The sequence below is a fragment of the Pseudomonas aylmerensis genome, assembly GCF_001702265.1.
GTDB classification, from domain to species: Bacteria; Pseudomonadota; Gammaproteobacteria; order Pseudomonadales; family Pseudomonadaceae; genus Aquipseudomonas; species Aquipseudomonas aylmerensis.
The window spans coordinates 223,648-454,333 of sequence record NZ_MAUE01000012.1; the positions used below are offsets into that span (position 1 = coordinate 223,648).

Consider the following 230,686-nt stretch of genomic DNA (forward strand, 5'->3'; position numbering starts at 1 on the left):
GACCCTTCAGTTTACGGATGGATTGCAGTCGTTCGCCGACGTCCAATGCAGGTGCCTCCTAGGATTCAGGCTTTGTTGTAGTTGAGCGTTATCATGGCGACAGCGTTCAGTATTTACAACACTTGGGCCTAAATCCCGGGCAGCGGCGTTCGTAGTGTGCGATCAAGCGCCGGAATAGAGCCTTGGCACCCGACGCAGGTTGCAGAAGATCTGGTAGGGAATGGTCTCGGCGGCGGTCGCGATATCACTCGCGAGGATGTTTTTACCCCACAGCTCCACCGTGGAACCCAGGCCCGCTTCAGGCAGGTCGGTGAGGTCGATGCACAGCATGTCCATGGACACGCGCCCCAGCAACTGAGTGCGCTGCCCTGCCACCAGCACCGGCGTACCGGTCGGCGCATGGCGCGGGTAGCCATCGGCGTAACCCATGGCGACCACGCCGATGCGCATGGGTTTTGGCGTGATGAACTTGGCGCCATAGCCCACCGGCTCGCCGGCTGGCAGCTCGCGCACGCAGATGACTTTGGATTCCAGGGTCATCACCGGCTGCAAACGCGCGGCGATGGCCTGGTTTTCGCCAAACGGCGTCGCGCCGTAGAGCATGATGCCCGGGCGTACCCAATCGCTGGAGACATTCGGCCAACCCATTACCGCCGGCGAATTGCGCAGGCTGACCTCGGCCGACAAGCCCTGGCGCGCCGCGTCGAACACCGCTACTTGTTCATTGCTGCGCACGCAATCGAGCTCATCGGCGCGGGCGAAGTGGCTCATCAATACAATCTTGGCCACTTTGCCGCTGGCCAGCAGCCGCTGGTAGGCCTCGTGGTAATCCTTGGGATGCAGGCCGACGCGGTGCATGCCCGAATCCAGCTTGAGCCACACGGTGAGCGGCTTGCTCAACACGGCCTGTTCGATTGCCTCCAATTGCCACAGCGAATGCACCACGCACCAGAAATCGTGCTCGATGATCAGCGGCAACTCGTCGGCTTCAAAAAAACCTTCGAGCAGCAACACCGGCGCACGAATGCCGCCAGCGCGCAGCTCCAATGCCTCCTCGATGCAGGCCACGGCAAACCCATCCGCCTCGGCTTCCAACGCCTGGGCAACGCGAACGGCGCCATGGCCATAGGCATCCGCCTTGACCACGGCGAGGGCTTTTGCCCCGGTCACTTCACGGGCCAATTGGTAGTTGTGGCGCAGGGCTTCAAGGTCGATCAGGGCACGGGCAGGACGCATGGCGGCAGGCTTCTAGGCGGCAGAGTGAAGAAAAAACCGGCACCGACCAACCACTTCGGCACCGGGAGAGGGATCGTTGTTTAAGGCAGCGCGGCCACGACGGACAGCTCGACCAGGATTTGCGGCTCGCACAGCTTCGCCTCGACCGTGGCACGGGCCGGAGCGACGCCTTTGGGCAGCCACTTGTCCCATACCGCATTCATGCCGGCGAAATCGGCGTCGATGTCCTTCAGGTAAATCGTCACCGACAGCAGCTTGGTCTTGTCGGTACCGGCCAGGTCGAGCAGCCGCTCGATATTGGACAGGGTTTCACGGGTCTGCTGTTCAATCCCGGCATTCATGTCGTCGCCGACTTGCCCGGCCAGATACACGGTACCGCTGTGAACGACGATCTGGCTCATGCGCTCATTGGTGAGCTGGCGCTGGATTGACATGTTTTGCGGACTCCTGGTGGTTGCCATAACGGGAAATATCGAGACCTTCGGCGCTGATTTGCGGCGTTTTCTTCGCCATCAAATCAGCGAGCAAGCGACCGGAGCCACAGGCCATGGTCCAGCCGAGGGTGCCGTGGCCGGTATTCAGGAACAGGTTCTTGAACGGGGTGGCACCGACAATCGGCGTGCCGTCGGGGGTGGTCGGGCGCAGGCCGGTCCAGAATGTGGCTTCGGTCAAATCGCCGCCCTGAGGATAAAGGTCGTTGACGATCATCTCCAGGGTTTCGCGCCGACGCGGGTTAAGCGACAGGTCAAAACCGGCTATTTCAGCCATGCCGCCGACGCGGATGCGGTTGTCGAAACGGGTGATCGCGACCTTGTAGGTCTCGTCGAGAATGGTCGACGTCGGGGCCATCGCCGGATTGGTGATCGGCACGGTCAGCGAGTAACCCTTGAGCGGGTACACCGGGGCCTTGATCCCCAACGGCTTGAGCAACTTCGGCGAGTAGCTGCCCAGCGCCAGCACGTAGCGGTCGGCCGTTTCCAGCTTGCCGTCGATCCAGACACCGTTGATGCGGTCGCCGGCGTAGTCGAGGCGCTGGATGTCCTGTTCAAAACGGAACTCCACACCCAACTGCCTGCACATGTCGGCCAGGCGCGTCGTGAACATCTGGCAGTCGCCAGTCTGGTCGTTCGGCAGCCGCAGGGCACCGGCGAGGATATCGGTGACGCTGGCCAGGGCAGGTTCAACGCGGGCAATGCCGGCGCGATCGAGCAGTTCGAACGGAACGCCGGACTCCTTGAGGACCGCGATGTCCTTGGCAGCCCCATCCAACTGGGCCTGGGTGCGGAACAGCTGGGTAGTCCCCAGGCTGCGTCCTTCGTAGGCAATGCCAGTCTCGGCGCGCAATTCGTCGAGGCAATCGCGGCTGTACTCGGACAGGCGAACCATGCGCTCTTTGTTCACCGCATAACGGCTGGCGGTGCAATTGCGCAGCATCTGCGCCATCCACAGGTATTGATCGATATCGGCGGTGGCCTTGATGGCCAGGGGCGCGTGGCGCTGCAGCAGCCACTTGATGGCCTTGAGCGGCACGCCCGGTGCGGCCCATGGCGACGCATAACCTGGGGACACCTGGCCGGCGTTGGCGAAACTTGTCTCCATGGCCGCGGCGGGCTGGCGGTCGACGACAACCACCTCGAAACCGGCCCGAGCCAAATAGTAGGCACTGGTCACACCAATGACGCCGCTACCCAAGACCAGAACGCGCATTTTTATATCCTCATCACGGGCTTAGCCGCTGACGTGTGTTATTCGAGCAATGATGGGCGCAGTATAAAAAGCAATCGCCAGTGCATTTCACTATATAAATGCCTATATTTGGCGACAATTCTCGGCAAAAACCCTTTTCACAGAGGCGTATCCCCTATGCGTACCAACACCCAGACCAAGCGGGAGCTGGACAAGATCGACCGCAATATCCTGCGCATCCTGCAGACCGATGGGCGTATTTCGTTCACGGAGCTGGGAGAAAAGGTCGGGCTGTCGACCACGCCGTGCACCGAGCGGGTCCGTCGGCTGGAGCGTGAAGGGATCATCATGGGCTACAACGCACGGCTCAATCCGCAGCATTTGAAGGGGAGTTTGCTGGTATTTGTCGAGATCAGCCTGGATTACAAGTCCGGCGATACCTTTGAGGAGTTCCGCCGCGCCGTGCTGAAACTCCCCCACGTGCTGGAATGCCACCTGGTGTCAGGCGACTTCGACTACCTGGTAAAGGCGCGGATTTCCGAGATGGCCTCGTACCGCAAATTGCTCGGCGATATCCTGCTCAAGCTGCCCCACGTGCGGGAGTCGAAGAGCTATATCGTGATGGAAGAGGTGAAAGAGAGCCTGAACCTGCCGATCCCGGACTGACCTCACAGCGCAGATCACTGCAGGCGCCGGCTTGCCGGCGCTAGCGATTTTACCGTCGATATCTTCATCGCCAGGCCTGCGTCTACCGCTTGATCGGGTTACACCAGCACCTGCCGGGTGCTCGCCATGTATTCGTGGATCTGCTTCTCGACCCGCGGGTGAATCAGCTCCACCGGCCGCCGCCCATTCGGGCATGGCAAGGTCTTCGTCGTGCCGAACAGGCGACAGATCAGCGGGCGCTCGTCATACACGGTGCAGCCATTGGGGCCCAGGTGCACACAGTTCAACTCATCCATGGCCGCGTCCTGCTCGGCGGCGGTCTTGCGTGGCAGGCGCGACATTTCCTCGGGCGAAGTCGTCACCGGCCCACAGCAATCATGGCAACCGGGGACACACTCGAACGAAGGAATCTGTCGACGCAGCGCGCTGATTTTCTGACTGTTGCAACTCATCGAAACACGTACCGAACGGCGAATAGGCGTGGATTCTGACGCAAAACGCCCTGCGCAGACAGCTTCGTCCGACCGCTGTATCCTGCGTCAAATTTTCCAAACAGGGATGCTCCCGATGACTGCCAGCGCCCGGCACACCAATTCCTACTACGCCGCCAGCAGCGTGCCGCAGCCCGATTACCCGGTGTTGACGGGTGATGTGCGCGCCGATGTGTGCGTGGTCGGCGGTGGTTTTTCCGGGCTCAACACCGCCCTGGAGCTGGCCGAGCGCGGCTTCAGCGTGGTGTTGCTGGAAGCGCGCAAGATCGCCTGGGGCGCCAGTGGGCGCAATGGCGGCCAGCTGATTCGCGGCGTCGGCCACGGCCTGGAGCAATTCACCCCGATCATCGGCAGCGACGGCGTGCGCCAGATAAAGCTGATGGGCCTGGAAGCCGTGGAAATCGTGCGTGAACGCGTCGAGCGCTACCAGATCCCCTGCGACCTGACCTGGGGCTACTGCGACCTGGCCAACAAACCCCGGGACCTGCAAGGCCTCGCCGAAGACGCCGAAGAACTGCGCAGCCTGGGCTATCGCCACGAGGTGCGCCTGCTGCAAGCCGGCGAAATGGGCAGTGTGATCGGCTCCGGACGCTACGTGGGCGGCATGATCGACATGGGCTCCGGCCATCTGCACCCGCTGAACCTGGCGCTGGGTGAAGCCGCCGCCGCGCAGCAATTGGGCGTGAAGCTGTTCGAGCAGTCCGAAGTCACGCGGATCGACTACGGCCCTGAAGTCAACGTACACACCGCCCACGGCAATGTGCGCGCCAAGACCCTGGTATTGGCCTGCAATGCCTACCTCAATGGCCTCAACCCCCACTTGAGCGGCAAAGTGTTGCCCGCCGGCAGCTACATCATCGCCACCGAGCCGTTGAGCGAAGCCCAGGCCGCCGAGCTGTTGCCACAGAACATGGCGGTGTGCGACCAGCGCGTGACGGTGGATTACTTCCGCCTGTCCGCCGACCGTCGCCTGCTGTTCGGCGGTGCCTGCCACTATTCCGGACGCGATCCCAAGGATATCGGCGCCTATATGCGCCCGAAGATGTTGCAAGTGTTCCCCCAGCTGGCCGAGGCGAACATCGATTACCAGTGGGGCGGCATGATCGGTATCGGCGCCAACCGCCTGCCGCAGATCGGCCGGCTAGCCGATCAACCCAATGTGTATTACGCCCAGGCCTATGCGGGCCATGGCCTCAACGCCACGCACCTGGCGGGCAAGCTATTGGCCGAGGCCATCAGCGGCCAGCAACAGGGGCGTTTCGATCTGTTCGCCCAGGTGCCGCACATCACCTTCCCCGGCGGCAAGCACTTGCGCTCGCCGCTGCTGGCGCTGGGCATGCTCTGGCATCGCTTCAAAGAGCTGCTCTGATCAATCCCGCCAGAACGGTTTCAACCCCTCCTGGCGCGCCTGTTCAGCAGACAATCCGACATCACGCAATTGCTCGCGGGTCAGGTGCAGCAAGGCCTTGCGCGTGTGGCGGCGGTGCCAGAACAGACTCCAGCGGCCGATATCGCGCGGCGCCGTCGCCCGCTCCTGCCCTGCCTGCAATTCCTGACTGTGTAACATCAGTCGCACATCGCTCATGCCGTTCATTGTCTTGCCCCTCAATTGCCTGTTGCCATGAGTGACTAGAATGAGTGAGCGGGCAAAACCATTACAGATTCAACCAACTTTTATTAAATCCATACAGACACTGCCTATGCGCGGCTGAATCCTGTATTTTCCCCGTATCTGTACTGGTCTCCCGGGAGCGACCACAATGACGCTTTACATCAATCTCGCCGAACTGCTGGGCACGCGCATCGAGCAAGGCTTCTATCGCCCCGGTGATCGACTGCCCTCCGTGCGGGCCTTGAGCGTCGAACATGGGGTCAGCCTGAGCACCGTGCAGCAGGCGTATCGGATGCTCGAAGACAACGGCCTGGCCATGCCCAAGCCCAAGTCCGGCTACTTTGTACCGGTCAGCCGTGAGCTGCCGGCCTTGCCCGAGATCGGTCGCCCAGCCCAACGGCCGGTGGAGATTTCCCAGTGGGACCAGGTGCTCGAGCTGATTCGCGCAGTACCGCGCAAAGATGTCATACAGATGGGTCGCGGCATGCCGGATGTATTGTCGCCCACCCTGAAGCCGCTGCTGCGCAGCCTTGCACGCGTCAGCCGGCGCCAGGATCTGCCAGGGCTGTATTACGACAACATCCTTGGCTGTATGGAGCTGCGCGCGCAGATTGCGCGGCTGTCATTGGATTCCGGTTGCCAACTCACCGCCGAAGACATCGTGATCACCACCGGCTGCCATGAAGCGCTGTCGGCCAGCATCCACGCGATCTGCGAGCCGGGCGACATCGTCGCAGTGGACTCGCCGAGCTTTCACGGCGCCATGCAGACTCTCAAGGGCCTGGGCATGAAAGCCCTGGAAATCCCCACCGACCCGCTCACCGGGATCAGCCTCGAAGCCCTGGAACTGGCGCTGGAGCAGTGGCCGATCAAGGTCATCCAACTGACCCCCAACTGCAACAACCCGCTCGGTTACATCATGCCCGAGGCGCGCAAACGGGCGTTGCTGACCCTGGCCCAGCGTTTCGACGTGGCCATCATCGAAGATGATGTGTATGGCGAACTGGCCTACAGCTACCCGCGCCCGCGCACCATCAAATCCTTCGACGAAGACGGCCGCGTGCTGCTGTGCAGCTCGTTCTCGAAAACCCTCGCGCCGGGCCTGCGCATTGGCTGGGTCGCGCCGGGACGCTACCTCGAGCGGGTGCTGCACATGAAATACATCAGCACCGGCTCCACCGCCACCCAGCCGCAGATTGCGATTGCAGAGTTTCTCAAGGGCGGCCATTTCGAACCGCATTTGCGGCGGATGCGCACCCAATACCAGCGCAATCGCGACTTGATGCTTGATTGGGTCAGTCGTTATTTCCCGGCGGGTACCCGCGCCAGCCGCCCGCAAGGCAGCTTCATGCTGTGGGTCGAGCTGCCGGAAGGCTTCGATACGCTGAAGCTCAACCGCGTCCTGATGGAACAAGGCGTACAGGTGGCGGTAGGCAGTATCTTTTCTGCGTCCGGCAAGTACCGCAATTGCCTGCGCATGAACTACGCTGCCAAGCCAACCCCGCAGATCGAAGAAGCGGTACGCAAGGTCGGTGCCGCCGCAATCAAGATGCTTGCCGAGGTTGCAGACTGACCTTTCACCGAAAATAGCCGTCATATACCCACAACCGCCCTGACCTGGAAGCAGTGCCCTTGATGATTCGACGGCTTTTACCGTTTTTACTGCTGGGCGCCTTGACGCTGGGCGGCTGCGCAACCATCGATTCCCCGCGCATCCCCAGCGATGCCCTGCCCGCTGCGCAGTCTTCCTTCGGTCGCTCGATCCAGGCCCAGGCGGCGCCCTATCAAGGTCGCTCCGGCTTTCGCCTGCTGCCCAACAGCAGCGAAGCGTTCATGGCCCGCGCCGAGCTGATCCGCAATGCCCAGACCAGCCTCGACCTGCAGTACTACATCGTCCACGACGGCATCAGCACGCGGATGCTCGTGGATGAACTGCTCAAGGCCGCCGACCGTGGCGTGCGCGTGCGCATCCTGCTCGACGACACCACCAGCGACGGCCTCGACCAGATCATCGCCACCCTCGCCGCTCATCCCAAGATCGAGATCCGCCTGTTCAACCCTCTGCACCTGGGGCGCAGCACCGGTGTGACGCGGGCCATGGGGCGGCTGTTCAACCTGTCGCTGCAACACCGGCGCATGCATAACAAACTGTGGCTGGCAGATAACAGCGTGGCCATCGTCGGCGGGCGCAACCTGGGCGATGAGTATTTCGATGCCGAGCCCAACCTGAACTTCACCGACATCGACATGCTCAGCGTCGGGCCGGTGGCCGAGCAACTCGGCCACAGCTTCGACCAGTACTGGAACAGCGCGCTGAGCAAGCCCATCGACGACTTTGTCGCCAACACGCCGTCCAAAGGCGACCTGGCCGCTGCCCGTGTACGCCTGCAAGACTCCCTCGCCGAGTCGCGCCAGCAGAATCACGCGCTGTACAACCGCTTGCGCACCTACCAGACCCAGCCGCGCATGGACACCTGGCGCCGCGAGCTGATCTGGGCCTGGAACCAGGCGCTGTGGGACGCGCCGAGCAAGGTATTGGCCAAGGCCGATCCGGACCCGCGATTGCTGCTCACCACACAGCTGGCGCCGGAACTTGAGGGCGTCAATCACGAGCTGATGATGATTTCGGCGTACTTCGTGCCGGGGCAACCGGGCCTGGTGTACCTGACCGGGCGCGCCGACGCCGGCGTGTCGGTGAGCCTGCTCACCAACTCCCTGGAAGCCACCGACGTACCAGCCGTGCATGGCGGCTACGCGCCCTACCGCAAGGCGCTGCTGGAACATGGGGTGAAACTCTATGAACTGCGCCGCCAACCGGGCGACCCCAACGCAGGCAGTGGGCCGCACCTGTTCCGACGCGGCACCTTTCGCGGCTCGGACTCCAGCCTGCACAGCAAGGCGATGATCTTTGATCGCGAGAAGTCGTTTATCGGCTCGTTCAATTTCGACCCGCGCTCAGTGCTGTGGAACACCGAAGTCGGCGTGCTGGTAGACAGCCCCGAACTGGCGGAACACGTGCGCAACCTGGCGCTGCAAGGCATGGCGCCAGCCTTGAGCTATGAGGCGAAACTGCAGGACGGCAACGTGGTGTGGGTGACTGAAGATAATGGCCAGTTACACACAATCACCGAAGAACCCGGCAGTTGGTGGCGTCGCTTCAATGCCTGGTTCGCCACCTCGGTGGGGCTGGAACGCATGCTCTAAAACGACACAGATCAACTGTGGGCGCTGGCAAGCCAGCACCTACGGTGAATGCACTTCAAGTCAGGCCGGTTGTGCGGCGCCGAATGCACCTTGACGCAGCAACAGCACGACCAGGCCCAGCGAGCCCGCCGCCATCAGCAACGGCAGTGCATGCCCGCTGATCCACTGGCTGCCGGCACCGGCCACCAGAGGGCCGATCAGGCATCCGATCCCCCACAGCTGCGCCACGTGGGCATTGGCGCGCACCAGCGCGTCATCGCGGTAGCGCTCGCCGATCAGGATCAGCGACAGCGTGAACAACCCGCCGGCACTCGCCCCGAACAGCACCCACACCGGCCAGATCAGCGGCGTGTGCATCAACAGCGGAATCGCCAGGCTCGAAACCAGCAACAGCAGCGCACAACCCAGGAACAGCGCGCGCCGTGGCAGGTAATCGGCCAACGCGCCGATGGGCAACTGCAGCAACGCATCGCCGACCACCACCGTGCTGACCATCGCCAGGGCAATCTCGGCAGTGAAGCCCTGTTGCAGGCAATACACCGGCAGCAGGGTGAGAATCATCGCCTCGAAGGCGGCGAACAGTGCCACCGCCCAGGCAATCGCCGGCAGGCTCAGGCAGAAGCGCCAAAGGTCGCCGAAGGTCACGCTGAACGAATCGGCGGTCGGCGCGCCGGAGCGTCCCAGCAACAGCAACGGCGCGACCATCAACAAGCCGACGCCGACCCAGAAACCGTAGTCATGGTCTGTGCCAATCAGGCCCAGCAGCAACGGCCCCGACAGTTGGCTCAAGGCATAACTGCAGCCATACAGGGCCACCAGGCGACCGCGCCACTGCTCCACCACCAACTGGTTGATCCAGCTTTCACCGAGAATGAACACGATGGTCAGGATCACCCCGATCATCAGGCGCAGCACCAGCCACACCGGGTAGCTGGGCAGTATCGCCAGCAAGCCGATAGACACCGCGCCGGCCCACAGGCACAGGCGCATGAGGTTGGCGGTGCCCAGCCACGCGGCCAGCCGGCTGGAGACTTTCGCACCCAGCAGCACGCCGAAGGCCGGCATCGCCGCCATCACGCCGATGGCAAAACTGCCATAGCCCCAGCCCTCCAGGCGCAGGGATACCAACGGCATGCTCACGCCCAGCGCCAGGCCGACGCTGAGCACCGAGGCCAGCACGGCGAAGTAAGTCGCCCAACGCATGTCCACGCTCCTGTGGATAATTTTCGAGTTCACACAAAGCAGCGTGGGAGCGGGCTTATGTGGGAGCCGGGCTCGCCCGCGACGCAGGCACCTCGGTTTTTCAGTTGCACCGAGGTGATGCTATCGCCGGCAAGCCAGCGCCTACACAAGCCGGCTCCCACATTTGGCCGGCGGTGTTGCCTACAGGCTTACAGCTTGATCCAGGTCGCCTTCAGCTCGGTGTACTTGTCGAACGCGTGCAGCGACTTGTCGCGACCATTGCCCGACTGCTTGAAACCACCAAACGGTGCAGTCATGTCGCCGCCATCGTACTGGTTGACCCACACGCTACCGGCGCGCAGGGCTTTGGCAGTCAGGTGCGCCTTGGAGATATCCGCCGTCCACACCGCTGCGGCCAGGCCGTATTGGGTGTCGTTGGCGATGGCGATCGCCTCTTCAGCGCTGTCGAAGGTGATCACCGAGAGCACCGGGCCAAAAATTTCTTCCTGGGCGATCTTCATGGCGTTGGTCACACCGTCGAAAATCGTCGGCTCGACGTAGGTGCCGCCGGTTTCTTCCAGGGTGCGCTTGCCGCCCGCCACCAGCTTGGCGCCGTCAGCATGGCCGGCTTCGATGTACGAGAGCACGGTGTTCATCTGCTGGGTGTCCACCAATGCGCCGACGTTGGTCGCCGGGTCCAGCGGATTGCCCGGCTTCCAGCCTTTGAGGGCCTCGATTACCAGCGGCAGGAATTTATCCTTGATGGAGCGCTCGACGAGCAGGCGCGAACCCGCGGTGCAGACTTCGCCCTGGTTGAAGGCGATCGCCCCGGCGGCGGATTCGGCGGCGGCTTGCAGGTCCGGCGCATCGGCAAACACGATGTTCGGGCTCTTGCCACCGGCTTCCAGCCACACGCGCTTCATGTTCGACTCGCCGGAGCGGATCAACAGCTGCTTGGCGATCTTGGTGGAACCGGTGAACACCAGAGTGTCGACGTCCATGTGCAGCGCCAGCGCGTTGCCCACTGTATGGCCGTAGCCCGGCAGCACGTTGAAAACGCCTTTCGGAATACCGGCTTCAACGGCCAGGGCCGCGATGCGAATGGCGGTCAGCGGGGACTTTTCGGACGGCTTGAGGATGACCGAGTTACCGGTGGACAGCGCCGGGCCGAGTTTCCAGCAGGCCATCATCAGCGGGAAGTTCCACGGCACGATGGCACCGACCACGCCCACTGGCTCGCGGGTCACCAGGCCCAGTTGATCGTGCGGGGTGGCGGCGACTTCGTCGTAGATCTTGTCGATCGCCTCGCCGCTCCAGCTCAGCGCGTTGGCAGCGCCGGGCACGTCGATGCCGAGGGAGTCACTGATGGGCTTGCCCATGTCGAGGGTTTCGAGCAGCGCCAGCTCTTCGGCATTGTCCTTGAGCAGCGCGGCGAAACGAATCATCGCGGCTTTGCGCTTGGCCGGTGCAAGGCGCGACCACACACCGGAATTGAAGGTGGCGCGGGCATTTTCTACCGCACGCTGGGCGTCGGCGACGTCACAGCTGGCAACGGTGGCCAGCAGGCGGCCATCGACCGGGCTGATGCATTCGAAGGTGTCGCCGGAAGCGGCGGCGGTGTATTCGCCGTTGATGTAGGCGCGACCTTCGATCTTCAGATCCTTGGCGCGTTGTTCCCAGTCGGCACGGGTCAGGGTGGTCATGCGAGTGTCCTCCTCTTATTGAATACAAGGGCCAGGTGATGTCCCCCGGCAGCCTCAAAGAATTCTTGCCCGGCCAGCCTGCTGTTCGGCTCAAGGCGGCTACCACCCTAAACCAGCGGCTGGGGATGTTTCAATATATTTGACATAACGCCGGTAAACGCCCTTGCGATGTTCATTTTAATAAACATAGACTTTGGGCTCTCCAACCGCAGGCCAGACGGGACACGCACATGAGCATCCAGGACATCGTCGACTTCAGCCAGGCCAATACCGCCCCAGACCGCTACCGCCCCGCCGCGGAAAAAATCCTCAAGGGCGACCCCGAACAAACGATCTACAACCACTACAACAGCCCGTGCGGCCAGATGAGTGCCGGGGTCTGGGAAGGTGAAGTCGGGCAATGGAAGGTCAACTACACCGAGCACGAGTACTGCGAGATCGTGCAGGGTGTTTCCGTGCTGCGCGATGCCGAGGGCAACGCCAAGACCTTGCGCGCCGGCGACCGATTCGTGATCCCCGCCGGCTTCAGCGGCACTTGGGAAGTGCTGGAGCCGTGCCGCAAGATCTACGTGGTGTTCGAGCAGAAAGCCTGATCCGGCAAATCCGAGGCAAAAAAAAGCCCGTATCGTGAGATACGGGCTTTTTCACAAGGAGGAAAATCAATTACTTGATTTTGCCTTCTTTGTAGATCACGTGCTTGCGAACGCGCGGGTCGAACATTTTCTTTTCGAGCTTGTCCGGGGTAGTACGCTTGTTCTTGTCGGTAGTGTAGAAGTGACCAGTACCGGCGCTAGAGATCATTCGAATCAATTCACGCATGATAGAGCTCCTTAGATCTTGCCAGCGGCGCGGATTTCGGCCAGCACGACAGTAATGCCACGCTTGTCGATGATGCGCATGCCTTTGGCGGATACGCGCAGGCGTACAAAACGTTTCTCTTCTTCAACCCAGAAGCGGTGATGCTGCAGGTTCGGCAGGAAACGACGACGGGTTTTGTTATTTGCGTGGGAAATGTTATTCCCAGTCACCGGACCCTTACCGGTAACTTGACAGACTCTCGACATGCCTCAGCCCTCTAAAACCACATGCCCAACCCGGCATGGGTTGGCCGCTTAATCTCTCAGTCATTTGGCGCCAGGCGCCGCGTTTCTTTAGGGTCTTACCGGCTACACCTACAAGCGAAGGAACCGGGCCCCTAGAAAAGAGCGCTGCTTTATACCAGAAAGACCCCAGTGCAACAACAGCCCGTGTGTTTTTCCCGGCGTAAATCTCGGCGACAGACGCCCGAACCGTTGCCAGGAGGGGCCGCTGCAACAGCCGACCGCTCGTCGCACAGAATGATTTACAGCGGCATTGCGCGCGGCAAAGCGCACGACGAAACACGCTGAGGCGCCATCAAAACAGCATTTGAGGCAAAAGCACAGGCAAAAATGGGCTAGTCATTTATCCGGCAGACCACTACGGTAGGACTTTTCCAGACTGCACTCGCAGATGGGCCTTCGATCTGCAAAGGAAACCGAACATGCGCCTCGCTGCCCTACCGCTATTGCTAGCCCCTCTATTTATCGCGCCGCTGGCATCTGCCGCCAGCAACCTGAGCGTCTGCACCGAGGCCAGCCCCGAAGGGTTTGATGTGGTGCAATACAACTCGTTGACCACCACCAACGCCTCGGCCGACGTGCTGATGAACCGCCTGGTGGACTACGACGCCGCCAGCGGCAAACTGGTGCCCAGCCTGGCGGACAGCTGGGAAGTCTCGCCAGACGGCCTGACCTACACGTTCAAGCTGCACCCGGAGGTGAAATTCCATCGCACCGACTACTTCACCCCAAGCCGCACACTGACCGCCGAAGACGTGCGTTTCAGCTTCGAGCGCATGCTCGACCCGGCCAACCCATGGCACCAGATCGCCCAGAGCGGTTTCCCGCATGCGCAGTCCCTGCAATTGCCCACGCTGGTGAAGAAGATCGACGCCCTCGACCCGCTGACCGTGCGCTTTACCCTGGACCACGCCGACTCCACCTTCCTCGCTGCCCTGAGCATGGGCTTTGCCTCTATCTACCCGGCCGAATACGCCGACAAACTGCTCAAGGCCGGCACCCCGGAAAAACTCAACAGCCAGCCAATCGGTACCGGCCCGTTTATCTTCAGCCGTTTCCAGAAAGACGCCGTGGTGCGCTACAAGGCCAACCCGGACTACTTCGCCGGCAAACCGGCTGTGGATAACTTGATCTTCGCCATTACCCCGGACGCCAACGTGCGCCTGCAGAAATTGCACCGCGATGAATGCCAGATCGCCCTGTCGCCCAAGCCCCTGGATGTCGGCGAGGCCGAGAAGGATCCCGCACTCAAGGTGGAAAAGACTGCCGCGTTCATGACCGCCTTCGTCGCCATCAACAGCCAGCACCCACCGCTGGACAAGCCCGAAGTGCGCCAGGCGATCAACCTGGCCTTCGACAAGGCCAGCTACCTCAAGGCCGTGTTTGAAGGCACCGCCGAAGCCGCCAACGGCCCCTACCCGCCCAACACCTGGAGCTACGCCAAGGACCTGCCGGGTTATCCACAGGACCTCGCCAAGGCCAAGGCACTGCTGGATCGCGCCGGCCTCAAGGACGGCTTCAAGACCACGATCTGGACACGCCCCACCGGCAGCCTGCTGAACCCCAACCCTAACCTCGGCGCGCAATTGCTGCAGGCTGACCTGGCCAAGGTCGGCATCCAGGCCGAGATTCGCGTGATCGAATGGGGCGAACTGATTCGCCGCGCCAAGGCCGGCGAGCACGACCTGCTGTTCATGGGCTGGGCCGGCGACAACGGCGACCCGGATAACTTCCTGACTCCGCAGTTCTCGTGCGCGGCGGTAAAATCCGGCACCAACTTCGCCCGCTACTGCGACCCGGCGCTGGACAAGCTGATCAGCGCCGGCAAGACCACCAACGAGCAAGGCGTGCGCAGCAAGCTGTATCAGCAGGCCCAGGCACAGATCCAGCAGCAGGCACTGTGGCTACCGCTGGCACACCCGACGGCGTTTGCCCTGGCGCGCAAGAACGTCGAGGGATACCAGGTGAGCCCGTTCGGGCGCCAGGATTTCTCCAAGGTCAGCGTGAAACCTTGACCATCCTCTTGTAGAAGCCGAGTTGCCGACGATGGCGTCCGTTAAATCCCTGGTGATTTTGCGGATGTCATCGCCAGCACGCCGGCGCCTGCTGAAAGCGCCTACATCCATCCATATTCGGCCATCGACAGTGGGTCGCCATCGCCCACGATGATGTGATCCAGCACCCGCACATCCACCACCTCCAGGGCTTTTTGCAGCAGCTTGGTCAATTTTCGATCAGCCGCGCTGGGCTCCACGCTCCCCGATGGATGGTTGTGGCACAAGATCAAGGCCGCAGCGTTGTACGCCAGGGCGCGCTTCACCACCTGCCGGGGATAAACGGTCGCGGCGTCGATAGTGCCCTGGGACAGCGCCTCGAAACCCAGCACCCGGTGCTTTGAATCCAGGAACAGGCAGCCGAAGATCTCGTGGGGTTCATGACGCAACAGGGCCTTGAGGTAATCGCGCACCGCCACCGGATTTTCCAGCACCGAGTCGCTGCGCAGCCGCTCGGCCAGATGCCGTCGGGACATTTCCAGCACGGCCTGCAATTGCGCAAACTTCGCCGGGCCGAGGCCCAGATGCTGGCTGAACAGCGTCTGGCTGGCTTCCAGCAGCGGGCGCAGACCGCCAAATTGCGCCAACAGATGGCGCGCCAGGTCCACTGCACTCCTGCCAGAAACCCCGGTCCGCAGGAAGATTGCCAGCAACTCGGCGTCGGACAGACTCGCCGCCCCCCACTCCAGAAGTTTCTCCCGCGGCCGTTCTGCCAATGGCCAATCGCGAATACTCATCTCACCTCCCTCTCCCTATGCGCCACATGTACGCCGCTGTTGCACGGCAGGCGCTGTGTTATCGTAGGCCCTCTTTTTTGCATGCGATTTCACCTGGGGAGGGGGCATCGCACGCGTCACTGAACTGGCATCACTGAACTGGAAAGGCAAACCAATGCAGCGTCTGTATCGGAAACGCATCGTTCTCGGCGTCGGCGGCGGCATTGCCGCCTACAAGAGCGCAGAGCTGGTCCGCCGGCTCCTGGACCAGGGCGCCGAAGTGCGCGTGGTCATGACCCGCGGCGGCAGTGAGTTCATCACCCCGCTGACCATGCAGGCCTTGTCCGGGCACCCGGTTCACCTGGACCTGCTGGACCCGGCAGCCGAAGCTGCCATGGGCCATATCGAGCTGGCCAAATGGGCCGACCTGGTACTGATCGCCCCGGCCACTGCCGACCTGATCGCCCGCCTGGCCCAGGGCATCGCCGATGACCTGCTGACCACCCTGGTACTGGCCACCGACGCCACCGTCGCCATCGCCCCGGCCATGAACCAGGCCATGTGGCGCGACCCGGCCACCCAAGCCAATACTCAACTCCTGCAAAGCCGTGGCCTCAAGGTGTTCGGCCCGGCCTCCGGCAGCCAGGCCTGCGGCGACGTCGGCATGGGCCGCATGCTCGAAGCCACTGACCTGGCGCTGTGCGCCGCCGAGTGCTTCCAGCACCTGGCCCTGACCGGCAAGCACGTGCTGATCACCGCCGGCCCGACCCAGGAAAACATCGACCCGGTGCGCTACATCACCAACCATAGCTCAGGAAAAATGGGCTTCGCACTGGCCGAAGCCGCGGTCGAGGCAGGCGCACGCGTCACCCTGATCACCGGTCCGGTGCATTTGCCGACCCCCGATCGCGTCACGCGAATCGACGTAGTCAGCGCGCGGGACATGCTGGCGGCCTGCGAGGCGGCCATTCCCTGTGATTTGTTTATCGCTTCCGCTGCGGTTGCAGACTACCGCCCGGAAGTCGTCGCCCCGCAAAAGCTCAAGAAAGACCCTACGAGCGGTGACGGCCTGCTCCTGCAAATGGTGCGTAACCCGGACATCCTGGCCACCATCGCCACGCGTGCGGACCGTCCGTTCAGCGTCGGCTTTGCCGCCGAGACCGAGCACCTGCTGGACTACGCCGCACGCAAACTGAAAGACAAAAACCTCGACCTGATCGTTGCCAATGATGTCGCCAACCCGAGCATCGGCTTCAACAGCGAGGAAAATGCCATCAGCGTGATCGACCGCGAGTTGCACGCCACCGTTTTCGCCCAGACCAGCAAGGGCAAGATTGCCCGCCAACTGATCTCTTTTATCGCCCAACGGCTGAACCAGGTTTAATTTCCATGCACGCTTTGCAAGCCAAGATCCTCGACCCACGCATCGGCACCGACTTCCCACTGCCGGCCTACGCCACCCCGGGCTCCGCCGGCCTGGACCTGCGCGCCATGCTCAAGGAAGACACCGTCCTCGAGCCGGGCCAGACCATCCTGATTCCCACCGGCCTGTCGATCTACGTCGGCGACCCAGGCCTGGCGGCGCTGATCCTGCCGCGTTCCGGCCTGGGCCACAAACACGGGATCGTGCTGGGTAACCTGGTCGGCCTGATCGACTCCGACTACCAAGGCGAGCTGATGGTGTCGTGCTGGAACCGTGGCCAGACCGCGTTCAACATCGCGGTCGGCGAGCGCATTGCCCAACTGGTGCTGGTGCCCGTGGTGCAGGCGCATTTCGAACTGGTTGAGCAATTCGATGAAACACAACGTGGCGCAGGGGGGTTTGGGCATTCCGGCAGTCACTGACTAAGCTGATTCTGGCCGGGCGTCACTGCCCGGCTCGACGCCCACCGCAAGGCTTTTCAGGACGAAGAATGCGCGGACTTAATCATCAAGATTTCCCCTTTGAAATCAATGCATTACGGCATAGAACAGTCGGATCGCAAGCGCCGATGGCATTTTTGCACCACGAACTCTCTGCCGAAAACACCGTCATACCCTTCAGTTTGAGCCTGCCGGTCCGCCACTTTAAGGCCAGCCTTGCCCCCTTCAGATGGAGTTTCCCCCCGCGATGAGTACCGCAGCCCGAGTAGCCCCGACATTCCCCGACAGCATCTTTCGCGCCTATGACATCCGTGGCGTAGTGCCCAAGACCCTGACCGCCGAAACCGCCTACTGGATCGGCCGCGCCATCGGCTCCCAGAGCCTGGCCCAGGGTGAGCCCAATGTTTCGGTCGGCCGTGACGGTCGCCTGTCCGGCCCGGAGCTGGTGGAGCAACTGATCCAGGGCCTGGCCGACAGCGGCTGCCATGTCAGCGACGTCGGCCTGGTGCCCACGCCTGCGCTGTACTACGCCGCCAACGTGCTGGCCGGCAAGTCCGGCGTGATGCTGACCGGCAGCCATAACCCGTCTGACTACAACGGTTTCAAAATCGTCATCGCGGGCGACACCCTCGCCAACGAACAGATCCAGGCCCTGCATCAGCGCCTGAAGACCAACGACCTGACCAGCGGCAAAGGCAGCATCACCCGGGTAGACATCCTCCAGCGCTACTCCGATGAAATCACCCGCGACGTCAAACTCGCGCGCCGCCTGAAAGTCGTGGTGGACTGCGGCAACGGTGCAGCCGGCGTGATCGCCCCGCAACTGCTCGAAGCCCTGAACTGCGAAGTGATCCCGCTGTTCTCCGATGTCGACGGCCACTTCCCCAACCACCACCCGGACCCCGGCAAGCCTGAAAACCTGGTCGACCTGATCGCCAAGGTCAAGGAAACCGGCGCCGACGTCGGCCTGGCCTTCGACGGCGACGGCGACCGCGTGGGCGTGGTGACCGAAACCGGCGAAATCGTGTTCCCGGACCGCCTGCTGATGCTCTTCGCCCGTGACGTGGTGGCGCGCAATCCCAACGCCGAGATCATTTTCGACGTCAAGTGCACCCGCCGTCTCACCCCGCTGATCAAGGAATATGGCGGCCGCCCGCTAATGTGGAAGACCGGTCACTCGTTGATCAAAAAGAAAATGAAGGAAACCGGCGCCCTGTTGGCCGGCGAAATGAGCGGTCACGTATTCTTCAAGGAACGCTGGTTCGGCTTTGACGACGGCATTTACAGTGCTGCGCGCCTGCTGGAGATCCTCAGCAAGGAAAAATCCACCGCGCAAGGGCTGTTTGAGACCTTCCCGAACGATATTTCTACGCCAGAGATCAATATCCATGTGACCGAGGAGAGCAAATTCAGCATCATTGACGCACTGCACGATGCGCAATGGGGTGAAGGCGCCAACCTGACCACCATTGATGGTGTGCGAGTCGATTACGCCAAAGGCTGGGGCCTGGTGCGCGCATCCAACACCACACCGGTGCTGGTGTTGCGCTTCGAGGCGGATACCGAGGCTGAGTTGCAGCGCATCAAGGACGTGTTCCACGCCCAGTTGAAACGTGTTGCCCCTGATCTCCAATTACCGTTCTGATTTTTTACCGGAGCCCTGAATGACCCTCGAACGCGAAGCCGCTGCCAATACTGCCAAGGTCCTGTCCGAAGCGTTGCCTTACATCCGACGCTATGTCGGCAAGACGCTGGTGATCAAGTACGGCGGCAATGCCATGGAAAGCGACGAGCTGAAAACCGGCTTTGCCCGCGACATCGTCTTGATGAAAGCCGTGGGGATCAACCCGGTAGTGGTCCACGGCGGCGGCCCGCAAATCGGCGACCTGCTCAAGCGCTTGTCGATCGAGAGTCACTTCATCGATGGCATGCGTGTCACTGACGCGCAGACCATGGACGTGGTGGAGATGGTCCTCGGTGGCCAGGTCAACAAGGACATCGTCAACCTGATCAACCGCCACGGCGGCAGCGCCATCGGCCTGACCGGCAAGGACGCGGAGCTGATCCGCGCGAAAAAACTGACGGTGACCCGCCAGACGCCGGAAATGACCCAGCCGGAAATCATCGACATCGGCCAAGTGGGCGAAGTGATCGGCATCAACACCGACCTGCTGAACCTGCTGGTCAAGGGCGACTTCATTCCGGTGATCGCACCGATCGGTGTGGGCGCCAATGGCGAGTCCTACAACATCAACGCCGACCTGGTAGCCGGTAAAGTGGCAGAGGCACTCAAGGCTGAAAAGCTGATGCTGCTGACCAACATCGCCGGTCTGCTGGATAAGGAAGGCAAGGTATTGACCGGCCTGACCACCCAACAGGTCGACGACCTGATCGCTGACGGCACCATCTACGGCGGCATGCTGCCGAAGATCCGCTGCGCACTGGAAGCGGTGCAAGGCGGCGTGGGCAGCTCGTTGATCATCGATGGCCGGGTTCCGAACGCGGTATTGCTGGAAATCTTCACCGATACCGGCATGGGCACGCTGATCAGTAACCGCAAGCGTCCTTAAGCCAAAAACAAAAAAGCCCCGCTCAATCGAATTGAGCGGGGCTTTTTTATGCGTGCGATCGCGATCCAACTGCTAAATGCATCCCCCCTGTGGGAGCGGGCTTGCTCGCGAAAGCGGTCTGTCAGTGACACATGCGCTAACTGACCCGACGCTTTCGCGAGCAAGCCCGCTCCCACACAAGCCGGCCCCTACAGGTCCGGTATCAGACGCCGTATTGCTCGCGGTACGCACGTACAGCCGGCAGGTGTTGCTTGAGCTGTGGATCATCTTCCAGGAACTGCAGCACCTGGTTCAGCGACACGATGCTTACCACGGGAATGCCGAAATCACGTTCCACTTCCTGGATTGCCGACAACTCACCGTTGCCGCGTTCCTGGCGGTTCAGCGCGATCAACACACCCGCGGCCCTGGCGCCGTCCTGGGAAGCGATGATCTGCATCACTTCACGGATCGCGGTACCGGCGGTGATCACGTCGTCGATGATCAGCACGTCGCCTTTGAGCGCAGCCCCGACCAGGCTGCCGCCTTCGCCATGAGCCTTGGCTTCTTTGCGATTGAAGCACCACGGCAGATCCAGCTCATGATGTTCAGCCAACGCCACGGCGGTCGCGGCCGCCAGGGGAATGCCCTTATAGGCCGGGCCAAACAGCACGTCGAAGGAAATGCCGCTGTCAACGATGGCTGCCGCGTAGAAACGACCCAGCTGAGCCAGGGCCGAACCCGAGTTGAACAAGCCCGCATTGAAGAAGTATGGGCTGGTGCGCCCGGACTTCAGGGTAAACTCACCGAAGCGCAAAACCCCGCGATCGATGGCAAAACGAATGAAATCGCGTTGATACGCCTGCATGAAAAAAGCCTCAGATACCACGGATTTAGCTAATTAGGTAGACGGCGTGTATCATACACGCACGCGATTTTTGGGGCCATTTATGCGGATCATCAGTGTGAACGTTAATGGTATTCAGGCTGCAGTCGAGCGTGGTTTGCTCAGTTGGCTGCAAGCCCAGAATGCCGACGTCATCTGCCTGCAGGATACCCGCGCCTCCGCCTTTGAACTGGACGACCCAGCCTTCCAACTGGATGGCTACTTCCTTTATGCCTGCGATGCCGAAGTGCCCACCCAAGGTGGCGTGGCTTTGTATTCGCGGTTGCAACCCAAGGCGGTCATCAGCGGCCTCGGCTTCGAGACAGCCGACCGCTACGGGCGCTACCTGCAAGCCGATTTCGACAAGGTCAGCATCGCGACCTTGCTGCTTCCTTCGGGGCAGAACGGCGATGAAGACTTGAACCAGAAGTTCAAGCTAATGGACGATTTCGCCCGTTACCTGGATAAACAGCGACGCAAACGTCGCGAGTACATTTATTGTGGCTCGCTGTACGTGGCGCAACAGAAGCTGGATATCAAGAACTGGCGCGACAGCCAGCAATCCCCGGGCTTCCTGGCGCCGGAACGGGCCTGGATGGACGAGATTGTCGGCAACATGGGCTATGTGGATGCCCTGCGCGAAGTCAGTCGCGAAGGCGACCAGTACAGCTGGTGGCCGGACAACGAACAGGCGGAGATGCTCAACCTCGGTTGGCGTTTCGACTACCAGTTGCTGACTCCGGGCCTGCGTCGGTTCGTGCGCAGTGCACGCTTGCCGCGCCAGCCGCGCTTCTCGCAGCACGCGCCACTGATTGTGGACTACGACTGGACACTGACCATCTGAGGTCTTTTCCCAGGCACAAAAAAACCGACATCACTGTCGGTTTTTTTGTGGGCGCTCATTATTTGATCACACGCCAGGTCAAGGGGTAGCGATAGACGATCCCCTTGTTGGCCTTGATGCTGCCAATGATGGTCAGCACCACGGTGGCGATCGCCAGGGCAAGCATCAGGAAAAACCCGACCACCGCGAAGGCCAGCACGATGCAGGCTATCCAGGCGATGGCCACGGTGATCTGGAAGTTCAAGGCTTCCTTGCCCTGGTCATCAATGAACGGGTCCACTTCCTTCTTCATCTGCCACAGGATCAGCGGCCCGACGACGCTGCCGAAGGGGAACACAAACCCGAGAAACGCCGCGAGATGGCACAGCATTGCCGCCTGGCGCACTTCGTAGGAAGGCGTGGGCACCAGCATCTGGTTGTCATTCATGGCGCTTCTCCTTGAGGCGGGTTCAGTCAGCCAAGGCGGCGTTCTGCAGTTCGAAGATCTCGGTCATGCCTTTCTGGGCGAGGGCAAGCATGGCGTTCAGGTCGGCCGGCTGGAATGGCGCACCTTCGGCGGTGCCCTGCACTTCGATGAAACCACCGGTGCTGGTCATGACCACGTTCAGGTCGGTCTCGGCGGCCGAGTCTTCCAGGTAGTCCAGGTCCAGCACTGGCTCGCCCTGGTACATGCCCACCGAGACAGCGGCAATCATCTGCTTGAGCGGGTCGCCGGCTTTCAGGCCGCCGCGCTTCTTGATCACTTTCAGCGCATCGACCAGGGCCACCATGGCACCGGTGATGGACGCGGTACGGGTTCCGCCGTCGGCCTGGATCACGTCGCAATCGACGTACAGGGTCACGTCGCCCAGCTTGGACATGTCCAGGGCGGCGCGCAGCGAACGACCGATCAGGCGCTGGATTTCCAGGGTACGCCCGCCTTGCTTGCCACGGCTGGCTTCACGCTGGTTACGCTCGCCGGTGGCGCGCGGCAGCATGCCGTATTCGGCAGTCAACCAGCCCTGGCCCTGGCCCTTGAGGAAACGTGGTACGCCATTTTCGACGCTGACGGTGCAGATCACCTTGGTATCGCCAAACTCGACCAGTACGGATCCCTCGGCGTGTTTGGTGTAGTTGCGGGTGATGCGGATCGAGCGGAGCTGATCGGCAGCGCGACCACTTGGACGTTTCATAGGGGATACCTGTACTGAGGACGAAAAACTGCCGAGCATTATAGAGCCGCGAGCCGATTCGGGGCACTTCTTAAAATTCGGTTACGAATGCGCGGTTTGTCATGCTTTGTTAACGCCAGCGTTTGGGGCCTCCCACGCCGTTGCGCTACACTCCTGCGCCTTCGCAGCCGGTCGGCTGCAACCCATCCACCAGCCCGTTATGCGGGACTGCATCGCGAGGTACCTCCATGGTGCACAGCATGACCGCCTTCGCCCGCGTCGAAAAAGCCGGCGTACAAGGCACCCTGAGCTGGGAACTGCGCTCGGTCAACAGCCGCTACCTGGAACCGCACCTGCGCCTGCCCGAATCATTTCGCGACCTCGAAGGGGCCGTGCGTGAAGCACTGCGCCAGGGCATCTCCCGCGGCAAGCTGGAATGCACCCTGCGCTTCACCGAGGAAACCACCGGCAAGCCGCTGCAGGTCGACCGCGAGCGCGCCGCGCAACTGGTTGCCGCCGCCGAAACCATCGCCAGCCTGATCAAGCAGCCGGCCGCGCTCAACCCCCTGGAAGTGCTGGCGTGGCCTGGCGTGCTGGTGGCCGACGCCACCGATCCGCAAGCCCTCAATGCAGAAGCCCTTGCCCTGTTCAACCAGGGCCTGAAGGAGCTCAAGGCTGGCCGCGAACGCGAAGGCGCCGAACTGGCCCGCCTGATCAACGAGCGCCTGACCTCGATCGAAGAAGACGTGGTGACCCTGCGCGAACTGGTGCCACAGATGCTCGCCACCCAGCGCCAGAAGGTTCTCGACCGCTTCACCGACATGAAGGCTGACCTGGACCCGGTTCGCCTGGAACAGGAAATGGTGCTGCTCGCGCAAAAAAGCGACGTCGCCGAAGAACTGGACCGCCTGAGCACCCACATCCTCGAAGTGCGCCGCGTCCTCAAGTCCGGCGGTGCCGCCGGTCGGCGCCTGGACTTCCTGATGCAGGAACTCAACCGCGAAGCCAATACACTGGGCTCCAAGGCATTCGATCCGCGCAGCACACAGGCAGCGGTCAACCTCAAGGTGTTGATCGAGCAGATGCGCGAACAAGTACAGAATATTGAGTAAGGCAACCTCCATGACCCACAGCACCGGCACCCTCTACATCATTTCCGCCCCCTCGGGTGCGGGCAAAAGCAGCCTGGTCAAGGCCCTGACCGACGCCGACGAGCAGATCCGCATTTCGGTCTCCCACACCACCCGCGCCATGCGCCCGGGCGAGGTGAACGGCGTGCACTATCACTTCGTCGAGCGCACCGAGTTCGTCAAGATGATCGAGCACGGCGACTTCCTCGAGCGCGCCGAAGTGTTCGGCAACCTCTATGGCACCTCGCAAAGCCACCTGCAGCAGACCCTGGATGAAGGCCACGACCTGATCCTGGAAATCGACTGGCAGGGCGCCGAGCAAGTGCGCCAACTGATGCCCAAGGCGCGCTCGATCTTCATCCTGCCGCCGTCGCTTGAGGCTTTGCACCAGCGCCTGACCAACCGTGGCCAGGACAGCGACGAGATCATCGAAGGCCGCATGCGTGAAGCCGTCAGCGAAATGAGCCATTACGTCGACTACGACTATCTGATCATCAACGACGATTTTGCCCACGCGCTGGATGATTTGAAGGCGATTTTCCGCACCAATCAGCTCCAGCAAAAGCGTCAACAGCAACGTTTCGGCAAATTACTCGCTGAACTGCTCGGCTGATTGGCTCTTCCCAAAACCGCTGCAAGGGCTTTACATTGGCACTTGTAGCGGTTTTGCGAGGACGCGGGAAAAATCAGCGCTTCCCTAAACGCTGGTGATTTTTTAAACTGTTTAGTCCGCTCGCCCAACCGGGCAGCGCGCATCTTGCATTCGCTCCGAGGAATACCATGGCCCGCGTAACCGTTGAAGACTGCCTAGAACACGTGGATAACCGCTTTGAGCTGGTCATGCTCTCTACCAAGCGTGCCCGTCAACTGGCCACTGGCGGCAAAGAGCCCCTGGTCCAGTGGGAAAACGACAAGCCTACCGTTGTAGCGCTGCGTGAAATCGCTGAAGGCCTGATGAGCTACGAGTTCATCGCCAACGCCGAAATCGTTGAAGACGAACCGCTGTTTGCAGCGTTCGAGGACGAGTCCAACGAGGCCGTCTAAGCCTATGCCTGGTCGACGTAGCACGGCGCAGGGTCACAGCCAACGGCAGGAGTCATTCCTATGCCGAGCATAGACGCCCTCGCCGATCGCTTATCGACCTACCTCGGCCCAGACCAGGTCAACCTGGTCCGCCGAGCGTATTTCTACGCCGAACAAGCCCACGACGGCCAACGCCGCCGCAGCGGCGAGGCGTATGTCACCCATCCCCTTGCGGTGGCAAATATTCTTGCCGACATGCACATGGACCATCAGAGCCTGATGGCCGCGATGCTGCATGACGTGATCGAAGACACCGGCATTGCCAAGGAAGCGCTCAGCGCGCAATTTGGCGAAACCGTGGCCGAACTGGTCGACGGGGTCAGCAAACTGACCCAGATGAACTTCGAGACCAAGGCCGAAGCCCAGGCGGAAAACTTCCAGAAGATGGCCATGGCCATGGCCCGGGACATCCGGGTGATCCTGGTCAAGCTGGCCGACCGGCTACACAACATGCGCACGCTGGAAGTGCTGTCCGGCGAAAAACGCCGGCGCATCGCCAAGGAAACCCTGGAAATCTACGCGCCCATCGCCAACCGGCTGGGCATGCACGCCATTCGTATCGAGTTCGAAGACCTCGGCTTCAAGGCCATGCACCCGATGCGCTCGGCGCGCATCTACCAGGCGGTCAAGCGCGCCCGGGGCAACCGCAAGGAAATCGTCAACAAGATCGAAGAGTCGCTGAGCCATTGCCTGGCGATCGACGAGATCGAGGGCGAAGTCAGCGGCCGGCAGAAACACATCTATGGCATCTACAAGAAGATGCGTGGCAAGCGCCGGGCCTTCAACGAGATCATGGATGTGTACGCGTTCCGGATCATCGTCGACAAGGTCGACACCTGCTACCGCGTGCTCGGCGCTGTACATAATTTGTACAAACCCCTGCCGGGACGCTTCAAGGACTACATCGCGATTCCCAAGGCCAACGGCTACCAGTCGCTGCATACCACGCTGTTCGGTATGCACGGGGTGCCGATCGAGATCCAGATCCGCACCCGCGAAATGGAAGAGATGGCCAACAACGGTATTGCCGCCCATTGGCTGTACAAGTCCACCGGCGACGAGCAGCCAAAAGGCACGCATGCCCGCGCCCGCCAGTGGGTCAAGGGTGTGCTGGAGATGCAGCAACGTGCTGGCAACTCCCTGGAATTCATCGAAAGCGTGAAGATCGACCTGTTCCCGGACGAGGTCTACGTGTTCACGCCAAAAGGCCGGATCATGGAGCTGCCCAAAGGCTCCACGGCTGTCGACTTTGCCTACGCGGTGCATACCGACGTGGGCAACAGCTGCATTGCCTGTCGGATCAATCGTCGTCTCGCGCCGCTGTCCGAACCGCTGCAAAGCGGCTCAACGGTCGAGATCGTCAGCGCTCCAGGCGCTCGCCCGAACCCGGCCTGGCTCAACTTCGTGGTCACCGGCAAGGCGCGTACGCATATTCGCCACGCCCTGAAACTGCAACGCCGTTCCGAATCCATCAGCCTCGGCGAACGCCTGCTGAACAAAGTGCTCAACGGTTTCGACAGCGCCCTGGACAAGATTCCTGCAGAACGCGTGCAAGCGATGCTGCATGAGTATCGCCAGGAAACCATCGAAGACCTGCTGGAAGATATCGGCCTGGGTAACCGCATGGCCTACGTGGTCGCCCGCCGCCTGCTCGGCGAAGGCGAACAGCTACCGAGCCCGGAAGGCCCACTGGCAATTCGTGGTACCGAGGGCCTGGTGCTCAGCTACGCCAAGTGCTGTACGCCGATCCCGGGCGACCCGATTGTCGGCCACCTGTCGGCGGGCAAAGGCATGGTGGTGCACCTGGACAACTGCCGCAATATCAGCGAAATCCGCCACAACCCGGAAAAATGCATCCAGCTCTCTTGGGCCAAGGATGTCACCGGCGAATTCAATGTCGAGCTGCGGGTAGAGCTGGAGCACCAGCGTGGCCTGATCGCCCTGCTGGCCAGCAGCGTCAACGCGGCCGACGGCAATATCGAGAAAATCAGCATGGACGAGCGTGATGGTCGCATCAGCGTGGTCCAACTGGTGGTCAGCGTGCACGACCGCGTGCACCTGGCCCGCGTGATCAAGAAACTGCGCGCCTTGACCGGTGTGATCCGCATCACCCGTATGCGTGCATAACCCACCTCTTACAAGGAGTCACTCATGACCAAGACCGTTATCACCAGCGACAAGGCCCCGGCCGCCATCGGCACCTACTCCCAGGCCATCAAGGCGGGCAACACCGTCTACATGTCCGGCCAGATCCCGCTGGACCCAAAGACCATGGAACTGGTTGAAGGCTTCGAAGCACAGACTGTACAGGTCTTCGAAAACCTCAAGTCGGTGGCCGAAGCGGCTGGCGGTTCGTTCAAGGACATCGTCAAGCTGAACATCTTCCTCACCGACCTGAGCCACTTCGCCAAGGTCAACGAGATCATGGGCAAGTACTTCGAACAGCCATACCCAGCCCGCGCCGCCATTGGCGTTGCCGCCCTGCCAAAGGGTGCGCAGGTTGAGATGGACGCGATCCTGGTCATCGAGTAAAACACCCGGCGCAGCTTCCCCAGCTGCGCCGACTTCGTTTCAGAAGGATTTCATGATGCGCAAAGCGCTTGTAGCCCTATCAACGCTGGCCCTGTTGCTCGGCGGCTGCGCCAGCAACCCTGCCGATGTGGATGTGAGTGGTACCTGGATCAACCAGGCCGCCATCGACGCGGCGTCCAAGGGCGGCCCTTTGCGTGAAGCGCTGCAAAGCTACGGCCCGAACCTTGAGTGGGAAATCAACACCAAGGCTTCGCAGGCGCGCTACTACAACGGTTTCGAAGTCGCCGAAGGCAAGTTGCTCGGCGAAAAATCCGGTGCCTGGAGCGTGGACTTCTACGGCAGCTCCGCGACCGAACTCAAGCGCAAGGGCAAGCAATTGCTGCAGGTGGCCAACGATAACGAGCCCGAGCAACTGTTCGCCCGCGCCAAAGACCCTGCCCCGGAGGGGGCGCCCCTGGGCGCCAACTTCGAGCGGGCACTGTACGCGGCCTACATGGGCGGCGACTGGAAGATCACGGACGGCTTCGGCAACGGCGCCATCGTGCAGTTCCAGGCCAACGGCAAGGTCGCGGGCCTGCCCAATGTGGATCAGTATTCACTGTGCCTGGCGGGCGATTGCGCCTCCATGAGCGGCGGCTACGACAGTATCTGGCTGCAGCTCAACGGCCAGGGCAACCCGTGGATCTTCGTGCGCAAGGGCAAGCAGCTGGAAATCTTCCAGGCCATCAACACCGCCCAGACAGACGAAGTGCCCTCGTTCACCCCAGGCCCTCGCCAGTGGTTGCTGGAAAAGCAATAAGCGGCCGAGCGCTGAACTGAATCTAGGAGCGGGCTTGCTCGCGAAAGCGGTGCATCAGAAACATATTCAGTGACTGACACTGCGCATTCGCGAGCAAGCCCGCTCCCACATTTTTACCGCATTTCAATCCTCGAGGAGCGCCGCGTGGCCTTCTCGATAGTTGGAAACTCTGGCTTCCAGCCCAGCGCATTGGCTGGGGCGCTGCGGCCTCCAATGTGTGGCTTGCCTGCGATAGCGGTTTACCAGTCACCCTATTTGCTGAATGCGCCACCGTCATCGCAGGCAAGCCAGCTCCCACATTCTCTGGCCGTGTTTCAGCCTTTGAGAATCGACGCGTAGCCTTCTCGATAGGTTGGGTAGGTCGGCTTCCAGCCCAGCGCATTGGCTGGAGCACCGAAGCCCCAATGTGGGAGCTGGCTTGCCTGCGATAGCGGCTTACCAGTCACCTATTTGCTGGATGTGCCACCGTCATCGCAGGCAAGCCAGCTCCCACATTCTCTGGCCGTGCTCAGCCTTTGAGAATCGACGCGTAGCCTTCTCGGTAAGTTGGGTAGGTCGGCTTCCAGCCCAGCGCCTTGGCGCGGGCATTGCTGCACTGCTTGCTGCCGGCACGACGCACACTGGCGTCGGCGGCCCACTCGGTCACGCCCAGGTATTCACGCAACCAGCCCACCACTTCCGACAATGGCGCAGGCGCGTCGTCGACGCCGATGTAGACCTTGTCCAGCGAACCGCCCTGCTCCACGTGCCGCAGCAAAAAAGCCAGCAGGCCCGCGGCATCGTCCGCGTGAATCCGGTTGCCATATAAAGGCGGGTCGATCGCCACGCGGTAACCCTGCCGGACCTGGCTCAACAGCCACTCACGGCCCGGGCCGTAGATGCCGGTAAGGCGCACGATGCTGGCGGGGATACCGCTGTTGAGCGCGACTTGCTCGGCCTCCAGCATTACCTGGCCGGAATAGCCCTTCGCCTGGGTCTCGGATGTTTCGTCGACCCACTCACCGTTCTGCTGCCCGTAGACGCTGCTGCTGGATACAAACAGCAGGTGTTTCGGCACCTGGCCGTAGTCGCCCAGCCACTCCAGCACGTGCTGCAAACCTTGTACGTAGGCTGCGCGATAGCCGGCCTCATCGTGATCCGTTGCGGCGGCGCAATACACCAGGTAATCCACCCCGCCGATCGGCCAGGTGTCAGGGCAATCCTTTTTGAACAGGTCGCCGGCGATGCCGATCACCCCGTCGGGCAGGCGTGAAATATCACGTCGCAGGCCATAAACCTCCCATTCCGAGGCAAGCAATTGGCTAGCCAGCCGACTACCCACATCGCCACAACCGGCAATCACAACAGAAGGCGCAGACATCAGAAAACTCCGTACAGAAAGGTCTAGGTTAGCCTTCACACATGACAGGCGGCCACAAAAAGGACAAATAAAGTAACTGTATTACTTCTGTTAACAAGAATTACTTGCAATAATAACCGCCCATTTGTCCTCGGCCCCCAGGCCTGGAAGGACGCTCAACTCATTTTCTTTACTCAGGTCCGGCCAGCATGACACGTAATACAAACCCCGCTTCGCCAACCAAGCTTCACAGCCCATCCCGCGCCTGGCGCGCGATTGCTGCGCTGCTGTTCAGCGTACTGCTGGCACCGACCGCCGCATTTGCTGACGCCACCGCACCCGCCGCGGCCCCGGCAGCCGAGCACAGCACGGCTGCTCCAGCCGTTGCGCCAGCCGCCACCGACCCGGCCCAGGCTGCAGACCCAGCCGCTCCCGCTGACGATACCGGTGTGGTCCTGGAAGAAGACAACACCCTGGGCATGGCCCACGACCTGTCGCCGTGGGGCATGTACCAGAACGCTGACGTGGTGGTGAAAGCCGTGATGATCGGCCTGGCCATCGCCTCGATCATCACCTGGACCATCTGGATCGCCAAGGGCTTCGAGCTGCTGGGCGCCAAGCGTCGCCTGCGCACCGAGATCGTCCACCTGAAAAAAGCCACCACCCTCAAGGAAGCCAGCGAGACGGCAACCAAGAAGGGCACCCTGGCCAACACCCTGGTGCACGACGCGCTGGAAGAAATGCGCCTGTCGGCCAACACCCGCGAAAAAGAAGGTATCAAGGAACGCGTGGCCTTCCGCCTGGAGCGCCTGGTAGCCGCCTGCGGTCGTAACATGAGCAGCGGCACCGGCGTGCTGGCGACCATCGGTTCCACCGCGCCTTTCGTCGGCCTGTTCGGTACCGTATGGGGCATCATGAACAGCTTCATCGGCATCGCCAAAACCCAGACCACCAACCTCGCCGTCGTTGCCCCAGGCATCGCCGAAGCCCTGCTGGCAACCGCCCTGGGCCTGGTTGCGGCAATTCCTGCGGTGGTGATCTACAACGTCTTCGCCCGTTCGATCGCCGGCTACAAGGCACAGGTCTCGGACGCGTCGGCAGAAGTCCTGCTGCTGGTCAGCCGCGACCTCGATCACCTGCCTACCGAGCGCAGCTCGCAACCGCACATGGTGAAAGTGGGGTAATCGGCCATGGGCCTGCATTTGAATCAAGGCGACGACGAACTCGTCGAGAACCACGAAATCAACGTCACGCCATTTATCGACGTGATGCTGGTGCTGCTGATCATCTTCATGGTGGCGGCACCGTTGGCCACCGTGGACATCAAGGTTGACCTGCCCGCCTCCAGCGCCAAGCCGGCGCCGCGGCCAGAGAAACCGATCTTCCTCAGCGTCAAGGCGGACCAACGCCTGTTCCTGGGCGAAGAAGAAGTCAAGGCTGAAACCCTGGGGCCGGTGCTCGACGCCAAGACCCAAGGCAAGAAAGACACGACGATCTTCTTCCAGGCTGACAAGGGCGTGGACTACGGCGACCTGATGAGCGTGATGGATGCCCTGCGGGCAGCCGGCTACCTCAAGGTGGGCCTGGTCGGACTCGAGACGGCAGCCAAAAAATGATCACGACGCGCCACAAACTGACGCGTTATGGCACCAGCCTCGCCGTCGTGCTGGGCGTGCATGCCGTCGCGATTGCCATCGCGCTCCACTGGTCGGCGCCGCATACGGTGCAGCTGCCACCGGCCGCCATGGTCATCGACCTGGCACCGATGCCTGCACCGCCGCCGCCGGCTCCGCCCAAAGTCGTAACGCCGCCGCAACCACCGGCGCCGGTGGAAGAGCTGCCGCTGCCGAAACTGGCCGAGGCACCCAAGCCGACGATCCAGGTGCCCAAGCCGGTCAAGCCCAAGCCCAAGCCACAACCGCCCAAGCCGGTGGAGAAAAAGCCCGAGCCGCCCAAGGAGAAACCTTCCGAAGAGCCGCCGAGCGACGCTCCGCCGACCAACGCGCCGGCTGAAAAATCGGCCCAGCCGGTTCCAGGCCCGTCGCCGCAGCAAGTCGCGGCCAAGGCGTCCTGGGAAGGCACCCTGCTGGCTCACTTGCAGAAGTACAAGAAGTACCCGCCAGGTGCCCAGGCGCGTGGCAAGGAAGGCCTGAACCGCTTGCGCTTTGTGGTCGACGCCGACGGCAATGTGCTGTCCTACGAGTTGGTGGGCCGCTCCGGCAACGCCGACCTGGACCGCGCCACCCTGGACATGATCCGTCGTGCCCAGCCGCTGCCCAAGCCTCCGGCCGACATGCTCAAGGGCGGCAGCATCGAGATCGTTGCACCGTTCGTGTACAACATCGAGAAACGCCGCCGCTAAGGATTGCGGGAGTCAACTTGTGTGGGCGCTGGCTTGCCTGCGATAGCATCACCTTGGTGCAACGGATAGACCGAGGTGTGTACATCGCGGGCAAGCCCAGATTGTTTTCATCGCTTCAGCAAAATCCGCCACACTCCCCGCTCAATCCCCACCAAAGTTCTGATAACGTGCGTCTATCGATTGCAGCCGGTATGCTTGGCTCGCAACCTCATGGACGCCCGCTATGACTCTTACAGAATTACGCTACATCGTTACCCTCGCCCAAGAGCAGCACTTCGGCCATGCGGCCGAGCGTTGCCACGTCAGCCAGCCGACGCTGTCGGTGGGCGTGAAAAAGCTTGAAGACGAACTCGGTGTGCTGATTTTCGAGCGCAGCAAGAGCGCCGTGCGCCTCACCCCGGTGGGCGAAGGTATCGTGGCCCAGGCCCAGAAGGTGCTGGAGCAAGCGCAAAGCATTCGCGAACTGGCCCAGGCCGGCAAGAACCAGCTGACCGCACCGCTGAAAGTCGGCGCCATCTACACGGTCGGCCCGTACCTGTTCCCGCACCTGATCCCGCAACTGCATCGCGTCGCGCCGCAGATGCCGCTGTATATCGAAGAAAACTTCACCCACATCCTGCGCGACAAGCTGCGCAACGGTGAACTGGACGCGATCATCATCGCTTTGCCGTTCAATGAAGCGGATGTGTTGACCCTGCCCCTCTACGACGAGCCGTTCTACGTGCTGATGCCGGCCTCCCACCCGTGGACGAAAAAAGACACCATCGACGCCGGCCTGCTCAACGACAAGAGCCTGCTGCTGCTCGGCGAAGGCCACTGCTTCCGCGACCAGGTCCTGGAAGCCTGCCCGACCCTGACCAAAGGCAACGACGGCGCCAAGCACACCACCGTGGAATCCAGCTCCCTGGAAACCATCCGCCACATGGTCGCCTCCGGCCTGGGCATTTCGATCCTGCCGCTGTCGGCGGTGGACAGCCATCACTACGCCCCCGGCGTGATCGAAGTACGCCCACTGACGCCACCGGTGCCGTTTCGTACCGTGGCGATCGCCTGGCGCGCGAGCTTCCCACGGCCCAAGGCCATTGAGATCCTCGCGGACTCGATCCGCCTGTGCTCGGTGGCCAAGCCGCCTGCTGCGAGCTGATTAACGGTATGACTGAGCTGTCGCAGGTGTCGGTGACGGCACTCAAGGGTGTCGGTGAGGCCATGGCTGAAAAGCTGGCCAAGGTCGGCCTGGAAAACCTCCAGGACGTGCTGTTCCACCTGCCCCTGCGTTACCAGGATCGTACCCGCGTGGTGCCGATTGGCCATTTGCGCCCAGGGCAGGATGCAGTGGTCGAGGGCACCGTCAGCGGCGCCGACGTGGTGATGGGCAAGCGCCGCAGTCTGGTCGTGCGCCTGCAGGACGGCACCGGCGGCTTGAGCCTGCGCTTCTACCATTTCAGCAACGCCCAGAAAGAAGGCCTCAAGCGCGGCACCCGCGTGCGCTGCTACGGTGAAGCTCGCCCCGGCGCGTCCGGCCTGGAGATCTACCACCCGGAATACCGCGCCATCACCGGCGACGAGCCGCCGCCGGTGGACACCACGCTCACCCCGATCTACCCGCTGACCGAAGGCCTGACCCAACAGCGCCTGCGCCAGCTGTGCATGCAAACCCTGACCCTGCTCGGCCCCAAGAGCCTGCCCGACTGGCTGCCCCTGGAGCTGGCCCGCGACTACCAACTGGCGCCACTGGACGATGCGATTCGCTACCTGCATCACCCGCCGGCTGACGCCGACGTCGACGAATTGGCCCTCGGTCATCATTGGGCCCAGCACCGCCTGGCCTTCGAAGAATTGCTGACCCACCAACTGTCCCAGCAGCGCCTGCGCGAAAGCATGCGTTCGTTGCGCGCGCCGGCCATGCCCAAGGCCACGCGCCTGCCTGCGCAATACCTGGCCAACCTCGATTTTGCGCCGACCGGTGCCCAGCAGCGCGTCGGCAATGAAATCGCCTACGACCTGAGCCAGAAAGAACCCATGCTGCGCCTGATCCAGGGCGACGTGGGCGCAGGCAAGACCGTGGTCGCCGCCCTCGCGGCCCTGCAAGCCCTGGAGGCCGGCTACCAAGTGGCGCTGATGGCGCCCACCGAGATTCTCGCCGAGCAGCACTTCATCACGTTCAAGCGCTGGCTCGAACCGCTGGGCCTGGAAGTGGCCTGGCTGGCTGGCAAGCTCAAGGGCAAGAACCGCGCAGCAGCGCTGGAGCAAATCGCCGGCGGCGCGCCCATGGTGGTGGGCACGCACGCGCTGTTCCAGGACGAAGTGCGATTCAAGAACCTGGCCTTGGTGATCATCGACGAACAGCACCGCTTTGGCGTGCAACAGCGCCTGGCGCTGCGCCAGAAAGGCGTGGGCGGACGCATGAGCCCACACCAGTTGATCATGACTGCCACCCCGATCCCGCGCACCCTGGCCATGAGCGCTTACGCCGACCTCGACACGTCGATCCTCGACGAACTGCCCCCCGGCCGTACCCCGGTCAACACCGTGCTGGTCACCGACACCCGCCGCGTCGAAGTCATCGAGCGCGTGCGTGGAGCCTGCGCCGAGGGCCGCCAGGCCTATTGGGTGTGCACGCTGATCGAGGAGTCCGAGGAGCTGACCTGCCAGGCCGCCGAAACCACCTATGAAGACCTCACCAGCGCCTTGGGCGAACTCAAGGTCGGGCTGATCCACGGCCGCATGAAACCCGTGGAAAAAGCCGCGGTGATGGCCGAGTTCAAGGCTGGCAACCTGCAACTGTTGGTCGCCACGACCGTCATTGAAGTCGGCGTGGACGTGCCCAATGCCAGCCTGATGATCATCGAAAATCCCGAACGCCTGGGCCTGGCGCAGCTGCACCAATTGCGCGGCCGCGTCGGCCGGGGCAGCGCGGCCAGCCACTGCGTGCTGCTCTACCACCCACCGCTGTCGCAGATCGGCCGCCAGCGCCTGGGCATCATGCGTGAAACCAACGACGGTTTTGTCATCGCCGAGAAAGACCTCGAACTGCGCGGCCCCGGCGAAATGCTCGGCACGCGCCAGACCGGCCTGCTGCAATTCAAGGTCGCCGACCTGATGCGCGACGCCGATCTGCTGCCCGCCGTACGCGATGCCGCGCAGGCGCTGCTCGAGCGCTGGCCGGACCACGTCAGCCCGCTGCTGGATCGCTGGTTGCGCCACGGCCAACAATACGGCCAGGTCTGACCCTCCCTGCCGGCGATAGCGCCAGAACGCCCGGCCCCTTCGCTAACCGCGTCACAAACCGCAGTTAGTCGACCAACATATGTATCAAGCTGGTTATACTTCGGTGACTGTAGGAAATTGGATCAGGCCATGTCAGAAGTTGCCCTCGCCACAGCCCCACTGACCGCCCCGCCGGTCATTCGGGCTCTGCTCGCTAAGCTCGCCGTCAGCTACACGGAAGTTGCCGACCAACCGGGCCTGAATCCTGCGCGAAAGGTCCAGGCCGTGCTGCTGGAAGATGCGGTGGGCGCACTGATGGTGCTGTTCCCGCAGAACCAGTTGCTCGATCTCAACCGCCTCGCCGAACTCACCGGGCGCCGCCTCACCGCCGTGTCGCCGGACCGCGTTGAACGCATGCTGGGCAAGCATGACCTGAGCCTGCTGCCGGGCCTGCCGCCACTCACCAGTTCGCCGTGCCTGTATGAAGGCAGCCTGCTCGACGAGCCGAGCCTGCTGGTGCATTCGGGCGAAGCCGGGCTGCTGCTGGAAATCACCAGCGACGCATTCAAGACGATGCTCACCAAGGCCAGCGCCGGCCACTTCGGCGAGCCGCTGAGTAATATTCGCCCCAACCTCGATCGCCCCAATGATGACCGCGAGGAAATCACCCAGGCGATGCAGGCGTTCACTGCCCGCCGGATCCAGCAGCGCCTGGAAGCGACCATCGAGATTCCACCGCTGGCCGATACCGCGCAGAAAATCATCAAGCTGCGGGTCGACCCCAACGCCACCATCGACGACATCACCGGTGTGGTGGAGACCGACCCGGCCTTGGCCGCGCAGGTAGTGAGCTGGGCCGCATCGCCGTACTACGCGTCGCCGGGCAAGATCCGTTCGGTGGAAGACGCCATCGTGCGCGTGCTGGGCTTTGACCTGGTGATCAACCTCGCGCTGGGCCTGGCCCTGGGCAAGACCCTGAGCCTGCCCAAGGACCACCCGCACCAGTCGACGCCGTACTGGCACCAGTCGATCTACACCGCCGCCGTGATCGAAGGCCTGACCCGCGCCATGCCGCGCGCCCAGCGCCCGGAAGCGGGCCTGACCTACCTGGCCGGCTTGCTGCACAACTTCGGCTACCTGTTGCTGGCCCACGTGTTCCCGCCGCACTTCTCGCTGATCTGCCGGCACCTGGAGGTCAACCCGCACCTGTGCCACAGCTATGTCGAACAGCACTTGCTGGGCATCAGCCGCGAGCAGATCGGCGCCTGGTTGATGCGCTACTGGGACATGCCGGACGAACTGTCCACCGCCCTGCGCTTCCAGCACGACCCGACCTACGACGGCCAATACGCCGAGTACCCGAACCTGGTGTGCCTGGCCGTGCGCCTGCTGCGTAGCCGTGGGATCGGCTCCGGGCCGGACGAGGCGATTCCGGACGCGCTGCTTGAGCGCCTGGGACTGACGCGCGACAAGGCTGAAGAAGTTGTAGGCAAGGTACTGGATGCCGAGGTGCTGTTGCGTGAGCTGGCTTCGCAGTTCAGCCAGGCCTAACCCTCAAGCGCAATTGTGGCGAGCGGGCTTGTCCCGCGTCGGGCCGCGAAGCGAGCCTAAAACCTGACACCCCACGCTTGATGAAATGACGCGGTGGCCTGAACAGGGGGCTGCTGCGCAGCCCAACGCGGGGCAAGCCCGCTCGCCACAAAAAGGATCGCCTGCCAAAAGGGTCGCTTCAGGTTTTCTTCTTTTTCTTCGGCTTCAAATACTTGGTCAGCCCCTGGAACCAGATCACCAGCGCCGGGTTGCCCTTGATCTGGATCGACTTGTCCTGAATCCCCGTCATGAACGCCAGTTGCTTGTTCTTCGCCTGCATCGTGGCGAAGCCATAGGCGGCATCCTTGAACGCGATGGCAAACGCCGGCGTCGGGTGGACACCCGAGTGGCTGGTAATGCGCTGGTCTTTGACGATGAAGTGACGGGCAACCTTGCCGTCCAGTGTCTGCAACTGGAACGCCAGGTCTTTGTCACCCAGCTGTTGCTGGAAGGCAGGATTGGTGCGGCTGGCTTTGCCCATCAGCAGGCCCAGCACCCACAGCAGAAGACGAAATTTCATGCACACGGCCTCGGTGTAATTATTGAGTGGCCGCAGCAGTGTAACGATTTGATCGAGGAACGCCACCGATCTCGCGCTTTAGACGGAGATCGGCTGGCGTTTAACGCTTATAGCAACATGTTGCTTAAACGTTAGGGCAAGGCACCGGCGCCCAGTCGGCCAGGTTTGGATCGCGGCAGGTGCCTTCGATCTGCGCCTTGCCGGCGCTGGCGACCTGCTTGCTTTCAGCTTGCTTGGCCTGCACGGTCTGGATGCTCTTCTCGGTGGTTACCGCTTCTTTAGGCACCACTGGCAGCGCAGGCTTCTTCGCTGGCTTCACGGCTTTCTTGCCTTTGGCCGGGGCCACGGGCGGCGTGGTGTCGGCGGTGGCCACGGTGACCACGTCGGCGCGCTGCACGCCTACCTGCTGCAGGTCTTGCTCGTAGGCCTGGGTGTAGTTGTTCAGGTCTTCGCTGGCTTTGCCGTTGACCGCGACGATCAGGTCATTGGACTCCTTCAGGCCCGCGACGATTTCTGCCAGGCGCTTGCGGCCTTCGGTGTCATTGACGGTCTTGGCCTTGCGGTCGGCCACCAGCTTGGTGAACGCGCTCTGGTAGCACTGCTGGGACGCCTTGGCGTAGGCGGTGCTGCGGTCGATGTCGGAGGCGCTTTTGTTGAAGTCGGTGGAGTACGACGCGATGCGCTGGTTGTCATCGGTGATCTGCTTCTGACGCTCGGTGTAGTAACCCGCCGCGCCGCCGGCCAGGGCGCCGCCCGCTGCGCCGATCGCCGCGTTGCGGCCGCGCTTGTCGGAGTCGCCGGTCAAGGCGCCAAGCAGTGCACCGCCGGCCGCGCCGAGGGCGGCACCGGTGACGACCGACTTGGTCATGTCCGAATCGGTGGCGCGCAGGTGCTGCACCGGCTCGTAGCAGTTGGGGTAGTACTCGACCTTGGTGCTCGACGCGACCTTGGACGCCGGCGACGTGGCGCAGCCAGTCAGCACGGTGCTGAAACCGGCCGCGATCAGCAGCAAGTGACGCTTGGAAACCGCCTTACGGGAAAAAAGCATAGATGTGTTCTCTTTTAAGTTTGACTTGCCCAGCACGGCCCACCGCCGCCTGAGTCCCTTCCAAGCTCGCCATACAGCCAACGATCAAGACCGCTGACCGCTCGCTGCGAGCAATTCCTTCAAGATCGTCGCCGGGTCGGCCCGCTGTTGCTTGCGGTAGTTGCCGACATGGCGGACGAACAGTGTTGCGCGCGTCACCAGGCTCTTGCCGAGCACGGGTTTGCGATCCAACTCTTCCTTGATTCGTTGAAACTGCGCCTGGATCACCGCATCGGTGTAGCGCGTGCCGGTGGCCAGGTTGTCGATGTAGATCGCCACCGCGCCGTCGAGGGCGCTGCGTCCGTTGTCGATGGCGGTGGCGAACAGCTGCGCGCTGGCCTCGTCCTTGTTGTCCAGGGCCTGCTGGCGACTCTTCTGCAGGTTGGCCAGGCGGATGTTGTAGTTACTGATGGTCTCGGCCACCAACGCGGCCGACTGGATCAGGTTGCCCGCCGCCTCTTCGCGTTGCTGGGCGATCAGCGAGACATTGCGCTTGAGCTCTTCGTTGACCAACCCCAGCTCGGCCTGCAGCTTGGGGTCGGCGCTGGCGGCGATGATGCTGTCCAGGCGCTTGGTCGGGTCCTGGGCATCGTCGATGGCGTCGGTCAGCGCGGCCAGGCGGCCCTCTTTCTGCCACTGCGCGAACAGTTCCTTGTAGCGCGAGCGCGGCGCCGACAAGGCCCCCATCGCCACGCGGAAGCCGGTGGTTTCGTTGCTCTGCTCGGTGCCATCGGCAGCGAACAGCGGGTATTCGCGACGCATGCCGGTGAACAGCGTGCCCTCACCTTCCAGGTAGTTGCCGCCCTTGACCACAAAGCCGCCGTAGGTGCCCTGGCGACGCCCGGCGTGCACCAGTTGGAAAGACTCCTGGACCATTTCTGCGGCGTTGCCGATCACATCGAACATACCGATCGGGTTGGGCAATTTGGTGCCGATGGGCATCAACCGCGCCGCCTGCCCGGTGCCACCGGCGACCTGGTTGAAGACTGCGTAATCACCTAGCGGGCCGTCGCTGTCACTGCCGTCAGTGCGGCGCGGGAACAGGCGCCCTTCCAGATCCTGGCGGCTCACCGCGTGGCCGCCGCGCGCGGCGAATTCCCATTCCACTTCGGTGGGCAGGCGCACAAACCCCAGGCCGCCGTCATCCGCCGACGAACCGCGCCCGCTGACCGGCAGCAAGTCGCGGTGGTATTTCATCAACCAGGCGCTGTACACCGCCGAGAAGCGCTCGGCCTCAAAGCGCGAGAGCTTGACCTTGGGCAAACGCCCGGCCATGCCGCTGGGAACATCGCAGGCCGGCGCCGGCTCGCCGCTGGCCAGCGACTGCGCCTGGGACATCACCTGGGCGTACTGGCGGGCAGTCACTTCGTACTTGCCGATGAAGTAGAGCATGGGCTTGAGCGGGGTCTTGGCGTCGGTCTTCGGCATCAGTGGCGCGATGACTTTGTTCCACTCCTTCGGCAGGTCCTTGAGGGTGAACTGGCCGTTGATGAAGTCGCGGCGGTAACCGGAAATAAACGACTGCTGGTAGCCGGCCTCACCTTCGGCAAAGGGATAGCCGAGGCTGATCTCGCGATCGTCCAGGGTGCCCTGGGCCAGGACGTAGGCGTAGCGAAACAGCATATTGCCTTCGCACGGCAGCGGCAGGCTGACGTCGCCGGGCAACGGCTTGGGGTTGTCGAGCTTGTCGCTTGCCTCATCGGCCCAGGCCATCGAGGCCAGGCTCAGCGCCACACAGGCGCCCAGTAACTTATACATCTCTGATTCCTTCAGAAGCCTGGATACGCGCCACTCGCCAACCGCCACAGGCCGCCGCCACGGCGCTGACGCCAAGGACTGCAACCAGGGCCAGGGCGTAATGACGCGCCAGCAGGTGGCTGGCGTGTTCGCCCGGCACCTGCACGAATAATTGATTCAACCCCGCCTCGGCCAGTGCATACAGCCCGGCACTCAGCACGGCGGCAACACCTGCGCTGTACAGCGCCTGCATCACCACAAACAGCAACAGCGCGCCGGTGGAAAAGCCCAGCAGGCGCAGCACCGACAATTCCCGACGCTTGCGCGCCACCGCAGCCAACGCCCCGGCGAAGATCGCTGCGAACGCCCCCGCCAACGCCAACCCGGCGATGATCCAGAACACAATCGACAGGTTGCGGCTCAACGACTGCACCTGGGCGATGGTGTGCGCCTGGGTCGACACCAGCAGGTTCTGCCCGGCGAAATACACTCGCAGCGGCTCCACGTCGACCAGGCTGCGCGCATACAAGCGAAACGCCGGGTACACGCGCTGCTCGCTCATACCCACGGCTTCACCGTCCCAACCCAATGCCGGTACGGCGCGGCCATCGCGGTAATCCTCGGCCGCTTCCAGCAAACTCAAATCAGCAAACAACCCGTCGCGCGCAAAGGCTTCCAGCGGCACTACCGCCAGCACCTGCAGGCGTGTGCGCCGGGCCTCGACGCGCCCCGCCACTTGCCGTGCAACGCTGGTTTCCAGCCAATCGCCTGGCCGCGCCGCGAGCTTTTCGGCAGCGGTATGGCTCAGCACGATCTGGTCCAGCCCGCGCGGCATCGGCACGCCCGCCAGCAACGGATCGCCCGACGCTGTCGGCAGCATTTCCAGGGTCAGCGTGCCCACTTGCGCGGTGGCTGCAATCTGCCGTGTACGTGGCAGTGCAAACGCCACATCCGGGCGCTGGCCCAGTTGCTCGACAAATGCGCTGCTGAATCGACCACCGCCCAACGGAATAATTTCACGGGTCGCGGGGTCGGTCTCCAAACGTTCGGTCAAACTGCTAACCAGTCCAAATTTCAGGCCGAATAACACCAGCAACGGCGCGATCACGGCGACCAGTGCCAGCACCGAGCAGGCCGACAGCCACGCGTCGTTGCGGTAATCCTGCCAAGCCAGGGAGGCCACCAGAGGGATGCGCATCAGCTCGCCTCCCCGAGCGTCGCGGTGACACCGCCGTCGGTGTCGCGACGACAACTGATGCGCCGCACCTGCAAGCCGCTGGCACGCGCCAGGGCCTCGTCATGGGTGGCAATCACGCAGGCGGCGCGATGCTCGCGAGCCTGGGCCAGCAGCGCGTGCATCACGCGCTCGGCGTTCAGCGGGTCAAGCGAGGCAGTTGGCTCGTCCGCCAGCACCAGCTGCGGCGCATGGGCCAGCGCGCGGGCGCAGCTCACACGCTGGCGTTGCCCCACCGACAGCGCTGCCGGCTTCTTCATCAACTGATCACTGATTTCCAACTGCGCGGCCAGGCGCGCCACGCTGCCGTCATCCTTCAGGCCCAGCAGTTGCCGCGACAGCGCGATATTGCTGCGCACATCCAGAAACCCCAGCAGCCCGCCGGTTTGCAGCACATAACCCAGGTGCCTGCTGCGCAGCTCGGCCAGGGTGGATTGCTGATCGGCGCGCCACAACGCGGCGATATCCTGCTGATGGAAGTCAAACTGGCCGACTTGATCCGGCGCCAATACCAGCGCGAGCAAATCCAGCAAGGTGCTTTTGCCACAGCCGCTCGGACCGACAATTACCACTTGCTCACCGGCACGCAGCGCCAGCGCCGGAATCACCAGGCTGTAACGCTGGCTACCGACACCCCGGCTCTTATGCACCGCGCTCAGGTTCAGCATCAAGGCAGCGTCGACAGCGGCACGCGGTACAACGCATCGCCCGGCTCGGCATCGCCGAAACGGACCCAGTTGGCCACGTCATTGTGGAAGGTTTCGTAGAGACGGATTTTCGAGTCCAGCTCGTCGATAAAGTCTTCCTGCTCGGCCACGCTCAACGACAACCACAAGTCCTGGGTCATATTCAGCGACTTGCTGCGGTACGGCAGGCCTTCCAGGTATTCGCCGAGAATGCCGCCGTCGGCCAGGTTGCCGCCCTTGCGCAGGGCTTGCGGGTCGCGGCTCATATAAGCCGAGGCGCTGGCAATTTCCTGGAAGAAATCCTTGGGCGAGGTCTGGGTCTTGCGCGCCGCGTCGACAATCATTTTCAGCGACTGCTGCAGGTCATTGAGCTGCAACTTAGTCAGCATCACACACACCTGGAACGCCGGCAGCGCCGGGTTGGTCAGGTCGCGGTCGGCGGTCCAGGCGCTGACCAGCTGCGGCGCCTGGCTCGCGGTTTTGCGCCCGAGGAAATCCATGTGCATCGCGTAGCCGACCGCCGCCGATTTGTCCGCCAGGCTCGGCGAACTGCTCAACTGCGGCACCGGCTGCGGCGTATTGCTGCGCACCTGATGGACAAGGTTGGCGAACACCGTGCCGATCTCGTCGACACGCTCACCCAACTTGCGCACATCGCCACCCGGCACCGCCGTGTACAGATCGGCGATCTGCGGGTTGGCGTCGGCCGTGAGGATGCGGTACTGGCTCTCGGCACCGGCGTGGGTTTTCTTGCCGGCGTCGGTGCGCAGGTGCAGCGCGTAGATCTTGATCTGCTTGCCCAGCGCAGCCTGGCGCACTTCGGCTTCGTTCATCTGGGTGGCCGCAAAAGGGTCGTTCTTGCGCAGCGCGCCGGCATCGGTCACCAGCAGGATGATGCGACCGCCATAGCCGGACCAGTCCATGCCGTCCACGGCCTGCATCACGCCGGCGAACGCGTCCTCGTTGAACGAGTGGCTGGACACGGTGGACGCCTTGACCTGGCGCGCCATGTCGAGAAAACGCTGCGGGTCGCGGCCCTTATCGAGGGTGATCAGGGTCTTGGCCACGTATTCCAGGCCCGGGGTTTTCTTGATGCTGCTGCGAAAACCGACCATGCCGAAGCTGACACTGTCCAACTCGCCACGCTCGGCGATGCGGGTTTGCAGCTCGTGCACCACATCGCGGATCTGGTCGATATAGGGCTGCATGGACACGGTGGTATCGACCACCAGCACCACGGCGGTACGGAAGGCGTCCGCGTTGGCATTCAGCACCGGCGTGGCGGGTTTGGCGGCGGCGGTGCCGGGGTCGATGGAGGCCACGTTGAGCAACTGCACCGGCTGGCCGTTTTCGTCGAAACTCTCTTTGGAATCGAAGATCGGCAGCAGGTAGAACTGGTTCTGCGGCACCGCACTGGCGGTCGGTTCAAGGGCCAGCACCTGGCCGTTGTCGTCGCTGTTTTTCTGCGCCTTGGCCAACGCGCCCTTGGCGGCGGCGGGGTCGGCCAGCAGTTTCTCGACTTCGCTGGACTGGCGCAGGAACATCACCGGCGCCCGGCCCGAGCGCTCGGTGAACTTGAGCACCAGGCTCTGCTTCCAGTCACTGACTTGCGCGGCCGGTAACCAGCCATCGCTGCGGCCATCGGTGGCGGCGCCGACGCGGACCCACGGGCTGCCATCGACGTCCTTGCGCTGATAAACGTAGAGCACGGAAAACGCCGGCAGTCCTTCGCCTGGCGCGCCACCGGCATCATGCGAGAGCTTGGCGCCCGGCTTGCTGAGCACGCGCTGGAACAAGGTCTTCTTGCCGGCCATCAGCAGCGGGCGCTGACCGCCGTCCACCTCGGCCACTGCCGGTGTCGCCTCGGCCGGCGGCGCCTTGGGCAGCACGGCAGCCGGCGGCTTGGCGGGCTCATCGTTGCCACTCAGCCACCAGTAGCTCGCGCCACCAATGGCCAACGCGACCGCCACGGCCACGGCGGCCAATGCCAACACCGGCCCACGGCGCTGCTCGGACACGGCGTTGTGCTGGGTCGGCGTCACCACCGGCTGACGCACCGGCTGCGGCTGGGGTTTATCGGTCGGGATGTCGATGGTCACCGGTGTCATGCCCGCCAGGTCGAAGCTCAGCGGGATCGGCAACGGCCGCACCAGGGTGGCTTCCAACGACTCCGCTGGCAGGTTGTCCAGCGCTGCCAGCAACGCCGCCGCATCCGGGAAACGCTCCGCCGGGTCCTTGGCCAACAGCTTGCGCAGCACGTCCTGATAACGCCCGTGGTGCACCGGCAGCTCCGGCAAAGGCTCGGTCAGGTGCGCCAGCGCCGTGGACAGCGCATCGGTGCCGTTGTACGGCAGCTTGCCGACGAGGATTTCGTACAACACCACGCCCAACGCATACAGGTCGGCGCGGCCATCGATCTCCTGGCCCCGCGCCTGCTCCGGACTCATGTAGCTCGGCGTGCCCACGGCAAACCCGGCCTGGGTGAACTGGGTGCGGTCGTCCAGGGACTTGGCGATGCCGAAGTCCGACAGTACCGCCGTGCCATCGGCGCGAAACAGAATGTTCGCCGGCTTGACGTCGCGATGCACCAGGCCCTGGGCATGCGCATAGCCAAGTGCCGAGGCGATCTGGCGAATCAGCGTCACGCCCTGCTCCGGCGTCAGGCCGGCGGCGATGCGCTCTTTCAGCGTGCCGTTGGGCAGGTATTCCATGGCCATGTAATACAGCTCACCGACATTGCCGATGTCATGGATGGTCACTGTGTGCGGGTGCGACAAACGCGCCAGGGTCTTGCCCTCGCGCAGGAAGCGTTCGCAGAAGCTCGGGTCGGCCGCCAGTGCCGCCGCCATCACCTTCAATGCGACCTTGCGCTCCAGCGAACGCTGGGTCGCCAGGTACACGCTGGCCATGGCGCCTTCGCCGATTTCGCCTTCGATGTCATAGCCGGGAATCAGGATGTTCATGCCGATACCTTCACGACGATGGCGGTGATGTTGTCCGGCGCACCCCGGTTAAGCCCCAGGTGCACCAGGCTGCGCACGATTTCATCCGGCGCGTCGTGGCTGAGCACTTCGCGGATTTCATGGTCTTCGACGGTTTTGTTCAGGCCGTCGCTGCACAACAGGTAGCTGTCGCCAGGTGCGATCAGCAGGTCGATTACCGCCAGCTCCAACTGGGCTTCCACGCCAATCGCGCGGGTGACAATGTTGGCGCGTGGGTGCACACGGGCGTCGGCTTCGCTGAGCAAGCCGCTGTCTTGCAAGTCCTGGACGTAGCTGTGGTCGCGGGAGATGCCTTCGAGCACGCCGTCGCGCAGGCGGTACAGGCGGCTGTCGCCGGCCCACAGGCACACGCCGCGCAAGCCGCGCGCGGCCAGCACGACCACGGTGCTGCCCATCATCGTCACGCCACGGTTGGCGGTTTCTTCACGCACGGCCGCGTTGATGCGGATCAGGTCATTGCGCAGCGCCGCCGAGTATTCGTCGAGGGAACGCCCCACAGGGAGGCTGCGCAGGCTGTCGACGATCAGGCTGCTGACGTAGTCCCCCGCCGCATGCCCGCCCATGCCATCGGCGACCACCCACAGGCGATTCTCCGGCAGGTCCAGGCACGCGTCTTCGTTGACCTGGCGGACCATGCCGACATGGCTTTTGCTCGCAGATTTGTACGTCGACCCCATCTACACCACACCTTCTTGTCCGAGCAAAAACTGCGCAAAATCGCCGGTGGCAGGCAGGCCCTGACACCGCAATAAACCAGGGGAAATCGTCTGCGAACCACGGCCCCACCACAGGCTCGCACCGTCGCAGGCCTGTTCGGCGAGCGCATTCATGCGCTGCTCTGGCTCGCTGGCCGCTACGCGTTGCAGGCCGGCGAAACGACTGTCCACCGCGCGCAATGTGCTTGCCGGCACGCCCAGGCTGTCGAGGCCAGCATTGAAGCTTTCGAACGAGGCGCCGGCATCCAGGGTGCTGAGCAACAGCTCTTCGGCGTGCTCAAACCAGGTGTCCGGCCCGCCCACCAGCGAGGCAGGATTGGTGTCGTGATCCAGCAAGGCCACCACCGCCAGCGGGAAATAGCGCCCGACCCGGTCGATGCTCGGCATCACCACGCCCGCCGCCGCGTCCGGCCCGCATACGCCCGGCGCCAGTACAAAGCGCCACAGCGGGCTGACCAGGTACACGTTGAGCCAGTCGGCGCCGAGGCTGTGCTGGCTGGCGAGCAGACCCGCCGCCAGCCAGCTGTCCCACGGGCCGATAAAACTCTGCGGCAAGGCACGGCTGACAAAGTCGCCGCGGCTGGCCAGCTTGCCGTAGAAACCCAGGGTCGTCATAGCCGCTCCGGCAGGCTGAAGCCACTGAGCACACGGCTCTTGAACGGGTTGAAAGCGCTGTTGGCGCGCAGCTCGTAGGCAATGCTCGCGCCGTCGACCCGCAGGCGCAGGTTGAAGCGATCCGGCGAGTTGCCGGCGGTCAGGTCCGATTGCTCCAGCAGGCGGAACCATGCCCACGGCCCGTCCAACGTCACCCCGGAACGCCCGCTGGCCGACGGCGGCATGATCGAAATACGCACCACGCCAATGCTGCCGGGGTTCGGCCATTGCATCGCCACCGGCCGGCTCGGGCCATGGTCGTAACTCAATTGCTGGCCGTCGAGGTCAAGCAGGAACTGAGTGATGGTCGGGTCCATCGACACCGGCTTGAGCTCGAACCGCACGATCGGCTGGGTGCCGCCGGCGCGGAAGAACGCATCGCGAATCGTCGCGGCGCGCTGGAAGGTCTGCAGCACGCCCGGCGCAATCCCGAGCTTCTGCGCCGCGCCCGGCTGCCAGCGCCAGGTCTGCGCGGAGGTGTCCACGTACGGCTGCAGGTATTTGCGGAAGTAGTTGTCCATTACCCCGCCCACGCCGAAGAACTGGCCGAAGTCATCCAGGGTGGCATCCCGCGCGCTGCCCGGCGCCATCGGGTAGCGCCCGGCCAGGGACTGGCGATACACGTTGACCACTTCGCTGACCCAAGCCGCGTTCAGCTGGTTGCGCACGCCACCCATCATGCTGTTGGTAGTGGAATTGACCACCGACTTGACCATGCCCTGCACCAGCGGCGGTTGGCGTTCGGCATTCAGGCTGACCCGCGTGGCTGCCGCCGCTGCCTGGTTCTTCGCCTCGCCGAGCAAGGCATCACCGCTGGCGCCGACCATGGCGCTGACCTGCACATACAGCGCGTTCATGTCCGCCAACAGGCCGTCGATAGCTGCCGGCTCGCCTTCGTTCTTGCTGACGATGCTGTTGAGTTCGGCAAAGTGCGCGGTCACCGGATCGTCTGCTGCCTGCGGTGCATTGGCGACAGGTTGCTCCTGGCCGAGCAGGCTGCCGAGACGCTCCTTGAGCTTGTCGACGCCGCCTTCCACCGGTACGCCCTTGGCCGCCAGCTGCCGCTCTTCGGCCTGCAGATCGGTTTCCCTGGCCACCGCCACCAGCAGTTTTTTCAGCGGCGAGGTCGGGCCGGAAATCACCCGCAGCACGTCGGCGGCCTGGGCCACGCTGGTGATCGGCACAAAGTCGATATCGGCGAGCAAGGCATCCCACTGGCGCTGGTAATCCTGGAAATACAGGCGCCGCACATCGGCGGCCAGGCTCACCACGTTTTGCTGGTCGGCCTGCTCATGGCCGAGCACCCATTGCTCCTCGGCCAGGGTGCCGGTCTGATTCAGGCTGCTCAGCAGGAACGCCTGGCGATAGCCCTTGGCGGTGAAGAACCCACTCAACGGCTCGCCCAGCGGCTTGCCGCTCTTGCGGCTGAACACCAGCGCCGCGTCACGCCCAGCGGCTTCGTTGAGGCGAAAGTCCGGAATGCCTTCGGGCAGCTTCTGACGCTTGACCCGGTCGTAGACGCGCTGCGCCACCGGCAGTTGCTGCAGCTGGCGACGCAGGTCGTCGATCAGGCGCGGGTCGAGCCGCGCGCTCGGCGGATGGCGGTCGAACAGCGCCTGCAAGTGCCCGGTCAAGGCCTGGCGCTGGTCGGCCGGCAAGTCGCGCGGCAGGTTGCGATCCCAGTCCAGGGCGATCCAGGCCTTGATGAAGTCCGGGTCGTAGTGCTCGGTGTCGGCGAGCATCAGGTAAGCCTTGAGCCCCTCGTAGAGGAAGTCCGAATTGCCGCCGCCATGCAGTTGCTCTTCGATGCGCGTCACCAGGCGTGGCGCGAAGACGGCGATCAACAGCTTGCGATAGACGCTGGCGGACTCGGCTTCAAGCATGTCGCCCTGATACAGGCCCAACCCTTCGGACCAGCTCGGCGAGTCGCCCGCTAGGTTTTTAACCGCGTTGAGCAGCGGCAGCACCGCGAGCACATCACGCTGCGCCGGGCTGAGGTTCTGCACGGTCTGGCCGAGGGGCGCGACCTTCTGGTCGACCTGGGCGATATACGCCTGGTTGGCGCGATAGCTCACCCACCACAGGCCGCTGACCACCACCACCAACGCCACGGTGGCCGCGAGCACGCCGCGCGCGATCCACTTGCGCCGGCGCTCGACCTTCGGGTTCACCCCCACCAGCCCGCGCTCGGCGAAGGCCACGGCGGTGAAGAGTTTTTCGATGAAGTAACTGCGCCCAGTGCCACTCTGGCGCGCCAGGTGCTGGCGGTCCAGGTTCATGCTCTGGGCCATGGCGCCGATCAGGCGGTCGATCGGGCTGCCTTCCTGGGTGCCGCTGGTGAAGTACACGCCGCGCAGCAGCACGCGCTCTTCAAAGGCATTGGGCTTGAACACGCCCTCAAGAAAGCTTTGCAGGCAATCCTTCAAGGCGCCGAACTGCTGCGGGAAGCCATAGATCAGGTCGCGCCGCGCCGGGTCGCGTTCCTGTTGCAGGCGTTCGACCAGGCGCTCGTTGAGGCGCTGCTCCAGGCCGGCGAATTCGCTTTGCAAGTGCGCCAGCGGGCTGTCGCTGTTCTTGCCGTCATCGAGGGCAAAGGTCATGCCCCACACCTGGGCGCGCTCTTCCTTGCTCAGGTTGTCGAAGAATTCCATGAAGCCCGGCACCAGGTCGAGCTTGGTCAGCATCAGGTAGATCGGGAAGCGCACGCCCAGCTGGGTGTACAGCTCCTGGATCCGCAGGCGAATCGCGGCGGCGTGGGCAGCGCGTTCCTCGTCACTGCCCAGCAGCAGGTCCGACAGGCTGATGGCGATAAAGGCGCCATCGATCGGGCGGCGCGAACGCTGCTTTTTCAGCAGGTCGAGAAAGCCCAGCCACGCAGCCTTGTCCACCGTGGAGTTGCTGTCCTGGGTGGTGTAGCGGCCGGCGGTGTCGAGCAAAACGGCCTGGTCGGTAAACCACCAGTCACAATTGCGCGTACCACCGACACCGCGCACCGCTCCGGCGCCCAACTGGGCGGCGAGAGGAAAGTGCAGCCCGGAATTGACCAGCGCAGTGGTCTTGCCCGAACCCGGCGGGCCGATGATCACGTACCACGGCAGCTCGTAAAGGTTGCGCCGCTCATCACCGCCCAGCTTGGCCTTTTTCAGCAACGCCAGGGCTTCGTCCATGCGCTGGCGCAGGGTGGTGAGTTCTTCGGCGGTGGCCACGCTGTTGGGGTCGGCCGGGGTTTCCGCCGCCAGGCTGCGCATCACTTCGGCGGCCTGGCGCCGGGCCTGGAGGATGCGGAACACGCGGTAGGCGATCCACAGCGCAAACACCAGGATGATCAGCGCCCAGCGTCGCCCTTCGGGCACCAGCACGTCGAGCAATGGCCCGACAAACCAGATGATCAGGCTCAGGGCGATCAGGCCCAGGACGGGGATCACCCAGCGAATCATGAAACTGAAAAACGCCTTCACTCGACGCCCTCCGCCAATACGGTGATTTCAACCCGACGATTGCGGGCACGGCCTTCGGCAGTGGCGTTGGTCGCCACCGGCTCGGTGTCGCTTCTGCCTTCGGCACTGAAGCGATCGGCCTGGCCGGTCTTGGCCGCCAGGATCTCCAGCACCGACTTGGCGCGTGCTTCGGACAGCGCCCAGTTCGATGGGAAACGCAGCGTGGCAATCGGGCGGTTGTCGCTGTGCCCGGTCACACGCACCTGGCCCTTGACCTTGCGGATGGCGTCGGCAATGCGCAGCATCAGCGGCTGGTAGTCATCGACAATGCTGGAGCTGGCGGAGGCAAACAGTTCGTCGCCGCGGATCGTCACCACGGAACGGTCGACCGCATCCTCCACCGCAACGCGACCGGCCTTGATGTCTTCCACCAGGAAACCTGCCAGGCGTGGCCGTTCGATGACTTTGGGCTGCGCCACCGGACGGTCGATGGCCTGCACCGGGATTTCGCCCAGGGCATGGATATTCTTGAACACCGGCTCGGCGTCCGCGGCCAGCTTCATGCGCAAACCAAACAGCAGCGCCAGCAGCAGCGCCAGGCCGATGGCCACGGCGATCCACGGCGGCATGAACTGCGCCAACCGGTCACGCGCCACCGTCACGCCGCGCCAATGCGGCGACAGCTCGCGCTCGTGCTCGCCACGCGCACTGCGAATGGCAGCGGCGGTGCGTTCGCGCAGGGCTTCCAACTGGCTGCGACCGTCGTTCATCACGCGGTAGCGACCTTCGAAACCCAGGCACATGCACAGGTACAACAGCTCCAACAGGTACAGGCGTTCCCGTGGGCTTTGCAGGCAGTGGTCGAGTAGCTGGAAGACCTTTTCGCCGCCCCAGGCCTCGTTGTGCACAGTGATCAGCAGGCTCTGCTTGCCCCAGTCGCTGGTGCTGCCCCACGGCGTGCTCAGCACTGCTTCGTCAAGGGCGGTGCACAGCGCGTAACGCGCCAGCAGCACTTCGTTGCGCGCCACGCCGGCGGCTTCGGCACGTTCTTCGAACTGGCGCAGGTAGGCCAGCAATTGCGCGCGCAGGCTGGCCGGCGCCGGATGGGCGATGGTGCTGCGCAGGCGCGTGAGCAGTGCCAGCAGCGGGCCGGCGGCGCTTTCAAGCGGGTTGAGGCCCTGGCTCTTGCCGGTCAGGATCGGCGCCGCCGGCATCGACAGCGGGGCCGGTTGTGCACGCACCGGCTCCGGCGCCCGGCCACCCGGGCGCGGCATGAACTGGGTGCGGTCATCGTCATTGGGATGCATCGCGGATTATCCTCGGATCGCCCAGAAGGCCAGGTTCAAGCCCGGGAATTGCCCGGCGATATGGAAGGCAAAACCACCGGAGTTGCTCAGCTGCTGCCAGTGCTCGCTGCCACGGTCCAGCTCGTAATAAGTGGAGCCTGCGTGGTACGGGATCTGGCGCGGCGCCACCGGCAGCGGCAGCAGGCCGATGCCCGGCAGTTGCAGGTTGACCAGGTCGCGGATGTGCTCCACCGAGCCGACCTTGCTCTGCTGGCCGAAGCGCCCGCGCAGGGTTTCGCCCGGCACATCGGCGCGCACCACGAGGATGAAACTGGCGCTGTCGAGCAGGGTTTTGTCCGCCAGCATCGCCACGTGGACGCCATAGGCTTTCTCGACGATCGGGATCGGCGTGGCCTTGCTGTCGATCAGCATCGACAGGGCTTCACGCAGGGCCGCCATCACCGGGGCGAAGCTCAGGGCCAGGTCGTCGTGCTGGTACTGCGGGTATTCCTGCGGACGTCGGCCGGCGGTGGAAAAGGTCGAGAACTCCCCGGCCAGGCTCACCAGTTCGCTGAATAAGCGCTCCGGGTGCAGCGGGCTCAATTGGCTGAAATGCTGGAGCAGCGGCTGCGCCCGGTTGACCAGTTGCAGCAGCATGAAATCGGCAATCTCCGAGGCGCCTCCCGCGCCCGAGGCGACCACGCGGCCAGCCAGGGCTTCGCCACGCTGGTGCAGCAGGCCGAGCAGTTCGCTGCGAAACGCGGTCAGCGGTTTGCTCGCGGCCACATCGAGGACTGGCGGGATGTAGCTGTCATCGAGCACGAGTGCGCGGTCGGCGCGTTTTTCCTTGATGCGCACCAGGCCGATGGCGGCGTAGTCGCTGATGCCATCCTGCGCGGTCAACAGACGCAAGGCGCGCGAACCGACGGCCACCGGCGCGCGGTTCTCGAACGGCGCGTTGTCGTCGCGCACTTCGCGCACCTGGCTCACATAGCGCGCAGCGCCCAAGTCTTCGCCGTCATCAACGGTGTCACGGGCGCCCGCGCGCTTGAGCGGCAAGGCCAGGTACACCAGGCCGTCGCGCAGGGAGTCATCGATATTCAGCGGGCTTGGCGCCAGGTCATCCTGGGGGATGTTGAACGGCGTGCCGTCGGGCAACAGGCCGCGCGCCGAGACGATCGCCAGCTTGCCCTGGGCCAGCAGGCCCTGGTCGATCAGCAGCTCGGAGAACCCCCAGGCGCCCACGGACAACGGGCGGCTGCGGGCGTCGATCAGGTTTTCCAGGTAACGGTCATGCTGCTGGAAGTGCTGCGTTCCGATGAACATGCCTTCCGACCAGACCACGCGATTGTTCCAGGACATGGGGGCTCCGATTGCGTTATTGGGCAGGGCTGGATGGGGCAACCACGACGTCGGCGCGCACCGCGCGCACATCGAGGCTGATCTGGTATTCGGTGTATTGGCGCGCTGGCACGTTGATCACCGTGCGCCACTGCGCGCGGTCCAGCTCGCGATAGCCGACCAATAGCCCGATCTGGCGCGTGGACGGGTCGAGGTCGCGCTGGATGCTAATTTGCTCGCCGGGCTGCACCATGACTTCATCCTGGTCCAGCAGGTCCAGGCCGAGGGTGGATTGCGCGCGGTCAGCCAGGGCGAAGTAATCGGAGCGCGCGAAGGTGGCGGCGTTTTTCAGTTCGAAGATGCGCACCCGTACCGGGGCGGCCTGGCCGTTGGCGCCGGGGTTGAGCCCGGCAATCGCGTGAAAGTGCAGCTCGACGGCGGCAGTGTCCGCTGGCGCCTCGGTGGCGGCGTCGGGTTTGGCGGCATCCTTGGCACACGCCGTCAGCAGAAGCAGTGTGGCGACTGCGAATAAAAACCTGGGAATCATCCTGCGTCCTCAATGACGTACTTAGCTATCCGTTAATCCATATGTTGCGGGTCAGCGACGCTGGCGTGCGCTGTGTTCCTCATAGGCTCTGCTGAATTCGCGGCCGAACAGGTCCTGGAAGTCTTCCTGGGCCTCGCGGGAAATATTGCTGTAGAGCTCGGTGAACTGCTGCCAGTACTGGGCCTGGCGCGAGCCGTTGAAAAGACTCGAGAGCCCGCCGGGCTTGCCCATGCGCTCTTCCAGCTGCGCCGGCTCGAAACGCCCGAGCAGGTGTTTGATCGCTGCTTCCACACCGGCCATCACCGCCAACTGGTGGGCGCGCAAGTCGTCGAAACTGTCGCGCACGGCAGCATCGGGCGCCATAAACGCCTGGTTGCCATGGCGAAGCAGCAGCAGTAACGCTTCGTCGGCATTCGGTGCGAATTTCAACGGATTGTTTTCAGCGGGCTGGATCATCGTCTGCTGCATGCGGAACTCGCCCTTGAGGCTGGCGCGGGCGCGCAGCACATCGATCAAGCCTTCGACCATCAGCCGGTAGCTGCGGCCGATACTTTCCATCTGCGCGCAGGCATCGGCCCGGTCCAGGCGCAACTGGTCCAGGCCGGCACCGCGCAGGAAGGCTTGCAACAGATCCGGCTGTTGGCTGTCGGCCACGGGGAGCACGGGCTCGACCACGGGCGGCGGCGGGGTAATGGGCGCAGGTGGCGGTGACGGCGAAGGTGGCGGTGCGCTGACGACCGGTGCGGGCGTGTCGCCAAACAGGTCCCAGTCTTCAGGAATGACCGAACTCGGCACCACGGGTTTCTCAACGACCACAGGGGTCGGGGGGCGGAAGTCATGCTGCTCGGACGGCACGTGGTCCGGTACCGTCGCGGGCGGTACGGCAGTGGGGCTGAGGAAGTCGAACAGGTCCGGCAGCGTGTCCATCGACGACGCCCCATGGAACTGCGGCGCAATCACCGGCGTCGGCGTGGGAGTGCTCACCACGGCGCCCATCAGCGCTTCAAAACTGTTCGGTGAATCCCCGGCAAACGGCTGGCTGTCGACCGCCTGCACATTGAAGTCGATACGCGCCTGGATCTCGTAATCGCCAATGCGGATCAACTCGCCATTTTGAAGGGGTTCGCTGTTACCCCGGCGCATCCGAATACCGGCGTTGACCAACTCCACGCCATTGGTGCTGTTATCGGTTAAATAATAACGGCCTTCTTTGTATTGAATAACGCAGTGTTGTGAAGACACCAGCCGCTCAGGGTCAGGCAACACCCAGTCATTGTCCGCGCTGCGGCCGATAGCCATCGAGCCCTGATTCATGGACTTTTCCGAGCACTGCCCAGGGGTGATCTTGTGATAACTAGTGATAGTCAAACACAGCGACATCTTGCCTCCTTGCTGATACTTCGCGCGCAGTCGATTCCCGGGCCGAGCGGTTCCCGGGAGATCCCCATCTGGTCGTGCAATCGACCGTCCACAACCTGCCGATACCAGCATGATCGCTGATCTTAACTGGGCTCCATGACAAAAATCCTGTCCTGGTACGCCGTTCGACCCACCAGTCGTGCAGGTTGTTAAGCACCGCACATCTGTCACAGAGGGCGAATAGCTTACCTTGACAAGCCCTAAGTACTACACCAAAAATGCACAACTTCTTGAATACCAGTGATGGCACATTAGTGGCATCTTGCTTATATGACCAAGAAAACATGCAAAGTTCCTCGCGCAACTAATGCATGCATTGCCCGCCATCTAACGGGCTGATAGGGAGATCAATTTCAGTGGATGTGCCGTTGCTGCTCACCGCCGTTTCCGCAACTTCGCCGTGTGGCGAAGACATGGAATATGACGCGGACTTTCTCCAACTGGAGCGTGATGCCAAGGGCCAACCCGAGCGCAGCATGGGCGATTCGATTTTGCCCGCTGAACCGCCGGAATGGCGCAGCATCCAGCAGCAAAGCCTCGACTTGTTGCAGCGCAGCAAGGACCTGCGAATCACCCATTTCCTGTTGCAAAGCTCGCTCGCCCTGCAAGGCGTGGCCGGGCTCGCAGAAGTGCTCACGCTGATCAACGCGCTGCTGCGCGAATACTGGGCCGACCTGCACCCACGCCTGGATGCCGACGACTATAACGACCCCACGGTTCGCATCAACGCACTGTCCGGCCTGACCAGCGACGCGACCATTCGCCTGCTGCGCGAAAGCATCCTCACCCGCTCGCGCACCTTCGGCCCGGTCAGCCTGCGGGCCGCGCTGAACGCCAGCGGCCTGATGAATTTCCCCGATGAGCAGCTCGGCGCGCAGCAACTCAACGCCGCGTTCCTGGACAGCGACCCCGAGCAATTACAGGCCACCCGCGATGCCCTGGGCGCCGCGCGCGCCGCTTGCGAAGCCATCGAACAACAGGTCAGCGACCAGGTCGGTTCGGCCCAGGGCGTCGACCTCAGCCTGTTGAAGCAACCGCTCAAGCAGGCCCTGCAAATCCTCAACCAATTCGTACCGAACAGCGACACCCGCAGCGAACCCGAGGCCGTCAGTGACGACAATGCCCCCTCGGTCGACTTCGCCGCAGCCCCCGTAGCACCGCGCCCCACTGGCGACATCGCCAGCCGCGATGACGTGCTGCGCAGCCTCGACAAAATCCTTGCGTACTACACCCGGCACGAGCCTTCGAGCCCGCTGCCGGTGTTGTTGAACCGGGCCAAGAATCTGGTGCACGCCGACTTCGCGGCCATCGTGCGCAACCTGATTCCCGACGGCATGTCCCAATTTGAAAACCTGCGCGGTCCGGACGGCGATTAAGCCGCCCGAGCGTGCAGTAACAACACCGTCGCTCAAGCGACCAGGAGCAGCAACGTGGCGAAGCAAAGTTCTCAGAAATTCATCGCGCGCAACCGCGCGCCTCGAGTGCAGATCGAGTACGACGTCGAGCTCTACGGCGCCGAGAAAAAGGTCCAGCTGCCCTTCGTGATGGGCGTGATGGCCGACCTCGCCGGCAAGCCTGCCGAGCCTCTGGCGCCCGTGGCCGACCGCAAGTTCCTTGAAGTCGATGTCGACAATTTCGACTCGCGCCTCAAGGCCATGCAGCCGCGCGTGGCATTCCACGTCCCCAACGAGCTGACCGGCGAAGGCAACCTGAGCCTGGATATCACCTTCGAAAGCATGGACGACTTCAGCCCGGCGGCCGTGGCCCGCAAGGTCGATTCGCTGAACCAGCTGCTCGAAGCCCGTACCCAGCTGGCCAACCTGCTGACCTACATGGACGGCAAGACTGGCGCTGAAGAAATCATCATGAAGGCGATCAAGGACCCGGCATTGCTCCAGGCACTTGCCAGCGCACCCAAGTCTGCAGGGGACCAATAATCATGACGGACAATACCGCCCGCGAAGGCTCCCAGATCCTGGGGGCTACCGAAGAAGCCAGCGAGTTCGCGAACCTGCTGCTGCAAGAATTCAAGCCCAAGACCGAGCGTGCCCGCGAAGCCGTGGAAACCGCCGTGCGCACCCTGGCCGAGCAGGCCCTGGCGCAAACCGACCTGGTGTCCAATGACGCGATCAAGTCGATCGAATCGATCATCGCCGCCATCGACGCCAAGCTCACCGCCCAGGTCAACCAGATCATCCACCACCAGGATTTCCAGCAGCTGGAAAGCGCCTGGCGTGGCCTGCACTACCTGGTCAACAACACCGAGAGCGATGAGCAGCTCAAGATCCGCGTGCTCAACATCTCCAAGCCGGACCTGCACAAGACCCTGAAGAAATTCAAGGGTACTGCCTGGGACCAGAGCCCGATCTTCAAGAAGATGTACGAAGAAGAATACGGCCAGTTCGGCGGCGAACCGTACGGTTGCCTGGTCGGCGACTACTACTTCGACCAGTCGCCACCGGACGTCGAGCTGCTGGGCGAGCTGTCGAAAGTCTGCGCCGCCATGCACTCGCCGTTCATCGCTGCAGCGTCGCCGACCGTGATGGGCATGGGCTCGTGGCAGGAACTGTCGAACCCGCGCGACCTGACCAAGATCTTCACCACCCCGGAATACGCCGGCTGGCGCTCGCTGCGCGAATCGGAAGACTCGCGCTACATCGGCCTGACCATGCCGCGCTTCCTGGCGCGCCTGCCATATGGCGCCAAGACCGACCCGGTGGAAGCCTTCGCCTTCGAAGAAAACACCGACGGCGCCGACAGCTCCAAATACACCTGGGCCAACGCCGCCTACGCGATGGCCGTGAACATCAACCGCTCCTTCAAGCACTACGGCTGGTGCTCGCGCATCCGTGGCGTGGAGTCCGGCGGTGAAGTGGAAAACCTGCCGGCCCACACGTTCCCTACCGATGACGGTGGCGTGGACATGAAGTGCCCGACCGAAATCGCCATCAGCGACCGCCGCGAAGCGGAACTGGCGAAGAACGGTTTCATGCCGCTGCTGCACAAGAAAAACACCGACTTCGCCGCGTTCATTGGTGCGCAGTCGCTGCAGAAACCGGCCGAATACGACGACCCGGACGCCACCGCCAACGCCAACCTGGCCGCACGCCTGCCGTACCTGTTCGCCACCTGCCGTTTCGCCCACTACTTGAAGTGCATCGTGCGCGACAAGATCGGCTCCTTCAAAGAGAAGGACGAGATGCAGCGCTGGTTGCAGGACTGGATCCTCAACTACGTCGACGGTGACCCGGCGCACTCCACCGAGACCACCAAGGCCCAGCACCCGTTGGCGGCGGCCGAAGTGATCGTGGAAGACGTCGAAGGCAACCCGGGGTACTACAACTCCAAGTTCTACCTGCGCCCGCACTACCAGCTCGAAGGGCTGACCGTGTCGCTGCGCCTGGTATCGAAGCTGCCGTCGGCGAAAAGCGCCTAAACATCGGATGAGCTAGCTCTTCTGTGGGAGCCGGGCTTGTGTGGGAGCGGGCTCCCACACAAACCAAATCGAGTGGCGCACGCCACACAGGGAGAAAACATGGCTGTTGATATTTTCATCAAGATCGGCGACATCAAGGGCGAGTCCATGGACAAGGCCCACAAGGACGAAATCGACGTGCTGAACTGGAGCTGGGGCATGGCCCAGTCCGGCAACATGCACGTGGGCGGTGGCGGCGGTGCGGGCAAGGTGAATATCCAGGACCTGTCGCTGACCAAGTACGTCGACAAGGCGTCGCCGAACCTGATGATGCACTGCGCCAGCGGCAAGCACATCGACAAGGTCAAGCTGACCGTGCGCAAGGCCGGTGGCGAGAGCCAGGTCGAGTACATGGTGATCAACCTGGAAGAAGTGCTGGTCACCTCGCTGAGCACCGGCGGTTCGGGCACCGATGACCGCCTGACCGAAAACGTCACCCTGAACTTCGCCCAAGTGATGGTCGACTACCAGCCGCAGAAAGCCGACGGCACCAAAGACGGCGGCGCGATCAAGTTTGGCTGGAATATCCGTTCCAACACCAAGCGCTGATAACCCTTGCGGCCGTGGCCCGGCGCCACGGCCCAAGGCTTTGTGTTCCTCTCGCAATCCGTCCGTGGAGCTGCTTTGGTGGTAACTGAAATCGCTTCCCGCGACCGTCTGCAACCGTCCCTGCTAGACCGGTTGACCGACGACGACCCGACCAATCCCAAGGAAAGCGCCGACAAACGCGTGCTGTCCCTGACCCAATTGAAAGCCTCGGTTCTGCGCGACCTGGCGTGGCTGCTCAACACCACGTCGTTGCTGGATGCCGATGCCACCCTGCACACCCCGGCCGGTACTTCGGTGGTCAACTACGGCCTGCCGGCACTGGCGGGCAACAGTGTATCCAGCGTCGATATCAAGGCCCTGGAAGCCCTGATCTACCAGGCCATCGCCACGTTTGAGCCGCGTATCCTGCGCCACACCTTGCGGGTCAAAGCCCGCGTCGGCCATGGCGAGATGAACCACAACGCGCTGAGTTTCGAGATCGAAGGCGACCTGTGGGCACAACCGGTGCCATTGCGCCTGCTGCTGCAAACCGACCTCGACCTGGAGTCTGGCCACGTGCGCGTGGTGAATGCCGACCAGCGGAGGCGCCCATGAACCCGCGCCTGCTGGAACTGTACAACCAGGAACTGCACCACGTGCGCGAAAGCGCCGCCGAGTTCGCCAAGGAATACCCGAAGATCGCCAGTCGGCTGACCCTGTCCGGCATGGACTGCGCCGACCCGTACGTCGAACGCCTGCTCGAAGGCTTTGCCTACCTGACGGCCCGCGTACAGCTCAAGCTCGACGCCGAGTACCCGACCTTCACCCACAACCTGCTGGAAATCGCCTACCCGCACTACCTGGCACCGACACCGTCGATGACCGTGGTGCAATTGCAGACCGATCCCGATGAAGGCTCCCTGGCCAGTGGCTTCCCGCTGCCGCGCGACACGGTGTTGCGTGCCGCGCTGGGCCGCGAGACCCAGACCTGCTGCGAATACCGCACCGCACACCCGGTGACGTTGTGGCCGTTGCAAGTCAGCGGCGCCGAGTACTTCGGCAACCCCGCCGCCGTGCTCGGCCGCCTGGCCGCCAGCGAGCCGAAAGCCAAGGCCGGCCTGCGCCTGACCCTGCGCACCGGCGCCGAATTGCCGTTCAACAGCCTCGACCTCGATAACCTGCCGCTGTACCTGAGCGGCGCCGACGAGCAACCGTTCCGTCTCTACGAGCAATTGCTCGGCAACGCCTGCGCGGTGTTCGCGCGCAAGCCCGGTGGCGACTGGGTCGAACGCCTGCCTCAAGGCGCGTTGCGCTCGCGGGGGTTTGACGACGCCGACGCGGCGATGCCCGTGGTCGCGCGGGCATTCCAGGGCTATCGCCTGCTGCAGGAATACTTCGCCCTGCCCCATCGCTTCCTGTTCGTCGAATTCGCCGAGCTGGGCCGCGCGGTCAAACGCTGCGACGGCCAGGAACTGGAGCTGATCGTCCTGTTCGACCGTCACGAGCCGAGCCTGGAAGGCAGTGTCGGCGCCGCGCAGTTCATGCCGTTCTGCACGCCGGCCATCAACCTGTTTGCGAAACGGGTGGACCGCATCCACTTGTCCGACCGGGTCAACGAACACCATGTGATCGCCGACCGCACCCGGCCGATGGACTTCGAGATTCATTCGTTGAGCGGCATCACCGGCCACGGCACGGGGCCGGAACAGCCGTTTTTGCCGTTCTACGCGGTACGCGATCCGTCGCGGTATGGTCGTGACCAGGCCTACTACACCGTGCGCCGCGAGCCGCGCGTGCTGTCCAGCGATCAGCGCCGCAACGGCCCGCGCTCCACGTATGTGGGCAGTGAAACCTTCGTCAGCCTGGTCGACAGCCAGCAGGCCCCGTACCGCCACGACCTGCGCCAACTCGGCGTGACCGCGCTGTGCACCAACCGCGATTTGCCGCTGTTCATGAGTGTGGGCAACGGCAAGACCGACTTCACCTTGGCCGACAGCGCCCCGGTATTGGCCGTGCGTTGCGTTGCCGGCCCGAGCCGCCCGCGCGCCAGCCACGCCCATGATGCCAAGGCCTGGCGCCTGATCAGCCAGTTGTCGCTCAACTACCTGTCGCTGAGCGAACAAGGCCAGGGCGCCGGCGCCTTGCGCGAACTGCTGCGCCTGTACGGCGACAGCAACGATGCCGCCCTGCAATTGCAGATCGAAGGCCTGCGCGAAGTCAGCAGCAAAGCGGTGACCCGACGCTTGCCGATGCCCGGCCCGATCGTGTTTGGTCGCGGCCTGGAAATTACCTTGGAATTCGATGAAAACGCGTTTCGCGGCACTGGCGTGTTCCTGCTCGGTGCAGTGCTGGAGCGCTTCCTGGCACGCTACGTGTCGATCAACAGTTTTACCGAGACGGTAATCCGTACCACCGAACGCGGCGAGATCATGCGATGGAAAGCCAAGCCCGGGCGGCGTCCGACCCTGTGAATACACTGGATGCGATGCATCAGGAGCCCTGGGAATACGATTTTTTCCAGGCATTGCGGCGTATCGAGTGCGAATCGCCGGAGCTGCCACGCCTGGGCCATTCCCTGCGCCTGGCGGATGACCCGCTGCGCCTCGGGCAACAGGCCGACTGCACCTTCGCCCCGGCGACTCTGGCCTCGGTCGATCCGGGTGGCGACGGCAAGCCGGCGCGGCTGGAGCAGTTCTTCTTCGGCCTCGGCGGCCCCAACGGCCCGTTGCCGCTGCACATCACCGAGTACGTGCGCGAGCGTCAGCGCAACAACGCCGACAGCACCAGCAAACAGTTCCTGGATATTTTCCACCACCGCCTGCTGAGCCTGTTCTACCGGGCCTGGGCCGAGGCGCGGCCGACCGTCAGCCACGACCGTCCGGACGACGACTACTGGTCCGCACGCCTGGCGGCCTTGAGTGGCCGCGGCATGCCGAGCCTGCTCAACCAGGGCCTGATTCCGGACACTGCGAAGCTGCACTACAGCGGTCACCTGTCGGCGCAAACCCGCTACCCGGACGGTTTGAAGGCGATCCTCGGCGAGTACTTCGGCCTGCCCGTGGAGATCGAGGAATACGTCGGTCAATGGCTGGAACTGCCCGAGCGCAGCCGCGTCAGCGTGAGCGCCAATCAACTGGGCGTGGACTTTTGCCTGGGCAGCCACGTGTGGGACCGCCAGCATAAATTTCGCATCCGCCTCGGCCCGCTCAAGCTCGATGACTACATGGGCATGCTGCCCGGCAGCCAGCCGTTCAATGAGCTGGTGGCTTGGGTGGCCGAGTACCTGGGCCATGAACTGGACTGGGACCTGAACCTGGTTTTGCAACAACCCGAAGTGCCGACGCTGCAACTCAACGGCCAGTTCCGCCTGGGCTTCAACACCTGGCTCGGCAAACCTGCACAAGACGCCAACGACCTAATCCTGGCCCGGCACTACGCCGATCACGCCACCACCTCAAGGAATCCAGAGCATGGGTGAAATCAGTCGCGCCGCACTGTTCGGCAAACTCAACAGCGTGGCCTACAAGGCCATCGAAGCCGCCACCGTGTTCTGCAAACTGCGGGGCAACCCGTACGTGGAACTGGCCCACTGGTTTCACCAGTTGCTGCAGCTGCAGGACTCGGACCTGCACCGCATCATTCGCCAGTTCAACGTCGAGCCGGCACGCCTGGCCCGCGACCTGACCGAAGCCCTGGACCGCCTGCCGCGCGGCTCGACTTCGATCACTGACCTGTCATCTCACGTCGAAGAGGCCGTAGAACGCGGCTGGGTCTACGGCAGCCTGATGTTCGGCGAAAGCCAGGTGCGCACCGGTTACCTGGTGCTCGGTATTCTCAAGACCCCGAGCCTGCGCCACGCGTTGCTGGGCTTGTCTTCCGAGTTCGACAAGATCAAGGCCGAAGCCCTGAGCGAACGTTTTGACGAATACGTCGGCGACTCGCCCGAAAATGCCTTGAGCGCCAGCGACGGTTTCAATGCCGGTGCGGTACCAGGCGAAGCCAGCGGCGCGATGGCGCCGAGTGCGATGGGCAAGCAGGAAGCCCTCAAGCGCTTCACCGTCGACCTCACCGAACAGGCCCGCAGCGGCAAGCTCGACCCGATCGTGGGCCGTGACGAAGAGATCCGCCAGTTGGTGGATATCCTGATGCGTCGGCGCCAGAACAACCCGATCCTCACCGGTGAAGCCGGGGTGGGCAAGACCGCCGTGGTCGAAGGTTTCGCCCTGCGCATCGTCGCCGGCGATGTGCCGCCTGCGCTCAAAGACGTGGAACTGCGCAGCCTCGACGTGGGCCTGCTGCAAGCCGGCGCGAGCATGAAAGGCGAGTTCGAACAGCGCCTGCGCCAGGTCATCGAAGACGTCCAGGCTTCGCCCAAGCCGATCATCCTCTTCATCGACGAAGCCCACACGCTGGTAGGTGCCGGTGGCGCCGCCGGCACCGGTGACGCCGCCAACCTGCTCAAGCCTGCCCTCGCCCGTGGCACCTTGCGTACCGTGGCCGCGACGACGTGGGCCGAGTACAAAAAGCACATCGAGAAGGACCCGGCGCTGACCCGGCGTTTCCAGGTCGTGCAAGTGGCCGAGCCGTCGGAAGACAAGGCACTGCTGATGATGCGCGGCGTGGCCTCGACCATGGAAAAACACCATCAGGTGCAGATTCTCGACGAAGCCCTGGAAGCCTCGGTGAAGTTGTCGCACCGCTACATTCCTGCGCGCCAGCTACCGGACAAATCCGTGAGTTTGCTGGACACCGCCTGCGCCCGTGTCGCCATCAGCCTGCACGCCGTGCCGGCTGAAGTCGATGACAGCCGCCGCCGCATCGAAGCGCTGGAAACCGAGTTGCAGATCATCGCCCGCGAACACGCGATCGGCATCGCCATCGGTACACGCCAGGCCAACAGCGAAGCCTTGCTGAGTGCCGAGCGTGAACGCCTGGCCACCTTGGAAAACCGCTGGGCCGAAGAGAAAACCTTGGTCGACGAACTGCTGGCGACCCGCGCAACCTTGCGTGAAAAAGCCGGCGTGGTGGACAGCGGCAACGATGAGCTGCGCGCCCAATTGGTCGACCTGCAACAGCGCCTCACGGCCCTGCAAGGCGAAACCCCGCTGATCCTGCCGACCGTGGATTACCAGGCCGTGGCCTCGGTGGTCGCCGACTGGACCGGCATCCCGGTGGGCCGTATGGCGCGCAATGAGCTGGAGACCGTGCTCAACCTCGACCAGCACCTGAAGAAGCGCATCATTGGCCAGGACCACGCGTTGCAGATGATCGCCAAGCGCATCCAGACCTCCCGCGCCGGCCTCGACAACCCGAGCAAGCCGATTGGCGTGTTCATGCTCGCCGGCACGTCGGGCGTGGGCAAGACCGAAACCGCCCTGGCCCTGGCCGAAGCCATGTACGGCGGCGAGCAGAACGTGATCACCATCAACATGAGCGAGTTCCAGGAAGCCCACACGGTGTCGACCCTCAAGGGCGCGCCACCGGGCTACATCGGCTACGGCGAAGGCGGCGTGCTGACCGAGGCGGTGCGGCGCAAACCCTACAGCGTGGTGCTGCTGGACGAGGTGGAAAAAGCCCACCCGGACGTGCACGAGATCTTCTTCCAAGTGTTCGACAAGGGCGTGATGGAAGACGGCGAAGGCCGGGTGATCGACTTCAAGAACACCCTGATCCTGCTGACCACCAACGCCGGCACCGAGCTGATTTCGCAAGTCTGCAAAGACCCTGCGAACACGCCCGAGCCGGAAGAAATCGCCAAGGCCCTGCGCCAGCCGTTACTGGAGATTTTCCCGCCGGCACTGCTCGGCCGCTTGGTGACCATTCCTTACTACCCGCTGAGCGACACGATGCTCAAGGCGATCACTCGCCTGCAACTGGACCGCATCAAGAAGCGCGTGGAGAGCACCCACAAGGTCGCCTTCGACTACGACGACGCGGTGGTCGACCTGATCGTCTCGCGCTGCACCGAAACCGAAAGCGGCGGGCGCATGATCGACACCATTCTGACCAACAGCCTGCTGCCGGACATGAGCCGTGAATTCCTCACGCGCATGCTCGAAGGCAAGGCGCTGGCGGGAGTGCGTATCAGCACGCGGGATAACGAATTGCACTACGACTTCAACGATTGACCTGACGGAATGCGATAAAAACTGTGGGAGTTGCCTTGTGTGGGAGCTGGCTTGCCTGCTCCCACACAAGGCAACTCCCACATTGGATTCGGTTTCTTCAGTTATTAAGTCATTTACGGGTTAACCGATGCTATTCAACCAAGCCACACGCCTGGCCAAGATCACCAGCCCCCTCGGGCCGGATGTGCTGCTGCTCAATGAAATGGGCGGCGGTGAAGAGTTGGGCCGGTTGTTCAACTACGAGCTGCAACTGACCTCGCTGGACGCCAACATCGACCTCAACCAGTTGCTGGGCAAGCCGATGAGCGTCGGCCTGCAGTTGGCGGACGGTGGCGAGCGGCACTTTCACGGCATCGTCGCGCGCTGCAGCCAGAATATCGACCAGGGCCAGTTCGCCAGCTACCAGGTGACGTTGCGCCCATGGCTGTGGCTGTTGAGCCGCACTTCAGACTGCCGGATTTTCCAGAACCTGAGCATCCCGCAGATCATCAAGCAGGTGTTTCGCGACCTGGGTTTTTCCGACTTTGAGGACGCCCTGAGCCGGCCGTACCGCGAGTGGGAATACTGCGTGCAGTACCGCGAGACCAGTTTCGATTTCGTCAGTCGCCTGATGGAACAGGAAGGCATCTACTACTTCTTCCGCCACGAACAGGATCGCCACGTACTGGTGCTGGCCGACGCCTACGGCGCCCACGCCACGGTGCCCGGCTACGCGTCGATCCCGTACTACCCCAAGGACGAGCAGCAGCGCGAACGCGACCATATGCACAACTGGCACCTGGCGCAGGAAGTACAACCGGGCTCGCTGGAGCTCAACGACTACGACTTCCAGCGCCCCAGCGCCAGCATCGACGTGCGCTCGGCAATGCCGCGCCCGCACACCGCCGGCGACTACCCGTTGTATGACTATCCCGGCACCTACGTGCAAAGCGCAGACGGCGAACACTACGCCCGCACCCGGATCGAAGCCCTGCAAACCCTGCATGAGCAGATCGAGTTCAGCGGCAATGCCCGCGGCCTGGGTTCGGGTCACCTGTTCAGCCTTACCGGCTTCAGCCGCCAGGACCAGAACCGCGAATACCTGATCGTCGGCTGCCGTTACTACATCGTCCAGGAAAGCCTGGAAAGCGGCGGCGGCTCGGGGTCTGCACAGTTCGAAAGCAGCCTGACCTGCATCGACGCGCAACAAAGCTTCCGGCCACTGGCCAACACCCACCGCCCAATCGTCAAGGGCCCGCAAACCGCGCTGGTGGTCGGCCCCAAAGGCGAAGAAATCTGGACCGACCAGTACGGCCGCGTGAAGGTGCATTTCTACTGGGACCGCCACGACCAATCCAACGAAAACAGCTCGTGCTGGATTCGCGTGTCGCAATCCTGGGCCGGCAAGAATTGGGGCTCGATGCAGATCCCAAGGATCGGCCAGGAAGTGATTGTGAGCTTTCTGGAAGGTGACCCGGACCGGCCGATCATTACCGGACGCGTCTACAACGCCGAGCAGACGGTGCCCTACGACCTGCCGGAAAACGCGACTCAGAGCGGCATGAAAAGCCGCTCGAGCAAGGGCGGCACGCCGGCTAACTTCAATGAAATCCGTATGGAGGACAAGAAGGGCCTGGAGCAGCTGTACATCCATGCCGAGCGTAACCAGGACATCGTGGTGGAGGTGGATGAAAGCCACTCGGTGGGGCATGACCGTAATAAAAGTATTGGCCACAACGAGACGGTGACGATTGGCAATAACCGCCTGCGCATCGTCAAGCAGCAAGACATCCTCTCGGTAGGCCAGAGAAAGACCGACAGCATCAGCCAGAGCTACGTGATTGAAGTGGGCGAAAACCTGCGCCTGGTCTGCGGTGAAAGCATCCTGGAGCTGAACGCGAGCGGGCAGATCAACCTGACCGGCGTGCAAATCAGCTTCTACGCCAGCGGTGATGCCGAATTCAACACCGGCGGCGTGCTGCACCTGAACAACGGCGGCGGCCCCGGCGCAACACCCGATGGCCAAGGCCAGAAAAGCGCCATCGACGCCAACATCAAAGCCGCGTTTCCCGCGCCTAAAAGCTCCTGACGAGACCTGTTTTCATGACGTATCGGATTAACGAATTCCAGTTTCAACTGCCCGCCAGCGAGCTGCAGGACGCGACCATCAATATCCTCAAGTTTCCGGAGTTGGGGACATCCCTGATCGTCAGCCGCAGCCTGCTCGCCGAGGGTGAAACCCTGCACAGCAACTTCAATGACCAACTCCAGCGCCTGGAAAAACAGGTGCAGGATCTGCGCTACCAACCGGGGGTCGATGTGCGTCTGGGCGCCGCCCAAGAGGTGCAAGGCATCGAGCTGCGCAGCCAGTTCAACAAGGGAAATGACAAGGTTTTCCAGTATCAGCTGGCATTGGTGATACCGGGCACGCGCAAGATGCTCGCCTTGAGTTATGTGAAGGCAGACACGCTTGGGGATGCCGAGGCGGCGCACTGGGCATTGATCAAAAACTCGCTGTCGTTCGACGCTGTTTCCTGATGAGTTGCCTGCATGTCTGACGCGTTATGGGCGGCCCGGATGGGCGATGCGCTGACCCACACCTCGATGATGGCCGATATCCTGGGTGGGGTGCTGGAGGTGGCGGCCAACGTGGCGATCACGGCACTGGCGACTGCGGCGGTGGCGGCGGCGATTGGCGTCACCGTCGCCACCGCAGGTATCGGTGGCTGCATCCTCGGTGCAGTGGTGGGCATCGTGGTCGGTATGGCCATGAGCAAGACAGGGGCCGACAAGGGCCTCAGCAAGATGTGCGAGAGTTTCGCCAACGCGCTGTTCCCGCCCGTGGTGGAAGCCACGATTGCGGTGGGTTCGACCGACACTTTCGTCAACAGCATTCCGGCTGCGCGTGCTGCAGGGTCGATCGCCTCGCACGTGGCTCCCGCAGGCACGGAGCTTGAGCAGGCACCGCCTGAGCCCGACCCCGAGCCACAACCCGAGCCTGGCTTCCTTGACATGGCCGAGGGTTTCTTCTCCCAGCTATGGCGGCCCACCGTCGCCACGCCTGCACCGGGCGTGGTACCGGCGCTTACCGACATGGTCCTGTGTGCCCGCCATCCACCGATGCCGCCGCAGCTCCTGGCCGAGGGTTCGGACAAGGTCACCATCAATGGGCAACCCGCCGTGCGCAGCGGTGATCGCAGCATGTGCGAGTCGACTGTGGTGTCGTCGGGGCTGATCTCGCCGAATGTCACGATTGGCGGCGGCACGGTGGTGGTGCAGGAGATCCGCAGCGGGAAAACCCCAGGAGTGGGGTTGGCAATTGAAGCATTGATGATGCTTAAAGGAGCCAAGGGCAAGACGCTGAGTAATTTGCCGTGCATGTTGCTCGGCGGTGTCAGTTCCTTTGCCGTAAGCCAGGCCATCGGCGCCATGACTAACGCCGCAATGTCTTCACTTAACCCTGTGCACGCCGCGACAGGCGCCAAAATACTGGGCGGCCAGAATGAACTGGATTTTGTACTGCCAGGTGCGTTACCCATGGCCTGGCAGCGCGTCTATAACAGCCACGATATGCGCAAGACAGGGCTCTTCGGCGCGGGCTGGAGCGTTGCCTATGAGGTGAGCGTCGAAATTTTGATGCACCCTGAAGGCGGCGAGGAGCTGATCTACACAGATGAGCAAGGACGGCGTATCAGCCTGGGCTCGCTTGCGCCAGGCAGCGCAATGTTCAGCCCTGCAGAAGTGCTTAGCTTCAGGCGTCATCACAACGGTCAGTTATTGATCGAGAGCGATGACGGATTGTATCGCCTGTTCGATCTCACGCCAGGTTCGACCACGCACCTTCGGTTGAGTCAGTTGGGGGATCGCAATGACAACCGGATTTTCGTTGGCTACCACGAGGATGGTCGCATTGCGCGCCTCGTGGACACATCAAGTCAGGTCCAGGTTGAGCTGGTTTACGCCCAGAGTCGCCTGGAGCGAATCGAACGCCTGTACACCGACCAGTCGCGCGAGGTCCTCGTCAGCTACCGCTACGACGCGATAGGTGAATTGGTGCAAGTGAGCAACGCGTCCGGCGAGGTTCAGCGCCGCTTTGCCTACGACGCCGGGCGCAGGATGATTGAACACCAGCTGCCTACCGGCCTGCGCTGCTTTTATGAGTGGGGGCTCGTCGACAACACTGAATGGCGAGTGGTACGGCACTGGACTGACGAGGGCGACGCCTACCAATTCGATTATGACTTGCAAAAGGGCATCACACGCGTCACAGACAGCCTGCAACGTATCAGTACTCGTCAGTGGAATGCACAGCATCAGATAATCGCGTTCACCGACAATCTGGATAAAACCTGGCTTTTTGAGTGGAACGACGAGCGTCAGTTACTGAGCGCCACGGACCCTCAAGGGGGGCGCTACCAATACAGCTACGATGAGTCCGGCAACCTCACGGCTGAGACGGATCCACTCGGGCGTAGCGTATCCACGCGTTGGCTGGAGCATTGGTCGCTGCCGCGCACACAAACCGACGCCGCCGGCAACACCTGGCAGTATCGCTATGATCAGCGCGGTAACTGTGTCGCCGAGACCGACCCGCTGGGTCATACGACCCGGTATCGCTACAACGCACAAGGCCTGGTGGTGGAGGTCACTGATGCGACCGGCAAAAGCAAACAGTTGAAATGGAATACGCTCGGGCAACTGACCGACCACTTGGATTGCTCGGGATTCCCGACTCGCTTTGGCTACGACCGACATGGGTACTTGCAGGTGATCACCAATGCAATGGGCGAACGGACGCAGTTCAAGCATGACCGCCAGGGTCGGCTGATCAGCAAGCAATTTCCGGACGGGCGAACCGAATATTTTCAGCGCGACAGTTCCGGCCTACTGTTGGGTCATACAGACCCTGCCGGGCACAGTACCCTTTACCAACACAATCGTAGGGGCCAGGTCTGCCTACGTACTGATGCACAGGGTCGCCAAGTTAGCCTGGGCTACGACACGTTCGGCCGGCTACAGTCGTTGAGCAACGAAAATGGTGAGCGCTATCGGTTCACCTGGGATGCGTGCGATCGGATGATCCAACAACAAGGCCTCGACGGTGGCACAAAATCCTACGCCTACGATGGGCTGGACAACCTGATCCGAGTGACATCCACGCCAGCGCCTTATGGCACCGGGCTCGCAATTGTCGCCCAAGCACCTGAAGCACCGATCATTCACCAATTGGAACGCGACGCTGTTGGCCGGTTAATCGCAAAAGTCACAGATGACGGCCGCACCGAATACCAGTACGACCCACTGAGCCAACTCAGCGCCGTCACGTTCAAGGATGCGTCGGGCGTTGAACAGAGCCTTGGTTTTGCCTACAACGCGCTCGGCCATCTGCTTGAGGAACACAGTGCCTCTGGCAGTCTTCACCATCGCTATGATGAACTCGGCAATCTGATACAAACCCAGTTGCCTGATGGCCGCTGGCTCAACCGCCTCTACTACGGCAGCGGTCATTTGCACCAGATCAATCTTGACGGCGAGTTGATCAGTGACTTCGAGCGTGACCGACTCCATCGTGAAGTATTGCGCACTCAGGGCCAGCTCAGTACGCACAGCGACTACGATCCTGCGGGCCGCTTACGTGCTCGCACACGCCGTCATGACAGCCAGCCCGTCTTGTTGCCACCCGATACGCAAAGACAGTTTGACTACGACCCTGCTGACAATTTGATCGGAAAGCTGGACCAGAGGCCCTCTGTACGCCATCAAAAACTGTTTCATTACGACGCAACTGACCGCCTTATCGCGAGCCAAGACCCTTTGTACGGCACCCGTGAGACCTTTGCCTATGACGCAGCAGCCAACTTGCTCGACAGCGCCCATTCAAGCCAGGAAAAGGTGCTCCACAACAGATTGGTCAGCTTTCAAGACAAGCGTTATCGCTATGACGGCTTCGGCCGAATAATCGAAAAGCGTAGCGGACGATACGGTGTACAAAGATTCAGCTATGACGCCGAAAGCCGCCTGATAGAAGTACGCAATGAAAAGGGCCATGTGGTTCGGATGGCCTACGACCCGCTAGACCGGCGTATTGAAAAAACCGAACAAGATCGCAATGGTTATACCTTGAGCCAAGTCAGCTTCACCTGGGACGGTCTGCGGCTGCTCTCAGAGCGACAAAATGGGCGCAGTAGCCTCTATGTATATCTCAATCAAGGACACGAGCCTTTGGCGCGAGTCGATGGACTGGGCGCGCACAAAAAGATCCGTTATTACCACAACGACCTCAATGGCTTGCCTGAGCAATTGACCGAGAGCGATGGCAGCATCGTCTGGAAAGCGATCTATCAGGTATGGGGCAATACCGTGAGTGAAGAACGCGAGCCCTATTATCTGGAAGATCAGAATATTCGCTTCCAAGGCCAGTATCTCGACCGGGAAACCGGACTGCACTACAACACGTTCCGCTTTTATGACCCCGATGTCGGCAGATTCACCACAGAAGACCCGGTTGGATTACTGGGCGGCATTAACCTCTACCAGTACGCCACCAATCCTCTGGGCTGGAGTGACCCACTAGGCTGGTGCTCGACGAAGCTGGGCAAAAATATGGGGGCTCGCAAAGGTGACGGTATGGCCAACCATCACTTGATACCCGAAGAGCTGATCAAGCACAAAGAGTTCGGCAAAATGTTCTCCAGGCTGAAAAAGATAGGTTGGGACCCAGATGGCGCCTCCAATGGTGTTTTCCTGCCAGGATCAAAGGACCTCGCCGCTAAAACGCAGCTTCCTGGGCATTGGTCGAACCATAACAATTACACCGATGCCGTCAGGGATAGACTCAGGGGTTTGAACAAACAACAAGCCGGGCTATCTGACATGGACCTTGCACTGGAAGTCTCGAACATCCAGAAATGGGCGAGCGGCGGGCTGCAGAATGGCCTCTTCAAAACTGATGCAGTGACAGGACGACTTTTATGACCGGCGCCAGCGCTGATTTCTTCATCGTGAATTACCACACCAACGGGGCGGATGCTCCCAGTTTCTTTGAGTCGGACTGGATCCCTCCCGTTCCGGAGTTTCATTACCCTTCAGAAACACCGGATGAACGTGAGTTTGCTAGCGCTTATAAAGTCAAAGCCAAGATCAAGGAGTTGAAGGCGGACCTCATGATTGAGGAGTTGCTGGCGACAGATGCAGTCTTGAACATCTGCGAAACACTTGAGGTTCCTCATATCACGCGCACGGTCGAGATAGAATTAAAAGGCAAAAAGGCACCCGAAAAGCACTACAACCTGTTTGTTCCGACCACCCGACTCAGCCTGCTTGACCTTGAGCATTCGATATTTACCATCGACCGCGATAAATACACCGGCAAACTCAAGACTCCAGAAGAAAGTGATGTACCCGCAATAGTTTTTGAATCCATCGAATCATTCAAAATAAAACCAGGTATTCATCAACACTTGTTTCTATGCACGGATATTAACGAAACCGTCTGCTCCGCTGAGTTCAAGGCGATGTTCGAATCCAAGGCGCTCTTTGGGCTTGAGTTCATACCGTTGGATGCCAGTTATAAATTCGATCCTTGGGGGGAGCTATAACCGGGGTGCCTACTACTGGACCTTTACATTCTCCAGCCTACAAAAAATGGGCACCCGACGCAGTCGGCGTGCCCATCTTTTTTACCGCCCCGCCTCCCTACGAGACGGTATCGCTATTACGGGTTGACGCTGTCTTTGAGCGACTTGCCCGGCTTGAACGCAACGGTGTTGCTTGCCTTGATCTTCACCGGCTCACCGGTTTGCGGGTTCTTGCCGGTGCGGGCGCCGCGGTGGCGTTGCAGGAAGGTGCCGAAGCCAACCAGGGTGACGCTGTCCTTGCGATGCAGCGCGCCGGTGATTTCTTCGAGTACGGCGTTGAGTACGCGGTTGGCCTGTTCTTTGGTCAGGTCTGCTTTTTCTGCAATAGCGGCTGCGAGTTCTGGTTTACGCATAAGTGAAGCCTCTTTGACGGTTTTTTGTTGTTATGTCCGTGCTGCTCTCTTCTGGAGCAGCGCCCAAGGCGCCGCAGGCTCTACTCTGCGGCAGACGGGAGTGAGGATGGCATGCCCTCGCACGCTCCGCCAGTCTCGCGGCGACCTTTCTGGGCACAAAAACGTGCTTATTCCGACAGAACGACCGGTATTTACGCCAGCAAAGGCGGAAGTTCTTTGTTGAGGGCCAGTTTGTCCATCACGGCGCTGCCGGTCAGGGCATAACCCAGCAGGCGGCCGCTGGCGTCGCGGCACAAGGCCTTGATGTCGGCCCCCTGCCCTTCAACGCTCCACACGCCTTCGGTGCCGCGTGGCGGTGGCGACACCACCAGCGGGCAGACCGGCGTCTTGACGGTGACCGGCATCGGGCCGTAGCTGACCGCCGTGGCGTTGCCGGCCAGGGTCTGGGCCAGGGCACGGGCGCAGCTCATCAGTGGCATCACGTACAGCAGGTTGAGACCGTCGACTTCGGCGCAGTCGCCCAAGGCGTAGATATTGGCGTGGGAGGTCTTGAGGTGGCGGTCGACCATGATCCCGCGATTGATCTGCAAGCCGGCAGCCGCCGCCAGGTCGACGCGCGGGCGCAGGCCGATGGCCGAGACCACCAGGTCGCAGTGGATCACTTCACCGTCGGACAGGTGCGCTTCCAGGCCGTCCGCGCTGCGCTGCAGGCGATTGAGCACCGGGCCGAGGTGGAAGCGTGCGCCCAGGCTCTCGAGCCCGGCCTGCACGGCCGCGGCTGCCGCCGGGTGCAGCAGGGTCGGCATGACTTGCTCGCACGGCGCCACCAGGTCGATTTCATAGCCGCCGAGGATCAGGTCGTTGGCAAATTCGCAGCCGATCAGCCCGGCGCCAAGCAGCAGCACGCGGCGCTTGCCGGCAGCGGCAGCCCGAAAGCGCGCGTAGTCCTCGAGGTCGTTGATCGGGAACACCAGCTCGCCCGCATCGCCTTCGACCGGCACGCGCACGGTTTCGGCGCCCCAGGCCAGGATCAGGTCGCGATAGGCCACGGCTTCCTCGCCGATCCACAGGCGCTTGTGGCCGGGGTCGATGCCGCTGACGCGGGTGTGAGTGCGCACCTCGGCCTTGAGTTGCTCGGCCATGGCACCCGGTTCGGCCATGCTCAGGCCATCGGCTTCCTTGTTCTTGCCAAAGCCGGTGGAGAGCATGGGCTTGGAGTAGGAGCGGCCGTCATCCGCAGTGATCAGCAGCAACGGGGTCTCGCTGTCGAGCTTGCGAAACTCCCGGGCCACGTTGTAACCGGCCAATCCTGTGCCGATGATCACGACAGGTGCGTTCATTCCTTTCTCCTTGTAGTACGTTTCTTAAATGTTCAGATCAGCCGATTTCGATCATTTCGAAATCCATCTTGCCCACGCCGCAGTCCGGGCACAGCCAATCTTCCGGGACGTCTTCCCAACGGGTGCCAGGCAGAATTCCGTCATCCGGCCAGCCGTCTTTCTCGTCATAGATCAGGCCGCAGACTACACATTGCCACTTCTTCATTACTTGCTTCCTCAGGGTCCAGGCATCTTGGCCGACGGTCGATAGACCAACGTTGCCGTGCGGCTCAGGGCGTTTTGTACTGATCGGGGCCGGCAGATGCAAGCATGATCGACGCAAACGGCGGGTTCCGCCCGGCAAAAGCTCAGGATGCCATGGTAAGCTCGCCGCCTCTTTTGCTGCCAATACTGACTCACTGTGCCGCACTCAACCGCCCTTCCCGATGCTTGCCAATGGCTGACCCAGAGCCTTCTGGTCCCAGCGCCTGCACCCTTGACCCTCGATTGGCTGTTCAACGACGGCTCACTCACGCGCCGGCTGACGTGGCTGTCCGACGACGGCTTCAGCGTGACACCGCTGTTCGAAGGCTGGCAGCCGCTGCGCGACGATGAATGTGCTGCATTGGGCCTGGCCCCGGCCACGATCGGCTGGGTACGCGAAGTGTATTTGCGCGGGCACGGCCAGCCGTGGGTGTTCGCCCGCAGCGTCGCGGCCCGCAGCGCACTGCAGGGCGACGGGCTGCACATGGACGAACTCGGCAGCCGTTCGCTCGGCGAACTGTTGTTCTGCGACCATGCGTTCACCCGCCAGGCCATCGAAGTATGCCGCTACCCTCGCCCATGGCTGCCCACCGCGGACCAGGTCGACGGGCTGTGGGCACGTCGCTCGCGCTTTGATCGCGGGCCGCTGAGCGTGTTGGTGGCGGAAATCTTCCTGCCGAGCTTCTGGCAGGCGCTGCATGATCATCCGGAGAACTGCTGATGTACCAACGTCTGCTCAAGTCCCTGAACCGCCTGAACCCCAGGGCCTGGGATTTCATTCAGTTGACGCGCATGGACAAGCCCATCGGCATCTACCTGCTGCTGTGGCCGACGCTGTGGGCGCTGTGGATCGCCGGCAAGGGCTCGCCGTCCTTGGGCAATATCGTGATTTTCGTGCTGGGCGTGGTGCTGACCCGGGCCGGCGGCTGCGTGATCAATGACTGGGCCGACCGCAAGGTCGACGGCCATGTGAAGCGCACCGAGCAACGCCCGCTGGTCAGCGGCAAGATCAGCTCGAAAGAGGCGCTGGTGTTTTTCGCGGTGCTGATGGGCATCAGCTTCCTGCTGGTACTGCTGACCAACGCCACCACCATCCTGCTGTCCCTGGGCGGCCTGGCCTTGGCGGCGAGCTACCCGTTCATGAAGCGCTACACCTATTACCCGCAGGTGGTGCTGGGCGCGGCGTTTTCGTGGGGCATGCCGATGGCGTTCACCGCCGAGACCGGCCACCTGCCGGCCACGGCGTGGCTGCTGTATATCGCCAACCTGCTGTGGACGGTGGGTTACGACACCTATTACGCAATGACAGACCGTGACGACGACTTGAAGATCGGCGTGAAATCCACCGCCATTCTGTTTGGCGATGCGGACCGCGTGATCATCCTGACCCTGCAGGGCCTGGCACTGGTGTGCCTGTTGCTCGCCGGCGCAAGGTTTGAGCTGGGTGGCTGGTTCCACTTGGGATTGTTGGCGGCGGCAGGCTGTTTTGCCTGGGAGTTCTGGTACACCCGCGACAGGGACCGCCTCAAATGCTTCAAGGCGTTCTTGCACAACCACTGGGCCGGGTTGGCGATATTTGTCGGGATTGTGGCGGATTACGCATTGCGGTGAGCCGGGCTGCCAGGGCGATGGAGCTTGATGTGGCGAGCGGGCTTGCCCCGCGTTGGGGTGCGAAGCACCCCCAAAACCTGGCGACGCGTTATTCCTGAAATACCGCAGTAGTTTCTACTGGGGCTGCTGCGCAGCCCAACGCGGGGCAAGCCCGCTCACCACGACAGGCCCGCCCGCCACAGGATTACCTTACGGCTTGATGATGTGCCACGCACCGCCCTTGCCATCACCGGTCTTGTCACCGGCCTTTTTGTCATCCTTGTAGGTGTACACCGGCTTGCCTTTGTAGGCCCATTGGCTGGTCTGGTCGTCACGGGTGATGACCGTCCAATCGCCGGTCGACTTGTCGGTGGAATCCGCCTTCAGCGGCGGCCAGTTGGTCGCGCATTGATCCTTGCACACGGATTTGCCGTCGGCATCCTTGTCGAAGGTGTAGAGGGTCAAGCCCTTGTGGTCGACAAGCATCCCGTCTTTAGTCATCGCCGGCTCCGCCGCGAATGCCAGGGTCGGCAGCGTCAACGCCGCCGTGACCAGCAGGGCTTTCCAGGAAATTGTGCTGTAAGTCATCGGAACCTTCCTTTTTTGGTTGTAAGGATTCGGACCCAAAGCGTAGTCCAGAGAGGCGCGAATTGCCCAAGCGACTAAATTACTGTCACACGACTGCAATAATTCCGTTATCTAATGCGGCGCAAGACAGTTAAATGACAAGAGGATTTTAGGCATGGTTGGCAGGAGCATTCTGATCGTTGACGACGAAGCGCCCATTCGCGAGATGATCGCCGTTGCGTTGGAAATGGCCGGCTATGACTGCCTGGAGGCGGAGAACTCCCAGCAGGCCCATGCCATTATCGTCGACCGCAAGCCGGACCTGATCCTGCTGGACTGGATGCTGCCCGGCACCTCCGGTATCGAACTGGCCCGCCGCCTCAAGCGCGATGAGCTGACCGGGGACATCCCGATCATCATGCTCACGGCCAAGGGCGAGGAAGACAACAAGATCCAGGGCCTGGAAGTCGGCGCCGACGACTACATCACCAAGCCGTTTTCCCCCCGCGAACTGGTCGCTCGCCTCAAAGCCGTACTGCGGCGCGCCGGTCCTACCGATGGCGAAGCGCCAATCGAAGTCGGCGGCCTGCTGCTGGACCCGATCAGCCACCGCGTGACCATCGACGGCAAGCCAGCCGAGATGGGCCCGACTGAATACCGCCTGCTGCAATTCTTCATGACCCACCAGGAGCGTGCCTACACCCGTGGCCAGTTGCTCGACCAGGTGTGGGGCGGCAACGTGTATGTCGAAGAGCGCACTGTGGACGTGCATATCCGCCGCCTGCGCAAAGCCTTGGGCGACGCCTACGAGAATCTGGTACAAACCGTGCGCGGCACCGGTTATCGGTTTTCCACCAAGGGTTGAAAGCAGCTGCAAGCTCTCAGCTACAAGCGGCAAGTAGAAGCTGATCTGCTCTGACTTGAAGCTTGCAGCTTGAAACTTTTCACTGTCCGAAGGACCGATTGTGAACCAAAACTGGCATGGCACCCTGATCCGCCACATGCTTTTGCTGATCACCGGCTGCCTGTTGGTGGGCCTGGTGAGTGGTTATTACGGCTGGAGCCTGGCAGTCGGCATTGCCTTGTACCTGGGCTGGACCCTCAAGCAATTGCTGCGCCTGCATGAATGGCTGCGCCAGCACAAACCCGACGAAGCGCCACCCGACGGCTACGGTTTGTGGGGCGAGGTGTTCGACAGCATCTACCACCTGCAACGCCGCGACCAACGGGTGCGCGGGCGCCTGCAAGCGGTGATCGACCGGGTGCAGGAGTCCACCGCCGCGCTCAAAGACGCGGTGATCATGCTCGACAGCGACGGCAACCTGGAATGGTGGAACCGCGCCGCCGAAACCCTGCTGGGCCTCAAGACGCCCCAGGACAGCGGCCAGCCGGTGACCAACCTGGTGCGTCACCCGCGCTTCAAGGAGTACTTCGAACAGGAGAACTACGAAGAAGCCCTAGAAATCCCCTCGCCCACCAATGACCGCGTCCGGATCCAGCTGTACCTGACGCGCTACGGCAACAACGAGCACTTGATGCTGGTGCGCGACGTGACGCGTATCCACCAGTTGGAACAGATGCGCAAAGACTTCGTCGCCAACGTCTCCCACGAACTGCGCACGCCCTTGACGGTGATCTGCGGGTACCTGGAGACGCTGCTGGACAATGTCGACGAGATCAACCCGCGCTGGAGCCGTGCCCTGCAGCAGATGCAGCAGCAGGGCTCACGCATGCAGACACTGCTCAACGACCTGCTGTTGCTGGCCAAGCTCGAAGCCACCGACTACCCCTCGGATAACCATCCGGTGGCCGTGCAGAGCCTGTTGCAGACCATCAAGAACGACGCCCAGGCGCTCTCCGGCCAACGCGGGCAGCAGATCACCCTGGAAGCCGATCCGGCCGTGCTGCTCAAGGGCAGCGAAGGCGAATTGCGCAGCGCGTTTTCCAACCTGGTGTTCAACGCCGTGAAGTACACCCAGGACAAGGGCAATATCCGCATCCGCTGGTGGGCCGACGAGCACGGCGCGCACTTGAGCGTGCAGGACTCCGGCATCGGCATCGACGCCAAGCACCTGCCGCGCCTGACCGAACGTTTCTACCGCGTCGACTCCAGCCGCAACTCCAACACCGGCGGCACCGGGCTTGGCCTGGCGATCGTCAAGCACGTGCTGCTGCGCCACCGCGCGCGCCTGGAAATCAGCAGCGTGCTGGGCCATGGCAGTACGTTCACCTGCCATTTTCCGCCGGCGCAGGTAACCCGTTCGCGGGAGGTTGGAACAGATGAGTAACTTGAAAACGACACACCCCTAAATGTGGGAGCGGGCTTGCTCGCGAATGCGGGCGGTCAGCGACACATGGGGTGACTGACCCACTGCATTCGCGAGCAAGCCCGCTCCCACGTTGGATTTGTGTTGTTGTGGAAAGGGCATTCCAAGTCCCGCCGGGCAGTGGGCACTAGGCAAGCGCCCCGTCAGCCGCTACATTGGCCGACTTGCGCCTGTCTTTCAGGCCCACCTGCCACCCCTAATTGAACACACGGAACCTGCAAAACCCCATCATGGACCCTTCCCCTGGTATCACCCTCGCTACACTCTTCGCCGACTTCGGCATGATTCTTTTTGCACTGATCCTGGTATTGCTCAACGGTTTCTTCGTTGCGGCGGAGTTTGCCATGGTCAAACTGCGCGCCACCCGGGTCGAGGCCATCGCCCACAAGAACGGCTGGCGCGGGCAGATCCTGCGCACCGTGCACAGCCAGCTCGACGCCTACCTGTCGGCCTGCCAGCTGGGTATCACCCTCGCCTCCCTGGGCCTGGGCTGGGTCGGTGAGCCGGCCTTTGCACACATCCTCGAGCCGCTGCTGGGCGCCGTGGGCGTCGAGTCGCCGGAAGTGATCAAGGGCGTGTCGTTCTTTGCCGCCTTCTTCGTGATTTCCTACCTGCACATCGTGGTCGGTGAGCTGGCGCCCAAGTCCTGGGCGATTCGCAAGCCCGAACTGCTGTCGCTGTGGACGGCAGTGCCGCTGTACCTGTTCTACTGGGCCATGTACCCGGCCATCTACCTGCTCAACGCCAGCGCCAACGCCATCCTGCGCATCGCCGGCCAAGGCGAGCCCGGCCCGCATCACGAACACCATTACAGTCGTGAAGAACTCAAGCTGATCCTGCACTCCAGCCGTGGCCAGGACCCGAGCGACCAAGGCATGCGCGTGCTGGCCTCGGCCGTGGAAATGGGCGAACTGGAAGTGGTCGACTGGGCCAACTCCCGGGAAGACCTGGTCACCCTGGACTTCAACGCGCCGTTGAAGGAAATCCTCGCGCTGTTCCGCCGCCACAAATTCAGCCGCTACCCGGTGTATGACGCGGTGCGCAACGAGTTCGTGGGCCTGCTGCACATCAAGGACCTGCTGCTCGAACTGGCAGCCTTGGACCACATTCCCGAATCGTTCAACCTGGCCGAGCTGACTCGTCCGCTGGAGCGTGTGTCGCGGCACATGCCGCTATCACAACTGCTGGAGCAGTTCCGCAAAGGCGGCGCGCACTTCGCCCTGGTCGAAGAAGCCGATGGCAAGATCATCGGCTACCTGACCATGGAGGACGTGCTTGAAGTGCTGGTCGGCGATATCCAGGACGAACACCGCAAGGCCGAGCGCGGCATCCTCGCCTACCAGCCCGGCAAACTGCTGGTGCGTGGCGACACGCCGTTGTTCAAGGTGGAGCGCCTGCTGGGTGTCGACCTCGACCACATCGAAGCCGAAACCCTCGCCGGGCTGATCTACGACACCCTCAAGCGGGTGCCGGAAGAGGAAGAAGTGCTGGAGGTTGAAGGCCTGCGGATCATCATCAAGAAGATGAAAGGGCCGAAGATCGTCTTGGCCAAAGTCCTGCTGCTGGACTGAGCCACCCCAAACCCCTGTAGGAGCCCGGCTTCTACAGTCCCGCGGCGAAGTTGGGCAATGTACCGACGGGCTGGTTGAACTCATACGGGATCGACACCAGCCCGGCCTCGGTGCTCTGCTGCACCACGAAGTGCAGATGCGGGCCGCTGCTGTTGCCGGTATTGCCCGACAGCGCCAGCAGGCTTCCCACCGCGACACGCTGCCCCACCCGCACACTGACCGACCCTTGCTTGAGGTGCAGGTACACGCCCTGGGTGCCGTCATCGTGCTGCACGCGCACGAAATTGCCGGACGCATCGTTACCGCGCCCGATCTGGCTGTTCTCGGTCTTCACTACCGTACCGCTGCGCGCCGCAATGATTGGCGTGCCTTCGGGCATGGCGATGTCCATGGCGTAGCGGCTCTTGGCGTCGGTGTGGCTGAAGCTGCCGTTGGGGCCTTGGGTCAGGCGGAACGGACCGCCACGCCAGGGCAAGGGGTAGCGGTAGGCTGGTCGTGGGTTAACTGCGCGTGGCCTTTGCAACAGCGGCCTTCGCACGGGCTCGACCCTGCGTTCCTGGATCACGAACGCCTGGGACCCCGGGGTATGTCGATCGCTGAAAAACACCGCGCCATTGGCATCGGTGGATTGATAGAGGGTCATGGCCAGGGTCGAGGTGGCGACCGTGGCCAGCATGCAGAACAGCAATAGGCGAAGGAGCATGACGCGAACCTGCCAGGATGACTGAACGGCAGGCTAGCAAGGCTTGATGACAGCTTTAGGCTGGCACGCCGTTGAACCAGATATCCACGTTTATCCGGGCCGCCGTCGACAAATTGACCCGCGCATCCAGAGACAGTTTGTCGATCTTGCCAGTGAGGACGTGGTTAAGACGGGGCTGGCTGATCCGAAGTCTTAGTGCAGCCTGCAAGAGCGCCGACTGAAAACCGACTGTCCGTCGGGCATCGAGCGCGAATCAGACAACCGGTCGACTCCGGTATTCAGGGGGTCACGCGCCCGGCACGAAGTGCTTCTGCGCGGTGCCGCGGGCGATCAGGCGGGAGATGTAATCGAGCTTCTGCGCGTCCTGGTCGATAAACCGGAAGGTCAGTTGCAGCCAGTCGCTATCAGGCTTGGGTTCGAAGGCGACGACGGCGTGCAGGTAGCCATTGAGGCGGGCGATTTCAGCGTTGTCGCCTTGCTCAAGGTCGAGCACGGCACTTTCCAACACCTGCGGCAGCACTTCACCGCGACGCACCACCAGCAGCGCTTCCTTGATGCTCAGCGCCTTGATTACACATTGCTGGTTGCCACTGGACAGGCGCAATTGGCCCTGGCCACGACCACCCGCCGGCGAGGCGGCAGGCGCTTGCACCGGTGGGCTGTTGAGCAGGCCTTTGCTGGGCGCCGGGGCAGCCGCTGCAACCGGGGCCGCGCGCACGGCTTCGGGCTTGCCGCCGGTCAGGGCGCTGAGGGAGTCGTTGCCAAAAGCCGAGTTCATCTTGGTCGGCGCACTGGCGATCAGTGCGTCGAGACGCCCGATCTTGTGCAGCGCCTGCTTGACCTTGTTCAGCAACTGCTCGTTGGTGAACGGTTTGCTGACATAGCCGGAAACCCCGGCCTGGATGGCCTGGACCACGTTTTCCTTGTCGCCACGGCTGGTCACCATCACGAACGGCATGGCCTTGAGGTGTGCTTGCTCACGGCACCAGGTCAGTAGCTCAAGCCCGGACATCTCGGGCATTTCCCAGTCGCACAGCACCAGGTCGAAGGTCTCGCGCATCAGGATGGCCTGGGCCTTTTTGCCGTTCACCGCATCTTCGATCTTGATCCCGGGGAAGTAGTTGCGCAGGCACTTCTTCACCAGGTCGCGAATAAACGAGGCGTCATCCACCACCAATACACTGACTTTACTCATCGACCCTATTTCCTATAAAAACCGCGGCACGCAGAACGCCTGACTGATGGCATTTTGCCAAAACTCTGTAGTCACGGCGGGACTTTCTTTGACCCGACGCGCAAAAAATCCAGCTGCCACAAACAAAAACGCCCGGCCAAGGGCCGGGCGTTAATTTCTCGGGCAACCTTACTTATCGTCAGTTTCGCCCGGAACATTAGGGATTAGATCGGCTGACCCTTCAACTTCAGCCTTCATGCGCTTGAGGCCCATGTGCCGCACGTCGGTCCCGCGAACCAGGTAAATCACCAGCTCGGAGATATTGCGTGCGTGGTCGCCGATGCGCTCCAGCGAACGGAGGACCCAGATGATGCTCAAGACCCGCGAGATAGAGCGTGGATCTTCCATCATGTAGGTGGCCAGCTCGCGCAGCGCGGTCTTGTATTCGCGGTCGATGATCTTGTCGTACTGGGCCACCGACAACGCCAACTCGGCGTCGAAGCGGGCGAATGCGTCGAGGGCATCGCGCACCATGTTGCGCACCTGGTCGCCAATGTGGCGCACTTCCACGTAACCGCGTGGCGCTTCGCCTTCTTCGCACAGCTGGATAGCGCGACGGGCGATCTTGGTGGCTTCGTCGCCGATGCGCTCCAGGTCGATCACCGACTTGGAAATGCTGATGATCAAACGCAGGTCGGACGCCGCCGGCTGGCGACGGGCCAGAATGCGCAGGCATTCTTCGTCGATGTTGCGTTCCATCTGGTTGATCTGGTCGTCGATCTCGCGCACTTGCTGGGCCAGGCCCGAGTCAGCCTCGATCAGCGCGGTGACTGCGTCGTTGACTTGCTTCTCCACCAGCCCGCCCATCGCCAGGAGGTGGCTGCGCACTTCCTCAAGCTCGGCGTTGAACTGCGCGGAGATGTGGTGGGTAAGGCCTTCTTTGCTAATCATGCGTTTGCTCCGCAAAAGCTGTAAGCCGCAAGCTACAAGCTGCAAGCTGATGTGTGTCGTTCCATTGAGCTGCTTTTACTTGCCGCTTGAAACCTGCGGCTTGCAACTGCCGCTACTAGCCATAACGACCGGTAATGTAGTCTTCGGTCTGCTTTTTCGCCGGATTGGTGAACAGCGTATCGGTGTCGCCGAATTCCACCAGCTTGCCCATGTACATGAACGCGGTGTAGTCGGAAACCCGCGCCGCCTGTTGCATGTTGTGGGTCACAATGACGATGGTGAACTTGGACTTGAGCTCGTAGATCAGCTCTTCGACTTTCAGCGTCGAAATCGGGTCGAGTGCCGAGCACGGCTCGTCGAGCAACAGCACTTCCGGCTCCACCGCGATGGTACGGGCGATCACCAGGCGCTGCTGCTGACCACCGGACAAGCCGAGTGCCGAGTCGTGCAGGCGGTCCTTGACCTCGTCCCACAACGCCGCGCCCTTGAGGGCCCACTCAACCGCTTCGTCGAGGATGCGCTTCTTGTTGATGCCCTGGATGCGCAGGCCGTAGACCACGTTTTCGTAGATGGTCTTGGGGAACGGGTTGGGCTTCTGGAACACCATGCCCACCCGGCGACGCAGCTCGGCCACGTCTTCGCCCTTGCGGTAGATGTTAGTGCCGTAGAGGTTGATGGCGCCGTCCACGCGGCAACCGTCAACCAGGTCGTTCATGCGGTTGAAGGTGCGCAGCAACGTCGACTTGCCGCAGCCCGAGGGGCCGATGAAGGCCGTCACGCGCTGCTTGGGGATGTTCATGCTGACGTCGAACAGCGCCTGCTTTTCACCGTAGTACAGGCTCAGGCCCGGCACTTCAATGGCCACGGTTTCCTGGGCCAGGTTCAGGCCCTGCTTGTCGCGACCCAGGGCAGACATGTTGATGCCGTGGGAATGGGTGTCGTGTTGCATGGTCTCACTCCGTTCGTAGCTGCCAGCTTCTAGCTGCAAGCTGCAAGATTTGGGCAAAAGCGGCTCGTAGCTTGCCGCTTGTAGCTAATAGCTTTAGCTGTCCAACGCTTTGTATTTTTCGCGCAGGTGGTTGCGAATCCACACCGCCGACAAGTTGAGCGTGGCAATCACCAGCACCAGCAGCAAGGCGGTGGCGTACACCAGCGGCCGCGCGGCTTCGACGTTGGGGCTCTGGAAGCCGACGTCATAAATATGGAAGCCCAAGTGCATGATCTTCTGGTCCAGGTGCAGGTAGGGGTAGTTGCCATCCAGCGGCAGCGACGGCGCCAGTTTCACCACGCCCACCAGCATCAGCGGCGCCACTTCTCCGGCGGCACGGGCCACGGCGAGGATCATGCCGGTCATCATCGCCGGGCTGGCCATCGGCAGTACGATCTTCCACAGCGTTTCCGCCTTGGTCGCGCCGAGTGCCAGGGACCCTTCGCGCACAGTGCGAGGAATCCGCGCCAGGCCCTCTTCGGTGGCCACGATCACCACCGGCACCGCCAGGAGCGCCAGGGTCAGCGAGGCCCACAGCAGGCCCGGCGTACCGAAGGTCGGGGCCGGCAGGGCTTCGGCGAAGAACAGACGGTCAACCGAGCCACCCAGGACATACACGAAGAAGCCCAGGCCGAACACGCCGTAGACGATGGCCGGTACGCCGGCCAGGTTGTTCACGGCGATCCGGATAACGCGGGTCAGGGTGTTCTGCTTGGCGTATTCACGCAGGTACACCGCTGCCAGCACGCCGAACGGGGTAACGATCATCGCCATGATCAGGGTCATCATCACGGTGCCGAAGATAGCCGGGAAAATCCCGCCCTCAGTGTTGGCTTCCCGGGGGTCATCGCTGAGGAATTCCCAGACCTTGCTGAAGTAGAAGCCGATCTTGGTCAGTGTACCCATGGCGTTCGGCTGGTAGGCATGAACGACTTTGCCGATGCCGATTTCGACTTCCTTGCCGTTCGCATCACGCGCCGTCAGGGCATCGCGATTGAACTGGGCGTGCAGGTCGGCCAGGCGCGCTTCGATGTCCTGGTAACGGGCATTCAGCTCGGCGCGACCGGAGTCCATGTCGGCCTGGGCGGCGGCGTCGAGCTTGCCTTCCAGTTCCAGTTTGCGGCCATGCAGGCGGATGCGTTCAAGCCCGGCGTTGATCGCGCCGATGTCAGATTTTTCGAGTGTCTTGAGCTGGGCAGCGAGCTTGTTGACGCGGTCGACACGCGCCTGCAGCTCCGGCCACGCGGCGTCGCCTTCGGCGATGACCTTGCCATCCTGCTTGACGTTGACCAGGGTGCCGTAGAAGTTGCCCCACTCACGACGCTCGATGGTCATCAAGTTCGCCGGCGTGGTCTGGTCCTTGAGCCATTCGCCGACAATCCAGGTGAAGTCATTGCCGTTCAGGTCGCGGTTGCCGACCTTGATCAGCTCGCGGGTCATGAATTCCGGACCCGCATCCGGCACCGGCAGGCCCGCGCTTTTCAGGCGCTCGCGCGGCACTTCTTCTTTCTGCACCACTTCGCCGATGACGATATGGTTAGCCTGGCCCGGCACGTCGTAGTTGGCCTGGATCAGGTCGGCCGGCCAGAAGTGGCCCAAGCCACGCACTGCAATCACGGCCAGCAAACCAATGGTCATGATGACCGCGATGGACACTGCGCCACCGCTGATCCAGACGCCGGGGGCGCCGCTCTTGAACCATCCATTCAGGGAGTTCTGTTTCACAGACTTCTACCTTTCTTAAAGCGACGAGTATTTCTTGCGCAGACGCTGACGAATCAGCTCGGCGAGGGTGTTCATGACGAACGTGAACAACAGCAGCACCAGCGCCGAGAGGAACAGCACGCGGTAATGACTGCCGCCGACTTCCGACTCGGGCATCTCCACCGCGACGTTGGCCGCGAGTGTGCGCAGGCCTTCGAACAGGTTCATCTCCATCACCGGTGTGTTACCGGTAGCCATCAGCACGATCATGGTCTCGCCGACGGCGCGGCCCATGCCGATCATCAGGGCCGAGAAGATGCCCGGGCTGGCGGTCAGGATCACCACGCGGGTCATGGTCTGCCACGGCGTGGCACCCAGGGCCAGCGAGCCCAGGGTCAGGCCGCGCGGCACGCTGAACACGGCGTCTTCGGCGATCGAGTAGATGTTCGGGATTACCGCAAAGCCCATGGCCAGGCCGACCACCAGGGCGTTGCGCTGGTCGTAGGTGATGCCCAGGTCGTGGGAGATCCACATGCGCATGTCGCCGCCGAAGAACCAGGTCTCCAGGTATGGGCTCATGTACAGCGAGAGCCAGCCCACAAACAGGATCACCGGGATCAGGATCGCGCTTTCCCAGCCGTCCGGCACCCGCAGGCGCAGCGACTCAGGCAACCGGCTGAAGACAAAACCGGCCACCAGGATGCCAATCGGCAGCAGCATCAGCAGGCTGAAAATCCCTGGCAGGTGGCCTTCCACATACGGCGCCAGGAACAGGCCGGCGAAGAAGCCGAGGATCACCGTCGGCATCGCTTCCATCAGCTCGATCACCGGCTTGACCTTGCGGCGCAGGCTCGGGGCCATGAAGTAGGCGGTGTAGATCGCGGCGGCAACCGCCAGTGGCGCGGCCAGGAGCATCGCGTAGAACGCCGCCTTCAGGGTGCCGAAGGTCAGCGGCGCAAGGCTCATCTTGGGTTCGAAATCGGTGTTGGCGGCGGTCGATTGCCAGACGTATTTAGGCTCGTCGTAGTTTTCGTACCAGACCTTGCTCCACAACGCGCTCCAGGACACTTCCGGGTGAGGGTTGTCCAGCACCAGCGGCTGCAACTTGCCGCCGGCTTCGACGATCACGCGATTGGCGCGTGGCGACATGCCGAATACGCCCTGGCCGTCGACCACCGGGTCCACCAGCAAGGTGCGGTGCGCGGTGCTGTGGAACACGCCGAATTTGCCGGACGCATCCAGGGCGGTGAAGCCTTTGCGACGTTGTTCGGCAGTAATCTCGACGATAGGCGCCGTGCCCATCTGGAACGTACGGATCTGCTTGAAGCGCTGCTCGCCATCCGGGTCACGGGCCATGAACCACTGGGCCAGGCCGCCCTTGGAGTTACCGATGATCAGCGAGATGCCGCCCACCAACTGGGTGCTGGCGGTAATTTCGGCAGTGCCATCTTCCGACAATTTGTAGCGCCCGTTGAGGCTGTTGTCGCGCAGGCTGAAGACATCCGCAAGCGCGCGACCGTTGATCACGTACAGCCACTGCTGGCGCGGATCGATGAAAATCGCCTTCACCGGCTCGGTCATCTGCGGCAGCTCGATGCGCTTCTGCTCGCTGGTGACTTCGCCAGTCATCATGTTTTCTTCACGGCTCAGGGTCAGCACGTTCAAGTGCGAACCGGCGGAGCCTGCAACGACCAGGGAGGAGTCGGTGGCGTTGAGGGCCACATGCTCCAGCGCGCGACCGGCGTCGTCGAGCACGATCGGGTTTTCGCCGTAAGGGTATTCAATCGCCGGGGTGATGGTTTTCTTGCCGTCCGGGTAGGACACCTTATAAGTGTGGCGGAACACCAGGGACTGGCCATTGGACAAACCGAGGATCACCAGCGGGCTGCCGGGCTGGTCTTCACCGATGGAGGCAACACGGGTGCCGGCGGGCAGTGGCAGGTCGACACGCTTGAGCTCGGCACCGGTCTCGACGTTGAAGAACAGCGCCTGGCCCTTGTCGGAAACCCGCATGGCGACTTGGTTCTGTTCTTCCAGGGAGATCATCAGCGGCTTGCCAGCGTCCTGGATCCAGGCCGGGGTCAGGGCGTCTTCCTTGGTCAGCGAGGCGCCCTGGAACAGTGGCGCGACGACATAGGCCAGAAAGAAGAAGATCAGGGTAATGGCGCCGAGGACGGCGAGGCCGCCTACCAGCACGTACCAACGGGTCAGGCGATCCTTGAGGGCGCGGATGCGGCGCTTGCGTTGCAGCTCAGGCGTATTGAAATCAATGCGCTTGGGAGGGGAAGTCGTCGTCATGGTGGAATTGGCCAGATCATTCATGCGCACACCCTAGCGATCCTGTATGACAGAAAGATGACAGTGCAGTGACGCAACAAATCCGCCGCGAAGCAAAGCTGGCAGCGGACTAGAAAATTCGGATGCGGAGCCGGCAGGCCGGCCCCGCAGAGGCAATCAGTTGCCTTCTTTCAGACCCAGGTCAGCCAGGGCCTTGGCGGCAACTTTGGCTGGCAGTGGGATGTAGCCGTCTTTCACTACAACTTCCTGGCCCTGTTTGGACAGAACCAGCTTCACGAACTCGGCTTCCAGCGGGGCCAGAGGCTTGTTCGGGGCTTTGTTGACGTAAACGTAGAGGAAACGCGACAGCGGGTATTTGCCGTTCAGGGCGTTTTCTTCGCTGTCTTCGATGTAGTCAGTGCTGCCTTTCTTGGCCAGGGCCACGGTCTTCACGCTGGCGGTCTTGTAGCCGATGCCCGAGTAACCGATGCCGTTCAGCGAGGAGCTGATCGACTGCACGACCGAAGCCGAGCCCGGTTGTTCGTTCACGTTTGGCTTGTAGTCGCCTTTGCACAGGGCTTCTTCCTTGAAGTAGCCGTAGGTGCCGGATACCGAGTTACGACCGAACAATTGCACTGGCTTGTTGGCCAGGTCGCCGGTCACACCCAGGTCACCCCAGGTTTTCACGTCGGCTTTGCCACCGCACAGACGCGTCGAGGAGAAAATCGCATCGACTTGTTCCATGGTCAGGTGCTGGATCGGGTTGTCCTTGTGCACGAATACCGCCAGGGCATCCACGGCAACCGGGATAGCGGTTGGCTTGTAGCCGTACTTCTGCTCGAAGGCCGCCAGTTCGGTGTCCTTCATCTTGCGGCTCATCGGGCCCAGGTTGGAGGTGCCTTCAGTCAGCGCAGGTGGCGCAGTGGCGGAGCCGGCAGCTTGAATCTGGATGTTGACGTTCGGGTATTCCTTTTTGTAGGACTCAGCCCACAAAGTCATCAGGTTCGCCAGAGTGTCGGAACCAACGCTGGACAAGTTGCCCGATACGCCAGTGGTCTTGGCGTAAGCCGGAATTGCCGGGTCAACACCAGCGGCCACCGCGTGGGCGGTCGCAACGCCAGCAGCGACAAAAGTCATTGCCGCCATCAAACGCTTCAGTTTCATGCCTTGCTCCTAGCAGATAGGGATAGTTGGATCGGGGCCAAGTATCGAGAGGCCGTGTGAACACTCTATGTCTGCAATGTGACAGTTAGATGAAAGGCCACTATTGGGTGAGGATTTGCATTTAAGAAGAAATTTTCAGAAATGCAGGCTTGAGCGGAAAGCAGACGTGATGAGACTTTGGCTTGAAACCATGCTGAACTGGCTGATCGGAGATTTCCCACAGCTTTTTAGGGTTGTCGCTCAGAACTGGCGTTAATACCCTCCTCCTGCCGCTGCAAATTCAGCGACCGGGACTGCAAGCCCGCCGAAACTATGTTGGGAGTTCATAAGCGCCTCTATAATCGGGGCGCTTTTTATGGCCGTAGCTTTATGGCGGCTGTGTGCGGGAGACCTTCGGGTCTGCCGGGATGCTCCTAACCTCGGTCTTGCAGACCCGCGCACAGCCGCCACCCATCATCTGCAAGTGATGCTGGCAGCTCCCATTTTGTTAGGAGCTTTTACGATGATCAAAGATAGCCCCAATCCCCCGCTCAATTCGGCTCCGCTGCACGCAGACGCTCACAGAGCCATCAGTACCAATCCGAAACGTTCTGCCGAATCCGCGCTGCCTGCTGATGGGCTCTTTACCGTGCGTACAGATCTGGATGCCGAGACCCTTCTAGCAAACGCGTCCCAGGATCTCTCTTCGGTTCAAATCTTGGCCGCAAATTTGGCATTCGAGGTCGACGGTGCCACGCGAGACGTGACCCTGGGAATATGTCGGATGCTTGAGGGAATTCAGTTACTGGTAGATCGGACGCTGGATCAATTTGAAACTCAAAACCCGATGGCAAAATTCTGAAATTTGTTCCGGTCCAAAGCCTGGTCAAAGTCTAGCGATTCACGGTGAACCTTAGGTTGACAAAACTAAACCAAAGCATAGTCTTGTCAACCTAAGGAGACCTCACATGATCAATGACCGAATTCGCCGCGCAAGGTTATTGCGGGGCATGTCGCTAGAAGCACTGGCACTGCGTCTCGGTGACATAACCAAGCAAGGCCTGAGCAAATATGAAAAAGGGTTGAGCACCCCAAACTCTCAGCGCCTTTTGCAATTGGCAAAGGCACTGGAGGTGAGCCCGGAGTATTTTTTCCGTACTCAAGCACTTGCCCTCGCGCCGCTGGAGTTCCGTAAACTTGCGAAGATGCCTCAATACCGTCAGGTCCAGGTTGAGGAACAGATTCGAGAGCATCTGGAACGCTATATATCTCTTGAAGAGTGTTTCGATCCAGGAGACATCAAGACTGCCGAAACCCCAGCGCAAATGCTCCCAGTATCCTCCATAGAGGAAGCGGAACGAGCGGCAGATGAACTCCGTAAGTATTGGGGTATAGGCGAAGACCCCATTGCTCATCTGACTGAGCAGTTGGAAGAGCACGGCATCAAGGTGGTGATGCTGGAGGGTCCTGATGATTTTGATGGCGCTTGCGCAGCCACCAATGACGGCGAACATGTGCTGATCGCTTTAAATGCTCAGAGAGCGGGGGAACGAATTCGATTTACCGCTGCTCATGAGTTGGGTCATTGGGTGATGAAACTGCCTGATGATATGCCGGAGCGTGATAAAGAAAACTGCTGTCACCGTTTCGCAGGAGCTTTCCTTTACCCAGCTAAAAGCGTAACCGGTGATTTTGGGAATCACCAACGTTCCCGTGTCCATCCTAGAGAACTATTGATTGCTAAGCGCCAATATGGGCTCTCAATGCATGCAGCGCTCCGTCGATTAAAGGACCTCAAACTGTTAGGCGAAAGCGGCTTCAAGTCCCTGACTATTCAATTCAGTAGCAACGGCTGGCGCAAAGCAGAACCTGAACCATTACCTTGCAAACCACCTCAGCGTTTTGAGTCACTCGTTTTCTGGGGGCTAGCGGAAGGCCTTATCACCAAATCACGGGCGGCCGAGTTGCTGCGTCGCCCGGTGAGGGCTCTAGACCCCAACTTTCTGGGCTCATTGGAGAGTGCATGAGCCTTATCTATATTAGCGATACCAACATCTGAATTGACTTCAGGAATGCGGGATTGCTGAAGTATATGTTCAGGCTACCACTCACGTTCTGCTGCACCGATTTTGTAATGCACGAGCTTGAGGATTTCCCCCACGATGAACTGCTCGCCCAAGGGTTGGTTGTCGAATCATTTGACGAGGGGGGCGTGCAAAAACTCTTAGGGCTTAGGGTCGAACATAACAACAGTTCCTTAGCTGATGTTTCTTGCTACCTACTAGCCCAATCAACCGGAAGACCTTTACTCACTGGCGATGGAAAACTACGTCGTCAGGCAATTCGGGACGGACTGCAGGTACACGGTGCACTTTGGCTGCTCGACCTAATGGTCGAGCACCAAGTCCTTGATGCTATTGATGCAGCAACGGCGCTGGAGCATATGCTGGCGGATGGCGCCCGCTTACCGGCATCAGAATGTCAAATAAGACTCTTAGGTTGGAAACCTATATAAAGCTCAATTCGGGTACTGAATATCCATCCAGCTCTTGTAAACATCACCATACTCATTTTCCAAAGCGGAAAACTTAGTTTCAAACAGTTCCATGGCTTTTATTGCGTCAGCTGACGGGTGACTTATGAAGCGATACCCCGTCATCACCCTAAACTTGAAATATACGAATCCGTTCGAAATTATTCGACTTAAGTGAGCCAAATGAATTGCATCCCGTTCGTCGGCCCCTCGTAAGTCTCGTTCCATCGGCATTCCAATCCCAATGCAGTCGGCATGATGGATATGACTAGCGTTCGAGTACTCATGTAGCAGCGCTGTAAAACCTTTAAACAACGGATCTCCACTATTCGTGAGACCGGCAATCAAACCAGTGAATCCCCATCTACGCTCAACCTCTTGACGGGTTTTTCTATCATATCGCTGATTTACTTCAGCTCTTTTGTCTGGCGATATCAAAAGATCCTTGATGGGCTTCCATTCCCGGTCATCAGGATTCGTCACAGCATTCAAAAGCTCTTGAGCTTTACTATCGTTTTTCAATAATGAAATTTCAAATAGGTCAGTATCAAACTCTTCGATTCGTCGCCTGAAACACTCACGCGACTGGAGGATATACAGTACCTTCAATGTACCCTCGCACACGGAGCGCATGATTACATCCGCGTCCCAGAGTTGGCCGTAAGCAGACAATAAAAATGCACTTTCCGTAGATCGCGCTGTGGCCGATAAAAGCTCACCGAGGACCTGCCGTTCCCGCTGGTTGAATTCAGAAAAAGCTGACACTGGAACCATTAGTGGCAGCAACTCCCTCATTAACAGAATCGCTTTTTCGGACCATTCTTTCTGAATGTTAATAAGTACTTCCGTGTACATAACCTACTCCTGAACAGATTACCGCCCGCGCTTCCACAGGAACCCACCCACAACCATCCCCATCACGCACAGGACAGCAACGTAGTAGGCCGGGCCCATCGGGCTTTCCTTCATCAGCAGCGACACGGCCAGCGGCGTCAGGCCGCCGAATATGGCGTAGGCGACGTTATAGGAGAACGACAACCCACTGAAACGCACCACCGGCGGGAAAGCCTTGACCATGACATACGGCACCACGCCGATGGTGCCGACGAACAAACCGGTCAAGGCGTACAGCGGGAACAGCCAGTCGGGGTGGGCGATGAGGCTGTGGTACAGCGTCCAGGAGGTCGCCAGCAGCAGGGCACAGCCGAAGATCAACACACGTCCGGCGCCGAAACGGTCGGCCAGCGCGCCGGAGGCGATGCAGCCCAGGCTCAATGTGACGATTGCCAGGCTGTTGGCCTGCAGCGCCACGGTCGCGCTGAAGTGATAGACGGTCTGCAACACGGTCGGGGTCATCAGGATAACCACGACGATGCCGGCCGAGAGCAGCCAGGTCAGCAGCATCGACAACACGATGGCACTGCGGTGATCACGCAGCACGGCGCGCAACGGCAGCTCGGCGGCCAGGGTCTTGCGTTGCTGCATCTCGGCGAAGATCGGCGTTTCATGCAGCCAGCGGCGCAGGTACACCGACAGCAGGCCGAACACACCGCCGAGCAGGAACGGGATGCGCCAGGCGTAATCCGAGACCTGCTCCGGGCTATAGATAGTGTTGATTGCGGTGGCCACCAGTGAGCCCAGCAGGATCCCGGCGGTCAGGCCGCTGGTCAGGGTGCCGCAGGCGTAGCCGATATGGCGCGGTGGCACGTGCTCGGAAACGAACACCCAGGCGCCCGGTACTTCGCCGCCAATCGCCGCGCCCTGGATGACGCGCATCAGCAGCAACAGGATCGGCGCCCACAGGCCGATCTGCGCGTACGTCGGCAGCAGGCCCATGATCAGGGTCGGCACGGCCATCATGAAGATGCTCAGGGTGAACATCTTCTTGCGGCCCAGCAGGTCACCGAAGTGCGCCATGATGATGCCGCCCAACGGGCGCGCCAGGTAGCCGGCGGCGAAGATGCCAAAGGTCTGCATCATGCGCAGCCATTCGGGCATGTCCACGGGGAAGAACAGTTTTCCGACCACGGTGGCGAAAAACACGAAAATAATGAAATCATAAAATTCCAGCGCCCCGCCCAAGGCAGACAGCGACAGGGTTTTGTAGTCGTTGCGGGTCAGCGGGCGCGAAGGTTGCGCACTGCTTGCGGGCACGGAGGACATGGCAAGGCTTCTCTTATTAGTCAGGACGGCAGATCCGGGGTGCTGGCTGCGCCAGGGCGGGTTCGGCAAGATAGCAAATCGCTTGGAAAAGCACAGCGGTGAGCTGATAACAGTTCCAGTGTGCAAATTATCCCCGGTGACCACACATGAACCGCAATCAGAAGCACAGTTGCCGGAAAAAGCCGCGATACAGCCGCGAATTGCCGACCAAATGAGTGCCCAGAGGTCGTCGTGGCGCATGTGTCTCGATATACTCGGCCCTTGCAAGCGCAGAACCCCAGTCTTGAGGGGCTGCTGTGCCAAAACGTCGTTGGGTGCCATCCAGCCGATTTGGCAGAGTTTCCCTTTTAGTACGCCTTACGAGAAACGCATCACGCGGTGTATGTTGGTGCTGAAACGTTTTTCCAGAAGACGGCTATCCACTTGAAATACCCATGAAGCGTCACGGGTCAGAGGCACCCTCGGCATGATCGAACTCGAACAAGAAGATCCTATCCCGCAAGGCGATCTCGCCCTGCAAATCACCGCCCTCCCGCGTGAAACCAACGGTTTCGGCGACATCTTCGGCGGCTGGCTGGTCGCGCAGATGGACCTGGCGGGTACCGCCATGGCCAGCAAGGTCGCGGGTGGCCGCGTGGCCACCGTGGCGATTGATCGCATGGCGTTCCTGGTCCCGGTGGCGGTGGGCGCGCAGCTTTCCTTCTATACCCAGGCCCTGGAAATCGGCCGCAGCTCGATCCAGATGATGGTCGAAGTGTGGAGCGATGACCCGCTGTCCAGCGAATGGCGCAAGGTCACCGAGGCGGTGTTCGTGTTCGTCGCCATCGATGGCAGCGGCCGCACGCGTTCGGTCCCGTCGCGCGCGCGTTAAACCTCATCGGGTTTTGACGGTCAATTGCCCCATTGCCTGCCATGAAGAGTGCTGTGTATGCCTACGCCCCACGTTGAAACCGTGAAAATCGACGAGCTGGATTGCTGGCACATTCGCCACAACGGCGCCGAACTGAAAGTCGCCCGACAAGGCGCGCACATATTCAGTTACCAACGCGCAGGCGAGCAGCCGCTGATCTGGCCGAATCCTGAGGCGGTGTTCAAGCAAGGCAAAGGCATTCGCACCGGCGTTCCGGTGTGCTGGCCATGGTTTGGCGTGTTTGACCGCAATCCGCAAAGCGTCAAGGCAATGCGCCAGAGTGACCAGCCCGCCGGCGCCCACGGTTTTGTGCGCACCGCCCTGTGGGAACTGGCCGCGACGGAACTCGAAGGCGAAACGCTGCGGGTCGACCTGGTGTTGCCGGTGCCTGCGGGAGGCTTCCCCGGCTGGCCGCATCAGGTCGACCTGAAACTGAGCCTGCGGCTGGACGACCAACTGCATATCCACCTGACGAGCCACAACCGCGGCACTGATACCGTGACGCTCAGCCAGGCGCTGCACACCTACTTCGCCGCAAGCGATGTGCGCAACGTGCAGGTCGAGGGCCTGGGCGGGCTGGCGTACATCGATACCGCCGACGGCTGGACCGAGAAGACGCAATCGGGCCTGCTGCACTTCACCGCCGAGACGGATCGCATCTACCTCGACACGCCGCCCCAGCTGACTATTGTCGACAAAGACTGGCAGCGCCGCATCCAACTCACCGCCGAGGGCTCGAAGTCGACGGTGATCTGGAACCCCTGGACCGAACGCGCCAAGGCGTTTGATGATATGGCCGATGATGGGTGGACAGGCATGCTGTGCATCGAGACGGCGAATGTGCTGGATGATGTGGTGAGCCTGGCGCCGGGCGAAAGTCATACCCTGGGCGTGAGCATCAAAGCGCTAGCCCTGTAAACCCGAACCCGATGCAGGAGCTGGCTTGCCAGCGCCTACGGGTTTCGCGGTGTCTAGAGGTCGGATTCCTTCACCACCCGCACCTTCCCCGCATCCAGTGCATAGGCCGCATCGGCCAGGTCATTGTTGACCTTCTCCACCTTCAACGTGCCCGTGACCCACAGCGGCGTGTAGATATCATCCAGCTTCAAACCCTTGGGGTACCGCACCAGCACCAGTTGGTTGGGTGGCGGTGGCGGCACGTGGATGCAGGCGCCTGGGTAGGGCACCAGGAAAAACAGCGTGCTGCGACCCTTGGCGTCGGTCTCCAGCGGCACCGGGTAACCGCCGATGCGGATGTTCTTGCCATTCATGGCGGCCACGGTCTTGGTCGAATACATCACAGCCGGCAAGCCCTTGCTCTGCTTCAAGCCGCCTTTGTCGGTGAACGTGCCTTGGGCTTCGGGGGAGTTGTGATCGATCTCGGGCATCGCTTCGAGGGCTTTCTGGTCCGACAGCGGCATCAGGTCGAGCCAGTCGGTTTCCGGCAATTCACCGGCGTGGGCCAGGCCGCAGCCCAGTAATAGAAGAGTGAACAGAAGACGGCGCATGGAGAGGCTCGACAAGGTTAACAGTGTCGGCATTCTAGCCCTCCGCGCCTGCGCAGCGCAGAGGGCCATGAAGCTAAATCATTTTTTTCGCAGCAGGCCGTAGATCACCAGCAACACGATGGCACCGATCAGCGCGCCAATGAAGCCTGCGCCCTGGCCCGCCTGGTAGATGCCCAGGGCCTGACCACCGTAGGTGGCGACCAGCGAACCTGCGATACCCAGCAGGATGGTCATGATCCAGCCCATGCTGTCATCGCCTGGCTTGAGGAAACGCGCCAGCAGGCCGACGATCAAGCCGATGAAGATGGTTCCGATGATACCCATGGCATTTCCCTCTGATTGAATGTGAGTCATGTCAAAGCCTAGTCAGGCTTCGCCATCCTGCAATCAGAGAGACGGCGGCAACCAATGGTTCCCGCCGATCCTTGGGTTATTGCTCGGCGATCAGCGCCTCGACCTTGAGGATCTGCGCTTGCAGCGTCGCACGGTCCTTGCAGCGCAGGTTGGCATGGCCGACCTTGCGCCCGGCCTTGAAGGCCTTGCCGTAGTGATGCAGGTGGCAGTCATCGATGGCGATCACGCGGTCAACCGGCGGCACCACGCCGATGAAGTTGAGCATGGCGCTCTCGCCGACCTTGGCCGTGGAGCCCAGCGGCAAGCCGGCCACTGCCCGCAGATGGTTCTCGAACTGGCTGCACTCGGCGCCTTCAGTGGTCCAGTGCCCGGAGTTGTGCACACGCGGCGCGATTTCGTTGGCCTTGAGGCCACCGTCGACTTCAAAGAACTCGAACGCCATCACGCCGACATAATCCAGCTGCTTGAGCACGCGGCTGGAATAGTCTTCCGCAAGGGCCTGCAACGGGTGGTCGGTGCTGGCCACGGACAGCTTGAGGATGCCGCTGTCGTGGGTGTTGTGCACCAGCGGGTAGAAGCGCGTTTCGCCATCACGGGCACGCACGGCGATCAACGAGACTTCGCCGGTGAACGGCACGAAGCCTTCCAGCAGGCAGGCAACGCTGCCCAACTCGGCGAAGGTACCGACCACATCGGCGGCGGTGCGCAGGACTTTCTGGCCCTTGCCGTCGTAACCCAGGGTGCGGGTTTTCAATACCGCCGGCAGGCCGATGCTGGCCACCGCAGCGTCGAGGTCGGCCTGGGACTGGATATCGGCGAAGGCCGGGGTCGGGATGCCCAGGTCCTTGAACATGCTCTTCTCGAACCAGCGATCGCGAGCGATGCGCAAGGCTTCGGCGCTCGGGTACACCGGCACGAACTGCGAGAGGAATGCCACGGTTTCGGCCGGGACGCTTTCGAACTCGAAGGTCACCAGGTCGACTTCGTCGGCCAGTTGGCGCAGATGGTCCGGGTCGCTGTAGTCCGCACGCAGGTGTTCACCCAGTGCAGCCGCGCACGCGTCCGGCGCCGGGTCCAGGAAAGCGAAGTTCATCCCCAGCGGGGTACCCGCCAGGGCCAGCATGCGGCCCAGTTGGCCGCCACCGATTACACCGATTTTCATCGTCAACAACCTCAGGCGATACGTGGGTCTGGATTGTCCAGCACGCTGTCTGTCTGCTCAGCACGGAATTTTTTCAGCACCGCGTGAAACTGCGGGTGCTTGGCGCCCAGGATGCTGGCGGACAACAACGCGGCGTTGATCGCGCCGGCCTTGCCGATCGCCAGGGTCGCCACCGGGATACCGGCCGGCATCTGCACGATGGACAACAGCGAATCCACGCCCGAGAGCATCGACGACTGCACCGGTACGCCAAGCACTGGCAGGTGAGTCTTGGCCGCACACATGCCTGGCAGGTGCGCCGCCCCGCCGGCACCGGCGATGATCACCTCGATGCCACGGGATTCTGCTTCATCGGCATACTGGAACAGCAAATCCGGGGTGCGGTGGGCAGAGACCACTTTCACTTCATACGGAATGCCGAGTTTTTCCAGCATATCGGCGGTGTGGCTAAGGGTGGACCAATCGGACTTGGAGCCCATGATCACGCCAACCAATGCACTCATCGTCGTGCCTCTTCTCTCTGGGCGCCCGCAGGCGCGTCAAAAAACAACAAGCCACGCGGGAAATCCGGCGTGGCTTGTTGTACGAAATTTGGCCGGTTGGACCGGCCGAAGGCCGCGCAGTATACCGTAATAATCCAGATAAACAGCCCCTTGGATGACCATCTGTCTTACACCTCAAACAGGCGGTTTTATTGACTTCCAGGTCAGCGAAAGCACCACAAAATACTGTGGGAGCTGGCTTGCCTGCGATGGCGGAGGGTCAGTGCCTGAAATGTCGGCTGATACACCGCTATCGCAGGCAAGCCAGCTCCGACATTTGATCTGTGTTGGCTCAAGTATTCTGCGCCGCCCCACCTTCCAACTTACGCCACAACAACCGCACGTTCGCCTTGCGCACCAGCGCGCAGCGATACAGGCGAATCTCCAACGGCACATGCCATTGCGGCCCGCCGCACACCACCAGTTCGCCCCGTGCCAGTTCAGCGCGCACGCTCAACTGCGGCACCCAGGCAATGCCCAGGCCTTCGAGGGCCATGCTTTTGAGGCTGTCGGCCATGGCGGTTTCGTACACGGTGGTAAAGCGCAATGCGCGCTGGCGCAGCAGCAGATGTACCGAACGCCCCAGGAATGCACCGGCGCTGTACGCCAGCAACGGCACACTGCCCTCGCCTTCCAGGTCGAACAGCGGCTTGCCATCCGCATCGGCGGCGCACACCGGGAGCATCTCGGTATTGCCCAGGTGCAGCGACGGGAAGATCTCGGCGTCCATCTGCATCGCCGCATCCGGGTCGTAGAACGCCAGCATCAGGTCGCAGCCGCCTTCGCGCAGGGCATGCACGGCGTCGCCGACGTTGGTGGCCACCAGCCGCGTGGCGATGTTCAGGCCTTCGTTGCGCAGTTGCGCGATCCAGCGCGGGAAGAATCCCAGTGCCAGGGAGTGCGCAGCCGCCACTTGCATGACTTCGCCCTGCCCGCCTTCCAGGTGATGCAAATGGCGCAGCACTTCACCGAGCTGCTCGACCACCGTGCGCGCGGTCACCAGAAACAACTGCCCCGCTGCTGTCAGTTCAACCGGCGTGCGCGAGCGATTGACCAGGGTCAGGCCCAGCGCAGCTTCCAGGCTGCGAATACGCCGACTGAACGCCGGCTGGGTGACAAAGCGCCGCTCCGCCGCCTGGGAAAAGCTGCGGGTTGCCGCCAGGGCGCTGAAGTCTTCCAGCCATTTGCTCTCAAGGTTCATCACTTCCTCCCACGGGTACGCACCATTTTGGCACACACGCCCGCCATGATAACCGGGTCACACCGACATTATGCCGTTTGTGCATAGGCCAGTGTTTAACAGCATTGGCCCAAAAACTTCTACAAGCCTAGCATTCGCAGCGTTCCGGCCTGTTCCGGGTCCATATCGAGATGATTTCCGTCATGTCCTCCGCTGCATCATTCCGCACAGAAAAAGACCTGCTTGGCGTACTCGAAGTACCTGCCCAAGCGTATTACGGCATCCAGACCCTGCGAGCGGTGAATAACTTCCGCCTCTCGGGCGTTCCGATTTCGCATTACCCGAAATTGGTGGTCGGCCTGGCAATGGTCAAGCAAGCAGCCGCTGACGCCAACCGCGAGTTGGGCCAGCTCAGCGAAGCCAAGCACGCTGCCATCAGCGAAGCCTGTGCCCGTCTGATCCGCGGCGATTTCCACGAAGAGTTCGTGGTGGACATGATTCAAGGCGGCGCTGGCACTTCAACCAACATGAATGCCAACGAAGTCATCGCCAACATCGCGTTGGAGGCCATGGGCCACAACAAGGGCGAATACCAGTACCTGCACCCCAACAACGACGTGAACATGGCGCAGTCGACCAACGACGCCTACCCGACCGCGATCCGCCTGGGTCTGCTGCTGGGCCACGACGCGCTGCTGGCCAGCCTCGATAGCCTGATCCAGGCCTTCGCTGCCAAAGGCGTCGAGTTCGGTCACGTGTTGAAAATGGGCCGCACCCAATTGCAAGACGCCGTGCCGATGACCCTCGGCCAGGAATTCCGCGCCTTCGCCACTACCCTCGGTGAAGACCTGGCCCGCCTGAAAACCCTGGCGCCGGAGCTGCTGACCGAAGTGAACCTGGGCGGCACCGCGATCGGTACTGGCATCAACGCCGACCCGCGTTACCAGGCCCTGGCCGTACAGCGCCTGGCCCTGATCAGCGGCCAGCCGCTGGTACCGGCTGCCGACTTGATCGAAGCCACCTCCGACATGGGCGCCTTCGTGCTGTTCTCCGGCATGCTCAAGCGCACCGCGGTGAAGCTCTCGAAGATCTGCAACGACCTGCGCCTGCTGTCCAGCGGCCCACGTACCGGCATCAACGAGATCAACCTGCCGGCGCGTCAGCCAGGCAGCTCGATCATGCCCGGCAAGGTCAACCCGGTCATCCCGGAAGCCGTCAACCAGGTGGCGTTCCAGGTCATCGGCAACGACCTGGCCCTGACCATGGCAGCCGAAGGCGGCCAACTGCAGTTGAACGTGATGGAGCCGCTGATCGCCTTCAAGATCTTCGACTCGATCCGCCTGCTGCAACGCGCCATGGACATGCTGCGCGAGCACTGCATCGTCGGCATCACCGCCAACGAAGCCCGCTGCCGCGAATTGGTGGAGCACTCCATCGGCCTGGTCACCGCGCTGAACCCGTACATCGGCTATGAAAACGCCACCCGCATCGCGCGCATCGCCCTCGAAAGCGGCCGCGGCGTGCTGGAACTGGTGCGCGAAGAAGGCTTGCTCGACGACGCCATGCTCGACGACATCCTGCGCCCCGAAAACATGATTGCCCCACGTTTGGTCCCGTTGAAGGCCTAAGCGTTTGTTGCACCGCTCACCAGGTTGAGGGACTAGACACCTCTCACCTTTTGAGGGCCTGAAGGCTCGTTCTTCAGGCCCTTTTTTTTGCCTCAAGGTTGTGAAATGACGTCCATAAAAACTCCAATATCGCCCTGCAAACCCGCCTTGCCCGACTCCGGCCTGCTGAAACCTTTAATCGCCTCGTGCAGACGGATCACACACTCCTAGGTATAGTGCCGCCCCTCTTCGCGTCAGCGGTCGTCGGTAACGAGACCCTGGAAGCGCGAAACCGCATGAATAACAACACCCGCAAAAGGATTGGGGTCGAACCGTCGTGCACTGCCTGGTGCCATACGACGTGTCGGACCGTCCTGCGTTTGCCATTAGAAAAATCAGCGAGGAACACTCCATGCTAGAAGTCATCAACGACTTCCTCTCAGGGAAAGTATTGATCGTGCTCATTGTCGGGCTCGGTGGCTACTTCACGATCCGCTCGCGTTTCGTTCAATTGCGTCACTTTTTCCACATGTTTTCGGTGTTTCGCGACAGCCTGAAAAGCAGCTCCGGCCAGCTCAGCTCGTTCCAGGCGCTGATGCTCAGCCTCGCCGGTCGCGTCGGCGCCGGCAACATCGCAGGCGTCGGCATTGCCGTGACCCTGGGCGGCCCGGGTGCCGTGTTCTGGATGTGGGTCACCGCACTGGTGGGCATGTCCTCGAGCTTCATCGAATGCTCCCTCGGCCAGCTGTACAAGCGCACCGACGCCGAAGGCACCTACCGTGGCGGCCCGGCCTACTACATCCAGCATGGCTTGAAGAAACGCTGGCTGGGCATGGTCATGGCCTTCCTGCTGCTGGTGACCTTCGGCTTTGCCTTCAACGGCCTGCAAGCCCACGCCGTGACTCACTCGCTGAACAACGCCTTCGGCCTGGACGCCACCTACACCGGCCTGGCGCTGGCGGTATTGCTGGGCCTGGTGTTCATCGGCGGGATCAAGCGTATTGCCTCGATCGCCGACCTGCTGGTGCCGGTCAAGACTCTCGTCTACATCGCCGTGACCCTGTACGTGATCGTGCTGCAATTCGACCACGTGCCGGCCATGCTCGCGACTATCGTCAAGAGCGCCTTCGGCCTGGACCAGGCCTTCGGTGGCCTGGTGGGCAGCGCGATCATCATGGGTGTGAAGCGCGGCGTGTTCGCCAACGAAGCCGGCCTGGGCAGTGCGCCTAACGTGGCAGCGGTGGCGTCGGTAGAACACCCGATCGCCCAAGGCGTGGTGCAGGCGTTCAGCGTGTTCCTCGACACCTTCGTGATCTGCACCTGTACGGCGCTGCTGATCCTGCTCTCCGGTTTCTACACCCCGGGCTTTGAAGGCGACGGCATTGCCCTGACCCAGAACTCCCTGGCGGCCGTGGTCGGTGACTGGGGCCGGATGTTCATCTCGGTGGCCCTGGCGTTGTTCGTGTTCACCTCGATCATGTACAACTACTACCTCGGCGAGAGCAACCTGCGCTTCATCGTGGGCGACAACCGCAAAGTGTTGATGGGCTACCGCGCGCTGGTGCTGGTGCTGATTTTCTGGGGTTCGATCGAGAACCTGAGCACCGTGTTCGCCTTCGCCGACATCACCATGACCATGCTCGCGTTCGTCAACCTGTTCGCCCTGGCGTTCCTGTTCAAGATCGCCATGCGCATCCTGAATGACTACGACAACCAGCGCGCAGCGGGCATCAAGACCCCGGTGTTCGACTCCAGCCAGTTCCCTGACCTGGACCTGGATCGCAAGGCCTGGCCGGCGAATCCGGTGAAGTCGCAGCCAACGGCTCAAGCATCGGCTGAACTGAACGCTCAAGCGCAACGCTGAGCGTCGTAAGCCTAGATAGATGACACGCCGCCCGGCCTTGGGCATGCTCTGGGCCCGGCGGCGTTTTTCGTTCAGGAGATTCTTCGATGTCCCCAGCTAACAACATCATGGTGCTCTACACCGGCGGCACCATCGGCATGCAGGCCAGCGCCAACGGCCTCGCGCCCGCATCCGGTTTCGAAGCCCGCATGCGCGAACAACTCGCCAACGAGCCCGTGCCCGCCTGGCGCTTCCGGGAAATGGCGCCGCTGATCGACAGCGCCAACATGACTCCCGCCTACTGGCAGCGCCTGCGCGTCGCGGTGGTTGAAGCCGCGGACGCAGGCTGCGACGCGGTGCTGGTCCTGCACGGCACCGATACCCTGGCCTACAGCGCGGCGGCCATGAGCTTCCAACTGCTGGGTTTGCCGGTGCCCGTGGTATTTACCGGCTCGATGCTGCCCGCCGGCGTGCCTGACAGCGACGCCTGGGAAAACGTCAGCGGTTCGCTGGCAGCGCTGGGCGCAGGCCTGGCCCCGGGTGTGCACCTGTATTTCCACGGCGCGCTGATGGCCCCGACCCGCTGCGCGAAAATCCGCAGTTTTGGTCGCCATCCGTTTGCTGCGTTGCAGCGTAACGGTGGCGTGGCCAAGGCCGAGACGCTCCCCGCCGCCCTGGACTACCGCCAGCCCAAGGCCCTGGCCAATGTCGGCGTATTGCCGCTGGTGCCGGGCATTGCCGCCGTGCAGGTGGATGCACTGATCGACAGCGGGATCCAGGCACTGGTGCTCGAATGCTTCGGCAGCGGCACCGGGCCCAGCGATAACCCGGCGTTCCTGGCCAGCCTCCAGCGCGCTCAGGATCGGGACGTGGTAGTGGTGGCAATCACCCAATGCCATGAAGGCGGCGTAGAACTGGACGTGTATGAAGCCGGTAGCCGCTTGCGCGGTGTCGGTGTGTTGTCCGGGGGCGGCATGACCCGCGAAGCGGCATTCGGCAAGCTGCAAGCGCTGCTCGGTGCCGGCCTCGCCACCGCAGACGTCCGCCGCCTGGTGGAACTCGACCTGTGTGGCGAACTGAGCTGACCGGCATATAACTTGCTCCACTTCCAGCCATCACCTGGCTGGAAGTCCGCATGCTGCACTCCCACCTCACCACCCTCAATGCTGTCTCCCTGGTGCTCAGCACCTTCAAGGCCGAAGGCCTGCCCGCCGAGGCGCTGCTGGCCGGCAGCGGTATCTGCGCGGCGGACTTGAGCCGCGCCGACACGCGCATTGCCACCCACCAGGAGATGCAGGTGTGCGCCAATGCCGTGGCGTTGCAGCGCGATATCGGCCTGATCGTGGGGCGGCGCATGCACGTTTCGTCCTACGGCATGCTCGGCTATGCCCTGCTCACCAGTGCCACTTTCGGTGACGCTTTGCGCCTGGCCCTGCGGTATCCGGCGCTATTGGGAACACTGTTCGAACTGAGCCTGGAGGAGGACGGCGAGCGTATCTGGTTCACCGCCGGCGATTATCGCGAGAACCCGGCGCTGACCGCCTTCAACGTCGAGCTGTGCCTGGGATCGCTGAAGGTCATCTGCGACGACCTGCTCGGCCATCCGCTGCCCTTGCTGGGCGCGCGCTTTGAGCATGATGCGCCGGATTATCAGGCGCGCTACACCGAGTCTTTCGACTGCCCGTTGCAGTTCCAGGCCACCGCCAATGCGTTCGCCTTCGACCAACGCTGGCTCTCCCAGCCTTTGCCCCTCGCCGATACCGTGACCCATCAGGCCATGGCCGAGCGCTGCCGTAAACAGAACACCGAATTCACCGGGCGCGAAGCCTGGCTGGGACGGATCCGCCAGCTGCTCGCGGCACAACTGCACGCCGCACCTGGCCTCGAAGGCCTGGCCGAGCAGATGAAGTGCTCGGCGCGTACCCTGCGCCGACACCTGCATGACCTGGGCTGCAGCTACCAGGAACTGCTCGACGAACTGCGCTTTGAACGCGCCAAACAGTTGCTGGCTGAAGATCAGTGGCCGATCTATAGGATCGCCGAGGCCCTGGGGTTCAGCGAGACCGCCAGTTTTCGCCATGCGTTCGTGCGCTGGAGCGGCGTGGCGCCGAGCCAATTTCGACCATGACGCCCCATTGAGGGGCGAATTTCGGACAGACAATCTGGCCACATTTATCCCCTTTTGGCCGCTCCTGCCGTTCTCATAATCGCCGTCGCCCGCAAGACTGCATGCACCGATACCGCCTGCGGAGAACAACAATATGCTGACGATCTACTCGGACGATCACCACCTGCACCATGGCCGTTGCGAACTGATGGACGGGCAGCTGATGCCCTGCTTCGAAATGCCCTCGCGCGCCGACCACGTGCTGCAGCGGGTCAAGGACCGCGAACTGGGCCCCGTGCAAGCGCCGCAGGACTTTGGCCTGGCACCGCTGCAACGCGTTCACAGCCACGACTACCTCGACTTTTTCAAAGGCGCCTGGGCACGCTGGACAGAATTCAACCAGGACGGCGACCTGCTGCCCTACACCTGGCCCGCACGCACCTTGCGCCGCGTGCTGCCCACCAGCCTGCACGGCCAGCTCGGTTATTACAGCTTCGACGGCGGCGCGCCGATTACCGCCGGCACCTGGCAAGCGGCCTACAGCGCGGCGCAGGTCGCGCTCACCGCGCAACAGGCGATCCAACACGGCGCCCGCAGCGCCTTCGCCCTGTGCCGACCACCGGGACACCACGCCGCCAGCGACTTGATGGGCGGCTATTGCTACCTCAACAACGCCGCCATCGCCGCCCAGGCCTTTCTCGACCAGGGCCATAAGAAAGTCGCGATCCTCGACGTGGATTACCACCACGGCAACGGCACCCAGTCGATTTTCTATGCACGCAGCGATGTGCTGTTCACCTCGATCCACGGGCATCCGGAAGCGGAGTTTCCGTTCTTCCTCGGCTACGCCGATGAGCTGGGCGAGGGCGCCGGGGAAGGCTTCAACTTCAATTACCCGTTGCCAGCCGGTTCCGGCTGGGACACCTGGAGCGCGGCCCTGGAGCAGGCCTGCGGGGAAATCGAGCGCTACGGCGCCGACATCATTGTGGTCTCCCTGGGCGTGGACACGTTCAAGGACGATCCCATCTCGCAGTTCAAGCTCGACAGCCCGGACTACCTGGCCATGGGCAAACGCATCGCGCAGCTCGGCACGCCCACGCTGTTCGTGATGGAAGGCGGCTACGCCGTGGAAGAAATCGGCATCAATGCCGTCAACGTTCTCGAAGGTTTTGAGGGGTCAGCCGAATGAACATGCTCAAGTCGCTTGTACTCTGCGCGGCGGTGCTCAGCACTGCCGCCCACGCAGAAGAAAAAACCCTGCGCGTCTACAACTGGTTCGACTACATCACGCCCAAGGCCCTGGATGACTTCAAGGCGCAGAACCCGGCGATCAAACTGGTCTACGACATCTTCGACACCAACGAAGCCCTGGAGGCCAAGTTGCTCACCGGCAACTCCGGCTATGACGTGGTGGTGCCTTCCAATGTGTTCCTGGCCAAGCAGATCGAGGCCGGAGTGTTCCAGCCCCTGGACCGCAGCCAGTTGCCGAACTGGAACCACCTCGATCCCAAGCTGATGAAGCTGATCGAGGCCAACGATCCCGGCAATAAATTCGCCGTGCCCTACATGTACGGCACCATCCTGATCGGCTTCAACCCGGCCAAGGTCAAGGCGGCGCTGGGCGACAACGCGCCGGTGGACAGCTGGGACCTGATCTTCAAGGAAGAAAACATCAGCAAACTCAAGCAGTGCGGGGTCGCCCTGCTGGACTCGCCGTCGGAGATCCTGCCCCTGGCCCTGCAGCACCTGGGCCTGGACCCCAACAGCAGCAACCCCAAGGATTATGAAAAAGCCGAAGCGCTGCTGATGAAGATCCGCCCGTACATCACCTACTTCCACTCCTCCAAGTACATGGCCGACATTGCCAACGGAGACATCTGCGTCGCCGTCGGCTATTCCGGCAGCTTTTCCCAGGCCGCCAACCGCGCCAAGGAAGCCAAGAACGGCGTGACAGTGGACATGCGCCTGCCCAAGGAAGGCGCGCCGATCTGGTTCGACATGCTTGCCATCCCCAAAGGCGCGAAGAACCCGCAGGACGCCTACACCTTTATCAACTACCTGCTGCAACCCGATGTGATCGCGCCGATCAGTGACTTCGTCGGCTACCCCAATCCCAACAAGGACGCGACTGAACAGGTTGACCCGGCGATCCGCAACAACCCCAACCTGTACCCCACCGAAGCGGCAATGGCCACGCTCTACACCTTGAAACCCCTGGGCCGAGATGCCGAACGCGCCAGGACCCGCGCCTGGACCAAGATCAAGTCCGGGACCTGATCGGCCACGGCCGGGGCGTGCAGGCCCCGGCCGTTACTACTTATCTACCGTCTCGCCCGCCTTGCCAGACTCTACCTTGCAGCTCTTCACGCCTGATACCGGCCAAGGAGCTGCAAATGCCCACCGACTCGATCCCCACCAGTAACCGCCCGCCCAGCACCTACGATCTGCTGACGCAACTGAGTACCGGCCCGTCCATCCGCGAAGTCGCCGCCAACCTGTTGCGCGCCGCCCTCAAGGAGCAATACCCGACACTGAATATCGACCCGGACCTGGCCACCGTCGTCACGCCACACTGGCGCATCGCCGACGACCTCATTCAGTCAACGCCCCCCGCCATGGAGTCGCTGACCTCGGTCCTGGCCAACCAGGCCCTGTCGCCGGAGCCGGTAATTTATATCGACGGCGAGCATTTCCTCACGGCGCAGCCACAGGCACCGCGCGCCGAACACCTGCCGGTGAAGATCGATGCCATCGCGCGGTTGATCAATGAGCTGGCAGCCCTGATTTTCACCGCCTACCAGGAGCAGCAACTCGACTACTGGAATACCTCCAACGGTATGTCTGGCCCGCGCTGGCAGCTGCTCTCACATTCCTTGCGCAACGTGTGGAACGTCACCACGCAGGAGGGCTGGGACGAACACGACTGCGCCATGGCCAGGTTGCTGTTCCACTTTCCGGAGCAGGCCAAGCGCAAGGCCTTCGATACGTTCCAGACCCACGCCTACCTGATCGACATGGATGGCCATCACAACAACCAATCCACGCATATCGGCCTGTCGGACATGGCGGTGTTGATCGGCAAACACGAGCAGAGCGAGCGGATTCTGGCCTACTCGCTGCTCAACGGTTATGAGAAGTTCGAGTCGCTGGAAAAGCTCGGTGAGTCGCTGCCCGCCAGCCTGGTCCAATATCAACTGGATGTCGGCGTGCAATGGCGGCTGTACGAACCCAGCGCAGATTTCTTCGATAGCCTGGCGTGCAACCTGATCGCCCTGCAACTGCAGGCGATCGGTTCGATTGGCCCGGCCGGCTTCGAGGTCGCTCCCGTGGCGGTCACCACCGGCCAGGCTGTCGCGCGGATCCTGCCGGTGATCGAGGACCTGAGCGAGCACTCGCTGTCGAGCATCCGTCAGATTCATGAACAGCTCCCCGACTGGCTCGCCAACGCCTCGGACCTCGACGTGTCGATCTACAGCCGGTACGTGATCGAACTGGCCGAGGTGCATACCCACAACCTCGGTCGAACGTTCCAGGACGGCATTCCTCCGATCCGCGATTACGCACGCGAGCAACTGCAAAAACAGATCAATCGGCAGAGGAATGGCGCGAGCCTGAGCCTGGACAAGGTCGAGATCAGCATCGAGAGCCCTGTGGTCTGGGGCACGTTTGTGCTGCCCGGCGCCAGCGACATCACCCGGCGCAGCCTGATCGACCTGGCCCTGGAAAACCTTACCGGCCTGCCCACCGGCACGCCCAGCGTGCACTACAACGGCGGCACAGGTCCCGCGTGGCTGACGTACGACTACCTCAAGGGCGTGATCGAAACCCTCGACATCGGCCAACACTATCCCGCGCTGATCAAGACAACCCTGCTCGACGACCCGGAGCAATCCCGCAGCCGGCAAACCCTCTACACCTCGCACCTGCGGGCGCAACTGCCGCTGCTGGCCCTGCAGTGGAAAATCCAGGGCGAGCATGGCATCGATGATCGCGGTTACCGTTATGTCGCCGCCGCCGTGCAGGCGCAAGCGCACGACCGACAGGTCGAGGGGCAAGAGATTGTCATCCGTCGCCTGGCATTTATCCCCACCCTGCGGCCCGGCCGGGAACCGGATGCGGTGGCGAACATGTTCGTGATCGGCCCCCGCGATCACACCCAAGGCCCCTGCCTGCTGTATCGCCCCCTGTTGGACCCGGTGCTGGTGCAGTTCCCATCACGCGAAAACCTGTTGTATGCCATCAAGCATCACCGCAGCTTGCGCGACTCGGTGCTGGCCTGGTTACCCAACGACAGCCGCTTCAATTACGAGCAGTACGTCTTCCCTGCCGCCCTGCCCTCGCCATGGACCGTCGTGCGCGGATTGGTGGAACCGCAGGTAGTGGTGCAAATGAGCGGCCCCATTGCCTTGAGTGATGAGGTGCTGGGCAACGATCACCTGGCGACCCTGTTCAAGGACAACGCCAATGCGATGGTTGAACTGGCCAACCGGCAATCGGTATCCAACGTGAAGAAACGCTGGGCCACCTACCGGCAGGCCGGTTGGCTGATTTTCAGCGCGGCGCTGCCATTTCTGGGGCGCACGGTGGGGATTGCCGCCTGGATCTGGCAAATCATGGACGACCTGCAGGAAGCCACCCAAGCCGAGCCCGGGCCTGACGGCAAGACCTCCTGGACGGCGCAGGTCGACCTGTTGCTCAACCTGGGCATGGCCCTGGTGCTGCATGTTGCCCTGCGCCATCCGCCGCAGCCCCGTCCACTCAAGGCACAGCCGCCAAGGCTTGAACCGCCAGCGAGCGCCCATCGCCCCACGCCGCTGCCGCGCAAGATCGTGGTGACGCAGCAACCCAACTTGCCCGATGCCGAACTGCCGGCACGCCATCTGGGGCCGCTGCACAACAGTGGCGCACTCAATCGCTTACCCGCGAGCCTTGCGGCAACACTGGATCGCTTCAAAGTCGATAAACCCGCAGGGCTTAGGGAGCCAAGCCAAGAACCCGGTCCCCACCTGAATCTCTCTGCCCTGGGTGAAAAATGGTACGCACCGGTCAAGGAGCGCTGGTTCGAGGTCATGCTGGATGAGAACGACAACGTCATGATTGTCGATCCGCAGCGCCCCTCCCACGTCGGCCCGTTGCTGGTCAGTAACCTGGCCGGCCAATGGTTTGTCGACACGCGACTACGCCTGCGTGGCGCCGGGTTCAGGAATCGGCGCAAGGCCGCCCAGGCCAAAAAACCATCGCGGATCGCCGAGCTCAGGGGCCAGCTCACCACCTTCAATGCAGGCCAGAAGCGCGGGCAAGCCGAGGTTGCCATGGCACACGCGGCGATAGACCCGCAACCCGGCCCCTCCACCAACCAACAACGCCGGGCATTCATCGAAAAACTGGACACGCGCCTGGCCGAGTATGACGTGCCCATCCGCCAGCTTCGGGCACTGAACGTCATCGATACGGTGCCCAACTACCAGGGCGACATGATCGACTACTTGAACCAGCAACTGCTGCTCACGCGCTTCGCCGTCTCGGAAACCCTGCCGACGTTCCGGACAGAACTGTTGTCGACGCTGGATGAGATGGAGGCCCTCGCGCCGATGCAAACCGAGAGACAGACCGCACTTGCCGAGAAAATGTCGCAGCTGAACCTGGACATGATCAGCCGCCTCGAATACGCGCAAACCCGTTACCTGCACCTGCAGGAACTGGGCATCGACGGCATGAAAGTCATCCAGAACACTCTCCATGCCTTGCCTGACTTCAAGCTTCACGACCTCAAGGCCCTGCAAATCACTTTGAATCGCTACCTGTGCATCAGGGAAGGCAGCGGTGAAGCCTTCGTCGATGCCCACACCCAGCTCAATGAAATCGTGAACATCGCCGACCTCAACATACAAACATGGATCGAGGCCATGCCCGACGCCAGTGTCAGCGACCCGGGCGAGCGGATCGAGGTGCTCAACAGCCTGGTCGAACAATTCTCCCTGGTCGACCAACGCCTGCTGGACCTGCACGCCGAACACCCGGACTACGTGCAGAGGGAACCGCTGGAGAGCCTTCGCCAACGCATCGACGATTTCAACAGGCAAGCCGTGCATGAATTGGCCCGACTGTTGAAAGAACGCAAGCCGCGGGAGACCAAGGCCGGCCCGTCGAAAACGCAGCAGGCGCCGAAGAAGAAGGTCATCAAGACCCGCTTCAACGCGGTGGTAGTAGGCGAGCCACGCCCCTCTGACGAGGGGCTCCTGGACGTAAAGGCGCCGGTCACGGGCAAGGTCATTGCGACCTTCCACGAAAAAAGCCCCGGGGTGTGGGTCGAGCGCACGACGCCGACCCCAAGGCCACAACGGCCGGTGGCGGTGGACCTCAATATCAGCATGAGCAACGCGCAAAACCTGCTGGATGAAGAGCCCTCCGCGACCCAGCGCCTCCTGGTGCAGTCAAGGAAAGCCGGGCGAATCCCGGTGGAAATCGAAGAGATGCTGCACCAGCACGCCGCCCGCATGGAGCTGGCAGCGAGCAACATCGAAGAGGCGCTGACCCAACGCAACCTCACGGAGAGTGATCGCCCGTCTGCCGCCACCCTCAACCGCCAACTCAACGAGGCCACGCAACGGCTCTATGCGCTGGGCACCAGTACCCGCATCAGCATGACCAAACAGCAACTGCCGACTGCCGCGCGGGTGCAGTGGCTGCACAGCCAGGGGGCGGTGAACATTGCCAAGGTGATCACCCGCCGGCGCCTCAAGGGCCCCGGCAAGGACTACCTGGATGAGTACGCGATCAGCGATCACAACACCCAGGAAGTGCTGTGGTATGCGCACTTTCATTACGATTCGCCGCACGCCGAGCTCGACCATTTCACCGCCGGCCACCTCAAGACCCGCGAACAGCAGCGACTCGGCGGCGCGATCCATCGCACCGGCCTGAGCGACGGCGATCAGATTGCGATTTATCGCAGCGAAATCAGCCCGCAGCTGGCTCGTTCACTGTTCTTCCAGAGCTGAGGTCAACCGGCCTGCCAGGCCCTGCGCAGCTTAGCCAGGGCCTCGGCGATGGCCGCTTCGGGCACGGCGGCAAAGCCCAGCACCAGGCCGGCGCGCTGGTCCGCCGGCGTGGTGGAGTGCGCCAGCCAATAACTGCTCAGCCCATTGACCTCGACCCCCACGCCCTGGGCCTGCTCAACCAATTGCTGCTCGCGGGCCAGGCTGTCCACGCGTACCGTCATGTGCAGCCCCGCCGCCACACTGGGCAATTCGCCGACGCCCGGCAAGCCGCCCGGCCAACCGGCCAGCACCGCATTGCGGCGACTCAAGGCCGCCCGCCGCATGCGGCGAATATGGCGCTGGAAGTGCCCGGCCGCCATGAACTCGGCCATCACCGCCTGGGTGCTGACTTCCGAGTGGCGCATGTCCACCGCACGGCGCCGCGAGAACGCATCCACCAGCCCCGGCGGCAATACCAGATACCCCAGGCGCAGGGCCGGGAACGCGACTTTGCCGAAGGTGCCGACGTAGAGCACGCGGCCACTGCGGTCCAGCGCGGCCAGGGGCGACAGCGGTGCGCCGCTGTAGCGGTACTCGCCGTCATAGTCGTCCTCGATGATCCAGCCGCCGGTGCGCTCGGCCCAGGCCAGCAGTTCCAGGCGCCGCGCCAGGCTCATGACCACGCCCAATGGGTATTGGTGGGACGGCGTGACATAGGCCAGGCGGCAATCTTTCAGGCTGTTGAGGGTGTGGCAGTCGATGCCTTCGTGGTCCACCGGCACGCCCTGCAGGTTCGCACCGGCCAGGGCGAATGCATGGCCGGCAGCGCGGTAACCCGGGTTTTCCACCGCAACGCCGTCGCCCGGCTCCACCAGCAACTGTGCACAAAGGCTGATTGCCTGCTGTGCGCCACAGGTGATCACTATTTGCTCAGCCGCGCACTGCATGCCCCGCGAGCTGCGCAGGTAAGCGGCAATCAGGCCACGCAGGCGAGCATCGCCCGCCGGGTCGCCGTAGCACAACTGCTCCAGGTCCGGCTTGCGCCAGAATGCCCCGTTCAGCTTGGCCCACACCTCGAACGGAAACAGATCGAAGGCCGGCACACCCACGCGAAACGCCCTGGGCGGGCCCGCAGGCGGCTGTGAAAGATGGTTGTTTTTCACCCGGGCCAGGCCCGGTCTGTGGATAACTTCTTTATCGAGATCTTCGGGTAAATCCGTCCATTTTGTGGATAAGGCTGGGGATAAGCCTGTGGGTAACCCTGTGGACACTTTTGTGGATAGTTTTTTCGGCTGGGGCAGTTGGGCCACATAGGTGCCATCACCGACTCGGCCTTCGATAAACCCTTCGGCGTACAGTTGATCGTAGGCACGCACCACGCTGTTGCGCGAAATCGCCAGGGCCGCGGCCAAGTCACGACTGGCGGGTAAGCGCGTGCCGCTGGCCAGGCGTCCGTCCAGCACCCGCTGGCGCAGGGCCTCATACAGCTGGCGCGTCAGGCCTTGGCGACGGTCCAGCTCGATGCCGGCAGGGTTGAATGACAGAGGCGGCGAAAGCGGCGGCATATTGGACCTATGAAATTGGCCTGAGATGGCTCTTACAACAGACCATTAGCCTGCCTACGATGCAGGCATTCGCCAAGGAAAATATTCATGTACACACCTCGCGCCTTTGCCCTCGAAGACTTGCCCGAATTGCAGCAACTGATTCAGCACACGCGCCTGGCGCAGTTGGTGACCGTTGGCGAGCAAGGCCTGCAAGCCAGCCACCTGCCGCTGCTGCTCAACCCCGATGAAGGCCCCAATGGCACCCTCTACGGGCACTTGGCCAAGGCCAATCCGCAATGGCGCGACCTGCAAAACGGCAGCGAGGCCCTGGTGATCTTTGCCGGCGCCGAGGCCTACATCAGCCCGGCGTTCTACCCGGCCAAGGCCGAGCACGGCAAGGTGGTCCCGACCTGGAACTACCTGGCGGTGCATGCCTACGGCAAGGCTGAAGTGTTTACCGACGCCGAGCGCCTGCTTGCACTGGTCAGCGCCCTGACTGATCACCATGAAGGCAACCGTACCCAGCCGTGGAAGGTCAGCGACGCACCGGCCGATTACATCGACGGCATGCTCAAGGCCATCGTCGGCTTCGCCCTGCCGATCGAGCGCCTGATCGGCAAGCGCAAGCTCAGCCAGAACCGCAGCCAGGCCGACATCGACGGTGTTCGTAAAGGGCTGGCCGCCAGCGCCGATGTGCGCGACCAGACCCTCGCCCGCTTTATTCCCCAAGGAGTTTCAGAATGAGCCAGATCGACATCCGCCCGGTCACTGCCGCCGACCACGCCGCCTGGCTGCCGTTGTGGCAGGCGTACCTGAAGTTCTACAACACCGAGCTGCCGGACGCCGTGACCCAGAGCACCTGGCAACGCCTGCTCGATGCACAGGAGCCGACCCATTCCGCGCTGGCCTGGCAGGATGGCAAGGCCGTGGGCATGGTCAACTTCATCTACCACCGTTCCAACTGGAGCATCGAGAACTCGTGCTACCTGCAGGACCTGTTGGTGGACCCGGCCCAGCGCGGCACCGGTGTTGGCCGCAAACTGATCGAGTTCGTCTATGCCACCGCCAAGGCTGATGGCTGCGCCAAGGTGCACTGGCTGACCCACGAGACCAACGCCACGGCGATCCAACTCTACGAGCGCATCGCCGAACGTCCGGGTTTCATTCAATTTCGCAAAGGTCTTTAAGGAGCGCAGCATGCCTATCTCACCCGCCGACTGGAAAGGCGTCCCGGCGCCTACGGTCCAACTGCTCGAAGGGCGCTTTATCCGCCTGGAAAAACTCGACCCGGCACGCCATGGCGACGACCTGTTCCAAGCCCTGCAAGGCCCCGGCGCCGACCCGAAACTGTGGGATTACCTGCCTTATGGCCCGTTCCCCGAGCGCGGTGTCTTCAATGACTGGCTCAACAACCATGCGCAACACAGCGATCCGTATTTCTTCAGCGTGATCGACCGGGCGAGCGGCCAGGTGCAAGGCATCCTCAGCCTGATGTCCATCGTCCCGGCCCAGGGCCGCATCGAAATCGGCCACGTGACCTTCGGCGCACCGATGCAACGCTCGCCGAAAAGCACCGAAGCGGTGTACCTGCTCGCCAAGCATGCGTTCGAACAGGGCTATCGCCGCCTGGAATGGAAGTGCAACAACGGCAACGCCCGCTCCAAATACGCGGCCGAGCGGCTGGGGTTCAGTTTTGAAGGGGTGTTCCGCCAGCACATGGTGGTAAAGGGGCAAAACCGCGATACCGCGTGGTACTCGATCCTGGATTCGGAATGGCCCGCGATTGGCGCGGGTTTCGAGGCCTGGTTGTCAGATGCCAACCAGTCGGGCTCTGGGCAGTTGAAGAGCCTCGCGGAGTGTCGCCAGCAGGCGCTCTGAGACGTGGCTCAACCGCTGGGCCGGCGGCGCAATGCGCGTCGGCCCAATCCCTTGGCGATAGCCGCAATTATCGCTGCAGACTAGCGACATCTCCCGCAAGCAAGGGTCGCCCGGCCTGACATTTATCCCCCCGCAGCCTCGCTAAATTCCCCGCCTCATACATCAAGAGGTGGGATTACATGCCGCGCATACACAAACAACTCGCGCTCGCCATCACCCTGGCGCTGGGTGCCCTCGGCGCTCAATACGCACAGGCCAGGGGCGATATGGAGCCAGACAGTGAATGGTTCGAACAGCCCGGCAACAAGGGTCATTCCGCGCCGGCGCTGCCGGCGCCTGAAGACTTCTACTTCGCCGACCGGGCGACCAGCCGAAACGCCCTGAGCGTCGCTCGGGTGCTGGACGCCGCCGTGGATGGATTGCTCGCGTCGGACGAGTTCAACGAGCGGGAAAAAAGCCGGCTCGAACGTTACGGCCTGTACCTGAGCACCCTGGAGCCGAGCCGAATAGGTGCAGTGCTCGAGCAACTGGCGGGAAGCCAGAACGCCAACCTCGGCACTGCCACCCAGAACAGCCAGAAAGCCTTGAACGCCAACCTGTTGGCAGCCATACGCCAGCTGGATAAAGACACCGGCGACACCGGTCGCGTATGGCTGCAAGGCCTGGGCAATGGCGGCAGCCTTGATGCGCAACACGGCAGTGCCGGCTTGAAACAGAGCAGCCAAGGCCTGTTACTGGGGGCCGACGGCGCAATCGACGATGCATGGCGGGTGGGTGTGGTGGGCGGCAAATCCGGCAGCGACCTGAGCGCCAGGCGCTTCAAGGGTGAAGTGGACAGCTGGCACCTCGGCGCCTACGCCGTCCGCCTGGACGGGCCACTCGCACTGCGCCTCGGCGCGCTGTACAGCAGCCATACCGGGCAAAACAAACGCACGGTCGACTTCGACTTCATCAATCACCGCAATCACCTCTCGGGCAAGTACAAGGCGCGGAGCCAAAACGCATTTGCCGAGCTGGGCTATCAGCTGCAGACCGCTGACTGGCGCGCCGAGCCCTTTGCCGGCGTGGGTTTCCAGCGCTATCACCGCGAACGCTTCCAGGAGAAAGGCGGCTACAGCGCCTTGAACGTGGGTACGCAGACCCAGCAGAACCTCAGCAGCACCTTCGGCCTGCGCGTGACCCATGACGTGACGCTGGCCAACCAGATGATCCTCAAGCCGCACTTGAGCACAAGCTGGAAGCATCTCTATGGCGACACCAGCAGCCGCGTACGTCAGTCCTTCGCCTGGGAAAAACGTGAGGACTTCAACAGCGCGTTCACCGTCGGCGGCACGTCCCTGGACCGTGACAGCCTGGCGCTGCGCACCGGCGTGGAGCTGGCGCTGTCGGACGAGCACAGCGTAGGCCTGGCCTACAGCGCCGAGTTTGGCAGCCACAGTCGCAACCAGGGGTTGATGGGCCAATGGGCGATGGCGTTCTAAGTCACCGGGAAGCCCGATCGACAGGCAAAAAAAAGGGGAGCACCTGCTCCCCCGAGGATTAAACGGTTATGTCGAAGGCTGTATCAGCCTTCGATCTCAATCAGGATCTCGCCCGGGTTGACCCGGTCGCCCTTGGCCACATGCACAGCGGTGACCTTGCCGGCGATCGACGCCTGCACTTCGGTTTCCATCTTCATGGCCTCGGTGATCAGCACGGCCTGGCCAGCCTTGACCACATCACCTTCCTTGACCAGCACGTCGACGATGTTGCCCGGCATTGCCGTGCTGACGTGGCCCGGCTCAGTGGCGTGCTTGCGCTTGCTGCCGCCGCTGCTGACAAATTCGTTGAGCGGTTCGAACACCACTTCTTCCGGCATGCCGTCGATGGACAGGTAGAAATGGCGCTTGCCTTCGGCCTTCACGCCGACGCCGGTGATGTCCACGCGGTAGCTTTCGCCGTGCACATCGATGACGAACTCGGTCGGCACGCCTTCGCCGCCAGCACGCGCCACACCGCCGGCTTCAGGGATCGGCAGCAGCACTTCAGGGGCCAGGGTGCCGGCGTCACGTTCCTCGAGGAACTTGCGCCCGATGTCCGGGAACATCGCGTAGGTCAGCACGTCTTCTTCCGACTTGGCCAACGCACCGATCTCGCCGCGCAGCTTGGTCATTTCCGGCTTGAGCAAATCAGCCGGACGCACGTCGATCACCTCTTCGCTGCCGATGGCCTGACGGCGCAGTTTCTCGTTCACGGTACCCGGCGCCTTGCCGTAGCCGCCTTGCAGGTAGAGCTTCACTTCGTTGGTGATGGTCTTGTAGCGCTCACCGGCCAGCACGTTGAAGAACGCCTGGGTGCCGACAATCTGCGAGGTCGGCGTGACCAGCGGCGGGAAGCCAAGGTCTTCACGCACCCGCGGGATTTCGGCCAGCACTTCGCCCATGCGGTTGAGTGCGCCCTGCTCTTTCAGCTGGTTGGCGAGGTTGGAGATCATCCCGCCCGGCACCTGGTTGACTTGCACGCGGGTGTCGACGGCGGTGAACTCGCTTTCGAACTGGTGGTACTTCTTGCGCACGGCGTAGAAGTACAGGCCGATTTCCTGCAGCAGCTCCAGGCTCAGGCCGGTGTCGAATTCGCTGCCTTTGAGCGCGGCAACCATCGACTCGGTCCCCGGGTGGCTGGTGCCCCAGGCGAAGCTGGAAATCGCGGTGTCGATATGGTCGGCACCGTTCTCGATGGCCTTGAGTTGGCACATCGCGGCCAGGCCGGCGGTGTCATGCGAGTGGATGAACACGGGCAGGCTCTGCTCGGCCTTCAGCGCCTTGACCAGTTCGCCGGTGGCGTACGGGGTCAGCAAGCCAGCCATGTCCTTGATTGCCACAGAGTCGCAGCCCATGGATTCCATTTGCTTGGCCTGGGCCACAAACGCTTCGATGGTGTGCACCGGGCTGGTGGTGTAGGCGATGGTGCCCTGGGCATGTTTGCCGGCAGCTTTCACCGCCTCGATGGCCACGCGCAGGTTACGCACATCGTTCATGGCGTCGAAGATACGGAACACGTCGATGCCGTTCACGGCGGCCTTGGCGACGAAGGCTTTGACCACGTCGTCGCTGTAGTGGCGGTAGCCCAGCAGGTTCTGGCCGCGCAGGAGCATTTGCAGGCGCGTGTTAGGCAACGCGGCGCGCAGCTTGCGCAGGCGCTCCCATGGGTCTTCTTTCAAAAAACGTACGCAGGCGTCGAAGGTCGCGCCGCCCCAGACTTCCAGCGACCAGTAGCCGACTTTGTCGAGCTTGTCGCAGATCGGCAGCATGTCGTCGGTGCGCATGCGGGTCGCCAGCAACGATTGGTGAGCGTCGCGCAGGATGGTGTCGGTTACGAAGATTTTCTTAGTCATATTCGGATCTCCTCATAGCGGCAAGTTTCAAGCTACAAGCTGCAAGTAAACGCTGATCCGCTTTAACTTGTAGCTTGCCGCTTGCAACTTGCAGCTGCTTATTTATAAGCCTGCGTGGGCGGCGATGGCGGCGGCGATGGCCAGGGCCAGCTCTTCGGGTTTGCGCTTGATCGAGTAGTTGGTCAGTTCAGGATGGCTTTCGACAAAACTGGTGTTGAACTGGCCACTGCGGAATTCCGGGTTGCGCAGGATTTCCTGGTAGTAGGCGGCGGTGGTTTTCACGCCTTGCAGGCGCATGTCGTCCAGGGCGCGCAGGCCGCGGTCCATGGCTTCTTCCCAGGTCAACGCCCAGACCACCAGTTTCAGGCACATGGAGTCGTAGAACGGTGGAATGGTGTAGCCGGTATAGATCGCCGTGTCGGTGCGCACGCCGGGACCGCCGGGGGCGTAGTAACGGGTGATCTTGCCGAAGCTGGGGAGGAAGTTGTTCTTCGGGTCTTCGGCGTTGATACGGAACTGCAACGCGAAGCCACGGTGCTGGATGTCTTCCTGCTTGACCGACAGCGGCAGGCCCGAGGCGATGCGGATCTGCTCGCGGACAATGTCGATCCCGGTGATTTCTTCGGTGATGGTGTGTTCCACCTGCACCCGGGTGTTCATCTCCATGAAGTACACCTCGCCCTCGGCGAGCAGGAACTCCACGGTACCGGCATTCTCGTAGCCCACCGCCTTGGCCGCGCGCACCGACAGGTCGCCGATGTAGGCGCGCTGTTCCGGGGTCAGTTGGGGGCTGGGGGCAATTTCGATCAGCTTCTGGTTGCGGCGCTGGATCGAGCAGTCACGCTCGAACAGGTGCACCACGTTGCCGAAGCTGTCACCGAGGATCTGCGCCTCGATGTGCTTGGGATTGACGATGCATTTTTCCAGGAACACTTCCGCCGAACCGAAGGCCTTGGTGGCCTCGGAAATCACGCGGGGGAAGGCTTGTTCGAGTTCTTCACGGCTGTTGCAGCGGCGGATACCACGACCACCACCACCGGACGTGGCCTTGAGCATCACCGGGTAGCCGATGCGGTCGCCTTCGGTCAGGGCTTCATGGATGTCGGCAACGTTGCCTTCAGTCCCCGGCGTGACCGGCACGCCAGCCTTGATCATGCTGCGGCGCGCTTCAGTCTTGTCGCCCATGCGACGGATCACTTCAGCCGACGGGCCGATGAACTTAATCCCGCGTTCAGCGCAAATGTCGGCCAGCTCGGCGTTTTCCGAGAGGAACCCGTAGCCGGGGTGCAGCGCATCACAGCCGGTTTCCACGGCCAGGTTCACCAGCTTGCGCGGGTTCAGGTAGCCGGCCAGGGGCTCGGCCCCGATGCTGTGGGCTTCGTCGGCACGCTTGACGTGCAACGCGTGACGGTCGGCGTCGGAATAGACCGCGACCGAGCGAATGCCCATCTCGGCGCAGGCACGCACGATTCGTACGGCAATTTCACCACGGTTGGCGATCAGGATCTTTTTTATCACTTGGAAATTCCCTTGAGCCGATTGCTGCGTCTTCAACCCACTGGATCCGGGTCGGCGCGTGACCAAATGTTTCATGACAGTCGCGAGACACACACTAAGCCCCAACAGGGATTAACAAAAATCAATAATTATTGGGCTGTGTATAAGTAAAGACTTATAGTCGATGCATCAGGGGTAGGCCGGGATTACAAAATAATGCGTAAGTCATTGATGCGTATGACATTACGTCAATTGCAGATCTTCAATGAAGTGTGCGATTTGCGTTCCTACAGCCGTGCAGCCGAGGAAATGTCGCTTACGCAACCGGCCGTTAGCCTACAGATTCGTCAGCTGGAAGAGCTGATCGGCCAGCCGCTGTTCGATTACGTCGGCAAGAAGCTCTACATGACCGAAGCCGCCGAAGCCCTGCAACGTGCCAGCCGGGATATTTTCGGGCGCCTGGAAAACCTCGATATGCAGCTGTCGGACATGCAGGGCTCGCTGCAGGGCCAGTTGAAACTGGCGGTGGAATCCAGCGCCAAATACTTCGTGCCGCACCTGTTTGCGGCTTTCAAGCGCCAGCACCCGGAGGTGCAGTTGCACCTGACGGTGGTCAACCGCGCCCAGGTGATTCGACGGCTTTCGGACAACCGCGACGACCTGGTGATCATGTCCATGGTGCCCCAGGACATGGGCCTGGAATTCCTGCCGTTCCTCAACAACCCGATCGTGGCCGTGGCCCCACCTGAACATCCGTTGAGCCTGCAAGGCCCGCTGCGCCTGCAGGACCTGGAGCCCTACACACTGCTGCTGCGCGAACCGGGTTCCGGTACGCGGCTGGCGTGCGAGGAATACTTCAAGGAGAAACGCGTGCACTTCACCCAGACGGTGGAAGTGGCCTCGGCCGAGGCGCAGCGTGAATGCGTGAACGCCGGGTTGGGCGTGGCCTTGCTGACGCGCCACGCGGTCAACCTGGAGCTGGCCACCGGCGGGCTCAAGGAGCTGCCGGTGGAAGAACTGCCGCTGTACCGCAGCTGGTGCCTGGTGCAGGCCAAGGCCAAGCGCCTGTCACCGGTGGCCCATGCGTTCCTGGGCTTTATCCGCAGCGAACGGGTGCAGATCAGCGCGTTGGCTGAGCGTTTCGCTGGGCAGCCAAGGGTGCCTGCCAGTGGAGTTCCGGGTAGTCAGTGATGCTCTGCTGCAGTTGACGCTCGTCGCAGCGGTCTTCGATTGCACGACGGAACGCCATGCGGCGCTGGTCTTCCTGCTGACGACGGGTTTTGACGGAGCTGTTGCTGTCTTCGTAGGGCCGGGCCATTTTCAGTCTCCCAATGCGAGTACGGGGAGTTCAGGATGGCCCTGGGGGATGACGGTTTGGCGGCGCGGGGGTTACAGGACGATGAATCTTCAGGCGCTGTGCACATCCTGCGTGGCAGCTCAGTCAATGAATGTGCGAGCTGACAGACCGCCATCGCAGGCAAGCCAGCTCGCACATTGATCTGTGTACACCCGATTAATCGTCGAGGGCTTTGACTGATTTGGGTGAGAGACGCAGGCTGCGCAAGCTGCGCTTCACACTCTTGAGGTGGTTGACCAGGCTCGGGCCGCGCGCCATTGCCACGCCCATCGCCAGCACGTCGATCACCACCAGGTGGGCGATGCGCGAGGTCAGCGGGGTGTAGATCTCGGTGTCTTCGTGCACATCGATCGCCAGGTTGACCGTGGACAGCTCCGCCAACGGTGTCTGGCTCGGGCACAACGTAATCAGGGTCGCGCCGCTTTCACGCACCAGGTTGGCGGTGATCAGCAGGTCCTTGGAACGGCCCGACTGGGAAATGCAGATCGCCACGTCGGTGGGCTTCAAGGTCACCGCCGACATGGCCTGCATGTGCGGATCACTGTAGGCCGCAGCGGTGAGCAGCAGCCGGAAGAATTTGTGCTGGGCATCGGCGGCCACCGCACCAGACGCACCGAAGCCGTAGAACTCGACGCGCTGGGCCTGGGACATGGCGGTCACGGCCTTTTGCAGCTCCACCGGGTCGAGCTTCTCGCGCACTTCCATCAGGGTGTGCAGGGTGGTGTCGAAGATTTTCAGGCTGTAGTCGGCGACGGAGTCGTCTTCATGAATCGCAAACTGGCCGAAGCTCGCACCGGCGGCCAGGCTTTGCGCCAGCTTGAGTTTCAAGTCCTGGAACCCGGAGCAACCGATGGCGCGGCAGAAGCGCACGATGGTCGGCTCGCTGATGCCCACGCTGTGGGCCAGGTCGGCCATAGAACTGTGCATCACTGCCGCAGGGTCAAGCAGCACGTGATCGGCAACCTTGAGTTCCGATTTGCGTAACAGGTGGCGCGACTGGGCGATATGTTGCAACAGGTTCAAAGGGCAGGACTCTTGTTATTGGCAGGTGCCAGGGATGTAGCAAGCTTGTAGTTATACTACAAGAATTGTCGTTTTGCCCGTCCGATGCATCACTAAATCGCCCTGTCCGCCTTTGAATCTAAGGGCGGCCGAGTTGTAGCCGCTGGGGTTGAAGCCGCGCGGCTAAGGAAAAACTGCATTTTTCCGTAACAAATCGGCCAGCCCTTCGGCCGCCATCGGCCGACTGATCAGGTAGCCCTGCACCTCGTCGCAACGCTCGCCGCGCAGGAAATCCAGCTGCTGCTGATCTTCCACGCCTTCGGCCACCACCTTGAGCGCCAGCCCATGCGCCATGGCGATGATCGCCCGGGTAATCGCTGCGTCCTCCCGACCCTGCCCGAGGCCCCGGATGAAGGTCTGGTCGATCTTCACGTAGTCCACGGGGATGCGCTTGAGGTAACTGAGGGATGAATAACCGGTGCCAAAATCGTCGATGGCCAGCTTCACACCCAGGTCGCGCAGCTGCTGGAAGGTCGCGATGATGTGTTCGACGCTGTCGAGCAGTTGGCTCTCGGTCAGCTCCAGCTCGAGGTATTGCGGGTCCAGCCCGGTCTCTTCCAACACCTGGCGTACCAGGCTGACCAGCTTGCCCTGGCGCAACTGATGCACCGACAGGTTCACCGACACCCGGATCGGCGCCAGCCCCTGGCGCTGCCACTCGCACGCCTGCCAACAGGCCTGGCGCAGCACGAACTCGCCCAGCGGCACGATCAGGCCGGTCTCTTCGGCGAGGCCGATAAAGTCCCCCGGCGGCACCATGCCCCATTGCGGATGCTCCCAGCGAATCAGCGCTTCGGCGGCATTCAGCTTGCCGGTGGCCAGGCACAGTTTCGGCTGGTAGAACACCGTCAGTTGGCGCTCCTCGATGGCCTTGCGCAGGTGGTTTTCCAGCTGCAGGCGCTCCAGGGTGCTGGCTTGCAGGCTGTCGGTGTAGAACTGGAAATTGTTGCCGCCCAAATGCTTGGCATGTTGCATGGCCATGTTCGACTGGCTGACCAGCGCGGAAATTTCCCGCGCGTTATCCGGCAACAGGCTGACCCCCATGGAGGCACTGACTACCAGCTCATGCCCTTCCACCGTCACCGGTACCCGCAACTTGGCCAGCAGCCGCGTCGCCACCCGCGCCAGGCTCGAGAGGTTGCCATAGGCATCGAACAGCACGGCAAATTCATCACCGGACAGCCGCGCAATGGTGTCGGCTTCCGGCAAGGCGTTGATCAAGCGCCGCGCCATTTTCTGCAACAGCTGGTCGGCGACTTCATGGCCGAGGCTGTCATTGAGCAATTTGAAACGGTCGAGGTTGATGTGCAGCAGCGCCAGGCTCCGCCCGCCCAGGCGCACGCGCTGGTGGGCTTCGCGCAACCGTTCGCGGAACAGCGAACGATTGGCCAAGCCGGTCAATTCATCGTAATGCGTGAGGTAGCGCATGCGCTCCTCGGATTCGCGCCGCGCGGACAAATCGGCGAAGAACCCCACGATATGGCTGACTTTTCCACGAACATCGCGCACCACGTTCAGTTGCAGCCACTGCGGGTACAGCTCGCCGTTCTTGCGCGTCTCCACCAGTTCGCCCTGCCAGGTGCCGTGGCTGAGCAGCGCCTGGCGGATCACCGGGAAGTGGCGCCGCGCATCGCGGCTGCTGGGCAGTTCCACCACATTGCGGCCGAGCATGTCGTCGATGTCGAAGCCGGTGACGCGGCTGAAGGCCTGGTTGACCGCAATCAACGCGTAATCCGGATCGAGGATCACGATGCCTTCGCTGGCGGCCTCGAATACCGTCGAAGCCAGGCGCTGCTGTTCTTCCAGGGCCTTGCCGGCGCTGATGTCGCGGCGCGTACCGAGCATGCGCGTGACGCGCCCGCTGGGCGTGCGCTCGACGGCGCGGCCACGGTCTTCGATCCACACCCAATGGCCATCGCCATGGCGCACGCGGTATTCGACCTGATAGTCCTCGCTGCGTCCCTTGAGGTGCTCCACCAGCGCGCGCTTGAGCAACGGCAGGTCCTCGGGGTGCAGGCGCGGCTTGAGGTGGCTGAGCATCGCCGTGACGTACTCGGGTTCCAGGCCGAACAACTCTTTGAGCTGGGTGTGGTGGACCTCGTCGGTTTGCAGGTTCCAGTCCCACAGGCCCAGTTCGCTGGCTTGCAGGGCCATGGCCAGGCGCGCCTCGCTTTTATTCAGGGCCAGGCTGGCGGCGTCGAGTTCCTGGCTGCGCTGCGCCACGCGGTCCTGCAGGCCGATCTGCGCTTCACGCAGTTCCTGTTCGACCTGGCGACGCTGCTCGACTTCGCGCACCAGTTCCTGATTCAACTGTTCGCTGCGCTGCTGCGCCTGTTGCAGATGCTCGATCAGCGCCTGGTTCTGGAAGCGTCGCAGCAGCCCGCGCTGGATCAAGCGATTGACCTGCCACGCCACCACACTCAAGGACGCCAGCAGGATCAGGCCGAGCACACCCCAGCCTTGTTGCTGCGGGGCGCCGTTCCAGAACAGGTACGCGATGGCCGGCACCAGGCACGGCAGGGAAAAGGACAGGAACGCCGGCAGACTCACGGCATAGGCCACGCTGGCCGACAGCGTCGCGGCGCCGATCAGGCCAAAGACCCAGGCCTGCTGCATAAAGCTGTCCACCGGTACCAGCGCGATGGCGGCGACGGCCAGGGTCAGGCCGCTGACCGCTGAACCCAGCATGAACATGCGGCGCCAGATCGGCTGGGCCTGGCGGCTGGGCATGGCCGAGTCAAACGCCGCCACCTGGATCACGCGCATCGCCACCAACGCCAGCAGCCAGACCAGCCAGATGCTGTCCAGCAGGTATTGCTTGGGGTTCCACAGCAGCCAGGCGCAGACCAGGCCGTTGACCAGCATTAATAAGGTAGGCAGCAACGAGCCCTGGTAGAGCAGGCGCGTGCGCTCGACCGCCATCTCCGTGGCGTAATGTTTATGGATGACCTGCGCGGGCGCCATCGTGGGGCCGAACAGGTCGGTGCTGAGGGTCATAGGCAGTGTTCTTACAATGGTGAGCCCGAAACGTCGACGGAGCATACACAAGCACGCGCTTGGGCCAAACTGCTCCACGTCATAAAAACCTCACGTTTATCCAGCGCAAACCTAGGCGCCAGACGGCTTGAGCGAGACACGGCGGGGGCTGCGGCCATTGACCGACCAGTCATCACCCGATGCAGAATGTTTGCCCGGCGCGGATCAGCCTGGATGTTTTCCGTCGCCCGCCCGGCATTGGGATTTGCCCGAGCCCCCCCGGCACCCTAGAATGCGCCGATGCGCGATGATCTCTCCCTTTTGCTGAACTCCCTCAACGATGCCCAACGCCAGGCCGTAGCCGCCCCCGTTGGCCGTCAGTTGGTCCTGGCCGGTGCTGGCTCCGGTAAAACCCGAGTGCTGGTGCACCGTATCGCCTGGTTGATCCAGGTCGAGAACGCGTCGCCGCACTCCATCCTGTCGGTGACGTTCACCAACAAGGCCGCTGCCGAGATGCGCCATCGCATCGAGCAGTTGATGGGCATCAGCCCGGCCGGCATGTGGGTGGGCACCTTCCACGGCCTGGCGCACCGCCTGTTGCGGGCGCACTGGCAGGAAGCGGGCCTGGTCCAGACCTTCCAGATCCTCGACAGCGATGACCAGCAACGCCTGGTCAAGCGCGTGATCCGCGAGCTGGGCCTCGACGAGCAGCGTTGGCCAGCGCGGCAAGCGCAATGGTTCATCAACGGCCAGAAAGACGAAGGCCTGCGCCCGCAACATATCCAGGCCAGCGGCGACCTGTTCCTGGCCACCATGCGCAGCATCTATGAAGCCTACGAGGCCGCCTGCGCGCGGGCCGGCGTCATCGACTTCTCCGAACTGCTGCTGCGCGCCCTCGACCTGTGGCGCGACAACCCAGGCTTGCTGGCCCATTACCAGAAACGCTTCCGGCATATCCTGGTGGACGAGTTCCAGGACACCAACGCCGTGCAGTACGCCTGGTTGCGCCTGCTGGCCAAGGGCGGCGACAGCTTGATGGTGGTGGGCGATGACGACCAGTCGATCTATGGCTGGCGTGGCGCGAAAATCGAGAACATCTACCAGTATTCCGAAGACTTCCCGGACGCGGTCACCATCCGCCTGGAGCAGAACTACCGCTCCACCGCCGGCATCCTCAAGGCAGCCAACGCCCTGATCGCCAATAACACCGGGCGCCTGGGCAAAGAGCTGTGGACCGACGGCGGCGAAGGCGAGGCGATCAACCTGTACGCGGCGTTCAACGAGCACGATGAAGCGCGCTACGTGGTGGAAACCATCGAAAGCGCGTTGAAGACCGGCCTGGCGCGCAGCGATATCGCGATTCTGTACCGCTCCAACGCCCAGTCGCGGGTGCTGGAAGAAGCCTTGCTGCGCGAGCGCATCCCGTACCGCATTTATGGCGGCCAGCGCTTCTTCGAGCGGGCCGAAATCAAGAACGCCATGGCCTACCTGCGCCTGCTCGAAGGCCGTGGCAACGACGCGGCGCTGGAGCGGGTGATCAACATCCCGGCCCGCGGCATCGGCGAGAAAACCGTGGAAGCGATCCGCGACCACGCCCGCCACGCCGATGTGTCGATGTGGGAAGCCATGCGCCTGCTCATCGCCAATAAAGGCCTGACCGGCCGCGCTGCCGGGGCACTGGGCGTGTTTGTCGAACTGATCGAGAACCTCGCCGCCAAGTGCTCGGAAATGCCCCTGCACTTGATGACCCAGACTGTAATCGAGCAATCCGGGCTGATCGCCTACCACGAAGCGGAAAAAGGCGAGAAAGGCCAGGCCCGGGTAGAAAACCTTGAGGAACTGGTCAGCGCCGCGCGTGCGTTCGAGAACACCGAGGAAGACGAAGAGCTGACCCCGCTCGCGGCCTTCCTCAGCCATGCCTCGCTGGAAGCCGGCGATACCCAGGCCGATGAGCATGAAGACAGCATCCAGCTGATGACCCTGCACAGCGCCAAGGGCCTGGAATTCCCCTACGTGTTCCTGGTGGGCATGGAAGAAGGCCTGTTCCCGCACAAGATGAGCCTGGAAGAGCCTGGCCGCCTTGAGGAAGAACGCCGCCTGGCCTACGTGGGCATTACCCGGGCGATGCAGAACCTGGTGATGACCTACGCCGAGACCCGACGCCTGTACGGCAGCGAGACCTACAACAAGGTGTCGCGTTTCGTCCGTGAGGTGCCGAAGGGGCTGATCCAGGAAGTGCGCCTGTCCAACAGCGTCAGCCGCCCGTTCGGTGGTGGCCAGCAGCAGAACTCCAGCAGCCTGTTTGCCGGTTCCGAAATTCCGGAAACCCCGTTCAGCCTGGGCCAACAGGTCAAGCATGCGATTTTCGGCGAAGGCGTGATCCTCAATTTCGAAGGCGCCGGTGCCCAGGCACGGGTACAGGTGAACTTCGCTGAAGGCAGCAAATGGCTGATGATGGGCTACGCGAAGCTCGAAGCCATCTGACACCCTCCCCCTTGTAGAAGCCGGCTTGCTGGCGATGGCGGTCCTAAGACCGCCATCGCTGCGGGGCGACGACTCGACAAGCCGGCTCCTACAATGTGAAGAATTGTGACCCTCCCTTGTTTTTCACCTGCACGGGCCAATATCTGTATTAAGTCCTACAGACCATTCTGATTCGGTCTTACGCAAAAGCCCGAAACATTATGTCGCTAGCCACTGTCACTACACCTGTGCAACATGGCGCGCGTGCAATCCACAAATGGGAATTCCCTTTATGAAACGTTTTCTTAGCATCGCCATGGCGTTGTGCATCGGCCTGACGATGAGCCTCGACGCCAACGCCAAGCGCTTCGGTGGCGGCAAAAGCATGGGCTCGGCACCGACTCACCAGACCAGCCAAATGGCTCCTTCCGCCGGCGGCATGGGCGGTGCAGCCGCCACCGCAGGCGCAGCCGGTGCTGCTGGCGCCGCGGCCAAGGCCGGCGGTGCTTCGCGCTGGTTGGGCCCTCTGGCCGGTATCGCCGCCGGTGGCCTGCTCGCTTCCATGTTCATGGGCGGCGGCTTCCAGGGCATGCAGATCTTCGACATCCTGATCTTGGCGGTCATCGCCTTTGTGATCTTCCGCTTCATCGCCGCCCGTCGACGCAAGCAGCAGGAGCACCTGGCTCCAGCCGGCGCGCCGATGCAGCGTGAAGTGTTCGAGCAGAAGCCAGCCATGGGTTCGATCTTCGGTGGTTCGGCCGCGCCTGCCGCCGCCCGTCCGGTGATCAACGCCCCGGCGTGGTTCAACGAAGAGCGTTTCGTCGAAGCGGCCCGCAGCCACTTCCAGTCCCTGCAGCAGCACTGGGACGCCAACGAAATGGACAAGATCTCCGAGTTCGTGACCCCACAACTGCTGGAGTTCCTCAAGCGCGAACGCGCCGACCTGGGCGACGCCTTCCAGTCGACCTACATCGACGACCTGCGCGTACAGCTGGAAGGTGTGGATGACCGCGCCGACAAGACCATCGCCACCCTGACCTTCAGCGGTGTGTCGAAGACCTCGCGTTTCGACCAGGGCGAAGTGTTCAGCGAAAGCTGGAACATGGAACGCGCCCAAGGCGACAACCAGCCTTGGCTGGTCGCCGGTATCCGCCAGAACGGCTGATACCCCCGCGCTTGAGCAAGCCGTAACAAAAAACCCCGGACCTGTCCGGGGTTTTCTATTTCACGGTTGCACTTATAGCGAGCTACTGTATAAAACGCCCCTATAAACCGCGCCATCTAGCAAGAGGATCCCGGCCGTGGAAGAAATCATCGAACAATTGCGTGAAGCCAACGAACCGGTCCCGGTTCCTCTGGAACTGCCTGACGAAGACCAACTGGTGGAAATCGAGGAACAACTGTTCATCGACATCCCGTTTGTGTTCCGCGAATTCCTGCTGACCGTCAGCGACGTGGTCTACGGCAGCCTGGAGCCGGTGACCGTCACCGACCCGCAATCCCACACCTACCTGCCCGACGTGGCCGCCAACGCCTGGGATGCAGGCGTTGATCGCAGCATGATCCCGATCTGCCAGGACGGTGACGACTACTACTGCGTCGAAGAAGACGGCACCGTGGTGCTGTGGTCTGGCGAAGAAGAACTCGTCACCGAAGAAACCTGGGAATCGGTGTGGCACTGGGCGCGGGACGTCTGGCTGGAAAGCTGATCCCACAAGGCTTGTGTGGCGAGATCACTGTTCAGGGCTGCTGCGCAGCCCAGCGCAAGCAAGCTCGCCACAGTTGCTCTCAATGCTCCGGCGTGTCCTTGTGGTTATCCAGGGTCTCCAGCAAGGCGACCTGCATGCGCGTATGCACGCGGATGAACCACCGCCAGAGCACGGCCGCCACTGCGGCCGTGACGACGGCGATCAGCACCAGCAACTTGTTGGTCGGCAGAATGCTGGCCGACAAGGCTGCCAATAGCAGGAAGATCACCAGCAGCGACAACAGCGGGATCAGCTCGGCGATCACGCGTCGTACACGCTGGGTGTGCCGCCCGGCCATTTCCGGCTTCACGCTCATCTCTGCCAGCAACATCGACAACGCCTTGAGCTTGCGGTAAGCCGCAATCAGGAACGGCAGCGACAACAGCAGCGCCCCACCCCAGATCAATGCCTTCTGCCAGCTTGGATCACTGATCCACCCCTCCAGATACCCGCCAATGCGCGCCGCGAAGTAACTGCCGGCGAAGAAGATCGCCACCACCAGCGCCAGGTTCACCCCCACTTGCAGGATAATCTTGCGAATCATCGACGCCAGCATCGCGCCCTCACCCTGCGGCTGGATACTGCGCAGCCACTCGCCATACAGGCCAAACACCCGGCTCAGGCGCTTGGGCATCACGGCGGCAATCTTCAACGACAACGGGTCGGCACCCCGAATCAGGTACGGCGTGAGCAACGTGGTGATCGCCGAAACGGCAACCGCCACCGGGTACAGGAAGTCGCTGGTCACCTGCAAGGTCATCCCAAGCGCGGCGATGATGAAGGAAAACTCGCCAATCTGTGACAGGCCCATGCCTACGCGCAGTGAGGTCCGGCCATCATTGCCGGCGATAAACGCGCCCAGGCCGCAGGACAGCATCTTGCCCAGCACCACCGCCACGGTGATTACCGCAATCGGCCAGGCGTATTGCAGCAGGATCTGCGGGTCGATCATCAAGCCAATGGCGACGAAGAAGATGGCGCTGAACATGTCGCGAACCGGCTCGATCAGGCGTTCGATCTTAATCAACTGGCGCGATTCGGCCATGATCGCGCCAATCAGGAACGCGCCCAGCACCATGCTGTATTCCAGCTTGACCACCAGCAGGCAGAAACCGAAACACAGGCCGAGTACGGTGATCAGCAGCATTTCGTTGCTTTCAAACTTGGCCACGTAGGCCAGCAGGCGCGGCACCAGCAAAATGCCGATGACCAGTGCGACGATCATGAACAGCGAGAGCTTGCCGACCGTGGAGAACACCTCGCCGGAGCTGACCGTGCCACTGACGGCGATGCTCGACAGCAAGGCAATGATGCCGATACCGAGGATGTCTTCCACGATCAGCACGCCAAAAATCAGCTGGGCGAAGCGCTGGTTCTTCATCTTCAGGTCATTGAGTGCCTTGACGATGATGGTGGTCGAGGAGATCGCCAGGATTGCGCCGAGGAACAGCGAGTCCATGGTATTCCAGTCGAACCAGCGGCCGATCTCGTAGCCGATCCAGATCATCAGGATGATTTCCAGGAACGCCGCGATAAACGCCGTGGCACCGACCTTGAACAGCTTGCGCAGACTGAATTCCAGGCCCAGGCAGAACATCAGGAAGATCACCCCCAGCTCGGCGAGGGTCTTGATGGTGTCTTCGTCGTGGATCAGGCCGAAGGGCGGCGTATGAGGGCCGATGATGAAGCCGGCGACGATGTACCCCAGCACCACGGGTTGCTTGAGGCGGTGAAACAGGATGGTGACAACCCCGGCCACCAACATGATCACGGCCAGGTCCTGGATAAAGCTGATGGCGTGCATGGCGAGGGGCTCCTTGAGGGTACTGGCGCTCTTCCTGCATCCGTCCGCGCCTTTGAACGGTCGCAAAGAGCGAGAGGAAGAGTCTGCCTTGATCGTAAGAAATGCCCTGAGATGGGCTTTTGAAGGTTAACACCGCGACTTCCGCCGGAAAGCCGGTGCAATATATGGAAACAGATCGGTGCACGCGTGACGGCAAGCCGCCCACCGGCGTCCCGTAAAGGATGGCGCTGCAAAGATTCCAGCACCCGCAGAGGTGCCCCCCCAACCAATGCCTACAACCCGTGAGTGTGCTATGGAACCCGGAAACGCCCAGCTGTCGATGACGGTATTGATGACCCCTGACATGGCCAACTTCTCAGGCAATGTCCACGGCGGCACCCTGCTCAAGTACCTCGACGAAGTGGCCTACGCCTGCGCGAGCCGTTATGCCGGTCGCTATGTGGTCACGTTGTCGGTCGACCAGGTGATCTTTCGCGAACCGATCCATGTCGGCGAATTGGTGACCTTCCTCGCATCGGTCAACTACACCGGCAACACGTCGATGGAAGTGGGCATCAAGGTGGTCACCGAGAACATCCGCGAACGCTCGGTGCGCCATACCAACAGCTGCTTTTTCACCATGGTGGCCGTGGACGACCAGCGCAAACCCGCCGCCGTGCCGCCATTGCAGCCCCACAACAGTGAAGACAAGCGCCGGTTCGTGCAGGCCCAGCAGCGTCGGCAGATTCGCCAGGAGCTGGAGAAGCGCTATCAGGAGATCAAGGCAGACGCCTAGTAAGCGCGAGCGCGCCCACGCCTACAGGTGCCAGCACTTGTCGTAGTGGGCACAGACATCAAAGCGCTGGTCCAACTGGCTCATGCGCTCCATGTGATGGTTGAGCACCTCGATCATCACTGACGTGCGTGTATTGGTGTAGTACGTGGTCATCATCTTGTCATTGGCCTTGACCCGCTCGCGCGTGGCGAGGTCCGTCGGGTTCAGCCACTGTTGCAGCACCGCGTCCTCGATAAGCGTGAGCCGGAAGCGATAAACCTCCTTGTAGAACCCCAGCGTGCGTGTCTGCTGGGCTGCAGCCTCTTCATTCAACAGTGCGTAGTTCTGGCGATATTGAGCCCAGTAATCCTGCGGCAACGTGAACGATCCCATCGCCACCTTGCGCTTGGCAATCTGCTCCTCAAGGGCTTTGGCGGTCGTCGGTGCTTCGGCCGGGGTATCAGGGTTCATCATTTTGAACAGCTGCACGTTGGTGTCGACGATGGTGTTGATCAACGCTGTGCGCTGGGCGGTTTCGGGCAGCTGCCTGGGGAACATCGGCGTGCTGCCGGCGCATGCCAGCAACGGCGTTTCGAACATTGGCAGTGGCGTACGCGCGTCTTTGCCATTGAACCGTGACAGGCGCCGGAACGTGGTAATGCAGTTGCTCCCGTCGACGTCGAAGGTCACTTCATATTCCTTGCCGGCTTCGGGCGTGAAATTGAACGCCTTGGCGCATACGTAGGAGCCGCCGTTGGTATTGAGTCGCACGAAAAGCGGCTGGCCGGCGGGCAACTTCACTTCCAGCAGGCCACGGGTTTTCGCTGGCGGCGGCACGCTCATGTCGGCGCGGCGGCGGGTATCGGCCATCATGAAGTTGTTGAGCATGCCGGTGGTACGGCCTGCGCAGTGCTGCGCATCGAAGAGGTCGAGCGTGGAATTCTGTGTGTTGGAGATAAAGCGCAGCTTCGCCGCATCAGGTTCGGTGGCGTCCGGGTAGCTGCCGTTGACACTGCAGGCACTGAGCAGCGAGGCCAGGCTCAGCGCGGAAAAAACCCTAAGGGATGGCGACATGGATCTTCCTTGAAAAGCACAGGGGGACAAGAAGCGCCCGATAGTACCGGACGCTCTTGCCCTGTCTCAATTCGGCAGAGGCCTACAACCCGATGGGCGTGGCCTCGAAACGTACACGCGGATGGGCGATGCGGTCCTGGGCGCGCACCAGTTCCAGTTCGTAACTGGCACAGGCCTGGGTTTCGAGCAGCACTTCATGTACTGCCGCCGCGGTGAATTCGAAGGCCGTCAGCAGGCTGTCGCCGAGCAGCACACGCGCCAGGAACAGCCCGGAGGTCAGGTCGCCGACGCCCACCGGCTGGCGCGGAAACGCCAGCAGCGGCCGGCGCAGGTGCCAGCTGCCATCAGCGGTCACCAGCAGCATCTCGAAGCCATCCGGCAACTTGCCGGGGTAATCCAGGTGCTTGACCAGTACCGCCTTCGGCCCGCGCGCCAGCAACGCCTTGGCCATGGCCAGGCAATCGAACAGTGATTGCGGCTTGCGCCCGGCAAAACTGTCCAGTTCCAGCTGGTTGGGGCACAGGAAGTCGGCCATCGCCGCGGCCTCTTCCAGCAGGAAATCGCTGACTTCCTGCGGCACGATGCAGCCTTTTTCCGGATGCCCCATCACCGGGTCGCACAGGTACAGGGCCTTGGGGTTGATGGCCTTGATGCGCGCCACACCGGTGAGGATCGCGCGCCCCTGGTCCGCACTGCCCAGGTAACCGGACAATACCGCGTCGCAGTTGCCCAGCTCGCCGATCGCGGCAATGCCTTCCACCAGCGCCGGAATCTGCTGCGGCGCCAACACTTCTCCCGCCCATTGGCCATACTGGGTGTGGTTGGAGAACTGCACGGTGTTCAGCGGCCAGACATTCACCCCGACCCGCTGCATGGGGAACACGGCAGCGCTGTTTCCGGCGTGGCCAAAGACCACATGAGACTGGATCGCAAGCAGATGAGGTGTGCGTTTCATGCGGGAGATTTCCGTAAAGCCATTGAAATTCTGGCCGCGCAGTATGCGACTAAACGCAGCCTGTACGACAGACCGGCGACACAGTTAAGCTGCTCTCACTTTGTTGGAGTTCTTTGCATGCTGACCCTGGGAAACATCTTCGTGTTGATGCTGCTGGCGACTGCCGCCGCCTGGGTGTGGCACAACCACGGCCTGCGCGAGCGGGCGCTGGAACGGGTCAAGCAGCATTGCGCCAAGCTCGATATCGAGCTGCTCGACGGTGCGGTGGCGCTCAAGCGCATCGGTTTTGTGAAGGATGCCAGTGGTCGGCGACGCCTGGCGCGCATCTACAATTTCGAATTCACCGTGACCGGCGAGACCCGCCATCCGGGGACGATCACCCAGTTCGGCGCCCACAGCGCGCAGATCGAACTGGCGCCCTACCCGTTCGAGATCAAGACCCCACTGCCCAGTGCCAATGTGATCGAGCTGAGCCAATGGCGCGAGGACCACGCGGCCAAGAATCGTCACTGACGGCAGGCCGCGAGCGCCATCTGCAACGCGGCCACGTCCTGTGGTGCGCTGAAAATCAATTCGATCCGCGAGTCGCGGCGCCATTCACTGGGTTGCCAGGCAAGCGAAGCGTTATCCACGGCGTTGGCGCAAATCCAGCCTTCGGCGCTGTGGATAACCAGCTTGGCGCGGCGCCATTCCAGGCTTTCCAGCCATCCGGATACCCGCACGGCATCGAATTGCTGACTCGGGTGCCAGCGCCAGCCAATACTCCAACCGCCTTCCTGGGCCTGGCTCAAGCAAATCGGCAGCGTGGGATCGTTCCAGATCGCCGGCAGTTGCGCGACACCCTCGGGCACGGCGAAGTTATCCACCGCGGCGGCGGCCTGTGCGCTTAATCCGGGTAGCTGCTGCAGTGGCAACTGGGCCTGGCGAGTCCAGTACACCGGGCAATCCGGCAACTGCCGTTCGACAGCCTGGCGCCGCGCGGCATCCAGCGTCTCATCCTTGTTCAATACCAATAGCCCGGCACTGGCCAGCGTTTCCTGCTGCGCCGGTGGCAACGGTTTACCCGCCGCCAGGGCTTGGGCATCGAGTACCAGCACGCAGGGCTGAACCGCCAGCACGTTCTGCCACGGCGCCTGGCGCAATTGCTTGAGCAACTGCGCCGGGTGCCCCAGGCCGGAGGGCTCGATAAACAGCCGATCCGGCTTGGCCTTCCGCAGCAGACGGCCCAGGCCTACCTGGAACGGTGCACCATTCACACAGCACAAGCAGCCACCGGCGACTTCGCCCAAGGCAATGCCGTCGTCATCCTGGGTCAGCAGCGCAGCGTCCAGGCCGATCTGCCCGAACTCGTTGATCAATACCGCCCAACGCTCGTTGGCCGGGCGTTGCGCGAGCAGGTGCTTGATCAGGCTGGTCTTGCCGGCGCCCAAGGGCCCGGCAATCACGTGGGTGGGAATGTTCTGCAGCATGAGACGCTTCATTCAGACCGTGTAGAACGCTAGATCCTACGCGGTTATGCCAGCCAATCCAGCGTCAGGATCAAGCGGCGTTCATCCGCCTTCAGGGCGGGCGAGCGATGGATCAGGCCATGACCTTCATTGCCATGCCATTTCGTGCCCTTGAGCAAGGCCACCTCGCCGCAGTGAATCTGCTCGATTCGCTCGGTAGGCTCGGCCTCCGGTCGGCTCAGCAGGCGACGGTCCATCACACCTTCGCGCAACCATTGGCTGCCGATCCCGGCATAGGTGGTGATCAGCCGCACCGGCACATGGTCCACGTGAAAGCGCGGACACATGGCCTTGTCCAACAGGCGCAGGCGCACACCGATACGCTTGGCACCCAGCAGGCAGGCAAAGGCGCTGACCAGCCACGCCACATCAGCGATAAAGCCTTCATAGCCTTCAAGATCGCGACAACTGGATGCCAGGCCCTGCAAGTTCGGCGCGGTGTCTTCGCGGCTCAACTCCACGACCAGCGAATCGGCCAACGGCTCATTGAGCGCCACCAGCAACGCGCCGAATTCGGCAATGTGCAGCGGCAACTGGCGCTGCCACAGCGCCAGGTTGACGCCGTCTTCGAGGATGTCGGACAGCGCCAGCGGGGTTTCGCCGCGGGTCTGGCGGATCACGGGGCGCAGGGGAATAACCGGGGCCAGCATCAGGCAGCCGCCTCGTCATACCAAGGGCCAAAGGGATCGTCCAGCAAGCGCCAACCGTCGACGCCCAAGGCCATTTCTTCGTCGGTGAGCAAGCAGGCATCAAGCTCGGCGCGCAGGCGCGCGAAGTCGATGTTCTGCCCGATAAACACCAGTTCCTGACGGCAATCGCCAGTGCTCAATTGCCAGTTACCCATGATCGCCGCGACGCTCTCTTCGTCCTGGGGCCACTGGCTTTTTGGCACGAAACGCCACCAGCGACCGGCAAAGCCGTGCCGCATCAGGCCGCCGGCCTGGGACCAACTGCCCGCGTCCTGGTGCTTGCTGGCCAGCCAGAAGAAGCCCTTGGAGCGCAGCAGTTTGCCGTTGACCCATGGGCGGTCGATAAAGTCGAAAAAGCGCTGCGGATGCAACGGACGGCGCGCGCGATAGGCGGTGGAGGCGATGCCGTACTCTTCGGTTTCCGGCACATGCTCACCGCGCAGTTCCTGCAGCCACCCCGGGGCCTGCGCGGCACGTTCGAAGTCGAACCGGCCGGTATTGAGGATCTTGTGCAGCGGCACTTCACCCATGACCATCGGGATGATTTCCGCCTGGGCGTTCAGGCGCTCGAGAATCGCCATCAGCTCCTCGCGCTCACGGCTGCTGATCAGGTCGATCTTGCTGATCAGGATCACGTCGGCGAATTCGATCTGCTCGATCAGCAGGTCGGTGATCGAGCGCTCGTCTTCCTCGCCAAGGGTTTCGCCGCGTGAAGCCAGGCTTTCGGCGGCCTGGTAGTCGAGCAGGAAATTCATGCCATCAACCACGGTGACCATGGTGTCCAGGCGCGCGATGTCGGCCAGGCTTTGCTCGTTCTCGTCGCGGAAGGTAAACGTTTCGGCCACGGGCAACGGTTCGGAAATGCCGGTGGATTCGATCAGCAGGTAATCGAACCGACCTTCCTTGGCGAGTTTTCCGACCTCCTCGAGCAAGTCTTCCCTCAAGGTGCAGCAGATGCAGCCGTTGCTCATCTCCACCAGTTTTTCTTCGGACCGGTTGAGAGTGACGTCGCGCTGCACCTCGCTGCCGTCGATATTGATTTCGCTCATGTCATTGACGATCACCGCCACGCGCAGGTTGTCGCGGTTGCGCAGGACGTAGTTGAGCAGCGTGCTTTTACCGGCGCCGAGAAAGCCGGACAACACGGTAACGGGGAGACGATTGGGCATCAGGTAGTCCTCATCAGGGTGGCCGGTCAAATCGCCCGTTTATGGCGTTCGCGCAGCTCTTCACGTTCTTTGGCTTCGATACACAGGGTGGCGGTAGGACGCAGCAGCAGGCGTTGCAGGCCGATGGGCTCGCCCGTTTCGCGGCACCAGCCGTATTCGCCACGGGCCAGCAGTTCGAGGGCGTCGTCGATCTTGTCCAGCAGCTTTTTTTCCCGCTCCAGCAGGCGCAGTTGCCACTGACGCTGCTCTTCGGCGCTGCCCACATCGGCGGGATCGCTGTTGGTTTCCTGCTCGCGCAGCTGCTGGAACTCGGCGTCGATACGCACTTGCAGTTCATTGCGCTGGGCCAGCAACAGCGCACGGAAGAAGCCTTGCTGGGCTTCATTCATGTAGTCGGCGGGTGGCAGGGCCAGGAGGTCTTGTTCAGTCATGGGGAGCGGTTCACGGGTCAGGCTGTGATTTAATGTTATAGTATAACAATACAAATAAGCCAATCCCCCTTGCTCGTCACGACGAAGGGCGCAATGCTGGAACCCTCCCTGCCCCGAGAAGCCCTATGAAATATCTGTGGTGCGCCCTGTTATTGGCAGCGGCAGGCCCGGCCTGCGCGCAGACACCGAGCCTGCTGGCCAACTGCACGCGCAGCGCCAACCTGCTGGCGTGTGTCGACCCGCTGGGCAATGCCTACAGCGTGGCAACGGTCGGCAGCACCACGTACCTGCGCGGCTTCGAGGTGATCGGCAAACGCTATTGGGCACAGACCAACAGCCGCTATGGGCAGCTGACGTTCTTTACCGGATTGGCCTCGGACGGTGAGGCGTGGGTCGGCTACACACGGCGCGTGGGCTGGACCACCCTCAACCGGTTCTCCAGTTCGGGTGGCGCCAGCGCCAAGTTCACCTGCAGCCGGATAACCGGCTGCTAGGCCTGGGCATCCTTCTGTTCCTGCACCCAGGCCATGTAGCTGTTCATCGGCGGGTTCTTCTGGAAGTACTTCTTCAGACCTTCGAACAGGCCATCGGCAACCGCCTGTTGATGACGCGCGGTGACCAGTCGCGCACTGTCCCGCGCATTCGAGATGAACCCGGTTTCCACCAGGATCGACGGCACGTCCGGTGACTTGAGCACCGCGAAGCCGGCCTGCTCTACACGTTTCTGATGCAACGAAGTGATGCCTTCCAGGCTGCCCAGGATCGAGTTGCCCAGTTGCAGGCTGGAAGCGATGGTGGCGTTCATCGACATGTCCAGAATCACCCCGGCCAGCATCGGGTCCTTGTCCTTGAGGTTCAGCAGGCTGGTGGCGCCGAGCAGATCGGCGCCGTTTTCACGTTGCGCCATGAAGCGCGCGGTCGCGGACGTGGCGCCGCCTTCGGACAAGGCATACACCGAAGCGCCCGACGCGGTAATCCGTGGTGCGGCATCCGCGTGCACCGAGATGAACATGTCGGCATTGTGCTTGTGGGCAATTTCCACGCGCTTGCGCAGCGGCACGAAAAAGTCGTCATTGCGCACCAGCTTCACATCGAAGCCCTTCTCGCGCTTCAGGCGCTTGGCTAACAGCTGGGCGATGGACAGCACCACGTCTTTCTCACGCTGGCCTTTGGAGCCGACGGCGCCGGGGTCCTTGCCGCCGTGGCCGGGGTCGACCACCACGATGATGTCGCGCTTGGGATGAGCCTTGTCCACCGGCGCCACCAACGGCGCAGGCTGCGCCGCGATCTGGCGCGGCGCATGGGTGGCGCCGGTCAGGTCCAGCACCAGCCGGTGCCCTTGGCCGTCCTGGGGCGGCAACAAAAAGCTGTTGAGCTGCATCGGCGCGGCCAGGTCGAGCACGATCCGCGTATCGCCCTTGCCGAAATGCCCGGAGCGAATCGACGTGATCCCGCTGCCCTTGAGCATCAACTGGGAGAAATCCCCACTGAGCCCCGCGCCGCTGAGGTCAATGATCAGGCGCTCGGGTGCGCTCAGCGAAAAGGTCTTGTATTGCACCGGCCCGCTGAGGTCGAGCACCAGCCGTAGCTTGTCGTCCGAGCGCCACAGGCGCGCATTGCGAATCTGGGTGGCCGACGCGGTGAAAGGCAAGGTGAACAGCGGGCTGGCCAGAAGCAGGTTTAGGAGCTGACGTCTGTGCATGACAAATACCGCAAATAAAGGAGCGTCCCTGCTCGACATGACTGAAAAAAGGCTGGAGCAGAAAAATCATCGTCGACTCAATAGTTATAATATAACATGTCTTTTTATTTCCAACGATGGACCTGCTCATGAATGCGCTGACTCTGCCGGATATCGCCGCGCAGGCTTCACGCCAAGCCTTGCCACTCGACTGGGTCGGTATGTGCGGTATCGCCTTGCCGATCCTCATCGACGGCCATCGCCTGGCCGCCACCGCCGATGCCGGCGTCAGCCTGGACGATGGCGCCGCCCGTGGCATTCATATGTCACGCCTGTACCTGGCACTGGAAATGCTCGACCAGCAACCCCTTACGCCGGCACTTCTGCGTAATGTACTGCAGCGTTTTCTCGACAGTCATGAAGGTTTATCTAAGAACGCCTACCTGCGGATCCACACCGATTTGCTGCTCAAACGCCCGGCGTTGGTCAGCCCGCTGGCTGGCTGGAAAAGCTATCCGGTGAGCATCGAAGCGCGTCTGCAAAACCAGATGTTCCACGTGGAACTAAAAATTGACGTTACTTATTCCTCAACTTGCCCTTGCTCGGCTGCCCTCGCCAGGCAATTGATTCAGCAGCAATTTGTTGAAGATTTCGGCAACACGCCTTTGCAACATGAAGACGTCCTCACCTGGCTCGGCAGCGCCAACGGCATTGTTGCTACGCCTCACAGTCAGCGCAGCAGTGCGCAGTTGTTGATCGAGCTGGACGGCCAACAGCCCGACCTGCCCATCACCGCGCTGATCGACGACGTCGAGGCGGCCCTCGGCACCGCCGTACAAACCGCTGTAAAACGCGCGGACGAACAAGCCTTCGCCCTGGCCAACGGGCAGAACCTGATGTTCTGCGAAGACGCTGCCCGCCGCCTGAACCTCGCCTTGAAGCGCTCGGATGCCATCAACGCCTTCCACCTGAAAGTGATCCACGCCGAAAGCCTGCACGCGCACGATGCCGTGGCTGAAAGCCGCTGGACGAGACCCTCTGCATGATCACCTGCACCGCTTTGCGCTGGGGCGCCCCCGGCCAACCGCTGACGCCGGCGGTGGATTTCACCCTGGAAAAAGGCAGCCTCACCGGCATCATCGGCGCCAACGGCACCGGCAAGAGCAGCTTGCTCAAAGTCATCGCAGGCCTGCAGAAACCGCTCGCCGGTAAAGTCACCGTGGATGTTCCACGCCGCGGCGGCCTGTCGTTTCTGCCTCAGCAACAGCACCTCGACCGCCAGTTCCCCATCAGCCTGCAAGAGTTGGTTGCCGCCGGTTTCTGGGGCACCCGGCTCACGCCGCCGCAACGCAGCGAACGCCTGCATGCAGTACTCGAAGACTGGTGCCTCAGCGGCCTTGAACATCGCCCGTTGATGGCCTTGTCCGGCGGCGAACTGCAACGCGCCCTGCTCGCCCGCATGAGCCTCGCCGAAGCGCCAGTGTTGCTGCTCGACGAACCCCACGCTGCCCTCGACGAAGAAGGCCAGGCGCTGTGCTGGAAACATGTGCACGACTGGCACGATGAAGGCCGCACCGTGGTGATCGTTTGTCACGACCTCGCGTCCGTGCGCCACCACACCCAGCAAGTGGTGCAGATCAAGAGTACCGGCTGCGTGTTCGGGGCCAGCAAAGAGCTGATCCGCCCGCAACCGCACATGCAGGTGGCTTGATGCACTTCGCTGCCCACCTGTGGATGCCCTTCCTCGACTTCGTGTTCATGCGTCGCGCCTTGATCGGCGGCCTGGTACTGGCTTGCAGCACCGCGCCGCTGGGGGTGTTTCTGATCCTGCGGCGCATGAGCCTGATCGGTGACGCCGTCGCCCACGGCATCCTGCCCGGCGCCGCGCTGGGTTTCTGGTTCGCTGGCCTGAGCCTGCCCGCGCTGACCATCGGCGGCCTCGGCGCAGGCCTGGGCATGGCTGGCCTGTCGGCGTGGATCACCCGCCGCACCGGCCTGCGCGAAGACGCCAGCCTCGCCGCCATCTACCCGATCTCGCTCGCTGCCGGGGTGCTGATCCTGGGCATAGCCGGCAAGCGCCTGGACCTTTTGCACCTGCTGTTCGGCTCCGCCCTGGCTGTGGATGAAACCACCCTGACCGGCATGCTCTGGGTCTCCGGTTTCAGCCTGCTCGCCATGGCGCTGATCTACAAACCGCTGCTGCTGGACACCCTCGACCCACTGTTCCTGCAAACCGTCAGCCGCCTCGGCCCGCTCGCCCACGGGTTGTTCCTGACCCTGGTGGTACTGAACCTGGTGATCGGCTTCCAGGCTATCGGCGCGTTGATGGTGGTGGGTTTGATGATGTTGCCGGCCATCGCTTCACGTTTCTGGAGCCGGCGCCTGCCGGTGCTGATCGCGGTATCGGCAGTGCTGGGATGCCTGTCGGTGTGGTTTGGCTTGCTGCTGTCGTTCTACTACTCGCTGCCCAGCGGCCCGGCGATCGTGCTGGTGGCTGGCGTCGGGTATTTGCTGTCCGTGGTCTTCGGTCCGGTGCACGGCTTGCTGCGCCGCCCGCCCTTGCTGTCATCCCAATGAGGTGTTTCCCGATGCGCGCTCTACTCGTGCTGTTCAGTCTGGTGCTGTCGTTATCGACGGCTCAGGCCGCTGACAAACTCCAGGTGGTTACCAGTTTCAGTATTCTCGATGACATCACCCACCAGATCGGTGGCGATCACATCCAGATCAGCAACATGGTCGGCCCGGATTCCGACGCCCACACCTACGAGCCCACCCCGGACGACGCCAAGGCGCTGCTCAAGGCCAGGCTGATCATCAAGAACGGCCTGGGCTTCGAACCCTGGCTGGACCGCCTGGTGACCAGCACCGAAACCAAGGCCACCGTGGTCACCGCCAGCAAGGGCGTGATTTCCCACACCATGGAAGAAGACGGCGAAACCATCCCCGACCCGCACGCCTGGCACAACCTGGCCAACTCCGAAATCTACGTGAATAACATCACCAAGGCCTTGGTCGCCGCCGACCCGGCCAACAAGGCCGACTACCTGCGCAACAGCCAGGCCTACCTGAAAGAAATCTACCGCCTGCTGGCCGAAGCCAAGACCAAGTTCGGCGCACTGCCGCCGGGCAACCGTCGCATCGTCACCTCCCACGACGCCTTCGGTTACCTGGGCCAGGCCTATGGCATCGAGTTCCTCGCGCCCCAAGGCTTGTCCACCGAGCGTGAACCGTCGGCTGCCGAAGTCGCTGCGCTGATCACCCAGATCCGCAAAGACAAGGTCAAGGCGGTGTTCATGGAAAACATCAAGGACTCGCGCCTGCTCAAGCAGATCGCTGACGAAAGCGGCGCGCAGATCGGCGGCACGCTGTACTCCGATGCCCTGGCCGCCGAAGGCCCGGCCAGCACCTTCACCGGGCTGTTCGAATACAACCTCAACACCCTGTGCGCCGCCTTGGGCAAGCCATGACCGTGAGCATGCTCGAACTGGAAGAGGCTGCCCTCGGCAGCCGCTTTCCACTCGACCCGGTGCTCGATGCCTTGGCGTGGAACAGCGATGGGCTGATTGCCGCCATTGCCCAGCAACACGGCAGCGGCGAGGTATTGATGCTGGCCTGGATGAACCGCCAGGCCCTCACCGAAACCCTGGCCACCGGGCAGGTCTGCTACTGGTCGCGCTCGCGCCGGCAACTGTGGCGCAAAGGCGAGTCGTCCGGCCACTGGCAGCAGTTGGTGGAAGCGCGGCTCGATTGCGACGGCGACGCAGTGCTGCTGATCGTCGACCAGCAAGGCCCGGCCTGCCACACCGGCCGCCCGACCTGTTTCTACAACGCCATCGACGGTCATTACGTTCACATCATTACGGAGCCCGCTGCATGATCCGCAAGAATCCTTCCGGCGATCTGCCGGTGATCGCCGAATCGGCCTACGTCGACAAGACCGCGATCATCTGCGGCAAGGTCATCATCGGTGAGAACGTGTTCGTCGGTCCCTACGCCGTGATCCGCGCCGACGAAGTCGACGCCAGCGGCGCGATGGACCCAATCACCATCGGCGCCAACTCGAACATCCAGGACGGCGTGGTCATCCACTCCAAGTCCGGCGCGGCGGTGACCATCGGCGAGTTCACTTCGATCGCACACCGCTCCATCGTCCACGGCCCCTGCTCCGTCGGCGATCGTGTGTTCATCGGCTTCAACAGCGTGCTGTTCAATTGCGCCGTGGGCGACGGCTGCGTAGTGCGCCACAACTCGGTGGTCGACGGCCGCGACTTGCCCGCCGCGTTTTACGTGCCCTCCACCACGCGCATCGGGCCCAACACCGACCTGTCGCAATTCCCGCCGGTCAGCGTCAGCGCCTCGGAGTTTTCCGAAGACGTGGCGCGTACCAACGTCGACCTGGTGCGCGGCTACAAAGCCTTGCAAAACGAGTTCTGAACCATGAGCCGCCTGCTGATCCGCAACGCCCGCCTGGTGAATGAGGGCCAGGAATTCGACGCCGACGTGCTGCTTGCCAACGGCCGCATCGAGAAGATCGCCGCCAGCATCGAGGGCTGCAATGCGCCGGTGGCCATTGACGCCCAAGGCCAGTGGCTGCTGCCGGGCATGATCGATGACCAAGTGCATTTCCGCGAGCCTGGCGCACCGGACAAAGGCAGTTTCTACAGCGAGTCCCGGGCGGCCGTGGCCGGTGGCATCACCAGTTTCATGGACATGCCCAATACCAACCCGGCCACGCTGACCCTGGAAGCCCTGGCCGATAAAAAGCGCCGCGCGGCCCTGCACTCGGTGGCCAACTACGGCTTTCACTTCGGCGTGAGCAACGACAACCTCGACACCATTGCCGCGCTCGATCCGGGCGAAGTGGCCGGGGTCAAAGTGTTCATGGGCGCCTCCACCGGCAACATGCTGGTAGACGACCCGAAGGTCCTGGAGCGACTGTTTGCCGAGGTGCCCACCCTGCTCCTCGCCCACTGCGAACACACGCCGAGCATCCAGGCCAATGAACAGCGCCTGCGCGAGCGCTTCGGGGACAAGATCCCGGCGGTTGCCCACCCGCTGATCCGCGATGCCGAGGCGTGTTATCGCTCGTCTTCCTTTGCCGTGGAGTTGGCCAGGCGCTTGGGGACGCGCTTGCACGTACTGCACCTGACCAGCGCCCGAGAGTTGGAGCTGTTTGAAGACCTGCCCCTGGCGCAAAAGCGCATCACGGCGGAAGTCTGCGTGCACCACCTGCTGTTCGATGACCGCGACTATCACCGCCTTGGCCACCAGATCAAATGCAACCCGGCGATCAAGACTCGCGCCGACCGCGACGCCCTGCGCCAGGCCTTGTTGAGTGATCGCCTGGATGTGATTGGCACTGACCATGCGCCGCATACCTGGGCGCAAAAGCAGCTGGGGTACCGGGACGCGCCAGCGGGTCTGCCGCTGGTGCAGCACGCGCTGCCGGCGTTGTTGGAATTGGTCGCCGACGGGCTGCTGCCGTTGACCACCCTGGTGGCGAAAACCAGCCACCGCGTTGCCGACTTGTTCGCCATCCCGGATCGGGGTTATTTACGTGAAGGGTATTGGGCCGACCTGGTGCTGATCAAACCCGAGCCTGCAGGCAAGCCGGTCAGCGACGAGCCGATCCTGGCCCGCTGCGGCTGGACGCCGTTTGCAGAGCGGCGCTTTCGCCACAGCGTCAGCACCACGTTGGTGTCTGGCCACCTGGCCTGGCACAAAGGCCAGGTGGTCGACAGCTGCCAGGGCTTGCCGCTGCATTTCCTGCGTTAAGCGCGGGGCTTGACCGTACCGCAATCGTTGCCGAGCCACTGCGCATGACTGTCCAGGCTGCCCTTCTGCTGGATGCCGGTGGCATTGAAGGTACCGTTGACGGTGGTGGTGAATTCTTTCTGGCTCTGGAAGGTTGCGACGCCAGTGCCCTGGGCTTTGGGGCAGCTGAAGCGGAATTTCCACTGGTTGCCGGTCTTGTCGGTCACTTCCTGTTTGCAGCCCGATTGCGGGTCGGTCAGGGGGATCGAGTCAGAGGCGACTTGCGCCGGCGTGAGGCACACCTGCACGCCTTTGCCGGCCATGGTGATGCCTTGTTTTTCCAGCATCGCACGCTGTTCGGGGGTCATCTGTTGCTTGAGCTGACCGAGGATCAACGACAGGTCCGGCAGGTCCTGGTTATCGACTTTCATGTTGCTGGTGGTCAATTCCCACAAGCCCGGCGCCAGCATCTGCGCCTGCGCCGCCACGGGCAGCGACACACCAATAACCATGGCCAAACCAAGCAGACGAGCATTCATCGGGTAACTCCTGGGCAATTGTGGGCGTTAGACGCCGCAAAAGTGCCAGTGTTGCACGGCAAATAAAATAGCGACATTCGCAGCCGTTCATGGTCTGTTAGGCACTGGATTGTCTGGAGTCATGTCGTCCATGGATTTTTTTGGCCCGCACCTGCTCGCCTACTTCATCGCCACGCTGCACTTTCTCGGGACCCTCGCCGCGATCCACGCGGTGCTGACCGTCAGGACCGCCCAAGGCTCGATCGCCTGGGCCTTGTCGCTGATGTTCATGCCCTACCTGACGCTGATTCCCTACCTGATTTTCGGCCGCAGCACCTTCGACGCCTACATCCAGGCGCGGCGCCAAGCCAACCAGGAAATGCACACCGCGATCACTGAGCTGAACTGGCGCCCGTGGGTCGAGGAAGCCCTGGCCGCGCGCAACTCCAGCGCCTACGCCTCGCTGCGCGCCATGCCCAAGTTGGGCCGCATGCCGTGCCTGGCGAACAACGAGGTGCGCCTGCTGATCAATGGCGAGGCTACCTTCAGCGCGATCTTCGACGCCATCCGCCGCGCCAAGACGGCCGTGCTGTTCCAGTTCTTCATCATTCACGACGATGAACTGGGCCGCCAACTGCACACCTTGCTGACAGCCAAGGCCGCCGAAGGCGTGGATATTCACGTGCTCTACGACCGCATCGGCAGCCACGCCCTGCCCCATCACTATGTGCAATCGCTGCGTGACGCCGGGGTCAAGGTCAAGGCCTTCGCCACCCGCAGCGGCTGGCTCAATCGCTTCCAGGTCAACTTCCGCAACCACCGCAAGATCGTCGTGGTGGATGGCGTCACCGGATTTGTCGGCGGGCATAACGTCGGCGATGAATACCTCGGCAAAAAGCCGCCGCTGGCGCCGTGGCGCGATACCCATGTGCAGGTCACCGGGCCGGTGGTCGCGTGCCTGCAGGAGTCGTTTGCCGAAGACTGGTTCTGGGCCGCACGCGAGTTGCCGCCGCTGATCCTGCCGGACGCCTACCCCGAAGACGGTGTGCTCTGCCAATTGCTCGCCAGCGGCCCGGCCGACCCGTATGAAACCTGCTCGCTGTTTTTCGTCGAGGCCATCCATGCGGCGACCGAGCGCGTGTGGATCACCAGCCCGTATTTCATCCCCGACGAAGCCGTGTTTGCCGCGCTGCGCCTGGCGGTGCTGCGTGGGGTGGATGTGCGCCTGCTGCTGCCGTCGCGCCCCGACCACCGCATCGTCTACGCCGCGTCCAGCCTGTATGCGATCGAAGCGGTACGCGCCGGGGTTCGTGTATTCCGCTACACGCCGGGCTTTTTGCATCAGAAGGTGGTGTTGGTCGACAGCGAGATCAGCGCCATCGGCAGTGCGAACATGGACAACCGCTCGTTCCGGTTGAATTTCGAAGTGATGTTGCTCACGGTCGACGAAGCCTTCGCCCAGCAAGTGGAACAGATGCTGCTCGACGACTTCGCCCTGGCCCATGAAGTCAGCCAGGAAGAAAGCCGCGAAACCCGCCGCCTGCAACAACTGGGCATGCGGGTGGCGCGGCTTATTTCGCCGATTCTCTAGCGATCAATACGCGACCCATGTGGGAGCGGGCTTGCCCGCGAAGGCGTTACATCAGTACTCGATGAGTCACTGATAAAGCGCTTTCGCGAGCAAGCCCGCTCCCACATTTAGATCACCGCAGTTGTCATGATTGTGTTTCAGCGGTAGATATCTTCCCGCGTCCACGGCAGTTCATGGCTGCCATCGGCGTGCGGCTTGACCGCGAGGATCTGGTGCAGGTTGATCCAGCCGCGTGCGAACGCATAGGCGCAACCGGCCAGGTACAGCCGCCAGATACGCAGCGCCTGGTCCGGCACCATCTTCGCCGCTGCTTCCAGGTTGTCTTCCAACCGCTCGCTCCAGTGGTCCAGGGTGCGCGCGTAATGCAGGCGCAGGCTTTCGACATCGACCACTTCCAGCCCGACCTCACTGATTTCGGCGGTCATCATCGCCAGGTGCGGCAGCTCGCCGTTGGGGAAGACGTAACGTTCGATAAAATCACCGGCGCCACGGCCCACAGGTCGACCGTCAGTGTGCTTGGCGGTAATGCCGTGGTTCATCACCAGGCCGCCTTCGCGTACCGCGCCGAACAGGGTCTTGCAGTATTCCGCCAGGTTGGCATGGCCGACGTGTTCAAACATCCCCACGCTGACCACTTTGTCGAAACGGCCATCCTGGGGCAGGTCGCGGTAATCCAGCAGTTGCAGGTCGACCTGGTCTTCCAGGCCCTCGGCCTTGACCCGTTCCCGGGCCAGCGCCAACTGCTCCTTGCTCAGGGTAATGCCAAATACTTTGACGCCGAACTCCCGCGCGGCATACCGCGCCAACCCGCCCCAACCGCAGCCGACGTCGAGCAGATACTCGCCCGGCTGCAGGCGCAGCTTGCGGCACAGATGGCGAAATTTGTCTTGTTGGGCCTGGTCGATGGACTCGCTGCCGGTTTCGAAATAACCGCAGGAATACGCCATGTCCTGGTCCAGCCACAGCTGGTAGAACTCGTTGGACAGGTCGTAGTGGTAGGAAATCGCCGCTGCGTCAGTGGCCTTGTCGTGGATCGAGCGCACCGGACGACTCCCCTCGTCGTCATCGATCAGGGCGTGACTCAATTCATCACACACCCGGATCACTTCGCTGATGGAGCCTTCCAGCTCCAGTTTGCCCTCGACAAAGGCTGCGCCCAATGAATCGAGCGTGGGATGGGTGAGCTTGGAGACAACCGTGGGGTCCTTCACCACGATGGTCACACTGGGATCGGGGCCCAGGTTGAATTCATGGCCATCCCAGAGTCGAAGACGCAGCGGTAGCTGAAGATTCTGTAAGGCCGGTGGAAGTTGCGCGAGCATGAGTAGTCCCCCCTTGTTTCAGACGTCTGGTGTGAGGGTAGACCATCCGAAGACAAAGTAGGAGGCTATCGATTTGATAGCGTTCTTCTATGGGGCTCGGCGCTCGAGCAAACCGTCCTGGATCCACTGTTTAAGCCACGTGACCGCTTGCAATGGGGCTCCCTCTGCATAAGTGACCTGCAGCTGCTCGCACAGTTCTGAAAAATTCCAGCCGGTGGTCACCATACCGGCCAGCGCGCAGGCTTCTGCCGGCTCCAGGCTGCGGTAATGGCACACATTCTGATGACGCCACACCAGGCAGATGTGCGCCAACGCCAACGCCTGGCTGGGCGGGAAGGCGGACTCCTCCTTGCTGGCCCGCCAGAGCGCCAGCGTATTGAAGTGGCAGAGCAACTGCTGCACCGAGGGCGCCAGACTGACCTGCAGCGCCGGCCAGGCTTCAGGCGGCAACGATGCCATATCGTCGAGGGTCAGCGGCTGCCCTGATGGCGCATCGAATGCGAGGGTGAAGGCCCATTCCAAGCGCGCCAGCTCGGCCAGCGGCGCACTCTGTTCGGCCACCAGGTGTTCGAGGATAAACCCCGGGAACCGCTCGCCCAGCCAACGCAAACTGTAATGGGCCGACGGATAACGCCGCACGTAGGCCTCGGTCAGCGCGGCGAACTCATCGTCCCCAAGCCAATATCGGATGGCGCCGAAGTCATGCCGCAACACGTCCTGCAGTCGTGACAGGTAGGCGTTGTGATAAATCGCCAGGCCCGTGTCCACGTCCAGCGTCGGCCCACCCAGCAAAGTGGCGGCAAAGCTGCTGTTGGCCAGCGGGGCTTCAGATAACACATGCTGTTCAAACGCCAGCTGCCAATCGGTCATGCGCATAACGATCTCCGGGCCAGGGCGGTAGCACCCAACGCGCGAGCCTTGTCCAACTCGGTGAGCAACACGTCGAACGGCGGGAAATGATCATCGCGCTCCAACAGCGTCGAGACCGGCCCCAGGTGCTCCAACGTCTGCTGGTACAGCGCCCACACCGGATCACATACCGGTTGGTCATGGGTATCGACGACATAATCGCCGTAGTCCATATGCCCGGCCAGGTGCAGTTGGCGAATGCTCGCAGGCGGCAGGTTGCGGATGAAGGTCCAGGCGTCGAACCCGTGGTTGCGCGAGCTGACGTAGACGTTGTTGACGTCCAGCAGCAGTTGGCACCCCGACAAGTGCGTCAGCGCGTTGAGGAATTCCCACTCGGTAAATTCATCGGCCTTCGAGCGCACATAGCTGGAGACGTTTTCCAGCACCAGCGGGCGCTGCAGAACATCCTGCACCTGCCGCACGCGGGCGGCCACGTGGTAAAGGCTTTCTTCGGTGTAGGGCAACGGCAGCAGGTCGTGCAACTGGTGCGCGCTGCCGCGGCTCCAGCACAGATGGTCGGAAATCCACGCCGGCTGGATGCGTTCGGCGAGGGCGTGGAGCTGCTTCAGGTAATCGGTATCAAGGGCATGCGGCCCGCCGATGGACAAGGACACGCCGTGCATCACCAGCGGATAACGCTCGGCGATTGCGTCCAGGTAGTACAGGGCTTTGCCGCCCTGTACCAGGTAATTTTCGGAGATCACTTCGAACCAATCCACCGGCGGCGATTGTTCGAGGATCTGCTGGTAGTACTCGCTGCGTAAGCCCAGGCCGTAACCGAGGCTCGCAAGAGAAGTGGGCATAGGACACTCCAAGGTAAAAGTGTCCGCAGCGGTGGGAGGCAGCCGCTGCGGTTGCACTCGGTTGCCGGTTACTCGCCGACGGTGCCGCCTTTCTGGTCGCACATGGCCTTGCTCATGGAGAGGAAGCCCTGGCCTTTGCAAGAACCCTGGCCTTTGCACGCATGGTCCTTGGTTTTGCAGTCGTTCTGGCCTTTGCAGGCGTTGACGCCATAGCAATGAACCGAGGCGTCTGCGGCTTGGACCTGGGTAGCAACACCGGCAAACATCGTAGCGGCGGCCATGGCGAGAGCGGCACCGGCAGCAGCGGATTTAATGTTCATTTTGTAGTCCTCATGATCGGTAGTGGAGTCGGTCTGAACGGATTGTTCAGTCTCGACACACCACTAGAGTGAGGCCCCCTGCCGGCGTTACAGCGCTACGAAAATAATTCGGAAATTATTCCTCAAGCTTCAGCAGCGGCTCCTGAAACCGCAGCAAACGCCCGGCATTGCCCAGTACCAGCAAGGTGCTGAGGTTGTGCAGCACCGCCGCAATCATGGCCCCGGCGGCGCCCAGCCAGCCGAAGGCAGCAAACACCACGATGGCCAGCGTCCAGCCCAGGCCGATGATCACGTTGACCTGCAACGTGTACCGGCACTGGCGACTCAAGCGCACACAGGTACCCAGCCGGCGCAGGTCACTGCCGATCAAGACCACATCCGCCGAGGCCAGCGCGATATCCGCGCCGCCCGCGCCCATGGCCACGCCGACCACACCGGCCTTGAGCGCCAGGGAATCGTTGATGCCGTCGCCCACCACCATGGGCCGAAAGCCGCTGTCGATCTCGCCGAGCACGCGGTTGAGCTTGTCTTCCGGCAGGGCCTGGGCTTCGACATCACTGATGCCCACGTCCAGCGCCAGGCTGTCGGCCACACTCTGGCGGTCGCCGGTCAGCAGCAGTTGGCGGCCCAGGCCGAGGTCGCGCAGTTCCTGCAGCGCCTGGCGGGCTTCGGGCTTGACGCTGTCGGCGAGCAACAGCCAGGCGACGAATTGCCCCTTCAGCGCCAGCCCGGCAATCGGGCCGTCGTGGTCAGGAACAGGCGTCGCGACAATACCCAATTGCTCGAACAACTCCGGACGCCCCAGCGCCGCCTCGCCCTGTTCAGTCTGTGCCACCACGCCCAGGCCCTGGCGCTCGCGGATATCGCTGAGCGCCAGCCGTTGCTCCGGCGTCGCCAACCCCGCCAACGCGCAGCTGACCGGGTGGCTGCTGGCCGAACCGAGGCTGGCCGCCAGGTTGAGCAGCGCCTGGCGATCCGTCGATGCGCTCTCGATGGACTGCAAGCGCAAGGTGCCAAAGGTCAGGGTGCCGGTCTTGTCGACCACCAGCGAGGTCAGGTCCGCCAACTCTTCGAGGAAGGCCGAGCTGCGAATCAGAATCCCATGCCGTGCCGCCACGGCAATCCCGGCAATCGCCGTGGCCGGGGCTGACAACACCAACGCACACGGGCACGCCGCCACCAGCACAGCCAACATCGCCTGGGCGTCATTGGTCACAAACCAGGTCACCGCCGCCAGCAATAGCACCAGCACCATGTAGCTGCCGGCGTAACGCTCCAGCAGCCGCGTGATCGGCGGCTTGGAACGCTCGGCGTTCTGCATCAGCGCAATGACCTTGCCCAGCGTCGACTCATTGCCGGTGCGGGTCACTTGCAAACGCAACAGGCCGTCGAGGTTGATCGCGCCACCAAACACTTGGACGCCGACATGGGCCTCCAGCGGCACCGACTCGCCAGTGATCGGCGCCGTGTCCAGGCTGGCCTGGCCCGACAGCACTACGCCATCGGCCGGCACGCGGTCACCGGCGCGCACTTCAACGATATCGCCGGGATTCAGCGTGCCGTTATCCACCTCATGGATGCTGCCATCGGCGTGCACCCGACGGGCATGGCTGCGCGTCAATTTACCCAGGGCGTGGATCGCCTCCTGGGAGCCGATCACACTGCGCTCCTCCAGCACATGCCCGAAAATCATGATGATCGGCAGCAGTGCGGCGGTCAGCAGGTCACCGGTGGCCCACGCCCCCATCATCGCGAGGGCGATCAACTGGTCGGTGATGCCATGCAGGCTGGGGAAGCGCAGGCTGTACCAGGCCGAGCGCATTACCGGCACCGCGACCAGCAAGGACGCCGCGCCGAGCAGCAATTGACTGACACCACCCTGGTCCGGCGCCAGCCAGCGCCAGACCAGGCCCAGCACCAGCAAACCCAGGGCGAGCATCGCCAGGGTCAATTGCCGGGCGGCGCTGCGCTGCTCGGCGGAGGTCAACATGGGTGCGCTCATTGTTCGGCTCCCTGGATGATCAAGCGGGAGTCGTCTTTAGGATCGACGGTGGTCACAGCGCCGGCCTGGCCGAGAATCTTCGGCAGCCGCTCGCGGTACAAACGCAGCAGCAAGCCGGGGTCTTTCACCTGGGCCAGGCTCGCGACGGTAGCAGTCTGCGCCTGCGCATTGGCCAGGCGTTCGCTGGCCTGGGCATGGGCAACCTGCACCAGGCGGTCGGCCTCCTGATTGGCGGTCTGGGTGAGTTTTTCCGCGTCGGTACGCGCATTGGCCACCGCTTTGTCGGCCTGCTGGCTGGCGGTGAGCACGGCGTTGAAGGCATTTACCGCCGGGCCCGGCAGGCTTGATTGCACGTCGACGCGGGTGACCTGGATGCCCAATCCCAGGCCAGTGGACGTCAACTCCGCGAGGCGCTTGTTGATGCCTTGCACCAGGTCTCCACGCAGCCTTTCGCGCCGTTGCGCGGCGCCGTTGTCGGTGCCGATCAGTTCCGGGCGCGCCACCAGGATCGTGTCCAAGTCCCGCGCGGCAGTCAGGGCCACCGCGCTGCGGGTCACCAGGCGGTCCAGCGCCGGCAGCACATGCTCGCCCTGCAACACAAACGCATAGGGCTCGGTGACTTTGTAGAACACCCGCACATCCAGCTGCACCACGCCGGCATCGCCGGTCAGCAGGTAGCCGGAGCCGGCCAGTGCGTCGCTCAACGGGGTGGCGAAACTGGCCACGCGGTCGGCCTGGATCGCCGCATCGGAACGCAGCAGGTTCTCCACGCGCCGCTCGATCACGCGATCCGCCGCCGGCAACAGCGCCACTTGCTCGAACGGCTGCGGCCAGGCCAGCAACAAGCCGGCATTCTGGATGCGATCCAGCGCGCCGAAGTGCAACACCACGGCACGGTTCTGCGGGTCGATCTGCCGCACATTGGAAAACGCCCAGGCCAATGCCGCCAATACCGTCACCGCGTACAGCGCCAGAAAGGTCAGGCGCCCAGCCTGGATCCACGGGCTGTCCGGGCTGCCACGCTCGATCATGGCTGGACGTCCTTCGGCCCGTCCACCAATGCACGGAACGGCGCCGCGTCGGTGCGCAGGATGATCCTGGTACCCGGAGTCACGACGGTGCCCAAGGTATCCAGCGAGCGCAGCAAGTTGTACAGCTGCGGGTTGCCGGCGTAGGCACGCCCATAGATCTGCGCCGCTTCGACGCGCGACTGTGCTTCGATGTCAGCCGCTTTCACCGTGGCATCGGCCTGCACGATGCGCGCATCGCGCTCGGCGGCGGAACGGATCTGCGCCGCTTCACGCTTGCCCACGGCGGTGCGTTCGGTCGCGATGGTTTCGCGTTCGGCACGCATGCGGTCGACCGTCGCGGTGAGGGTGACCGACGGCAACGTCAGCCGCTCGATGCCGACCTGGGCCACGCGCACGCCATAAGTAGTGAGCAATTGTTGATCAATCTGCTGGCGCAACTGAGCCTCGAAATCGGCAATGCGCACTTGGCTGGCATCCGTATTGATCAGGCTCGACAAGTCAAAACTGGCAGCCGTGGTCTCCAGCGCCGAGCCGACAAAGGTGCGAATTTGCCGCGCCGCTTCATCCGGCTGGTTCTGCACCGCGCGCATGAAGCGCTGCACATTGTCGGCATCGCCCTGCACCTGCCACGCCACATAGGCCTGCACGATGATGCGCAGGCCGTCGCGGGTGCCTACATCCTGCAAGCCACTGGACGTGGTGCGCAGGCGCAGGTCCACCGGGATCGCCGCTTCGAACGGCGCCGGCCAGCGCCAGCCCAGGCCCGGCTCCAGCAATACCCGCGACGGGTTGCCGAAGCGGGTAATCACCGTGGCTTCACCGGAACGCACCTGCACCAGGCTCGCCGCCGCTACGGCAAACAGCACCAGCAACACCGCCCAGGCCATGCGCCGCCAGGGGAACGGGCCTGCCGCGTGTTCATCACCATGATGAGCGTGGTGGTGATGGCCATGATGATGATCGTGAGAATGAGCGCTCAACAGACAGACTCCTTATTGAACGGCTTTACGCGGCACCGAAGGATCGGCCGGTAAGGTAAAAGAACGCAGATCGATCGTCGGCGCGCCATCGGCACCCAGGCGGTGATCCAGAATAAGCAGCTTGGCGTGGGCCAGGCCCTGGCTGAGTTGGCCGAGGTACTGCTCCAGCACAAAGGCCTGGCCGGCCGTGGCGTAGGCCTTTTGTTCGGCAGCAAAGCGCAGGTCGGCCGCCTGGGCCCCGGCATTCACTTCACGCGCGCTGGCCAGCGCCTGGTCGCGCGCAGTACTGGCTTGCAGCAAGGCCTGGTTGGTCTGTTCGCTGGCGGCACCGCGCTCGCGGGAGATCAGGGCCTGGGCGCCAATCTGCGCGGCTTGCACGCCGTGGTAGGCATTGGCGGCACCGGCCGGTGGGTGGATGGCTTCCACGACCGTGGCGAGGATTTCCACGCCGCTGTCGAGTTTTTGCAGGTCCGCCTGCACCGCGCTGCCAATTTCGTCAGCGAGGCGAGTGCGTTGCTCGCCGAGCAATTCGTCGAGGGTGCGCGAGGCAAAGTCGTGAACCAGGATACGGCTGGCGGTGCTGCGAATCAGGGTCGGCACGTCCGCGCTGTGGTAGGTGGCGGCCAGCGCGGCCTGGTCGGTGAGGCCGATGCGATAGACAAACCGCACGTCCATATTGACGATCTGGAAGCTCTGCTTGTCGCCGCTGCTGCTGGCGATCACCTGGGATTTGTCATTCACATGGCTGGCGTCCCACAACCGATTGGCGATCAACGGCGCCGGGCCCTCGGCAGGCGCCAGTTCCGGCGCAGCCGTTTCGCTGACGCTGGTGGCCAACTCATGCACCACGCCATTTTCCACGTTGATGACACGGCCTAACGGCCAGGGTAGACCGGCATGCAAGCCGGGCCCGAACACCTCGACGGGCTTGCCAAAGCGTTCATAAATCCCACGCCCTTGCAGCGGCACTTCATGCACGCCGGTCAGTGTCCAGCCGACAGCCAGCACCACCAGCAGCACCGGGAAGAATGCACGGCGCATGTAGGTAAACGCCCAGATCTGGCGCAGGTCGATGCCGAAGCGGTTGTGCAGCTCATGCTGCAAGGCGAGCAACGGTTGCGGCGGCCAGCGCAGCAGGTCGGCAATAAAGCTCTGCGCCATCAAGCGCGGTTCAAGGCGCGGTTGGCGCGGGCTGAACAGCGACAGCACGGCCCGAAGCAGAAACTCCAGCGCCACCAGGGCGGGCAACAGGCCGATCAGTGTGGCGAGGCGCAGCGGCCAGACAGACGCTGCGCCAGCAAACAGCAGGCAGATCGCGCTGACCACCAGGCACACAATCGCCACCCGGCTCAACTGTGCCAATTGCGCGGCTTCCGGCCATTGCGTGGCGGTTTCCTGAGCCAGGCGCCGCTCGAACACCAGCAGGCCAAACGCCAGTGCCAAGCCGAGCGCGGCACCGACACTGGCCGACTGCCCCACCGCCGCTGCGGGCAGCGCCAGGTTCCAGAACTCGATAACACTCACCAGCGCCAGCAGCGCCCAACCGCACAACCACAACACCGGCGCACCGATTTGGGCCAGCAGGCCACTGCCCAGGCGGTTGGCCAGGCTTCGATGCCAGGTGACGGGCTCATCGGGCTGTTCGGTCAACGCCGCCACCGGTTCTTCCAGCGCCTGGGCACGCCAATCGGCGACCCACCACGCCGACTGCAACCCGGCCACCAATACCAGCAACGCCGAGGCACAGTTGATCAACACCACCGGCCAGATCGACAGCGGCGCAAACAGCGCGACAAACAGCGCCAGCACCCAACCGGCAACGGCCAGGACCGTCAGGCTGATGCCGGCTTGGCGCAATCGACGGGCATGGAACAGCCCTTGCTGAAAACGCGGCAGGCCTTCCACCGAAGCGCCGTCAGCCTCTAGATCCACTTGCATCTACTTAACGCCCAGTTGTACACAATTCGTTACGATATAACACGCAGCGTGAAATTTTTGTTCGAAACCCGCGTAAAACCCCTGCGGGAGTGGGCTTGCCCACGATGGCGGTCTGTCATTTATCGCTGTTCACCCTTACCCACCGCATTCGTGGGGCGGCCCGCTCGCTGATTTGTCCGGCGACGCCTCCGATAGCGTGACAAAACCCCCATAAACACGCGCCATCACTGGTGCAGGCCATGAATAATCGGCACACTCCAAACCAGTTTTTCGCGGGCTCACGGACAAGGAAGCGTCACTCCCCATGATTTCGATCTATCAGCTCAAGCCGCGTTTTCAAAACCTGCTGCGACCCCTCGTGCAGCGCCTCTACGACAACGGCACCACCGCCAACCAGATCACCGTCCTGGCCGGCGTGGTTTCCCTGTTGGTCGGCCTGCTGATCGCCAGCTTCGCTCAACACCTGTGGCTGTTTGTGCTGATCCCGTTGTGGATGATCCTGCGCATGGCCCTCAACGCCATCGACGGCATGCTCGCGCGTGAATTTGGCCAGCAGTCGCGCCTGGGCGCCTACCTCAATGAACTGTGCGACGTCATCGCCGACAGCGCGCTGATCCTGCCTTTCGCGCTGATCCCCGGCGTGAGCCTGGCGCCGGTGCTGCTGGTGGCGCTGCTGGCGGTATTCAGCGAATACGCCGGCGTGCTCGGGCCCATGGTCGGTGCGTCGCGCCGCTATGACGGGCCGATGGGCAAGAGTGACCGGGCCTTCGTCCTCGGCGTGCTGGCCACCGGTGTTGCACTGGGTTGGCTCGGCGCGGGCTGGGTCGACACCGTGATGTGGCTGGTCGCCGCCCTGCTCGCCTACACCCTGGTCAACCGGGTGCGCCAGGGCCTCAAGGAACACTCAGATACTCCACCGATTGCATAAGGATTTTTGCGATGCGCGAACAGCAAGAGCACACCTTCAGTACCCATGATGGCGTCGAGCTTTTCTATCGGCACTGGCCGGCTACTGCGCCTGCGGGCGATGAGCCGCGCAAGGCGATCCTGCTGTTCCATCGCGGTCATGAGCATTCGGGGCGCATCGCGCACCTGGTGGATGAACTCGACCTGCCGCAATTCGACTTCTTCGCCTGGGACGCCCGCGGCCACGGCCAATCACCGGGCGCGCGCGGCGACAGCCCAAGCTTCGCCACCAGCGCCCGCGACGTGCAGACCTTCTGCGAGCATATCGGCGCGGCTTACAGCATCGAGGAAGAAAACTTCGCGGTGGTCGCGCAAAGCGTCGGCGCGGTGATCGCAGCCACTTGGGTGCATGACTACGCGCCGAAAATCCGCGCGTTGGTACTCGCCTCGCCGGCGTTCAAGGTCAAGCTGTACGTGCCGTTCGCACGGCCAGGGCTGGCGCTGATGCGCAAGTTTCGCGGCAACTTTTTCGTCAACAGTTACGTCAAGGCCAAGTTCCTCAGCCATGCCCCTGAGCGCGTGGCTTCCTACGACAGCGACCCGCTGATCACCAAGGCCATCTCGGTCAATGTGCTGCTTGGCCTGTACGAAGCGGCCGACCGCGTCGTGGCCGATGCCCAGGCGATCCAGGTGCCGACCCAACTGCTGATCTCCGGCTCCGACTTTGTGGTGCACCGCAAACCCCAGCAGCAGTTCTTCGACCGCCTTGGCAGCCTGAAAAAAGAGCTGCATATCCTCCCCGGTTTCTTCCACGACACCCTTGGCGAACGCGACCGCGCGGTGGCCGTGAGCAGTGCGCTGGACCGCGCTTGCCTGCTGGACGCCGACAAGCTGGGTGCCACCTGCGCCGAGTCCGAAGCCCTCGCCGCGCCGCTGCCGCGCAATTCCCTGCGCGACCTGTACTGGCGCCTGACCCGCGCCAGCATGGGCCTGGGCAAGAACCTGTCAGACGGGGTGAAACTCGGTTTCGACACCGGCTTCGACTCCGGCAGTACCCTGGATTACGTGTACCGCAACAAGCCCACCGGCAAGGGCGGGCTGGGGCGGATGATCGACACCAATTACCTCAACTCCATCGGCTGGCGTGGCATTCGCCAGCGCAAGTTGAATGTCGAAGAACTGCTGCGCCTGGCCATGACCCGGCTGCGCGATCAGCAGCGTGAAGTGCGCATCGTCGACATCGCCGCCGGCCACGGCCGCTACATCCTGGAAGCCTTGCAGGGTGTGTCGCCGCTGCCGGAGTCGATCCTGCTGCGCGACTACAGCGACATCAACGTGCGCGACGGTGGCGCCCTGATCCGCGAGAAGGGCCTGGGAGATATCGCGCAGTTCGTCAAAGGCGATGCATTCGACCGACTGGACCTGGCCGCACTGGACCCCAAGCCGACGCTGGCGGTGGTGTCCGGGCTGTATGAATTGTTTGCCGACAACGGCATGGTCGGCGGCTCACTGGCGGGTCTCGCCGAGGCCGTGGAGCCTGGCGGTTATCTGGTCTACACCGGCCAGCCGTGGCACCCGCAGCTGGAACTGATCGCCCGTGCGCTGACCAGCCATCGCCAGGGCCAGGCCTGGGTGATGCGCCGCCGCAGCCAGGCGGAAATGGACCAATTGGTGGAAGCCGCCGGTTTCCGCAAGATCACCCAGCGTGTGGACGAGTGGGGCATCTTTACCGTGTCCCTGGCACAGAAGATCTGAACATGCGCGAACCCGGCCTGTTAAAGCCAGCGGTGCTGTGGCTGCTGCTGTTGGCGCCGCTGTTTTTCAGTACCTATGGCTTCGCCACCTGGGTCACCAGCCAGCGCAGCGACGTCGGCACGCTGGTGTTCGACTGGGAAACCCATATGCCCTTCTGGGCCTGGACCATCGTGCCCTACTGGTCCATCGACCTGCTCTACGGTTTCTCGCTGTTGCTGCCCAACAGCCGTCACGAGCTCAAGCAACATGCCCTGCGCCTGTTGACGGCGCAGGTCATCGCGGTCAGTTGCTTCCTGATCTGGCCGCTGCGCTTCACCTTCGAACGCCCGGAACTGGACGGCGTATTTGGCTGGCTGTTCGCCGTGCTGGCGGGGTTCGACAAGCCGTTCAACCAGGCACCCTCGCTGCACATCGCGCTGCTCGTGATCCTGTGGGTCATGTACCAACGCCATACGCAGGGATTCTGGCGTTGGGTGGTGCATGGCTGGTTCGCGTTGATCGGGATTTCAGTGCTGACCACTTATCAACACCACTTTATCGACTTACCCACAGGCGCCCTCGCCGGCTGGCTGTGCGTGTGGTTGTGGCCGCTGGAGCCCCCCAGCCCGCTATTGAATGCGCGGCTGACGCGAGACCCGAAGCGCTGGCGGTTGGGCGCGCGCTACGGCCTCGGCGCCCTGGTGTTGGTCATCCTGGCCTTTGGGCTGGGCGGTGGGTGGTTGTGGCTGCTGTGGCCAGCAGTTTCATTGGGTCTGATCAAGGCCAATTACTTCGTGCTCGGTGCTGCAGGCTTCCAGAAACGCGCCGATGGCCGGCTCACACCCGCCGCCCGCTGGCTGTACGCGCGTTACCTCGCGGGCGCGTGGGTCAATTCACGGCTGTGGACACGCAAACATCCACAGCCGGATCTGATTGTGGATAACGTCTGGCTCGGCAGGATTCCCAGCGCCCGCGAGCAGGAGCCGTTCAAGGCCATCGTCGACCTGTGCGCCGAATTGCCGATTAATCCACAGGGCCGCGCTTATCAGAACGTACCCGTGCTGGACCTGATCGCACCGACACCCGAACAATGCCTGCAAGCCGCACACGCCATCGAGCGTCTGCGCCAGAGCGGGCCGCTGCTGGTGTGCTGCGCCCTCGGCTACTCACGCAGTGCCACCGCCGTCGCTGCCTGGCTGCTGCACAGCGGCCGCGCTGCCACGGTGGATGACGCGCTGGCTATTATTCGTGCAGCGCGTACCCGTGTAGTCCTGCACCCCGCTCACCGTAAAGCTCTGGAGGGTTTGCCCCATGCCCGCTGATATGGAACTGCAGGTCGTCGCCAGCCTGCTACGCCGTGGTCGTTCACTGGATCAGTTATCCACAGGCCTGACCGTGGTCGGTGTGTTATTCGGCTTGGCCCAGTTGCTGATGGCGAGTATTTCGACCATCTGCCTGCTGCTCAGCCTGTGGATGATTATCCTCGGGCTGCTGCAAAAGTACTGGGCACTGCGCGTGGCCTTTGATGCCGACCTCTTCGCGCTGCTCGCCCGCGACACCGATCGTACCGCAGACCTCGACCAGGCCCTGCAAACCCTTGGCCTGCAATCGGCCAAGCGCGCGGGCCGCCCCTGGACCGAGCGCCGTCGCGGCGCCCTCAAACTGCTGCGCAAACAAGCCTGGCTGCTGGGCGCGCAAGCGTTGCTGACCCTCGCCGTGATCCTCGCCAGCCCCTGGCTGCCCTTCGCCGGATAAGGAATCCCCATGTTCGAACCCGTGGTCGCCACGCTGATTACCTCCATGGCCCGCACCGTCACCGGCGCCCGCAGCCTGTGGCTGGGCTGCGCGCCGGTGCCGGTGCAGCGCATCTACTTCGCCAACCACAGCAGCCACGGCGATTTCGTGCTGTTGTGGGCGTCGTTGCCGCAAAACCTGCGCAAATTCACGCGCCCGGTAGCCGGCAGCGATTACTGGAACAAAAGCGCAGTGCGCCGCTACATCATCAACCGCGTGTTCAATGGCGTGCTGATCGATCGTGAGCGCAAGGACCCTGTGGATAACCCCTTGCAGCCCATGCTCGATGCGCTGGAGGGTGGAGACTCGCTGATCATCTTCCCCGAAGGCACACGCAATCTGGAAGACGGCCTGTTGCCGTTCAAAAGCGGCCTGTATCACCTGGCGAAAAGTTACCCACAGGCCGAGTTGATCCCGGTGTGGATCGCCAACCTCAACCGCGTCATGCCCAAGGGCCGCGTGCTGCCGCTGCCTCTGCTGTGCACCACCAGCTTCGGCGCCCCGCTGCAATTGGCCGAAGGCGAAGACAAAGCCGCGTTCCTCGCCCGTACCCGCGATGCTCTGCTCGCCCTTGCCCCGGAGCATTCCTGAGATGGATAGCCAAACCCTGATGTTGTTCGGCGGGATCGGCGCGATCCTGGTACTCGCCTCGCTGATCGGCCTGGTCCTCAAACTGCGCACGCGTGGCACGCCGAATGCGGTGATCGAGAACCTCAACGCGCGCATCAACGCCTGGTGGGTGATGGTGGTCGTGATCGGCATCGCCTTCTGGCTCGGTACCGGCGCGGTGATCCTGCTGTTCTACGCGGTCTCGTTCTACGCCCTGCGCGAATTCCTCACCCTCACGCCTACCCGCCGCAGCGACTACCCGGCCCTGGTGGCCGCGTTCTACCTGGCCCTGCCGCTGCAATACCTGCTGATCTACTCGGACTGGTACGGGCTGTTCTCGATCTTCATCCCGGTGTACGTGTTCCTGCTGCTGCCGATCCTCGCCTCCCTTGGCGGCGACACCACGCACTTCCTGGAACGTGCCTCGAAGGTGCAGTGGGGCCTGATGATCGCGGTGTTCTGCGTGTCGTTCGTCCCGGCCCTGCTGACCCTCGACATCCCTGGCTATGAGGGCCGCAACCTCTTGCTGATCGCCTACCTGGTGATCGTGGTGCAACTCTCGGACGTGCTGCAGTACGTGTGCGGCAAGCTGTTCGGCAAGCACAAGATCGCGCCCAACCTGTCGCCGTCCAAGACCGTTGAAGGGTTTATCGGCGGGGTTTTGCTCTCCTCGCTGATCGGCGCCGCGCTGTGGTGGACCACGCCGTTCAACCCATGGCAGTCGTTTTTGATCGCATTGCTGATCAACCTGCTGGGCTTTGCCGGCGGCATCGTGATGTCGGCGATCAAGCGCGATCGCGGCGTGAAAGACTGGGGGCACATGATCGAAGGGCACGGCGGCATGCTGGATCGACTGGATTCGGTATGTTTTGCCGCGCCGATCTTCTTCCACCTCGTGCGCTACTGGTGGACCTGAAAAATCCTAAGGAGCCGGCTTGCCGGCGATGACGGTCTTGAACACTGCATGAAATTCGCAGGCCTCATCGCTGGCACCCCGACGCCTACGGATCATTAGCCTGGCAAATGCCCGAGCGGCAACGCCCCCGGGGTTTTCACGGTCTGGATCGCGAAGTTGCTGCGGATATCCCTCACGCCCGGCAGCTTCAGCAGGCTGCCAGTGACGAACCGCTCATAGCCACGCAAGTCCGGCACCACCACCTGCAGCAGAAAGTCCGACTCGCCCGAGACCAGGAATGCCGAGATCACCTCGGGTAGCGCAGTGACCGCTTCGCGAAAGGCGTTGGCCTCGGTGTCGTTATGCCGCTCCACTTTCACCCCGACAAATACCATCATGCCCAGCCCCACTTCATCGCGGTCGAGCGTGGCCTGGTAGCCGCGAATCACGCCGGCCTCTTCCAGCAGGCGCACACGCCGCAGACACGGTGAGGCAGACAGGCCGATTTCGTCGGCCAGTTGCACGTTGCTCAGGCGGCCGTCGCGTTGCAGGGCCTCGAGAATCTTGCGATCAAACGTATCGAGTTTGAGAGTTGGCATAAGTGAATGGCCGGTAGCTTATTCAGTGGCAGAGAATGCCAAGACTAGACGCTTTTCTGGCTTATTACGCAAGCACCTGCCCCGCCCTCGCGCCCTAGAATCAGTCGACCAAATACGGGGGTGGAACATGGCGGAACTCTGGTTGTTTTTGATGGCCCTGTCGGTGGCGTATCTGTTGCCGGGGCCGGACATGATCCTGTTGCTGCAGACCGGCGCACGCCAGGGCAAGGCCCTCGCGCTGACCACGGCGATCGGGCTGGGGATTGCCCGGGCGTGCCATGTGGCGCTGGCAGGCATGGGCCTGGCGACCTTGTTCAAAGTGGCGCCGTGGACATTCGATGTGGTGCGCCTGGGCGGCGCGGCCTATCTGCTATGGCTGGGGGTTCAATGCTTGCGCGCGAATATGCTGCCGTCCCTCGCCAACGCGAACACGCCGCCAACGCTGCATGCCTGGCGCACGGCGTTTCAACGCGGCCTGCTCACCAACCTGCTCAACCCCAAGGCACTGTTGTTCTGCTCGGTATTGCTGCCGCAATTCATCAACCCGCAGGCTGGGCCGGTGGCAATGCAGTTTGCGTGGTTGGGGGTGATGCTGGTGAGCGTCGGTTTCGCCTTCGACTGTTGTTATGCCCTGACGGGTGCGCGCATCGGCCATTGGCTGGCGCGTAATCGCTCGGCGCAGCGTATGCAGCAGTGGTTGTTCGGCAGTCTTCTGATCGGTTTTGCGGTGCGCCTCACTTTTGTGCAACACGCCTAGCGGTACGGCGTATCGGCGTCATCTTTTGTATCAAAGACGCGTGTAAGATACGCCGCACTTAGCCAGGGATGCTCACCATGTTCGATTCGTTCAAAGCGATCAGCCGCCGTATCAGCGCTGTGTTGTTGACTGTGGTGGGGGCCGTTTTCGGCCAATGGCATCCGCCGCTCTGGCTCCGTGCGATCGGCCGTGGCGTGGCGAACCTGGGGCACAAGGCGCATGCCTATCCGCGTCAGGCTGGCGCCGGCGTAGTGGGCCTGGTGTTGCTGGCGGCCGCGGGGTTCTACGGCTGGCACTGGTATTCCAACCTGCCGCAGCCCCACACCGTGGGGTATTCGCTGCACAAGCCCAACCTGACCGACTACACCCAGCAGCCGCCGGTTGTGGATAACCTGCAAGTGCGCTTCGCCGAATCTGTGGCTCCGCTGGCCGCCATTGGCAAGCCGGTGACCGAAGGCATCACCCTGACCCCCTCCGTGGCCGGTGCCTGGCGCTGGTCCGACGACCGCACCTTGCTGTTCGTGCCGGAAAAGGACTGGCCGGTAGACGCCCATTACACCCTCGACCTGGCCAAGAAAAACCTGCTGGCCGATGGCGTGCTCCTCAGCCAATACAGCAGCCAGTTTTCCACCCAACCGTTCCGCGCCACCCTGGCGCAAAACGAGCTGTACCAGGACCCGTCCAACCCGACGCTGAAACAGCTGGTGGCAACCTTCCATTTTTCCCACCCTGTTGATGAAGACAGCCTGCGCAAGCGTGTCTCGGTGACCCTCGGCAAAGGCCTGGCCTACCGCGACGCCCAATTGCCCAATCGCCCGGAAATCACCTTCGACGAGAAAAAACTCAACGCCTACGTACGCTCCGCCGCCCTGGCCACACCGCTGGAAAGCACGCCGGTCAGCGCCAAGCTCGACGAAGGCATCAAGGCGCGCGACGGCGGTAACGCCAGCGCCGCAGCGCTGGTGGCGGAAGTCACCGTGCCCGGCCGCTACCGCCTGACCTTTACCGGCGCCGACGTCAGCTTTGTGGATAACGCGCGCGGCGAGCCCGAGCCGGTGCTGATGTTCAGCAGCTCCAGCGCCGTAGCCGATGACACCATCGCCGGTAAGGTGCAGGCCTGGCTGTTGCCGGAAAAAGCCCAGGACGACACGCGCCCCTACAACAGCAACGACATCGACGACGCCCTGCTCGCCCGCAGCAGCAAAATCACCTTGACTCACGTGCCCAGCGTCGAACCGTTGAACACCCTGCACGCCTTCAAATTCAAGGCCCCGGCCGGTCGCGCCGTGTATGTGCGCGTGCCCGCCAACCTCGAAGCCATCGGTGGCTACCTGGCGAAAAATCCGACAGCGTCGCTGCTCAGCATGCCCGCGTATCCGCGCACCTTGCAGTTCCTGTCCGACGGCGCGCTGCTCAGCCTCAATGGCGAAAAACGCCTGGGCTTCATGGCTCGCGGCGTGCCCGGCGCGCATGTGGAAATCGCCCGCCTGCTGCCCAACCAATTGCAACACCTGGTGGACCAGAGCAGCGGCAGCTTTGCGCGGCCTAACTTCGGCAACGAATATTTCGACCGTATGGTCGAGCGTCAGGCACTGGATATTCCGCTGTCGTCCTCGGACCCTGCGAAAACTGTCTACGACAACGTCGATCTCAGCCACTACCTCACCGCCAATGGCGGCCGTCGCGGCATTTTCGTACTCAAGCTCAGTCCGCAGGATGACCCGGCAACACGCACATTCGAGTACGAGCGCAGCAGCACCAGCGATCTGCGTTTTATCGTGGTGACCGATCTTGGCATCATCGCCAAGCGCTCCAGCGACGGCAGCCATGATGTGTACGTGCAGTCCATCGGCAGCGGTTCGCCGGTGGCGGATGCGCAAGTCGACATCATTGGCCGCAACGGTTTGCCGGTGAGCAGCGGCCATACCGACGCCGAAGGCCACGTGCATTTCGCCAAGCTGGATGAACTTCGCCGTGAGAAAACGCCGCTGATGTATGTGGTCACTCGCGGCAATGACCAGTCGTTCCTGCCGATTGCCCGTCAGTCCCAACAACTGGATTTATCGCGCTTCGACGTCGGCGGTCTGGAAGAAGACGGTGCCGTTGATCGTCTCAGCGCCTACCTGTTCACCGACCGTGGGCTGTACCGGCCCGGCGAAACCGCGCACCTGGGCATGATCGTGCGCAGCGGCAACTGGAAAGGCGCCCTGCAAGGCCTGCCGGTGGAGCTGCAAATCACCGACCCGCGTGGCCTGGAAGTGATTCGCCAGCCGCTGAAGCTGTCCGCCAGCGGTTTTGAAACCTTTGATTTCCCCAGCAGCGAAGTGGCCCCCGCCGGCGACTACACCGCGACGTTGCAGCTGATCGGCGAGAAGCAGACACGCACCGACCTGGGCAGTGTCAGCTTCAAAGTCCGCGACTTCGAGCCGGACCGCATGAAGGTCAGCCTGAGCCTGCACGACACCCCGGTGCAGGGCTGGATCCCACCTGACCAGGTGGTGGCCAAAGTCACTGCGATGCACTTGTTCGGTGCCCCGGCATCCGGTCGGCGTGTCACCGCAAAAATGTCCCTGAGCCCCACGCTCGCGGCCTTCGACCGTTACCCCGATTACCGCTTCCGCCTCAACGATGCCTTGGAGGAAGCCAGCACCGAAGACCTGGCCGAGACCACCGTCGACGACAACGGCCAGGCCGTGCTCGACCTCAACCTGCAACGCTTCGCCAACAGCACCTATCGCCTGCAGGTGATGACCCAGGTGTTCGAGGCTGAAGGCGGCCGCAACGTGGCCGCGCAAAGTGCCGTGCTGGTGTCATCCGCGCCCTACCTGGTGGGTGTGAAAAGTCAGGATTCGCTGTCGTACGTCGCCAAGGACGCCCCACGCCAGGTGCAATGGCTGGCCGTCGCGCCGGACCTCACGCCACTGGCAGTGGACGGCCTGACCAGCGAAGTGATCGAGCACCGCTACGTGTCGGTACTGGTGAAACAGTCCAACGGCACCTACAAATACGAGTCGCGCATCAAGAACATCAGCCAACCCGCCTCACCGCTGGTGATGACCCAGGAAGGTGCCAAGCAGACGCTGAACACCGGCACGCCGGGTGATTTCACCCTGCAACTCAAAGACGCCAACGGCAACCTGCTCAACCAGATCGACTACAGCGTGGCCGGCCGGGGCAACACTTCGCGCTCGCTGGAACGCAACGCCGAGCTGCAATTGCGCCTGGATAAACGCAGCTACGCCACCGGCGATGAGATCGCGATCAGCATCCGCGCGCCGTACACCGGCGCCGGCTTGATCACCATCGAGCGCGACAAGGTCTACACCCAGCAGTGGTTCAAGGCCGACAGCACCAACAGCGTGCAACATATCCGCGTTCCGGCAGGGCTTGAGGGCAATGCCTACGTCAACGTGCAGTTCGTGCGGGACATCGGTTCGTCCGAGGTCTATATGAGCCCGCTGTCCTACGGCGTGGTGCCGTTCAGCATCAACCTGGATGCGCGGCGCATGGCACTGAAGGTCGAAGGCCCAGCGAAGATCGAACCGGGGCAGACCCTGGACATCAAGGTCAACGCCGACCGTCCGGGCCGCGCGGTGGTGTACGCGGTGGACGAAGGCATCCTGCAAGTGGCGCGCTACCAGACGCCAGACCCGCTGGGCTTCTTCTTCCAGAAGCGGGCGCTGGAGGTCGGCACCAGTCAGATCCTTGACCTGATCCTGCCGGAATTCAGCCGCCTGCTCAGTGGGGCAGCGCCGGGTGGCGATACCGAAGGCGCCCTGGCCAACCACCTCAACCCGTTCAAGCGCAAACACCAGCCGCCAGTGGCCTGGTGGTCGGGCCTGGTGGACCTGCCGGCGGGTGAAACCGTGCTGCATTACCAGGTGCCGGACAGCTTCAACGGCAAGTTGCACCTGTTTGCGGTGGCGGTGGATGCCGACAGCGTCGGCGTCAGCGAGGCCAACACCGAGGTGCGCGGGCCGATTGTGATCACCCCGAACGTGCCGGCCTTCGTGGCCCCGGGCGATGTGTTCAACGTCAGTGCCGGGGTGTTCAGTAACCTCGACGCGGCGGCGGACGTGAAGTTTGAAGTGCAGACCAGCGCCGGCCTGGTGGTCCAGGGTGACAAGGGCAGCACCTTGTCCCTGCAACCGCGCAAGGAAGGCACGGCCGAGTTCAAGATCAAGGTCGGCGACACCCTCGGTTCGGCGGACCTGCGTTTTGTCGCGGTGCTGCCGGATGGCAAACGTATCCAGGTCGCCGAAACCACCTCGATCCGCCCACTGAGCGAGCATCGCGTGGCCCTGAGCCTGGGCCGCTTCGACAGCGCCAGCAAAGAGCTCAAGCCCACCCGCGAACTGTTCAATCAGTTGCGCGACGTGCAACTGGGTGTGGCGGCCTCGCCATTGGTGTGGGCCAACGGCCTCAAGCATTACCTGGATGACTACGGCTATGCCTGCACCGAGCAACTGGTGTCCAAGGCCATGCCGGCATTGATCTGGGGCGGCAATGCACCAGAGGCCGAACAGGCCTTCGGCAGCGCGGTACGCATGCTGCGCCAGCGCCAGAACCAGGCCGGCGGCTTCGGTTTGTGGGCGGCCAACCCGGACGTGGCGCCGTATGCCAGCCTGTACGCCACCGACTTCCTGATCGAAGCCCGGGAACGTGGGCTGCCGGTGCCCGAAGACCTGCTGGTGCGCTCGAATGCCTATCTGACAGACCTGGCCAACGGCCCGAGCGAAGGCCTGTCGGAATTGCGCAACCGTGCCTACGCCAGTTACCTGCTGAGCCGTCAGGGGATTCTCGTCAGCGGCGCCTTGAGCGATATCCGCGAACGCTACGAAAGCTACTTCAAGGACACCTGGCAGAACGACCTCGGCGCCGCTTACCTGGCCGCCAGTTACAAACTGCTCAAGCAGGATCGCCAGGCCGATACGTTGTTCCGCAAGATCCCATGGCGTTCGCTTGTGGATAAGTGGGAAAGCGATGGCCTGTACTACGACCCGCTGGTGCATGACGCGGAGCATCTGCATCTGCTGGCGCGGCACTTCCCCGAACTGCTGGACGATGTGCCGGTGGCGTTGCTGGATAAACTCGGCAAACGCCTCAACGAGCAACGTTACAACTCGCTGTCGGCCGCCCTGTTGCTGCGCGCTCTGGACAACTATGGCCAGCGCGCGCAAAGCGACATGACCCTCAAGGCCACCGCCTGGCTGGGCGACAAGCAGCAACAGCTGCTGGAAATGGCTGGCCAGCCGCCACGCGCTGCCGTGCCGGATGCCACGCAAAAGCTGGTAATGGAAAAATCCGACGGCCCAGCGGCGTTCTACATGCTCAGCGAGGCCGGTTTCGACAAGGGCGCCAAGCTCAAGCCAATCACCAATGGCCTGGAGATCATCCACGAATACCTCGACCTCAAGGGCGAGCCGGTGAGCAAAGTGGCGGTGGGCGACGAGTTCCTGGTGCGCTTGCGCCTGCGCGCCACCGACCGTGACCAAGTGCAGCAAGTCGCCGTGGTCGACTTGCTGCCGGGTGGCGTCGAGCCTGTGTATAACTTGCCGCCGGAGCCGGAAGCCGCCAGTGCCGAGGAAAGTGAAGGAGAGGAATCCGAGTACGTGGAAGCCAGCGACGAAGAGGCCGACACCTGGCAGGCGCCGATCGGCGAAACCGAGCTGAGTAACTGGCAGCCGGAGTATGTGGATGTCCGCGATGATCGGGTGGTGTTGTACGGCACTGCGCTGCGCGACGTAGGCACTTTCGTTTACCGCGTGCGCGCCACCAACGCAGGCACCTTCAATACACCTCCGGCCTACGCCGAAGGCATGTACGAAACCACCCTGCAAGGGCGCGGCAAAGTAGGCCAGCTTGAAATTACCAAGCCTTAAACGCCTGACGCCGCTGCTGGCAGCGGCGGTGGTGCTGGCGGGGTTGCGGCTGTGGCCCCATGCCCCGCTGGAGCAGGCCGTGACCTCGTCACGGGTGGTGTTGGCCGACGACGGCTCGCTGTTGCGCATGACCCTCGCGCAGGACGGCCAATACCGTTTATGGCTGCCGCTGGAGCGCATGTCGCCCTCATTGGTCGAGGCCCTGCTGCTCAAGGAAGACCGTAATTTCTACTGGCACCCGGGGGTCAATCCTCCGGCGTTGCTGCGCGCAGCCATGGCGACCTACACCGGTGGCCAGCGCCAGGGCGGCTCGACGTTGAGCATGCAACTGGCGCGGCGCCTGTGGGATCTCAACACCCGGCAAGTACCGGGCAAACTGCAGCAGATCGCCTTGGCCTTGTGGCTGGAAGCGCGCTACAGCAAGCACGACATCCTCGAGGCCTACCTGAACCTGGCACCGATGGGCGGCAATATTGAAGGCGCCGAGGCGGCCAGCCGCATCTATTTCGGCAAGTCGGCGGCGCAGTTGTCGCTGTCCGAAGCCCTGGCGTTGGCGGTGATCCCCCAGCAACCGGGGCGGCGTGCGCGCTTTGGGCCGTCGCTGCAAAACGCGCGGCTGCGGCTGATGGCCGACTGGCGCGAAACTTATCCACAGGACGCGCGCAACACCAGTCTGCTCGACCTGCCCCTGGAAGCGCGCAACCGCCAGCAGATCCCGTTTCTGGCACCGCACTTGAGCGAGCAACTGCTGGCATCCCAGACCGGTAATGAGCTGAACAGCACCCTTAACCTGCCACTTCAGCAATTGCTGGAGCGCTTGATCACCGGCTTTATCGCCGAGCGCCGCAGCACCGGGGTGGAAAACGCCACCGCGATCCTGATCGACAGCCGCGACCAGAGCGTCAAGGCCCTGGTGGGCTCGGCGGATTACTTATCCACAAGCCTGCATGGCCAGGTCAACGGCGTGCTGGCGCGGCGCTCGCCGGGCTCGACCCTCAAGCCATTCCTGTATGGGCTGGCGCTGGATCAGGGGGTGATTCATCCGATGAGCATCCTCAAAGACCTGCCGAGTAATTTTGGCTACTTCCAGCCGGAAAATTTCGACGGCAGTTTTGTCGGGCCGCTGACGGCGCGGGATGCCTTGATCCGTAGTCGCAATATCCCGGCGGTGTGGCTGGCCAGCCAGGTGAGGTCGCCTTCGCTGTATGGCTTGTTGCAACGGGCCGGTATCAAGGGCCTGCGGGGTGAAAGCCATTACGGCCTGGCCCTGGCCCTCGGCGGTGGCGAGATGACCCCGGAAGAACTCGCGGGGCTGTACGTAATGCTCGCCGGCGATGGGCATCTACGGCCATTGCGCTATCTGCAGGAGCAACCGCAGACCACCGGCGCGCAACTGCTTACCCCCCAGGCCGCGTTTATGGTGCGCGACATGCTGCGCCGCAATCCGCGTCCGGATGGCTTGCCCGGCCGCCATTGGCGCACCGCCTGGAAAACCGGCACCTCCTGGGGCTTTCACGATGCCTGGAGTGCCGGTTTGATCGGCCCGTATGTGCTGGTGGTGTGGGTGGGCAACTTCGATGGGCGGCCGAACCCGGCGTTCATCGGCGCTAAAACCGCCGCGCCACTGTTCTTCCGTATCGCCGACGCCCTGCCCCTGGCCTTGCCCAATGTGCTGATCAAGCCTGACAAGCCGCCCGCCGGGCTGGTGCGTATCGACGTGTGCGCAGCCTCCGGCGAGCTGCCCAACCGCTGGTGTCCACAGACCCGCAAGACCTGGTACATCCCCGGCGTCTCACCGATACGCGTCTCCAACCTGCACCGCCCGGTACTGATCGACACCCGCACCGGCAAGGCCGCGTGCCCGCCATTCGAGGCGCAGTACACCCGCGAGGAAGTCTTCGAGTTCTGGCCCAGCGACATACAACGCCTGTACCGCGCCGCCGGCCTGCCGCGCCGCACGCCGCCCACGGTGATGAAAAACTGCCAGCCCAACCGCCTCAGCGACCAGAGCGAAGCGCCGCAGATTCGCTCGCCCCTGACCCAGGTGAGCTACCAGTTACGCCTGTCACAGCCCCAGGAAAGCATCCCACTGAACGCCAACGCCGCCAGCGATGCGGCGACCCTGTACTGGTTCGCCGACCAGACCCTGATCGGCCAGGGCCCGCCGCAAACCACGCTGAATTGGCGACCGGGCAAGTCGGGAGAATACCGGCTGCGGGTCAGTGATGATCAGGGACGCAGCGCCAGTCGCGGGCTAAAAGTGGAGTTTGTGCCCTGATCAGGCGTCTTCGTCGCCGAAACTGGCTTTGCCCACGCGTTTGGCAAAATGGTTGTACGCCGCGCCCAGCTTGCGCTGCTCGAAGATAGAGAACACCAGGGTGCCGACCAAGATCAGCATCCACACCAGAAACAACTTCAGCGTATCCACCTGGGCCACGAACAGCAGCAAGGTGACCACGCCGCCAATCACCATGCCCAGCCCGGTCCACGCACCCAACACCCGGGCCACGGCCATGCGGATGCCCTTGGGCAGCACCAGGCTGGTCGCCATCAGCACCACGATCATCGCCAGGAAAAAGCCAAACGCCGCCATGAACGGAATCTGGAAACCGCCCTCGCGATATAACCAGGCCAGCAATTTATACACAGGGCCAAGCTCGACCATCTGTTGATAAGTGTCCGGCCCCGGCAAATGCAGTTGGGCAATGTGTTCGGGCGTGAGGGCCATGATGCCCACGCCGATCAGCCCCACGCAGGCCGCGTAGAAGCCAGCGGCGCGCCACAGCGGCGCGAGGACCCGACGGTTTTCCACATCCTGAGTCAGCGCTACACCGAAAACCGCCTTGGGCTGTTTGCCCTGGGCAATCACGCGCAGGCCGTCGCGTTCGCAGGCGTCGCCGATAAGCATCACATCAAGGCCCTGGCTCAGCAGGATTTCACCCTGGCGGCGGGAGCTGCCCATCGGCTGGTAATCGTCAGGCGACTTGTTGCCGAACAGATCAATGCCCTCGGCAATCACCCGGATTTCGCCGCTGGCGTCCTGCAGGCTGAAGTCATTGCAGCGCGCCTCGCCCGAAGCCCGGCTCCAGCTCCAGTGCCCATCGTCGTCCTTCTTGCCGTCTTCGATGATCAACACGTAGCCCGCGCAGGGCTTGCCATACACCGGCGACACCAGCGGCTTATCCACAACCACCGTGCCGCGCAGTTCCACCAACCCCATCGCCAGCGAGCGGATCTGGCTGGTGGCCAGCCGCTGTTCCGTCTTGTAGAAATTGGGGCCGAAGCTGGCCAACAGGCCGAGCAGGATCAACGTCGGGAAAAACAACGCGATCAGGATGTTCGGCGCATAGACCATCAAGCCAATAAAGCCTGCGAGTATCAGCAGCGCCAGCAGGGTTTTCCATGCCTGCTTTTTCTTGACGGCGCCAGCTTGGGTGGTCTTCATGTGCCGGGCACTTCGAGCTTGACGCCTTCGTAGCGGATTTCTTCAGCACTGATGGCCAGCAACGGAATACGCTGGTAACTGAGCATTCGCGCAAAGAACAGGTCGGGAAACACTGCGATGGCGATGTTGTAGAGGTTGACCGACTCATTGAAGAACTCACGCCGGTCGGCAATCCGCTCCTCCACCGCCGAGATCGCCTGCTGCAACGCGACCATGTTGGGCCCCGAGATCAGCGCGGGGTAGTTCTCCGCCACCGCAATCACCGACTTCAGCGCAGCATTGAGCTGGTTGGAGGCGTCGACCTTGTCGTTGAGGCTGCTGGCGTTGAGGTATTGCGTACGCGCGTCGCTCAAGCGGGTGAACAGCGCGTTCTCATGGTTCATGGCGGTCTGGACCACGCGCATCAGGTCCGGGATCTGATCGGCCCGCTGCTTGAGCAATACGTCGATGTTGGCGAAAGCCTTGTCCACATCGTTACGCCGCATCACCAGCCCGTTGTAGACCCCCACCATCCAGCCGACGACGCCCACGACAATGATCAGCGCAACGATGCCGGCGATTAGCAGTTCGATATTCATGGTGAAGGCGTTCCCTGGCTGAGTTATCCACAGGGTCGCATTCTAGGGGGAAAACGGCGTCACGCGACGGGCACTGGCCCACAGAACCGACAAGAGGTGCTTAACCCGAGGAAAGCTCCACGTAGCTCGACTCGCCACCGCCAGCGGCACCTGACAACCAGCCCCACTCGAAGCTCAGCGTAGTGCGTCCGACAGGGTCTACAGCGACCGTCCCACGCGACCAACCGGACAGCAGCTGACCGTCCAGCGTCAGGCACTGATACAGCAACTCGATGGTATCCGGGCCTGTCACACGTCCTACTTGCGTACCCAGCCGGATGCGACCGCCTTGGTAAGTGCCGGAGATGGCATCACCTTCGACAAGGTAATGAAACACCGTACCCGTACCCGACAGCCCTTGGGCGTTGTTGGCGACAGTGAATCGGCGATTGTGCAGACGTGGATGGATCTGGGAGGGCGTGTGCATTGAGGTCGCATCCTTTCGCGGGGACCTGGAGACCCGGGCGGGCCTCCAGGGTATGGCGGCTTACTCCACGGTCACCGATTTCGCCAGGTTGCGCGGCTGGTCGACGTCGGTGCCCTTGAGCACGGCGACGTAGTACGACAGCAGCTGCAACGGGATGGTGTAGAGAATCGGCGACAGGGTGTCGTGGATGTGCGGCATGTTGATGACGTGGGTGCCTTCACCGTTGACCATGCCGGCTTTCTCATCGGCAAACACGATCAACTGGCCGCCACGGGCGCGCACTTCCTGCAGGTTGGATTTGAGCTTTTCCAACAGCTCGTTGTTCGGCGCGACGGTCACCACCGGCATGTCGTCATCCACCAGGGCCAGTGGGCCGTGCTTCAATTCGCCGGCCGGGTAGGCTTCGGCGTGGATGTAGGAGATTTCCTTGAGTTTCAGCGAGCCTTCCATCGCCACCGGGTATTGCGCGCCACGGCCGAGGAACAGGGTATGGTTCTTGTCGGCGAACAGTTCGGCGACTTTTTCCACTGTGCTGTCCATGGCCAGGGCTTCACCCAGGCGGGTCGGCAGGCGACGCAGTTCTTCTACCAGGGTGGCTTCGACACCGGCGGCCAATGTGCCGCGAACCTGGCCCAGGGACAGGGTGAGCAGCAACAAGCCGACCAGTTGGGTGGTGAAGGCTTTGGTGGAGGCCACGCCGATTTCGCGACCAGCCTGGGTCAGCAGGGTCAGGTCGGATTCGCGCACCAGCGAGCTGATGCTGACGTTGCAGATCGCCAGGCTCGCGAGGAAGCCCAACTCCTTGGCGTTGCGCAGGGCGGCCAGGGTGTCGGCGGTTTCGCCGGACTGGGAGATGGTCACGAACAGGGTGTCAGGCTGCACCACCACCTTGCGGTAGCGGAACTCGCTGGCGACTTCGACCTGGCACGGGATGCCGGCCAGCTCTTCGAGCCAGTAACGCGCAACCATGCCGGCGTGGTAGCTGGTGCCGCAGGCGACGATCTGCACATTGCGCACTTTGGCGAACAGCTCGGCAGCTTGCGGGCCGAACGCGTTGACCAGCACTTGGTTCTGGCTCAGGCGACCTTCCAGGGTGCGTTGCACCACCGAAGGCTGCTCGTGGATTTCCTTGAGCATGAAGTGGCGGAACTCGCCCTTGTCGGCGGCTTCGGCGCCATCACGGTATTGCACGGCTTCGCGCTCGACGGGGTTGCCGTCGACGTCCCAGATCGACACGCTTTCACGGCGGATGTCGGCGATATCGCCTTCTTCCAGGTACATGAAGCGGTCAGTGACCTGGCGCAGGGCCAGTTGGTCGGACGCGAGGAAGTTCTCACCCAGGCCCAGGCCGATCACCAGCGGGCTACCACTGCGAGCGGCCACCACACGGTCCGGTTGGCTGGCGCTGATCACCGCCAGGCCGTAGGCGCCATGCAGTTCCTTGACCGTGGCCTTGAGGGCGGTGGTCAGGTCGCTGTGGTCCTTGAGCTTGTGGTTGAGCAGGTGGGCGATGACTTCGGTATCGGTGTCCGAGGTGAACACGTAGCCGAGGCCCTTGAGTTGTTCGCGCAGTACTTCGTGGTTTTCGATGATGCCGTTGTGCACCACCGCCAGGTCACCGGAGAAGTGCGGGTGGGCATTGCGTTCGCACGGCGCACCGTGGGTGGCCCAGCGGGTGTGGGCAATCCCCAGGCGACCGACCAGCGGCTCGCCGAGCAGGGCTTGCTCCAGCTCGGCGACCTTGCCCGGGCGGCGCATGCGCTCAAGCTTGCCGGCGTTGGTGAAGACCGCCACACCGGCGCTGTCATAGCCGCGGTATTCCAGGCGCTTGAGACCTTCAAGCAGGATGGCGGTGACGTTGCGTTCAGCGACTGCGCCTACAATTCCACACATGGTATTTCTCCTAGATGATTGCCGCGCATATCAGCGTAATGCCGCGGGCTTGGATCTGGTCGCGGGCCTCAAGCGGCAGGCGATCATCGGTAATAAGGGTATGGACGCTGCTCCAGGGCAGTTCCAGGTTGGGAATCTTGCGGCCGATCTTGTCGGATTCGACCATCACCACCACTTCACGGGCGACCTCGGCCATCACGCGGCTCAGGCCCAACAGTTCGTTGAAGGTAGTGGTACCGCGTTCCAGGTCGATGCCATCGGCGCCAATGAACAACTGGTCAAAGTCGTAGGACCGCAGCACCTGCTCGGCAACCTGGCCCTGGAATGAGTCCGAATGCGGGTCCCAGGTGCCGCCGGTCATCAACAGCACCGGCTCGTGTTCCAGTTCGCTCAAGGCGCGGGCCACGTGCAGGGAGTTGGTCATCACCACCAGGCCGGGCTGGTGGCCCAGTTCGGGGATCATCGCCGCCGTCGTGCTGCCGCTGTCGATGATGATGCGGGCGTGCTCACGCAAACGCATCACGGCGGCCCGCGCGATGGCGCGCTTGTAAACCGAGATGGGTTGAGCGGCGTCGCCGACCAGTTCCTGCGGCATGGTGATCGCGCCACCGTAGCGGCGCAGCAGCAGGCCGTTGCTTTCGAGGGCAGCGAGGTCCTTGCGGATGGTCACTTCCGACGTTTCGAAACGCTTCGCCAATTCGTCCACGCTGACTTCGCCCTGTTCATTGAGCAAGGTCAGGATGTTGTGGCGTCTTTGGGGTGTATTTCGTTTCGACATGGTGATGATAAGTTTCGCTTCGAAAGATAACGAAGGCAATCAAAACCTATTGGCGAAAGATCGTCAAGCGCTGGAATGAGCTTTTTGAATACTCGGAGCAAAAAATGTGGGAGCTGGCTTGCCTGCGATCGCGGCGTGTCAGGCGACATTCATGGTGAATGCCAGACCGCTATCGCAGGCAAGCCAGCTCCCACAGGAGATAGCGTTTGCCGATGAGGGTGTGGATAACTCAGGTCTTGTTGATTTTGACCGGGCGTTTCCAACCGTCGATGTTGCGCTGGCGGGCGCGGGCGACGGCCAGTTGAGACTTATCCACATCCTGATTGATGGTTGAGCCGGCTGCTGTGGTGGCGCCATCGTCGAGGGTGACCGGAGCAACCAAGGAATTATTGGAACCGATAAACACGTCCGCCCCAATGGTGGTCTGGTGCTTGTTGGCGCCATCGTAGTTACACGTGATGGTGCCGGCGCCAATGTTGGTTCGCGCGCCTACAGTGGCGTCACCCAGGTAGGTCAAGTGGCCGACTTTAGCTTCCGCGTCCAACTTGGCATTCTTCAATTCAACAAAGTTACCCACATGGGCCTTGGCTCCCAGCACGCTACCCGGACGCAACCGCGCGAACGGGCCAGCGTCACTGCCCTCGCCCATCACGGCACCGTCGATATGGCTGTTGGCCTTGACCACCACACCTTTGCGCAGGGTGCTGTCCTTGATCACGCAGTTCGGGCCAATCACTACGTCGTCTTCGATGACCACGCGGCCTTCGAGGATCACGTTGATGTCGATCAGCACGTCGCGGCCAACGGTGATCTCACCGCGTACATCGAAGCGCGCCGGGTCGCGCAAGGTCACGCCCTGGGCCATCAGGCGACGGCCTTCGCGCAGTTGATAGTGGCGCTCCAGTTCAGCCAGTTGCTTGCGGTCGTTGGCGCCCTGCACTTCCATCGGGTCGTGGGGTTGCTCGGTGGCGACCAGCAAGCCATCACTCACGGCCATCTCGATCACGTCGGTGAGGTAATACTCGCCCTGGGCGTTGTTGTTGGACAGACGACTCATCCAGTCGGCGAGTTTGTTGGCTGGCACCGCAAGAATGCCGGTGTTGCCCTCGGTGATCGCGCGTTGGGCTTCGCTGGCATCCTTGTGTTCAACAATGGCTGCGACCTTGCCGTCGGCGTTGCGCACGATGCGTCCATAACCGGTAGGGTCGTCCAGCTCAACGGTCAGCAGGCCCATCTGGCCAGGCACTACGTGTTTGAGCAGGCGCTGCAAGGTTTCCACTTCGATCAGCGGCACGTCGCCATAAAGGATCAGCACGGTGTCGGCGGTAATGAACGGCACGGCTTGCGCGGTGGCGTGGCCAGTACCCAGTTGCTTGTCTTGCAGAACGAAATTCAGGTCATCGGCAGCCAGGCGCTCGCGCACCACATCGGCACCGTGGCCGATCACCACGTGAATTCGCTGGGGGTCCAACTGCCGAGCGCTGTGGATAACATGGCCCAACATCGAATTGCCGGCGACCGGATGCAGCACCTTGGGCAGGGCTGAACGCATGCGGGTGCCCTGGCCTGCGGCGAGAATGACGATTTCAAGAGACATGAATGGCTACCAATCCTGAGCGGTCCTGCTTCAGACCAGAGATGTGTTTTGCTGAAAAAGAAAAAGGGTAGCCGAGGCTACCCTTTTTAATCAATCGCGCATAAGTATTACGGCTTGGCCGCTTACTTCTTGCGGATCTGCTGGAGCGTGCGCAGCTGGGCTGCAGCCTCGGCCAGACGTACAGCAGCAGCGCTGTAGTCGAAGTCCGCACCCTTTTCATTCAGGGCCTTCTCGGCAGCCTTGACGGCTTCCTGAGCGGAGGCTTCATCCAGGTCGCCAGCACGTTGCACGGTGTCGGCAAGTACCTTGACCATGTTCGGCTGAACCTCGAGGAAACCACCGGAGATGTAAAACACCTCCTTTTCCCCGCCTTGCTTGGTCAGAGTGATCGGACCTGGCTTCAAGCTGGTGATCAACGGCGCGTGGCCCATGGCAATACCCAGGTCACCGAGTTCGCCGTGTGCAATCACCATTTCTACCAGACCGGAGAAGATTTCCCCTTCCGCGCTGACGATATCGCAATGGACTGTCATAGCCATCTGATTGCCTCAACCTGATGAGCGCCCGTTTCCGGGCGCCTGGATTACAGTTTCTTGGCTTTCTCGATCGCTTCTTCGATGCCGCCGACCATGTAGAACGCTTGTTCTGGCAGGTGGTCGTAGTCACCGTTGAGGATGCCTTTGAAGCCAGCAATGGTGTCTTTCAGGGAAACGTATTTACCCGAGGCACCGGTGAAGACTTCAGCCACGAAGAACGGCTGCGACAAGAAGCGCTGGATCTTACGAGCGCGGGATACCAACTGCTTGTCGGTTTCCGACAGCTCGTCCATACCCAGGATCGCAATGATGTCCTTCAGTTCTTTGTAACGCTGCAGCACGTACTGGACGCCGCGAGCGGTGTCGTAGTGCTCCTGGCCGATCACGTTCGGATCCAGCTGGCGCGAAGTCGAGTCGAGTGGATCGACCGCTGGGTAGATACCCAGGGAAGCGATGTCACGGGACAGTACGACGGTGGCGTCCAAGTGGGCGAAGGTGGTCGCAGGCGATGGGTCGGTCAAGTCATCCGCAGGTACGTATACCGCTTGGATCGAAGTGATCGAACCTTCCTTGGTCGAAGTGATACGTTCTTGCAGAACGCCCATCTCTTCAGCCAGGGTCGGCTGGTAACCTACTGCCGAAGGCATACGGCCCAGCAGTGCGGATACTTCAGTACCGGCCAGGGTGTAACGGTAGATGTTGTCGACGAACAGCAGAACGTCGTTACCTTCGTCACGGAACTTCTCGGCCATGGTCAGGCCAGTCAGTGCTACGCGCAGACGGTTTCCCGGCGGCTCGTTCATCTGACCGTAAACCAGTGCCACTTTGTCCAGAACGTTGGAGTCCTTCATCTCGTGGTAGAAGTCGTTACCCTCACGAGTACGCTCACCCACACCGGCGAACACGGAATAACCGCTGTGCTCGATGGCGATGTTACGGATCAGTTCCATCATGTTTACGGTCTTGCCTACACCGGCACCACCGAACAGACCAACTTTACCGCCCTTGGCGAACGGGCAAACCAGGTCGATAACCTTGATGCCGGTTTCCAGCAGGTCGTTGCCGCCAGCTTGTTCGGCGAACGAAGGTGCTGGACGGTGAATGCCCCAGCGCTCTTCGGTGTCGATCGGGCCAGCTTCGTCGATCGGGTTGCCCAGTACGTCCATGATCCGGCCCAGGGTCGCTTTACCGACCGGTACGGAGATGGCAGCGCCAGTGTCGACAACGTCCAGACCGCGCTTCAAGCCTTCGGTGGAACCCATCGCAATGGTACGAACTACGCCGTCGCCCAGCTGCTGCTGAACTTCCAGAGTAGTTTCCGCGCCTTGTACTTTCAGCGCGTTGTAGATGCTCGGTACGCTGTCGCGTGGAAATTCCACGTCGATAACGGCGCCGATGATTTGAACGATACGTCCGCTACTCATAGCTGGATCCTCTGAATATTTGAACCGTTAAACCGCGGCAGCGCCGCCGACGATTTCCGAGATCTCTTGGGTGATCGCAGCCTGACGCGCCTTGTTGTAGATCAGCTGCAAATCGCTGATCAGATCACCGGCGTTATCGGTAGCGTTTTTCATCGCGATCATCCGCGCCGCTTGTTCAGCTGCGTTGTTCTCGACCACCGCCTGGTACACCTGCGACTCCACGTAGCGCACCATCAAGCCGTCAAGCAGCTCTTTGGCGTCTGGTTCGTAGAGGTAGTCCCAGTGGTGCTTGAGTTCCTGATCCGGAGTCGCCACCAGTGGAATCAATTGCTCCACGGTTGGCTGCTGGGTCATGGTGTTGATGAACTTGTTGGATACCACGGACAGGCGGTCAATCCGGCCTTCCAGGTACGCATCCAGCATCACCTTCACACTGCCGATCAAATCATTGATCGACGGCTCTTCACCCAGGTGGCTGATAGCTGCAACGACGTTACCGCCGAAGTTGCGGAAAAAGGCCGCACCCTTGCTACCAACAACACACAGATCGATCTCGACGCCGTTTTCGCGGTTTACCGCCATGTCCTTGACCAGGGCCTTGAACAGGTTGGTATTCAGACCACCGCACAAACCACGGTCACTGCTCACTACCACATAACCCACACGCTTGACTGCGCGGTCGATCATGAACGGGTGGCGGTATTCCGGGTTGGCGTTGGCCAGATGCCCAATTACCTGGCGGATACGCTCCGCATAAGGACGGCTAGCAGCCATGCGCATTTGTGCCTTGCGCATTTTGCTGACCGCCACTTTTTCCATGGCGCTGGTAATTTTTTGCGTGCTTTTGATGCTCGCAATCTTACTGCGAATCTCTTTTGCGCCTGCCATGTAACACCTATCAGGTTAGCAAGCGGGAGCCTTGCGGCTCCCGCTGCGGCTTACCAGGTTTGGGTGGCCTTGAACTTCTCGATACCGGCTTTCATGCCAGCGTCGATATCGTCATTGAAGTCACCCTTCACGTTGATCTTCGCCATCAATTCGGCGTGATCGCGGTTGAAGTAAGCAATCAGCGCTTGTTCAAAGCTGCCGACCTTGGCGATTTCAACGTCGGTCAGGAACCCACGCTCAGCGGCATACAGCGACAACGCCATGTCAGCGATCGACATCGGGGCGTATTGCTTCTGCTTCATCAGCTCGGTAACGCGCTGACCATGCTCAAGTTGCTTACGGGTCGCTTCGTCCAGGTCAGAAGCGAACTGGGCGAATGCCGCCAGTTCACGGTACTGAGCCAGAGCGGTACGGATACCACCGGAGAGCTTCTTGATGATCTTGGTCTGAGCGGCACCACCCACACGGGATACCGAAACACCGGCGTTCACTGCAGGGCGGATGCCCGAGTTGAACATGGCCGATTCCAGGAAGATCTGACCGTCGGTGATGGAAATCACGTTGGTCGGAACGAACGCGGAAACGTCGCCAGCCTGGGTTTCGATGATCGGCAGTGCGGTCAGGGAACCGGTTTTGCCGGTCACTGCGCCGTTGGTGAACTTCTCTACGTACTCTTCGGAAACGCGGGATGCGCGCTCCAGCAGACGGGAGTGGAGATAGAACACGTCGCCTGGGTAGGCTTCACGGCCTGGTGGACGGCGCAGCAGCAGGGAAATCTGGCGGTAAGCCACTGCTTGCTTGGACAGATCGTCATAAACGATCAGCGCGTCTTCACCGCGGTCGCGGAAGAATTCACCCATGGTGCAACCGGAGTACGGTGCCAGGAATTGCAGCGCAGGAGATTCCGAAGCACTGGCAGCCACGATGATCGTGTTGGCCAGGGCGCCGTTTTCTTCCAGCTTGCGAACCACGTTGGCGATGGTCGATTGCTTCTGACCGATAGCTACGTAGACGCAGAAAATGCCGCTGTTCTTCTGGTTGATGATCGCGTCGATCGCCAGAGCGGTTTTACCGATCTGACGGTCACCGATGATCAGCTCACGCTGGCCACGGCCGACAGGGATCATGGCATCGACAGCCTTGTAGCCAGTCTGTACAGGCTGGTCTACCGACTTACGCCAGATCACGCCTGGAGCAACTTTCTCGACCGCGTCGGTCTCGGTGTTGCCCAGTGGACCTTTGCCGTCAACAGGGTTACCCAGTGCGTCGACTACGCGGCCCAGCAGTTCCTTACCAACCGGAACCTCCAGGATGCGGCCGGTGCACTTGGCGCTCATGCCTTCAGCCAGACTGGTGTACGCGCCCAATACAACGGCACCTACGGAGTCTTGCTCCAGGTTGAGGGCCATACCGTAGACGCCGCCCGGAAACTCGATCATCTCGCCGTACATAACGTCGGCCAGACCGTGAATCCGCACGATGCCGTCAGATACGCTGACGACAGTGCCTTCGTTACGGGCTTGGGAGGTCACATCGAGCTTGTCGATGCGGCCCTTGATAATTTCACTTATTTCGGAAGGATTGAGTTGCTGCATTGCTCTGCTGCCCCTTCAAACTCAAGATTTCAATGCTTCGGCAAGTTTCGCGATTTTGCCGCGAATCGAGCCATCGATAACCAGGTCGCCGGCACGGATAACAACACCACCAATCAGGGATGCGTCCTCCGAAGCTTGCAGGCGCACTTCCCGATTGAGTCGTGCACTGAGAACCTTGGCGAGTTTGTCTTGCTGTTCTTGGTTCAATGCAAAAGCACTGGTCACTTCAACGTCTACCGATTTCTCTGCTTCGGCCTTGTACAGGTCGAACAGAGCGGCGATCTCCGGCAGTAGCGGGAGACGGTCGTTTTCGGCAACGACATGGATGAAGTTCTGCACTTTCACATCAAACTTGTCGCCGCACACTTCAATAAAAGTGGCGGCCTTGTCTGCGCTCGTCAGGCGCGGGGCCTTGAGCACGCGCTGCATGGTGTCGTCTTGCGACACTGCTGCAGCCAGGCCGAGCATGGCTGACCAAGAGGCCAGCTGCTGGTGGGCCTGGGCGTGCTCGAAGGCTGCCTTAGCGTAAGGTCGGGCCAACGTGGTCAGTTCTGCCATGATCGCCCTCGCTTAAATTTCAGCAGCCAGTTTGTTAACCAGCTCCGCGTGCGCGTTTTGATCGATTGTGGCACCGAGGATCTTCTCAGCACCGCCGACCGCCAGAGCACCCAGTTGGGCACGCAGCGCGTCTTTGACGCCGTTCAGTTCCTGTTCGATCTCGGCATGAGCCGAAGCCTTCACACGGTCAGCTTCGACGCGGGCTTTTTCAACAGCCTCTTCGACGATCTGGTTACCGCGTTTCTTGGCTTGCTCAATGATTTCAGCTGCCTGTGCTTTAGCATCGCGCAGTTGATGACCCACTTTCTCTTGGGCCAACTCCAGGTCGCGAGCTGCACGGCTGGCAGCGTCCAAACCATCCGCGATCTTCTTCTGACGTTCGTGCAAAGCCGCGATGACCGGAGGCCACACGAACTTCATGCAAAACACTACAAAAATGAAGAACGCAACGGATTGGCCAATCAGGGTTGCATTAATGTTCACGCCAACACCTCGCTCATTCGTTGTCCATCACCCCAATCACTCGAAAAGTCGAGTGATTAGCCAGCGAGTTGACCAACGAAGGGGTTCGCGAAGGTGAAGAACAGTGCGATACCAACGCCGATCATGGTCACGGCGTCGAGCAGGCCGGCGACGATGAACATTTTAACTTGCAGCATTGGAACCATTTCTGGCTGACGCGCTGCGCCTTCCAGGAATTTGCCGCCCAGCAGGCCGAAACCAATGGCAGTACCCAGGGCGCCCAGGCCGATCAACAGTGCAACAGCGATAGCGGTTAGACCAACTACAGTTTCCATCTTTCCTCCCGACTTTTACGTCGTATGGTTTAGGTTTTTTAGATTTTAAAGCGGTAAAACAAATCGTTTCATAGGCCGTTAGAGCCCACCTTCCCGGGTGACCGGGAAGGACATCAGACTAGTCGAGACTGGTCTTAATGGTTCTCTTCGTGCGCCATCGACAGGTAGACGATGGTCAGCATCATGAAGATGAAGGCCTGCAGGGTGATGATCAGGATGTGGAACACAGCCCACGCCCACTGCAGAACCACGCCCAGGCCGCTGAGCCAGAGCAGACCACTGCCGAACATCACAGCGATCAGAATGAACACCAGTTCGCCGGCATACATGTTGCCGAACAGTCGCAGGGCCAGGGAAATCGGCTTGGCGACCAGGGTCACGAACTCCAGCAGGAAGTTCACCGGGATCAGCAGGGCTTGAACGAAGATGTTCTTGCTGCCGAACGGGTGCAGGGTCAGTTCGCCGATGAAGCCGCCGATGCCCTTGACCTTGATGCTGTAGAAAATGATCAACGCGAACACCGACAGGGCCATGCCCAGGGTGGCGTTAGGGTCCGTGGTGGAAACCGCACGGAATGGAATGTGGTGGTCGCCCGAGATCAGGATGGCCAGCTGAGGAATCCAGTCGACCGGGATCAGGTCGACGGCGTTCATCAGGAACACCCAGACGAAGATGGTCAGTGCCAGCGGTGCAATCACCGGGCTACGGCCATGGAAGCTGTCTTTCACGCTGCCATCGACGAATTCGACCAATACTTCCACGAAGTTCTGCAGGGCACCTGGTTGACCGGAAGTCGCCTTCTTTGCCGCCATGCGGAAAATCAGGACGAAAATCAGGCCCAGTGCGACCGACCAGCCCAGAGTATCCAGGTGGAAAGCCCAGAAGCCCATTTCTTTGGCTTCTGCTGCGGTGTGGGCGAAGCCCCAGCCGCCGTTGGGAAGCTGACCGAAGGTCAGGTTCTGCAAGTGGTGCTGGATATAGCCCGAAGCGGTTGTTTCTGCCATGGTTGCCTCAAACGCCCTAAGGTTTCGAAAGTCTTGTTTTCATTAGCAGGGGAGCGAACCAGCTGACCAGTTGGGTCAACACGAAGACGCCGAATACAGCCAGCGGCGCCAATGGCTTCACACCTGCAAAGGTCAGTGCAAACAGCACTGCCGTCAAAATCAGTTTCCCTGCTTCGCCGGCATAAAAGGACCGGACGATAGCCTGGGCTGCTCGGGCGCCGGAAAACCGAAAGGCCCTGTGAGCAAAATACATATTGGGCAGCAAGGCTATCAGGCCTCCGCAAAGTCCTGAATACCCGGCTACGACTCCATGCCAATACCAAAGCGCCAATGCGGCGATCAGCAAAATGACTAACTGAGCCAATAAAACCGGGAAAACGGCCAAGCGATGGAACGGCAACGTGTTTGGCGTGCGGGTTTCCATCACTCTTGCTCCTCAATGGTCGGCTGCCGGAAATCAATAACTTGGCATAATTTGTGCCGACAAAATGCGCGCAGAGTATAGGGGCGGTTCTGCCCCTATTCAACTGCCGGGTAGTGATTTCCGATCACGCGCTACATAAGCAAATGTTTCAGCGGATGTGGGCAAGGACGCCCTGAAGCTCATCGAGAGAGTTATATCCGATGACCAATTGGCCTTTGCCTTTCTTGCCGTGGCGAATTTGCACCGCAGAGCCCAGGCGCTCGGCCAGGCGCTGCTCCAGACGTGCAATATCCGGATCAGGTTTGGCCGTTTCGACCGGTGCAGGTTTACCACTGAGCCATTGGCGAACCAGGGCCTCTGTCTGACGAACGGTGAGCCCTCGTGCGACAACGTGTCGCGCCCCCTCAACCTGTTGATTTTCCGGCAATCCGAGCAAAGCACGGGCATGGCCCATCTCCAGGTCACCGTGGGACAGCATGGTCTTGATGACTTCCGGCAACGCGATCAGGCGCAGCAGGTTGGACACGGTGACCCGGGATTTACCCACGGCCTCGGCCACTTGTTGCTGGGTCAGCTGGAATTCCTGCTGCAAACGCTGCAACGCGATCGCTTCTTCGATCGGGTTGAGGTCTTCACGCTGGATATTCTCGATCAACGCCATGGCGATGGCCGTTTCATCCGGCACATCACGCACCATCGCCGGGATGGTGTCCTTGCCAGCCTGCTGGCTGGCACGCCAGCGGCGTTCACCGGCGATGATTTCGAAGCGTCCACCACCGATCGGGCGTACCACGATCGGCTGCATCACGCCCTGGGCCTTGATCGAATTGGCCAGTTCTTCCAGCGCCTGGGGGTCCATGTCCCGGCGTGGCTGGTATTTGCCGCGCTGGATCAGGTCCAGGGGCAGGTGTTGCAGCTCGCGCTCGTCGGCCTGCACCGCTTGTTCTTCAAGCGATGTGACGGTCGGACCACTCAACAGTGCATCCAGTCCACGTCCGAGACCTCGTTTCTTGACGGCCATGGGGATTCCTTAAGTTGGCTGGGCTGCAGCGGTGCGTGAGTTGCGGCGCTGTCGACGAACCATTTCGCCGGCCAGTGCCAGGTAGGCAATGGCACCCCGCGATTGTTTGTCGTACGCCAGGGCCGGCATGCCGTAGCTCGGGGCTTCGGCCAGACGGATGTTGCGCGGGATCACCGTGTCGTACAGCTGATCGCCAAAGTGTTCCTTGAGCTGCGCCGACACATCGTTCATCAGGCTCAGGCGCGGATCGAACATGGTCCGCAGCAGGCCTTCGATCTGCAGGTTCGGGTTGAGCAACTCAGCGATGCGCTTGATGTTATCCACAAGGTCGCTCAGACCTTCCAGCGCGTAGTACTCGCACTGCATGGGGATAATCACCCCATCGGCGGCCACCAGTGCGTTCAGTGTCAGCATCGACAGTGACGGGGGGCAGTCGATCAAAATGTAGTCGTAATTCTCGCGGATCGGCGCCAAGGCGCTGCGCAGACGGCTTTCTTTCATCTGCATTTCCAGCAGCACCACTTCCGCCGCGGTCAAATCGCGGTTGGCCGGCAGCAGTTGATAACCGCCGTGTTCGGAATAGTGCATGGCCTGGGCAAGGTCGCACTCGCCAATCAGCAAGTCGTAGACCGAGTTTTCCAGGCCGTGTTTATCCACACCGCTACCCATGGTGGCGTTGCCCTGTGGATCGAGATCGATCAACAGCACCCGACGCTTGGTGGCGACCAGGGATGCTGCGAGGTTGATGCAGGTGGTGGTTTTACCCACGCCACCTTTCTGGTTCGCTATCGCGAATACCTTAGCCATTCTTGCTTGTGTTCCCAATCATGCCGTGCGGCGCAGTATCAGCAGATGGCGTTGGCCTTGGCAACCGGGTACGGCCAAGGCGTGTTCGCTATCGAGGTGGAAGTCTGCCGGCAATGCTAACAGCTCGTCGCTTGGATGAACGCCCTTCATTGCCAGCCAGCGGGTATCGCGGTCGCCAAGGTGGCGAGTCCAGTTGCTGAAGTTCTCCATGCTGCTGAACGCCCGGGAAACAATTCCGTTGAAAGGCTGCTCAGGCGTGAAGGCTTCGACCCGGCTGTGGATAACTTGCAGGTTATCCAGCTTGAGTTCGAGTTTGACCTGGGTCAGGAAGCGGGTTTTCTTGCCGTTGCTGTCCAGGCACGTCACTTGCGCGTCCGGAAACAGGATGGCCAGCGGAATACCGGGCATGCCGCCGCCACTGCCTACGTCGAGCCAGCGGCCGTTTTCGATAAACGGCATCACGCTCAAGCTGTCGAGCAAATGACGCGAGACCATTTCATCGGGATCGCGCACCGCGGTCAGGTTGTAAGCCTTGTTCCATTTGATCAACAGGGCCAGATAACCCAGCAGCAAAGTGTGCTGGGCTTCGGTCAGGTCCACGCCCAACTGGCGTGCACCTGTGGATAACTCTTCGGCGTGTTGCGAGGTGACCAACGAACTCAAGCGCTTTGCTCCAACTGACGGCCCGCGCCGCGTTTTTTCAAATGAATCATCAACAGCGAAATGGCCGCCGGGGTGACGCCAGGAATACGTGAAGCCTGGCCGAGGGTCTCCGGTCGAGTTATCCCCAGCTTGCTCTGGATTTCTTTCGACAGCCCGGAAATCCCGGTGTAGTCGATATCCACAGGCAGCTTGGTGTCTTCACTGGCGCGCAGGCGAGCAATCTCGTCTTGTTGGCGATCAATGTAACCGGCGTACTTGGTCTTGATCTCGACCTGTTCGGCGACCTGTGGATCTTCTGCGCCCTGGCCGGTCACTTCGACCAGACCAGCGTAGTCGATTTCCGGACGGGACAGCAGGTTCAGCAGGTTGTATTCGTGGGTCAGCGGCGTGCCGAATTTTTCCGCGATCGCGTCGCCCTGCTCGGTGCCCGGGCGAACCCAGGTACTTTTCAGGCGCTGCTCTTCGAGCGCGATGCTTTCGCGTTTTTTGCAGAAGGCCGCCCAGCGCGCGTCATCGACCAAGCCCAGCTCGCGACCTTTTTCGGTCAGGCGCAGGTCGGCGTTGTCTTCGCGCAGGATCAGGCGATATTCCGCCCGGGAGGTAAACATCCGGTACGGTTCCTGGGTACCCAGGGTAATCAGGTCATCAACCAGTACGCCGATATACGCTTCATCGCGACGCGGGCACCAGCTGTCCTTGCCCTGTGCGCGCAATGCCGCGTTGGTTCCGGCCAGCAAACCCTGGGCGCCGGCTTCTTCGTAACCGGTGGTGCCGTTGATTTGGCCAGCAAAGAACAGACCGCCGATCACCTTGGTTTCCAGGCTGTACTTCAGGTCACGCGGGTCGAAATAGTCGTACTCGATGGCGTAGCCCGGACGCACGATATGAGCGTTTTCCATGCCACGGATCGATTGCACAATCTGGATTTGCACGTCGAACGGCAGCGAAGTGGAAATCCCGTTCGGGTACAGCTCGTGAGTGGTCAGGCCTTCCGGTTCGATGAAGACCTGGTGGCTTTCCTTGTCGGCAAAGCGGTGGATCTTGTCTTCGATCGATGGGCAATAACGTGGGCCAATGCCCTCGATCACCCCGGAATACATCGGCGAGCGGTCGAGGTTGGCCGCGATGATTTCGTGGGTGCGCGCATTGGTATGGGTAATCCAGCAGCTCACCTGTTTCGGGTGCTGCTCTTTGGAGCCCATGAACGACATCACCGGAATCGGTGTATCGCCGGCTTGTTCGGTCATCACCGAGAAATCCACAGAACGCCCGTCAATACGCGGCGGGGTCCCGGTTTTCAGGCGCCCGACGCGCAGTGGCAGTTCACGCAGGCGATGCGCCAGGGCAATCGACGGCGGATCACCGGCGCGACCGCCCGAATAATTCTGCATACCAATGTGGATAAGTCCGCCGAGGAACGTACCGGTGGTCAGCACCACGGATTCTGCGAAGAACCGCAGGCCCATTTGCGTGACAACACCGCGGACCTGGTCCTGTTCGACGATCAGGTCATCGGCAGCTTGTTGAAATATCCACAGGTTCGGCTGGTTTTCCAGGGTTTCGCGTACCGCCGCCTTGTACAGGATGCGGTCGGCTTGTGCCCGAGTAGCACGCACTGCCGGGCCTTTGCGGCTGTTGAGCACGCGAAATTGAATACCACCCTTGTCGGTTGCTTCGGCCATGACACCACCAAGGGCATCGATTTCCTTGACCAGATGGCTTTTGCCGATCCCACCAATAGCGGGGTTGCAACTCATTGCACCGAGGGTTTCCACGTTATGCGTGAGCAACAGGGTTTTTACGCCCATGCGTGCTGACGCCAGTGCTGCCTCGGTACCGGCATGACCGCCGCCGATGACGATCACTTCAAAACGGGAAGGGAAATCCACCACGCACCTCGTGCCTGCTTATGTAGGTAATTAGGAATTGATTGGTTGAGCTGGTTTTAGAGCTTTGGCGGCAAGTATAGGGACTTACCCCTTCCTAAAGAACCCTTTGCACAAAATTTAACCAGCTGTGGATGAATCACAGACAATAGAAATTAAAAGAGAGAAATTTATTAAATCTTTGTTTTTATGTTTATTTCTACTGAGCATGGTTTCTGTGGATAGATCTCTACAGGCCTTTATTTACATTGTGTACAGCGTTTCAAAAGTCTGTGGTCATGTGCCAAGGAGGCCCTTGGATAAGTGCTTTAAGCCTGTGGATTAAACAGGTGGTTATCCACAGAGGGGTTTTTGCTCAGGTTTCAAGCCCTGTTATCAACTGGGCACAGGGGCGGTTATTCACAGGGCTTAATCCACAGAAATTGCTGGATCCGAGTGAATAGCGCCCACGACGAAGCCACCAGAACCCTTCGACTGCGGCAAAAACAGAGCTATTGTGAGAAAACCACGGCGCAGTTAATAATAGCGATTATCATTAACCTCGCTTGTCATGCCCTATGTCCCCTTCTTCACACACCGTTGCCGTCCAGCACATCTATGAGCAACACCACTCGTGGCTGCACGGATGGCTCAAAGGTAAATTGCATAACGCCTGCGATGCCGCTGATGTTGCGCACGATACGTTCGTGCGCATTCTGGGAGGGCGACATGCGGGACAGATCCTCGAACCGCGCGACTACTTGGCGACCATTGCCAGGGGGTTGGTGATTGATCGTTACCGCCGCCATGCCATCGAACAGGCTTATAAACAGACCTTGGCCGAACGTCCCGAAGCCACCGCCATCAGTGAAGAAGACAAGGCGATCATCATCGAGACCCTGGTAGCTGTGGATAAAGCGCTGGCTGGCCTGGGTGAACGGGCACGGCGGATCTTTATGCTCTCGCAGATCGACGGGCTGACTTATCAACAGATTGCCGACCAGTTGCAGGTCTCGTTGACCACGGTGAAGAAACACATGATCCGCGCCCTGACCGAATGCTCGCTGATCATGGCCAGTCTTTGATGGCTGCGCCCGATCGCAAGACCTTCGAGGCCGCCGCCAGTTGGTTTGTGCAATTTCAATCCCAGCCGCCGACCGCCGCCGAGCGTCATGCCTGGCAGCAATGGCTCAATGGTGATCCGTCCCACTTGGCTGCGTGGAACCAGATGGAGCAGTTGCAGCGCAGCCTTGGCGCCCTGCCCCAGGACCTTACGCGCCGCGCATTGTCGACCACGCAACAACGCCGCCAGGTGCTCAAGTGGATGCTGGTACTTGGTGCTACCGGCTACCTGGGCTGGAATGTCCAGCAACATACTTCCCTGGGCAATGTCTGGGCTGACTACCGCACACCGGTGGGCACGCGACGGCGCATCGAGCTGGCGGATGGCACGCGGATAGACCTGAATACCAACACCGCAATTGATGTGCTGTTCGACGGTCGCCAGCGTTTGATACGCCTGCGCGAAGGTGAAGTGCTTATCCACACCGGCAAGTCCGGCGGGCAGACACCCTTTTATGTGGAGACGCGCCAGGGCCGGATCCAGGCATTGGGCACGCGGTTTACCGTGCGCCAATTGCCGGACGCCACGCGCGTTGGTGTGCTGGAAGATCGAGTCAGTGTGGCGCCGGGTAACCAACCCGATCATGTCCGACTGCTCGGAGCAGGTGAAAGCGTCGACTTCGACCGACAGCACGTGGGGCTCAACCAGCCTTATGGCCGCACCCAGGCAGCCTGGGTCGACGGACAACTGATCGTGCTGGATGCAAGGCTTGGGGATGTGATCGACGACCTCGCCCGCTATCGGCCGGGCATGCTGCAGTGCGATCCGGCCTCGGCACGCCTGCGTGTTTCCGGCACGTTTCGCCTGGACGCCACCGACGCGGTATTGGCCAACCTGCAAGCAACCCTGCCGATCCAGGTGAAATACTTCACCCGTTATTGGGTATCGGTGAAGCGCATCGGTTGAGGGAAAAATTATCCACAAGGGGGTTATCTTTTTTTTACCTGGCGCGGCCCTACAGGTAATCACGACGCTACCTTCAGGGCTTATCCACCTATGCGCCTTCCTACCAAGATCCGCCAACGACTCTCCTACCACGGCATGAGCTGCGGTTTGCTGCTCACGTCTGCCGCCACCAGCATGTTGCTCTGCACGGGTGCGATGGCTGCTAGCGCGGTGCAGCACTACACCATTGGGGCTGGCCCGCTGGACGGCGCCTTGAGCCAGTTTGCCGCCCGGGCCAATGTGATTCTGTCCTTTTCGCCCCAGCAAACCGCGCAATTGAACACCCCAGGGCTGGAGGGGGACTATTCGGTGGATCAGGGCTTCGCACTGCTCCTGCAAGACTCGCGACTGCAGGCTGTCGCCCAGGCCCCCGGCAGCTATGTCCTGCAGGCGGCTCCCGAAGGTCAACTGACCCTCGCCCCAACAACCGTGAGTACTTATCAACAGGCGGGGTTCAATCAGGACATCGCCGCGGATGTTGGCTACAAGGCGCAAAACAGCCGCATCGGTACCAAGACCAGCACGCCGCTGTCGGAAACACCGCGCTCGGTCTCGGTGGTCACCGGCCAGCGCATCAAGGACCAGAAATCCCAGAGCCTGACTGAAGTATTGGGCTATGTACCCGGCATCTTCGCTCCACCCTTTGCGGCCGGCGACAGCCTGGCGGGCGACCTGTTCTTCATTCGCGGTTTCAACGCCACGGATTATGGCTACGGCCTGCTACGTGATGGCTTACGCGTACAAGGCAATCGGTACGACACCACCAGCGAGCCTTATGGCCTGGAGCGGGTCGAGATTTTCCGTGGTCCGTCATCCCTGCTCTACGGCGAAAACGCCCCAGGTGGCTTGGTCAACCTGGTCAGCAAACACCCGACTTCTACCCCGCAAGGCGAGGTGCAGTTGGGGTATGGCACGAACAACCGTCGCCAGCTGGGTGTGGATATCTCCGGTCCGCTCAATGACAACGAGAACATCCTTGGCCGCGTGGTGATGCTGGGTCGAAAGTCCGACACCCAGACCGATCACGTCCCGGATGATCGGCTCTATATCGCGCCCTCCCTGACCTTGAATTTCGACGACTACAACACCCTCACCCTGCTGGCCAACTATCAGAAAGACCACACCAACCTGGAACTCGGCTTGCCCGCTGCCGGCACATTGCTTAAAAACCCCAACGGTAAGCTGTCCAAGCACACCATGCTCGGTGATCCGGACTGGAACACCTTCGAACGCGAAGCCTGGAGCACCGGCTACGAATTCAGCCACACCCTCAACGACGACTGGCAGTTCCGCCAGAACTCGCGCTATATGCAGTCACGCATCAACCGGCACGAAACCTGGCCAAGCGCGCTGAATAATCGTGGTTTCGGTACCCAACTGAACATGACCGCCTACGACCGCTACAACAAGTCGATGGTCTACTCCCTGGATAACCAGCTTGAAGGCAAATTCCAGCTGGGCGAACTGGAAAATACCCTGTTGTTCGGCGCCAGCTACGACCGCACCTCATTCAACCAGGACTGGGACGCTGGCTTCGCCGGCACCATCAATGTGTATAACCCGGTATACCTGCGCGACCCGCTTACGCCGGTTGCGGTGCAAAACACCTTGCTCGAACAGCAGATGAAAGGGGTTTATGCACAGATCCAGAGCAAGTATGACCACTGGCTGTTTCTGCTGGGAGGCCGCCAGGACTGGGTCGACAGTGACTTCCGCGACAAAGTGAACAAGGCCAGCAATACCGACTCGCAGGATCGCAAGTTCACCTATCAGGGCGGGGTGATGTATCAGTTCGACAACGGCCTGACGCCGTATGTCAGCTACTCCACCGCGTTTGTACCGGTGCAGCAGATTTCCAATGCCGGCTCCCCCTTGAAGCCGATCACCAGCAGCCAGTACGAAGTGGGTGTGAAATACGAGCCGATCGGCTGGGACACCGCGATGACATTATCGGTGTATGACCTGCGCAAGCAGGACGACACCTACCTCGATGCCACCACCAACAGTTATCGCCAGGTTGGCGAGAGCCGAGCCAAGGGCGTGGAGGTGGAGGTCAACAGCAACATTACGCCCAACCTGAACCTCACTGCGGCCTACACCTACACGGACGCACGTATTACCAAGGACTCGGCCACGTCGCTGGTCGAAGGACACCAGATGAGCGGAGTTCCACGCAACCAGGCGTCGGTGTGGAGCAAGTACCGGTTCCTCGACGGCCAGTTGAAAGGCGTGTCCCTGGGCGGCGGTGTGCGTTATTTCGACAGCACCTTTTCCTACACGGGGCCATCGCTGTACGGAAAACTCGACGCGGGAAGTGTCACCTTGGTGGATGCGTCAGTGGGTTATCAGATAGACAAACACTGGTCTGTGGATCTGAACGCGAAGAACCTGTTCGACAAGGAATATGTGTCCGGCTGTAACGATGCGGGCCGCTGTTATTGGGGCGACAGCCGTACACTGCTTGGGACAGTTTCGTATAACTGGTGATGGATGAGGCCTGAAGCATCTGGACGTCTTCAGGCCACTGTCGCCGGCAGGGGTTGTGGATAACCTGGTTATTTGCCGATGCAGAAGCTGGAAAAAATCCGTCCCAACAAATCATCGGAGCTGAATGCACCGGTGATTTCCCCCAGCAGCTGCTGCGCCTGGCGTAAATCCTCAGCCAGCAGCTCCCCCGCCCCCGCCAGGGTCAGCTGCGCTCGACCATGCTCCAGCGCCGCGCTGGCGTGGCGCAGTGCCTCCAGGTGCCTGCGGCGCGCACTGAAGCTGCTTTCCGATGTCTGCTCGAAGCCCATGCATGCCTTGAGATGCTCACGCAGCAATTCCAGGCCTTCGCCTGCCGACTTGGCGCTCAGGCTGATGGTGACGTGGCCATCCTCGCTGGTTTCCAGGGCGATGGCTTCGCCCGTCAGGTCGGCCTTGTTGCGGATCAAGGTGACTTTGGCCGGGTCCGGCCGTTGCTCGAGGAATTCCGGCCACAGTGCAAAAGGATCCACAGCCTCCGGTGCCGTGGCATCCACCACCAGCAGCACGCGGTCAGCTTCGCCGATTGCCTTGAGGGCGCGTTCGACGCCGATCTTTTCCACCTGGTCTTCAGTGTCGCGCAGGCCAGCGGTGTCGACGACGTGCAACGGCATGCCGTCGATGTGGATATGTTCGCGCAGGATGTCACGGGTGGTGCCGGCGATCTCGGTGACAATCGCGGCTTCGCGACCTGCCAGGGCGTTGAGCAGACTGGATTTGCCCGCATTCGGCCGGCCGGCAATCACCACGGTCATACCGTCACGCAACAACGCGCCCTGCCCGGCCTCACGCAGTACTGTGGATAACTCATCACGGACTTTATCCAGCATTGCCAGGACATGGCCATCGGCAAGAAAGTCGATTTCCTCTTCCGGAAAATCGATCGCAGCCTCCACGTAAATGCGCAGGCTGATCAATTGCTCGGTCAAGTTATGCACACGCAGGGAAAAAGCCCCCTGCAACGAGCGCAACGCATTGCGTGCCGCCTGTGCAGAACTGGCTTCGATCAAGTCCGCAATGGCTTCAGCCTGGGCCAGGTCGAGCTTGTCGTTGAGGAAGGCGCGCTCGCTGAATTCGCCCGGGCGAGCCAGGCGGCAACCCAATTGCAGGCAGCGCTGCAGCAACATATCCAGCACCACCGGGCCGCCGTGGCCCTGCAGTTCAAGGACGTCTTCACCGGTGAATGAATTCGGGCCCGGAAAATAAAGCGCCAGGCCCTCGTCCAGCACACTGTTGTCGGCGTCCAGGAACGGCCCGTAATGGGCATACCGCGGCTTCAACTCGCGACCGCTGATCGCCAGTGCTGCCCTGCCGGCAAGCGGCCCGGAAATACGAACGATACCGACACCGCCGCGACCTTGAGCGGTAGCGACAGCAGCGATGGTTTCACGAGGAGCGCTCATCAGCAGGTTCCAGAACAAAAGTGACAGAAAGCAAAACGCCCCACTAGGGGGCGTCTTGAGTGGTTATCCACAGAGTAAATTACGCCGCAGCTTTTTTGGTAGCCGCTTCGATTTTACGAGTGATGTACCACTGTTGAGAGATCGACAACACGTTGTTGACCACCCAGTACAGCACCAGACCAGCAGGGAACCACAGGAAGAAGAAGGTGAAGATGATTGGCATCATTTTCATTACCTTGGCCTGCATCGGATCCGGCGGAGTCGGGTTCAAACGCTGCTGGATAAACATGGTCGCGCCCATGATGATCGGCAGGATAAAGAACGGGTCTTTGATCGACAAGTCAGTTATCCACAGCATGAACGGTGCCTGGCGCATTTCCACGCTTTCCAGGAGTACCCAGTACAAAGACAGGAATACCGGCATCTGCACCAGAATCGGCAAGCATCCACCCAGCGGGTTGATCTTCTCTTTCTTGTACAGCTCCATCATGGCCTGCGACATTTTCTGCCGGTCATCACCATGTTGCTCTTTCAGCGCGGCCAGTTTCGGCGCAACGGCACGCATACGCGCCATCGACTTGTAGCTGGCGGCCGACAGCGGGAAGAAAATCCCTTTGATCAGCATGGTCAGGAAGATGATCGAGAAGCCCCAGTTACCCACAATGCTGTGGATATGTTGCAGCAACCAGAAAATCGGCTGGGCAATGAACCAGAGGAAGCCGTAATCCACAGTCAACTCAAGACCTGGGGACAACTCTTTCAGCACGGCCTGGCTTTTCGGACCGGCGTACAGGGTAGCGCTGGTCTCGGCCTTGGCACCTGGAGCGACGGTCAACGCCGGGCCAGTGAAGCCAATGATGTAGTTACCCTGGCTGTCCTTGCGGGTTTGAACCAGGTTCGCGTCACCCTTGTTCGGGATCCAGGCGGTCACGAAGTAGTGTTGCAGCCAGGCAACCCAGCCACCTTGGACGGTTTCTTTCAGCGAGCCCTTGTCGATATCTTTCATCGACACTTTTTTGTACGGCTCGTTACTTGTCCACAGGGCAGCGCCCAGGTAAGTCGCGGTTCCAGTGGCGGTGCTGGAAGAAGGGTCGGAACTGGCGTCACGCTTGAGCTGGGCAAACAGGTTGCCGCTCCATGGCTTGTCGCTTTCGTTGTCGATCAGGTAAGTGACCTTCAAGTCGTACAAACCACGGGTGAAGCTGAAACGCTTGATGTAATTGACGCCGTCGAGGCTGAATTTCAGGTCGACGTTCAACTGGTTCTGGCCGTCAGCCAGTTGATAAGTCTTTTGCTCGGTCGAATAAACCGGACGACCGGTAGCACGTGCATCCGGACCGTTGGTGCCGGTCAGGCCACTTTGCGCCAGATAAGTCCGTTCACCACCGTTATCGAACAGTTGGAACGGGACATCCGGATGGTCTTGGCGACGTGGATACAGCGGCAGTTTCAACTGCGCGATATCACCACCTTGTGGGTCGATAGCCAGGTCGAGCACATCCGTTTTCACGTGGATGAGGTCTTTATTGGTGACCACTGGCGTTTCTAAAGGGGCGCTTGTCTCGCCATTCGCGCTGGGAACATCGGCACTCGCGGACGCATTGTTACCCAGCGGGGTGTCCGGAATAGCCGGCGCAGCCTGATTGGTAGCAACATTCTGAGTCGGCAGGGCAGCCTGGCCGTAGTCCTGGTTCCACTTAAGAACCATGACGTAGGACACGATTGCCAGGGCGACGATCAGGATCGTGCGTTTAATATCCATGATTACTCGGCCATCGAAGAAGAACGGGAGGTAGGGATAGGTGGAACCGGGTCATAACCACCGGGATTCCACGGATGACAGCGACCTAAACGACGAAAGGTCAGCCAGCCACCGCGCAGAAGACCATGATTTTCTATGGCCTCTAACGCGTAGCAGGAACAACTGGGGTAGAAACGACAGTGGCTGGCCATCAGAGGACTAATGGCATAGCGATAAAACTGGATCGGAACGAGGGCCAGTTTACGCATCAAGGCTGTCTACCCCTACAGTTTCGGTGCTGACTGCTGGTGCTGGCTTGTGGGTACGCGCCAAACGTTTCCAGAGCTTGCCGAAATGCTGAATCAATTCGGGGTTTTCTACATCACCCAAGCCTTTGCGCGCGACGATAACAATATCCCAACCAACCAGAGTGTCCTGGTGGAGGCGAAACGATTCGCGCATCAGACGCTTGAGGCGATTGCGCTCAACGGAGAGCTTTACGCTCTTCTTGCCGATCACCAACCCGAGACGGGGATGATCAAGATCGTTGTTACGCGCAAGGAGCAGGAGATTTTTCCCCGGAACCTTGCCGGTGGGGGAGTCAAAGACTGCCTTGAAGTGCCGGGGGGTTAGCAGACGCTTTTCCCGACTGAAGTCCTGACTCACCACCAGTACCGGATTATCAAACTGCCAGACGCGCACGACCTTTGGCGCGGCGACGCGACAGGACAGCACGGCCGTTCTTGGTAGCCATGCGAGCACGGAAGCCGTGGGTACGGGCGCGTTTGATGGTGCTTGGTTGGAAAGTACGTTTCATGGCGTTGTTACCTGGTTCGTCCACAACGGGCCGGAATGGCCCCCGTTTTAAGAGACCGGCGATTCTAGAGAAAGCAAGCCTCTAGGTCAATTTCCAACCAGCTTTTCCTTTAATTAGATCTTTACCGGCCATCCGCCGTTTTCCATGCGCTCGGCTTTCACGAGCAATGCCATAGATATAAAAATAAAGAAGGAAGTTATTTAAAGCTTTTCTGTAAAGCTTATAAAAGCTAGGCAGGCGATTATCTGTGGATAAGTTCCCTGAGGCCATGAGCTGCCTGCTGTACAGAGAATGACAACTACGGGGGAAAACGGTGCTCTGCCTGTGCTGCACTGTCGGATAAGCTGTGTGTGGAATAGGTTGTTATCCACAGGCCAGTTACCCACAGACTTTCGACCCCACTTGTACAACGAGCTTAGGTAGGCTTATCCACAGAGCTTATGCACAGACCATTGGTCGCCTTTTTCTAACTTAACGCGTTGATTTTGGGCGTCCTGTGCGCAACCTACATGTGGATAAGTGGACGGCTGGCCGCTACAATGGCGGCTGTTTTTGCCTCACCGGCTTTCAACTTAGGGGATATCCGTGTCAGTGGAACTTTGGCAGCAGTGCGTGGAGCTTTTGCGCGAAGAGCTGCCTGCCCAGCAATTCAACACCTGGATCCGTCCGCTACAGGTCGAAGCCGAAGGCGACGAGTTGCGTGTCTATGCGCCTAACCGTTTTGTCCTCGACTGGGTCAACGAGAAGTACTTGAGCCGCGTTCTCGAATTGCTCGATGAACATGGCAATGGTCTCGCGCCGGTGCTCTCCTTATTAATAGGCAGCAAACGCAGTTCAGTCCCGCGTGCTGCGCCGAACGCGCCGTTGGCGGCTGCGGCATCGCAGGCTCAGGCGGCGACCTCACCGGTCAACAACACGCCAGCTCCTGCGCCGACACCTGCGAAATCCGCCGCGCAAAAAAATGCGCCCGAACACGAAGAACCGTCCCGCGACAGTTTTGACCCGATGGCGGGCGCAAGCTCCCAGCAGGCGCCGGTTCGCGCCGAACAGCGCACCGTGCAGGTCGAAGGCGCGCTCAAGCACACCAGCTACCTGAACCGCACCTTTACCTTCGAGAACTTCGTCGAAGGTAAATCCAACCAGCTGGCCCGCGCGGCCGCCTGGCAGGTCGCCGATAACCCCAAGCACGGCTACAACCCGCTGTTCCTTTATGGCGGCGTCGGTTTGGGTAAGACCCACTTGATGCACGCTGTGGGTAACCACCTATTAAAGAAGAACCCGAATGCCAAGGTCGTGTACCTGCACTCGGAGCGCTTCGTGGCTGACATGGTCAAGGCCTTGCAGCTCAATGCCATCAACGAGTTCAAGCGGTTCTACCGCTCGGTTGATGCGTTGCTGATCGATGACATTCAATTCTTCGCGCGCAAAGAACGTTCCCAGGAAGAGTTTTTCCACACCTTCAACGCCCTGCTCGAAGGCGGCCAACAGGTCATCCTGACCAGTGACCGTTATCCGAAGGAAATCGAAGGGCTGGAAGAACGCCTGAAATCACGTTTCGGCTGGGGCCTGACCGTGGCGGTCGAGCCGCCGGAGCTGGAAACCCGCGTTGCGATCCTGATGAAAAAGGCCGATCAGGCGAAGGTCGACCTGCCGCATGATGCTGCTTTCTTTATTGCCCAACGCATCCGTTCCAACGTGCGTGAGCTGGAAGGCGCGCTCAAGCGGGTCATTGCGCACTCGCACTTCATGGGCCGCGACATCACCATCGAGTTGATTCGCGAATCCCTGAAAGACTTGCTGGCCCTGCAAGACAAGCTGGTGAGTGTGGATAACATCCAGCGCACCGTGGCCGAGTACTACAAGATCAAGATCTCCGACCTGCTGTCCAAGCGCCGTTCGCGTTCGGTGGCACGTCCCCGTCAGGTGGCCATGGCCCTCTCCAAGGAGTTGACCAACCACAGCCTGCCGGAAATCGGTGATGTGTTTGGTGGTCGCGACCACACAACGGTCTTGCACGCATGCCGCAAGATCAATGAACTTAAGGAATCCGACGCGGATATTCGCGAGGACTACAAGAACCTGCTGCGTACACTGACAACTTGATGACACCAGCGCAGCTTATTAAGGCAAGGGACTAGACCATGCATTTCACCATTCAACGCGAAGCCCTGTTGAAACCCCTGCAACTGGTCGCAGGCGTCGTCGAGCGCCGACAGACCTTGCCGGTGCTCTCCAACGTATTGCTGGTGGTCGAAGGCCAGCAATTGTCCTTGACCGGTACCGACCTGGAAGTCGAGCTGGTGGGTCGTGTGCAGCTGGAAGAACCCGCCGAGCCTGGCGAGATCACCGTACCGGCGCGCAAGCTGATGGACATCTGCAAAAGCCTGCCCAACGACGCGCTGATCGACATCAAGGTTGATGAGCAGAAGTTGGTGGTCAAGGCCGGTCGCAGCCGCTTTACGCTGTCCACCTTGCCAGCCAATGATTTCCCGACCGTGGAAGAAGGTCCTGGCTCGCTGACGTGCAGCCTGGAGCAAAGCAAACTGCGTCGTTTGATCGAACGCACCAGCTTCGCCATGGCGCAGCAGGACGTGCGTTACTACCTCAACGGCATGCTGCTGGAAGTCTCCGAAGGCATCATCCGCGCCGTGGCCACTGACGGTCACCGCCTGGCCATGTGCTCGATGAAAGCCGACATCGGCCAGCCCGATCGCCACCAGGTTATCGTGCCGCGCAAAGGTATCCTCGAGCTGGCGCGTTTGCTCACCGAGCCGGATGGCAACGTCAGCATCGTCCTGGGTCAACACCACATCCGTGCGACCACCGGCGAATTCACCTTCACCTCCAAGTTGGTTGACGGTAAATTCCCGGATTACGAACGTGTACTGCCTAAGGGCGGCGACAAGTTGGTGATCGGTGATCGTCAGGCCCTGCGCGAAGCGTTCAGCCGTACCGCGATTCTGTCCAACGAAAAGTACCGTGGCATCCGCCTGCAACTGGCCAATGGTCAGCTGAAGATCCAGGCCAACAACCCGGAGCAGGAAGAAGCGGAAGAAGAAGTGGGCGTCGACTACAACGGCGGCTCGCTGGAAATCGGCTTCAACGTGAGCTATCTGCTCGACGTGCTGGGTGTGATGACGACCGAACAGGTTCGCCTGATCCTGTCCGACTCCAACAGCAGTGCCCTGGTGCAGGAATCCGACAACGACGACTCGGCTTACGTTGTCATGCCGATGCGCCTGTAATCATGCTCAGCAGAAGCTAGATGTCCCTCAGTCGCGTCTCGGTCACCGCGGTGCGCAATCTGCACCCGGTGACCTTCTCCCCCTCCCCCCGCATCAATATTCTCCACGGCGCCAATGGCAGTGGCAAAACCAGCGTGCTGGAAGCCATTCACCTGTTGGGTCTCGCCCGTTCATTTCGCAGTGCGCGCCTGTTACCGGTGATTCAGTACGAGCAACTGGCGTGCACGGTGTTTGGCCAAGTCGAACTGGCGGAAGGTGGGCACAGCAGCCTGGGGATATCGCGTGATCGCGGTGGGGAGTTCCAGATTCGCATCGACGGGCAAAATGCTCGTAGTGCCGCGCAGTTGGCGGAAATCCTGCCATTGCAACTGATCAACCCCGACAGCTTTCGGCTGTTGGAAGGTGCACCGAAAATCCGCAGGCAATTCCTCGATTGGGGAGTGTTCCACGTGGAACCGCGTTTCATGGCCACTTGGCAGCGCCTGCAGAAGGCCCTGCGGCAGCGGAACTCGTGGCTGCGGCATGGTACACTTGACGCCGCTTCGCAAGCGGCCTGGGACCGGGAACTGTGCCTGGCCAGCGACGAAATAGATGAATACCGCCGCGCCTATATCAAAGCCTTGAAACCAGTCTTTGAGCAGACCTTGAGCGAGTTGCTAGATCTCGAGGGGCTGACGCTGAGTTATTACCGTGGTTGGGACAAAGAGCGCGACCTGAGTGCCGTGCTCGCCACGTCTTTGCAGCGGGATCAGCAAATGGGTCATACCCAGGCCGGCCCACAACGCGCTGATTTGCGTCTTAGATTGGGCGCACACAATGCCGCGGACATCTTGTCCCGGGGTCAGCAAAAGTTGGTGGTGTGTGCACTGCGGATTGCCCAAGGCCACTTGGTTAGCCAAGCCCGGCGCGGTCAGTGTATTTATCTGGTGGATGACTTGCCGTCCGAACTCGACGAGCAGCACCGCCGCGCGTTATGCCGCTTGTTGGAAGAATTACGCTGCCAGGTGTTTATCACCTGTGTAGACCACGAATTATTGAGGGAAGGCTGGCACACGGATACGCCAGTCGCTTTGTTCCACGTGGAACAAGGCCGTATCACCCAGACCCACGACCATCGGGAGTGAAGGCATGAGCGAAGAAAACACGTACGACTCGACCAGCATTAAAGTGCTGAAAGGTTTGGATGCCGTACGCAAACGTCCCGGTATGTACATTGGCGACACTGATGACGGTAGCGGTCTGCACCACATGGTGTTCGAGGTGGTCGACAACTCCATCGACGAAGCTTTGGCCGGTCACTGCGACGACATCAGCATCATCATCCATCCGGATGAGTCGATTACCGTGCGCGACAACGGTCGCGGTATTCCGGTAGACGTGCACAAAGAAGAAGGCGTTTCGGCGGCAGAGGTCATCATGACCGTGCTCCACGCCGGCGGTAAGTTCGACGACAACTCCTATAAAGTCTCCGGCGGTTTGCACGGTGTGGGCGTGTCGGTGGTGAACGCACTGTCCGAAGAGCTGATCCTGACCGTTCGCCGCAGTGGCAAGATCTGGGAACAGACCTATGTCCACGGTGTACCGAAAGAGCCGATGAAGATCGTTGGCGACAGCGAATCGACCGGTACTCAGATCCACTTCAAGCCATCGGCTGAAACCTTCAAGAACATCCATTTCAGCTGGGACATCCTGGCCAAGCGGATTCGTGAATTGTCCTTCCTCAACTCCGGTGTGGGTATCGTCCTCAAGGACGAGCGCAGCGGCAAGGAAGAGCTGTTCAAGTACGAAGGCGGCCTGCGTGCGTTTGTTGAATACCTGAACACCAACAAGACTGCGGTCAACCAGGTGTTCCATTTCAACATTCAGCGCGAAGACGGCATCGGCGTGGAAATCGCCCTGCAGTGGAACGACAGCTTCAACGAGAACCTGTTGTGCTTCACCAACAACATTCCTCAGCGCGACGGTGGTACTCACCTGGTGGGTTTCCGTTCCGCACTGACGCGTAACCTGAACACCTACATCGAAGCCGAAGGCTTGGCCAAGAAGCACAAGGTTGCCACTACCGGTGACGATGCGCGCGAAGGCCTGACCGCGATTATCTCGGTGAAAGTGCCGGATCCAAAGTTCAGCTCCCAGACCAAAGACAAGTTGGTGTCTTCCGAAGTGAAGACCGCCGTCGAACAGGAAATGGGCAAGTACTTCTCGGACTTCCTGTTGGAAAACCCGAACGAAGCCAAGCTGGTTGTCGGCAAGATGATCGACGCGGCTCGTGCCCGTGAAGCGGCGCGTAAAGCTCGCGAGATGACCCGCCGTAAAGGCGCACTGGATATCGCCGGCCTGCCAGGCAAACTGGCTGACTGCCAGGAGAAGGACCCTGCCCTCTCCGAGCTGTACCTGGTGGAAGGTGACTCTGCTGGCGGTTCCGCCAAGCAGGGTCGTAACCGTCGCACCCAGGCGATCCTGCCGTTGAAGGGCAAGATCCTCAACGTCGAGAAGGCGCGCTTCGACAAGATGATTTCCTCTCAGGAAGTCGGCACCTTGATCACAGCGTTGGGCTGCGGTATCGGCCGTGACGAGTACAACATCGACAAGCTGCGCTACCACAACATCATCATCATGACCGATGCTGACGTCGACGGTTCGCACATCCGTACCCTGCTGCTGACGTTCTTCTTCCGTCAGCTGCCGGAGCTGATCGAGCGCGGCTACATCTACATCGCCCAGCCGCCGTTGTACAAAGTGAAAAAGGGCAAGCAAGAACAATACATCAAAGACGACGACGCCATGGAAGAGTACATGACGCAGTCGGCCCTGGAAGATGCCAGCCTGCACTTGAACGACGAAGCCCCGGGCATTTCCGGTGAGGCGCTGGAGCGCCTGGTTAACGACTTCCGCATGGTGATGAAGACTCTGAAGCGTCTGTCGCGCCTGTATCCGCAGGAGTTGACCGAGCACTTCATCTACCTGCCATCCGTAAGCCTGGAGCAGTTGGGTGACCACGCTCACATGCAGGATTGGCTGGCCCAGTACGAAGTGCGCCTGCGCACCGTGGAGAAATCTGGCCTGGTGTACAAAGCCAGTCTGCGCGAAGACCGTGAACGTAATGTCTGGCTGCCAGAGGTCGAACTGATCTCCCACGGCCTGTCGAACTACGTCACCTTCAACCGCGACTTCTTCGGCAGCAATGACTACAAGACCGTGGTAACCCTGGGCGCGCAACTCAGCACCCTGCTGGACGACGGCGCTTATATCCAGCGTGGCGAACGCAAGAAGCAGGTCAAGGAATTCAAGGAAGCCCTTGACTGGCTGATGGCTGAAAGCACCAAGCGTCACACCATCCAGCGATACAAAGGTCTGGGCGAAATGAACCCGGATCAGTTGTGGGAAACCACCATGGACCCGGCTCAGCGTCGCATGCTGCGCGTGACCATCGAAGACGCCATTGGCGCAGACCAGATCTTCAACACCCTGATGGGTGATGCGGTCGAACCTCGCCGTGACTTCATCGAAAGCAACGCATTGGCGGTGTCCAACCTGGACTTCTGATCAGGCAAGACCGCTAAAAACAAAAAGGCCAACGCTCAGCGTTGGCCTTTTTTATTGGGCATTTTTTAAATGCTCCACGTGGAACATCGCCATTTCAGTTGGGCGATGGCGCCGTTGCGACACTCTCCAATCGATACCCATACCCGTAGATCGTCAACAGTTGCCAACCTCGATCCGCCGTCAGCCCAAGCTTGTTACGCAGCCGGTAGATATGCGTATCCAGTGGGCGAGACGAGACCATTTCTTCATGAGTCCAGAAGCGCTCATAGAGGTACTCACGGGACAGCGGTCGGGCCAGGTTGGCGAACAGGCAACTGGCCAGGCGGTATTCACGCTCGGTCAGGTTGATCGGTTTGCCGGCTCGGGTCACCGTCAGTTCAGCATCGTCAAAGGTCAGGTCGTTGAAGCTTTGCACCTCTTGGGACGCCGACTTCTGCAGGCCGTGGCGACGCAACACTGCAGAGACACGGGCTTTCAGTTCGTTGGGACGAAAGGGTTTGCTGACGTAGTCGTCGGCACCGCTGTTGAGTGCCGTGACGATATCGCTCTCGGCATCGCGGCTGGTGAGCATGATGACGGCGGGGGGCGATTCCATGTGTTCGCGGGTCCAGCGCAGCAAGGCAATGCCAGTGATATCGGGCAGTTGCCAGTCGAGTATCAACAGGTCAAAGGTTTCCCGGCGCAGTTGGCGTAGCAGGTCTTCACCACGCTCGAAGCAATGCAGGGACCAAGGCTGCTCCGCGGTGCCGGGGATCTGTCGCAGTGTCTGTTCCACCCGCCGCAACTCGGCAGGTTCGTCATCCAGTATTGCGACACGCATGTCGAGGGTCCTTTGTACTTAATATAGGGCAGCCGACGGCCAATGAATAACGGCACATACTGCGCAGTTGCCGGCCATTGAATCTGAATAATTGTGGTCAGATTCGACGACCCCTTGGATCTCTCGGTACGCTGATATCAAAGGGCCGTAACCCCCTGAAAGTCCTGGGTACCTCTGTGGGAAAGATACCGGCTCGCGAGGGTAAGTAAAAGGATCAGCCGACACATGCGCTGCCGTAAATGCCCGCGTGCCGATGTCAGACGTCCTCTGGAACCTGGACATTGATGAGAACCATGACGCTTTCCCCCCATTCAATGCTTCGCGCCCTTCCCTCCCTGTTGATCCTGGCGGTAGGGGTTGCGGGTGCATCGGCCAAAGTGCGGCCGGCCTATATCGATGACCATACCCTGTGCCGTGCGCAGCCGTTGCCGGCTGTTGTCCAGCACCTGACCGGGGAAGCCTGGAAGCTCGATGTACGCGGCAAGGTGACGCCTTTGCAGGAGGGCATGACCATTGATGAGCAAGAGGGGGTGAGAACATCCGCTGCGGCATTTGTCAGCCTGTTGCTCGGCGACGGTTCTCGGGTGGTGCTGCCGTCCAGTTCCCAGGTGCGCCTGCACCTCGACGAGAAGCAGTTGATCCCCCAAGTGATGCTCGAACAAGGCCAGGCCGAAGCGTATGTGATCAAGCGGGCCACCGATTATGATCGCTTCCAGATCGTCACGCCGGTGGGCGTGCTGGGGGTACGTGGCACACATTTTCGAGTGCGCGACGATGGTGAGCAATCGGTGCTCGAAGTACTCGACGGCCAGGTCGCGGTCAACCGTGACAGCAAGGCTGGCCCGTCTGACAGCGACGTAAAGGTCGGCGCGCGACAAGGGCTGCTGTTCAAGAAACAAGGCGAGCTTGAGCCGTTAGCGTTGCTGCCCGCGCCGAAACTCATTGGCCAGGATGGGCAGAAAGGCGACGCGCCCGTCTGGCGTCTATACCTGCGGCCATTGGCGGGCGCGCAACGTTATCGCGCCCAGGTGGCGACTGATAAAGCCTTCATGAACATCAAGCAGGAAAACTTCTCCAGTGAGCCGAAAATGAGCTTCACTGGGCTCAAGGCGTCGTTTTATCACGTGCGTTTGTCGGCGTATGACGCCCACGGACTGGAAGGAGAAACCGGGGTCTATGACATTTTCTACTACCCGCCGGCAGCACAGGCGCAGGCTACCGGTGGCTGACCGATGATGCTCTGGGGCAAGCCCGAGAAACGCCAGCCCACCCACGCCCAGCGCTTGTTCCATGGCCTGGTCCGCGAGTGGCTGTGGATCGGTTTACTGCTGCTGCCGATCACGGCCTATCTGTCATTGAGCCCCGGCCTTGCCTTGAACAACCCGTTGTATGACAGCCTGCGTCGGCTGACCCCACTGCCGGTGGACCCGCGTATTTTGCTGGTGACGATTGACGATCAAAGCCTGAAAAAGCTCGGTCAATGGCCTTGGCCGCGTAGTTTGCACGCCGACCTCATTGACCGTCTGAATGCCGCACAACCCGCCGGTATCCTGTTTGATGTGATCTTCAGCGAGCCCGGCAACCCAGCCAATGACAAACGCCTGGCCGATGCCGTGTGCAATGCCGGTAACGTGTTGTTGCCACTGTTGCGCGATAGCACCGCCAGCTACAGCCGGCCAGGCGAGCAAATGTCGGCGCTGCTGAAATGCGCCAGGGGCGTGGGCCATATCAACGTGGAAGCCGACAACGACGGCGTGGTGCGCAGCTTGTATATGCGCGAGGGCCCACCGGACGCTGCCGTTGCGCAGTTGGCATGGCTGGCCTATGAGATGAGCGGTGAGAAGTCGCCGATGCCGGGGGAGGCACGCGAGCCGGTCGATCAACACTGGCACCGGGAGCATGCCATTCGCATCCCGTTCATTGCGCCGCACACGCATTTCCCTAGTGTGTCCTACGTCAGTGTATTAAACGGTGAGGTGCCTCCCGAGCAACTGCGCGACCGTCTGATTCTCGTTGGCGCCACGGCCTCCGGAATGGGCGATCGATTCGTCACGCCCCTCTCCTCCACCGTTGGCACCACGGCCGGTGTAGAGATCCAGGCCAATGTGCTCAATGGCTTGCTGCAAGGGCGAAGCATCGTTGACGTGCCCGCATGGCTGGCGGCAACCCTGGCGACGTCGCTGGTCGCATTGTTGCTGGGATTGTTGCTGTACCGCCCACGCTATGCGCTATGGATGACCCTGGGCTGCATGGCCACGGCGTTGTTCGGTGCCTGGGCGCTGCTGCGCCTGGGCCACTGGTGGTCGCCGGCGGCCTGCTTGATTGGTTTGTTACTGAGCTACCTGATCTGGAACTGGCGGCGCCTGAGCGCGATCCTCGCCTATTTCGGCTGGGAGCTGGCGCGGCTGGATAACGAGCCCAAAGTGCTGCCCGAGCGCCGGCGCGCGCCCGCCAGCCATGGCGATGTGTTGCAGGGGCGTATCTTCGCGCTGGAGCAAGCCGTGAGCCGCACGCGAGACACGCGGCGCTTTATGGCCGATGGCCTGGAGTGCTTACCGGTAGCTACCCTGATTACCGATCCCGGCGGCAATATTTTGCTGGCAAATCGCATTGCCCGTGAGGTGTTCGGCAATGACCTGGTCAACGAAAACCTCATCGAACAACTCGCCGACCTCGGTTATCCACCGCTGCACAATGGTGTGCGCCCTGCCCTGTCCGCACTCGAACTCGTCGAGTTCCGAGATATCCGCCAGCGCAGCCTGCGCATGGAGCTGGCCCCCTTGCTGCCGGCTGAAGGTGATGTCGCGCTCGGTTGGCTGTTGAGCCTGACGGACCTGAGCAAGGAACGCGATGCCCAGCAGCATCGCGAGACCATGCTGCGCTTCCTGTCCCATGACCTGCGCGCGCCGCACTCGGCGATCCTCGCGTTGCTGGATGTGCACAACGGCGAGTCACCGGTATTCACCCAGATCGAGCAGCAGGTACGACGCGCCTTGAGCCTTACCGAGTCGTTCGTACAGCTGGCAAAAGCCGAGGCTGATGGCTATCAATTCCAGCCGACCCTGTTCGCGATGCTGGTGATGGATGCCTTTGATCAAGTCGCGTTGATCGCCCAGCTCAAGGGCATTCACTTGGTGCACGACCTGGATGAAGCCGATGAGGGCATGGTGTGGGCCGATCAATCGTTGCTCACGCGCGCGTTGTTCAACGTGCTGGAGAACGCGATCAAATACTCCCCGTCCGGTACCACCGTCCGGCTGAGTCACGCCACTGTGCAAGGTTGGTTGGAATGCCGCATCAGCGACCAGGGGCCGGGGATCGCTGCGCAAGATTTACCGGAGCTGTTCAGCCAGTACCGACGCTTCGATTCCGCTCAGGGCAGTGAAGGCCTGGGGCTGGGCCTGACCATGGTCAAAGCCGTTCTCGAGCGTCATGGAGGGCGGATCAGTTGCGAAAGCGTGGTCGGTAAAGGCACCACGTTCAGCCTGCAGTTGCCGCTGTGGGAAGAGTGAGAAAACCCACTTTCCTGCTGTGCATAAAAAACCGGTCCCAAGGACCGGTTTTTTTCTGCGAGAAAAACTTATGCACCTTTTCCGCTATTTTATGAGCTTGGGAAATATGTAAGTAAATCAGCTTCTTATAAGTCAAAAAGACCAGTTCGCCAACAAACCGTACACAGGTTATCCACAGATGCTCATACCACCGGTGTGTCGACCACAACCGGCTCTGGCGGCAGCGAACCCATGGCCCGCTGCTGCGCTTCATTCCAGGCCGCAGCACGGTCATTCAGCGCGGCAATGGCGCGCGGGCCTTCACCTTCTGCATACATCGGTTCGCCAATCACTACGGTGATGGTCCCCTCACGCTTGGCCCAGCCGGTCTTTGGCCAGTACTTGCCGGCGTTATGCGCAATCGGCAAGACCGGCAGGTGGGCGTTGACTGCCAACGCGGTACCACCGCGTGAGAACTTGCCTACGGTGCCGTAGGGCACGCGGGTACCTTCGGGGAAGATCAACACCCAAACGCCGTCCTTGAGCAGCTCGTCGCCCTTCTTGGCCACGTGTTTGAGCGCCGCCTTGGGGTTGTCACGGTCAATCGCGATGGGACGCAACATGGCCATGGCCCAGCCGAAGAACGGCACGTACAGCAGCTCACGCTTGAGCACCTGGCTCAGGGGCGAGAAGTACGCCGAGAGGAAGAACGTCTCCCAGGTGCTCTGGTGGTTCGACAGAATCACGCACGGCTGGTCCGGCACGTTTTCGGCGCCCTTCACCTCGAAACGGATATTGAGGAACACCTTGGTCAGCCACAACGCGCAGCGGCACCAATAGACGTTGATAAAGCGATAGCGCGCCTTGAACGGCAGGAAAGGCGCGATAAAAAAGCTCAGGGTGCACCAGAGGAAAGAACTGGTGCCCAACAGCAGGTAAAAGAAAAAGGTTCTGATGGCCTGCAAAATCGACATGGCGGCATTTACCGTTGCGGGACAACGCCCGCCTGTTAAAAGCGCACTCCCGAACGGTCCTTGGTCAGGAAGTCGAGGGCGGCTAGTTGTTGATAAGTTCTGCGGCAACCGCCGCCAGATCGTCAAAAATCAAGGTGCCTACCGGCAGGTTTTTCGCCTGGGTCTTTTCGCCTTTCCCGGTCTTAACCAAAACTGGCTGAGAGTCGACGGCTTTGGCCGCCTCCAGGTCACCGAGGCTGTCCCCGACGAACCATAGCCCAGCCAAGGGCACCTTGTAATGTTCTGCAATGGTTTTCAACATGCCAGGCTTGGGTTTGCGGCAATCGCAGCCCTCATCCGGCCCGTGGGGGCAGTACACCACCAGTCCCACCTCACCGCCCTGCTCGGCCACCAACGTGCGCAAGCGCGCGTGCATGGCGTCCAGGGTGGCGATGTCGTAGTAACCGCGGGCGATGCCGGACTGGTTGGTGGCGATGGCCACCGTCCAGCCGGCTTTGCTCAACTGCGCGATGGCCTCGATCGAGCCGGGCAGTGGAATCCACTCCGCCACCGACTTGATGTAAGCGTCGGAGTCGTAATTGATCACCCCGTCCCGATCGAGAATCAGCAGTTTCAACATGATCAGCCCAGTACGGAAATGTCGGCGATATTGATGAACAGGCCACGCAGACGCGCCAGCATGGCGTAGCGGTTTTTGCGTACACCCGCGTCTTCGGCATTGATCATCACCGCTTCGAAGAACGCATCCACCGGCTCACGCAAGGTGGCCAGGCGCGCCAGGGCTTCGGCGTAGTTGCGTTCGGCGATCAGCGGCTTCACCGCGTTTTCTGCCTTGGCAATGGCCGAGTTCAGCGAGAACTCCTTGGCATCGGCAAACAGGCCAGGGTCGACATCGGCGTTGCCCAGGCCTTCGGCCTTGCTCAGCAGGTTCGACACGCGCTTGTTCACGGCGGCCAGGGCATCGGCCTCAGGCAGTTTGCGGAAGGCCTGCACGGCTTGTACGCGTTGGTCGAAGTCCAGCGCCGAACCCGGCTGCAGGGCACGTACCGACAGGTACACCGAGACATCCACGCCTTCGTCTTCGTAACGCGCACGCAGGCGGTCGAACACGAACTCTAGCACTTGCTCGGCCAGGCCGGCTTGCTTGACCTTGCCGCCGAACTGGCCGACCGCGAACACCACGGCCTGGGTCAGGTCGAGGTCCAGCTTCTTGTCGATCAGGATACGCAGCACGCCCAGGGCAGCACGGCGCAGGGCATACGGGTCTTTGCTGCCGGTAGGCAACATGCCGATACCGAAGATACCCACGAGGGTGTCCAGCTTGTCGGCGATCGCCACGGCTGCACCGGTCAGGGTGGTCGGCAGTTCAGCGCCGGCACCGCGCGGCATGTACTGCTCGTTCAATGCCAGGGCGACATCGTCCGGCTCGCCGTCGTTGAGGGCGTAGTAGTAGCCGGCAACACCTTGCATCTCCGGGAACTCGCCGACCATCTCGGTGGCCAGGTCGCACTTGGACAGCAAGCCTGCACGCGCAGCCCAGGCAGCATCCCCACCAATGCGTGGCGCGATGTAGGCGGCCAGCTTGGAGACGCGCACGGCTTTGTCGTAGACGCTGCCGAGTTTTTCCTGGAACACCACGTTTTGCAGGCGCAGGTTGAAGTCTTCGAGCTTCTGCTTCTTGTCTTGCTTGAAGAAGAACTCGGCGTCGGTCAGGCGCGGGCGCACGACTTTCTCGTTACCGGCGATGATCTGCTGCGGGTCCTTGCTCTCGATGTTGGCCACGGTGATAAAGCGCGGCAGCAACTTGCCATCCACGTCCAGCAGGCAGAAGTACTTCTGGTTGTCCTGCATGGTGGTGATCAATGCTTCTTGCGGCACGTCGAGGAAACGCTCTTCGAACGAGCACACCAGCGGCACCGGCCATTCAACCAGCGCGGTCACTTCGTCGAGCAGGCTTGGCGGCACGATTGCGGTGCCTTCCTGCAGGCGGGCCAGCTCTTCGGTGCGCTTGCTGATCAGCTCGCGACGCTCGTTGGCATCGGCCAGCACGTAGGCTGCACGCAAGTCGTCGAGGTAGTTGGCCGGCGAGGTGATGCGCACGCTCTGCGGATGGTGGAAGCGGTGGCCACGAGAATCACGGCCGGCCTTCTGGGCAAGGAGCGTGCAGTCGATGACCTGGTCACCAAGCAGCATCACCAGCCATTGGGTCGGACGCACGAACTCTTCCTTGCGCGCGCCCCAGCGCATGCGCTTGGGGATCGGCAGGTCGTTCAGGGAATCTTCCACGATCGTCGGCAATAGGCTGGCCGTTGGCTTGCCCTTGATGACCTGGCTGAAACGCAGTTTCGGGCCGCTCTGATCGATTTCGCTCAGCTCGACGCCACACTTCTTGGCAAAGCCCAGGGCCGCTTGGGTCGGGTTGCCGTCAGCATCGAAAGCGGCCTGGCGCGGTGGGCCGTCCAGGTTGATGTTACGGTCTGGCTGCTGGGTTTCCAGCGCGGTCAGCAATACGGCCAGGCGACGTGGCGCGGCGTAGACTTTTTTCGCTTCAAACTTCAGGCCAGCGCTGTGCAGGCCTTTTTCGATACCGGCCAGGAACGCGTCGGCCAGGGTATTGAGTGCCTTGGGTGGCAACTCTTCGGTGCCCAGTTCAACCAGGAAATCTTGAGCACTCATTGTGCAGCCTCCAGCTTAGCCAACACTTCATCACGCAAATCCGGGGTAGCCATCGGGAAGCCCAGCTTGGCGCGAGCCAGCAGGTAGGCTTGGGCGACGGAACGCGCCAGGGTGCGCACACGCAGGATGTATTGCTGGCGCGCGGTTACCGAGATGGCACGGCGAGCATCCAGCAGGTTGAAGGTATGGGACGCCTTCAACACCATTTCATAGCTCGGCAACGGCAGCGGCTGGTCGAGTTCGATCAGGCGCTTGGCTTCGCTTTCATAGAAGTCGAACAGTTCGAACAGCTTGTCGACGTTGGCGTGTTCGAAGTTGTAGGTGGACTGCTCCACTTCGTTCTGGTGGAACACGTCGCCGTAGGTGACTTTGCCGAACGGGCCGTCAGCCCACACCAGGTCGTAGACCGAATCCACGCCTTGCAGGTACATGGCCAGGCGCTCGAGACCGTAGGTGATCTCGCCGGTCACCGGGTAGCACTCGATGCCGCCCGCTTGCTGGAAGTAGGTGAACTGAGTCACTTCCATGCCGTTGAGCCAGACTTCCCAGCCCAGGCCCCAGGCGCCGAGTGTTGGCGATTCCCAGTTGTCTTCGACGAAACGGATGTCGTGGACCAGCGGGTCCAGCCCGACATGTTTCAACGAGCCCAGGTACAGTTCCTGGAAGTTGTCCGGGTTCGGCTTCAGGACTACCTGGAACTGGTAGTAGTGCTGCAGACGGTTCGGGTTTTCGCCGTAGCGGCCGTCAGTCGGGCGACGACTGGGCTGCACATAAGCGGCGTTCCAGGTTTCCGGGCCGATGGCCCGCAGGAAGGTAGCGGTGTGGAAAGTGCCGGCGCCTACTTCCATATCGTAGGGCTGAAGTACCACACAACCTTGCTCGGCCCAGTATTGCTGGAGGGCGAGGATCAAGTCTTGGAAGGTACGCACGGCTGGCGTAGGCTGGCTCACGAAATTCACCTGTTACTTGGGCTGCGATTTAAAGAGCGGGAGTATACCCGATTCGGCCCTGCCACCACTCCCTGGAGCCTTATGCCACGCTGCTTTTGGTGTTCTGAAGATCCGCTGTACATGGCTTATCACGATCAAGAGTGGGGAACGCCGCTGCGCGATGCGCAGGGTTTGTTCGAGTTGCTTTTGCTCGAAGGGTTCCAGGCGGGCCTGTCCTGGATCACCGTTTTACGCAAACGCGAGCATTATCGAAAGGTCTTGTTCGGCTTTGATGCCCAGCGCCTGGCACAGCTGACCGATGCAGAAATCGAAGCGCTGATGCTCGACCCGGGCATCGTGCGCAATCGCCTCAAGCTCAACGCCACCCGACGCAATGCCGCTGCCTGGCTGGCGCTGGAGGACCCGGTGGAGTTTCTGTGGTCGTTTGTGGGCGGCGTGCCCAAGGTCAATCATTTCAAGGACCGCAGCCAGGTCCCGGCCATTACGCCGGAGGCTGAGGCCATGAGCCGCGCCCTGAAAAAAGCCGGGTTCACCTTCGTCGGCCCGACCATCTGTTACGCGTTCATGCAGGCCTCGGGCATGGTCATGGACCACACTCAGGATTGCGACCGTTACGCGGACTTGGCCAACGCCGGTTAGAATGGCGGCTTTGCGCACCACACACGATCAGGAGTGACCTGTGGAAAAGTTTAAAGGCGCCTTGCTGGTAGGCGCTCTTCGGTTGTTTGCCCTATTGCCCTGGCGCGCGGTTCAAGCGGTCGGCACGGCGATTGGCTGGATCATGTGGAAGACCCCCAATCGCTCTCGCGACACGGTGCGGATCAACCTCTCCAAATGCTTCCCCGAGATGGACCCGGTCGAGCGCGAACGCCTGGTCGGTCGCAGCTTGATGGACATCGGCAAGTCGCTGACCGAAAGCGCCTGCGCCTGGATCTGGCCGGCCCAGCGCTCCATTGACCTGGTGCGCGAAGTCGAAGGCCTGGAAGTGCTGCATGAAGCCCTGGCCTCGGGCAAGGGCGTGGTCGGTATCACCAGCCACCTGGGCAACTGGGAGGTGTTGAACCACTTCTATTGCAGCCAGTGCAAACCGATCATCTTTTACCGTCCGCCCAAGCTCAAGGCCGTGGACGAATTGCTGCGCAAACAGCGCGTGCAATTGGGTAACCGCGTGGCGGCCTCCACCAAGGAAGGCATCCTCAGTGTGATCAAGGAAGTGCGCAAAGGTGGCCAGGTGGGCATCCCTGCCGACCCGGAGCCGGCGGAGTCGGCCGGTATCTTCGTACCGTTTTTCGCCACCCAGGCCCTGACCAGCAAGTTCGTGCCGAACATGCTCGCGGGCCACAAGGCCGTCGGCGTGTTCCTGCATGCCCTGCGGCTGCCGGACGGCTCGGGTTACAAAGTGATCCTGGAAGCGGCGCCGGAAGACATGTACAGCACCGACACTGCCACCTCCTGCGCGGCGATGAGCAAGGTGGTGGAGCGTTATGTCGGCGCCTACCCGAGCCAGTACATGTGGAGCATGAAGCGCTTCAAGAAACGCCCGCCGGGCGAGGCGCGGTGGTATTGATTTACGTCGATCTGTAGACCCCTGCAGATCTAGTGTGGGAGCTGGCTTGCCTGCGATGGCATCACCTCGGTGTAACTGAAGGACCGAGTTGCCTGCATCGCAGGCAAGCCAGCTCCCACAGGAATCTCTTCAGGCTTGGCGGTCGAGTTTCTTCAGGAACACCGTCATCTCTTTCTCAGCCTGCTTGTCGCCATGCGCCTGGGCCGCTTCGATCCCCTTCTCCCACGCCAGCCGCGCTGCGGCACTGTCACCGTTGGCCTGATGGGCCTTGCCCAACAGCTTCCACGCCGCCGAATACTTCGGATCAAATTCGACGCACTTCTGCAAATGCTCCGCCGCCTTGGCATTGTCCTTCAAGTCCAGATACCCCTTGCCCAAGCCAAAGCGTAGCAATGAGTTATCCACACCCTTGGCGAGCATTTTTTCCAGGGATTCGAGCATGGCTGTGCATCCTTTAGCTAGGTCGGGTTTTCAATAACGCCATCGCGGACAAACCCGCTTCCATAGCAGGAAAGCGATCTCCTGTGGGAGCGGGCTTGCCCGCGATGAGGGCGGCAGGCTCAGCTGAATGTGTTGATCAGAAAAAGCTCAGGCCCACGTGGAACAACTTCTCCACATCACGGATATGTTTCTTGTCCACCAGGAACAGGATCACATGGTCACCCGTGGCGATCACCGTGTCGTCGTGGGCAATGATCACTTCTTCGTCGCGAATGATCGCACCAATGGTGGTGCCCGGCGGCAGGCCGATATCGCGGATGGCCTTGCCGATCACCTTGCTCGATTTCGCATCGCCGTGGGCAATCGCCTCGATGGCTTCCGCCGCGCCACGGCGCAGGGAGTGCACGCTGACGATATCGCCCCGGCGCACGTGGGCAAGCAAGGTGCCGATGGTCGCCAGCTGCGGGCTGATGGCGATGTCGATATCGCCGCCCTGGATCAGGTCGACATAGGCCGGGTTGTTGATGATGGTCATCACCTTCTTGGCGCCCAATCGCTTGGCCAGCAAGGACGACATGATGTTGGCCTCGTCATCGTTGGTCAGTGCCAGGAAGATATCGGCGTCGGCGATGTTCTCCTCCATCAGCAGGTCACGGTCCGAGGCGCTGCCTTGGAGGACGACGGTGCTGTCGAGGGTGTCGGACAAGTGCCGGCAGCGTGCCGGATTCATCTCGATGATCTTGACCTGATAGCGGCTCTCGATGGCTTCGGCCAGGCGCTCGCCAATCTGTCCGCCACCGGCGATGACGATGCGTTTGTAGGTCTCGTCCAGCCGGCGCATTTCGCTCATGACCGCACGAATATTCGCTTTGGCAGCGATGAAAAATACTTCGTCGTCGGCCTCGATCACGGTATCGCCCTGAGGCAGGATCGGTCGGTCGCGGCGGAAGATCGCCGCCACGCGGGTTTCCACATTCGGCATGTGTTCACGCAGCTGGCGCAATTGCTGGCCCACCAACGGACCGCCGTAGTAGGCCTTCACCGCCACCAGTTGGGCCTTGCCCTCGGCGAAGTCGATCACCTGCAAGGCCCCGGGAATTTCGATCAGGCGCTTGATGTAGTGGGTCACCACCTGTTCCGGGCTGATCAGCACGTCCACTGGAATCGCGTCGTTGTCGAAAAGCCCGGCACGGGTCAGGTAAGCCGCCTCACGCACGCGGGCGATTTTGGTCGGCGTGTGGAACAGGGTGTGGGCGACCTGGCAGGCGACCATATTGGTCTCGTCGCTGTTGGTCACCGCCACCAGCATATCGGCGTCGTCGGCACCGGCCTGGCGCAGTACCGTCGGAAATGATGCGCGGCCCTGCACGGTGCGGATGTCCAGGCGGTCGCCAAGGTTGCGCAGGCGTTCGGCATCGGTGTCGACCACAGTGATGTCGTTGGCTTCACTGGCCAAATGCTCGGCCAGCGTGCCACCGACCTGCCCTGCCCCAAGGATGATGATTTTCATCCGGTCACTCCCTTAAACCCATTCAGCCGCGTGCGGCGGCAATCTTGATCAGTTTGGCGTAATAGAAGCCGTCGTGTCCGCCTTCCTGTGCAAGCAATTGGCGACCATGGGGTTGCTTGATGCCGGCGGCCGTGGCGAGATCGAGCTCACGCGCACCGCTGGTGCGGGCGAGGAAGGCTTGGATCACCTCGGTGTTTTCGGTGGGCAAGGTCGAGCAGGTGGCGTAGAGCAGGATGCCGCCGACTTCAAGGGTCGGCCACAGTGCGTCGAGCAACTCGCCTTGCAGCACGGCCAGGGCGGCGATGTCGTCGGGTTGGCGGGTCAGCTTGATGTCCGGGTGGCGACGGATCACGCCGGTGGCGGAACAGGGGGCGTCGAGCAGGATGCGCTGGAACGGCTTGCCGTCCCACCAGGTGGCGGTGTCGCGGCCGTCGGCGGCGATCAGCTCGGCACTCAGGCCCAGGCGTGCGAGGTTTTCCCGCACGCGCACCAGGCGCTTGGCTTCCAGGTCGACGGCGACCACACCGGCGAGGTCTTTTTCGACCTCAAGAATGTGACAAGTCTTACCGCCAGGCGCGCAGCAGGCGTCCAGCACGCGCTGGCCGGGGGCCAGGTCGAGCAGGTCGGCGGCCAGTTGCGCGGCTTCGTCCTGCACGCTGATCCAGCCTTCGGCAAAGCCCGGCAGGCTGCGCACATCGGTGGCGGCGTCGAGAACAATGCCGTCGATGCTGTACACGCAGGCAGTAGCGCCAATGCCCGCGTCCGCCAGCAGTTGCAGGTAGCTGTCCCGATGGTGATGGCGACGGTTGACCCGCAGGATCATCGGCGGGTGTGCATTGTTGGCCGCGCAAATGGCTTCCCATTGCTCGGGCCAGAAGGCCTTCAGGGACTTTTGCAGCCAGCGCGGGTGGGCGGTGCGCACCACCGGGTCATGCTCCAGCTCGGCCAGCAGCGCTTCGCTTTCACGCTGGGCGCGGCGCAGTACGGCATTGAGCAGCGCCTTGGCCCAGGGCTTTTTCAGTTTATCGGCGCAACCGACGGTTTCGCCGATGGCCGCGTGGGCCGGCACGCGGGTGTAGAGCAACTGGTAGAGGCCCACCAGCAGCAACGCTTCGACATCGGCATCCGCCGCCTTGAAGGGCTTTTGCAGCAGCTTGGCCGCCAGCGCCGACAAGCGCGGCTGCCAGCGGGCAGTGCCGAAGGCCAGGTCCTGGGTGAAGCCACGGTCGCGGTCGTCGACCTTATCCAACTGCGTGGGCAACGAACTGTTCAGCGAAGCCTTGCCGTTGAGGACGGCGGCGAGAGCCTTGGCGGCGGCCAGACGCGGATTCATTGCGCGACCACCCCGAGAAGCGTGCCCAGGGCAAATTTCTCACGACGGCTGTTGAACAAATCGCTGAAATTAAGCGCCTTGCCCCCGGGCAATTGCAGACGGGTCAGGCACAGCGCCTGCTCACCACAGGCGACCAACAGGCCGTCCTTGCTGGCGCCGATGATTTCACCGGGAGCACCTTTACCGTCGGCCAGGGTGGCGGCCAATACCTTCAGGGCTTCGCCATTGAGGCTGCTGTGGCAGATCGGCCACGGGTTGAACGCGCGCACCAGGCGCTCCAGCTCCACGGCCGGGCGGTTCCAGTCGATGCGCGCCTCGTCCTTGTTCAGCTTGTGGGCGTAGGTGGCCAGGCTGTCGTCCTGCACTTCGCCTTCCAGGGTACCGGCGGCGAGCCCGGCGATGGCCTGGATCACGGCAGGTGGGCCCAGTTCGGCCAGGCGGTCGTGCAGGCTGCCGCCGGTGTCTTCGGCGGTGATCGGGGTGGTGACTTTGAGCAGCATCGGGCCGGTGTCCAGGCCAGCCTCCATGCGCATCACGGTGACGCCGCTTTCACGGTCACCGGCTTCCACGGCGCGTTGGATCGGCGCTGCACCGCGCCAGCGCGGCAGCAGCGACGCATGGCTGTTGATGCAACCCAGGCGTGGGATATCCAGCACCGCTTGCGGCAGGATCAGGCCATAAGCGACCACGACCAGCAAATCCGGCTGCAGCGCGGCCAGTTCGGCCTGGGCCTCGGCATTGCGCAGGGTCGGCGGTTGCAGCACAGGAATGTTGTGCTCGAGCGCCAGTTGCTTGACCGGGCTCGGCATCAGTTTTTGCCCGCGACCGGCCGGGCGATCCGGCTGGGTGTACACCGCGACGATGTCATAAGGGCTGGCAAGCAGCGCCTTGAGGTGTTCGGCGGCGAATTCGGGGGTGCCGGCAAAAACAATGCGCAATGGCTCGGTCATGGGAGGTCTCGGTTAAAAGCAGTCACAAAAGAAAAAGGCTTGCCGCAGCAAGCCTTTGGAAGAAGGGCATCAAGCTTGCTGGCGATGCTTTTTTTCCAGCTTCTTCTTGATCCGGTCACGTTTGAGCGTGGACAGGTAATCGACAAACAGCTTGCCGTTGAGGTGGTCGCATTCGTGCTGGATGCAGACTGCCAGCAGGCCTTCGGCAATCAGCTCGAACGGCTTGCCGTCGCGGTCCAGGGCCTTGATCTTCACGCGCAGCGGGCGTTCGACGTTCTCGTAGAATTCCGGCACCGACAGGCAGCCTTCCTGGTATTCGCCCATCTCGTCGGTCAGCGGTTCGAACTCGGGATTGATGTACACCCTCGGTTCGCTGCGGTCTTCCGACAGGTCCATGACCACGACGCGCTGATGCACGTTGACCTGGGTCGCGGCGAGGCCGATGCCCGGGGCTTCATACATTGTTTCAAACATGTCATCGACCAACTGACGAACCTTGTCGTCCACTACGGCCACCGGTTTGGCGATCGTGCGCAGGCGCGAGTCGGGGAATTCGAGGATGTTCAAAATAGCCATAAGCGTAATTGCTGCACATGTGAGGTAGAGGCAAATCGGCGTTGGGATGGACCCAGACAGCCGGTGTGAAAGGCTCGCAAGCCGCGAAGGCTATGGCATTTCACGCGAACGCACATAATAAAGGAGATTCACCCCATGAGGAAATCGCTACTCGTCTTGCTGCTGTGGGCCCCGCTTGCCATGGCCCTGCTTCCTGCACCCGTCCAGCGCCTGGATCCGCCGGCCTATCAGGCCATCCAGCGCTTTTTATTGCACAACCGCATTCTTGATTCGCCCACCGACCTGGACACCGCGCCCTACATTGTCGCCGCCGGCAACGGCCGGGTATTGGGCGCCCATGACGAGCACGTGCATGCCCGGGGCGACCTGGATCCTGCCCAGCCGGGTTATGCAATCGTGCGACGCGGCAAGGCTTACACCGATCCGCACACCCAGGAGCTGCTGGGTATCAACGCCGATGACATCGGCACCGCACAATTTGTAACCGCAGGTGATCTCACCACCCTCGCCGTGCATCGGGTCACCCAGGAGGTCCGGCCTGGCGATCGCTTGCTGCGCGTCCAACCTGCCATCGATCCGGCCAACTTTGGCGCATCCCGGTCGGCGCCGTTCATTGCGGGACAGATCATCGATATTCCCAGGGGCGTGACCCAGATCGGCGTGCTGGATGCCGTCACCCTGAACAAAGGCCGCCGTGACGGTGTGTTCGAAGGCCAACTGCTGACATTGATCAAGGCCGGCGCGACCGTGCGCGACACCTTGACTGGCGCACCAGTCACGCTACCGGACGAACGCGCCGGCACGCTGTTGGTGTTTCGCACCTATGAAAAGCTCAGCTATGGCCTGGTGCTCAGTGCTTCCCGACCCTTGGCCGTAATGGATCGTTTCGAGAGTGCTGATCAAACGCAATAAATAGCCTGCTAAATAAGTTACCAACAGAGTTATCCACAGCTTGTTCCGGTCAAGGATGATCAGATGTATCCGATAAACAGCAGTGAAATATCCCCTTCAGAACTGGAAGCCCGACTACGCTTGCACAGGCTGCCGGAGGTGGGCCCGAAGCGTTTTCGCTTATTGATCGAGGCATTCGGCTCGGCCTCAAAGGCGATCAGCGCGCCGGCCAGTGCCTGGCGTTCCCTGGGTTTGCCAGCCATCAGCGCCGAGGCTCGGCGCAGTCACGAGATCCGCGACGGTGCCAGCCGGGCATTGGGCTGGCTTGAGCACCCGGCCCAGCATTTGCTGATGTGGGACCAGCCGGACTACCCCGCCTTGCTTGCCCAGATCGACGATGCGCCGCCGCTTTTATTCGTCGCAGGCGACCCCGGGATCCTGGAAAAACCGCAGTTGGCGATGGTCGGCAGTCGCCGTGCATCACGCCCAGGCATGGACACCGCCGCTGCCTTTTCCCGCAGCCTGGCAAGCGCCGGTTTTGTCATCACCAGTGGCCTGGCGTTGGGCATCGACGGTGCGGCTCATCAAGCGGCATTGGACGTCGGCGGCCAGACCATCGGCGTGCTCGGCACGGGGCTGGAAAATTTTTATCCACAGCGCCACAAACGCCTGGCAGAAGCGATGATTGCCCATGGCAGCGCAGTGGTTTCCGAGTTTGCGCTGGATGCCGCGCCCCATGCGGCCAACTTTCCACGGCGCAACCGAATCATCAGCGGCCTGTCCCTGGGCGTGCTGGTGGTGGAAGCCAGCATCGCCAGCGGCTCGTTGATTACGGCGAAACTGGCGGCTGAACAGGGGCGTGAGGTGTATGCGATTCCGGGCTCTATCCATCATCCCGGCGCCAAGGGCTGCCACCAGTTGATCCGCGACGGCGCGGTACTGGTGGAAACCATCGAGCACATTCTGGAAGGGTTGCGCGGCTGGCAGGCGTTGTCTCGCCCGGTGCCGATACCGGTGGTGCATCCGCTGGTGGCGCTGCTGCACGCGGCGCCTCACACCAGTGAGGGGTTGGCGATTGCCAGCGGGCGCCCGCTGTCCCAGGTTTTGGCGACCCTGACGGAGCTGGAGCTGGAAGGCCAGGTGATCTGCGAAAGCGGGCGCTGGCTTGCGCGCTGCTAGGTTTTGTAACGAAGATCGGTAAACTGCGCAGAGCTTTAGTCCGGAGAGTGAGCAATGGTCAACAGGTGGCGTGTGCTGGAAACCGCACGAGAAATTCGCGCAGGCGCGGTGATCGCCTACCCAACCGAGGCGGTGTGGGGCTTGGGCTGCGATCCGTGGAATGAAGAGGCAGTCGACCGTCTGCTCGCGATCAAGAACCGCTCGGTAGACAAGGGCCTGATCCTGGTGGCGGACAACATTCGCCAGTTCGATTTTCTCTTCGAAGACTTCCCGCAGGACTGGATCGACCGCATGGCCAGCACTTGGCCGGGGCCGAACACCTGGCTGGTGCCCCACCAGGATCTGTTGCCGGAATGGGTGACCGGGATGCACGACACCGTCGCGTTGCGCGTCACCGACCACCCACTGGTGCGGGACCTGTGTTCGCTGGTCGGGCCGTTGATTTCGACGTCGGCCAATCCTCAAGGCCGTCCTGCCGCGCGCACGCGAATTCGCGTGGAGCAGTACTTCCGCGGCCAGGTGGACCTGGTATTGGGCGGCGCCCTGGGTGGGCGCAAGAACCCGAGCCTGATTCGAAACCTGGCAACCGGTGAGGTGGTGCGGCCGTCCTGAGGGCGCATCGTGCCCATCGCCGGCAGGCCCGCTTTAGCCGGCTTGCTGGCGATGGCACCCTCAAGCCTTACGGCAGCAGAATGGTCGACCCGGTGGTGCGACGCCCCGACAGCTCCGTCTGCGCCTTGGCCGCATCCGCCAGCGCAAACCGCTGATTGATATCAATGCGCACCTTGCCGCTCTTGATCATCGAAAACAGGTCGTCAGCCATGGCCTGCAAGTCTTTCGGGTTGCTGGCGTAGGTCGCCAGGGTCGGGCGGGTCACGTACAGCGAGCCCTTGGCTGCCAGAATCCCCAGGTTCACCCCGTCCACCGCGCCTGACGCGTTACCGAAGCTCACCACCAGGCCGCGTGGTGCCACGCTGTCCAAAGAGGTCAGCCAAGTGTCCTTGCCGACGCCGTCGTACACCACCGGGACCTTTTTGCCGTCGGTCAATTCCAGGACGCGCTGTGCGACGTTTTCCTTGCTGTAGTCGATGGTTTCCCAGGCACCGAGGGATTTGGCCAGCGCGGCTTTTTCCGGCGAGCTGACCGTACCGATCAGCTTGACGCCCAGCGCCTTGGCCCATTGGCAGGCCAGGGAGCCCACGCCACCGGCAGCGGCGTGGAACAGGATGGTCTCGCCACCCTTGAGCTCATAGGTCTGGCGCAGCAGGTACTGCACGGTCAGGCCCTTGAGCATGGCGCCGGCGGCTTGTTCGAAGCTGATGTCGTCCGGCAGGTGCACCAGATTGGCGGCGGGCAGCACGTGCAATTCGCTGTAGGCGCCCAGCGGGCCGCTGCCATAGGCTACGCGGTCGCCGACCTTGAACTGGCTGACCTCACTGCCGACCGCATCGACCACGCCAGCGCCTTCCGCGCCGAGCCCCGATGGCAGGGCCGGCGGCGCGTAGAGCCCACTGCGAAAATAGGTGTCGATGAAGTTCAGGCCGATGGCCTCGTTACGCACGCGAACCTGCTGCGGGCCCGGCTCTGCCGGCGTGTAGTCCACATACTCAAGCACTTCGGGGCCGCCATGGGCGCTGAACTGGATACGTTTGGCCATCTGCACTTCTCCTGAGGTCTATTTCGCGTAGCCCACTATCCCACTCCTAAGCTTGACCTTCGTCAACTGCGGCGACACAGGGTGCAGTGGTATCCTGTGCGCCCATTTGCCGCCGACGCCCAATGGCCTCGCGTAGCTTTGCCCGATTCAAGGTGATGCCATGACTACCCGCACCGAGGCTGTAAAGGCCTACCTGCTTGACCTGCAAGACCGCATTTGCAGCGCCCTGGAAACCTTCGAGACGGACACTCGCTTCATCGAAGACGCCTGGACCCGGCCTGCCGGCGGCGGGGGTCGCACCCGTGTGATCGAAAACGGGTCGGTGATCGAAAAAGGCGGCGTTAACTTTTCCCACGTGTTCGGTAGCGGCCTCCCACCGTCCGCCAGCGCGCATCGCCCCGAGCTGGCCGGTCGCGGGTTTGAAGCCCTGGGCGTGTCGCTGGTGATCCACCCGCACAACCCGCATGTGCCGACTTCCCACGCCAACGTGCGTTTTTTCATCGCCGAAAAAGACGGCGAAGAGCCGGTGTGGTGGTTCGGTGGCGGTTTCGACCTCACGCCCTACTACGGCAACGAAGAAGACTGCATCCACTGGCACCGTGTGGCCGAGCAGGCCTGTGCGCCGTTCGGTGCAGAGGTCTACTCGCGTTATAAGGCCTGGTGCGACAGCTACTTCCACATCAAGCATCGCAACGAGCCCCGGGGTATCGGCGGGCTGTTCTTCGATGACCTGAACGAGTGGGACTTCGATACCTGCTTCGCCTTCATCCGCGCGATCGGCGACGCCTACATCGACGCTTACCTGCCCATCGTGCAGCGCCGCAAAGCCATGGCCTACACCGAGCAGCAGCGCGAATTCCAGGAGTTTCGCCGCGGCCGCTACGTTGAGTTCAACCTGGTCTACGACCGCGGCACACTGTTCGGACTGCAGTCGGGCGGGCGTACCGAGTCGATCCTGATGTCGCTGCCGCCGCAAGTGCGCTGGAGCTACGACTGGAAAGCCGCAGCCGGCAGCGAAGAAGCACGCCTCACTGACTACTTCCTGCAAGACCGCGACTGGCTTGGCGTGGCTGCGCCCAAGGCGGCCGTCTGATGGATCGTTACGTGGTATTCGGCAACCCTATCGGCCACAGCAAGTCGCCGCTGATTCACCGGATGTTCGCCGAGCAGACCGGCGAGCACCTGGACTACAGCACCCTGCTGGCGCCGCTGGAGGATTTCACCGCCTGCGCCCGTGAGTTTTTTCAGCAGGGCCGTGGTGCCAACGTCACCGTGCCGTTCAAGGAAGACGCCTACCGCCTGGCCAACACCTTGACTGAACGCGCCCAACGCGCCGGTGCTGTGAACACCCTGAGCAAACTGGCCGACGGCACCTTGCTTGGCGATAACACCGACGGCGCCGGCCTGGTGCGCGACCTGACGGTCAACGCCGGGTTAAGCCTGCAGGGCAAACGCATTCTGTTGCTGGGTGCCGGTGGTGCGGTGCGCGGCGCGCTGGAGCCGTTGCTGGCCGAACGGCCCGCCTCACTGATCATCGCCAACCGCACGGTGGAAAAAGCTGAACTGCTCGCCGAGCTGTTCGACGATCTGGGCCCGGTCTCCGCCAGTGGTTTCGATTGGCTGCGTGAGCCGGTGGACGTGATCATCAACGCCACGTCCGCCAGCCTGTCAGGCGATGTACCGCCGATTGCCGGCAGCCTGATCGAACCGGGCAAGACGTTCTGCTACGACATGATGTACGCCAAGGAACCGACCGCGTTCTGTCGCTGGGCTACCGAGCAAGGTGCGGCCGTGGCGATGGATGGCCTGGGCATGCTGGTGGAACAGGCCGCGGAAGCGTTCTTCCTGTGGCGCGGTGTGCGCCCGGAGTCGGCACCGGTTTTAGCTGAACTGCGACGGCAGCTGGCCTGACGCAAATCCAAATGTGGGAGCTGGCTTGCCTGCGATAGCGGTGGGTCAGCCACACACCTGGCACTGATACACCGCAATCGCAGGCAAGCCAGCTCCCACAGGTTTAACCGCGTTCAGTCTTCGAAATGGATGGGGCATTTATCCGCCCCTTCCAGCTTTTTCAACTCTTCCACCACCTGCGGTCGCGCCCGGCGCAATGTCAGGCTACGCCCCAACCCCCGCAACCGCCGCGCCTCCTGGTGCAGCATCTCGACGCCGGAATAGTCGATAAAGTTGATCTGCTGCGCCTCGATCACCACCCGCTCGCCCGAAAGGCTTTGCAGGCGCACTTGCAGGTAATGGCTGGCGCCGAAAAAGATCGAGCCGCCCACGCGCAACACATCTTCATCACCGTCGCGCCACTGCTGGACCCTCGGTTGTGACGTGCGCTTGAGGTAGAAAAACAGCGAAGCCAGCACCCCCGCGTAAATCGCCGTTTGCAGCTCCAGCAGCAACGTGGCGACGCAGGTCAGGCTCATCACCACAAACTCGGCGCGGCTGACCCGGAACAATGCGCGAATGCCGCGTTGGTCAACCAGGCCCCAGCAAATCAGCAAGATGCTGGCGGCCATGCTCGGGATCGGAATATGCGCGATCAGCGCCGCACCAAACAGTGCGAAGAGCGCCACCCAGAGGGCAGAAAACACCCCGGCCAAGGGTGAGCAGGCACCGGCCTCGTAGCTGAGGCCGGAGCGGGTGAAGGAACCGGCTGACAGATAGCCGGAGAAAAATCCGCCAACAATATTGGATAAACCCTGCGCGCGAACTTCCTGGTTCGCATCGAGCAATTGCTGAGAACGCGCTGATAGCGAGCGGGCAATCGACAGGCTGGTCACCAGCCCCAGCATGCCCACCGCAACGGCGCTGGGCAGCAGGCGCAGGATCATGTCCAGGTCCATCGGCAACGGGCTGAACGGTGGCAGCTTGCCGATAAACGAACTGACCAGCGCCACATGCCCGAACATCGCCGGCCATACCCAGGCGGCCAGGCTGCCAAGGGCCAGCGCGATCAGCAGTGTCGGCCAGCGCGGCACCAGCACTTTGAGCAACGCCCCCACCAGCAACGTGCCTAAACCGAGGCCCAAGGAAGCGTGGTCCCACTCGCCGCCATGGTCGATCAACGCCAGAAGGCTGTTGATCGCTGTGGCCTGGCTGGGCAAATCCAGCCCGAGCAGATTAGGCAATTGCCCCAGGGCGATCACCACGGCGGCGCCGAGGGTGAAACCCAGCACCACCGAATGCGAGACGAAATTCACCAGCGCGCCGAAACGCAGCATGCCCAGCAGCCACTGGAACACCCCGGCGAGGAAGGTCAGCAGCAGGATCAAGGTGATGTAGTCCTGTGATCCGGGCACGGCCAACGGGCTGACGCTGGCGTAGAGCACGATGGAAATGGCCGCCGTGGGGCCGCAGATCAGGTGCCAGGACGAGCCCCAGAGGCAGGCGATCAGCACCGGGATGATGGCGGCGTACAGGCCGTATTCGGGTGGGAGCCCGGCAATCAGCGCGTAGGCAATCGACTGCGGCAAGGCGAGCACGGCACCGCTGAGGCCGACCATCGCGTCGCGGCCGACACTGGCGCGGGTCTGGCGCGGGAGCCAGGCGAGGAAGGGGAAGAGTGATTGGCGGGTGGGCCGGGGCATCGGGCTGCTCGAAATACTGTAGGAGCTGGCGGGCCAGCGAAGGTGAGTAACGATAACGCGGGTTGTCTGAAAAAACGCGGCGTTTTCGAGTGCTTCGCCGGCAAGCCGGCTCCTACAGGGGGTGGTGTTGCCTTCAGAGTTTGGCTTTTACGGCGGCCAGCGCATCCTGACCATCCACGGTCTTCACACCGTCCAGCCACTTGTCCAAGACCGCCGGGTTCGCCTTGATCCACGCCTTCGCCGCATCGGCATTGCTGACCTTATTGTTGGCCACCTGCGCCATGATCGCGTTCTCCATGTCCTGGGTGAAACTCAGGTTGGTCAGCAGTTTTCCGACATTCGGGCAGGCTTGTGCATAACCCTTGCGGGTCAAGGTGTACACGCTGCCGGTGTCACCGAAGTACTTTTCGCCACCCTTGAGGTAATGCATTTTCAGCTGCACGTTCATCGGGTGCGGCGTCCAGCCGAGGAAGGTCACGAACTTCTGTTTCTTCACTGCCCGCGACACCTCGGCAAGCATCGCCTGTTCGCTGGATTCCACCAGCTTCCACTGGCCAAGGTCGAAGTCATTTTTCTTGATGATCTCCTGCAGCGAGATATTCGCCGGCGCGCCGGAGCCGATGCCGTAGATCTTCTTGTCGAACTTGTCGGCAAATTTGTTCAGGTCGGCGAAGTCATGTACCCCGGCGTCCCACACATAGTCCGGTACGGCGAGGGTGAACTCGGTGCCGTCGAGGTTTTTCGCCAGTTGCACCACATCGCCATTGGCCACGAACTTGTCGTAGAAGCCCTGTTGCGCCGGCATCCAGTTGCCCAGGAACACATCCACCTGGCCATCCTTGAGCCCGCCAAAGGTGATCGGCACCGCCAGGGTATCGACCTTGGCCTTGTAGCCCATGCCGCTCAACAGGAAACCGGTGATGGCATTGGTCGCGGCAATGTCGCTCCAGCCTGGATCGGCCATCTTCACCGTCTCACAACCGGTGTCGGCGTACACGTTGGCGCAGCTCAACGCCAGCATGCCCAGCACCACAGTCAATTTTTGCATGGCCTTCCCTCTGTATTTATTGGTTTTGGCAGGGTTGTGGATAACGTGCCTTGCGCTCCAGGTCGTCGAGGTCGATATGGTTGCGCATGTATTGCTGACTGGCGTCGACCAGTGGCTGGTGATCCCAGCTCTTCAGCTTGCCTTGGGTCAGCGCCTCAAACACCAGGCGACGACGGCGTTGGCTGGCGAGCACCTGCTGGTGGATCGCCGGGATGTCCCATTTGGCCCGCGCTTCACGCAAAAACGCCTCGAACCGTGGCCGGTGTTCCGGTGCCTGGCTGAGGTCCTCCCGCTCGTGCGGGTCGTTATGTACATCAAACAACAGGCAAGGATCGTCCTCACTGTAGATGAACTTGTAGGCGCCACGGCGGATCATCATCAGCGGGCTGATGGTGCCTTCGGCCATGTATTCGCCGAACACTTCGTCATGCCCGCCCTGCCCCAGCAAGTGTGGGAGCAGGGAGCGGCCATCCAGCGGCAGGCGTGGGTCCAGCTCGCCGCCGGCCAGCTCCACCAGGGTCGGCAACAGGTCGGCAGTGGAAACGGCGTGGGTCACGCGGCCCGCGGCAAACTGCCCCGGCGCACTGACCAGCAGCGGCACGCGCGCAGCCATTTCAAACCAGTGCATTTTGTACCAGAGGCCGCGCTCGCCAAGCATGTCGCCATGGTCGCCGGAGAAGATGATGATCGTGTTATCGGCCAGGCCGGTGTCTTCCAGGGTTTGCAGGAGCTTGCCGACATTGCTGTCGATATAGCTGCACGCGCCGAAGTAGGCGCGGCGGGCATCGCGGATCTTGGCCAGCGGCAGCGGCTTGTCCCA

Annotated in this window: 203 protein-coding genes and 2 pseudogenes (2 of these 205 running past the window's edge); 96 read left to right on the forward strand and 109 right to left on the reverse strand. The window is 61.8% G+C overall.

Annotated features, from left to right (window positions below; all coding sequences use genetic code 11):
- From BBG20_RS09290 to dadA, 4 genes are all read right to left on the reverse strand, one after another.
- Positions 1-46 carry the beginning of a cupin domain-containing protein gene (locus tag BBG20_RS09290; protein ID WP_003176893.1) on the reverse strand. The gene continues 503 nt to the left of window position 1, outside the view, so only the first 46 of its 549 coding nucleotides appear in the window; it begins with the start codon at positions 44-46; the stop codon falls past the left edge of the window.
- A 116-nt stretch (positions 47-162) separates the two neighbouring features.
- A complete protein-coding gene (gene alr / locus BBG20_RS09295; RefSeq protein WP_065902462.1) occupies positions 163-1,236 on the reverse strand; it encodes an alanine racemase in 1,074 nt (357 codons plus the stop codon).
- An 80-nt stretch (positions 1,237-1,316) separates the two neighbouring features.
- Positions 1,317-1,670 (reverse strand): RidA family protein, encoded by a 354-nt coding sequence (locus BBG20_RS09300; protein WP_065902464.1) that lies wholly within the window; start codon positions 1,668-1,670, stop codon positions 1,317-1,319.
- Positions 1,642-2,943 (reverse strand): D-amino acid dehydrogenase, encoded by a 1,302-nt coding sequence (gene dadA / locus BBG20_RS09305; protein WP_024078084.1) that lies wholly within the window; start codon positions 2,941-2,943, stop codon positions 1,642-1,644. Before dadA ends, BBG20_RS09300 begins: the two co-directional genes overlap by 29 nt.
- 156 nt (positions 2,944-3,099) lie before the next feature.
- On the opposite strand from dadA, the gene BBG20_RS09310 reads away from it, so the two are divergent.
- Positions 3,100-3,588, forward strand: a complete 489-nt coding sequence (locus BBG20_RS09310) for an Lrp/AsnC ligand binding domain-containing protein (RefSeq protein WP_003176896.1) — start codon at positions 3,100-3,102, stop codon at positions 3,586-3,588.
- 98 nt (positions 3,589-3,686) lie between these two features.
- Here BBG20_RS09310 and BBG20_RS09315 read toward each other — a convergent pair whose 3' ends face one another.
- Positions 3,687-4,040 (reverse strand): YkgJ family cysteine cluster protein, encoded by a 354-nt coding sequence (locus tag BBG20_RS09315; RefSeq protein WP_016975913.1) that lies wholly within the window; start codon positions 4,038-4,040, stop codon positions 3,687-3,689.
- 115 nt (positions 4,041-4,155) lie between these two features.
- On the opposite strand from BBG20_RS09315, the gene BBG20_RS09320 reads away from it, so the two are divergent.
- Complete coding sequence (locus BBG20_RS09320; RefSeq protein WP_065902466.1) at positions 4,156-5,448, forward strand: NAD(P)/FAD-dependent oxidoreductase; 1,293 nt, start codon at positions 4,156-4,158, stop codon at positions 5,446-5,448.
- On the opposite strand, the gene BBG20_RS09325 is transcribed toward BBG20_RS09320, so the two are convergent.
- The gene (locus BBG20_RS09325; RefSeq protein ID WP_065902467.1) at positions 5,449-5,673 is read right to left on the reverse strand and encodes a DUF1127 domain-containing protein; all 225 of its coding nucleotides are present in this window, start codon (positions 5,671-5,673) and stop codon (positions 5,449-5,451) included.
- Between the two features lie 166 nt (positions 5,674-5,839).
- Here BBG20_RS09325 and BBG20_RS09330 point away from each other — a divergent pair, with 166 nt between their 5' ends.
- The gene (locus tag BBG20_RS09330; RefSeq protein WP_065902472.1) at positions 5,840-7,264 is read left to right on the forward strand and encodes an aminotransferase-like domain-containing protein; all 1,425 of its coding nucleotides are present in this window, start codon (positions 5,840-5,842) and stop codon (positions 7,262-7,264) included.
- 62 nt (positions 7,265-7,326) lie between these two features.
- Positions 7,327-8,895 carry a phospholipase D family protein gene (locus tag BBG20_RS09335; RefSeq protein WP_065902474.1) on the forward strand — a complete coding sequence of 523 codons (1,569 nt, stop codon included), beginning with the start codon at positions 7,327-7,329 and terminating at the stop codon, positions 8,893-8,895.
- A gap of 60 nt (positions 8,896-8,955) precedes the next feature.
- Here BBG20_RS09335 and BBG20_RS09340 read toward each other — a convergent pair whose 3' ends face one another.
- Together BBG20_RS09340 and BBG20_RS09345 are read right to left on the reverse strand one after the other, a co-directional pair.
- The gene (locus BBG20_RS09340) at positions 8,956-10,098 is read right to left on the reverse strand and encodes an MFS transporter (RefSeq protein WP_065902476.1); all 1,143 of its coding nucleotides are present in this window, start codon (positions 10,096-10,098) and stop codon (positions 8,956-8,958) included.
- A gap of 188 nt (positions 10,099-10,286) precedes the next feature.
- Positions 10,287-11,780: an aldehyde dehydrogenase gene (locus BBG20_RS09345; protein ID WP_065902478.1), complete on the reverse strand. Its 1,494-nt coding sequence runs from the start codon at positions 11,778-11,780 to the stop codon at positions 10,287-10,289.
- 230 nt (positions 11,781-12,010) lie between these two features.
- On the opposite strand from BBG20_RS09345, the gene BBG20_RS09350 reads away from it, so the two are divergent.
- Entirely contained in the window at positions 12,011-12,373 is a 363-nt protein-coding gene (locus tag BBG20_RS09350; protein WP_065902480.1) for a cupin domain-containing protein, read from the forward strand.
- A 70-nt stretch (positions 12,374-12,443) separates the two neighbouring features.
- Here the strand turns inward: BBG20_RS09350 and rpmG are convergent, their stop codons facing one another.
- Positions 12,444-12,599 (reverse strand): 50S ribosomal protein L33, encoded by a 156-nt coding sequence (rpmG, locus tag BBG20_RS09355; RefSeq protein ID WP_003176906.1) that lies wholly within the window; start codon positions 12,597-12,599, stop codon positions 12,444-12,446.
- 11 nt (positions 12,600-12,610) lie between these two features.
- Positions 12,611-12,844, reverse strand: coding sequence for a 50S ribosomal protein L28 (rpmB, locus tag BBG20_RS09360; RefSeq protein WP_003176907.1), 234 nt, complete (start codon positions 12,842-12,844; stop codon positions 12,611-12,613).
- Between the two features lie 458 nt (positions 12,845-13,302).
- Between rpmB and BBG20_RS09365 the strand changes: the two genes are divergently transcribed.
- The gene (locus tag BBG20_RS09365) at positions 13,303-14,895 is read left to right on the forward strand and encodes an ABC transporter substrate-binding protein (protein ID WP_065902482.1); all 1,593 of its coding nucleotides are present in this window, start codon (positions 13,303-13,305) and stop codon (positions 14,893-14,895) included.
- 101 nt (positions 14,896-14,996) lie between these two features.
- Here the strand turns inward: BBG20_RS09365 and radC are convergent, their stop codons facing one another.
- Complete coding sequence (gene radC, locus BBG20_RS09370; protein ID WP_065902483.1) at positions 14,997-15,671, reverse strand: RadC family protein; 675 nt, start codon at positions 15,669-15,671, stop codon at positions 14,997-14,999.
- Between the two features lie 154 nt (positions 15,672-15,825).
- On the opposite strand from radC, the gene coaBC reads away from it, so the two are divergent.
- The 4 genes and pseudogenes from coaBC to argB all read left to right on the forward strand — a co-directional run bounded on the left by coaBC (position 15,826) and on the right by argB (position 20,083).
- The gene (coaBC, locus tag BBG20_RS09375) at positions 15,826-17,034 is read left to right on the forward strand and encodes a bifunctional phosphopantothenoylcysteine decarboxylase/phosphopantothenate--cysteine ligase CoaBC (protein ID WP_010207499.1); all 1,209 of its coding nucleotides are present in this window, start codon (positions 15,826-15,828) and stop codon (positions 17,032-17,034) included.
- A gap of 5 nt (positions 17,035-17,039) precedes the next feature.
- Positions 17,040-17,495, forward strand: a complete 456-nt coding sequence (dut, locus tag BBG20_RS09380; protein ID WP_065902484.1) for a dUTP diphosphatase — start codon at positions 17,040-17,042, stop codon at positions 17,493-17,495.
- Between the two features lie 241 nt (positions 17,496-17,736).
- Positions 17,737-19,158 (forward strand): annotated as a pseudogene (locus tag BBG20_RS09385) (phosphomannomutase/phosphoglucomutase); the annotation flags it as partial.
- Between the two features lie 19 nt (positions 19,159-19,177).
- Entirely contained in the window at positions 19,178-20,083 is a 906-nt protein-coding gene (argB, locus tag BBG20_RS09390) for an acetylglutamate kinase (RefSeq protein ID WP_065902486.1), read from the forward strand.
- A gap of 202 nt (positions 20,084-20,285) precedes the next feature.
- Here the strand turns inward: argB and pyrE are convergent, their stop codons facing one another.
- A complete protein-coding gene (pyrE, locus tag BBG20_RS09395; RefSeq protein WP_065902488.1) occupies positions 20,286-20,930 on the reverse strand; it encodes an orotate phosphoribosyltransferase in 645 nt (214 codons plus the stop codon).
- 82 nt (positions 20,931-21,012) lie between these two features.
- Between pyrE and BBG20_RS09400 the strand changes: the two genes are divergently transcribed.
- Complete coding sequence (locus BBG20_RS09400) at positions 21,013-21,792, forward strand: exodeoxyribonuclease III (protein ID WP_003195493.1); 780 nt, start codon at positions 21,013-21,015, stop codon at positions 21,790-21,792.
- Between the two features lie 58 nt (positions 21,793-21,850).
- Here BBG20_RS09400 and BBG20_RS09405 read toward each other — a convergent pair whose 3' ends face one another.
- Both BBG20_RS09405 and rph read right to left on the reverse strand, forming a co-directional pair.
- The gene (locus BBG20_RS09405; RefSeq protein ID WP_065902490.1) at positions 21,851-22,219 is read right to left on the reverse strand and encodes a DUF4870 domain-containing protein; all 369 of its coding nucleotides are present in this window, start codon (positions 22,217-22,219) and stop codon (positions 21,851-21,853) included.
- Between the two features lie 22 nt (positions 22,220-22,241).
- The gene (rph, locus tag BBG20_RS09410) at positions 22,242-22,964 is read right to left on the reverse strand and encodes a ribonuclease PH (RefSeq protein ID WP_010207511.1); all 723 of its coding nucleotides are present in this window, start codon (positions 22,962-22,964) and stop codon (positions 22,242-22,244) included.
- A 227-nt stretch (positions 22,965-23,191) separates the two neighbouring features.
- Here rph and BBG20_RS09415 point away from each other — a divergent pair, with 227 nt between their 5' ends.
- The 6 genes from BBG20_RS09415 to BBG20_RS09440 all read left to right on the forward strand — a co-directional run bounded on the left by BBG20_RS09415 (position 23,192) and on the right by BBG20_RS09440 (position 28,487).
- Positions 23,192-24,055, forward strand: a complete 864-nt coding sequence (locus BBG20_RS09415; protein ID WP_065902491.1) for a YicC/YloC family endoribonuclease — start codon at positions 23,192-23,194, stop codon at positions 24,053-24,055.
- Between the two features lie 10 nt (positions 24,056-24,065).
- Positions 24,066-24,686 (forward strand): guanylate kinase, encoded by a 621-nt coding sequence (gene gmk / locus BBG20_RS09420; protein ID WP_010168203.1) that lies wholly within the window; start codon positions 24,066-24,068, stop codon positions 24,684-24,686.
- A 167-nt stretch (positions 24,687-24,853) separates the two neighbouring features.
- A complete protein-coding gene (gene rpoZ, locus BBG20_RS09425; RefSeq protein WP_003176920.1) occupies positions 24,854-25,117 on the forward strand; it encodes a DNA-directed RNA polymerase subunit omega in 264 nt (87 codons plus the stop codon).
- Positions 25,118-25,177: 60 nt separating this feature from the next.
- Positions 25,178-27,283 carry a bifunctional GTP diphosphokinase/guanosine-3',5'-bis pyrophosphate 3'-pyrophosphohydrolase gene (gene spoT, locus BBG20_RS09430; protein ID WP_065902493.1) on the forward strand — a complete coding sequence of 702 codons (2,106 nt, stop codon included), beginning with the start codon at positions 25,178-25,180 and terminating at the stop codon, positions 27,281-27,283.
- A 24-nt stretch (positions 27,284-27,307) separates the two neighbouring features.
- Positions 27,308-27,688, forward strand: coding sequence for a RidA family protein (locus BBG20_RS09435; RefSeq protein ID WP_003176922.1), 381 nt, complete (start codon positions 27,308-27,310; stop codon positions 27,686-27,688).
- A gap of 55 nt (positions 27,689-27,743) precedes the next feature.
- Complete coding sequence (locus BBG20_RS09440) at positions 27,744-28,487, forward strand: hypothetical protein (RefSeq protein ID WP_065902495.1); 744 nt, start codon at positions 27,744-27,746, stop codon at positions 28,485-28,487.
- A 508-nt stretch (positions 28,488-28,995) separates the two neighbouring features.
- On the opposite strand, the gene BBG20_RS09445 is transcribed toward BBG20_RS09440, so the two are convergent.
- Positions 28,996-29,847 (reverse strand): SDR family oxidoreductase, encoded by an 852-nt coding sequence (locus tag BBG20_RS09445; RefSeq protein ID WP_065902496.1) that lies wholly within the window; start codon positions 29,845-29,847, stop codon positions 28,996-28,998.
- A 188-nt stretch (positions 29,848-30,035) separates the two neighbouring features.
- Here BBG20_RS09445 and exbB point away from each other — a divergent pair, with 188 nt between their 5' ends.
- From exbB to BBG20_RS09475, 6 genes are all read left to right on the forward strand, one after another.
- On the forward strand, positions 30,036-31,010 hold the full coding sequence (gene exbB / locus BBG20_RS09450; RefSeq protein ID WP_065902497.1) for a tonB-system energizer ExbB: 975 nt from the start codon (positions 30,036-30,038) through the stop codon (positions 31,008-31,010).
- Positions 31,011-31,016: 6 nt separating this feature from the next.
- On the forward strand, positions 31,017-31,442 hold the full coding sequence (gene exbD, locus BBG20_RS09455; RefSeq protein WP_003195519.1) for a TonB system transport protein ExbD: 426 nt from the start codon (positions 31,017-31,019) through the stop codon (positions 31,440-31,442).
- A complete protein-coding gene (locus BBG20_RS09460) occupies positions 31,439-32,188 on the forward strand; it encodes a TonB family protein (RefSeq protein WP_065902499.1) in 750 nt (249 codons plus the stop codon). The genes exbD and BBG20_RS09460 overlap by 4 nt, the downstream gene beginning before the upstream one ends.
- Before the next feature lie 223 nt (positions 32,189-32,411).
- Complete coding sequence (locus BBG20_RS09465) at positions 32,412-33,332, forward strand: hydrogen peroxide-inducible genes activator (RefSeq protein WP_065902501.1); 921 nt, start codon at positions 32,412-32,414, stop codon at positions 33,330-33,332.
- Positions 33,333-33,340: 8 nt separating this feature from the next.
- Positions 33,341-35,416, forward strand: a complete 2,076-nt coding sequence (gene recG / locus BBG20_RS09470) for an ATP-dependent DNA helicase RecG (RefSeq protein ID WP_065902891.1) — start codon at positions 33,341-33,343, stop codon at positions 35,414-35,416.
- A 129-nt stretch (positions 35,417-35,545) separates the two neighbouring features.
- Complete coding sequence (locus BBG20_RS09475; RefSeq protein WP_065902502.1) at positions 35,546-36,946, forward strand: aminoacyl-tRNA deacylase and HDOD domain-containing protein; 1,401 nt, start codon at positions 35,546-35,548, stop codon at positions 36,944-36,946.
- 178 nt (positions 36,947-37,124) lie between these two features.
- On the opposite strand, the gene BBG20_RS09480 is transcribed toward BBG20_RS09475, so the two are convergent.
- From BBG20_RS09480 to tagH, 13 genes are all read right to left on the reverse strand, one after another.
- Positions 37,125-37,505 carry a helicase gene (locus BBG20_RS09480; protein WP_065902893.1) on the reverse strand — a complete coding sequence of 127 codons (381 nt, stop codon included), beginning with the start codon at positions 37,503-37,505 and terminating at the stop codon, positions 37,125-37,127.
- Positions 37,506-37,629: 124 nt separating this feature from the next.
- Positions 37,630-38,553, reverse strand: a complete 924-nt coding sequence (gene tagQ, locus BBG20_RS09485) for a type VI secretion system-associated lipoprotein TagQ (RefSeq protein ID WP_065902504.1) — start codon at positions 38,551-38,553, stop codon at positions 37,630-37,632.
- A gap of 84 nt (positions 38,554-38,637) precedes the next feature.
- Positions 38,638-40,350, reverse strand: a complete 1,713-nt coding sequence (locus tag BBG20_RS09490; protein WP_065902506.1) for an SUMF1/EgtB/PvdO family nonheme iron enzyme — start codon at positions 40,348-40,350, stop codon at positions 38,638-38,640.
- Positions 40,343-41,527, reverse strand: a complete 1,185-nt coding sequence (locus BBG20_RS09495; RefSeq protein WP_065902510.1) for an FtsX-like permease family protein — start codon at positions 41,525-41,527, stop codon at positions 40,343-40,345. Before BBG20_RS09495 ends, BBG20_RS09490 begins: the two co-directional genes overlap by 8 nt.
- Positions 41,527-42,231 carry an ABC transporter ATP-binding protein gene (locus BBG20_RS09500; protein WP_065902511.1) on the reverse strand — a complete coding sequence of 235 codons (705 nt, stop codon included), beginning with the start codon at positions 42,229-42,231 and terminating at the stop codon, positions 41,527-41,529. Before BBG20_RS09500 ends, BBG20_RS09495 begins: the two co-directional genes overlap by 1 nt.
- Positions 42,231-45,212 carry a serine/threonine-protein kinase gene (locus tag BBG20_RS09505; protein WP_065902513.1) on the reverse strand — a complete coding sequence of 994 codons (2,982 nt, stop codon included), beginning with the start codon at positions 45,210-45,212 and terminating at the stop codon, positions 42,231-42,233. Before BBG20_RS09505 ends, BBG20_RS09500 begins: the two co-directional genes overlap by 1 nt.
- Entirely contained in the window at positions 45,209-45,928 is a 720-nt protein-coding gene (locus tag BBG20_RS09510) for a PP2C family protein-serine/threonine phosphatase (RefSeq protein WP_065902515.1), read from the reverse strand. The genes BBG20_RS09505 and BBG20_RS09510 overlap by 4 nt, the downstream gene beginning before the upstream one ends.
- On the reverse strand, positions 45,929-46,582 hold the full coding sequence (tagF, locus tag BBG20_RS09515) for a type VI secretion system-associated protein TagF (RefSeq protein ID WP_065902517.1): 654 nt from the start codon (positions 46,580-46,582) through the stop codon (positions 45,929-45,931). It lies immediately after the preceding gene.
- Complete coding sequence (tssM, locus tag BBG20_RS09520) at positions 46,579-50,079, reverse strand: type VI secretion system membrane subunit TssM (RefSeq protein ID WP_065902519.1); 3,501 nt, start codon at positions 50,077-50,079, stop codon at positions 46,579-46,581. Before tssM ends, tagF begins: the two co-directional genes overlap by 4 nt.
- On the reverse strand, positions 50,076-51,365 hold the full coding sequence (locus BBG20_RS09525; RefSeq protein WP_065902521.1) for a DotU family type VI secretion system protein: 1,290 nt from the start codon (positions 51,363-51,365) through the stop codon (positions 50,076-50,078). Before BBG20_RS09525 ends, tssM begins: the two co-directional genes overlap by 4 nt.
- Before the next feature lie 6 nt (positions 51,366-51,371).
- Positions 51,372-52,706, reverse strand: coding sequence for a type VI secretion system baseplate subunit TssK (gene tssK, locus BBG20_RS09530; protein WP_065902522.1), 1,335 nt, complete (start codon positions 52,704-52,706; stop codon positions 51,372-51,374).
- A 16-nt stretch (positions 52,707-52,722) separates the two neighbouring features.
- Positions 52,723-53,232 carry a type VI secretion system lipoprotein TssJ gene (gene tssJ / locus BBG20_RS09535; RefSeq protein ID WP_065902524.1) on the reverse strand — a complete coding sequence of 170 codons (510 nt, stop codon included), beginning with the start codon at positions 53,230-53,232 and terminating at the stop codon, positions 52,723-52,725.
- A gap of 51 nt (positions 53,233-53,283) precedes the next feature.
- Complete coding sequence (tagH, locus tag BBG20_RS09540; RefSeq protein ID WP_065902525.1) at positions 53,284-54,612, reverse strand: type VI secretion system-associated FHA domain protein TagH; 1,329 nt, start codon at positions 54,610-54,612, stop codon at positions 53,284-53,286.
- 395 nt (positions 54,613-55,007) lie between these two features.
- Here tagH and tssA point away from each other — a divergent pair, with 395 nt between their 5' ends.
- The 12 genes from tssA to BBG20_RS09600 all read left to right on the forward strand — a co-directional run bounded on the left by tssA (position 55,008) and on the right by BBG20_RS09600 (position 72,359).
- Positions 55,008-56,027, forward strand: coding sequence for a type VI secretion system protein TssA (tssA, locus tag BBG20_RS09545; RefSeq protein ID WP_065902526.1), 1,020 nt, complete (start codon positions 55,008-55,010; stop codon positions 56,025-56,027).
- Positions 56,028-56,081: 54 nt separating this feature from the next.
- The gene (gene tssB, locus BBG20_RS09550; RefSeq protein ID WP_065902531.1) at positions 56,082-56,588 is read left to right on the forward strand and encodes a type VI secretion system contractile sheath small subunit; all 507 of its coding nucleotides are present in this window, start codon (positions 56,082-56,084) and stop codon (positions 56,586-56,588) included.
- Positions 56,589-56,590: 2 nt separating this feature from the next.
- Positions 56,591-58,087, forward strand: a complete 1,497-nt coding sequence (tssC, locus tag BBG20_RS09555) for a type VI secretion system contractile sheath large subunit (protein WP_032884437.1) — start codon at positions 56,591-56,593, stop codon at positions 58,085-58,087.
- Between the two features lie 99 nt (positions 58,088-58,186).
- Positions 58,187-58,675, forward strand: a complete 489-nt coding sequence (locus BBG20_RS09560; protein WP_005792512.1) for an Hcp family type VI secretion system effector — start codon at positions 58,187-58,189, stop codon at positions 58,673-58,675.
- 78 nt (positions 58,676-58,753) lie between these two features.
- Entirely contained in the window at positions 58,754-59,269 is a 516-nt protein-coding gene (tssE, locus tag BBG20_RS09565) for a type VI secretion system baseplate subunit TssE (protein WP_005792513.1), read from the forward strand.
- Positions 59,266-61,125 (forward strand): type VI secretion system baseplate subunit TssF, encoded by a 1,860-nt coding sequence (gene tssF / locus BBG20_RS09570; RefSeq protein WP_065902533.1) that lies wholly within the window; start codon positions 59,266-59,268, stop codon positions 61,123-61,125. The genes tssE and tssF overlap by 4 nt, the downstream gene beginning before the upstream one ends.
- Entirely contained in the window at positions 61,089-62,132 is a 1,044-nt protein-coding gene (tssG, locus tag BBG20_RS09575) for a type VI secretion system baseplate subunit TssG (protein ID WP_065902535.1), read from the forward strand. The genes tssF and tssG overlap by 37 nt, the downstream gene beginning before the upstream one ends.
- Entirely contained in the window at positions 62,125-64,782 is a 2,658-nt protein-coding gene (tssH, locus tag BBG20_RS09580) for a type VI secretion system ATPase TssH (RefSeq protein ID WP_065902537.1), read from the forward strand. Before tssG ends, tssH begins: the two co-directional genes overlap by 8 nt.
- A 127-nt stretch (positions 64,783-64,909) precedes the next feature.
- Positions 64,910-66,850 carry a type VI secretion system Vgr family protein gene (locus BBG20_RS09585; RefSeq protein WP_065902539.1) on the forward strand — a complete coding sequence of 647 codons (1,941 nt, stop codon included), beginning with the start codon at positions 64,910-64,912 and terminating at the stop codon, positions 66,848-66,850.
- A gap of 14 nt (positions 66,851-66,864) precedes the next feature.
- Positions 66,865-67,299, forward strand: coding sequence for a DcrB-related protein (locus BBG20_RS09590; RefSeq protein ID WP_065902540.1), 435 nt, complete (start codon positions 66,865-66,867; stop codon positions 67,297-67,299).
- A 12-nt stretch (positions 67,300-67,311) separates the two neighbouring features.
- Positions 67,312-71,736, forward strand: coding sequence for an RHS repeat-associated core domain-containing protein (locus BBG20_RS09595; RefSeq protein ID WP_083221354.1), 4,425 nt, complete (start codon positions 67,312-67,314; stop codon positions 71,734-71,736).
- Positions 71,733-72,359 (forward strand): hypothetical protein, encoded by a 627-nt coding sequence (locus BBG20_RS09600; RefSeq protein WP_065902541.1) that lies wholly within the window; start codon positions 71,733-71,735, stop codon positions 72,357-72,359. The genes BBG20_RS09595 and BBG20_RS09600 overlap by 4 nt, the downstream gene beginning before the upstream one ends.
- Before the next feature lie 116 nt (positions 72,360-72,475).
- On the opposite strand, the gene BBG20_RS09605 is transcribed toward BBG20_RS09600, so the two are convergent.
- The 3 genes from BBG20_RS09605 to BBG20_RS09615 form a co-directional block, all read right to left on the reverse strand.
- Complete coding sequence (locus BBG20_RS09605; RefSeq protein WP_003213368.1) at positions 72,476-72,751, reverse strand: HU family DNA-binding protein; 276 nt, start codon at positions 72,749-72,751, stop codon at positions 72,476-72,478.
- 191 nt (positions 72,752-72,942) lie between these two features.
- The gene (locus tag BBG20_RS09610) at positions 72,943-74,091 is read right to left on the reverse strand and encodes an NAD(P)/FAD-dependent oxidoreductase (RefSeq protein ID WP_065902543.1); all 1,149 of its coding nucleotides are present in this window, start codon (positions 74,089-74,091) and stop codon (positions 72,943-72,945) included.
- A gap of 37 nt (positions 74,092-74,128) precedes the next feature.
- On the reverse strand, positions 74,129-74,296 hold the full coding sequence (locus BBG20_RS09615) for a rubredoxin (RefSeq protein WP_015886569.1): 168 nt from the start codon (positions 74,294-74,296) through the stop codon (positions 74,129-74,131).
- Positions 74,297-74,491: 195 nt separating this feature from the next.
- Here BBG20_RS09615 and BBG20_RS09620 point away from each other — a divergent pair, with 195 nt between their 5' ends.
- Complete coding sequence (locus BBG20_RS09620) at positions 74,492-75,055, forward strand: chorismate--pyruvate lyase family protein (protein ID WP_065902544.1); 564 nt, start codon at positions 74,492-74,494, stop codon at positions 75,053-75,055.
- The gene (gene ubiA, locus BBG20_RS09625; RefSeq protein ID WP_065902545.1) at positions 75,055-75,945 is read left to right on the forward strand and encodes a 4-hydroxybenzoate octaprenyltransferase; all 891 of its coding nucleotides are present in this window, start codon (positions 75,055-75,057) and stop codon (positions 75,943-75,945) included. Before BBG20_RS09620 ends, ubiA begins: the two co-directional genes overlap by 1 nt.
- A gap of 189 nt (positions 75,946-76,134) precedes the next feature.
- On the opposite strand, the gene BBG20_RS09630 is transcribed toward ubiA, so the two are convergent.
- Entirely contained in the window at positions 76,135-76,512 is a 378-nt protein-coding gene (locus BBG20_RS09630; protein WP_065902547.1) for a COG4315 family predicted lipoprotein, read from the reverse strand.
- Positions 76,513-76,666: 154 nt separating this feature from the next.
- Here BBG20_RS09630 and phoB point away from each other — a divergent pair, with 154 nt between their 5' ends.
- The 3 genes from phoB to BBG20_RS09645 all read left to right on the forward strand — a co-directional run bounded on the left by phoB (position 76,667) and on the right by BBG20_RS09645 (position 80,389).
- Complete coding sequence (phoB, locus tag BBG20_RS09635; protein ID WP_003176964.1) at positions 76,667-77,356, forward strand: phosphate regulon transcriptional regulator PhoB; 690 nt, start codon at positions 76,667-76,669, stop codon at positions 77,354-77,356.
- Positions 77,357-77,492: 136 nt separating this feature from the next.
- A complete protein-coding gene (gene phoR, locus BBG20_RS09640) occupies positions 77,493-78,779 on the forward strand; it encodes a phosphate regulon sensor histidine kinase PhoR (protein WP_216864248.1) in 1,287 nt (428 codons plus the stop codon).
- A 269-nt stretch (positions 78,780-79,048) separates the two neighbouring features.
- Positions 79,049-80,389 carry a hemolysin family protein gene (locus tag BBG20_RS09645; RefSeq protein ID WP_010207573.1) on the forward strand — a complete coding sequence of 447 codons (1,341 nt, stop codon included), beginning with the start codon at positions 79,049-79,051 and terminating at the stop codon, positions 80,387-80,389.
- 31 nt (positions 80,390-80,420) lie between these two features.
- Here BBG20_RS09645 and BBG20_RS09650 read toward each other — a convergent pair whose 3' ends face one another.
- The 8 genes and pseudogenes from BBG20_RS09650 to BBG20_RS09680 form a co-directional block, all read right to left on the reverse strand.
- Positions 80,421-81,092 (reverse strand): M23 family metallopeptidase, encoded by a 672-nt coding sequence (locus tag BBG20_RS09650; RefSeq protein WP_065902550.1) that lies wholly within the window; start codon positions 81,090-81,092, stop codon positions 80,421-80,423.
- Positions 81,093-81,147: 55 nt separating this feature from the next.
- Positions 81,148-81,297: pseudogene (locus BBG20_RS33105) on the reverse strand (XRE family transcriptional regulator); the annotation flags it as partial.
- A gap of 81 nt (positions 81,298-81,378) precedes the next feature.
- Positions 81,379-82,287, reverse strand: coding sequence for a response regulator (locus BBG20_RS09655; protein WP_065902551.1), 909 nt, complete (start codon positions 82,285-82,287; stop codon positions 81,379-81,381).
- A 168-nt stretch (positions 82,288-82,455) separates the two neighbouring features.
- Entirely contained in the window at positions 82,456-83,217 is a 762-nt protein-coding gene (gene phoU / locus BBG20_RS09660; protein WP_025856390.1) for a phosphate signaling complex protein PhoU, read from the reverse strand.
- Between the two features lie 115 nt (positions 83,218-83,332).
- Positions 83,333-84,166: a phosphate ABC transporter ATP-binding protein PstB gene (pstB, locus tag BBG20_RS09665; protein WP_065902553.1), complete on the reverse strand. Its 834-nt coding sequence runs from the start codon at positions 84,164-84,166 to the stop codon at positions 83,333-83,335.
- A gap of 93 nt (positions 84,167-84,259) precedes the next feature.
- The gene (gene pstA / locus BBG20_RS09670; protein WP_065902554.1) at positions 84,260-85,930 is read right to left on the reverse strand and encodes a phosphate ABC transporter permease PstA; all 1,671 of its coding nucleotides are present in this window, start codon (positions 85,928-85,930) and stop codon (positions 84,260-84,262) included.
- A 15-nt stretch (positions 85,931-85,945) separates the two neighbouring features.
- Positions 85,946-87,979 carry an ABC transporter permease subunit gene (locus BBG20_RS09675; protein WP_177343931.1) on the reverse strand — a complete coding sequence of 678 codons (2,034 nt, stop codon included), beginning with the start codon at positions 87,977-87,979 and terminating at the stop codon, positions 85,946-85,948.
- Between the two features lie 384 nt (positions 87,980-88,363).
- Positions 88,364-89,350 (reverse strand): phosphate ABC transporter substrate-binding protein PstS, encoded by a 987-nt coding sequence (locus tag BBG20_RS09680; RefSeq protein ID WP_065902556.1) that lies wholly within the window; start codon positions 89,348-89,350, stop codon positions 88,364-88,366.
- Between the two features lie 502 nt (positions 89,351-89,852).
- Between BBG20_RS09680 and BBG20_RS09685 the strand changes: the two genes are divergently transcribed.
- From BBG20_RS09685 to BBG20_RS09695, 3 genes are all read left to right on the forward strand, one after another.
- On the forward strand, positions 89,853-90,191 hold the full coding sequence (locus tag BBG20_RS09685; RefSeq protein ID WP_065902557.1) for a DUF6124 family protein: 339 nt from the start codon (positions 89,853-89,855) through the stop codon (positions 90,189-90,191).
- A 106-nt stretch (positions 90,192-90,297) separates the two neighbouring features.
- The gene (locus tag BBG20_RS31700; RefSeq protein WP_083221355.1) at positions 90,298-91,356 is read left to right on the forward strand and encodes a helix-turn-helix domain-containing protein; all 1,059 of its coding nucleotides are present in this window, start codon (positions 90,298-90,300) and stop codon (positions 91,354-91,356) included.
- Positions 91,357-91,409: 53 nt separating this feature from the next.
- Positions 91,410-91,844 (forward strand): PIN domain-containing protein, encoded by a 435-nt coding sequence (locus BBG20_RS09695; RefSeq protein ID WP_226939977.1) that lies wholly within the window; start codon positions 91,410-91,412, stop codon positions 91,842-91,844.
- Between the two features lie 3 nt (positions 91,845-91,847).
- Here BBG20_RS09695 and BBG20_RS09700 read toward each other — a convergent pair whose 3' ends face one another.
- Both BBG20_RS09700 and BBG20_RS09705 read right to left on the reverse strand, forming a co-directional pair.
- The gene (locus BBG20_RS09700; protein WP_065902560.1) at positions 91,848-92,717 is read right to left on the reverse strand and encodes a hypothetical protein; all 870 of its coding nucleotides are present in this window, start codon (positions 92,715-92,717) and stop codon (positions 91,848-91,850) included.
- Between the two features lie 18 nt (positions 92,718-92,735).
- On the reverse strand, positions 92,736-94,025 hold the full coding sequence (locus tag BBG20_RS09705; RefSeq protein WP_065902562.1) for an MFS transporter: 1,290 nt from the start codon (positions 94,023-94,025) through the stop codon (positions 92,736-92,738).
- Positions 94,026-94,491: 466 nt separating this feature from the next.
- Here BBG20_RS09705 and BBG20_RS09710 point away from each other — a divergent pair, with 466 nt between their 5' ends.
- Positions 94,492-94,896 carry an acyl-CoA thioesterase gene (locus BBG20_RS09710; RefSeq protein WP_003176975.1) on the forward strand — a complete coding sequence of 135 codons (405 nt, stop codon included), beginning with the start codon at positions 94,492-94,494 and terminating at the stop codon, positions 94,894-94,896.
- A gap of 57 nt (positions 94,897-94,953) precedes the next feature.
- Positions 94,954-95,853: a D-hexose-6-phosphate mutarotase gene (locus BBG20_RS09715; RefSeq protein ID WP_065902564.1), complete on the forward strand. Its 900-nt coding sequence runs from the start codon at positions 94,954-94,956 to the stop codon at positions 95,851-95,853.
- 53 nt (positions 95,854-95,906) lie between these two features.
- On the opposite strand, the gene BBG20_RS09720 is transcribed toward BBG20_RS09715, so the two are convergent.
- From BBG20_RS09720 to BBG20_RS09740, 5 genes are all read right to left on the reverse strand, one after another.
- Entirely contained in the window at positions 95,907-96,443 is a 537-nt protein-coding gene (locus tag BBG20_RS09720) for a DUF3299 domain-containing protein (RefSeq protein WP_065902566.1), read from the reverse strand.
- A 78-nt stretch (positions 96,444-96,521) separates the two neighbouring features.
- A complete protein-coding gene (locus tag BBG20_RS09725; protein ID WP_010168336.1) occupies positions 96,522-96,767 on the reverse strand; it encodes a GlsB/YeaQ/YmgE family stress response membrane protein in 246 nt (81 codons plus the stop codon).
- Between the two features lie 106 nt (positions 96,768-96,873).
- Positions 96,874-97,959 (reverse strand): 5-(carboxyamino)imidazole ribonucleotide synthase, encoded by a 1,086-nt coding sequence (locus tag BBG20_RS09730; protein WP_017476761.1) that lies wholly within the window; start codon positions 97,957-97,959, stop codon positions 96,874-96,876.
- 11 nt (positions 97,960-97,970) lie between these two features.
- Positions 97,971-98,462: a 5-(carboxyamino)imidazole ribonucleotide mutase gene (purE, locus tag BBG20_RS09735; RefSeq protein ID WP_003195648.1), complete on the reverse strand. Its 492-nt coding sequence runs from the start codon at positions 98,460-98,462 to the stop codon at positions 97,971-97,973.
- A gap of 331 nt (positions 98,463-98,793) precedes the next feature.
- Positions 98,794-99,702 (reverse strand): LysR substrate-binding domain-containing protein, encoded by a 909-nt coding sequence (locus tag BBG20_RS09740; protein WP_010566930.1) that lies wholly within the window; start codon positions 99,700-99,702, stop codon positions 98,794-98,796.
- A gap of 182 nt (positions 99,703-99,884) precedes the next feature.
- On the opposite strand from BBG20_RS09740, the gene aspA reads away from it, so the two are divergent.
- From aspA to BBG20_RS09775, 7 genes are all read left to right on the forward strand, one after another.
- Positions 99,885-101,309, forward strand: coding sequence for an aspartate ammonia-lyase (gene aspA / locus BBG20_RS09745; RefSeq protein ID WP_017135792.1), 1,425 nt, complete (start codon positions 99,885-99,887; stop codon positions 101,307-101,309).
- Between the two features lie 391 nt (positions 101,310-101,700).
- A complete protein-coding gene (locus tag BBG20_RS09750) occupies positions 101,701-103,152 on the forward strand; it encodes an alanine/glycine:cation symporter family protein (RefSeq protein ID WP_065902568.1) in 1,452 nt (483 codons plus the stop codon).
- Positions 103,153-103,238: 86 nt separating this feature from the next.
- Positions 103,239-104,216: an asparaginase gene (locus BBG20_RS09755; protein ID WP_065902570.1), complete on the forward strand. Its 978-nt coding sequence runs from the start codon at positions 103,239-103,241 to the stop codon at positions 104,214-104,216.
- A gap of 50 nt (positions 104,217-104,266) precedes the next feature.
- Positions 104,267-105,259, forward strand: coding sequence for an AraC family transcriptional regulator (locus BBG20_RS09760; RefSeq protein ID WP_065902572.1), 993 nt, complete (start codon positions 104,267-104,269; stop codon positions 105,257-105,259).
- 133 nt (positions 105,260-105,392) lie between these two features.
- Entirely contained in the window at positions 105,393-106,427 is a 1,035-nt protein-coding gene (locus tag BBG20_RS09765; protein WP_065902575.1) for a histone deacetylase family protein, read from the forward strand.
- Positions 106,424-107,515 carry a polyamine ABC transporter substrate-binding protein gene (locus tag BBG20_RS09770; RefSeq protein ID WP_065902576.1) on the forward strand — a complete coding sequence of 364 codons (1,092 nt, stop codon included), beginning with the start codon at positions 106,424-106,426 and terminating at the stop codon, positions 107,513-107,515. The genes BBG20_RS09765 and BBG20_RS09770 overlap by 4 nt, the downstream gene beginning before the upstream one ends.
- A gap of 116 nt (positions 107,516-107,631) precedes the next feature.
- Positions 107,632-112,239, forward strand: coding sequence for a dermonecrotic toxin domain-containing protein (locus tag BBG20_RS09775; protein ID WP_065902577.1), 4,608 nt, complete (start codon positions 107,632-107,634; stop codon positions 112,237-112,239).
- A gap of 2 nt (positions 112,240-112,241) precedes the next feature.
- On the opposite strand, the gene pdxR is transcribed toward BBG20_RS09775, so the two are convergent.
- Complete coding sequence (gene pdxR / locus BBG20_RS09780) at positions 112,242-113,783, reverse strand: MocR-like pyridoxine biosynthesis transcription factor PdxR (RefSeq protein ID WP_065902579.1); 1,542 nt, start codon at positions 113,781-113,783, stop codon at positions 112,242-112,244.
- Positions 113,784-113,870: 87 nt separating this feature from the next.
- Here pdxR and BBG20_RS09785 point away from each other — a divergent pair, with 87 nt between their 5' ends.
- The 4 genes from BBG20_RS09785 to BBG20_RS09800 all read left to right on the forward strand — a co-directional run bounded on the left by BBG20_RS09785 (position 113,871) and on the right by BBG20_RS09800 (position 117,124).
- A complete protein-coding gene (locus BBG20_RS09785; protein WP_065902583.1) occupies positions 113,871-114,509 on the forward strand; it encodes an FMN-binding negative transcriptional regulator in 639 nt (212 codons plus the stop codon).
- On the forward strand, positions 114,506-114,952 hold the full coding sequence (locus tag BBG20_RS09790) for a GNAT family N-acetyltransferase (RefSeq protein ID WP_065902585.1): 447 nt from the start codon (positions 114,506-114,508) through the stop codon (positions 114,950-114,952). The genes BBG20_RS09785 and BBG20_RS09790 overlap by 4 nt, the downstream gene beginning before the upstream one ends.
- A 10-nt stretch (positions 114,953-114,962) precedes the next feature.
- Complete coding sequence (locus tag BBG20_RS09795) at positions 114,963-115,643, forward strand: GNAT family N-acetyltransferase (protein WP_065902587.1); 681 nt, start codon at positions 114,963-114,965, stop codon at positions 115,641-115,643.
- A 179-nt stretch (positions 115,644-115,822) separates the two neighbouring features.
- The gene (locus BBG20_RS09800) at positions 115,823-117,124 is read left to right on the forward strand and encodes an autotransporter outer membrane beta-barrel domain-containing protein (protein ID WP_065902589.1); all 1,302 of its coding nucleotides are present in this window, start codon (positions 115,823-115,825) and stop codon (positions 117,122-117,124) included.
- A gap of 83 nt (positions 117,125-117,207) precedes the next feature.
- Here BBG20_RS09800 and oadA read toward each other — a convergent pair whose 3' ends face one another.
- Together oadA and BBG20_RS09810 are read right to left on the reverse strand one after the other, a co-directional pair.
- The gene (gene oadA / locus BBG20_RS09805; protein WP_065902592.1) at positions 117,208-119,016 is read right to left on the reverse strand and encodes a sodium-extruding oxaloacetate decarboxylase subunit alpha; all 1,809 of its coding nucleotides are present in this window, start codon (positions 119,014-119,016) and stop codon (positions 117,208-117,210) included.
- Positions 119,017-119,118: 102 nt separating this feature from the next.
- Entirely contained in the window at positions 119,119-120,534 is a 1,416-nt protein-coding gene (locus tag BBG20_RS09810) for an acetyl-CoA carboxylase biotin carboxylase subunit (protein WP_003195732.1), read from the reverse strand.
- Positions 120,535-120,729: 195 nt separating this feature from the next.
- On the opposite strand from BBG20_RS09810, the gene BBG20_RS09815 reads away from it, so the two are divergent.
- Entirely contained in the window at positions 120,730-121,704 is a 975-nt protein-coding gene (locus BBG20_RS09815) for a LysR family transcriptional regulator (RefSeq protein ID WP_065902594.1), read from the forward strand.
- Here the strand turns inward: BBG20_RS09815 and BBG20_RS33110 are convergent.
- The 3 genes from BBG20_RS33110 to BBG20_RS09825 all read right to left on the reverse strand — a co-directional run bounded on the left by BBG20_RS33110 (position 121,634) and on the right by BBG20_RS09825 (position 125,929).
- A complete protein-coding gene (locus BBG20_RS33110; protein ID WP_083221356.1) occupies positions 121,634-121,831 on the reverse strand; it encodes a PA3496 family putative envelope integrity protein in 198 nt (65 codons plus the stop codon). The genes BBG20_RS09815 and BBG20_RS33110 overlap by 71 nt on opposite strands.
- Positions 121,832-122,026: 195 nt before the next feature.
- Complete coding sequence (gene hexR, locus BBG20_RS09820; protein ID WP_010168370.1) at positions 122,027-122,893, reverse strand: transcriptional regulator HexR; 867 nt, start codon at positions 122,891-122,893, stop codon at positions 122,027-122,029.
- A gap of 162 nt (positions 122,894-123,055) precedes the next feature.
- Positions 123,056-125,929, reverse strand: coding sequence for an EAL domain-containing protein (locus BBG20_RS09825; protein ID WP_065902596.1), 2,874 nt, complete (start codon positions 125,927-125,929; stop codon positions 123,056-123,058).
- Between the two features lie 279 nt (positions 125,930-126,208).
- On the opposite strand from BBG20_RS09825, the gene uvrD reads away from it, so the two are divergent.
- The 3 genes from uvrD (at position 126,209) to BBG20_RS09840 (ending at position 130,080) form a co-directional block, all read left to right on the forward strand.
- Positions 126,209-128,392 carry a DNA helicase II gene (gene uvrD, locus BBG20_RS09830; RefSeq protein WP_065902598.1) on the forward strand — a complete coding sequence of 728 codons (2,184 nt, stop codon included), beginning with the start codon at positions 126,209-126,211 and terminating at the stop codon, positions 128,390-128,392.
- Positions 128,393-128,663: 271 nt separating this feature from the next.
- Positions 128,664-129,536, forward strand: coding sequence for a Tim44 domain-containing protein (locus BBG20_RS09835; protein WP_065902599.1), 873 nt, complete (start codon positions 128,664-128,666; stop codon positions 129,534-129,536).
- A gap of 136 nt (positions 129,537-129,672) precedes the next feature.
- The gene (locus BBG20_RS09840; RefSeq protein WP_017739032.1) at positions 129,673-130,080 is read left to right on the forward strand and encodes an SMI1/KNR4 family protein; all 408 of its coding nucleotides are present in this window, start codon (positions 129,673-129,675) and stop codon (positions 130,078-130,080) included.
- A 79-nt stretch (positions 130,081-130,159) separates the two neighbouring features.
- Here BBG20_RS09840 and BBG20_RS09845 read toward each other — a convergent pair whose 3' ends face one another.
- Positions 130,160-131,923 carry a cation:proton antiporter gene (locus BBG20_RS09845; protein WP_065902601.1) on the reverse strand — a complete coding sequence of 588 codons (1,764 nt, stop codon included), beginning with the start codon at positions 131,921-131,923 and terminating at the stop codon, positions 130,160-130,162.
- Positions 131,924-132,215: 292 nt separating this feature from the next.
- Here BBG20_RS09845 and BBG20_RS09850 point away from each other — a divergent pair, with 292 nt between their 5' ends.
- A complete protein-coding gene (locus BBG20_RS09850) occupies positions 132,216-132,698 on the forward strand; it encodes an acyl-CoA thioesterase (protein ID WP_065902603.1) in 483 nt (160 codons plus the stop codon).
- A 21-nt stretch (positions 132,699-132,719) separates the two neighbouring features.
- Here the strand turns inward: BBG20_RS09850 and BBG20_RS09855 are convergent, their stop codons facing one another.
- Complete coding sequence (locus BBG20_RS09855) at positions 132,720-133,751, reverse strand: hypothetical protein (protein WP_065902605.1); 1,032 nt, start codon at positions 133,749-133,751, stop codon at positions 132,720-132,722.
- Between the two features lie 82 nt (positions 133,752-133,833).
- Positions 133,834-134,706, reverse strand: a complete 873-nt coding sequence (gene pdxY / locus BBG20_RS09860) for a pyridoxal kinase PdxY (RefSeq protein WP_065902607.1) — start codon at positions 134,704-134,706, stop codon at positions 133,834-133,836.
- A 117-nt stretch (positions 134,707-134,823) separates the two neighbouring features.
- On the opposite strand from pdxY, the gene BBG20_RS09865 reads away from it, so the two are divergent.
- Positions 134,824-135,219, forward strand: coding sequence for a DUF3301 domain-containing protein (locus BBG20_RS09865; protein ID WP_065902609.1), 396 nt, complete (start codon positions 134,824-134,826; stop codon positions 135,217-135,219).
- On the opposite strand, the gene BBG20_RS09870 is transcribed toward BBG20_RS09865, so the two are convergent.
- Genes BBG20_RS09870 through dksA form a run of 4 tightly spaced genes read right to left on the reverse strand, consistent with a single transcriptional unit; the run spans position 135,213 to position 138,503 of the window.
- Positions 135,213-136,175 (reverse strand): CobW family GTP-binding protein, encoded by a 963-nt coding sequence (locus tag BBG20_RS09870; protein WP_065902611.1) that lies wholly within the window; start codon positions 136,173-136,175, stop codon positions 135,213-135,215. The genes BBG20_RS09865 and BBG20_RS09870 overlap by 7 nt on opposite strands.
- Positions 136,176-136,219: 44 nt before the next feature.
- Positions 136,220-136,864 carry a DUF1826 domain-containing protein gene (locus tag BBG20_RS09875; protein ID WP_065902612.1) on the reverse strand — a complete coding sequence of 215 codons (645 nt, stop codon included), beginning with the start codon at positions 136,862-136,864 and terminating at the stop codon, positions 136,220-136,222.
- Positions 136,864-138,072 (reverse strand): zinc metallochaperone GTPase ZigA, encoded by a 1,209-nt coding sequence (gene zigA / locus BBG20_RS09880; protein ID WP_065902896.1) that lies wholly within the window; start codon positions 138,070-138,072, stop codon positions 136,864-136,866. Before zigA ends, BBG20_RS09875 begins: the two co-directional genes overlap by 1 nt.
- Positions 138,073-138,098: 26 nt before the next feature.
- Complete coding sequence (gene dksA, locus BBG20_RS09885; protein ID WP_065902614.1) at positions 138,099-138,503, reverse strand: RNA polymerase-binding protein DksA; 405 nt, start codon at positions 138,501-138,503, stop codon at positions 138,099-138,101.
- 125 nt (positions 138,504-138,628) lie between these two features.
- On the opposite strand from dksA, the gene BBG20_RS09890 reads away from it, so the two are divergent.
- Positions 138,629-138,997 (forward strand): glutamine synthetase, encoded by a 369-nt coding sequence (locus BBG20_RS09890; RefSeq protein ID WP_065902616.1) that lies wholly within the window; start codon positions 138,629-138,631, stop codon positions 138,995-138,997.
- Here the strand turns inward: BBG20_RS09890 and BBG20_RS09895 are convergent.
- Positions 138,994-140,205 carry an N-acetylmuramoyl-L-alanine amidase gene (locus BBG20_RS09895; protein ID WP_065902618.1) on the reverse strand — a complete coding sequence of 404 codons (1,212 nt, stop codon included), beginning with the start codon at positions 140,203-140,205 and terminating at the stop codon, positions 138,994-138,996. The two genes, BBG20_RS09890 and BBG20_RS09895, sit on opposite strands and share 4 nt — an antisense overlap.
- A 128-nt stretch (positions 140,206-140,333) precedes the next feature.
- Here BBG20_RS09895 and folE2 point away from each other — a divergent pair, with 128 nt between their 5' ends.
- Genes folE2 through BBG20_RS09930 form a run of 7 tightly spaced genes read left to right on the forward strand, consistent with a single transcriptional unit; the run spans position 140,334 to position 145,959 of the window.
- Positions 140,334-141,230 (forward strand): GTP cyclohydrolase FolE2, encoded by an 897-nt coding sequence (gene folE2, locus BBG20_RS09900; protein WP_065902620.1) that lies wholly within the window; start codon positions 140,334-140,336, stop codon positions 141,228-141,230.
- Positions 141,227-141,895: a metal ABC transporter ATP-binding protein gene (locus BBG20_RS09905; protein WP_065902622.1), complete on the forward strand. Its 669-nt coding sequence runs from the start codon at positions 141,227-141,229 to the stop codon at positions 141,893-141,895. The genes folE2 and BBG20_RS09905 overlap by 4 nt, the downstream gene beginning before the upstream one ends.
- Positions 141,895-142,761 (forward strand): metal ABC transporter permease, encoded by an 867-nt coding sequence (locus BBG20_RS09910; protein WP_065902624.1) that lies wholly within the window; start codon positions 141,895-141,897, stop codon positions 142,759-142,761. The genes BBG20_RS09905 and BBG20_RS09910 overlap by 1 nt, the downstream gene beginning before the upstream one ends.
- A gap of 11 nt (positions 142,762-142,772) precedes the next feature.
- The gene (locus tag BBG20_RS09915; protein WP_065902626.1) at positions 142,773-143,651 is read left to right on the forward strand and encodes a metal ABC transporter substrate-binding protein; all 879 of its coding nucleotides are present in this window, start codon (positions 142,773-142,775) and stop codon (positions 143,649-143,651) included.
- Entirely contained in the window at positions 143,648-144,061 is a 414-nt protein-coding gene (hisI, locus tag BBG20_RS09920; protein WP_065902628.1) for a phosphoribosyl-AMP cyclohydrolase, read from the forward strand. The genes BBG20_RS09915 and hisI overlap by 4 nt, the downstream gene beginning before the upstream one ends.
- Entirely contained in the window at positions 144,058-144,618 is a 561-nt protein-coding gene (locus BBG20_RS09925; protein ID WP_048721911.1) for a gamma carbonic anhydrase family protein, read from the forward strand. Before hisI ends, BBG20_RS09925 begins: the two co-directional genes overlap by 4 nt.
- A 3-nt stretch (positions 144,619-144,621) precedes the next feature.
- Positions 144,622-145,959, forward strand: a complete 1,338-nt coding sequence (locus BBG20_RS09930; RefSeq protein WP_065902629.1) for a dihydroorotase — start codon at positions 144,622-144,624, stop codon at positions 145,957-145,959.
- On the opposite strand, the gene BBG20_RS09935 is transcribed toward BBG20_RS09930, so the two are convergent.
- Complete coding sequence (locus tag BBG20_RS09935; protein ID WP_065902631.1) at positions 145,956-146,477, reverse strand: DUF3617 domain-containing protein; 522 nt, start codon at positions 146,475-146,477, stop codon at positions 145,956-145,958. The genes BBG20_RS09930 and BBG20_RS09935 overlap by 4 nt on opposite strands.
- A gap of 130 nt (positions 146,478-146,607) precedes the next feature.
- On the opposite strand from BBG20_RS09935, the gene cls reads away from it, so the two are divergent.
- Positions 146,608-148,047 carry a cardiolipin synthase gene (gene cls / locus BBG20_RS09940; protein ID WP_065902633.1) on the forward strand — a complete coding sequence of 480 codons (1,440 nt, stop codon included), beginning with the start codon at positions 146,608-146,610 and terminating at the stop codon, positions 148,045-148,047.
- Positions 148,048-148,184: 137 nt separating this feature from the next.
- Here cls and cfaB read toward each other — a convergent pair whose 3' ends face one another.
- The 8 genes from cfaB to hflK (BBG20_RS09980) form a co-directional block, all read right to left on the reverse strand.
- Positions 148,185-149,369 (reverse strand): C17 cyclopropane fatty acid synthase CfaB, encoded by a 1,185-nt coding sequence (gene cfaB / locus BBG20_RS09945; RefSeq protein ID WP_065902635.1) that lies wholly within the window; start codon positions 149,367-149,369, stop codon positions 148,185-148,187.
- Positions 149,370-149,456: 87 nt separating this feature from the next.
- A complete protein-coding gene (locus tag BBG20_RS09950; RefSeq protein WP_065902637.1) occupies positions 149,457-150,245 on the reverse strand; it encodes an HvfC/BufC N-terminal domain-containing protein in 789 nt (262 codons plus the stop codon).
- Entirely contained in the window at positions 150,236-151,081 is an 846-nt protein-coding gene (gene bufB / locus BBG20_RS09955; protein ID WP_065902639.1) for an MNIO family bufferin maturase, read from the reverse strand. Before bufB ends, BBG20_RS09950 begins: the two co-directional genes overlap by 10 nt.
- A gap of 68 nt (positions 151,082-151,149) precedes the next feature.
- Complete coding sequence (gene bufA2 / locus BBG20_RS09960; RefSeq protein WP_065902641.1) at positions 151,150-151,401, reverse strand: BufA2 family periplasmic bufferin-type metallophore; 252 nt, start codon at positions 151,399-151,401, stop codon at positions 151,150-151,152.
- Between the two features lie 115 nt (positions 151,402-151,516).
- A complete protein-coding gene (locus BBG20_RS09965) occupies positions 151,517-153,403 on the reverse strand; it encodes a heavy metal translocating P-type ATPase (RefSeq protein WP_065902643.1) in 1,887 nt (628 codons plus the stop codon).
- Entirely contained in the window at positions 153,400-154,434 is a 1,035-nt protein-coding gene (gene hflK, locus BBG20_RS09970; RefSeq protein ID WP_065902644.1) for a protease modulator HflK, read from the reverse strand. Before hflK (BBG20_RS09970) ends, BBG20_RS09965 begins: the two co-directional genes overlap by 4 nt.
- Positions 154,431-155,417 carry a protease modulator HflC gene (gene hflC, locus BBG20_RS09975; protein ID WP_371920718.1) on the reverse strand — a complete coding sequence of 329 codons (987 nt, stop codon included), beginning with the start codon at positions 155,415-155,417 and terminating at the stop codon, positions 154,431-154,433. The genes hflK (BBG20_RS09970) and hflC overlap by 4 nt, the downstream gene beginning before the upstream one ends.
- Before the next feature lie 9 nt (positions 155,418-155,426).
- Complete coding sequence (gene hflK / locus BBG20_RS09980) at positions 155,427-157,352, reverse strand: protease modulator HflK (RefSeq protein WP_065902648.1); 1,926 nt, start codon at positions 157,350-157,352, stop codon at positions 155,427-155,429.
- 304 nt (positions 157,353-157,656) lie between these two features.
- Between hflK (BBG20_RS09980) and BBG20_RS09985 the strand changes: the two genes are divergently transcribed.
- The 6 genes from BBG20_RS09985 to BBG20_RS10010 are packed head-to-tail and all read left to right on the forward strand — an operon-like array spanning position 157,657 to position 163,311.
- A complete protein-coding gene (locus tag BBG20_RS09985) occupies positions 157,657-158,280 on the forward strand; it encodes a CDP-alcohol phosphatidyltransferase family protein (RefSeq protein WP_065902650.1) in 624 nt (207 codons plus the stop codon).
- An 11-nt stretch (positions 158,281-158,291) separates the two neighbouring features.
- Entirely contained in the window at positions 158,292-160,013 is a 1,722-nt protein-coding gene (locus BBG20_RS09990) for a bifunctional alpha/beta hydrolase/class I SAM-dependent methyltransferase (protein WP_065902652.1), read from the forward strand.
- A 2-nt stretch (positions 160,014-160,015) separates the two neighbouring features.
- Positions 160,016-161,314, forward strand: coding sequence for a phosphatase PAP2/dual specificity phosphatase family protein (locus tag BBG20_RS09995; protein WP_065902653.1), 1,299 nt, complete (start codon positions 160,016-160,018; stop codon positions 161,312-161,314).
- Positions 161,304-161,747 carry a hypothetical protein gene (locus tag BBG20_RS10000; protein WP_065902655.1) on the forward strand — a complete coding sequence of 148 codons (444 nt, stop codon included), beginning with the start codon at positions 161,304-161,306 and terminating at the stop codon, positions 161,745-161,747. Before BBG20_RS09995 ends, BBG20_RS10000 begins: the two co-directional genes overlap by 11 nt.
- Positions 161,748-161,756: 9 nt before the next feature.
- Positions 161,757-162,377 carry a lysophospholipid acyltransferase family protein gene (locus tag BBG20_RS10005; protein ID WP_065902657.1) on the forward strand — a complete coding sequence of 207 codons (621 nt, stop codon included), beginning with the start codon at positions 161,757-161,759 and terminating at the stop codon, positions 162,375-162,377.
- A gap of 1 nt (position 162,378) precedes the next feature.
- Positions 162,379-163,311, forward strand: coding sequence for a phosphatidate cytidylyltransferase (locus BBG20_RS10010; RefSeq protein WP_065902659.1), 933 nt, complete (start codon positions 162,379-162,381; stop codon positions 163,309-163,311).
- Between the two features lie 95 nt (positions 163,312-163,406).
- Here BBG20_RS10010 and BBG20_RS10015 read toward each other — a convergent pair whose 3' ends face one another.
- Positions 163,407-163,889: an Lrp/AsnC family transcriptional regulator gene (locus BBG20_RS10015; RefSeq protein ID WP_065902660.1), complete on the reverse strand. Its 483-nt coding sequence runs from the start codon at positions 163,887-163,889 to the stop codon at positions 163,407-163,409.
- A gap of 127 nt (positions 163,890-164,016) precedes the next feature.
- Between BBG20_RS10015 and BBG20_RS10020 the strand changes: the two genes are divergently transcribed.
- The 3 genes from BBG20_RS10020 to pbpC all read left to right on the forward strand — a co-directional run bounded on the left by BBG20_RS10020 (position 164,017) and on the right by pbpC (position 172,806).
- On the forward strand, positions 164,017-164,646 hold the full coding sequence (locus BBG20_RS10020; protein WP_065902661.1) for a LysE family translocator: 630 nt from the start codon (positions 164,017-164,019) through the stop codon (positions 164,644-164,646).
- 77 nt (positions 164,647-164,723) lie between these two features.
- Entirely contained in the window at positions 164,724-170,528 is a 5,805-nt protein-coding gene (locus BBG20_RS10025; RefSeq protein ID WP_065902898.1) for an MG2 domain-containing protein, read from the forward strand.
- Entirely contained in the window at positions 170,509-172,806 is a 2,298-nt protein-coding gene (gene pbpC, locus BBG20_RS10030; RefSeq protein ID WP_065902663.1) for a penicillin-binding protein 1C, read from the forward strand. The genes BBG20_RS10025 and pbpC overlap by 20 nt, the downstream gene beginning before the upstream one ends.
- Here the strand turns inward: pbpC and BBG20_RS10035 are convergent, their stop codons facing one another.
- The 19 genes from BBG20_RS10035 to mnmG form a co-directional block, all read right to left on the reverse strand.
- On the reverse strand, positions 172,807-173,973 hold the full coding sequence (locus BBG20_RS10035; RefSeq protein WP_065902665.1) for a hypothetical protein: 1,167 nt from the start codon (positions 173,971-173,973) through the stop codon (positions 172,807-172,809).
- Complete coding sequence (locus BBG20_RS10040) at positions 173,970-174,551, reverse strand: LemA family protein (RefSeq protein ID WP_065902667.1); 582 nt, start codon at positions 174,549-174,551, stop codon at positions 173,970-173,972. Before BBG20_RS10040 ends, BBG20_RS10035 begins: the two co-directional genes overlap by 4 nt.
- Positions 174,552-174,651: 100 nt before the next feature.
- Entirely contained in the window at positions 174,652-175,017 is a 366-nt protein-coding gene (locus tag BBG20_RS10045) for a hypothetical protein (protein WP_065902669.1), read from the reverse strand.
- 60 nt (positions 175,018-175,077) lie between these two features.
- Positions 175,078-176,910, reverse strand: coding sequence for a glutamine--fructose-6-phosphate transaminase (isomerizing) (glmS, locus tag BBG20_RS10050; protein ID WP_065902670.1), 1,833 nt, complete (start codon positions 176,908-176,910; stop codon positions 175,078-175,080).
- 10 nt (positions 176,911-176,920) lie between these two features.
- The gene (locus BBG20_RS10055; protein WP_028618576.1) at positions 176,921-177,688 is read right to left on the reverse strand and encodes a DeoR/GlpR family DNA-binding transcription regulator; all 768 of its coding nucleotides are present in this window, start codon (positions 177,686-177,688) and stop codon (positions 176,921-176,923) included.
- Between the two features lie 229 nt (positions 177,689-177,917).
- Positions 177,918-179,285 carry a bifunctional UDP-N-acetylglucosamine diphosphorylase/glucosamine-1-phosphate N-acetyltransferase GlmU gene (gene glmU / locus BBG20_RS10060; RefSeq protein ID WP_065902671.1) on the reverse strand — a complete coding sequence of 456 codons (1,368 nt, stop codon included), beginning with the start codon at positions 179,283-179,285 and terminating at the stop codon, positions 177,918-177,920.
- 122 nt (positions 179,286-179,407) lie between these two features.
- Positions 179,408-179,824, reverse strand: coding sequence for a F0F1 ATP synthase subunit epsilon (locus BBG20_RS10065; protein WP_003177061.1), 417 nt, complete (start codon positions 179,822-179,824; stop codon positions 179,408-179,410).
- A gap of 44 nt (positions 179,825-179,868) precedes the next feature.
- A complete protein-coding gene (atpD, locus tag BBG20_RS10070; RefSeq protein ID WP_015886645.1) occupies positions 179,869-181,245 on the reverse strand; it encodes a F0F1 ATP synthase subunit beta in 1,377 nt (458 codons plus the stop codon).
- A gap of 27 nt (positions 181,246-181,272) precedes the next feature.
- Complete coding sequence (atpG, locus tag BBG20_RS10075) at positions 181,273-182,133, reverse strand: F0F1 ATP synthase subunit gamma (protein WP_003233565.1); 861 nt, start codon at positions 182,131-182,133, stop codon at positions 181,273-181,275.
- Between the two features lie 50 nt (positions 182,134-182,183).
- Positions 182,184-183,728 (reverse strand): F0F1 ATP synthase subunit alpha, encoded by a 1,545-nt coding sequence (atpA, locus tag BBG20_RS10080; protein ID WP_003177064.1) that lies wholly within the window; start codon positions 183,726-183,728, stop codon positions 182,184-182,186.
- Between the two features lie 21 nt (positions 183,729-183,749).
- Positions 183,750-184,286, reverse strand: a complete 537-nt coding sequence (locus tag BBG20_RS10085; protein WP_015886646.1) for a F0F1 ATP synthase subunit delta — start codon at positions 184,284-184,286, stop codon at positions 183,750-183,752.
- Positions 184,287-184,298: 12 nt separating this feature from the next.
- Positions 184,299-184,769 carry a F0F1 ATP synthase subunit B gene (locus tag BBG20_RS10090; protein WP_015886647.1) on the reverse strand — a complete coding sequence of 157 codons (471 nt, stop codon included), beginning with the start codon at positions 184,767-184,769 and terminating at the stop codon, positions 184,299-184,301.
- 56 nt (positions 184,770-184,825) lie between these two features.
- The gene (gene atpE / locus BBG20_RS10095) at positions 184,826-185,083 is read right to left on the reverse strand and encodes a F0F1 ATP synthase subunit C (protein WP_002555987.1); all 258 of its coding nucleotides are present in this window, start codon (positions 185,081-185,083) and stop codon (positions 184,826-184,828) included.
- 134 nt (positions 185,084-185,217) lie between these two features.
- Positions 185,218-186,087 (reverse strand): F0F1 ATP synthase subunit A, encoded by an 870-nt coding sequence (atpB, locus tag BBG20_RS10100; RefSeq protein WP_034101609.1) that lies wholly within the window; start codon positions 186,085-186,087, stop codon positions 185,218-185,220.
- Between the two features lie 16 nt (positions 186,088-186,103).
- A complete protein-coding gene (locus BBG20_RS10105; RefSeq protein WP_043048220.1) occupies positions 186,104-186,511 on the reverse strand; it encodes a F0F1 ATP synthase subunit I in 408 nt (135 codons plus the stop codon).
- Between the two features lie 148 nt (positions 186,512-186,659).
- A complete protein-coding gene (locus tag BBG20_RS10110) occupies positions 186,660-187,532 on the reverse strand; it encodes a ParB/RepB/Spo0J family partition protein (RefSeq protein ID WP_015886650.1) in 873 nt (290 codons plus the stop codon).
- A gap of 9 nt (positions 187,533-187,541) precedes the next feature.
- A complete protein-coding gene (locus tag BBG20_RS10115) occupies positions 187,542-188,339 on the reverse strand; it encodes a ParA family protein (protein ID WP_010207696.1) in 798 nt (265 codons plus the stop codon).
- A gap of 18 nt (positions 188,340-188,357) precedes the next feature.
- Positions 188,358-189,002, reverse strand: coding sequence for a 16S rRNA (guanine(527)-N(7))-methyltransferase RsmG (gene rsmG / locus BBG20_RS10120; RefSeq protein ID WP_065902677.1), 645 nt, complete (start codon positions 189,000-189,002; stop codon positions 188,358-188,360).
- On the reverse strand, positions 188,999-190,891 hold the full coding sequence (gene mnmG, locus BBG20_RS10125; protein WP_065902900.1) for a tRNA uridine-5-carboxymethylaminomethyl(34) synthesis enzyme MnmG: 1,893 nt from the start codon (positions 190,889-190,891) through the stop codon (positions 188,999-189,001). The genes rsmG and mnmG overlap by 4 nt, the downstream gene beginning before the upstream one ends.
- A gap of 554 nt (positions 190,892-191,445) precedes the next feature.
- Between mnmG and BBG20_RS10130 the strand changes: the two genes are divergently transcribed.
- The 3 genes from BBG20_RS10130 (at position 191,446) to BBG20_RS10140 (ending at position 195,422) form a co-directional block, all read left to right on the forward strand.
- A complete protein-coding gene (locus tag BBG20_RS10130; RefSeq protein ID WP_065902682.1) occupies positions 191,446-191,952 on the forward strand; it encodes a sigma-70 family RNA polymerase sigma factor in 507 nt (168 codons plus the stop codon).
- Positions 191,952-192,896, forward strand: coding sequence for a FecR domain-containing protein (locus BBG20_RS10135; RefSeq protein ID WP_065902684.1), 945 nt, complete (start codon positions 191,952-191,954; stop codon positions 192,894-192,896). The genes BBG20_RS10130 and BBG20_RS10135 overlap by 1 nt, the downstream gene beginning before the upstream one ends.
- A 90-nt stretch (positions 192,897-192,986) precedes the next feature.
- Positions 192,987-195,422, forward strand: a complete 2,436-nt coding sequence (locus BBG20_RS10140) for a TonB-dependent siderophore receptor (protein ID WP_065902686.1) — start codon at positions 192,987-192,989, stop codon at positions 195,420-195,422.
- Between the two features lie 68 nt (positions 195,423-195,490).
- Here BBG20_RS10140 and mnmE read toward each other — a convergent pair whose 3' ends face one another.
- From mnmE to rpmH, 5 genes are all read right to left on the reverse strand, one after another.
- Positions 195,491-196,861, reverse strand: coding sequence for a tRNA uridine-5-carboxymethylaminomethyl(34) synthesis GTPase MnmE (gene mnmE, locus BBG20_RS10145; protein ID WP_065902688.1), 1,371 nt, complete (start codon positions 196,859-196,861; stop codon positions 195,491-195,493).
- A gap of 79 nt (positions 196,862-196,940) precedes the next feature.
- Positions 196,941-198,623, reverse strand: a complete 1,683-nt coding sequence (yidC, locus tag BBG20_RS10150; RefSeq protein WP_065902690.1) for a membrane protein insertase YidC — start codon at positions 198,621-198,623, stop codon at positions 196,941-196,943.
- A gap of 2 nt (positions 198,624-198,625) precedes the next feature.
- Complete coding sequence (gene yidD / locus BBG20_RS31710; protein WP_010207715.1) at positions 198,626-198,871, reverse strand: membrane protein insertion efficiency factor YidD; 246 nt, start codon at positions 198,869-198,871, stop codon at positions 198,626-198,628.
- Entirely contained in the window at positions 198,864-199,271 is a 408-nt protein-coding gene (gene rnpA, locus BBG20_RS31715) for a ribonuclease P protein component (protein ID WP_020302575.1), read from the reverse strand. The genes yidD and rnpA overlap by 8 nt, the downstream gene beginning before the upstream one ends.
- Before the next feature lie 13 nt (positions 199,272-199,284).
- Positions 199,285-199,419, reverse strand: a complete 135-nt coding sequence (gene rpmH, locus BBG20_RS31720) for a 50S ribosomal protein L34 (protein ID WP_003213577.1) — start codon at positions 199,417-199,419, stop codon at positions 199,285-199,287.
- A 585-nt stretch (positions 199,420-200,004) separates the two neighbouring features.
- Here rpmH and dnaA point away from each other — a divergent pair.
- From dnaA to gyrB, 4 genes are read left to right on the forward strand one after another with little or no spacing between them, the layout of a single operon-like run.
- On the forward strand, positions 200,005-201,522 hold the full coding sequence (dnaA, locus tag BBG20_RS10160) for a chromosomal replication initiator protein DnaA (RefSeq protein ID WP_065902695.1): 1,518 nt from the start codon (positions 200,005-200,007) through the stop codon (positions 201,520-201,522).
- Positions 201,523-201,560: 38 nt separating this feature from the next.
- Positions 201,561-202,664 (forward strand): DNA polymerase III subunit beta, encoded by a 1,104-nt coding sequence (gene dnaN, locus BBG20_RS10165; protein ID WP_053258802.1) that lies wholly within the window; start codon positions 201,561-201,563, stop codon positions 202,662-202,664.
- A gap of 20 nt (positions 202,665-202,684) precedes the next feature.
- Positions 202,685-203,788, forward strand: coding sequence for a DNA replication/repair protein RecF (recF, locus tag BBG20_RS10170; RefSeq protein WP_065902696.1), 1,104 nt, complete (start codon positions 202,685-202,687; stop codon positions 203,786-203,788).
- Between the two features lie 4 nt (positions 203,789-203,792).
- Complete coding sequence (gene gyrB, locus BBG20_RS10175) at positions 203,793-206,210, forward strand: DNA topoisomerase (ATP-hydrolyzing) subunit B (RefSeq protein ID WP_065902697.1); 2,418 nt, start codon at positions 203,793-203,795, stop codon at positions 206,208-206,210.
- 94 nt (positions 206,211-206,304) lie between these two features.
- Here gyrB and BBG20_RS10180 read toward each other — a convergent pair whose 3' ends face one another.
- A complete protein-coding gene (locus BBG20_RS10180) occupies positions 206,305-207,030 on the reverse strand; it encodes a response regulator transcription factor (RefSeq protein ID WP_065902699.1) in 726 nt (241 codons plus the stop codon).
- Positions 207,031-207,344: 314 nt separating this feature from the next.
- Between BBG20_RS10180 and BBG20_RS10185 the strand changes: the two genes are divergently transcribed.
- Positions 207,345-208,259, forward strand: coding sequence for a FecR family protein (locus BBG20_RS10185; protein WP_226939978.1), 915 nt, complete (start codon positions 207,345-207,347; stop codon positions 208,257-208,259).
- 3 nt (positions 208,260-208,262) lie between these two features.
- Positions 208,263-210,542 (forward strand): CHASE2 domain-containing protein, encoded by a 2,280-nt coding sequence (locus BBG20_RS10190; RefSeq protein ID WP_065902703.1) that lies wholly within the window; start codon positions 208,263-208,265, stop codon positions 210,540-210,542.
- A gap of 182 nt (positions 210,543-210,724) precedes the next feature.
- Here BBG20_RS10190 and BBG20_RS10195 read toward each other — a convergent pair whose 3' ends face one another.
- From BBG20_RS10195 to glyQ, 4 genes are all read right to left on the reverse strand, one after another.
- A complete protein-coding gene (locus tag BBG20_RS10195; protein WP_065902705.1) occupies positions 210,725-211,495 on the reverse strand; it encodes a lysophospholipid acyltransferase family protein in 771 nt (256 codons plus the stop codon).
- An 82-nt stretch (positions 211,496-211,577) separates the two neighbouring features.
- Positions 211,578-212,117 carry a D-glycero-beta-D-manno-heptose 1,7-bisphosphate 7-phosphatase gene (gmhB, locus tag BBG20_RS10200; RefSeq protein WP_174245652.1) on the reverse strand — a complete coding sequence of 180 codons (540 nt, stop codon included), beginning with the start codon at positions 212,115-212,117 and terminating at the stop codon, positions 211,578-211,580.
- Positions 212,117-214,171: a glycine--tRNA ligase subunit beta gene (gene glyS, locus BBG20_RS10205; RefSeq protein WP_065902707.1), complete on the reverse strand. Its 2,055-nt coding sequence runs from the start codon at positions 214,169-214,171 to the stop codon at positions 212,117-212,119. Before glyS ends, gmhB begins: the two co-directional genes overlap by 1 nt.
- Complete coding sequence (gene glyQ / locus BBG20_RS10210) at positions 214,168-215,121, reverse strand: glycine--tRNA ligase subunit alpha (RefSeq protein WP_003187265.1); 954 nt, start codon at positions 215,119-215,121, stop codon at positions 214,168-214,170. Before glyQ ends, glyS begins: the two co-directional genes overlap by 4 nt.
- A gap of 81 nt (positions 215,122-215,202) precedes the next feature.
- Here glyQ and BBG20_RS10215 point away from each other — a divergent pair, with 81 nt between their 5' ends.
- On the forward strand, positions 215,203-215,760 hold the full coding sequence (locus BBG20_RS10215) for a DNA-3-methyladenine glycosylase I (RefSeq protein WP_065902709.1): 558 nt from the start codon (positions 215,203-215,205) through the stop codon (positions 215,758-215,760).
- 40 nt (positions 215,761-215,800) lie between these two features.
- Positions 215,801-216,688: a lysophospholipid acyltransferase gene (locus BBG20_RS10220; protein WP_065902711.1), complete on the forward strand. Its 888-nt coding sequence runs from the start codon at positions 215,801-215,803 to the stop codon at positions 216,686-216,688.
- A gap of 129 nt (positions 216,689-216,817) precedes the next feature.
- Here BBG20_RS10220 and BBG20_RS10225 read toward each other — a convergent pair whose 3' ends face one another.
- From BBG20_RS10225 to def, 5 genes are all read right to left on the reverse strand, one after another.
- A complete protein-coding gene (locus tag BBG20_RS10225; RefSeq protein WP_065902712.1) occupies positions 216,818-217,129 on the reverse strand; it encodes a tetratricopeptide repeat protein in 312 nt (103 codons plus the stop codon).
- Positions 217,130-217,265: 136 nt separating this feature from the next.
- Complete coding sequence (gene trkA / locus BBG20_RS10230) at positions 217,266-218,639, reverse strand: Trk system potassium transporter TrkA (RefSeq protein WP_065902713.1); 1,374 nt, start codon at positions 218,637-218,639, stop codon at positions 217,266-217,268.
- 22 nt (positions 218,640-218,661) lie between these two features.
- On the reverse strand, positions 218,662-219,972 hold the full coding sequence (gene rsmB / locus BBG20_RS10235) for a 16S rRNA (cytosine(967)-C(5))-methyltransferase RsmB (protein WP_065902715.1): 1,311 nt from the start codon (positions 219,970-219,972) through the stop codon (positions 218,662-218,664).
- Entirely contained in the window at positions 219,969-220,922 is a 954-nt protein-coding gene (gene fmt / locus BBG20_RS10240) for a methionyl-tRNA formyltransferase (protein ID WP_065902717.1), read from the reverse strand. Before fmt ends, rsmB begins: the two co-directional genes overlap by 4 nt.
- A 69-nt stretch (positions 220,923-220,991) precedes the next feature.
- Positions 220,992-221,498 (reverse strand): peptide deformylase, encoded by a 507-nt coding sequence (gene def / locus BBG20_RS10245; RefSeq protein WP_053127413.1) that lies wholly within the window; start codon positions 221,496-221,498, stop codon positions 220,992-220,994.
- Positions 221,499-221,633: 135 nt separating this feature from the next.
- Between def and BBG20_RS10250 the strand changes: the two genes are divergently transcribed.
- From BBG20_RS10250 to BBG20_RS10260, 3 genes are all read left to right on the forward strand, one after another.
- A complete protein-coding gene (locus tag BBG20_RS10250; RefSeq protein WP_065902718.1) occupies positions 221,634-222,410 on the forward strand; it encodes a peptidoglycan-binding protein in 777 nt (258 codons plus the stop codon).
- 63 nt (positions 222,411-222,473) lie between these two features.
- Entirely contained in the window at positions 222,474-223,568 is a 1,095-nt protein-coding gene (gene dprA / locus BBG20_RS10255) for a DNA-processing protein DprA (RefSeq protein WP_065902719.1), read from the forward strand.
- Positions 223,569-223,622: 54 nt separating this feature from the next.
- On the forward strand, positions 223,623-224,180 hold the full coding sequence (locus BBG20_RS10260) for an L-threonylcarbamoyladenylate synthase (RefSeq protein ID WP_065902720.1): 558 nt from the start codon (positions 223,623-223,625) through the stop codon (positions 224,178-224,180).
- 67 nt (positions 224,181-224,247) lie between these two features.
- Here BBG20_RS10260 and BBG20_RS10265 read toward each other — a convergent pair whose 3' ends face one another.
- Complete coding sequence (locus tag BBG20_RS10265; RefSeq protein ID WP_065902722.1) at positions 224,248-225,225, reverse strand: NADPH:quinone reductase; 978 nt, start codon at positions 225,223-225,225, stop codon at positions 224,248-224,250.
- A gap of 160 nt (positions 225,226-225,385) precedes the next feature.
- Between BBG20_RS10265 and hemF the strand changes: the two genes are divergently transcribed.
- The gene (hemF, locus tag BBG20_RS10270) at positions 225,386-226,318 is read left to right on the forward strand and encodes an oxygen-dependent coproporphyrinogen oxidase (RefSeq protein ID WP_065902724.1); all 933 of its coding nucleotides are present in this window, start codon (positions 225,386-225,388) and stop codon (positions 226,316-226,318) included.
- A complete protein-coding gene (aroE, locus tag BBG20_RS10275) occupies positions 226,318-227,136 on the forward strand; it encodes a shikimate dehydrogenase (RefSeq protein ID WP_065902725.1) in 819 nt (272 codons plus the stop codon). Before hemF ends, aroE begins: the two co-directional genes overlap by 1 nt.
- A gap of 113 nt (positions 227,137-227,249) precedes the next feature.
- On the opposite strand, the gene BBG20_RS10280 is transcribed toward aroE, so the two are convergent.
- From BBG20_RS10280 to betC, 3 genes are all read right to left on the reverse strand, one after another.
- Positions 227,250-228,818 (reverse strand): SulP family inorganic anion transporter, encoded by a 1,569-nt coding sequence (locus tag BBG20_RS10280; RefSeq protein WP_065902726.1) that lies wholly within the window; start codon positions 228,816-228,818, stop codon positions 227,250-227,252.
- Between the two features lie 133 nt (positions 228,819-228,951).
- Positions 228,952-229,866, reverse strand: a complete 915-nt coding sequence (gene choX / locus BBG20_RS10285; protein WP_065902727.1) for a choline ABC transporter substrate-binding protein — start codon at positions 229,864-229,866, stop codon at positions 228,952-228,954.
- Between the two features lie 16 nt (positions 229,867-229,882).
- Positions 229,883-230,686, reverse strand: the 3' portion of a protein-coding gene (betC, locus tag BBG20_RS10290; RefSeq protein WP_065902728.1) for a choline-sulfatase. The gene runs 711 nt beyond the window's last position; 804 of the gene's 1,515 nt are visible here — the last part of the coding sequence; the start codon falls outside the window, past its right edge — the gene reads right to left on this strand; it ends in the stop codon at positions 229,883-229,885.

Coding starts and splice junctions, on each gene's coding strand:
- alr (WP_065902462.1), bottom strand. CDS start 1,236: ATGCGTCCTGCCCGTGCCCTGATCGACCTTGAAGCCCTGCGCCACAAC.
- BBG20_RS09300 (WP_065902464.1), bottom strand. CDS start 1,670: ATGTCAATCCAGCGCCAGCTCACCAATGAGCGCATGAGCCAGATCGTC.
- dadA (WP_024078084.1), bottom strand. CDS start 2,943: ATGCGCGTTCTGGTCTTGGGTAGCGGCGTCATTGGTGTGACCAGTGCC.
- BBG20_RS09310 (WP_003176896.1), top strand. CDS start 3,100: ATGCGTACCAACACCCAGACCAAGCGGGAGCTGGACAAGATCGACCGC.
- BBG20_RS09315 (WP_016975913.1), bottom strand. CDS start 4,040: ATGAGTTGCAACAGTCAGAAAATCAGCGCGCTGCGTCGACAGATTCCT.
- BBG20_RS09320 (WP_065902466.1), top strand. CDS start 4,156: ATGACTGCCAGCGCCCGGCACACCAATTCCTACTACGCCGCCAGCAGC.
- BBG20_RS09325 (WP_065902467.1), bottom strand. CDS start 5,673: ATGAACGGCATGAGCGATGTGCGACTGATGTTACACAGTCAGGAATTG.
- BBG20_RS09330 (WP_065902472.1), top strand. CDS start 5,840: ATGACGCTTTACATCAATCTCGCCGAACTGCTGGGCACGCGCATCGAG.
- BBG20_RS09335 (WP_065902474.1), top strand. CDS start 7,327: ATGATTCGACGGCTTTTACCGTTTTTACTGCTGGGCGCCTTGACGCTG.
- BBG20_RS09340 (WP_065902476.1), bottom strand. CDS start 10,098: ATGCGTTGGGCGACTTACTTCGCCGTGCTGGCCTCGGTGCTCAGCGTC.
- BBG20_RS09345 (WP_065902478.1), bottom strand. CDS start 11,780: ATGACCACCCTGACCCGTGCCGACTGGGAACAACGCGCCAAGGATCTG.
- BBG20_RS09350 (WP_065902480.1), top strand. CDS start 12,011: ATGAGCATCCAGGACATCGTCGACTTCAGCCAGGCCAATACCGCCCCA.
- rpmG (WP_003176906.1), bottom strand. CDS start 12,599: ATGCGTGAATTGATTCGAATGATCTCTAGCGCCGGTACTGGTCACTTC.
- rpmB (WP_003176907.1), bottom strand. CDS start 12,844: ATGTCGAGAGTCTGTCAAGTTACCGGTAAGGGTCCGGTGACTGGGAAT.
- BBG20_RS09365 (WP_065902482.1), top strand. CDS start 13,303: ATGCGCCTCGCTGCCCTACCGCTATTGCTAGCCCCTCTATTTATCGCG.
- radC (WP_065902483.1), bottom strand. CDS start 15,671: ATGAGTATTCGCGATTGGCCATTGGCAGAACGGCCGCGGGAGAAACTT.
- coaBC (WP_010207499.1), top strand. CDS start 15,826: ATGCAGCGTCTGTATCGGAAACGCATCGTTCTCGGCGTCGGCGGCGGC.
- dut (WP_065902484.1), top strand. CDS start 17,040: ATGCACGCTTTGCAAGCCAAGATCCTCGACCCACGCATCGGCACCGAC.
- argB (WP_065902486.1), top strand. CDS start 19,178: ATGACCCTCGAACGCGAAGCCGCTGCCAATACTGCCAAGGTCCTGTCC.
- pyrE (WP_065902488.1), bottom strand. CDS start 20,930: ATGCAGGCGTATCAACGCGATTTCATTCGTTTTGCCATCGATCGCGGG.
- BBG20_RS09400 (WP_003195493.1), top strand. CDS start 21,013: ATGCGGATCATCAGTGTGAACGTTAATGGTATTCAGGCTGCAGTCGAG.
- BBG20_RS09405 (WP_065902490.1), bottom strand. CDS start 22,219: ATGAATGACAACCAGATGCTGGTGCCCACGCCTTCCTACGAAGTGCGC.
- rph (WP_010207511.1), bottom strand. CDS start 22,964: ATGAAACGTCCAAGTGGTCGCGCTGCCGATCAGCTCCGCTCGATCCGC.
- BBG20_RS09415 (WP_065902491.1), top strand. CDS start 23,192: ATGGTGCACAGCATGACCGCCTTCGCCCGCGTCGAAAAAGCCGGCGTA.
- gmk (WP_010168203.1), top strand. CDS start 24,066: ATGACCCACAGCACCGGCACCCTCTACATCATTTCCGCCCCCTCGGGT.
- rpoZ (WP_003176920.1), top strand. CDS start 24,854: ATGGCCCGCGTAACCGTTGAAGACTGCCTAGAACACGTGGATAACCGC.
- spoT (WP_065902493.1), top strand. CDS start 25,178: ATGCCGAGCATAGACGCCCTCGCCGATCGCTTATCGACCTACCTCGGC.
- BBG20_RS09435 (WP_003176922.1), top strand. CDS start 27,308: ATGACCAAGACCGTTATCACCAGCGACAAGGCCCCGGCCGCCATCGGC.
- BBG20_RS09440 (WP_065902495.1), top strand. CDS start 27,744: ATGCGCAAAGCGCTTGTAGCCCTATCAACGCTGGCCCTGTTGCTCGGC.
- BBG20_RS09445 (WP_065902496.1), bottom strand. CDS start 29,847: ATGTCTGCGCCTTCTGTTGTGATTGCCGGTTGTGGCGATGTGGGTAGT.
- exbB (WP_065902497.1), top strand. CDS start 30,036: ATGACACGTAATACAAACCCCGCTTCGCCAACCAAGCTTCACAGCCCA.
- exbD (WP_003195519.1), top strand. CDS start 31,017: ATGGGCCTGCATTTGAATCAAGGCGACGACGAACTCGTCGAGAACCAC.
- BBG20_RS09460 (WP_065902499.1), top strand. CDS start 31,439: ATGATCACGACGCGCCACAAACTGACGCGTTATGGCACCAGCCTCGCC.
- BBG20_RS09465 (WP_065902501.1), top strand. CDS start 32,412: ATGACTCTTACAGAATTACGCTACATCGTTACCCTCGCCCAAGAGCAG.
- recG (WP_065902891.1), top strand. CDS start 33,341: ATGACTGAGCTGTCGCAGGTGTCGGTGACGGCACTCAAGGGTGTCGGT.
- BBG20_RS09475 (WP_065902502.1), top strand. CDS start 35,546: ATGTCAGAAGTTGCCCTCGCCACAGCCCCACTGACCGCCCCGCCGGTC.
- BBG20_RS09480 (WP_065902893.1), bottom strand. CDS start 37,505: ATGAAATTTCGTCTTCTGCTGTGGGTGCTGGGCCTGCTGATGGGCAAA.
- tagQ (WP_065902504.1), bottom strand. CDS start 38,553: ATGCTTTTTTCCCGTAAGGCGGTTTCCAAGCGTCACTTGCTGCTGATC.
- BBG20_RS09490 (WP_065902506.1), bottom strand. CDS start 40,350: ATGTATAAGTTACTGGGCGCCTGTGTGGCGCTGAGCCTGGCCTCGATG.
- BBG20_RS09495 (WP_065902510.1), bottom strand. CDS start 41,527: ATGCGCATCCCTCTGGTGGCCTCCCTGGCTTGGCAGGATTACCGCAAC.
- BBG20_RS09500 (WP_065902511.1), bottom strand. CDS start 42,231: ATGCTGAACCTGAGCGCGGTGCATAAGAGCCGGGGTGTCGGTAGCCAG.
- BBG20_RS09505 (WP_065902513.1), bottom strand. CDS start 45,212: ATGAACATCCTGATTCCCGGCTATGACATCGAAGGCGAAATCGGCGAA.
- BBG20_RS09510 (WP_065902515.1), bottom strand. CDS start 45,928: ATGGGGTCGACGTACAAATCTGCGAGCAAAAGCCATGTCGGCATGGTC.
- tagF (WP_065902517.1), bottom strand. CDS start 46,582: ATGACGACCCTGGGTTTCTACGGCAAGCTGGCCAGCCGCGGCGACTTT.
- BBG20_RS09525 (WP_065902521.1), bottom strand. CDS start 51,365: ATGCATCCCAATGACGATGACCGCACCCAGTTCATGCCGCGCCCGGGT.
- tssK (WP_065902522.1), bottom strand. CDS start 52,706: ATGTCCTGGAACAATCGCGTGGTCTGGTCGGAAGGCATGTTCATCGGA.
- tssJ (WP_065902524.1), bottom strand. CDS start 53,232: ATGATTCCCAGGTTTTTATTCGCAGTCGCCACACTGCTTCTGCTGACG.
- tagH (WP_065902525.1), bottom strand. CDS start 54,612: ATGTCGCTGTGTTTGACTATCACTAGTTATCACAAGATCACCCCTGGG.
- tssC (WP_032884437.1), top strand. CDS start 56,591: ATGACGGACAATACCGCCCGCGAAGGCTCCCAGATCCTGGGGGCTACC.
- BBG20_RS09560 (WP_005792512.1), top strand. CDS start 58,187: ATGGCTGTTGATATTTTCATCAAGATCGGCGACATCAAGGGCGAGTCC.
- tssF (WP_065902533.1), top strand. CDS start 59,266: ATGAACCCGCGCCTGCTGGAACTGTACAACCAGGAACTGCACCACGTG.
- tssG (WP_065902535.1), top strand. CDS start 61,089: ATGGAAAGCCAAGCCCGGGCGGCGTCCGACCCTGTGAATACACTGGAT.
- tssH (WP_065902537.1), top strand. CDS start 62,125: ATGGGTGAAATCAGTCGCGCCGCACTGTTCGGCAAACTCAACAGCGTG.
- BBG20_RS09585 (WP_065902539.1), top strand. CDS start 64,910: ATGCTATTCAACCAAGCCACACGCCTGGCCAAGATCACCAGCCCCCTC.
- BBG20_RS09590 (WP_065902540.1), top strand. CDS start 66,865: ATGACGTATCGGATTAACGAATTCCAGTTTCAACTGCCCGCCAGCGAG.
- BBG20_RS09595 (WP_083221354.1), top strand. CDS start 67,312: ATGTCTGACGCGTTATGGGCGGCCCGGATGGGCGATGCGCTGACCCAC.
- BBG20_RS09600 (WP_065902541.1), top strand. CDS start 71,733: ATGACCGGCGCCAGCGCTGATTTCTTCATCGTGAATTACCACACCAAC.
- BBG20_RS09605 (WP_003213368.1), bottom strand. CDS start 72,751: ATGCGTAAACCAGAACTCGCAGCCGCTATTGCAGAAAAAGCAGACCTG.
- BBG20_RS09610 (WP_065902543.1), bottom strand. CDS start 74,091: ATGAACGCACCTGTCGTGATCATCGGCACAGGATTGGCCGGTTACAAC.
- BBG20_RS09615 (WP_015886569.1), bottom strand. CDS start 74,296: ATGAAGAAGTGGCAATGTGTAGTCTGCGGCCTGATCTATGACGAGAAA.
- ubiA (WP_065902545.1), top strand. CDS start 75,055: ATGTACCAACGTCTGCTCAAGTCCCTGAACCGCCTGAACCCCAGGGCC.
- BBG20_RS09630 (WP_065902547.1), bottom strand. CDS start 76,512: ATGACTTACAGCACAATTTCCTGGAAAGCCCTGCTGGTCACGGCGGCG.
- phoB (WP_003176964.1), top strand. CDS start 76,667: ATGGTTGGCAGGAGCATTCTGATCGTTGACGACGAAGCGCCCATTCGC.
- phoR (WP_216864248.1), top strand. CDS start 77,493: ATGCTTTTGCTGATCACCGGCTGCCTGTTGGTGGGCCTGGTGAGTGGT.
- BBG20_RS09645 (WP_010207573.1), top strand. CDS start 79,049: ATGGACCCTTCCCCTGGTATCACCCTCGCTACACTCTTCGCCGACTTC.
- BBG20_RS09650 (WP_065902550.1), bottom strand. CDS start 81,092: ATGCTCCTTCGCCTATTGCTGTTCTGCATGCTGGCCACGGTCGCCACC.
- BBG20_RS09655 (WP_065902551.1), bottom strand. CDS start 82,287: ATGAGTAAAGTCAGTGTATTGGTGGTGGATGACGCCTCGTTTATTCGC.
- phoU (WP_025856390.1), bottom strand. CDS start 83,217: ATGATTAGCAAAGAAGGCCTTACCCACCACATCTCCGCGCAGTTCAAC.
- pstB (WP_065902553.1), bottom strand. CDS start 84,166: ATGCAACACGACACCCATTCCCACGGCATCAACATGTCTGCCCTGGGT.
- BBG20_RS09680 (WP_065902556.1), bottom strand. CDS start 89,350: ATGAAACTGAAGCGTTTGATGGCGGCAATGACTTTTGTCGCTGCTGGC.
- BBG20_RS09685 (WP_065902557.1), top strand. CDS start 89,853: ATGATCAAAGATAGCCCCAATCCCCCGCTCAATTCGGCTCCGCTGCAC.
- BBG20_RS31700 (WP_083221355.1), top strand. CDS start 90,298: ATGATCAATGACCGAATTCGCCGCGCAAGGTTATTGCGGGGCATGTCG.
- BBG20_RS09700 (WP_065902560.1), bottom strand. CDS start 92,717: ATGTACACGGAAGTACTTATTAACATTCAGAAAGAATGGTCCGAAAAA.
- BBG20_RS09705 (WP_065902562.1), bottom strand. CDS start 94,025: ATGTCCTCCGTGCCCGCAAGCAGTGCGCAACCTTCGCGCCCGCTGACC.
- BBG20_RS09710 (WP_003176975.1), top strand. CDS start 94,492: ATGATCGAACTCGAACAAGAAGATCCTATCCCGCAAGGCGATCTCGCC.
- BBG20_RS09715 (WP_065902564.1), top strand. CDS start 94,954: ATGCCTACGCCCCACGTTGAAACCGTGAAAATCGACGAGCTGGATTGC.
- BBG20_RS09720 (WP_065902566.1), bottom strand. CDS start 96,443: ATGCGCCGTCTTCTGTTCACTCTTCTATTACTGGGCTGCGGCCTGGCC.
- BBG20_RS09725 (WP_010168336.1), bottom strand. CDS start 96,767: ATGGGTATCATCGGAACCATCTTCATCGGCTTGATCGTCGGCCTGCTG.
- BBG20_RS09730 (WP_017476761.1), bottom strand. CDS start 97,959: ATGAAAATCGGTGTAATCGGTGGCGGCCAACTGGGCCGCATGCTGGCC.
- purE (WP_003195648.1), bottom strand. CDS start 98,462: ATGAGTGCATTGGTTGGCGTGATCATGGGCTCCAAGTCCGATTGGTCC.
- BBG20_RS09740 (WP_010566930.1), bottom strand. CDS start 99,702: ATGAACCTTGAGAGCAAATGGCTGGAAGACTTCAGCGCCCTGGCGGCA.
- aspA (WP_017135792.1), top strand. CDS start 99,885: ATGTCCTCCGCTGCATCATTCCGCACAGAAAAAGACCTGCTTGGCGTA.
- BBG20_RS09750 (WP_065902568.1), top strand. CDS start 101,701: ATGCTAGAAGTCATCAACGACTTCCTCTCAGGGAAAGTATTGATCGTG.
- BBG20_RS09755 (WP_065902570.1), top strand. CDS start 103,239: ATGTCCCCAGCTAACAACATCATGGTGCTCTACACCGGCGGCACCATC.
- BBG20_RS09760 (WP_065902572.1), top strand. CDS start 104,267: ATGCTGCACTCCCACCTCACCACCCTCAATGCTGTCTCCCTGGTGCTC.
- BBG20_RS09765 (WP_065902575.1), top strand. CDS start 105,393: ATGCTGACGATCTACTCGGACGATCACCACCTGCACCATGGCCGTTGC.
- BBG20_RS09770 (WP_065902576.1), top strand. CDS start 106,424: ATGAACATGCTCAAGTCGCTTGTACTCTGCGCGGCGGTGCTCAGCACT.
- BBG20_RS09775 (WP_065902577.1), top strand. CDS start 107,632: ATGCCCACCGACTCGATCCCCACCAGTAACCGCCCGCCCAGCACCTAC.
- pdxR (WP_065902579.1), bottom strand. CDS start 113,783: ATGCCGCCGCTTTCGCCGCCTCTGTCATTCAACCCTGCCGGCATCGAG.
- BBG20_RS09785 (WP_065902583.1), top strand. CDS start 113,871: ATGTACACACCTCGCGCCTTTGCCCTCGAAGACTTGCCCGAATTGCAG.
- BBG20_RS09790 (WP_065902585.1), top strand. CDS start 114,506: ATGAGCCAGATCGACATCCGCCCGGTCACTGCCGCCGACCACGCCGCC.
- BBG20_RS09795 (WP_065902587.1), top strand. CDS start 114,963: ATGCCTATCTCACCCGCCGACTGGAAAGGCGTCCCGGCGCCTACGGTC.
- BBG20_RS09800 (WP_065902589.1), top strand. CDS start 115,823: ATGCCGCGCATACACAAACAACTCGCGCTCGCCATCACCCTGGCGCTG.
- oadA (WP_065902592.1), bottom strand. CDS start 119,016: ATGACTAAGAAAATCTTCGTAACCGACACCATCCTGCGCGACGCTCAC.
- BBG20_RS09815 (WP_065902594.1), top strand. CDS start 120,730: ATGCGTAAGTCATTGATGCGTATGACATTACGTCAATTGCAGATCTTC.
- BBG20_RS33110 (WP_083221356.1), bottom strand. CDS start 121,831: ATGGCCCGGCCCTACGAAGACAGCAACAGCTCCGTCAAAACCCGTCGT.
- BBG20_RS09825 (WP_065902596.1), bottom strand. CDS start 125,929: ATGACCCTCAGCACCGACCTGTTCGGCCCCACGATGGCGCCCGCGCAG.
- uvrD (WP_065902598.1), top strand. CDS start 126,209: ATGCGCGATGATCTCTCCCTTTTGCTGAACTCCCTCAACGATGCCCAA.
- BBG20_RS09835 (WP_065902599.1), top strand. CDS start 128,664: ATGAAACGTTTTCTTAGCATCGCCATGGCGTTGTGCATCGGCCTGACG.
- BBG20_RS09845 (WP_065902601.1), bottom strand. CDS start 131,923: ATGCACGCCATCAGCTTTATCCAGGACCTGGCCGTGATCATGTTGGTG.
- BBG20_RS09850 (WP_065902603.1), top strand. CDS start 132,216: ATGGAACCCGGAAACGCCCAGCTGTCGATGACGGTATTGATGACCCCT.
- BBG20_RS09855 (WP_065902605.1), bottom strand. CDS start 133,751: ATGTCGCCATCCCTTAGGGTTTTTTCCGCGCTGAGCCTGGCCTCGCTG.
- pdxY (WP_065902607.1), bottom strand. CDS start 134,706: ATGAAACGCACACCTCATCTGCTTGCGATCCAGTCTCATGTGGTCTTT.
- BBG20_RS09865 (WP_065902609.1), top strand. CDS start 134,824: ATGCTGACCCTGGGAAACATCTTCGTGTTGATGCTGCTGGCGACTGCC.
- BBG20_RS09870 (WP_065902611.1), bottom strand. CDS start 136,175: ATGCTGCAGAACATTCCCACCCACGTGATTGCCGGGCCCTTGGGCGCC.
- BBG20_RS09875 (WP_065902612.1), bottom strand. CDS start 136,864: ATGCTGGCCCCGGTTATTCCCCTGCGCCCCGTGATCCGCCAGACCCGC.
- zigA (WP_065902896.1), bottom strand. CDS start 138,072: ATGCCCAATCGTCTCCCCGTTACCGTGTTGTCCGGCTTTCTCGGCGCC.
- dksA (WP_065902614.1), bottom strand. CDS start 138,503: ATGACTGAACAAGACCTCCTGGCCCTGCCACCCGCCGACTACATGAAT.
- BBG20_RS09890 (WP_065902616.1), top strand. CDS start 138,629: ATGAAATATCTGTGGTGCGCCCTGTTATTGGCAGCGGCAGGCCCGGCC.
- BBG20_RS09895 (WP_065902618.1), bottom strand. CDS start 140,205: ATGCACAGACGTCAGCTCCTAAACCTGCTTCTGGCCAGCCCGCTGTTC.
- folE2 (WP_065902620.1), top strand. CDS start 140,334: ATGAATGCGCTGACTCTGCCGGATATCGCCGCGCAGGCTTCACGCCAA.
- BBG20_RS09905 (WP_065902622.1), top strand. CDS start 141,227: ATGATCACCTGCACCGCTTTGCGCTGGGGCGCCCCCGGCCAACCGCTG.
- BBG20_RS09910 (WP_065902624.1), top strand. CDS start 141,895: ATGCACTTCGCTGCCCACCTGTGGATGCCCTTCCTCGACTTCGTGTTC.
- BBG20_RS09915 (WP_065902626.1), top strand. CDS start 142,773: ATGCGCGCTCTACTCGTGCTGTTCAGTCTGGTGCTGTCGTTATCGACG.
- hisI (WP_065902628.1), top strand. CDS start 143,648: ATGACCGTGAGCATGCTCGAACTGGAAGAGGCTGCCCTCGGCAGCCGC.
- BBG20_RS09925 (WP_048721911.1), top strand. CDS start 144,058: ATGATCCGCAAGAATCCTTCCGGCGATCTGCCGGTGATCGCCGAATCG.
- BBG20_RS09930 (WP_065902629.1), top strand. CDS start 144,622: ATGAGCCGCCTGCTGATCCGCAACGCCCGCCTGGTGAATGAGGGCCAG.
- BBG20_RS09935 (WP_065902631.1), bottom strand. CDS start 146,477: ATGAATGCTCGTCTGCTTGGTTTGGCCATGGTTATTGGTGTGTCGCTG.
- cls (WP_065902633.1), top strand. CDS start 146,608: ATGGATTTTTTTGGCCCGCACCTGCTCGCCTACTTCATCGCCACGCTG.
- cfaB (WP_065902635.1), bottom strand. CDS start 149,369: ATGCTCGCGCAACTTCCACCGGCCTTACAGAATCTTCAGCTACCGCTG.
- BBG20_RS09950 (WP_065902637.1), bottom strand. CDS start 150,245: ATGCGCATGACCGATTGGCAGCTGGCGTTTGAACAGCATGTGTTATCT.
- bufB (WP_065902639.1), bottom strand. CDS start 151,081: ATGCCCACTTCTCTTGCGAGCCTCGGTTACGGCCTGGGCTTACGCAGC.
- bufA2 (WP_065902641.1), bottom strand. CDS start 151,401: ATGAACATTAAATCCGCTGCTGCCGGTGCCGCTCTCGCCATGGCCGCC.
- BBG20_RS09965 (WP_065902643.1), bottom strand. CDS start 153,403: ATGAGCGCACCCATGTTGACCTCCGCCGAGCAGCGCAGCGCCGCCCGG.
- hflK (WP_065902644.1), bottom strand. CDS start 154,434: ATGATCGAGCGTGGCAGCCCGGACAGCCCGTGGATCCAGGCTGGGCGC.
- hflK (WP_065902648.1), bottom strand. CDS start 157,352: ATGCAAGTGGATCTAGAGGCTGACGGCGCTTCGGTGGAAGGCCTGCCG.
- BBG20_RS09985 (WP_065902650.1), top strand. CDS start 157,657: ATGATTTCGATCTATCAGCTCAAGCCGCGTTTTCAAAACCTGCTGCGA.
- BBG20_RS09990 (WP_065902652.1), top strand. CDS start 158,292: ATGCGCGAACAGCAAGAGCACACCTTCAGTACCCATGATGGCGTCGAG.
- BBG20_RS09995 (WP_065902653.1), top strand. CDS start 160,016: ATGCGCGAACCCGGCCTGTTAAAGCCAGCGGTGCTGTGGCTGCTGCTG.
- BBG20_RS10000 (WP_065902655.1), top strand. CDS start 161,304: ATGCCCGCTGATATGGAACTGCAGGTCGTCGCCAGCCTGCTACGCCGT.
- BBG20_RS10005 (WP_065902657.1), top strand. CDS start 161,757: ATGTTCGAACCCGTGGTCGCCACGCTGATTACCTCCATGGCCCGCACC.
- BBG20_RS10010 (WP_065902659.1), top strand. CDS start 162,379: ATGGATAGCCAAACCCTGATGTTGTTCGGCGGGATCGGCGCGATCCTG.
- BBG20_RS10015 (WP_065902660.1), bottom strand. CDS start 163,889: ATGCCAACTCTCAAACTCGATACGTTTGATCGCAAGATTCTCGAGGCC.
- BBG20_RS10020 (WP_065902661.1), top strand. CDS start 164,017: ATGGCGGAACTCTGGTTGTTTTTGATGGCCCTGTCGGTGGCGTATCTG.
- BBG20_RS10025 (WP_065902898.1), top strand. CDS start 164,724: ATGTTCGATTCGTTCAAAGCGATCAGCCGCCGTATCAGCGCTGTGTTG.
- BBG20_RS10035 (WP_065902665.1), bottom strand. CDS start 173,973: ATGAAGACCACCCAAGCTGGCGCCGTCAAGAAAAAGCAGGCATGGAAA.
- BBG20_RS10040 (WP_065902667.1), bottom strand. CDS start 174,551: ATGAATATCGAACTGCTAATCGCCGGCATCGTTGCGCTGATCATTGTC.
- BBG20_RS10045 (WP_065902669.1), bottom strand. CDS start 175,017: ATGCACACGCCCTCCCAGATCCATCCACGTCTGCACAATCGCCGATTC.
- glmS (WP_065902670.1), bottom strand. CDS start 176,910: ATGTGTGGAATTGTAGGCGCAGTCGCTGAACGCAACGTCACCGCCATC.
- BBG20_RS10055 (WP_028618576.1), bottom strand. CDS start 177,688: ATGTCGAAACGAAATACACCCCAAAGACGCCACAACATCCTGACCTTG.
- glmU (WP_065902671.1), bottom strand. CDS start 179,285: ATGTCTCTTGAAATCGTCATTCTCGCCGCAGGCCAGGGCACCCGCATG.
- BBG20_RS10065 (WP_003177061.1), bottom strand. CDS start 179,824: ATGGCTATGACAGTCCATTGCGATATCGTCAGCGCGGAAGGGGAAATC.
- atpD (WP_015886645.1), bottom strand. CDS start 181,245: ATGAGTAGCGGACGTATCGTTCAAATCATCGGCGCCGTTATCGACGTG.
- atpG (WP_003233565.1), bottom strand. CDS start 182,133: ATGGCAGGCGCAAAAGAGATTCGCAGTAAGATTGCGAGCATCAAAAGC.
- atpA (WP_003177064.1), bottom strand. CDS start 183,728: ATGCAGCAACTCAATCCTTCCGAAATAAGTGAAATTATCAAGGGCCGC.
- BBG20_RS10085 (WP_015886646.1), bottom strand. CDS start 184,286: ATGGCAGAACTGACCACGTTGGCCCGACCTTACGCTAAGGCAGCCTTC.
- atpE (WP_002555987.1), bottom strand. CDS start 185,083: ATGGAAACTGTAGTTGGTCTAACCGCTATCGCTGTTGCACTGTTGATC.
- atpB (WP_034101609.1), bottom strand. CDS start 186,087: ATGGCAGAAACAACCGCTTCGGGCTATATCCAGCACCACTTGCAGAAC.
- BBG20_RS10105 (WP_043048220.1), bottom strand. CDS start 186,511: ATGGAAACCCGCACGCCAAACACGTTGCCGTTCCATCGCTTGGCCGTT.
- BBG20_RS10110 (WP_015886650.1), bottom strand. CDS start 187,532: ATGGCCGTCAAGAAACGAGGTCTCGGACGTGGACTGGATGCACTGTTG.
- BBG20_RS10115 (WP_010207696.1), bottom strand. CDS start 188,339: ATGGCTAAGGTATTCGCGATAGCGAACCAGAAAGGTGGCGTGGGTAAA.
- BBG20_RS10130 (WP_065902682.1), top strand. CDS start 191,446: ATGTCCCCTTCTTCACACACCGTTGCCGTCCAGCACATCTATGAGCAA.
- BBG20_RS10135 (WP_065902684.1), top strand. CDS start 191,952: ATGGCTGCGCCCGATCGCAAGACCTTCGAGGCCGCCGCCAGTTGGTTT.
- BBG20_RS10140 (WP_065902686.1), top strand. CDS start 192,987: ATGCGCCTTCCTACCAAGATCCGCCAACGACTCTCCTACCACGGCATG.
- mnmE (WP_065902688.1), bottom strand. CDS start 196,861: ATGAGCGCTCCTCGTGAAACCATCGCTGCTGTCGCTACCGCTCAAGGT.
- yidC (WP_065902690.1), bottom strand. CDS start 198,623: ATGGATATTAAACGCACGATCCTGATCGTCGCCCTGGCAATCGTGTCC.
- yidD (WP_010207715.1), bottom strand. CDS start 198,871: ATGCGTAAACTGGCCCTCGTTCCGATCCAGTTTTATCGCTATGCCATT.
- rpmH (WP_003213577.1), bottom strand. CDS start 199,419: ATGAAACGTACTTTCCAACCAAGCACCATCAAACGCGCCCGTACCCAC.
- dnaN (WP_053258802.1), top strand. CDS start 201,561: ATGCATTTCACCATTCAACGCGAAGCCCTGTTGAAACCCCTGCAACTG.
- recF (WP_065902696.1), top strand. CDS start 202,685: ATGTCCCTCAGTCGCGTCTCGGTCACCGCGGTGCGCAATCTGCACCCG.
- gyrB (WP_065902697.1), top strand. CDS start 203,793: ATGAGCGAAGAAAACACGTACGACTCGACCAGCATTAAAGTGCTGAAA.
- BBG20_RS10180 (WP_065902699.1), bottom strand. CDS start 207,030: ATGCGTGTCGCAATACTGGATGACGAACCTGCCGAGTTGCGGCGGGTG.
- BBG20_RS10185 (WP_226939978.1), top strand. CDS start 207,345: ATGCTTCGCGCCCTTCCCTCCCTGTTGATCCTGGCGGTAGGGGTTGCG.
- BBG20_RS10190 (WP_065902703.1), top strand. CDS start 208,263: ATGATGCTCTGGGGCAAGCCCGAGAAACGCCAGCCCACCCACGCCCAG.
- BBG20_RS10195 (WP_065902705.1), bottom strand. CDS start 211,495: ATGTCGATTTTGCAGGCCATCAGAACCTTTTTCTTTTACCTGCTGTTG.
- glyS (WP_065902707.1), bottom strand. CDS start 214,171: ATGAGTGCTCAAGATTTCCTGGTTGAACTGGGCACCGAAGAGTTGCCA.
- BBG20_RS10215 (WP_065902709.1), top strand. CDS start 215,203: ATGCCACGCTGCTTTTGGTGTTCTGAAGATCCGCTGTACATGGCTTAT.
- BBG20_RS10225 (WP_065902712.1), bottom strand. CDS start 217,129: ATGCTCGAATCCCTGGAAAAAATGCTCGCCAAGGGTGTGGATAACTCA.
- trkA (WP_065902713.1), bottom strand. CDS start 218,639: ATGAAAATCATCATCCTTGGGGCAGGGCAGGTCGGTGGCACGCTGGCC.
- rsmB (WP_065902715.1), bottom strand. CDS start 219,972: ATGAATCCGCGTCTGGCCGCCGCCAAGGCTCTCGCCGCCGTCCTCAAC.
- fmt (WP_065902717.1), bottom strand. CDS start 220,922: ATGACCGAGCCATTGCGCATTGTTTTTGCCGGCACCCCCGAATTCGCC.
- def (WP_053127413.1), bottom strand. CDS start 221,498: ATGGCTATTTTGAACATCCTCGAATTCCCCGACTCGCGCCTGCGCACG.
- BBG20_RS10250 (WP_065902718.1), top strand. CDS start 221,634: ATGAGGAAATCGCTACTCGTCTTGCTGCTGTGGGCCCCGCTTGCCATG.
- dprA (WP_065902719.1), top strand. CDS start 222,474: ATGTATCCGATAAACAGCAGTGAAATATCCCCTTCAGAACTGGAAGCC.
- BBG20_RS10260 (WP_065902720.1), top strand. CDS start 223,623: ATGGTCAACAGGTGGCGTGTGCTGGAAACCGCACGAGAAATTCGCGCA.
- BBG20_RS10265 (WP_065902722.1), bottom strand. CDS start 225,225: ATGGCCAAACGTATCCAGTTCAGCGCCCATGGCGGCCCCGAAGTGCTT.
- hemF (WP_065902724.1), top strand. CDS start 225,386: ATGACTACCCGCACCGAGGCTGTAAAGGCCTACCTGCTTGACCTGCAA.
- aroE (WP_065902725.1), top strand. CDS start 226,318: ATGGATCGTTACGTGGTATTCGGCAACCCTATCGGCCACAGCAAGTCG.
- BBG20_RS10280 (WP_065902726.1), bottom strand. CDS start 228,818: ATGCCCCGGCCCACCCGCCAATCACTCTTCCCCTTCCTCGCCTGGCTC.
- choX (WP_065902727.1), bottom strand. CDS start 229,866: ATGCAAAAATTGACTGTGGTGCTGGGCATGCTGGCGTTGAGCTGCGCC.